The organism is Desulfovibrio biadhensis (assembly GCF_055388615.1).
The window spans coordinates 3,732,748-3,963,433 of the sequence record NZ_AP042477.1 but is presented as its reverse complement, the minus strand read 5'-3'; the positions used below and the strand labels follow the sequence as shown (position 1 = coordinate 3,963,433).

At 53.2% G+C, this 230,686-nt stretch carries 202 protein-coding genes and 1 tRNA gene (2 of these 203 running past the window's edge); 97 read left to right on the top strand and 106 right to left on the bottom strand.

What is annotated here, in order from left to right; translation table 11 throughout:
- Window positions 1-772 carry the 5' portion of a cache domain-containing protein gene (locus ACZ5EH_RS17185; protein ID WP_464275105.1) on the bottom strand. Its footprint begins 1,661 nt before the window's first position, so 772 of the gene's 2,433 nt are visible here — the first part of the coding sequence; it begins with the start codon at window positions 770-772; the stop codon falls past the left edge of the window.
- An 86-nt stretch (window positions 773-858) separates the two neighbouring features.
- Complete coding sequence (locus tag ACZ5EH_RS17180) at window positions 859-1,953, bottom strand: ABC transporter substrate-binding protein (RefSeq protein WP_464275104.1); 1,095 nt, start codon at window positions 1,951-1,953, stop codon at window positions 859-861.
- A 594-nt stretch (window positions 1,954-2,547) separates the two neighbouring features.
- Here ACZ5EH_RS17180 and ACZ5EH_RS17175 point away from each other — a divergent pair.
- Complete coding sequence (locus ACZ5EH_RS17175) at window positions 2,548-3,204, top strand: HAD-IA family hydrolase (RefSeq protein WP_464275103.1); 657 nt, start codon at window positions 2,548-2,550, stop codon at window positions 3,202-3,204.
- A gap of 268 nt (window positions 3,205-3,472) precedes the next feature.
- Here ACZ5EH_RS17175 and ilvC read toward each other — a convergent pair whose 3' ends face one another.
- The 9 genes from ilvC to ACZ5EH_RS17130 form a co-directional block, all read right to left on the bottom strand.
- Window positions 3,473-4,462, bottom strand: coding sequence for a ketol-acid reductoisomerase (ilvC, locus tag ACZ5EH_RS17170; protein ID WP_464275102.1), 990 nt, complete (start codon window positions 4,460-4,462; stop codon window positions 3,473-3,475).
- A 102-nt stretch (window positions 4,463-4,564) separates the two neighbouring features.
- The gene (ilvN, locus tag ACZ5EH_RS17165) at window positions 4,565-5,053 is read right to left on the bottom strand and encodes an acetolactate synthase small subunit (RefSeq protein WP_464275101.1); all 489 of its coding nucleotides are present in this window, start codon (window positions 5,051-5,053) and stop codon (window positions 4,565-4,567) included.
- A gap of 9 nt (window positions 5,054-5,062) precedes the next feature.
- Window positions 5,063-6,763, bottom strand: coding sequence for a biosynthetic-type acetolactate synthase large subunit (ilvB, locus tag ACZ5EH_RS17160; protein WP_464275100.1), 1,701 nt, complete (start codon window positions 6,761-6,763; stop codon window positions 5,063-5,065).
- A 1-nt stretch (window position 6,764) separates the two neighbouring features.
- Complete coding sequence (locus ACZ5EH_RS17155) at window positions 6,765-6,995, bottom strand: DUF465 domain-containing protein (RefSeq protein ID WP_464275099.1); 231 nt, start codon at window positions 6,993-6,995, stop codon at window positions 6,765-6,767.
- A 25-nt stretch (window positions 6,996-7,020) separates the two neighbouring features.
- Complete coding sequence (locus tag ACZ5EH_RS17150) at window positions 7,021-7,332, bottom strand: DUF167 domain-containing protein (RefSeq protein ID WP_464275098.1); 312 nt, start codon at window positions 7,330-7,332, stop codon at window positions 7,021-7,023.
- A 71-nt stretch (window positions 7,333-7,403) separates the two neighbouring features.
- Window positions 7,404-7,715 carry a YggT family protein gene (locus ACZ5EH_RS17145; protein WP_464275097.1) on the bottom strand — a complete coding sequence of 104 codons (312 nt, stop codon included), beginning with the start codon at window positions 7,713-7,715 and terminating at the stop codon, window positions 7,404-7,406.
- 192 nt (window positions 7,716-7,907) lie between these two features.
- On the bottom strand, window positions 7,908-8,600 hold the full coding sequence (locus ACZ5EH_RS17140) for an HAD family hydrolase (protein ID WP_464275096.1): 693 nt from the start codon (window positions 8,598-8,600) through the stop codon (window positions 7,908-7,910).
- A 53-nt stretch (window positions 8,601-8,653) separates the two neighbouring features.
- Window positions 8,654-9,580: a hypothetical protein gene (locus tag ACZ5EH_RS17135; protein ID WP_464275095.1), complete on the bottom strand. Its 927-nt coding sequence runs from the start codon at window positions 9,578-9,580 to the stop codon at window positions 8,654-8,656.
- Between the two features lie 26 nt (window positions 9,581-9,606).
- The gene (locus tag ACZ5EH_RS17130; RefSeq protein WP_464275094.1) at window positions 9,607-10,245 is read right to left on the bottom strand and encodes a hypothetical protein; all 639 of its coding nucleotides are present in this window, start codon (window positions 10,243-10,245) and stop codon (window positions 9,607-9,609) included.
- Window positions 10,246-10,660: 415 nt separating this feature from the next.
- Here ACZ5EH_RS17130 and ACZ5EH_RS17125 point away from each other — a divergent pair, with 415 nt between their 5' ends.
- Window positions 10,661-10,885, top strand: coding sequence for a twin-arginine translocase TatA/TatE family subunit (locus ACZ5EH_RS17125; RefSeq protein ID WP_464275093.1), 225 nt, complete (start codon window positions 10,661-10,663; stop codon window positions 10,883-10,885).
- 144 nt (window positions 10,886-11,029) lie between these two features.
- On the opposite strand, the gene ACZ5EH_RS17120 is transcribed toward ACZ5EH_RS17125, so the two are convergent.
- Both ACZ5EH_RS17120 and ACZ5EH_RS17115 read right to left on the bottom strand, forming a co-directional pair.
- Entirely contained in the window at window positions 11,030-11,875 is an 846-nt protein-coding gene (locus ACZ5EH_RS17120) for a FecR domain-containing protein (protein ID WP_464275092.1), read from the bottom strand.
- Window positions 11,872-13,005, bottom strand: coding sequence for an SRPBCC family protein (locus ACZ5EH_RS17115; protein ID WP_464275091.1), 1,134 nt, complete (start codon window positions 13,003-13,005; stop codon window positions 11,872-11,874). Before ACZ5EH_RS17115 ends, ACZ5EH_RS17120 begins: the two co-directional genes overlap by 4 nt.
- Before the next feature lie 223 nt (window positions 13,006-13,228).
- Between ACZ5EH_RS17115 and ACZ5EH_RS17110 the strand changes: the two genes are divergently transcribed.
- Window positions 13,229-15,436, top strand: coding sequence for a serine/threonine protein kinase (locus ACZ5EH_RS17110; protein WP_464275090.1), 2,208 nt, complete (start codon window positions 13,229-13,231; stop codon window positions 15,434-15,436).
- Between the two features lie 7 nt (window positions 15,437-15,443).
- Here the strand turns inward: ACZ5EH_RS17110 and ACZ5EH_RS17105 are convergent, their stop codons facing one another.
- The 3 genes from ACZ5EH_RS17105 to ACZ5EH_RS17095 all read right to left on the bottom strand — a co-directional run bounded on the left by ACZ5EH_RS17105 (window position 15,444) and on the right by ACZ5EH_RS17095 (window position 18,213).
- Window positions 15,444-16,952 (bottom strand): DEAD/DEAH box helicase, encoded by a 1,509-nt coding sequence (locus ACZ5EH_RS17105; RefSeq protein ID WP_464275089.1) that lies wholly within the window; start codon window positions 16,950-16,952, stop codon window positions 15,444-15,446.
- A gap of 526 nt (window positions 16,953-17,478) precedes the next feature.
- Window positions 17,479-17,682, bottom strand: coding sequence for a cold-shock protein (locus tag ACZ5EH_RS17100; protein ID WP_464275088.1), 204 nt, complete (start codon window positions 17,680-17,682; stop codon window positions 17,479-17,481).
- Between the two features lie 105 nt (window positions 17,683-17,787).
- Entirely contained in the window at window positions 17,788-18,213 is a 426-nt protein-coding gene (locus tag ACZ5EH_RS17095) for an FKBP-type peptidyl-prolyl cis-trans isomerase (RefSeq protein WP_464275087.1), read from the bottom strand.
- Window positions 18,214-19,106: 893 nt separating this feature from the next.
- On the opposite strand from ACZ5EH_RS17095, the gene ACZ5EH_RS17090 reads away from it, so the two are divergent.
- Both ACZ5EH_RS17090 and ACZ5EH_RS17085 read left to right on the top strand, forming a co-directional pair.
- The gene (locus ACZ5EH_RS17090) at window positions 19,107-19,436 is read left to right on the top strand and encodes a TraR/DksA family transcriptional regulator (protein ID WP_464275086.1); all 330 of its coding nucleotides are present in this window, start codon (window positions 19,107-19,109) and stop codon (window positions 19,434-19,436) included.
- A complete protein-coding gene (locus ACZ5EH_RS17085) occupies window positions 19,433-19,744 on the top strand; it encodes a GIY-YIG nuclease family protein (protein ID WP_464275085.1) in 312 nt (103 codons plus the stop codon). The genes ACZ5EH_RS17090 and ACZ5EH_RS17085 overlap by 4 nt, the downstream gene beginning before the upstream one ends.
- Before the next feature lie 12 nt (window positions 19,745-19,756).
- On the opposite strand, the gene ACZ5EH_RS17080 is transcribed toward ACZ5EH_RS17085, so the two are convergent.
- The 3 genes from ACZ5EH_RS17080 to ACZ5EH_RS17070 form a co-directional block, all read right to left on the bottom strand.
- The gene (locus ACZ5EH_RS17080) at window positions 19,757-21,079 is read right to left on the bottom strand and encodes a C40 family peptidase (RefSeq protein ID WP_464275084.1); all 1,323 of its coding nucleotides are present in this window, start codon (window positions 21,077-21,079) and stop codon (window positions 19,757-19,759) included.
- Window positions 21,080-21,328: 249 nt separating this feature from the next.
- Window positions 21,329-22,708 carry a methylenetetrahydrofolate--tRNA-(uracil(54)-C(5))-methyltransferase (FADH(2)-oxidizing) TrmFO gene (trmFO, locus tag ACZ5EH_RS17075; protein ID WP_464275083.1) on the bottom strand — a complete coding sequence of 460 codons (1,380 nt, stop codon included), beginning with the start codon at window positions 22,706-22,708 and terminating at the stop codon, window positions 21,329-21,331.
- A gap of 83 nt (window positions 22,709-22,791) precedes the next feature.
- The gene (locus ACZ5EH_RS17070) at window positions 22,792-23,598 is read right to left on the bottom strand and encodes a response regulator (RefSeq protein ID WP_464275082.1); all 807 of its coding nucleotides are present in this window, start codon (window positions 23,596-23,598) and stop codon (window positions 22,792-22,794) included.
- 369 nt (window positions 23,599-23,967) lie between these two features.
- On the opposite strand from ACZ5EH_RS17070, the gene ACZ5EH_RS17065 reads away from it, so the two are divergent.
- The 7 genes from ACZ5EH_RS17065 (at window position 23,968) to ACZ5EH_RS17035 (ending at window position 32,849) form a co-directional block, all read left to right on the top strand.
- Window positions 23,968-24,771 (top strand): PP2C family protein-serine/threonine phosphatase, encoded by an 804-nt coding sequence (locus ACZ5EH_RS17065; RefSeq protein ID WP_464275081.1) that lies wholly within the window; start codon window positions 23,968-23,970, stop codon window positions 24,769-24,771.
- A gap of 154 nt (window positions 24,772-24,925) precedes the next feature.
- Window positions 24,926-25,597: an FHA domain-containing protein gene (locus tag ACZ5EH_RS17060; protein WP_464275080.1), complete on the top strand. Its 672-nt coding sequence runs from the start codon at window positions 24,926-24,928 to the stop codon at window positions 25,595-25,597.
- Window positions 25,598-25,638: 41 nt separating this feature from the next.
- The gene (locus ACZ5EH_RS17055) at window positions 25,639-28,176 is read left to right on the top strand and encodes a CHASE2 domain-containing serine/threonine-protein kinase (RefSeq protein ID WP_464275079.1); all 2,538 of its coding nucleotides are present in this window, start codon (window positions 25,639-25,641) and stop codon (window positions 28,174-28,176) included.
- Window positions 28,177-28,222: 46 nt separating this feature from the next.
- On the top strand, window positions 28,223-30,421 hold the full coding sequence (locus tag ACZ5EH_RS17050) for an STT3 domain-containing protein (RefSeq protein WP_464275078.1): 2,199 nt from the start codon (window positions 28,223-28,225) through the stop codon (window positions 30,419-30,421).
- Window positions 30,418-32,028, top strand: coding sequence for a SpoIIE family protein phosphatase (locus tag ACZ5EH_RS17045; protein ID WP_464275077.1), 1,611 nt, complete (start codon window positions 30,418-30,420; stop codon window positions 32,026-32,028). Before ACZ5EH_RS17050 ends, ACZ5EH_RS17045 begins: the two co-directional genes overlap by 4 nt.
- Before the next feature lie 75 nt (window positions 32,029-32,103).
- Window positions 32,104-32,532 (top strand): ATP-binding protein, encoded by a 429-nt coding sequence (locus tag ACZ5EH_RS17040; RefSeq protein WP_464275076.1) that lies wholly within the window; start codon window positions 32,104-32,106, stop codon window positions 32,530-32,532.
- Window positions 32,514-32,849, top strand: a complete 336-nt coding sequence (locus ACZ5EH_RS17035) for an STAS domain-containing protein (protein WP_464275075.1) — start codon at window positions 32,514-32,516, stop codon at window positions 32,847-32,849. Before ACZ5EH_RS17040 ends, ACZ5EH_RS17035 begins: the two co-directional genes overlap by 19 nt.
- Window positions 32,850-32,872: 23 nt before the next feature.
- Here ACZ5EH_RS17035 and ACZ5EH_RS17030 read toward each other — a convergent pair whose 3' ends face one another.
- Window positions 32,873-33,352, bottom strand: a complete 480-nt coding sequence (locus ACZ5EH_RS17030) for a 23S rRNA (pseudouridine(1915)-N(3))-methyltransferase RlmH (RefSeq protein ID WP_464275074.1) — start codon at window positions 33,350-33,352, stop codon at window positions 32,873-32,875.
- Window positions 33,353-33,436: 84 nt separating this feature from the next.
- Between ACZ5EH_RS17030 and ACZ5EH_RS17025 the strand changes: the two genes are divergently transcribed.
- Window positions 33,437-34,105 carry an L-threonylcarbamoyladenylate synthase gene (locus tag ACZ5EH_RS17025; RefSeq protein WP_464275073.1) on the top strand — a complete coding sequence of 223 codons (669 nt, stop codon included), beginning with the start codon at window positions 33,437-33,439 and terminating at the stop codon, window positions 34,103-34,105.
- Between the two features lie 516 nt (window positions 34,106-34,621).
- On the opposite strand, the gene ACZ5EH_RS17020 is transcribed toward ACZ5EH_RS17025, so the two are convergent.
- The gene (locus tag ACZ5EH_RS17020; protein WP_464275072.1) at window positions 34,622-35,596 is read right to left on the bottom strand and encodes a glycosyltransferase family 9 protein; all 975 of its coding nucleotides are present in this window, start codon (window positions 35,594-35,596) and stop codon (window positions 34,622-34,624) included.
- Window positions 35,597-35,672: 76 nt separating this feature from the next.
- Between ACZ5EH_RS17020 and ACZ5EH_RS17015 the strand changes: the two genes are divergently transcribed.
- The 6 genes from ACZ5EH_RS17015 to ACZ5EH_RS16990 all read left to right on the top strand — a co-directional run bounded on the left by ACZ5EH_RS17015 (window position 35,673) and on the right by ACZ5EH_RS16990 (window position 41,632).
- Window positions 35,673-36,104, top strand: coding sequence for an NUDIX domain-containing protein (locus ACZ5EH_RS17015; protein ID WP_464275071.1), 432 nt, complete (start codon window positions 35,673-35,675; stop codon window positions 36,102-36,104).
- Window positions 36,105-36,279: 175 nt separating this feature from the next.
- Entirely contained in the window at window positions 36,280-37,740 is a 1,461-nt protein-coding gene (glgA, locus tag ACZ5EH_RS17010) for a glycogen synthase GlgA (RefSeq protein ID WP_464275070.1), read from the top strand.
- A 186-nt stretch (window positions 37,741-37,926) separates the two neighbouring features.
- Window positions 37,927-39,837, top strand: a complete 1,911-nt coding sequence (gene glgB / locus ACZ5EH_RS17005; RefSeq protein ID WP_464275069.1) for a 1,4-alpha-glucan branching protein GlgB — start codon at window positions 37,927-37,929, stop codon at window positions 39,835-39,837.
- A gap of 30 nt (window positions 39,838-39,867) precedes the next feature.
- A complete protein-coding gene (locus ACZ5EH_RS17000; RefSeq protein ID WP_464275068.1) occupies window positions 39,868-40,617 on the top strand; it encodes an EI24 domain-containing protein in 750 nt (249 codons plus the stop codon).
- Window positions 40,618-40,639: 22 nt separating this feature from the next.
- Window positions 40,640-41,191 (top strand): putative glycolipid-binding domain-containing protein, encoded by a 552-nt coding sequence (locus ACZ5EH_RS16995; protein WP_464275067.1) that lies wholly within the window; start codon window positions 40,640-40,642, stop codon window positions 41,189-41,191.
- Window positions 41,192-41,308: 117 nt separating this feature from the next.
- Window positions 41,309-41,632, top strand: coding sequence for a hypothetical protein (locus tag ACZ5EH_RS16990; RefSeq protein ID WP_464275066.1), 324 nt, complete (start codon window positions 41,309-41,311; stop codon window positions 41,630-41,632).
- Window positions 41,633-41,639: 7 nt separating this feature from the next.
- On the opposite strand, the gene ACZ5EH_RS16985 is transcribed toward ACZ5EH_RS16990, so the two are convergent.
- The 8 genes from ACZ5EH_RS16985 to ACZ5EH_RS16950 form a co-directional block, all read right to left on the bottom strand.
- Window positions 41,640-44,078, bottom strand: a complete 2,439-nt coding sequence (locus ACZ5EH_RS16985; protein ID WP_464275065.1) for a hypothetical protein — start codon at window positions 44,076-44,078, stop codon at window positions 41,640-41,642.
- 336 nt (window positions 44,079-44,414) lie between these two features.
- The gene (locus tag ACZ5EH_RS16980; RefSeq protein WP_464275064.1) at window positions 44,415-44,606 is read right to left on the bottom strand and encodes a hypothetical protein; all 192 of its coding nucleotides are present in this window, start codon (window positions 44,604-44,606) and stop codon (window positions 44,415-44,417) included.
- Window positions 44,607-44,725: 119 nt separating this feature from the next.
- A complete protein-coding gene (locus ACZ5EH_RS16975) occupies window positions 44,726-45,373 on the bottom strand; it encodes a potassium channel family protein (RefSeq protein ID WP_464275063.1) in 648 nt (215 codons plus the stop codon).
- A 73-nt stretch (window positions 45,374-45,446) separates the two neighbouring features.
- The gene (locus ACZ5EH_RS16970) at window positions 45,447-46,826 is read right to left on the bottom strand and encodes a TrkH family potassium uptake protein (RefSeq protein WP_464275062.1); all 1,380 of its coding nucleotides are present in this window, start codon (window positions 46,824-46,826) and stop codon (window positions 45,447-45,449) included.
- Window positions 46,827-47,000: 174 nt separating this feature from the next.
- On the bottom strand, window positions 47,001-49,760 hold the full coding sequence (glnD, locus tag ACZ5EH_RS16965) for a [protein-PII] uridylyltransferase (RefSeq protein WP_464275061.1): 2,760 nt from the start codon (window positions 49,758-49,760) through the stop codon (window positions 47,001-47,003).
- A 96-nt stretch (window positions 49,761-49,856) separates the two neighbouring features.
- Entirely contained in the window at window positions 49,857-50,195 is a 339-nt protein-coding gene (locus ACZ5EH_RS16960; protein ID WP_464275060.1) for a P-II family nitrogen regulator, read from the bottom strand.
- A gap of 145 nt (window positions 50,196-50,340) precedes the next feature.
- Window positions 50,341-51,555, bottom strand: a complete 1,215-nt coding sequence (locus ACZ5EH_RS16955) for an ammonium transporter (RefSeq protein WP_464275059.1) — start codon at window positions 51,553-51,555, stop codon at window positions 50,341-50,343.
- Between the two features lie 282 nt (window positions 51,556-51,837).
- The gene (locus ACZ5EH_RS16950) at window positions 51,838-52,809 is read right to left on the bottom strand and encodes an AMIN domain-containing protein (protein WP_464275058.1); all 972 of its coding nucleotides are present in this window, start codon (window positions 52,807-52,809) and stop codon (window positions 51,838-51,840) included.
- A 224-nt stretch (window positions 52,810-53,033) separates the two neighbouring features.
- On the opposite strand from ACZ5EH_RS16950, the gene ACZ5EH_RS16945 reads away from it, so the two are divergent.
- From ACZ5EH_RS16945 to ACZ5EH_RS16925, 5 genes are all read left to right on the top strand, one after another.
- Window positions 53,034-53,729: a PHP domain-containing protein gene (locus tag ACZ5EH_RS16945; RefSeq protein ID WP_464275057.1), complete on the top strand. Its 696-nt coding sequence runs from the start codon at window positions 53,034-53,036 to the stop codon at window positions 53,727-53,729.
- A gap of 16 nt (window positions 53,730-53,745) precedes the next feature.
- Entirely contained in the window at window positions 53,746-54,321 is a 576-nt protein-coding gene (locus ACZ5EH_RS16940) for a class I SAM-dependent methyltransferase (RefSeq protein ID WP_464275056.1), read from the top strand.
- A 299-nt stretch (window positions 54,322-54,620) separates the two neighbouring features.
- Entirely contained in the window at window positions 54,621-55,556 is a 936-nt protein-coding gene (locus ACZ5EH_RS16935) for a permease (protein ID WP_464275055.1), read from the top strand.
- A complete protein-coding gene (locus ACZ5EH_RS16930; protein ID WP_464275054.1) occupies window positions 55,556-56,371 on the top strand; it encodes a TIGR03943 family putative permease subunit in 816 nt (271 codons plus the stop codon). The genes ACZ5EH_RS16935 and ACZ5EH_RS16930 overlap by 1 nt, the downstream gene beginning before the upstream one ends.
- Before the next feature lie 21 nt (window positions 56,372-56,392).
- Complete coding sequence (locus tag ACZ5EH_RS16925; RefSeq protein WP_464275053.1) at window positions 56,393-57,268, top strand: YitT family protein; 876 nt, start codon at window positions 56,393-56,395, stop codon at window positions 57,266-57,268.
- Window positions 57,269-57,370: 102 nt separating this feature from the next.
- Here the strand turns inward: ACZ5EH_RS16925 and ACZ5EH_RS16920 are convergent, their stop codons facing one another.
- On the bottom strand, window positions 57,371-58,225 hold the full coding sequence (locus tag ACZ5EH_RS16920; protein ID WP_464275052.1) for a CheR family methyltransferase: 855 nt from the start codon (window positions 58,223-58,225) through the stop codon (window positions 57,371-57,373).
- A gap of 301 nt (window positions 58,226-58,526) precedes the next feature.
- On the opposite strand from ACZ5EH_RS16920, the gene ACZ5EH_RS16915 reads away from it, so the two are divergent.
- Together ACZ5EH_RS16915 and ACZ5EH_RS16910 are read left to right on the top strand one after the other, a co-directional pair.
- Window positions 58,527-60,743 carry an AsmA family protein gene (locus tag ACZ5EH_RS16915; protein ID WP_464275051.1) on the top strand — a complete coding sequence of 739 codons (2,217 nt, stop codon included), beginning with the start codon at window positions 58,527-58,529 and terminating at the stop codon, window positions 60,741-60,743.
- A 344-nt stretch (window positions 60,744-61,087) separates the two neighbouring features.
- The gene (locus ACZ5EH_RS16910; protein ID WP_464275050.1) at window positions 61,088-62,014 is read left to right on the top strand and encodes a COG1470 family protein; all 927 of its coding nucleotides are present in this window, start codon (window positions 61,088-61,090) and stop codon (window positions 62,012-62,014) included.
- A gap of 116 nt (window positions 62,015-62,130) precedes the next feature.
- Here ACZ5EH_RS16910 and ACZ5EH_RS16905 read toward each other — a convergent pair whose 3' ends face one another.
- The 9 genes from ACZ5EH_RS16905 to ftsH form a co-directional block, all read right to left on the bottom strand.
- Window positions 62,131-63,612 carry an alpha,alpha-trehalose-phosphate synthase (UDP-forming) gene (locus ACZ5EH_RS16905; protein WP_464275049.1) on the bottom strand — a complete coding sequence of 494 codons (1,482 nt, stop codon included), beginning with the start codon at window positions 63,610-63,612 and terminating at the stop codon, window positions 62,131-62,133.
- An 825-nt stretch (window positions 63,613-64,437) separates the two neighbouring features.
- Window positions 64,438-64,677 carry a hypothetical protein gene (locus ACZ5EH_RS16900; protein ID WP_464275048.1) on the bottom strand — a complete coding sequence of 80 codons (240 nt, stop codon included), beginning with the start codon at window positions 64,675-64,677 and terminating at the stop codon, window positions 64,438-64,440.
- A gap of 397 nt (window positions 64,678-65,074) precedes the next feature.
- Window positions 65,075-67,468 (bottom strand): replication restart helicase PriA, encoded by a 2,394-nt coding sequence (gene priA / locus ACZ5EH_RS16895; protein WP_464275047.1) that lies wholly within the window; start codon window positions 67,466-67,468, stop codon window positions 65,075-65,077.
- Between the two features lie 30 nt (window positions 67,469-67,498).
- Window positions 67,499-68,368 carry a UTP--glucose-1-phosphate uridylyltransferase GalU gene (galU, locus tag ACZ5EH_RS16890; protein WP_464275046.1) on the bottom strand — a complete coding sequence of 290 codons (870 nt, stop codon included), beginning with the start codon at window positions 68,366-68,368 and terminating at the stop codon, window positions 67,499-67,501.
- Between the two features lie 204 nt (window positions 68,369-68,572).
- Window positions 68,573-69,925, bottom strand: coding sequence for a phosphoglucosamine mutase (glmM, locus tag ACZ5EH_RS16885; RefSeq protein WP_464275045.1), 1,353 nt, complete (start codon window positions 69,923-69,925; stop codon window positions 68,573-68,575).
- A gap of 60 nt (window positions 69,926-69,985) precedes the next feature.
- Window positions 69,986-70,888: a CdaR family protein gene (locus ACZ5EH_RS16880; protein WP_464275044.1), complete on the bottom strand. Its 903-nt coding sequence runs from the start codon at window positions 70,886-70,888 to the stop codon at window positions 69,986-69,988.
- A 3-nt stretch (window positions 70,889-70,891) separates the two neighbouring features.
- Entirely contained in the window at window positions 70,892-71,656 is a 765-nt protein-coding gene (gene cdaA, locus ACZ5EH_RS16875) for a diadenylate cyclase CdaA (protein WP_464275043.1), read from the bottom strand.
- An 18-nt stretch (window positions 71,657-71,674) separates the two neighbouring features.
- Window positions 71,675-72,538, bottom strand: a complete 864-nt coding sequence (folP, locus tag ACZ5EH_RS16870; protein ID WP_464278317.1) for a dihydropteroate synthase — start codon at window positions 72,536-72,538, stop codon at window positions 71,675-71,677.
- Between the two features lie 44 nt (window positions 72,539-72,582).
- Window positions 72,583-74,664: an ATP-dependent zinc metalloprotease FtsH gene (gene ftsH / locus ACZ5EH_RS16865; protein WP_464275042.1), complete on the bottom strand. Its 2,082-nt coding sequence runs from the start codon at window positions 74,662-74,664 to the stop codon at window positions 72,583-72,585.
- 421 nt (window positions 74,665-75,085) lie between these two features.
- Here ftsH and ACZ5EH_RS16860 point away from each other — a divergent pair.
- Window positions 75,086-75,179 (top strand) — tRNA-Sec (locus ACZ5EH_RS16860).
- Window positions 75,180-75,293: 114 nt separating this feature from the next.
- On the opposite strand, the gene argH is transcribed toward ACZ5EH_RS16860, so the two are convergent.
- From argH to argF, 3 genes are all read right to left on the bottom strand, one after another.
- Window positions 75,294-76,691: an argininosuccinate lyase gene (gene argH, locus ACZ5EH_RS16855; RefSeq protein WP_464275041.1), complete on the bottom strand. Its 1,398-nt coding sequence runs from the start codon at window positions 76,689-76,691 to the stop codon at window positions 75,294-75,296.
- Window positions 76,688-77,908 (bottom strand): argininosuccinate synthase, encoded by a 1,221-nt coding sequence (locus ACZ5EH_RS16850; RefSeq protein WP_464275040.1) that lies wholly within the window; start codon window positions 77,906-77,908, stop codon window positions 76,688-76,690. The genes argH and ACZ5EH_RS16850 overlap by 4 nt, the downstream gene beginning before the upstream one ends.
- A 166-nt stretch (window positions 77,909-78,074) precedes the next feature.
- Window positions 78,075-78,983: an ornithine carbamoyltransferase gene (gene argF, locus ACZ5EH_RS16845; protein ID WP_464275039.1), complete on the bottom strand. Its 909-nt coding sequence runs from the start codon at window positions 78,981-78,983 to the stop codon at window positions 78,075-78,077.
- Between the two features lie 544 nt (window positions 78,984-79,527).
- Here argF and ACZ5EH_RS16840 point away from each other — a divergent pair.
- The 3 genes from ACZ5EH_RS16840 (at window position 79,528) to ACZ5EH_RS16830 (ending at window position 83,010) form a co-directional block, all read left to right on the top strand.
- On the top strand, window positions 79,528-81,606 hold the full coding sequence (locus ACZ5EH_RS16840; RefSeq protein ID WP_464275038.1) for a lysophospholipid acyltransferase family protein: 2,079 nt from the start codon (window positions 79,528-79,530) through the stop codon (window positions 81,604-81,606).
- A 280-nt stretch (window positions 81,607-81,886) separates the two neighbouring features.
- Window positions 81,887-82,495: a 3'-5' exonuclease gene (locus ACZ5EH_RS16835; protein ID WP_464275037.1), complete on the top strand. Its 609-nt coding sequence runs from the start codon at window positions 81,887-81,889 to the stop codon at window positions 82,493-82,495.
- A gap of 56 nt (window positions 82,496-82,551) precedes the next feature.
- Complete coding sequence (locus ACZ5EH_RS16830) at window positions 82,552-83,010, top strand: CAP domain-containing protein (RefSeq protein WP_464275036.1); 459 nt, start codon at window positions 82,552-82,554, stop codon at window positions 83,008-83,010.
- Between the two features lie 140 nt (window positions 83,011-83,150).
- On the opposite strand, the gene ACZ5EH_RS16825 is transcribed toward ACZ5EH_RS16830, so the two are convergent.
- Together ACZ5EH_RS16825 and ACZ5EH_RS16820 are read right to left on the bottom strand one after the other, a co-directional pair.
- A complete protein-coding gene (locus ACZ5EH_RS16825; RefSeq protein WP_464275035.1) occupies window positions 83,151-83,855 on the bottom strand; it encodes a Bax inhibitor-1/YccA family protein in 705 nt (234 codons plus the stop codon).
- Between the two features lie 170 nt (window positions 83,856-84,025).
- The gene (locus tag ACZ5EH_RS16820; RefSeq protein ID WP_464275034.1) at window positions 84,026-84,967 is read right to left on the bottom strand and encodes a calcium/sodium antiporter; all 942 of its coding nucleotides are present in this window, start codon (window positions 84,965-84,967) and stop codon (window positions 84,026-84,028) included.
- Between the two features lie 211 nt (window positions 84,968-85,178).
- On the opposite strand from ACZ5EH_RS16820, the gene ACZ5EH_RS16815 reads away from it, so the two are divergent.
- From ACZ5EH_RS16815 to ACZ5EH_RS16795, 5 genes are all read left to right on the top strand, one after another.
- Window positions 85,179-86,225 carry a 4Fe-4S dicluster domain-containing protein gene (locus tag ACZ5EH_RS16815; protein WP_464275033.1) on the top strand — a complete coding sequence of 349 codons (1,047 nt, stop codon included), beginning with the start codon at window positions 85,179-85,181 and terminating at the stop codon, window positions 86,223-86,225.
- Complete coding sequence (locus ACZ5EH_RS16810) at window positions 86,215-87,048, top strand: FAD/NAD(P)-binding protein (protein WP_464275032.1); 834 nt, start codon at window positions 86,215-86,217, stop codon at window positions 87,046-87,048. The genes ACZ5EH_RS16815 and ACZ5EH_RS16810 overlap by 11 nt, the downstream gene beginning before the upstream one ends.
- Before the next feature lie 9 nt (window positions 87,049-87,057).
- Complete coding sequence (locus ACZ5EH_RS16805; protein WP_464275031.1) at window positions 87,058-87,807, top strand: NADH-quinone oxidoreductase subunit B family protein; 750 nt, start codon at window positions 87,058-87,060, stop codon at window positions 87,805-87,807.
- Between the two features lie 117 nt (window positions 87,808-87,924).
- Window positions 87,925-89,418, top strand: a complete 1,494-nt coding sequence (locus ACZ5EH_RS16800) for a Ni/Fe hydrogenase subunit alpha (RefSeq protein ID WP_464275030.1) — start codon at window positions 87,925-87,927, stop codon at window positions 89,416-89,418.
- 139 nt (window positions 89,419-89,557) lie between these two features.
- Window positions 89,558-90,019: a hypothetical protein gene (locus tag ACZ5EH_RS16795; RefSeq protein WP_464275029.1), complete on the top strand. Its 462-nt coding sequence runs from the start codon at window positions 89,558-89,560 to the stop codon at window positions 90,017-90,019.
- A 90-nt stretch (window positions 90,020-90,109) separates the two neighbouring features.
- On the opposite strand, the gene glpK is transcribed toward ACZ5EH_RS16795, so the two are convergent.
- From glpK to glpA, 5 genes are read right to left on the bottom strand one after another with little or no spacing between them, the layout of a single operon-like run.
- Window positions 90,110-91,621, bottom strand: coding sequence for a glycerol kinase GlpK (gene glpK / locus ACZ5EH_RS16790; RefSeq protein WP_464275028.1), 1,512 nt, complete (start codon window positions 91,619-91,621; stop codon window positions 90,110-90,112).
- Between the two features lie 43 nt (window positions 91,622-91,664).
- A complete protein-coding gene (locus tag ACZ5EH_RS16785; RefSeq protein WP_464275027.1) occupies window positions 91,665-92,528 on the bottom strand; it encodes a CoB--CoM heterodisulfide reductase iron-sulfur subunit B family protein in 864 nt (287 codons plus the stop codon).
- On the bottom strand, window positions 92,525-94,213 hold the full coding sequence (locus ACZ5EH_RS16780) for a 4Fe-4S dicluster domain-containing protein (RefSeq protein WP_464275026.1): 1,689 nt from the start codon (window positions 94,211-94,213) through the stop codon (window positions 92,525-92,527). The genes ACZ5EH_RS16785 and ACZ5EH_RS16780 overlap by 4 nt, the downstream gene beginning before the upstream one ends.
- Window positions 94,210-95,535 carry a glycerol-3-phosphate dehydrogenase subunit GlpB gene (gene glpB / locus ACZ5EH_RS16775; RefSeq protein ID WP_464275025.1) on the bottom strand — a complete coding sequence of 442 codons (1,326 nt, stop codon included), beginning with the start codon at window positions 95,533-95,535 and terminating at the stop codon, window positions 94,210-94,212. Before glpB ends, ACZ5EH_RS16780 begins: the two co-directional genes overlap by 4 nt.
- Window positions 95,532-97,157, bottom strand: a complete 1,626-nt coding sequence (gene glpA, locus ACZ5EH_RS16770) for an anaerobic glycerol-3-phosphate dehydrogenase subunit GlpA (RefSeq protein ID WP_464275024.1) — start codon at window positions 97,155-97,157, stop codon at window positions 95,532-95,534. The genes glpB and glpA overlap by 4 nt, the downstream gene beginning before the upstream one ends.
- A gap of 472 nt (window positions 97,158-97,629) precedes the next feature.
- Between glpA and ACZ5EH_RS16765 the strand changes: the two genes are divergently transcribed.
- The 7 genes from ACZ5EH_RS16765 (at window position 97,630) to ACZ5EH_RS16735 (ending at window position 104,847) form a co-directional block, all read left to right on the top strand.
- Window positions 97,630-98,478 carry a DeoR family transcriptional regulator gene (locus ACZ5EH_RS16765; protein WP_464275023.1) on the top strand — a complete coding sequence of 283 codons (849 nt, stop codon included), beginning with the start codon at window positions 97,630-97,632 and terminating at the stop codon, window positions 98,476-98,478.
- 321 nt (window positions 98,479-98,799) lie between these two features.
- The gene (locus ACZ5EH_RS16760; protein WP_464275022.1) at window positions 98,800-99,891 is read left to right on the top strand and encodes an ABC transporter ATP-binding protein; all 1,092 of its coding nucleotides are present in this window, start codon (window positions 98,800-98,802) and stop codon (window positions 99,889-99,891) included.
- A 13-nt stretch (window positions 99,892-99,904) separates the two neighbouring features.
- Complete coding sequence (locus ACZ5EH_RS16755) at window positions 99,905-100,990, top strand: ABC transporter ATP-binding protein (protein ID WP_464275021.1); 1,086 nt, start codon at window positions 99,905-99,907, stop codon at window positions 100,988-100,990.
- A gap of 37 nt (window positions 100,991-101,027) precedes the next feature.
- Window positions 101,028-101,897 (top strand): carbohydrate ABC transporter permease, encoded by an 870-nt coding sequence (locus ACZ5EH_RS16750; protein WP_464275020.1) that lies wholly within the window; start codon window positions 101,028-101,030, stop codon window positions 101,895-101,897.
- Window positions 101,897-102,700, top strand: a complete 804-nt coding sequence (locus tag ACZ5EH_RS16745) for a carbohydrate ABC transporter permease (RefSeq protein ID WP_464275019.1) — start codon at window positions 101,897-101,899, stop codon at window positions 102,698-102,700. Before ACZ5EH_RS16750 ends, ACZ5EH_RS16745 begins: the two co-directional genes overlap by 1 nt.
- A gap of 21 nt (window positions 102,701-102,721) precedes the next feature.
- Window positions 102,722-103,000, top strand: a complete 279-nt coding sequence (locus ACZ5EH_RS16740) for a DUF2160 domain-containing protein (protein WP_464275018.1) — start codon at window positions 102,722-102,724, stop codon at window positions 102,998-103,000.
- 92 nt (window positions 103,001-103,092) lie between these two features.
- Entirely contained in the window at window positions 103,093-104,847 is a 1,755-nt protein-coding gene (locus ACZ5EH_RS16735; RefSeq protein ID WP_464275017.1) for an ABC transporter substrate-binding protein, read from the top strand.
- Window positions 104,848-104,935: 88 nt separating this feature from the next.
- Here the strand turns inward: ACZ5EH_RS16735 and ACZ5EH_RS16730 are convergent, their stop codons facing one another.
- From ACZ5EH_RS16730 to ACZ5EH_RS16690, 9 genes are all read right to left on the bottom strand, one after another.
- Window positions 104,936-105,421: an RT0821/Lpp0805 family surface protein gene (locus ACZ5EH_RS16730; protein WP_464275016.1), complete on the bottom strand. Its 486-nt coding sequence runs from the start codon at window positions 105,419-105,421 to the stop codon at window positions 104,936-104,938.
- A gap of 199 nt (window positions 105,422-105,620) precedes the next feature.
- A complete protein-coding gene (locus ACZ5EH_RS16725; protein WP_464275015.1) occupies window positions 105,621-106,826 on the bottom strand; it encodes a sigma-54 interaction domain-containing protein in 1,206 nt (401 codons plus the stop codon).
- Window positions 106,827-107,067: 241 nt separating this feature from the next.
- Window positions 107,068-108,285, bottom strand: coding sequence for a type II secretion system F family protein (locus ACZ5EH_RS16720; RefSeq protein WP_464275014.1), 1,218 nt, complete (start codon window positions 108,283-108,285; stop codon window positions 107,068-107,070).
- A 261-nt stretch (window positions 108,286-108,546) separates the two neighbouring features.
- Window positions 108,547-110,265 (bottom strand): GspE/PulE family protein, encoded by a 1,719-nt coding sequence (locus ACZ5EH_RS16715; RefSeq protein WP_464275013.1) that lies wholly within the window; start codon window positions 110,263-110,265, stop codon window positions 108,547-108,549.
- A gap of 102 nt (window positions 110,266-110,367) precedes the next feature.
- Window positions 110,368-112,152, bottom strand: coding sequence for an ExeA family protein (locus tag ACZ5EH_RS16710; protein WP_464275012.1), 1,785 nt, complete (start codon window positions 112,150-112,152; stop codon window positions 110,368-110,370).
- A gap of 1 nt (window position 112,153) precedes the next feature.
- Window positions 112,154-114,043, bottom strand: coding sequence for a hypothetical protein (locus ACZ5EH_RS16705; protein ID WP_464275011.1), 1,890 nt, complete (start codon window positions 114,041-114,043; stop codon window positions 112,154-112,156).
- Between the two features lie 25 nt (window positions 114,044-114,068).
- Window positions 114,069-114,578 carry a hypothetical protein gene (locus tag ACZ5EH_RS16700; protein WP_464275010.1) on the bottom strand — a complete coding sequence of 170 codons (510 nt, stop codon included), beginning with the start codon at window positions 114,576-114,578 and terminating at the stop codon, window positions 114,069-114,071.
- 93 nt (window positions 114,579-114,671) lie between these two features.
- The gene (locus ACZ5EH_RS16695; RefSeq protein ID WP_464275009.1) at window positions 114,672-115,226 is read right to left on the bottom strand and encodes a hypothetical protein; all 555 of its coding nucleotides are present in this window, start codon (window positions 115,224-115,226) and stop codon (window positions 114,672-114,674) included.
- 4 nt (window positions 115,227-115,230) lie between these two features.
- Window positions 115,231-117,330 carry a hypothetical protein gene (locus ACZ5EH_RS16690; RefSeq protein ID WP_464275008.1) on the bottom strand — a complete coding sequence of 700 codons (2,100 nt, stop codon included), beginning with the start codon at window positions 117,328-117,330 and terminating at the stop codon, window positions 115,231-115,233.
- Window positions 117,331-117,762: 432 nt separating this feature from the next.
- On the opposite strand from ACZ5EH_RS16690, the gene ACZ5EH_RS16685 reads away from it, so the two are divergent.
- Genes ACZ5EH_RS16685 through ACZ5EH_RS16655 form a run of 7 tightly spaced genes read left to right on the top strand, consistent with a single transcriptional unit; the run spans window position 117,763 to window position 122,688 of the window.
- The gene (locus ACZ5EH_RS16685; RefSeq protein WP_464275007.1) at window positions 117,763-118,341 is read left to right on the top strand and encodes an RNA polymerase sigma factor; all 579 of its coding nucleotides are present in this window, start codon (window positions 117,763-117,765) and stop codon (window positions 118,339-118,341) included.
- A gap of 31 nt (window positions 118,342-118,372) precedes the next feature.
- Window positions 118,373-119,050 carry a hypothetical protein gene (locus tag ACZ5EH_RS16680; protein WP_464275006.1) on the top strand — a complete coding sequence of 226 codons (678 nt, stop codon included), beginning with the start codon at window positions 118,373-118,375 and terminating at the stop codon, window positions 119,048-119,050.
- Window positions 119,043-119,531, top strand: coding sequence for a pilus assembly FimT family protein (locus tag ACZ5EH_RS16675; protein ID WP_464275005.1), 489 nt, complete (start codon window positions 119,043-119,045; stop codon window positions 119,529-119,531). Before ACZ5EH_RS16680 ends, ACZ5EH_RS16675 begins: the two co-directional genes overlap by 8 nt.
- Window positions 119,528-120,076 carry a pilus assembly FimT family protein gene (locus tag ACZ5EH_RS16670; RefSeq protein ID WP_464275004.1) on the top strand — a complete coding sequence of 183 codons (549 nt, stop codon included), beginning with the start codon at window positions 119,528-119,530 and terminating at the stop codon, window positions 120,074-120,076. The genes ACZ5EH_RS16675 and ACZ5EH_RS16670 overlap by 4 nt, the downstream gene beginning before the upstream one ends.
- 16 nt (window positions 120,077-120,092) lie before the next feature.
- Window positions 120,093-120,641 (top strand): prepilin-type N-terminal cleavage/methylation domain-containing protein, encoded by a 549-nt coding sequence (locus tag ACZ5EH_RS16665; RefSeq protein WP_464275003.1) that lies wholly within the window; start codon window positions 120,093-120,095, stop codon window positions 120,639-120,641.
- Between the two features lie 9 nt (window positions 120,642-120,650).
- Window positions 120,651-122,351 carry a hypothetical protein gene (locus ACZ5EH_RS16660; RefSeq protein WP_464275002.1) on the top strand — a complete coding sequence of 567 codons (1,701 nt, stop codon included), beginning with the start codon at window positions 120,651-120,653 and terminating at the stop codon, window positions 122,349-122,351.
- A gap of 34 nt (window positions 122,352-122,385) precedes the next feature.
- The gene (locus ACZ5EH_RS16655) at window positions 122,386-122,688 is read left to right on the top strand and encodes a hypothetical protein (protein ID WP_464275001.1); all 303 of its coding nucleotides are present in this window, start codon (window positions 122,386-122,388) and stop codon (window positions 122,686-122,688) included.
- Between the two features lie 122 nt (window positions 122,689-122,810).
- On the opposite strand, the gene ACZ5EH_RS16650 is transcribed toward ACZ5EH_RS16655, so the two are convergent.
- Window positions 122,811-126,164, bottom strand: coding sequence for an EAL domain-containing protein (locus tag ACZ5EH_RS16650; protein WP_464275000.1), 3,354 nt, complete (start codon window positions 126,162-126,164; stop codon window positions 122,811-122,813).
- Window positions 126,165-126,473: 309 nt separating this feature from the next.
- Here ACZ5EH_RS16650 and ACZ5EH_RS16645 point away from each other — a divergent pair, with 309 nt between their 5' ends.
- Both ACZ5EH_RS16645 and ACZ5EH_RS16640 read left to right on the top strand, forming a co-directional pair.
- Window positions 126,474-127,097, top strand: a complete 624-nt coding sequence (locus ACZ5EH_RS16645) for a TetR/AcrR family transcriptional regulator (protein WP_464274999.1) — start codon at window positions 126,474-126,476, stop codon at window positions 127,095-127,097.
- Window positions 127,098-127,187: 90 nt separating this feature from the next.
- Entirely contained in the window at window positions 127,188-127,622 is a 435-nt protein-coding gene (locus ACZ5EH_RS16640; protein WP_464274998.1) for a hypothetical protein, read from the top strand.
- Between the two features lie 5 nt (window positions 127,623-127,627).
- Here ACZ5EH_RS16640 and ACZ5EH_RS16635 read toward each other — a convergent pair whose 3' ends face one another.
- The 9 genes from ACZ5EH_RS16635 to ACZ5EH_RS16595 all read right to left on the bottom strand — a co-directional run bounded on the left by ACZ5EH_RS16635 (window position 127,628) and on the right by ACZ5EH_RS16595 (window position 136,288).
- Window positions 127,628-127,900: a hypothetical protein gene (locus ACZ5EH_RS16635; protein WP_464274997.1), complete on the bottom strand. Its 273-nt coding sequence runs from the start codon at window positions 127,898-127,900 to the stop codon at window positions 127,628-127,630.
- Window positions 127,901-128,012: 112 nt separating this feature from the next.
- Window positions 128,013-128,387: a hypothetical protein gene (locus tag ACZ5EH_RS16630; RefSeq protein WP_464274996.1), complete on the bottom strand. Its 375-nt coding sequence runs from the start codon at window positions 128,385-128,387 to the stop codon at window positions 128,013-128,015.
- Window positions 128,388-128,520: 133 nt separating this feature from the next.
- The gene (locus ACZ5EH_RS16625; RefSeq protein ID WP_464274995.1) at window positions 128,521-130,149 is read right to left on the bottom strand and encodes an FmdE family protein; all 1,629 of its coding nucleotides are present in this window, start codon (window positions 130,147-130,149) and stop codon (window positions 128,521-128,523) included.
- Between the two features lie 209 nt (window positions 130,150-130,358).
- A complete protein-coding gene (locus ACZ5EH_RS16620; RefSeq protein WP_464274994.1) occupies window positions 130,359-131,243 on the bottom strand; it encodes a DMT family transporter in 885 nt (294 codons plus the stop codon).
- A gap of 44 nt (window positions 131,244-131,287) precedes the next feature.
- Complete coding sequence (locus tag ACZ5EH_RS16615) at window positions 131,288-132,007, bottom strand: ABC transporter ATP-binding protein (protein ID WP_464274993.1); 720 nt, start codon at window positions 132,005-132,007, stop codon at window positions 131,288-131,290.
- Entirely contained in the window at window positions 132,007-133,224 is a 1,218-nt protein-coding gene (locus ACZ5EH_RS16610) for an ABC transporter permease subunit (protein WP_464274992.1), read from the bottom strand. The genes ACZ5EH_RS16615 and ACZ5EH_RS16610 overlap by 1 nt, the downstream gene beginning before the upstream one ends.
- Window positions 133,208-134,119 carry a branched-chain amino acid ABC transporter permease gene (locus tag ACZ5EH_RS16605; RefSeq protein WP_464274991.1) on the bottom strand — a complete coding sequence of 304 codons (912 nt, stop codon included), beginning with the start codon at window positions 134,117-134,119 and terminating at the stop codon, window positions 133,208-133,210. The genes ACZ5EH_RS16610 and ACZ5EH_RS16605 overlap by 17 nt, the downstream gene beginning before the upstream one ends.
- A gap of 185 nt (window positions 134,120-134,304) precedes the next feature.
- The gene (locus ACZ5EH_RS16600) at window positions 134,305-135,444 is read right to left on the bottom strand and encodes a branched-chain amino acid ABC transporter substrate-binding protein (RefSeq protein WP_464274990.1); all 1,140 of its coding nucleotides are present in this window, start codon (window positions 135,442-135,444) and stop codon (window positions 134,305-134,307) included.
- Between the two features lie 70 nt (window positions 135,445-135,514).
- Window positions 135,515-136,288, bottom strand: a complete 774-nt coding sequence (locus ACZ5EH_RS16595; RefSeq protein WP_464274989.1) for an ABC transporter ATP-binding protein — start codon at window positions 136,286-136,288, stop codon at window positions 135,515-135,517.
- 164 nt (window positions 136,289-136,452) lie between these two features.
- On the opposite strand from ACZ5EH_RS16595, the gene pruA reads away from it, so the two are divergent.
- The 3 genes from pruA (at window position 136,453) to ACZ5EH_RS16580 (ending at window position 140,304) form a co-directional block, all read left to right on the top strand.
- The gene (gene pruA / locus ACZ5EH_RS16590) at window positions 136,453-139,476 is read left to right on the top strand and encodes an L-glutamate gamma-semialdehyde dehydrogenase (RefSeq protein ID WP_464274988.1); all 3,024 of its coding nucleotides are present in this window, start codon (window positions 136,453-136,455) and stop codon (window positions 139,474-139,476) included.
- Between the two features lie 37 nt (window positions 139,477-139,513).
- Complete coding sequence (locus ACZ5EH_RS16585) at window positions 139,514-139,942, top strand: type II toxin-antitoxin system RelE/ParE family toxin (RefSeq protein WP_464274987.1); 429 nt, start codon at window positions 139,514-139,516, stop codon at window positions 139,940-139,942.
- A gap of 62 nt (window positions 139,943-140,004) precedes the next feature.
- Window positions 140,005-140,304, top strand: a complete 300-nt coding sequence (locus tag ACZ5EH_RS16580) for a helix-turn-helix transcriptional regulator (RefSeq protein ID WP_464274986.1) — start codon at window positions 140,005-140,007, stop codon at window positions 140,302-140,304.
- 48 nt (window positions 140,305-140,352) lie between these two features.
- On the opposite strand, the gene ACZ5EH_RS16575 is transcribed toward ACZ5EH_RS16580, so the two are convergent.
- Entirely contained in the window at window positions 140,353-141,459 is a 1,107-nt protein-coding gene (locus ACZ5EH_RS16575; protein WP_464274985.1) for an HD-GYP domain-containing protein, read from the bottom strand.
- A 169-nt stretch (window positions 141,460-141,628) separates the two neighbouring features.
- On the opposite strand from ACZ5EH_RS16575, the gene ACZ5EH_RS16570 reads away from it, so the two are divergent.
- Window positions 141,629-142,702 (top strand): tRNA(5-methylaminomethyl-2-thiouridylate) methyltransferase, encoded by a 1,074-nt coding sequence (locus ACZ5EH_RS16570; RefSeq protein ID WP_464274984.1) that lies wholly within the window; start codon window positions 141,629-141,631, stop codon window positions 142,700-142,702.
- A gap of 89 nt (window positions 142,703-142,791) precedes the next feature.
- Window positions 142,792-143,616, top strand: coding sequence for an HD domain-containing protein (locus ACZ5EH_RS16565; protein ID WP_464274983.1), 825 nt, complete (start codon window positions 142,792-142,794; stop codon window positions 143,614-143,616).
- Between the two features lie 6 nt (window positions 143,617-143,622).
- Here the strand turns inward: ACZ5EH_RS16565 and ACZ5EH_RS16560 are convergent, their stop codons facing one another.
- The 3 genes from ACZ5EH_RS16560 to ACZ5EH_RS16550 all read right to left on the bottom strand — a co-directional run bounded on the left by ACZ5EH_RS16560 (window position 143,623) and on the right by ACZ5EH_RS16550 (window position 146,151).
- The gene (locus tag ACZ5EH_RS16560) at window positions 143,623-144,390 is read right to left on the bottom strand and encodes a tetratricopeptide repeat protein (RefSeq protein ID WP_464274982.1); all 768 of its coding nucleotides are present in this window, start codon (window positions 144,388-144,390) and stop codon (window positions 143,623-143,625) included.
- Window position 144,391: 1 nt separating this feature from the next.
- Window positions 144,392-145,291, bottom strand: coding sequence for a hypothetical protein (locus tag ACZ5EH_RS16555; protein WP_464274981.1), 900 nt, complete (start codon window positions 145,289-145,291; stop codon window positions 144,392-144,394).
- A 74-nt stretch (window positions 145,292-145,365) separates the two neighbouring features.
- Window positions 145,366-146,151: a tetratricopeptide repeat protein gene (locus ACZ5EH_RS16550; protein WP_464274980.1), complete on the bottom strand. Its 786-nt coding sequence runs from the start codon at window positions 146,149-146,151 to the stop codon at window positions 145,366-145,368.
- Window positions 146,152-146,883: 732 nt separating this feature from the next.
- On the opposite strand from ACZ5EH_RS16550, the gene ACZ5EH_RS16545 reads away from it, so the two are divergent.
- From ACZ5EH_RS16545 to ACZ5EH_RS16535, 3 genes are read left to right on the top strand one after another with little or no spacing between them, the layout of a single operon-like run.
- Complete coding sequence (locus ACZ5EH_RS16545) at window positions 146,884-149,787, top strand: hybrid sensor histidine kinase/response regulator (protein ID WP_464274979.1); 2,904 nt, start codon at window positions 146,884-146,886, stop codon at window positions 149,785-149,787.
- Window positions 149,775-150,143: a response regulator gene (locus tag ACZ5EH_RS16540; protein WP_464274978.1), complete on the top strand. Its 369-nt coding sequence runs from the start codon at window positions 149,775-149,777 to the stop codon at window positions 150,141-150,143. Before ACZ5EH_RS16545 ends, ACZ5EH_RS16540 begins: the two co-directional genes overlap by 13 nt.
- A 55-nt stretch (window positions 150,144-150,198) precedes the next feature.
- On the top strand, window positions 150,199-150,567 hold the full coding sequence (locus ACZ5EH_RS16535) for a response regulator (protein ID WP_464274977.1): 369 nt from the start codon (window positions 150,199-150,201) through the stop codon (window positions 150,565-150,567).
- Window positions 150,568-150,666: 99 nt separating this feature from the next.
- Here the strand turns inward: ACZ5EH_RS16535 and ACZ5EH_RS16530 are convergent, their stop codons facing one another.
- Window positions 150,667-152,280: an SPOR domain-containing protein gene (locus tag ACZ5EH_RS16530; protein ID WP_464274976.1), complete on the bottom strand. Its 1,614-nt coding sequence runs from the start codon at window positions 152,278-152,280 to the stop codon at window positions 150,667-150,669.
- 25 nt (window positions 152,281-152,305) lie between these two features.
- The gene (locus ACZ5EH_RS16525; protein ID WP_464274975.1) at window positions 152,306-154,678 is read right to left on the bottom strand and encodes a DUF3536 domain-containing protein; all 2,373 of its coding nucleotides are present in this window, start codon (window positions 154,676-154,678) and stop codon (window positions 152,306-152,308) included.
- A 206-nt stretch (window positions 154,679-154,884) separates the two neighbouring features.
- Here ACZ5EH_RS16525 and ACZ5EH_RS16520 point away from each other — a divergent pair, with 206 nt between their 5' ends.
- From ACZ5EH_RS16520 to ACZ5EH_RS16500, 5 genes are all read left to right on the top strand, one after another.
- Window positions 154,885-155,319, top strand: a complete 435-nt coding sequence (locus ACZ5EH_RS16520) for a hypothetical protein (RefSeq protein ID WP_464274974.1) — start codon at window positions 154,885-154,887, stop codon at window positions 155,317-155,319.
- 258 nt (window positions 155,320-155,577) lie between these two features.
- Window positions 155,578-156,084 (top strand): chemotaxis protein CheW, encoded by a 507-nt coding sequence (locus ACZ5EH_RS16515; RefSeq protein WP_464274973.1) that lies wholly within the window; start codon window positions 155,578-155,580, stop codon window positions 156,082-156,084.
- Window positions 156,085-156,181: 97 nt separating this feature from the next.
- The gene (locus ACZ5EH_RS16510) at window positions 156,182-156,502 is read left to right on the top strand and encodes a hypothetical protein (protein WP_464274972.1); all 321 of its coding nucleotides are present in this window, start codon (window positions 156,182-156,184) and stop codon (window positions 156,500-156,502) included.
- On the top strand, window positions 156,499-157,305 hold the full coding sequence (locus ACZ5EH_RS16505) for an SPOR domain-containing protein (protein ID WP_464274971.1): 807 nt from the start codon (window positions 156,499-156,501) through the stop codon (window positions 157,303-157,305). Before ACZ5EH_RS16510 ends, ACZ5EH_RS16505 begins: the two co-directional genes overlap by 4 nt.
- Before the next feature lie 799 nt (window positions 157,306-158,104).
- Window positions 158,105-159,160, top strand: a complete 1,056-nt coding sequence (locus tag ACZ5EH_RS16500; protein WP_464274970.1) for a DUF459 domain-containing protein — start codon at window positions 158,105-158,107, stop codon at window positions 159,158-159,160.
- A 65-nt stretch (window positions 159,161-159,225) separates the two neighbouring features.
- On the opposite strand, the gene ACZ5EH_RS16495 is transcribed toward ACZ5EH_RS16500, so the two are convergent.
- Complete coding sequence (locus ACZ5EH_RS16495) at window positions 159,226-159,807, bottom strand: hypothetical protein (RefSeq protein ID WP_464274969.1); 582 nt, start codon at window positions 159,805-159,807, stop codon at window positions 159,226-159,228.
- A 417-nt stretch (window positions 159,808-160,224) separates the two neighbouring features.
- Between ACZ5EH_RS16495 and ACZ5EH_RS16490 the strand changes: the two genes are divergently transcribed.
- Window positions 160,225-161,199 (top strand): chemotaxis protein, encoded by a 975-nt coding sequence (locus tag ACZ5EH_RS16490; RefSeq protein ID WP_464274968.1) that lies wholly within the window; start codon window positions 160,225-160,227, stop codon window positions 161,197-161,199.
- 85 nt (window positions 161,200-161,284) lie between these two features.
- Window positions 161,285-161,518 (top strand): hypothetical protein, encoded by a 234-nt coding sequence (locus tag ACZ5EH_RS16485; RefSeq protein ID WP_464274967.1) that lies wholly within the window; start codon window positions 161,285-161,287, stop codon window positions 161,516-161,518.
- 11 nt (window positions 161,519-161,529) lie between these two features.
- Here ACZ5EH_RS16485 and ACZ5EH_RS16480 read toward each other — a convergent pair whose 3' ends face one another.
- Window positions 161,530-166,248 (bottom strand): tetratricopeptide repeat protein, encoded by a 4,719-nt coding sequence (locus ACZ5EH_RS16480; RefSeq protein WP_464274966.1) that lies wholly within the window; start codon window positions 166,246-166,248, stop codon window positions 161,530-161,532.
- Between the two features lie 357 nt (window positions 166,249-166,605).
- Window positions 166,606-167,043: a PaaI family thioesterase gene (locus ACZ5EH_RS16475; RefSeq protein ID WP_464274965.1), complete on the bottom strand. Its 438-nt coding sequence runs from the start codon at window positions 167,041-167,043 to the stop codon at window positions 166,606-166,608.
- Window positions 167,044-167,269: 226 nt separating this feature from the next.
- Here ACZ5EH_RS16475 and ACZ5EH_RS16470 point away from each other — a divergent pair, with 226 nt between their 5' ends.
- The 4 genes from ACZ5EH_RS16470 (at window position 167,270) to ACZ5EH_RS16455 (ending at window position 173,501) form a co-directional block, all read left to right on the top strand.
- Window positions 167,270-169,195: a DUF2207 domain-containing protein gene (locus ACZ5EH_RS16470; RefSeq protein ID WP_464274964.1), complete on the top strand. Its 1,926-nt coding sequence runs from the start codon at window positions 167,270-167,272 to the stop codon at window positions 169,193-169,195.
- Entirely contained in the window at window positions 169,189-171,486 is a 2,298-nt protein-coding gene (locus ACZ5EH_RS16465) for a putative bifunctional diguanylate cyclase/phosphodiesterase (protein WP_464274963.1), read from the top strand. Before ACZ5EH_RS16470 ends, ACZ5EH_RS16465 begins: the two co-directional genes overlap by 7 nt.
- Before the next feature lie 61 nt (window positions 171,487-171,547).
- Window positions 171,548-173,035 carry a hypothetical protein gene (locus ACZ5EH_RS16460; RefSeq protein WP_464274962.1) on the top strand — a complete coding sequence of 496 codons (1,488 nt, stop codon included), beginning with the start codon at window positions 171,548-171,550 and terminating at the stop codon, window positions 173,033-173,035.
- Window positions 173,036-173,297: 262 nt separating this feature from the next.
- The gene (locus ACZ5EH_RS16455) at window positions 173,298-173,501 is read left to right on the top strand and encodes a hypothetical protein (protein WP_464274961.1); all 204 of its coding nucleotides are present in this window, start codon (window positions 173,298-173,300) and stop codon (window positions 173,499-173,501) included.
- A 111-nt stretch (window positions 173,502-173,612) separates the two neighbouring features.
- Here the strand turns inward: ACZ5EH_RS16455 and ACZ5EH_RS16450 are convergent, their stop codons facing one another.
- Together ACZ5EH_RS16450 and ACZ5EH_RS16445 are read right to left on the bottom strand one after the other, a co-directional pair.
- Complete coding sequence (locus tag ACZ5EH_RS16450; RefSeq protein ID WP_464274960.1) at window positions 173,613-173,912, bottom strand: AbrB/MazE/SpoVT family DNA-binding domain-containing protein; 300 nt, start codon at window positions 173,910-173,912, stop codon at window positions 173,613-173,615.
- A gap of 230 nt (window positions 173,913-174,142) precedes the next feature.
- Window positions 174,143-174,697 carry a LemA family protein gene (locus ACZ5EH_RS16445; RefSeq protein WP_464274959.1) on the bottom strand — a complete coding sequence of 185 codons (555 nt, stop codon included), beginning with the start codon at window positions 174,695-174,697 and terminating at the stop codon, window positions 174,143-174,145.
- 330 nt (window positions 174,698-175,027) lie between these two features.
- On the opposite strand from ACZ5EH_RS16445, the gene ACZ5EH_RS16440 reads away from it, so the two are divergent.
- Entirely contained in the window at window positions 175,028-175,510 is a 483-nt protein-coding gene (locus ACZ5EH_RS16440) for a chemotaxis protein CheX (RefSeq protein WP_464274958.1), read from the top strand.
- Between the two features lie 6 nt (window positions 175,511-175,516).
- Here the strand turns inward: ACZ5EH_RS16440 and ACZ5EH_RS16435 are convergent, their stop codons facing one another.
- The 12 genes from ACZ5EH_RS16435 to ACZ5EH_RS16380 form a co-directional block, all read right to left on the bottom strand.
- The gene (locus ACZ5EH_RS16435; RefSeq protein ID WP_464274957.1) at window positions 175,517-176,710 is read right to left on the bottom strand and encodes a GAK system CofD-like protein; all 1,194 of its coding nucleotides are present in this window, start codon (window positions 176,708-176,710) and stop codon (window positions 175,517-175,519) included.
- Window positions 176,711-176,808: 98 nt separating this feature from the next.
- Window positions 176,809-177,930, bottom strand: coding sequence for an HprK-related kinase B (locus ACZ5EH_RS16430; protein ID WP_464274956.1), 1,122 nt, complete (start codon window positions 177,928-177,930; stop codon window positions 176,809-176,811).
- Window positions 177,927-178,796, bottom strand: a complete 870-nt coding sequence (locus tag ACZ5EH_RS16425; protein WP_464274955.1) for a GAK system ATP-grasp enzyme — start codon at window positions 178,794-178,796, stop codon at window positions 177,927-177,929. The genes ACZ5EH_RS16430 and ACZ5EH_RS16425 overlap by 4 nt, the downstream gene beginning before the upstream one ends.
- Window positions 178,797-178,822: 26 nt before the next feature.
- Window positions 178,823-180,499 carry a PhoU domain-containing protein gene (locus ACZ5EH_RS16420; RefSeq protein ID WP_464274954.1) on the bottom strand — a complete coding sequence of 559 codons (1,677 nt, stop codon included), beginning with the start codon at window positions 180,497-180,499 and terminating at the stop codon, window positions 178,823-178,825.
- A gap of 4 nt (window positions 180,500-180,503) precedes the next feature.
- Entirely contained in the window at window positions 180,504-180,776 is a 273-nt protein-coding gene (locus ACZ5EH_RS16415; RefSeq protein ID WP_464274953.1) for an amphi-Trp domain-containing protein, read from the bottom strand.
- Window positions 180,777-180,834: 58 nt separating this feature from the next.
- A complete protein-coding gene (locus ACZ5EH_RS16410; protein WP_464274952.1) occupies window positions 180,835-182,034 on the bottom strand; it encodes a hypothetical protein in 1,200 nt (399 codons plus the stop codon).
- Between the two features lie 55 nt (window positions 182,035-182,089).
- Window positions 182,090-182,755, bottom strand: coding sequence for a GAK system XXXCH domain-containing protein (locus ACZ5EH_RS16405; protein WP_464274951.1), 666 nt, complete (start codon window positions 182,753-182,755; stop codon window positions 182,090-182,092).
- 114 nt (window positions 182,756-182,869) lie between these two features.
- Window positions 182,870-183,538 (bottom strand): phosphate signaling complex protein PhoU, encoded by a 669-nt coding sequence (gene phoU, locus ACZ5EH_RS16400; RefSeq protein WP_464274950.1) that lies wholly within the window; start codon window positions 183,536-183,538, stop codon window positions 182,870-182,872.
- A gap of 18 nt (window positions 183,539-183,556) precedes the next feature.
- Window positions 183,557-184,324 carry a phosphate ABC transporter ATP-binding protein PstB gene (gene pstB / locus ACZ5EH_RS16395; RefSeq protein ID WP_464274949.1) on the bottom strand — a complete coding sequence of 256 codons (768 nt, stop codon included), beginning with the start codon at window positions 184,322-184,324 and terminating at the stop codon, window positions 183,557-183,559.
- Window positions 184,325-184,472: 148 nt separating this feature from the next.
- On the bottom strand, window positions 184,473-186,338 hold the full coding sequence (locus ACZ5EH_RS16390) for an ATP-binding protein (RefSeq protein ID WP_464274948.1): 1,866 nt from the start codon (window positions 186,336-186,338) through the stop codon (window positions 184,473-184,475).
- Between the two features lie 6 nt (window positions 186,339-186,344).
- Entirely contained in the window at window positions 186,345-187,034 is a 690-nt protein-coding gene (locus ACZ5EH_RS16385) for a response regulator (RefSeq protein ID WP_464274947.1), read from the bottom strand.
- Window positions 187,035-187,151: 117 nt separating this feature from the next.
- Complete coding sequence (locus ACZ5EH_RS16380; RefSeq protein WP_464274946.1) at window positions 187,152-188,225, bottom strand: agmatine deiminase family protein; 1,074 nt, start codon at window positions 188,223-188,225, stop codon at window positions 187,152-187,154.
- 192 nt (window positions 188,226-188,417) lie between these two features.
- On the opposite strand from ACZ5EH_RS16380, the gene ACZ5EH_RS16375 reads away from it, so the two are divergent.
- Window positions 188,418-189,530 carry a glycosyltransferase gene (locus tag ACZ5EH_RS16375; RefSeq protein WP_464274945.1) on the top strand — a complete coding sequence of 371 codons (1,113 nt, stop codon included), beginning with the start codon at window positions 188,418-188,420 and terminating at the stop codon, window positions 189,528-189,530.
- A gap of 67 nt (window positions 189,531-189,597) precedes the next feature.
- Here ACZ5EH_RS16375 and ACZ5EH_RS16370 read toward each other — a convergent pair whose 3' ends face one another.
- Both ACZ5EH_RS16370 and ACZ5EH_RS16365 read right to left on the bottom strand, forming a co-directional pair.
- On the bottom strand, window positions 189,598-190,701 hold the full coding sequence (locus ACZ5EH_RS16370) for a glycosyltransferase family 9 protein (protein WP_464274944.1): 1,104 nt from the start codon (window positions 190,699-190,701) through the stop codon (window positions 189,598-189,600).
- Window positions 190,702-191,140: 439 nt separating this feature from the next.
- On the bottom strand, window positions 191,141-193,174 hold the full coding sequence (locus ACZ5EH_RS16365; protein WP_464274943.1) for a DUF342 domain-containing protein: 2,034 nt from the start codon (window positions 193,172-193,174) through the stop codon (window positions 191,141-191,143).
- A gap of 378 nt (window positions 193,175-193,552) precedes the next feature.
- Between ACZ5EH_RS16365 and ACZ5EH_RS16360 the strand changes: the two genes are divergently transcribed.
- Window positions 193,553-194,056: a hypothetical protein gene (locus tag ACZ5EH_RS16360; protein WP_464274942.1), complete on the top strand. Its 504-nt coding sequence runs from the start codon at window positions 193,553-193,555 to the stop codon at window positions 194,054-194,056.
- A gap of 54 nt (window positions 194,057-194,110) precedes the next feature.
- Here ACZ5EH_RS16360 and ACZ5EH_RS16355 read toward each other — a convergent pair whose 3' ends face one another.
- Window positions 194,111-194,947, bottom strand: coding sequence for a purine-nucleoside phosphorylase (locus ACZ5EH_RS16355; RefSeq protein ID WP_464274941.1), 837 nt, complete (start codon window positions 194,945-194,947; stop codon window positions 194,111-194,113).
- A 142-nt stretch (window positions 194,948-195,089) separates the two neighbouring features.
- Between ACZ5EH_RS16355 and ACZ5EH_RS16350 the strand changes: the two genes are divergently transcribed.
- From ACZ5EH_RS16350 to ACZ5EH_RS16315, 8 genes are all read left to right on the top strand, one after another.
- On the top strand, window positions 195,090-195,845 hold the full coding sequence (locus ACZ5EH_RS16350) for a motility protein A (RefSeq protein WP_464274940.1): 756 nt from the start codon (window positions 195,090-195,092) through the stop codon (window positions 195,843-195,845).
- Window positions 195,835-196,581, top strand: coding sequence for an OmpA/MotB family protein (locus ACZ5EH_RS16345; RefSeq protein ID WP_464274939.1), 747 nt, complete (start codon window positions 195,835-195,837; stop codon window positions 196,579-196,581). The genes ACZ5EH_RS16350 and ACZ5EH_RS16345 overlap by 11 nt, the downstream gene beginning before the upstream one ends.
- 17 nt (window positions 196,582-196,598) lie before the next feature.
- Complete coding sequence (locus ACZ5EH_RS16340; RefSeq protein WP_464274938.1) at window positions 196,599-196,991, top strand: PilZ domain-containing protein; 393 nt, start codon at window positions 196,599-196,601, stop codon at window positions 196,989-196,991.
- Between the two features lie 211 nt (window positions 196,992-197,202).
- On the top strand, window positions 197,203-198,621 hold the full coding sequence (locus ACZ5EH_RS16335) for a biotin carboxylase N-terminal domain-containing protein (RefSeq protein ID WP_464274937.1): 1,419 nt from the start codon (window positions 197,203-197,205) through the stop codon (window positions 198,619-198,621).
- Between the two features lie 66 nt (window positions 198,622-198,687).
- Window positions 198,688-200,952, top strand: coding sequence for an acetyl-CoA carboxylase carboxyl transferase subunit alpha/beta (locus ACZ5EH_RS16330; RefSeq protein WP_464274936.1), 2,265 nt, complete (start codon window positions 198,688-198,690; stop codon window positions 200,950-200,952).
- Window positions 200,953-200,969: 17 nt separating this feature from the next.
- Window positions 200,970-201,620 (top strand): biotin/lipoyl attachment domain-containing protein, encoded by a 651-nt coding sequence (locus ACZ5EH_RS16325; protein WP_464274935.1) that lies wholly within the window; start codon window positions 200,970-200,972, stop codon window positions 201,618-201,620.
- Window positions 201,602-202,030: a hypothetical protein gene (locus tag ACZ5EH_RS16320; protein ID WP_464274934.1), complete on the top strand. Its 429-nt coding sequence runs from the start codon at window positions 201,602-201,604 to the stop codon at window positions 202,028-202,030. Before ACZ5EH_RS16325 ends, ACZ5EH_RS16320 begins: the two co-directional genes overlap by 19 nt.
- A 110-nt stretch (window positions 202,031-202,140) precedes the next feature.
- Complete coding sequence (locus tag ACZ5EH_RS16315) at window positions 202,141-202,632, top strand: single-stranded DNA-binding protein (RefSeq protein WP_464274933.1); 492 nt, start codon at window positions 202,141-202,143, stop codon at window positions 202,630-202,632.
- Window positions 202,633-202,700: 68 nt separating this feature from the next.
- On the opposite strand, the gene ACZ5EH_RS16310 is transcribed toward ACZ5EH_RS16315, so the two are convergent.
- From ACZ5EH_RS16310 to ACZ5EH_RS16295, 4 genes are all read right to left on the bottom strand, one after another.
- Complete coding sequence (locus ACZ5EH_RS16310; protein WP_464274932.1) at window positions 202,701-203,900, bottom strand: acetylornithine/succinylornithine family transaminase; 1,200 nt, start codon at window positions 203,898-203,900, stop codon at window positions 202,701-202,703.
- A 98-nt stretch (window positions 203,901-203,998) separates the two neighbouring features.
- Entirely contained in the window at window positions 203,999-204,658 is a 660-nt protein-coding gene (cmk, locus tag ACZ5EH_RS16305) for a (d)CMP kinase (RefSeq protein ID WP_464274931.1), read from the bottom strand.
- Entirely contained in the window at window positions 204,655-205,803 is a 1,149-nt protein-coding gene (gene hisC / locus ACZ5EH_RS16300) for a histidinol-phosphate transaminase (protein WP_464278316.1), read from the bottom strand. Before hisC ends, cmk begins: the two co-directional genes overlap by 4 nt.
- A gap of 300 nt (window positions 205,804-206,103) precedes the next feature.
- Window positions 206,104-206,541 (bottom strand): universal stress protein, encoded by a 438-nt coding sequence (locus ACZ5EH_RS16295; RefSeq protein ID WP_464274930.1) that lies wholly within the window; start codon window positions 206,539-206,541, stop codon window positions 206,104-206,106.
- A 386-nt stretch (window positions 206,542-206,927) separates the two neighbouring features.
- On the opposite strand from ACZ5EH_RS16295, the gene ACZ5EH_RS16290 reads away from it, so the two are divergent.
- Window positions 206,928-207,413 carry a hypothetical protein gene (locus tag ACZ5EH_RS16290; RefSeq protein WP_464274929.1) on the top strand — a complete coding sequence of 162 codons (486 nt, stop codon included), beginning with the start codon at window positions 206,928-206,930 and terminating at the stop codon, window positions 207,411-207,413.
- Between the two features lie 52 nt (window positions 207,414-207,465).
- Here the strand turns inward: ACZ5EH_RS16290 and thpR are convergent, their stop codons facing one another.
- Window positions 207,466-208,065, bottom strand: a complete 600-nt coding sequence (gene thpR / locus ACZ5EH_RS16285) for an RNA 2',3'-cyclic phosphodiesterase (RefSeq protein ID WP_464274928.1) — start codon at window positions 208,063-208,065, stop codon at window positions 207,466-207,468.
- Window positions 208,066-208,074: 9 nt separating this feature from the next.
- Window positions 208,075-208,593, bottom strand: coding sequence for a CinA family protein (locus ACZ5EH_RS16280; RefSeq protein WP_464274927.1), 519 nt, complete (start codon window positions 208,591-208,593; stop codon window positions 208,075-208,077).
- A gap of 297 nt (window positions 208,594-208,890) precedes the next feature.
- Between ACZ5EH_RS16280 and ACZ5EH_RS16275 the strand changes: the two genes are divergently transcribed.
- The 11 genes from ACZ5EH_RS16275 to qrcD all read left to right on the top strand — a co-directional run bounded on the left by ACZ5EH_RS16275 (window position 208,891) and on the right by qrcD (window position 222,031).
- The gene (locus ACZ5EH_RS16275) at window positions 208,891-210,552 is read left to right on the top strand and encodes a glycosyltransferase family 39 protein (RefSeq protein WP_464274926.1); all 1,662 of its coding nucleotides are present in this window, start codon (window positions 208,891-208,893) and stop codon (window positions 210,550-210,552) included.
- A 320-nt stretch (window positions 210,553-210,872) separates the two neighbouring features.
- Window positions 210,873-211,730, top strand: coding sequence for a hypothetical protein (locus tag ACZ5EH_RS16270; RefSeq protein WP_464274925.1), 858 nt, complete (start codon window positions 210,873-210,875; stop codon window positions 211,728-211,730).
- A gap of 106 nt (window positions 211,731-211,836) precedes the next feature.
- Entirely contained in the window at window positions 211,837-213,264 is a 1,428-nt protein-coding gene (locus ACZ5EH_RS16265; protein WP_464274924.1) for an MATE family efflux transporter, read from the top strand.
- Window positions 213,265-213,403: 139 nt separating this feature from the next.
- Window positions 213,404-214,525 carry a radical SAM protein gene (locus ACZ5EH_RS16260; protein WP_464274923.1) on the top strand — a complete coding sequence of 374 codons (1,122 nt, stop codon included), beginning with the start codon at window positions 213,404-213,406 and terminating at the stop codon, window positions 214,523-214,525.
- A 17-nt stretch (window positions 214,526-214,542) separates the two neighbouring features.
- Entirely contained in the window at window positions 214,543-215,790 is a 1,248-nt protein-coding gene (locus ACZ5EH_RS16255) for a cytidine deaminase (RefSeq protein WP_464274922.1), read from the top strand.
- Window positions 215,791-215,864: 74 nt separating this feature from the next.
- Window positions 215,865-216,230 carry a PilZ domain-containing protein gene (locus ACZ5EH_RS16250; protein WP_464274921.1) on the top strand — a complete coding sequence of 122 codons (366 nt, stop codon included), beginning with the start codon at window positions 215,865-215,867 and terminating at the stop codon, window positions 216,228-216,230.
- Window positions 216,231-216,258: 28 nt separating this feature from the next.
- On the top strand, window positions 216,259-216,813 hold the full coding sequence (gene rfbC / locus ACZ5EH_RS16245) for a dTDP-4-dehydrorhamnose 3,5-epimerase (protein ID WP_464274920.1): 555 nt from the start codon (window positions 216,259-216,261) through the stop codon (window positions 216,811-216,813).
- Between the two features lie 347 nt (window positions 216,814-217,160).
- A complete protein-coding gene (gene qrcA / locus ACZ5EH_RS16240; RefSeq protein WP_464274919.1) occupies window positions 217,161-217,790 on the top strand; it encodes a menaquinone reductase multiheme cytochrome c subunit QrcA in 630 nt (209 codons plus the stop codon).
- 14 nt (window positions 217,791-217,804) lie between these two features.
- A complete protein-coding gene (gene qrcB / locus ACZ5EH_RS16235) occupies window positions 217,805-219,880 on the top strand; it encodes a menaquinone reductase molybdopterin-binding-like subunit QrcB (RefSeq protein ID WP_464274918.1) in 2,076 nt (691 codons plus the stop codon).
- An 18-nt stretch (window positions 219,881-219,898) separates the two neighbouring features.
- A complete protein-coding gene (locus tag ACZ5EH_RS16230; protein ID WP_464274917.1) occupies window positions 219,899-220,789 on the top strand; it encodes a 4Fe-4S dicluster domain-containing protein in 891 nt (296 codons plus the stop codon).
- Between the two features lie 12 nt (window positions 220,790-220,801).
- Window positions 220,802-222,031: a menaquinone reductase integral membrane subunit QrcD gene (gene qrcD / locus ACZ5EH_RS16225; protein ID WP_464274916.1), complete on the top strand. Its 1,230-nt coding sequence runs from the start codon at window positions 220,802-220,804 to the stop codon at window positions 222,029-222,031.
- 276 nt (window positions 222,032-222,307) lie between these two features.
- Here the strand turns inward: qrcD and ACZ5EH_RS16220 are convergent, their stop codons facing one another.
- From ACZ5EH_RS16220 to ACZ5EH_RS16205, 4 genes are all read right to left on the bottom strand, one after another.
- On the bottom strand, window positions 222,308-223,213 hold the full coding sequence (locus tag ACZ5EH_RS16220; RefSeq protein WP_464274915.1) for an AEC family transporter: 906 nt from the start codon (window positions 223,211-223,213) through the stop codon (window positions 222,308-222,310).
- Between the two features lie 8 nt (window positions 223,214-223,221).
- Window positions 223,222-224,199, bottom strand: a complete 978-nt coding sequence (locus tag ACZ5EH_RS16215; protein ID WP_464274914.1) for a hypothetical protein — start codon at window positions 224,197-224,199, stop codon at window positions 223,222-223,224.
- Window positions 224,200-224,280: 81 nt separating this feature from the next.
- Entirely contained in the window at window positions 224,281-224,520 is a 240-nt protein-coding gene (locus ACZ5EH_RS16210) for a hypothetical protein (protein WP_464274913.1), read from the bottom strand.
- Between the two features lie 183 nt (window positions 224,521-224,703).
- Window positions 224,704-225,402: a LexA family transcriptional regulator gene (locus tag ACZ5EH_RS16205; RefSeq protein WP_464274912.1), complete on the bottom strand. Its 699-nt coding sequence runs from the start codon at window positions 225,400-225,402 to the stop codon at window positions 224,704-224,706.
- Window positions 225,403-225,549: 147 nt separating this feature from the next.
- Between ACZ5EH_RS16205 and ACZ5EH_RS16200 the strand changes: the two genes are divergently transcribed.
- Complete coding sequence (locus ACZ5EH_RS16200) at window positions 225,550-225,780, top strand: helix-turn-helix domain-containing protein (RefSeq protein ID WP_464274911.1); 231 nt, start codon at window positions 225,550-225,552, stop codon at window positions 225,778-225,780.
- 388 nt (window positions 225,781-226,168) lie between these two features.
- On the opposite strand, the gene hflC is transcribed toward ACZ5EH_RS16200, so the two are convergent.
- Together hflC and hflK are read right to left on the bottom strand one after the other, a co-directional pair.
- Complete coding sequence (hflC, locus tag ACZ5EH_RS16195; protein WP_464274910.1) at window positions 226,169-227,026, bottom strand: protease modulator HflC; 858 nt, start codon at window positions 227,024-227,026, stop codon at window positions 226,169-226,171.
- Entirely contained in the window at window positions 227,026-228,141 is a 1,116-nt protein-coding gene (gene hflK, locus ACZ5EH_RS16190) for an FtsH protease activity modulator HflK (RefSeq protein WP_464274909.1), read from the bottom strand. Before hflK ends, hflC begins: the two co-directional genes overlap by 1 nt.
- Window positions 228,142-228,271: 130 nt before the next feature.
- On the opposite strand from hflK, the gene ACZ5EH_RS16185 reads away from it, so the two are divergent.
- The 3 genes from ACZ5EH_RS16185 to ACZ5EH_RS16175 form a co-directional block, all read left to right on the top strand.
- Window positions 228,272-229,657: a phosphomannomutase/phosphoglucomutase gene (locus ACZ5EH_RS16185; protein ID WP_464274908.1), complete on the top strand. Its 1,386-nt coding sequence runs from the start codon at window positions 228,272-228,274 to the stop codon at window positions 229,655-229,657.
- Window positions 229,658-229,924: 267 nt separating this feature from the next.
- A complete protein-coding gene (locus tag ACZ5EH_RS16180; protein WP_464274907.1) occupies window positions 229,925-230,398 on the top strand; it encodes a 4Fe-4S binding protein in 474 nt (157 codons plus the stop codon).
- Window positions 230,388-230,686, top strand: partial view of an aldehyde ferredoxin oxidoreductase N-terminal domain-containing protein gene (locus ACZ5EH_RS16175; RefSeq protein ID WP_464274906.1) — the beginning only. The gene runs 1,495 nt beyond the window's last position; 299 of the gene's 1,794 nt are visible here — the first part of the coding sequence; its start codon is at window positions 230,388-230,390; its stop codon lies beyond the right edge, outside the window. Before ACZ5EH_RS16180 ends, ACZ5EH_RS16175 begins: the two co-directional genes overlap by 11 nt.

Here is a 230,686-nt window from a genome sequence, read left to right as displayed (position 1 = left end):
CCGTCTTCTTACTATTTCTGAGTTGCCGCACCCAAGATGTGTCTTCTGCGTCGCCCTCTACTTGTTTTCCATTGAATGAAGAGGCGGCGATGATTTCCCCATCTCCCCCCAGAATTGCGAGACTACCATCCAACTCGTGCGCAGCCGTGGTGATGAACTCCTGCAAATGCTCAACAAAACCAGCCTCCATGTTCTGAACATCTTTTTCGATGCTATCTAGACACATGGTGGTACCAACAACCCAGTCCCAAGGTTGAAAATACGCGAAATAAGCTAGATTTTTTGCATCCTTACTATCACACGGGGCAGTCCAGTGCATGACCGTGAATTCTTCACCTTTTTCCTGCACCACCTGAACGGCCTCTTCCAGTGCGTCGCGACCTTTCAGGTTCATGAATCCGCTCCAGGTTCGTCCTTCCCATTTTCTTTCGGGATGTACAAAGCCCATCAGGTTGGTGTTGAAAACAAAAAAACGCCCATTCTCGCCATAACTCTCATAGCGTAATGATTTTTTCGCAGCAGCCATGGCTTCAACTTCAGTAAGGGAACCTTGCCGACTCAAACTATACAGGGTGGCAAGTTCAGAGCTGGCAAGCCTTACCGCTTCCCGCATCAGTTCGCGTTTTCTGACCAGCGTTTCAATCTTATAGGAAACTTTGTTGCGATAATAATGGCTGATGTCTCCCATAACCAGCCGCAGGACATTTGATGCAGCGGTGCTCTCCCTGTCATAAAAAGCGGAATCTGCATTTTTCTCAAAAAAGAAATACATGCTGCCAGCCATTATGAACAAGAGGCCAAGCATAAATACGAACAATCTGAATCTTATGGGCAACATTATTAACTACCGGGATACAACTATTTTGCAGGTGCAGGTTCAATGGTTTCGTAGATGGTTTCAGCAGCGCCAAGCACCTCCAGAGGGAAATCGAACCCTATCATTCTGGCGGCTTGCAAATTGATGGCAATTTTCTGCGGATCTTCTTTGATCTGTGTGAGCTTTCTTGGAGTCGCCCCATTGAGCACTTTTGCTATGGTCTGCGCCCAGAACACATTCAAATGGTCAAAATTGGGCTGTGCCATACTCATGAGGGCCCCTTGCTTGACCTCGTACAGCGTACCCATGGCAAAATTCGGAATATTGTGCTCAAAAAGCGGCTCCAACAACCGGGGCAGGTTATGGGGGTTAACCCCCCTATGTATTGTTATGTAAACGGCGTCCACCTTTTGGGCCAATGTTTCATGGCATGCAGCCACAGCTGCCTCAGCCTGCTCGAGACCGAGTCCGGAAAAAGGCACCTCGCAGGTTTCCAGCTGGAAGCCAAATTCTTTGGCCGCCCGTTCCACCATATCCATCCCGGCGTAACTCCTGCCTTCTTCCGTATGCTCATAAACAACGCCAAGGGTTTCAAACCTTACGATCTCGTGGAAAAGACGCACCTGCCTGTAATAGCGCAAAGGATCTACACGGGCGTGCACATTATCCTTTCCCGAGTCTTCCGCACTTTCGATAATGCCGGACTGGATGGCATTGCTTGTGGACATCACGATGACGGGCACGGAGGCAACGTCCTTGGAAAGATCCTGGCCTGCCCAGGTCCCCATGGCGATAACCAGGTCAATATCCTCCTTTGCCCTGATTCGCTGCAAAAACTCGCTTTTGTTGGATTCTCTCGTTTCCTGATCCCAGGCAGCCGTCCAATAGGCATCTTCCACAAAAGAAATGTAGGGGCTCTCCTGCTTGGCGATACAGGCCCACCCTTCCAGAGTATTCCGCGTAACATCCAGACAGCCTGGCTCCTCAAGCCACCCCCACTGGGCCAGATAGTGGACTACCCCTTTAAGGACAGGTAAATAATCATTATATTCACCCCCTTGAACATAGGCGATACGCCAGGGGGCGCCATCTGGTCTGGTAGTTGGCTTCGTAGGGTAATCGTCATCCTGGGACATGGCGTTTCCAAATCCACAAGACAATGTGAGAATCAAAACCGCGACAAAACAGACGGAAAGCCACTTCATACATTTTCCCATAAAACAGTGCCCCCACTGCTTGGTGGCCTTCTTCAGACCAGTGCAAGAACTCGCTGCCCTTTTTATCCTTATAAGGCCAGTGAATGAAGAGTTATAATACAAACTATAATTCAACAAAAGCAAAACCAAAAAATGTGTAACCAATTGATCTAAATTAAACTATCATAATGTCACGCCTGACGGACACAATCAGCAAAACAGACTAAGAAGGTATGGATTAATCCAGATGTTGTACGAAAACAAGGAAAATTCTGAAGCCGAAAATATACAATAATACTGCATTATATTGTGCTGCCAAAACATCCAGCACTGCTGGCGCACCTTTTACTCAAAGATAAAATCACACTATCACCCTGAGATACAGCAGTTGACTGCGGTTTTCTCGCAGGATCAACAGGCGACACACAATTATACCTTTACAGTATAATTTCCTTATCATTAGACATCATATCATGTTCGGACTAGGGATAAAACATCATATGCAACATAGTAATCAAAAACAAAGGGCATCAAATGACAATGCATGCACGTAACATTCTGTTTGATTTGGATGGAACCATTAGTGATCCAAAGGAAGGTATAACCAAAAGCATTGCCTACGCGCTCGAACAAATGGACAAAAAAGCGCCTCCCCTTGAAGAGCTGGCGGAGTATATTGGTCCTCCCTTGCGTCAGACGTTTGAGATACTTTTAGAGACCACGGATCGTGAGCAGACAGAGCGAGGAATCACCCTGTACCGGCAACGTTACAACACAGCCGGCAAAGGAATGACTGAGAACTATTTGTACCAGAATATTCCGGAAATACTTTCCGCGTTGCAAGGCAAGGGAAAGCGTCTTTATATTGCAACTTCAAAGGCGCAAAGCATAGCCGCAAAAATAATCGACCACTTTGCATTGGGGAACATTTTTCACGCTGTGTATGGTGCTTCGCTGGACGGTACCCGTAGTGATAAAGGCGAATTGCTTGAATACATACTATTGCAGGAAGGCATCACCCCAGATGATGCAGTGATGGTGGGCGACCGGAAGCATGACATCATCGGCGCCACAAAAAACAACCTGAAAAGTATCGGTGTTCTGTGGGGATATGGCTCGCAGGAAGAATTACGTACGGCAAATGCCACTGTACTGTGCAACACGCCTAAAGATATGTTGGATATGTTTTGAGAGTATAGGGAGATAAAAACAAGAGACGTTACTCCCCATTAGTGCCGTACAATATAAAAACCAGGTCCTGCTCCTACACCGCAATAATCTGACAGGGCATAAACATTCGAAGAAACAACCGCTTATTGCCCCTCAGTCTTAAAAAAAGCCCCCCGTGGCCTTTGGGCAACGGGGGGCTTTACTACAAAAATTTTAGGGAGGGGGCGCGGGGGAACCTTTTATGCATAAAAGGCTCCCCCGCAATCTCCAAAAACTATTGCAACTAGAGCTATTTCTTGAGCCAGGGCATCATGTCGCGCAGCTTGGCGCCGACCTGCTCCACCTGGTGCTCGGCCTGCAACCGGCGGGTAGCCAGGAAGTGAGCATTGCCGGACTGGTTCTCCAGAATGAATTCCTTGGCAAAAGAACCGTTCTGGATCTCACCCAGGATTTTCTTCATCTCGGCCTTGGTCTCGTCAGTCACAACACGAGGACCACGGGAGTAGTCGCCATACTCGGCAGTGTCAGAGATGGAGTAGCGCATGTTGGCCATGCCGCCCTCATAAATCAGGTCCACAATGAGTTTCACCTCGTGCAGGCACTCAAAGTAGGCGATCTCAGGCTGATAGCCGGCTTCCACCAGGGTCTCGAAACCCTTCTGGATCAGCGAGCACAGACCGCCGCAGAGCACAACCTGCTCACCGAAAAGATCGGTCTCGGTCTCTTCGCGGAAAGTGGTCTCGATAACGCCGGAGCGGGCGCCGCCAATACCTTTGGCATACGCCAGGGCAGTATCCATGGCCTTGCCGGAAGCGTCCTGATAGACGGCGGCCAGGCAGGGAACACCACCGCCCTCTGTGTACACGCGGCGCACCAGGTGACCAGGCCCCTTAGGAGCGACCATGCACACGTCAACATCTTTGGGCGGGACAATCTGGCTGAAGTGGATGTTGAATCCATGGGCAAAGAAAAGAGTATCGCCAGCTTTCAGATTGGGTGCAACGGACTCACGGTACACGGTAGCAGCATGCTGATCCGGCACAAGAATCATGATGCAGTCGGCCTTTGCGGCGGCGTCGGCTGCGCTCAGGGGCTCAAAACCATGCTCTTTGGCCAGTTCGTAGTTGCGACCGCCCGGACGCTGCCCAATAATCACGTTGCAGCCTGAATCACGCAGGTTCTGGGCATGGGCATGCCCCTGGCTGCCGTAGCCTATGATGGCTATGGTTTTCCCTTCAAGGTTTTTCAGATCAGCATCCTGTTCGTAATAGACTTTCATTCCAACTCCAAAAGACGGTTTAGACCTCGTCAGAGGCAAAGGTGAATAGAGATGTATACAAGGGGGCGCGCCCCCTTCTTGTTTCTGCCAAAGAACCGGGACCTACCCTTCCATCTGCATACTGCGCTTCATGGCAACTGTGCCGGTACGCGCAATCTCCTTGATGCCAAAACGTTGCAGCAGATTGATAAGGGCCGTCACCTTGCCGTGGTCGCCGGTCACTTCGATGGTCAACTCATTGATGCTCACGTCAACCACCTTGCAGCGAAAGATATCAACTATGCGTAAAATTTCCGCGCGCTTGGAATCTTCGGCATTGACCTTGACCAGGATCATTTCACGCTGCACCGCCTGGATTTCCGTCAGGTCAACAACCTTAATGACGGTAACGAGCTTGCGCAGCTGTTTTACGATCTGTTCGATGATCAATTCATCACCACTGGTGGTAATGGTCATGAGCGAGACATTATCTTCGAGGGTGGGCCCCACGTTGAGAGTCTCGATATTGAAACCGCGGCCGGAAAAAAGCCCGGAAATGCGCGAGAGCACACCAGGCTCGTTTTCAACGAGAACGGAAAGTACGTGTCGCATGATGGCCTCCTAGACAAGCAGCATTTCAGTGAGTGAAGCGCCGGCAGGCACCATGGGATACACGTTCTCTTCCTGCGTCACGTGCACGTCAACCACCACCGTTTTTGGCAGGGCGATCGCTTCCTTGAGCACAGATTCGACCTCTTCCGTCTTCGTAATCCGGTATCCCACTGCGCCATAGGCTTCCGCCAGCTTCACGAAGTCAGGCTGCGCGTCCATGCAGGTGGAGCAGTAATTCCGCTGGTAGAAAAGCTCCTGCCACTGCCGCACCATGCCCAAAAAACCATTGTTCAGGATTATGATCTTCACGGGCAGGTCATTGCAAACCGCCGTGATCATTTCCTGAATATTCATCTGGATGGAACCATCTCCCGCAATATCGATGACCAGTTTGTCCGGGAAGGCCATCTGTGCGCCAATGGCGGCGGGAAAACCATACCCCATGGTCCCCAAACCGCCTGACGTCAGCAGCGTGCGCGGGGTATGAAAATTGTAGAATTGCGCCGTCCACATCTGGTTCTGTCCCACTTCCGTGGCAATGATCGCCTCGCCCTTTGTCAGCTCGTAGATCTTTTCCACCACATATTGGGGCTTTACGCGCTCATCATTCAGCTTGTGGTAGGTCAGCGGCTTGCTGTCCATCCACTGCCGGACCTGATCCAGCCACGGCTTGTGCTTGTCTTGCCAGTCCATGTCCTTGTACTTGGCGGCAACAACCTGGCGCAGCCCCTTCAGGGCCTCGCGGCAATCACCCACCAGGGGGACGTCCACACGCACGTTTTTACGAATGGAGGTAGGGTCTACATCCATGTGAATAATTTTGGCGTGGGGGGCAAACGTGGACAGTTTACCTGTAACACGGTCATCAAAACGCGCCCCTGCAGCAATGATCAGATCACTGTTGTTGATAGCCATGTTCGCGGCATAGGTGCCGTGCATACCCAGCATACCAAGCCAATAGGGCTCGCACCCGGGGTAAGCGCCCAACCCCATGAGTGTGGCTGTCACCGGGATGGCCAATTCATTGGCCAGATGCCTGAGCTCATCATGCCCGTTTGAGCTTATGACGCCGCCGCCGACGTACAGAATCGGGCGTTCAGAAGCCTCCAGCAATTCTGAAGCGCGGCGTAATTGCTGCTGGTGCGGCACAATGGTGGGGTTGTAGCTGCGCATGGAAACCTTGTCGTCATCAGGATAATCGAATTCGATAACGGACTGCAAAACATCCTTGGGCAAGTCTACAACAACGGGGCCCGGTCTGCCGGAGCGCGCCAGGTAAAAAGCGCGGCGAACAGTCAGCGCCAGGTCATTGACGTCCTTCACCAGATAGTTGTGCTTGGTGCACGGGCGGGTAATGCCTACGATGTCCACCTCCTGAAAGGCATCGTTGCCGATCAGTGGAGTGGGCACCTGTCCGGTGAAAACGACAATGGGGATGGAGTCGCAGTAGGCATTGGCAATGCCGGTTACAGTGTTGGTGGCGCCGGGACCGGAAGTCACCAGGGCCACGCCCACCTTTCCAGATGCGCGGGCAAAGCCATCCGCCATATGCACTGCGCCCTGCTCGTGACGTACGAGGATGTGCTTCAGTTCGTATTCCGGCAACACGTCATAAATATCAATGACCGCGCCCCCCGGGTAACCGAAGACCACATCCACGCCTTCACGAAGCAGGCACTCCAACAGAATCCGAGCCCCGTTCAACTGCATGTTAATTCTCCTCTTGCGAATAACGGTCCAAGATGGAGAGCATCTTGGTCTTGCCGCTCAGTTTCTTCTTCTTAATCTCCTTGACCACTTTCAAGTCATTCGGAGAAAGAATGGGCTTGTTTTCCAGCTTTTCGAGTTGTTGCTCGTACAACTGGTGTTCCTCCCATAGGGTACTCAGCTCGGCGTCCTGCTGGACATACTTCTCCAGCAAAGCGAGTTCGTGCGCTTCCATGGAAGTGTCTCCTTTGTTAGAGGTTCTATTCGTGGCCCGACGTCATCTTGCGCCAGGCCGGTTCTTCGTCATTTTCAATAAGCAACGTCTTGCTGCGGCTGGCCTGCCCGTTTTCAAGCTGCACGCGCGATGCACGCAGCCCGAGCGAGTCGGCCACGAACTTTTCCACTGCCTTGTTGGCTTTGTTGTCCACTGGAGGGGCCTGGATCTTGAGTTTCAGACGGCCCTGATAGATGCCCGAAATTTCGCAACGCTTGGCGCCGGGCTGGACCCAGACGGCCAGCCGCCAGCGCCCTGCGCCAGCTGGGGTGACGAACTCGGGATAAGACTCGGGCATGCTCTTCAACCCTCGTATTCCAACTCCGGCGGGTTGAGCGCCCCCGCCGGGCCACGGCCATGTTTATACAGCTACATCGTCCGGCTCATGGACATGGCCATCTGCATGAGCGACTGGACTACAAAGATCTTCACGAACTGAATAGCCAGCAAGACCACTATGGGTGATAGGTCTATGCCGCCAATAACAGTAAAGGGTAGCCAGCGCCGCACACGATAAAACACCGGTTCGGTCAAATTGCGAAGAATGCGTACGATCGGGTTGTATGGATCGGGATTCACCCAGGATAACAAGGCCGAGATGATCACAATCCACAAATACAATGTAAGTACAACATCAAGAACAGAAGCGATTGCTTGCAACAGATTGGAAAAAACGAACATCAACCCTCCCGCTATGCCTGAGGCCCCTGCCCAGGGCCAAGGCTTGAAAGAAATATGTGCAGCGCATCTGGCGCTTTTACGTCAAACAAAAACCGGACTATGGTGTCCAAGCCGCAGTTTGGTGCTATTCTTCATTCCTTTGTGCAAAGAATCAAGCAAAAAAACACCTGGAAGGCGTATTACGCCCTTGTTTTATGACCGACAAGACCTTCTGCCATTGGTAAAAGACGCACCAAGTCGCAAACCCTGGGCCATACTCCAAAAATCATTGATATGCAGATCCGCCTGCAGGCTTGGATTTTTATACGCCCAAAAATGCACCCCTGCAGCGCGAGCACTGCCCTGATCCAAATCAGAATCCCCCACGAACGCTATGCGTTCGGGCGATACACGCCACATTTGCATTATTTTGTTCATGCCCTCAGGGTGTGGTTTAGCCTGTACAATGCCGGCATGAATGACGGGTTTGAAGTATTTTTTCAGGCCGAAACGTTCCACAACCCAGCTCATGGTGTTGCTCCGGTTGGTGCTAATGCCCAACAGGTAACCATTGTCCCGCAACCGCTGCAGCAAATCGTACAGCCCCGGTTCAGGGCGCAGATGGGGCAGAATCTCTTCCACATAGTCCACTTCGCGGCGCACTCTGTCTATCTCGCCCCACATTTTCTGAGGCACGATGAAGAACAGCGACTCGCGCACGGTATGCGAATGAACGTAGGCTTCTTCTTCGGCATTCATGGGGCTCAGCCCCAATCGCGCGCGAATGGCATTGTAGTAAGTTCTGTTGGAATCCATGGAGTCGAACAACACTCCGTCGCAATCAAAAACAATACCCTTGATATCTGGAATGTTCTCAAGTGATGTCATGGCGTTCAAATAAGTCATCAGCACTCTCTATCAAAAAATAAATTGTAAATATGTTTACAGTCGCTTAAGCATCAGGAGACGGACAATATCACCGTACGCGCAACATCCAACCATTTCTTTTCAGGCTGCGGACGGCTCATGCCCGCCAACCGCCACCCCGGAGCAGTAACAACCTGCAAACCGGCATAGCCCTTGAACCGGGGGAAACGTGCTGCATATTCGCTGTTTTCAAAAGCAACAGGCGTAAGACCAGCTTCCAACCACTGGGCAACTAGCGCCTTATCTTCCGTAAACAAGGCCGCCTCCTGAGGCAAAAAAGCCAATATGCCGGCCACAACTTCAGGACCAGGCAGCGTACCTGCCTCCTCTGCATCAATGAGGGGCGCCTGCAAACCAGTTTCCGCAACGTCATCGGCATCTTTCATGATGCCTTCCGTATCTTCAGCTTTGCCGTCCAGCGCCGCACCAAAGCGTTCATACTGAGATGCCAACCCCTGGCTCAAATCCTTCAACTCCAGACTGCGCTCCTCGATATACCAGGCCAAAAGCAAGGTAAGCTGGGCCTGTGTCACAAGCGCCTGCGCCTTGGCCGCTTCCTCTTTTACAGCCTTGTCCCGGGCAGCTTTCGCCCCTTCCTCAGGCGTGGCGGCGCCACTGAAACTGGAAAGTTCCTGCATCTCATCAGGCCGCAACCCACTGACGTTCTTACCTTTCATGGCAGCTTCAGCAGCAGCGACAGCGGCCAATTGTCCAGGACCATCGAATTGCATGCCGTAGGAAACAGTTTCGCGCACCCAGGCCCTGGCCTGCTTGGGGGCAAATGGCAAGGATTCGGGCCGGAACATACCGCGCCCTTCCGCGGTCTCACCCTGCGCCAGACCAGGGTCAAAACACACCACGGCCTTAGGCGCTCTGGCAGACAGGTACGCGGCATGCAGACGCGGCACATTTATTACTAAGTTATCTGAAGTGGCGTTCGTGTCATCAGTCAATGACATGTTAGGCGCTCCTTGTTGTATTTGGCTCACTCGTCCTGGGAATCCGTATGGTGGCGCTCATAATGCTCGCAAACGCCCTCACAACATGGCATTTCCAGCAAGCAGAGCCCCACCCAGGAGTGGACACAACAGAGTACGTCGTTATCAGCGTCGTTATCTGCGTCGTTATCTGCGTCATAATCTGCGTCGTTAAAAGCGGCATCCGATGTATCGTTTGCAGCTCCACCAGCTTCGTCATCTTTTTCAGCGTCCAGACCTGCATCTGCAGCGCTCGTGTCATTAGCGCTGTCATCCACGACATGCAGCGCTTCAGAAAAGGGTCTCCATGTCTTGGTATCAAGCTGCCCCTTTGAGCGAGTGGGCGGGCCCTCTTCCGTCACAGGATCATAATTGTCGCAGGGAGAAGGTTGCTGCAGCATATTGCCGAGCCGTTCTGCCCAAATACGTGTGGCCAGCTCAATCTCCAGCTGAAAATTTTCAGCCTGTGCGAGAAAACGGTCGTATTCCTCTTCCCACCCCTGCAAGACTCTGCACTGCCATTCGGTATGCAGGCCGGGGTTTCTATGCGCCTCAAGCAGACAACGGCGCTGCATATAGTGAATGCAGTTCACAGCCGGCAATCTGGAGACAATAGTTTTCGATTTTGGAAACTTACGCTCGCTCATGATCCTATTCTTCAAAAATGGCGGCCGTTTGCGGCCTGGAAGGTCAGACCCCTTGCGACACAGGAGCGGATGATACGGACCTTGCTCCTGTTATGCAAGAATGAGCAGGCTTCACACACACCTTGCCCAGTAGGAAAATGTAAAAAAGCACCATTTACCCCGATCACGCATTGCAGTATATTCCAAAAAGGAAGGATGAATGCGAAGGCTTCGTTCAACGGATAGCCCCTTGGGATTGCACCTTGACCTGAAGCCCGAGCAAGCGTAATAGGCGGCAGCACCTTTCAAAACGGGCGTACTGGATAATTTTTTGCGGCAAAAGCCGCACAGCCCCGCGATGTGCGCGGCATCATTTTCAGTTCGAGCCAGAGACGGCAATTTCGCTTCTCTTTTCGAGTAATATGTGGAGGCAAGTATGATCGGCGGACTCGGCATCTGGGAACTTTTACTTATTCTCGCCATTGTGCTGATTATTTTCGGCGCAAACAAACTTCCCGAAATCGGTGGAGGCATGGGCAAGGCCATTAGAAATTTCAAAAAGGCCACCAATGAACCTGCTGAAATCGACGTAACGCCCAAGAAGGACGACGAGAAGGCGTCAAACGAGGATTCGGAAGACAGCAAGGAAAAAGATGCCTGATCCTTTGGGTCAGGTAAAAGTTTTCCAGTAATTAAAAAGTAAAACCGCGGCGGAATGCTTCCGTCGCGGTTGCTTTTTTTTGCTTGTTGCGTTGAACAACGCGCCAACGTCTTCCCTGCAAGTCAGTACCAGTCTTTTTACTGATTACTCCTGCTGCCCTACGGCACCTGGCAGCATGACACCCACTTCCTTGTCCCGGGCAAGATTCCAAAGCGCCCAGGTGTCATTTCGCAACGAAAGCTCATCCACCACGTCCACCTCACTCAGACTGCCCCCCACACCAATGCGAACAAGTTCACCGGCTCGGTAGATCTTTTCATCCGCCTTTTTAGGGTGAAGCGGCCCATTCGCCTGGGTGGAGCGCATGTTCTGCCCCTGTCCCTTATCGCTTCCCGGAGCACTTCCTGCATCGGCCATCAACGCGTCAGCCTTTTGCAGCATGTCCCTTCCCGCCGCTTCTTCCGTAAAACGTTTGCGGAGGACCACTTCTCCAGCAATCACCGCCAAAACACAGCGTTTATCAGCTCCAACGCGAATACGGCACTGTGCCTTTTTCGCATAGAGCGTCACTGCGGGCAGTTTAATCTCAACTTCGTCATGGGAGCCATGAAAAGGCTGCAAGGCCAGCCACCCTTCTCCTTGACTCATTTCCAAAACATAGACGCGCTCCGGACCGACGGCTACAGACTCTTGAAAACGCACCATCGCCGGCCCTGCCATACGAAAAACACTTCCATCCGGGAAATTCAGTGCAAGACGGGTGCCCTGATTTACTCGCACTGTTTTGGGTACCCCTAACGTATCTCCCAACTCCACGGGAGTTGCTTCGTTGGGCCCTTGTCCATCAAGCTCAAAAGCATGCCCCTGCAGCAGGGTAACCTCCAGGCCTGCACCTTCACCACCTGCATGGCACACATCATACAGGGCAACGAGGCTCACAGCCGCAAAAGGCAAAAGCGCTGCAAACAGCCACCTTCGCAAATGGATCATTGCTGCTGTCCTCCGCCTTGTGTGGAAGGTTGTGTCTCAGGGGATGGAGCCTGATTGTCAGGTTGCGCTTGCGGAGAAGGTTTTGTGGGTGAAGCTTGTTCCGGCTCAGACTTGGTTGCCGCTGGAATAACAAGTTGGTCGCCCTGGGCGGCACTTTCCGGCGCCATATTCTGGGCAGGCTGACCTTGCTGCGGCGTCTGCTCCATATTTTGCTGTTGTGGAGCGGCAGGCGCCCCCACCAGTTGATACCCCAACCCTCGAGAGGGCGCATAAGCGTCCAGCCGCTGTCTTAGCAATCCTTCATCAAGAAGCTCGATTTTCCAGATAGCGCCAACACCCTCTGCCTGCATATTCACGGCTGTAAGCTTGGCCCCCGCAATTGCAGGGCGAAATCCCTGCAGCACCCGCTCAAAGTCATACACAGCATCCGGAGAGGCGAACCCCTGCACCACCAATTGTACGGTGCCCGTGGCGGTTGTTGTTGCGCCAGCTGGTCCTGAATCCGGCCCATGCACCATGAAATACCAGCCCCAAAGCGTTACCCAGAGCGTTTCCAGATCAGAGCCTGCAGCTTCATACGCCCCCTTCCCGCCTTCCATCACGCCTTTCCAGAGGACGCCTTCATGGGTCAAACGCATACTTGGCACTGCGCCCTCTTGACGCGTAACACCTGTCAGCTTTTCCAACCTGGACAATGTTTCACTGCTGCCTTCGGGCGCCTGCGCCACGGAAAGCGAATATGGCAAGACAATGCCGGCAGTGAAATACACACCGCAGCGTTGCAGCAAGGAGCGCAACGCAGCCTCGTCCACAACAACGTCCACCCGCAGGACCATGCCGTCCACCCGCTCGCTAAGCGAAGGAGCGCCTTCCACCCGCGCCAACCTGGCAGCATGCCGTCCAAGAAAATCGTGCAAAAGCTCCTCTCGCTCCTGCTTCAGTTTCGAGGGAAGAAGCTCCAACGCCTTTTTGTAAACAGCTTCCCGCAGCGCATGTTTTGTGGCGCGTTGCACCCCAACATCCAGGGTTTCGTCAGCGCGCAATTGCCATAACGCCTCAATGGGTTCGGCATGCGCACCTGTTGCAATACAAAGCAAAATCAGCACCGTCACAACAATCAGCCGCTGCATGAGCGTCTCCTCTTTCAAATGATGTAGCCACACCAGAAAGGCGAGGCGTGGGCGATGCTGCCATAAACACGCCCCTTTTGCCAGCATCGCATGGGGTGTCTCGTGCATTGCACTGCCATTGCAGCCTCTTTTCCTTGACAAATCCATATTTCGAAACAGACAATGAACTGTAGTAATCTAACCATGCACTCCATAAGACGTTGCACAGCGAGCATCGCAAAGCATGAATAAAGCGGATACGCAAACAGACCTGACGAAAGCTGCACCCCAGAACCAGGAGAATAGGGAGCCGCCGCTCTCTTCAATTCGCAATTCTCCTGCTGGGGGGCATGTGGACGAACCACCCAAAATGTCCAGGCTGCATGACCTGGACGATAGCATTGTTCCCCTGCCGAAAGGGCAAAGGCTGGGACCATATGAAGTTCGTGGTTTGTTGGGTGTGGGCGGTTTTGGCATCACATATCGAGCCTTGGACCTGCATCTCAAACATCATGTCGCCCTCAAGGAATTTTTTCCTGTGGAACTGGCCAAAAGGGGCGAACGTCAGAAACTTGAACCCCGCACGCCTTTGCTGGCCGATCTTTTCGCCTTTGGCAAACGCTTCTTTCTGGAAGAAGCACGCACCCTTGCCCGCTTCAAACATCCCAATATTGTTCGTGTGCTTTCTTTTTTCCAGGCGAACAACACAGCCTACTTCGCCATGGATTTCGAAGTGGGACAAAATCTCAAACGCATACTCACCAGCAAGGGGCGCCTTGAGGAAGACGAACTCATAGAATTGCTGCACCCGCTGCTGAATGGCCTGGAAACCATGCATGGCCAGGGGTTCATCCATCGGGACATCAAACCTGGAAACATATACGTACGTAAATCCGGCGTACCTGTTCTGCTTGATTTTGGCGCCGCACTCAGACCGGAACACGGCGCCGCCAGTGTAGGACGCACCATGCTGACGCCTGGCTACGCTCCCCCGGAACAATACGATCGCTCCACCCTCCTTGGTCCCTGGACAGATATCTATGGCATGGCTGCTGTGCTGCATTGCGCAGTTTCCGGAACCAAGCCCGTAGAGTCCATCATCCGCAAGGCCGCGCAGGAAAGTTCACATTCGGACCCTTTGCTCCCTGCTGCTGAAATTGGCAAAGATGCATTCAGCCCCCAATTTCTCGCCGCCATTGACCGAGGCATGCGCATTGACAGCGACCAGCGCCCCCAGACAGTAGCGCAATGGCGGGCGCTTTTTCCTGCTGCCAAGACAGATAGGAGTGGCGCCAGGCCCTTACAAATAGACCAGGACAACACCCACCTGGAAGTGGCGCAGGAAGTGGAGAGCCCTCCATTGCCATCAGGGCTGGAATCATTCCGCCGCGGCATCCTGGTCAGCTCTGATCCTGAAAACGTCCGCATAGATTCTGTGCTGTTGCAAACCCTTTTACAGATGCGTGTGGAACACGCCACGACAAGTACAGAGGTGCTCGCCCTACTGCATAGCCGACATGCGGATATCATTTTATGCGATGATACGGCAGGAGAAGCGGGATTTGCAGAGCTTCTTGAGCACACCGCGCGTAAACTGTTGTGGACCCGCCCTCCAATTGTGCTGCTGCATCGAGAAACAGCCGATCCAGCGCTTTATCCTTCAAGCATCGCCAGGGGCGTTTCGGCCTGCATCCAACGCCCTTATGAAATGGAAGACCTGGAGCAGGCTTTGGTCGGCATAGCCAAAATGCAGCAAACCTATGCAGTGGAAGAATCTTTGCTTGCAGATGCATTCCGTTTGGCTGCCCAGGGACGACACGGGCGTGCGCTCAAGCTTTTTGCAGATGTTCTCGGCATGGAGGAAGAGGCTAACAGCCTTGGCGAGCCAGGCTACACAGAGCTTTCTTGGCGAGGGATGCGGCACCTGGCCCTGCGAGAATACGTTCAGGCTGTAAATGCCTTTGCCCGGGCCAGGGGAATGTTGCAACTGCTGGCAGAGGCGTATGGCGGGATGGGGGAATCATACCGCCTTACGGGCAGCATGGAGCGGTATTTGGAGTCGGCGAAAAAAGCGGCTTACCAGGGCAAACGCTATGAACGCATGCTTGTTCGCCGCTGTGAACTGGCAGCAATATTGAGTGAATCTGCGGAAACTGAAACCGAGAATGAGATCATCTCCGCGGGCAAGGCGCTAGGAGCCCAGGGACTGCGCCTGCTGCGCATTGGCGATTGTGCAGGCGCATTGGGCGCCTTCAATCAGGCGCTGACTCTTATTCCAGATGACCCGGCATTGTATCTGAATATAGCCAGAACCCACTGCCGTTTGCGCAACCACAAGGCAACCATGGCGCATCTCGATAAGGCGTTGCGCCTCGACCCGGTATTTGCCCCCGCCTTGCGGCTGCGCACCATGCTGGAAAACGGCGACTGGCCACAACCTGAAACAATATGAGTAAGGCTCAGGAATTCTGCTTTTGATCGTTCGCCCCTGTGGCGGGCTTGCGGGAATTCCCTTTTCTAGGCTTACGCTTGCGTTTACGCTGTGTCGCCTTCTGCGTCTGTTTCTGCCCTTCGGGCTCTTCCGGTTTGCTGATCAGGGAGCGTTGATACAGGTTGTCTAGCAGCATTGCCAACAACTGATGCGCGTCTTCGTCCTCGGCCAGTTTTTTGGCAGAAGGCAGAAAGCGCCTGACACGTTCCTGCTGCACATGGGAAAGCTTACGCATTTCAGATTCAAGCATCGTGGTCAGGCGTTCTTCAATAACCCCGACAACATCCCCCTCTTCTGGCAAGGCAAGTTCCTGCATGGGCACACTATAACGTGAAGCGAGCTTCAGCATTTCGCCTTTCTGCACGAAATCCACAAGTGTGATGACGGTACCTGAGGCGCCGGCGCGCCCTGTACGGCCAGCCCTGTGTATGTAGGATTCAGGATCTTCAGGGGGCTCATACAAGAAGACATGGGAAAGTTCCTGAATGTCGATCCCACGCGCCGCGACATCCGTGGCCACCAGAAAACGCAACTTGCCCTCTCGAATGCGGCGAAGCACCACTTCGCGCTTGTTCTGATTCAGGTCCGAGGATATTTCCTCGGCGTCAAAACCGTGCTGTTTCAGGACTTCGCTAACATAATGCACGTTGCTTTTTGTATTGCAAAAGATGATGCCTGAAGAGGGATTTTCCATCTCAATGATGCGAATAAGCATTCGCTCGCGCCCCATCTGGGGTACTTCACAGTACAGGTGCAGGCTCTCGGCAACATGCATCTGCTTGCCTGAAAGGCTGAGCATCTCTGGCTTGCGCAAAAATTCATCGCCAAGCCTGATCACGCTCTGCGGATATGTGGCGGAGAACATGTAGGCGCCCTGCAGCTTGCGGGGCAGATACCGCTGCATCTCTTTCATGTCGGGGTAGAAGCCGACAGAAAGCATGCGGTCTGCCTCATCAAAAACAAGGTAACGCAGGTCGTCCAGATTGAATGCGCGCTTGAGAAGGTGGTCCAGCACACGCCCTGGAGTTCCCACCACGATGTGCGCGCCCTGCTTGAAAGCCTCGATTTGATCACGATATCCCACGCCGCCGTATACGGCGGCTACGCGCATACCGGAATCGCCACACAGCTTTCTGGCTTCCTCAGCCACCTGCACACACAGTTCACGCGTAGGCACCAGCACCAGGGCCTGGCAATTAACAGCAGAGGAATCCAGCTTGTCCAGCAAGGGCAGGACAAAGGCTCCTGTCTTGCCACTTCCGGTCCTGGCCTGGACCATCATATCCTTGCCTTTAAGCAAATACGGAATGGCCTTCTCCTGGACTGGAGTCAGGCGGCTCCATCCAGCCCGTTTACAAGCCTCCTGCAAAGGCAGGGGCAGATCTTCTAGCATTACACCAGGGAACTCCTGGGTACGGGGTTGGTCAGAATCAGCCGATGCAGTGACGTCAGCCGGGGTATCATTGTCTTGATTCATAATCTTCCTGTTATGCGGGGGGCAATCTCAATATGAAACCCCACCCTGAAATAGTTTTGTACCTCGCCACAAGGCGGGGCAAAGCGACACATGTCGCAGGAACAGCTTGAAAACGCGTTTTGCCAGGAAAAATGATATGCACAGCAGTGCAATTGAACGCTAAGCAGCCCAACGACGCCTGGAATCGGGATCAGAGTACTTCCATTGGCTTCAAGAGAAACCACCGACGACGGGCCTTGGCAGTGTCGCGCCTTTCAAGGCTACAAAAAAAGAAATCCAGAATACGCTCGTTTCGGTAGAGCGACAAACCCGAAGCACCTCACGGCAGACAACCTTACAGCAGATTGCAATGCTTTTCCAGTAGTCACAGAAAGCTGCTGCGTTGCCGGAACGGAGAGTAAAAAGAAAGCTGAACAGCTGGAAACGAGGGGGGATGTTACAGCTAAGGGGAATAAATGGTAGAAGAAAGAAAAACCTGCCGACCAGGACATACGCCCTGACCGGCAGGTCGGAAGTGCAATGGAAACTACAGAACTTTCACGTTGGCGGCGCGAGCGCCCTTCTCACCGTGTTCGATCTCGAATTCCACGCTAGCGCCTTCCTGCAGGGTCTTGAAACCGCTGCCCTGGATGGCGGAGAAGTGCACGAAAACGTCTTCGCCGTCTTCCTGCTGAATGAAACCGAAACCCTTGCTGTCGTTAAACCACTTCACTTTACCTTGGTAAACCATGCTACACATCCTTTCCAGTTGAGTTGATGGGGTATGCTGCTGCAAAAAGCACCTCTTAACGCTTTTTGCTTTGCATTCTTTCTTGTTACAAAAATTTGTAAGGCGTTATTCGCCTACAGTCACCAGTTCGAGCTCGAAGTTGAGGCGCTTGCCTGCCATGGGGTGGTTGCCATCGAGGGTCACCACGTCATTTTCGATATTTGAAATAACGAAGTAAACCACCTGGTCTTGCACATTGGCTTGCAAAACCATCCCTACTTCGGGATTTTCCACGGGCAGTTCGGACAGGGGAGAAGAGATGACCATGTCATCCACGTGAGGGCCATAAGCGTCATCGGGTTCGATGCTCACATTTTTCTTTTCACCCACTTCCATGCCTTCCACCGCATTTTCGAAACCAGGAATGACGGTGCCTTCGCCCAGGACGAAAGACAGGGGCTCCCGCTCTGCCGAGGTGTCGAAAACGGTGCCATCGTCAAATGTCCCGGTGTAATGGACAGAGACTTCTGATCCTTTAGTTGCTTTGGTCATGACTAGTGGCTCCTGTTTTTCGCGTTGTGCTGCCAGACATTGCGCAACGACCCGGAGCGATAAGCCAAGCCGAAAGCAAGATCCATAAAACGGCAACAATGATGTGGACCTGTAATTGAAATGTCACGATGCAGAGTTTCTGCATCATATATAATAAAGCGGGATGATTTATGTAAAATGGGCGTAGGGCAAAAAGACACGGATCGCAGAAAAGCGTAGTCGTGATGCAGCGACAATCTTTTTTCGGGGGAAAAAGCCGGACCAGTTGCCCGGTATGAAAAAGCGGAGCGTGTTACCATCAAAAACTGCAAAAACGTAGTTGCTGTAAGCGTCTATCTCGTTACGTTGTGTTCTACGTGAAAGTGCTACGTTGCAGGCAGAAGGCTCTGTGGATGATGAAGCGACAGCACGGCGGTACACTTATTCATCTACGGCAACATCTACTTTTGCATCTGTGCTTTTGAAGACAGGAACCATTCCCTTTTCAAAATCTGCACAACACGTCTTTCAACTGAACCACTGCCGCAATATGCGGCTACAGGGTGATTCACTAGCCTAATCGTTCTGGCAATGCAAGCAAAAATTTTCTGAAATTACAGACATGCCTGATTTTTTTTTGAAATAACACCATCCGGCACAAGGATAAAACCGAACAACGGTCAAGGCTTGGACAGGACAGACAGATTGTTGTTATCCTCTCGAAGAGCAATTGGAAAGGGCCACCCTAACCAATATGCCTCGTCACCTTTATAGCGACTACCCGACAAAAATGATGCAGGCGCCCCCCATATCAATAGGGTTGATTTTATTCCTCCGTGGGACGACCTGCCCCATAAACCGATAGAAGACCAAAAGCGCATGCTCAACGTATTCATACCAACAGGAGAAAGTATATGAATGACAACATTCCCTTGAAGCAACGCATCGAAGAAGAGCTCCAGGCGCTGCGTGAAAGTGTAGCCGAACGCGAAAAAGAAGTTTCACCTGTCGCCCCTGACGTATCCATAGGGCGTCTTTCTCGATTGGATACCATGCTCAACCAGGGGATCAGCGAAAGCACCCTCTCCCAGGCGAGAGTCAGAATCCTCAAGCTCGAAATAGCGCTCAAACGCCTGGAGCAGGACGAGGAATATGGCTATTGCATTGAATGTGGAGCCGCCATCCCGACGCCCAGACTGCTGGCAATTCCTGAAACAGAATATTGTGTGGATTGCGCAGAGTGACTGCCCTCCCCGCCACATCGCCCCCGACGACTGGGGGCGCCTGGTTCGTCTACATCCTGGAATGCAACGACAAAAGCTTATATTGTGGCGTAACAACAGATATTTCGCGAAGATTGCAGGAACACCAGGGGGAGCGACCAGGAGGTGCCCGCTACACACGGTCCAGAAGACCTGTGAAGCTTGTTGCCTGGGCAAATGCCCAGGATAGGGCAACGGCTTGTAGTATTGAATCAAAGGTAAAACGACTGCCACGAGCTAAAAAAATTGCTTATCTGGCCACTATAACTACGGATACTCTTGAACGATAAGGCGCTGGACGCTCAGTTCGCAGCTGCCACGGGAACCCGGAGTTCCTGCCCCAGCTTCAGCACGTCCTTGTCATTCAGACCATTCGCTTCAAGCAAAGCCTTGGTGCTGACACCGTGGGTTCTCGCAAGGGACCAGATGGTGTCTCCCTTCTTCACACGGTAGACCCTTGTCTCCACGCGCTGTCCCGCGGCGGCAGAGGCTGTTCTGGTGGCCTCATTCCCTGCCGTCTTGTTTGCAGCTTGCGCCTTGCCCACGGGAATTTGCAGCTTCTGCCCTATCTGCAACAAAGAGCGAGCAGACAGGTTGTTGGCGGTCAGTACATCCTTTTTGCTCACGCCATAATGCTTGGAAATACTCCAAACGGTATCGCCGGCCGCCACAACGTGAACCCGAGTCCCTTTGGCAACGGGCACGGAACTGGCGGAAGCCTTGGCAGTGGCACGCGCATTGACTTTAGGGGTGGCGTCTGCCTGCACAGCCTGCCCCTTTTTTTCGGCGTTTGCAGCCACAGAAGCAGGAGCACTCTTTGCACCGGGGATATGCAGTTTTTGGCCAATCTGCAGCAACGTTTTCCGAGAAATGTTGTTGGCCTGCAGAATGGAGCGGACGGTCACGCCGTATTTCATGGCAATGCCGGAGAGCGTTTCGCCCCGCTTCACCTTGTGCTCAGCGCCGTTGGCCAGAAATTCTTTGTGTTTGCGCTTCTGCTCTGCGTACACCTTAACTTCATCGGCGCTCATGATCACCCTACGCCCTGCAATGAAGCGCTTGGAGTAATGATTGTCGAAAGCATTGTCGATGCGCACGCTGGAACCGGCGTGGGGACTGTGGATGAATTTGCCGTCGCCAATATACAGGCCGGCATGTGTGGAGCGACGCGAACCGATGCGACGTGAGTAGATCAGGATGTCGCCAGGCTTCAGGTTATCCTTGTCTACAGGGATGCCGGCGTGCAACTGCTCCCGGCTGGAGCGCGGCAACTTAATGCCATGTTTGGAAAAAGACCATACGAGGAATCCCGAACAATCAAATCCCGTGGAGGGGGATGTGCCGCCATAGCGATACGGGGTGCCAAGCTGACTTCTGGCGGTATCGATGACTTCCTGGGCGGCGTCCACGCGCTTGCGCTCTTCGTTGGCCTCGCGAAACTTTTTGGCCTCTTTGGCTTTTTCCAGGCGCGCCTGTTCGGTGGTGGTGGCGGAGGCGCCTTCATTAAGCGAAGAATGCTTACGGGAAGCGCCGTCAATTTCCGCTGTGGATGTATTTTTATGGGCGCAACCGGCCATAAGCATCAAAGTGATGCTGAGCAAAACAACGCCAAAACTGGAAGTCATTGGTATATCTAGAGAATAAGAGAAAGTGCTATCTTTACGACCGTTGTGAAGCTTCTTCAAAAGGGGCTCCTTCCTTCTCGGCCTTTGGGACACCCCGCAAAAAGCCTGGCAGAAGAGGAAAAAGTGTGAAAAACTTGAATTGGAAATCTTTACCAATTTGTTACAATACTTGGCAAGTATGAGAAAAATTACAGTTTAGTAATCAAACAGGACGTCAGGAGGTGTAAAAATCTAAGAAAAATCTAGAAATTACAAGATACTGCGGCACTCTTCGAACCATTTTTCAAAACACTCTCTGGCCCGCTCTGCAAAAAGTTTCTTGCGCATTCTCTTGGGAGCACGACGTTCCAGGGGAGGCGTAAGTCCAAAATTTGCGTTGGATGGCTGAAAATTTTTGACCGGTGTCTGCAAATGCTGCAACAGCCCGCCCAAGGCACTTTCCACCGGAGGCAGCACAGGAGGGGCGCCATGCAACACCCCAGCCAGCAAATGCCCCAACCATAAACCGCAGGCCGCCGACTCCACATACCCTTCAACACCCGTAATCTGCCCTGCCAAATGTATATCCGGCCGCGCCAGCAGTTCAAGATGTGGCCCGAGAACCTTTGGCGCATTCACGAAGGTATTGCGGTGCACGCTGCCCATGCGCTCAAACTCTGCATTCTCAAGGCCGGGTATCATACGAAAGACGCGTCGCTGCTCGGGATAGGCGAGCTTGGTCTGACACCCCACAAGATTAAGCATGCTGCCGGCTGCGTTCTCAGCACGGAGCTGGACAACAGCAAAGGGGCGCTCACCGGTGCGCGGATCAACCAGCCCCACCGGCTTGAAAGAGCCGTAGGCCAATGTCAGCTCACCGCGTTCGGCCAATGTTTCGATGGGCAAACACCCTTCGAAGTGTAGCTCTTTTTCGAAATTTTTAGATGGCACCTTCTCCGCCTCCAAAAGCGCATTGCGAAAGCGGTGGTACTCTTCTTCATTCATGGGGCAGTTGATATAATCCCCTGCGCCCTCTTCCGCCTCTTCCTGCTCGTAACGCGAAGCCCTGAAAGCCTTGGACATGTCCACACTGTCCGCATGCACTATGGGAGCGATGGCATCATAAAAATAGAGATGCTCGCCACCCATGGCGCCAGCAAGGCTGGAGCTCAACGAATCCGAAGCAAGGGGGCCGGCCGCAATCACAACTTTACGGGCGCCCTCCAACTGGGGGGCATCCAGGCCCGTAACTTCCTGGCGTTCGAGGTGTATCAGGGGGTTATGCTCCACCAGTCTGGTCATGCCGGCGGCAAAGCGCTCCCTGTCCACAGCCAGGGCCTTACCGGCAGGGATACGGGTATCCTCGGCCATTTGAATAACCGCACTGCCCAGCATGCGCATTTCCCGCTTCAAACGGCCTATTGCGGCGTCAGCATCATCAGAACGCAAGGAATTGGAGCACACCAGCTCGGCCAGATCGCCCCCCGTATGCGCCGGGGTATTCTTTTCGGGGCGCATTTCAAACATGCGCGAGGCAAAGCCGTGTCTGGCAAGAGCCAACGCACACTCGCACCCTGCCAGACCGCCGCCGACGATGGCGATAAAGCCCTCTGCTTGGGCGTCAGTAGTGGAAAAGTTGTTTTCGTTCATATTCTATTTCGCGGGGCTTGTTATCTCGTCCGCAGGCCGGAGCTCTTACCGTGTTGGGGCGTGCTTGGCAATGGGTAGTACACCTACTCGCCGAGTATTTCTTTGATACGCATGCGAACGTCCCGGATTGCCAGTTTCAGAGAGGCAAGGTGCGCTTCACTGGCGGCCTGGCCCTTTTCCTTTGCCGCCATCTCCAGGGCAAAAGCCCGCTGCCACAAAATATCAGCATTAATGGTGGTTGATGCGCCTTTGAGAGTGTGCGCCCGTTTGCGCAGGTCCTCAAGGTTTCCAGCTCCCAAAGCGGCATCCAGGTTGCGCGTTCTTTCATCCAGATCAGCTAAAAAAACTTCATAGATCTTATCCACAAACTCTTTATCGTTATGCAGTCGCTCCAGGGTCTTGGCATGATCCATTATACCTGAAGCATCGCCCCCTTTGGAGTGTGGAGCTCCATCCAGGGCGGAAATTCCCTTTGCAGGTTTTTCTCCGGCAAGCACTTTGCCCAGTGCTTGCTGCAACACAACGGGATCAACCGGTTTTGCCACCTGTCCGTCTGTATATTGGGCAATATCTTTTGCCTCTTTGCTGGAAAGAACAAAGGCGGTGATAACAATTATCGGCAGATCGGGATTCCATGCCCCCTCTCCTTTCCGAATCATTCTGGAGGCTTCCAGGCCGTCCATCTTTGGCATCTGTATATCCATAAGCACAACATCTACAGTTTCGCGCTGTAGCACTTCGAGCACTTCGTTCCCGTCACACGCAATAAGAGTCTCCATGCCATAGTGCTGCAACAGCCTTTGGAGGAACAATCTGTTGGTCGCGTCGTCTTCGGCAATCAAAACTCTTGGAGCAGGGGCTTGCCCTTCCCAGATGACACTATAAACCACACCAAGACTCCTTATATACCTTTATTTATTTGTCCCCCTGACAATTGCACCACGTTGCATAAAAACACAAGTCCACGATTGTACGAGCTTATTGTTTTACAAAAGACTGAAAACTACGCCTAAAAAGCGTATATCATCTGCGTGCGATAAAGAACGGCTTGATACTGCTGTATAAATCGAGTTATGATTACAGAAGTAGGGGGGAATCAGCTTTTTGCCGCCAGGAGTCCCCCTGCATCATATATTGTCGCGTCACCATCTATAAGCAATGGTTCCGCGGCTACTTACGGTGTTTGCCAAAAAATCAGGAAGCATCGTTGGCCTGGAAACATTGTTTTCAGTTGCCCGAAAATTTTGGGAGCATGCACAATGCAAATAGACGCCGCAGGTTGCAGCGACGTTGGACGCAAGCGAGAAGAAAACGAGGATTCCTTTTTTTTGGACAAGGAGCTTGGTTTTTTTGGCGTAGCGGATGGTATGGGCGGCCATCAGGCTGGTGAAGTCGCCAGCAAAAAGGCAGCAGATGCCGTTCAGGACGCCCTACGCCGTTTCGTCCAAAATGGGGAGCAACATGGCCTGCGCGACGACACTCTCACTGAAGAGGCCCTGATTCTGGCGGCCAGTTTTCGTGAAGCTAACAAGGCCGTCTTTCAGAAGGCCAAAACCAGCGAAACGAAACGCGGCATGGGCACGACCCTCTCCGTTGTCTTCTTCACGGGGATGACCCTGGCCATATGCAACGTGGGGGACAGCCCGATTTATCTGATACGCAAGGGCAAGGTAGAGTTGCTTTCTCAAACCCATACCGTTGAAGCGGAACTGGCGCTTTTGCAGCCCCAGCATCCGAATGCAGGAGCCGGGCGCTACCACCACATGCTGACGCGGGCGGTAGGCATTCAGGAAGAAGTGGAACCCAGCCTGGCTGAGGTGCAGGCCTTTGACGGCGACAAGGTCGTTATTTGTTCCGATGGTTTGTCAAACAAGCTGGACCCCGATGAAATAGCCGAGATAGTGACAAAGCACCCTCCGCAGGAGGCTTGCGCCACCATGGTGGATATGGCCAATGAACGTGGCGGGGAGGACAATATTACGGTTGTGGTTCTGAGCTTTTCCAAGCATCTGAAGCCGGCAGGTAAAGTATTGGGGCTGTTTTCCAAGCTGGTAGGCCGCTAACGCCATTTTTTGCTGGATCTTGGTAACAATTGGCAATGGCGTAAGAAATCACAGCCGACCGCGACAATGAAAAACGTATGATGCTGCCTCGTGCAATTTTGGGACATCGTACGCGAAACTCCAAACGGGGATTCGCAAACAAGGAGGATCGGCAATGGCCACGGTGAAGTTGCTCTACGAAGGGGATGTCCAGGGAGAATATGTGATCAACCCGGGCGAGACCCTGTCCATAGGCAGACGCGACACCAACAACATCGTCATCGAGAACCTCGTTGTTTCCGGATCACACGCCAAGCTGGATGCCCTGGATGAAGGGTACCTGCTCACCGACCTGCGCAGTAAAAACGGCACCTTTGTTAATGAAGTGCCTATTAATTCCCACTGGTTGCAAGACGGCGACGTTGTACGGATAGGCAAGCACAGCATACAACTGGTGGTTGATGAAGATGAGGCGTTTGCCCTGGACGTGGAAGACACCATGGATGAAACCATGGTCTTCGGCTCCAGTGAGTTTTCCCAAAGCATCACTGCGCAACAGGCTCCTGCAATCCTGACGTTTTTAAAAGGAGGGCAAGGTGATCATGCGCTGGCGAAAAAACTCACTAAGCTGGGCAAAGACTATTCCAACGACATTGTGGTTTCCGGATTTGGCGTGGGCCAGACGGCAGCCACCATCAGCAAGCTGCCGGAAGGCTATTTCATCAGCTATGTCACAGGCATGAGCAAGCCTAAGATCAATGGCAAGACCGTGACGGAATCCCGCAAGCTCGAGGAGTTCGATGAGATCGAAATCGGCGCCTCCAGACTGCAATTCTACTACAAGTAAGCAAAACGCAAATTAGGCACACGCACAACAGCTTGGGCGCCATGGGTCTCTTAAAACGCTATCCCGCCCTGTTCATGGGGCTTGCCATCACCCTTGTCTTTCTTTGGCTGGGGATGGTGCGCGTTGAATTGATCGACAGCCTTGAACTCAAATTTTACGATATCCGAATGGGCCTCATCGCCCAGCCAGAAACACAGAGCGATATTGTCCTCGTCACCATAGATGACGACTCCCTGGACAAACTCGGGCGCTGGCCCTGGCCGCGGAGCCTTCTTGCACAAGGGCTGGACAAGATTAATCAGGGCGCCCCTCGTCTGATAGGCATGAACATCCTTTTCAGTGAAGAAGAGGAAAGCAGCGGTCTGAAAGTCCTGGCCACGCTGCAAAATCTGTATAATGAAAAAAAGCTCCAGAGTTCCAGCGTAGACGCCTTCGGGTTTTATCAGGCCATGCTCCGCATGGAGCGGGAGATAGACACCGACGCCATACTGGCCAAGACCTTGGACCAGTTGGAAAATGTTGTTTTACCGGTTGTTTTTTTGCCCTCTGTGGCGGTGGAAGGCAATCTCCAGCCTGAAGCTGCGCTCAAAGAACTCTCCATTAACAATGTAAGAAAACCCAAAAACGCACAGGTTCCCAAAGCCAGCGAAATTCTGCTGCCCATCCCGGTGCTCATGAGCCAGGCAGCAGGCATGGGGCACATATCCCTGTCTACAGACGCTGACGGCAAAGCGCGCAGAGAAGCCCTTCTCTATGGATACCGCGGTCTCTACATCCCCTCTTTTGCATTGGAACTGGCGGCTCTGGCACAAGGCATTCCGCACAAGAACATCTCCGCCGTACTTGGCGACCATTTGCAATTGGGGCAAACACGCATCCCCCTCACATACGACTCGACCTTTCTGGTCACCTACAAAGGGGGGCGCAACTCCTTCAAGCGATACCCCTATTACGATGTAATCACAGATAAAATCCCCAAAGAAGTATTCAAGAACAAAATAGTGCTCGTCTCTGTTGCGGCCGCAGGCATCATCAATCCCCTGGCCACGCCCACAGATGCCCACATGCCTTTGGGGGAATATACCGCACACACCCTTTGGTCTCTCTTACAAGGCACATATATTGAGAAACCCTCTTGGAACGAAACCGCGGAACTCGCTGCCATTCTCCTGCTGGGACTGGTCATAGCCCTGGCGCTCCCTAAAATGCGGGCGCTTTCCGCAGGGCTTACATTCCTTATTTTGGCCGCCGGCCTGCTCGGGGGAGCAACATGGCTGTTCGTTGCAAAAGGATTATGGGTCACCACCAGCTATCCGCTGTTGCAACTGGTCACTGGCTATATTGGCGTTGTCAGCCTGAAATACTTTGTCACGGAATCCGACAAGGAAAAAGTCGAAGGCGAATCGGCCGAGTCCAATCGCATGCTGGGCATATCCTTTCAAGAACAGGGGCGCCTGGACCTGGCTTTTGACAAATTCCGCCGCTGCCCCGTCGACCAGGGCATGAAGGACATCCTTTATTCCCTGGCGCAGGATTACGAACGCAAACGCCAATTTCAACGCGCCGTGGCTGTGTACGAACACATCGAAGCCCACGACCCCGGCTACAAGGACGTCAAGGCACGCAAATCACGCCTTGTCCAGGGCGGGGAGACTGTCGTCCTTGGCTCCGGAGCGTATGATCCGCTGCTTTCCACCACCACCGACACCCGCCCCACACTGGGGCGTTACGAGATCGTCAAGCAGCTCGGCAAAGGCGCCATGGGCATTGTCTATCTGGGCATGGACCCGCGCATAAACCGCACCACCGCCATCAAAACCTTTCAGTTTCCCGAAGAAGCCGATCCCGACCAAACCGCCAGCCTCAAGAAACGCTTCTTTCAGGAGGCGGAAAGCGCCGGTACCCTGACACACCCCAATATCGTTACCATTTACGATGCAGGCGAAGAGCAGGACCTGGCCTACATTGCCATGGAATACCTCGAGGGGCATGACCTGACCCGCTATACAAAAAACGGCGCGTTACTCGGCCTGCAAAAAGTGGTGGATTACATGGGCGATGTTGCCGAGGCTTTGGACTATGCTCACCAAAAGGGCATCGTGCATCGCGATGTCAAACCGGCAAACATCATGCTTCTGGACAGCGGTGTCATCAAGATTACGGATTTTGGCATCGCACGCATCACGGCAAGCTCCCAGACACAGACTGGCGTGGTCAAGGGCACCCCCCATTTTATGTCGCCAGAACAAATTTCCGGAGAAAAGGTCGACGGCCGCTCAGACATTTTTTCCCTTGGCGTGGTGCTTTTTCAATTGCTGACCGGCAAGCCGCCTTTTACGGGAGACAGTCTCGCCTCCCTGATGCACAAGATAATGAATACCCCGCATCCTGACGCCCGTACTCTTAACCCGAAAATTCCAAAGGCTGTCATTCAAATCATTGATAAAGCCATGACCAAAGAGCGGGATAAGCGCTATCAGACAGCGGGAGAAATGGCCCGCCATCTGCGTTTTGTCTCCAGAAAACTCGCAGAGGCCCTGAGCCGGAAAAACGCCCCGAACCCTACAGACAAAGCATGATGACAACGACGCCCCATGGCGCTGCAGACCATTCCAAGACGATATCATGATGCACACGCCCAGCCTTGACGTCCGCGGGCGAACCTTCCTGCAGAACCTGCCCCTGCTTTTACTTTGCCTTCTTCTCGCTTGGAGCGCTGGCTTTGGCTCGCGCATGCTGGACGCGCTGAAATGGGGCGCCCCTCAATACCAATTGCAAGGTGAGCCGCTACAGGCAACCCACGATGCATATTACTGGCTTGCTGGCGCCCGTGGCGTTGGCAACGCCCAAGGGAAACCGCTTTCCCGTCTTGCCAAATGGGGGGGTGATCTTCTGAACACCCCACCCGGTGTCCCGGCCTTCTGGATGCCTGCCCTGTTCGCCGGTGCTGCCGGAGCCATTACCGTGCTTCTTGCCTGGAGCCTGGGATTAGGCGGCGCCGGACTTGTGGCGGGCGTTCTGGTTGTTCTCGCTCCGGGGTATTATTTCCGAACAAGGCTCGGCTTTTTCGATACCGACATGGTCACCCTGTTCTTTCCCCTTGCTCTTGTCTGGGGGGTACTGCTGGCAATGCGAAGCAGCCTTGCTGCCAAATGGCTCGGGAAAGAGAACAGCCAACACTCTCCGGAATCTACAAACACCAGCACCGGCATCTGGCCTCCCCTCTGCTGCATCCTCTTTGGGTTGTTGGCGAAATTTGGAGCAAGCTGGCACGGACAGATTGAGACTTTCACATTGTTGCTTCTGCTCACTGCAGCAGTTTTGACTCCTGTTTTGATTCGACCGGGACGACGCAGCCACGTGTTGTTCCACTTGACGCTCTTCGCTATTGCCGCATTTTACGCTCCCATTGGGGGCGCTGTGTCGCTGCTTCTTTTGGCTGCCGCCCTATGGCTTGCACCAGTAAAGCGCGCCCTTGCTTCTCCTTATGGCGCTTGGGGAGCGGCGGCCATGTTGCTCCTCTTTGTGCTCTTTGGCCCGGGCGCTCACGTTTTGGGCAACGCCTTGGATATAATGGGGCATCTTTCCAAATCCGCTGCCGAAAATACGCCAGGTGGAATCAAATATCCTACGGTGACCGAGAGCATAACAGAAGCGCAAAACATGGACTTTGGCGCTCTGCTGCGCCACATCCACCCGTGGCGCTGGCTGGCTGCGTTGGGCCTGATCGGCTATTTTTGGCTTGCCATCCGCCGCCCCCTTGCGCTGCTGGTGCTACCTCTGCTCATTCTCGGCGGGGCATCTATATATTATGGAGGTCGCCTGGCCATGTTCGCCCCCTCAGTTGCAGGATTGGGCCTGGCCTGGCTGCTCACGCTTCTTGCCGCACCACTGCAGCACAAATTCCCAGGCAAGACCTGGACCAACTGGGCAACAGCAGGGGGCGCGCTCATCATGGCATTGATTCTGGCCGTCCCATCGTTGCGGGTTTTCACGGCGCTGCCCCCCCAACCTGCCTTGTTGCAACAGGAAGCCAAGGCGCTGCAGGTATTGGATGCAGCCGCACCGGCGGACGCTACAGCCTGGATATGGTGGGACTGGGGGTATGCGACGCAGTATTACGCAGGCCTGAAAACACCGGCAGACGGCGGTCGCTTTTACGGGCGCAATATCTTTGCGCTCGCCAGGGCACTGGCGACCCCCTCCGCTATGGCGTCACAGCAAATCATCCTGTTCAGCGCCATGCACGACCTGAAACCCTGGACCATATGGGATGCACAATCCCCAGAACGCGTGCAGCATTTTCTCGACAGCCTGGATCAGGTATCATACGGATTTGCCGCGCCTGAACGACAGTATGTGGTTGTGACACTAGGGTACTTGCAGGTCATGCGCTGGCTGACCTATTATGGAACCTGGGACGTAACAAAAGGCAGGGGCATCCGCGCCGGCATTACGATTTTGGACCGCCCATTTGAACTGGACGAAAACGGAGCGCTGCATATTCTGGGCGTGGACGAAAGACCTCTGCGGTTGAACGCGGCGCACATCGCCCGCCCAGAAGGATTGCAGAGTGTTAGCTACTCCAACGCCGGAGACCTTCATTTGCTGGTAATACCGGAAGCCAACCAGGCTTTTATCATGGATGCACTGGCCTGGAACACAACAGCCATGCGCTTGCTTTTCGGACCTGCTGCTGCGACAAAAACGGCAGCCCAGCATGACTTGGATGGCCACTTCCGCCTAGTGTACGATGGTTTCCCCTATGCACGTGTTTGGGAAGTCGTGCAAAAAACTGCCCCCACAAACAAGAGGCAGCAATGAGCAAACAGTCGTTCGACGTAATCGCCAGCCGCGCCCAAGAACTTCACGGGCAGGTGAGAAACATATTGATGATCGAGGACAGTAAACTCATATCCTCATTCATCAAACGCAATCTGGAAGAAACACAGATTTTTTCCGTGACGGTTTGCCATACCCTGGCGGAAGCCCAGCAAACCATAAAAAAACACGGAGCCGATTTTTTCGCAGCCCTTCTTGACCTCAATCTTCCCGATGCAAGTGATGGCGAAGCAGTTGACCTTGCCATGGAGTACGGTATTCCCTCCATCGTGCTGACTTCGCTCATTGACGACAAACTCCGCGAGCGTGTGGAATCTCAGGGTGTTATCGACTATGTACTCAAGAGCAGGGACGCTACGAGCCAGGTGCTCGAAATACTTATCCGCCTCATAAAAAACAGGGATGTAACCATTCTCGTGGTGGATGACTCCTCGCTCATGCGACGGGTCATGCGCGATTATCTTTCCCGATTCGGCTTCCAGGTCCTGGAAGCGGTTAATGGCAAAAAAGCCCTTGAGACCTTGGAGCAAAATCCTGAGATACCCCTTGTTATCACTGATTATGAGATGCCGGAAATGGGGGGCGCGGAGCTTTGTGAGGCCATCCGCGAAACGAAAAGAAAAACCGAACTGGCCATCATCGGCGTTTCCTCCCATGAAAACAAACTACTCTCAGCAAAACTCATCAAGGCGGGCGCCAACGACTTCCTGACCAAGCCGTTCCAACGCGAAGAACTGTATACCCGCATAGTGCAAAATCTTGAAAACCTTGAATACATTGAGCGCATCAACACTTCGCTGACGACCATCAGCAATATGCACCAACGCATGAAACGTGACCTGGACGCCGCCGCCAAACTACAACGCAGTCTGCTTCCCAACGAGTTGCCTGTTGTAGAGGGATTGCAACTGGCCAGTCTGTTTTCCCCCTGCGATGAGCTGGCGGGAGATACTTATAACTGCCTTGTTTTTGATGAACGCCATGTGGGCATTTTTGTGGTGGATGTGAGCGGCCATGGCGTTCCGTCGGCGCTGCTCTCGGTCACCCTCAGCCGGCTTCTCAAAGCACGGCCTTCTGAATCCACCCTGTTGGTAGAGCATGGCGATGGGGATTCGCCGGTTATTCTGCCACCTGGCGAAGTGTGCCGCAGACTCAATACGCAATTCCCCATGGATCCAGAAAATTTTCAATATTTCACAATTGTTTACGGTATTCTTGATCGTACCGCCATGACATTTACCTATTCCAGCGCCGGCCATCCCGGGCCTATCCATGTTCGTCCTGGCAAAGGGGCAAAGGCACACAAACCACTGAGCATGGCCATCGGCTTTTCCCCTGAAACGGAATTCAAAGAAGAAGTGATCAAGCTTGCACCGGGTGATCGCATATTTTTTTACACTGACGGCCTGGTGGAGGCCATGAACGAAAGCGGAGAAGAGTTTGGTACGGACCGGCTTCGCAAGCTTTTCGGGGCCTTGGTAAAACACGAGCTTGAAGCCACATTGCAAAGGGTTTATAACTGCGTCGACGAATGGAATGCCACGAATTTCAAGGATGATGTTACCATCTGTGCAGTGGCTTGTGTGTAATAACAATGTGGCGGCTGATGGGGGATGCCCGCCTAACGAGCAGAGTTATCAGTGATTCTGGAGGGGTATCCTGCCGTGCTGATCTTTCATTTGCAGACCACCGCACTGCCGCGGGCCAGTCGTTCTTTGGCCAAGGCAGCAGTGCGCATTGTTTCAGAAAACATCGCATCCACAGATTTTTTGCACGATCTGGACCTCGCACTTTTCGAGGCCTGCGCCAACGTTGCCATGCACGCATACCCTCCCGACCAACCGGGAGAGTTGCATATCAAATTAAGAATAACCCCTGCTGAAAAGATTCAGGCCGATATTATTGATTATGGCAAGGGGTTTGACTCCCTACCTGTATCGATAACAAACGCGCCCCCTGATGCGGAACACGGCCGCGGGCTCTTTTTATTGTCTCGCCTTACAGACTCCCTGGAGATTTCCAGAGAGAACGGCGCCACGATAGTCTCTTTTTCCATGAAAATAGGACACGACCAATGGATTGCCTACGAATAGAAGCTCAAGAAGGTGTTCTCATCCTCGAAGCCCAGGATGAAATAAGTGCTGACTGCTCAGCCAGAACCAAGGAAATTGTGGACAAGCATTTCGAAATTTCGGATATGACCACAGTTATTCTGGACCTTTCTGAGCTGACCTCCATCAACAGCTGCGGCATTGGGCTCATGGTGACCCTGCACACAAAATGCGTAGGGCAGAACATCAGGCTGTATGTGCTTTCACCCAACAAGAACGTACTCAAAACCTTGGACTTGGTACAACTTTCCGGTTTTTTCAACATAGTGGAAAGCATGGACTGCGTCCCCAAAGAGTAGCGAGGAGAACTGCGTAGCAGGCATCAATCATTATGGTATGGTGAATTTCTAATGATCGACACGGCGCGGTAAAGCTGCTCGAGCAGGACAACTCTTGCGAGTTCATGGGGCATTGTCATGCGCCCCAGACATACGGTGCGATCCGCCGCTTTCCGCACCTCTGGCGCCAGGCCAAAAGGCCCGCCAATGACAAAACAGGCCCTGCGATTGCCGTCTTCCAGTAACGGGGAAAGCATGGCCGCAAAACCTCGGGAGTCATACTGCTCCCCTTTTTCGTCCAGACATATCAAATAATCGCGAGCGCCCTTGTTTTCCAGAGAGCTGCGTATACGCTCGCCTTCCTGTTTGCTGCGTTGTTCAGGAGGAAGCTTGCCCGCCCCGTCCTTGACCTCGCGAACATCCAGCTTGACATATTGGCCTAGCCTTTTTTCATAAAATGCAGCAGCATTCTGAAAAAAACGCTCTTTGAGCCGCCCCACGAATATACATTTAATTGCTTGCATGCCCTTAGTGTTAGCCGCCTGCAGTGTAGGACGCAAGAACTGCTCTGCTACGTTGCCCAGGCAGGATAAAGGACGATAACCTACATGACCCCTGAATTTGATAACGCCGTAAAAGCGCTTCTCGCCGGCGAGCTTCTCGCCTACCCCACAGAAACCTTCTACGCGCTTGGCTGCATTGCTTGCCAGCAGCACGCCATCGCCAAGCTTCTCGGCATGAAGACGCGCCCCTTGGATCAAGGTGTCCCTTTGATCGTTGGCAGCCTGGACCAACTGCTCCTTGTCTGCGATCTCGGCGATTCCAATTTTTGTACTGCGCCTTCCACTCCCTTAGGCAGGGCGGTTCAAAAACTTGCACAGGCCTTCTGGCCGGGTCCCTTGACCCTTGTTTTGCCAGCGAATCCGCAGCTGCCCCCAGGGATAACGCGGGGAAACAGCGTTGCAGTCCGCGTTACTTCTCACCCGGTCGCCCAGACGCTCTGCCTGCAAACCAAGAGCCCTCTGGTGGCCAGCAGCGCCAATCGCAGGGGTGAGCCGCCTGTAACAAACGCAGCGGCTTTGGACCAAGAACTGCTGCACCAAGGCATACATGTGCTGGACGCCCCCCCTGCTCCAAAAGGAGGCGCTCCCTCCACCCTGGCGCGACCTGTATCATTGGCCAAGGGAGAGACAGGGGTGGAGCTGCTGCGAGAAGGCGCAATAGACGCTAAGGCCTTGCGTGACGCCGGTTTTACGGTGCTTTTCACGTCGATATGAATTCATTGCTGCGAGGCCTGGTTTAAAATTTTGAATCCCAAAGCAGCTTTTCAGGTGGAGGCGGGCATCTGAGTTTAATTTTTTTAACCACCCTTACCGCACTCTGAAATAGCCTCACGCACATCATCAACTCAACAACATATTGATATAAAACAATATTTCTACCTTTCACGGATCAACCACAGATTTGGCACACTCTCTGCTTTATTAAAAGAAACCTTCTTCCTTTTGCCAGAACCGGCTTTCGATGTGCGGGATCGAAAGCCGGTTTTGTATTTGTGGCAGAGGAACACGCCTTCACATCAAGCACTCAAGCCATTGAAATATTATCATATTCATTGATAAAACCCCTTTCTTTCACGAAGCACTCTAAAAAATGTTGCGCATTTTTTTCAACATTTTTTCTCAGCAAAGACATTTTGGCACAGATCCTGCTAATAGCTAAGTAACCTTCTTCCTTTTGCCAGAAACGGCCCCCGGTTGCGGTACCAGGGGCCGTTTTTGATTTTACGGCGATTATCCCACGAAGGGCGCCAACGCCTCCCACACCAGATCCACAGAAAGCTCAGACATACAAGATGGTTGCGCACACCCCAGGGTGGCTGTGGTTGTCGTGCACGGACGGCAGGGAGCCTTTCCAGCCAAAGCCACAAGCCCTTCAGGGGCCCACTGTCTGCGCGATGCTGGGCCAAACAGAACCACCCCTGGCGTGCCATGCATGGATGCCAGGTGCATGGGGCCGCTATCGTTCCCGAGAATCGTACGGGTTTGCAAAAGCAGCGAACTGAGCTCGAAAAGTGAGGAAGGACGCAGGATTGGGGGCATCTCAAGAACATCTGCAGCACTTGAGACAAGGGGATTCACCCCCCGCTCAATCTCTGCAGGACCCAGAACAAAGGCAACACGTTTCCCTGTCTTTTGAAAACGCATCGCCAGTTCAAAAAATTTGCCTTCGCCCCATTGCTTGGCAAGATGTCCCGCTCCTGGAAAAAGCAGCAGATCGTATGCATAAGCAGCTTCGCTATCTTGCCAGCCCCCGTATGTGGCCCTGAAAACATCGCCCCAGTCAGTAGCCCATGGTACGCCTTGCCTTTCCAGGGCCAGTTGTACGACCTTGCGGGGCGATTTGTATGGTTGCCCAATTTTTATACCGTGGATGAACCAGAGACGCGCATCCCTTATTTCCATAGGGCGCTTGTCCAATCCGATCCAGACAATCCGGCTCTCTGCAAGGGAACTGGGCCACGAAGTCGATGCGTACAAAGCCTCCACCCCTTGCCGTACTGTAGGTGGAGCAGGTTGCCATCCAGCGCCTGTCGCCCAGGTAGAATAGGTAGGGCGTCCGGCCCAGTACAAATTTTTTGCCCCATTGAAATGCCTGGACAGAGACAAGAGAGCGGGCCACTGCAACAAAAAATCACCAAGCGCCCCCATGTGCACTGCGGCGAGATTCCTCCCCGACGCCCACATCCCCTTGTGTATGTCGCCCATATTTCGTACCCCTTCAGCAATCCTTTGCCATTATTCTACCCGCCCCTCACATGAGGAGCAAACGTCAGGAGCATGCATGTCCGTTCAGGCAGCAACACAACCTCGGAATCCTTACCCTACAGTGGACATTCTGATCTACGTGCCAGACAGGGGCGTTTTGCTCATAGAGCGCAAGAACCCTCCCCACGGGTGGGCCTTGCCTGGCGGATTCATAGACTACGGAGAAAGCGTTGAAACGGCTGCCATCCGCGAAGCCAGGGAAGAAACAGGGCTGGATGTAGTTCTGACCGGGCTGCTCGGAGTATACTCCGCCCCGGATCGTGATCCGCGCCACCATACCATGAGCGTGGTGTATACAGCGCAGGCAAAGGATTTGTCCGTGCTGCAGGCGGGAGACGACGCGGGCAATGCCATATTCTACCCGCTGGACGCACTGCCGCCTTTGGCCTTTGACCATGCGCGCATCATTGGGGATTTTGCCGCCGGGCTTAAACGTCTCACCCCTTGAGACCTTGGCAGCTATGGAAAAATTCTTTCCTTTGCCTGCATTCTCTGTGACAATCTGTCGAAGAAACAAGCTGTTGCACGCACTACGCCTTGCATCCTGCTGCGGGTCGTGTATGTTTTAAGAAAAAAGGTGACGATTCTCCCATTACTGCCGTGAGACCAACCAGGTGACTGCCATGGCAACCTCCAAGCCGCTTGTTCTGTTCATAACTTCTGAGATTTATCCTTTTTCCAAAACCGGTGGTCTTGGAGATGTCTTGGGAGCCTTACCCCTTACGTTGCACCGCATGGGGGTGAACACAGCAGTGATCTGCCCTTTATACGGGCGCACATTCAAATCCGGCATCCCCTTCCACCTCGTCTACAGCGACATGCCTGTGGGGTATCCCTGGGAACCCGTAACCGCGGATATCTACATGGCGGATTTTCACGGCATGCCCGTGTATTTCGTAAGCCGTGAGGAATATTTCGATCGTAAGTATTTCTACAACACCTACAAAGGCGACTATTTCGACAACTGTGAGCGGTTCATTTTCTTTTGCCGCGCCGCCATGGAATGGGCCAAACGGCTGGAAACGCCCCCTGCCATCCTGCACGCCAATGACTGGCAGGCCGCCCTCGTTCCGGCATTATTGCATTTTCAACGGCAGCATGATCCCAGGCTCATAAATACCCGCTCCGTTCTTTCCATCCACAACCTGGCTTTTCAAGGGCGCTTCTCCTCCCGGCTGTTCTGGGGTTCGGGCTTGCCCCCGGAGGCCTGGAATATGGATGGCGCAGAATACTATGGCGACTTCAATCTGCTCAAAGCTGGCATCGCATACGCAGACATGATCACCACGGTGAGCCCCACCTACGCCAAGGAGATTTTAAGCCCCGAGTTCGGGTGCGGACTGGAGGGGATTCTCACCAAACGTTCCGACAGCCTGGTTGGGATACTCAATGGAGCCGACTACAGCGTCTGGGATCCGGCAAATGACACAGCAATCCCCACCACCTACGGGCCTGGCGCCCTCAAGGGCAAACGGAAATGCAAGCTTGAGCTAATAAATGAATTGCAACTCAATCCGTTTCTGGAAAATCGCCCCTTGTTGGGATTCATTGGTCGCTTGCAACTGCAAAAAGGCATCGACCTCCTGCTTGATATTTTTCAAGACCTCATCGTCAAGGATGTGGGCATCATCATTTTGGGTGAAGGAGCCTTGCACTTTGAAGAGCGCCTGCTCCGGCTCATGGAAGACTATCCGCTTCGGCTTTCCGCAAACGTAAGCTATACGGAGGAGCTGGCCCACCGCATACAGGCCGGGTCGGACATCTTTCTGATGCCGTCGCGCTACGAGCCGTGTGGTCTGACACAGATGTACGCCCTGCGTTATGGAACACCGCCAGTAGCTACGGCTGTCGGCGGCCTGAACGACTCGATCATACCGTACCCACACCCAGAGGCATCGGGCTTCACATTTCCTGAAGCGGACGCAAAATCCTTTTTGCGCGCCATTGAGCAGGCACTGGATGTGTGGCATCGCCCGGACGAGTGGGCGCAGATACGCCAACGCAGCATGCTGCAAGATTTTACGTGGGAAAAAGCTGCAACCAACTACATCGATGTGTACAAATCCCTTGGCATGCAAATTTGATAGCACCAAGAAATCACACCACCAAATGACAAAAGCAGGGCCTTGCCCTTCGTTGCCACAGACGGTACATGTCGTAACCGGTTTTTCCCTTTTGGCCTGACATAGGCAGGCCACACGAAGAACGCCAAGCAGTAAAAAGTCGCTCTTTTTTATGCTTCCGGCAATAACAATCACCAAGGACAGTGCATGAGCACCAGCAATTCCAGCCCGGTTTATCTGCAACCTTTCGACCTGTATTTGTTTGGCCGCGGGGAGCATTGGGACCTATACCGCATCCTGGGAGCACACCCCATCGAACAGGATGGCTTAACAGGCTACCGTTTCGCGGTCTGGGCCCCAAATGCCAAGGAAGTCCACCTTGTCGGGGATTTCAACGACTGGCGCTGGGGCGAATACCCCCTTTACCCCGTTGGGACATCAGGCATCTGGGCATGCTTTGTCCCCGACATGCAAAAGGGCACGCTGTATAAATTCGGGTTGAAGCAGATTGATGATCGCATTGTTTACAAGGCCGACCCCATGGCCCTGCATACCGAAATGCGTCCTGGCATCGCTTCTAAAACCTGGGATGTTGAGAATCATCAGTGGAATGATGCAGACTGGATGCATGAGCGCCGGGAAAAAGGGTTTTGCCTGGATGCCCCCGTCAGTATTTATGAAGTTCATGCCGGCTCCTGGCGCAGAAGAGAGGATGGCACTTTTCTGAACTATGAAGAAATCGCGGACCGGCTCATTCCATACGCCCTGGAAATGGGATTCACCCATGTCCAGTTCCTTCCCCTGGCGGAACACCCCCTGGATGAAAGCTGGGGCTATCAGGTCAGCCATTTTTATGCGCCAACGTCCAGATTCGGCACACCAGAGCAGTTCAAATCCCTGGTAGACCGCTGTCACCAAGCCGGTCTTGGAGTCCTGCTGGACTGGGTGCCGGGGCACTTCCCCAAGGACGAATGGTGTCTGGGGCGCTTTGACGGCACGGCTCTCTATGAACACGCCGACCCCCGGCAGGGCGAACACCCCGATTGGGGCACCTACATTTTCAACTACAGCCGGCATGAAGTGCGCAACTTCCTGCTGGCAAACGCCCTTTACTGGCTCAAAGAATACCACATCGACGGTCTGCGCATCGACGCCGTGGCGTCCATGCTCTATCTGGACTACTCCCGTGAAGAAGGCGAATGGGTGCCAAATGCCTTTGGTGGCAAGGAAAACCTGCCAGCCATCGACTTCCTGAAGGAACTCAACCGCGTGGTGCACGGGCATTATCCCGGCGCCATCATGATCGCAGAAGAATCCACCTCCTGGCCTGGCGTTTCCCGCCCCTTATATACGGGGGGGCTCGGATTCACCTACAAATGGAACATGGGGTGGATGCACGACAGCCTGGAATATTTCTCAAAAGAGCCCATTCACCGCTCGCACCATCACAATAACCTGACCTTTTCCATGCTGTATGCCTTCAGCGAGAATTTCGTTTTGCCCCTTTCCCATGATGAGGTGGTGCACGGCAAAAAGTCATTGCTGGCAAAAATGCCCGGCGATACCTGGCAGCAATTTGCCAACCTGCGCGCCCTTTTTTCCTATCAATGGGCGCACCCCGGCAAAAAACTAATGTTCATGGGGGGCGAAATAGGGCAATGGAATGAGTGGAACTCCCAGGCAGAACTCGACTGGGCGCTCCTTGAATTTCCGCAGCACCAGGGCATTGGCCGCCTGCTGCATGACTTGAATGCAATCTTGCGCAGCTATCCTGCCATGCACCAGCAGGACCACGACTGGAAAGGTTTCAAATGGGTGGACTTCACTGATTACCAGGACTCGGTGATCAGCTTTTTGCGCACCGCCCCCCATGTTGCACCGGTGATGTGGGTCTTCAACTTCACACCTGTGGTGCGGACCGGTTACAATCTGGGGTGCCCTGCTCCTGGCATTTGGCGGGAGATATTCAACTCCGACGCATCCTGTTACGGCGGTTCAGACGTTGGCAACGGTGGACAGGTTATGGCTGACAATACCCGTGAAAAAGGCTTTGATCACCGCATATCCCTTACGCTGCCGCCCCTTGGCGCCCTGGCACTGACCCCTGAGAACTTCTAACAAGACAACACGCTTTCCAAGGACATTCGCATGCGCCTCATAAAAGAACTGGTTCAAGGCCTGGGCGGCCACGCCCGCGGTATTCGTTTCGCCCTCGCCCATAAACGCTACCTGCCACTCCTGTTGGTGCCCTTTGCCCTGACCCTGCTGCTCTACTCTGCAGGGTTCTATATCTTCACGTTGTATGTGGACCAGATTCTCTCCTACTTCTGGACGCCAGGCGCAGCCGAAGCCACGGGATTCATGGCGACCCTGCACTGGCTGTATGTACATCTGCTGAGCGCCATTCTGTACGTTGTGGTCTTTGCCATCATGTATTTCGCCTTCATGATCGTGGCCAACATCCTTGCGTCTCCCCTGTATGACGCCATTGCGGGCCGTATCGGCCGTCGCCCCGAATTTCAGGCCCTGCGTACGGGAAAAGACGAAGAAATGGGGATTATCCGCGTGGTGATAGAGGAGCTCAAAAAAGCGGTTTTTGTGCTCATCGTTCCCATTGTCCTGCTCTTCATTCCTGTAATCGGCGCGCCCCTTTCCTTGGTATTCGCCATGCTGCTGCTCGGGTGGGATTTTGTTGATTTTTCTCTTGCGCGAGACGAACCCGCCTTTGGCCCCCGGCTCGCGTATGTGCGCCGCCACCCTTTCCTGCTGCTTGGATTCGGCGCCCTGTTGCTGGTGCCCTTTCTGCACATTCTGCTCTACCCCTTTGCCATTCTTGGCGCGTCCCTGACCTATCAGGACCACCGCAAAGCCGCAGCCATGAAAGCTGTGGAAAAATAGAGAAAAGCAAAGGAGTATCTTGATGGAACGGGACGTACGTTGGCGGGATTTGCGCGCTCCCGGCCTGGAGCAACTGCATTTGCACATCGGTGATGCTGGCATTATCGCCGAAAGTGTCATTGCGGGCGAAAGCGATGGAGTTCGGTTTGGCCTCAAGTACCGCATAGAATGCGCCCCAGACTGGAGCATTCGTTTCGCATTTGTCGAAGTTTGCGGCAAGCCATGGGCATTGCGGCTCTTTCATGACGGGCAGGGCAACTGGACCGACGAATTCGACGACCCCGTCCCCGAACTGACCGGCTGCCTGGACCTGGACATTCAGGCGACTCCTTTCACCAACACCCTGGCCATACGTCGGCTAGCCCTGGCGCAAGGGGAATCCCACGACCTCAAAGTTTGCTACGTATCAGTGCCGGATCTGGAAACAAGGGCCATCGAACAGCGCTACACATGCATCGCCCTGAATCGAAGCTACTTGTACGAAGGGATATTCAGAGACTACAAGGGAGAGCTAACCGTAGATGCAGACGGCATAGTGGTGGACTATCCCGAGACATTTGTTCTGGAAGAGTAATCCAGGGAATATACAGATAGGTAATCTACTATCCCATCCCAACCTTGTCGGGAAATTCAAAGCAACGTAGTATGGTATAATCCATCCTTGCAGTACCTGCTCAAAAGGAGAAAAACCATGCTTCGGCCCCTTGTCTTCGCTATTGCGCTTGTGGTGCTGTGTTCCATGCTTCTGCCCGGTGGCGCGCATGCCGGAGAAAGCAAATGGTTTGTTATCTGCGCATCGTATCCTGAAAATCGCAATGATTTAGCCATGCAGCAATTGCAGCATGCCCAACAGTACGCGCCGGACGCCATGGTCATCGGGACCACAGGATACCAGAATCTGCGTGACGGGTATCTTTCTGTTGTTATTGGACCTTTTGAAAAGCCCTACGCCATGCAGCGGCTGCAGCAAATCAAACCCATCTATCAGGACGCTTACGTCAAAGCCGGCTGGTAGCAGTTCCTCACTGCGCCCGTATGGTGACGGGGTATGATTTATCAAGAAAGCCTGTGGCAAAAACGCATTCGAGTTTTGCCACGGGTTTCTCAAACTGAATCTTGAGCAGTTTGCGCCCTTCCTGGGAACTCCAGGAAGAAAAGTTGTAGCTGACTTCGTTCCCCTGTCCATCATAGGCGAAGGTGGCCAAATGGTTATCCACATTGCCGGTAACCAGAAGCTCCACATCTTTTCCGTCGAGTTTCTGCAAGGTCACAGCCATATCCTTATCCTGCACTTCCTTGCCCAGTTGACTGCCATCCACGGTAATATTCCAGAGATTCAGCGGCAGTCGGAACTGGACTTCCCCTTCCACGGTAACGACATCGCCCTCTTTGGTTCCGGCCACAAGCCTTATGTCGCGAATGGCCTGGAGATACGGCGTGTCAAATCCTGTTTTGCTGAACGAGAGCTTTTCAAACTGCTCTCCTTCAAAAGTATTGTCCTTATCGTAAAGGTTTTTGCCGGCGCTATTCAGAGCTTTGCTCACGATCATGCGCCCCCCTTGCCCCATGTCGAGGTTGGGAATCATGGGCATGCCTACCATTATCCAAAGATGTGGCGACGAGGCATCAGCCCAAAACTGATCCAGGGTCAGCAGCAGAGGCCCCACCCTGGTTTGCTTGCCTGAAGCATTGGGGTCACCCGGTGCTTTTCGTTCGCGCAGCATCTTTTCATAGTCTTCACGACTCAGGGAAACATAGGGGGCATCCTGCGAGCCTGGTTCAGCCGCAACGCCAGCCGGCGCTTCATCCCCAGATGATTGCGGCATTCTTTCAAGAGGCACACCAGAGGGCTGTTGTGGTGGCTGTTGCAACGGTTGCTGCAGAGGCTGGCGAGGCGCTCCCATCTCCATCTGTGGTTGTGAAAAGGCCTGGTTGAGCATCATATCCATCATCGGCGCCACAAAATACAGTACCAACGCCCAGCACAAGGCCCCGAGCAGCAGAAAGGCCAGAAAAGTCCTGCCAGCCACACCCTTGATATCCACGTTGCTTCTGTAAACATCCGATTTGAAAGCCAGATAAGCCGGATAGATAAACTGCGCCAGAGGCACGATGACCAGCAGGCCCAACCATTTGTTCATGCCCAGCCGTTCTGAAATGGACATCCATATCCAGACCATGAACACAAGAATACCCAATGAAATTGCAATGCCCACAAAAGGAATGAGTGTCAGCACAAAAGCGCCAAAAAGGGCCAGTGTCCACACGCCGGTCAGACCAGCCGAGAGCACCATGGGGTGAACCTGGAGGATTGGTATCCAGCTCATCCAGGCGGCGCCCACACGCAATTTCTTTGCTATGATATACAGGCACAACGAATAAAAAAGTTGGAAGAGAAGCGATACCAGCAAAAAGCCAGTGATAAAGGTGGTTGAGAAGAACTGCATGAAGAGCATGGGGTCCAAAAACCCGGAACCAAGCTCCTGAAAAAAATCCTGGCCGAATCCACCAGGCATGTCATTGAGCATGTCCTGGGGTAAACTTGGTGGCATGCTTTGGGGCATATCCTGCGGCGTCTGGGCCTGCATTTGCGGTTCTGGTTCGGCTATCGGTTTGGGCGCCGCCTGCCCGGTCTGCGTGCGTAATTCCCGCATCGCCGAGCGGACACGCTGCTGGTAGGTGTTTTTGAACTCCATCGCAGCCTGCTTCACGGCTTCTGATGGAGCAACAAATCCTACATTGATATCCTTGAGCCAGAGCGCCGCGCCCGTATCGCATACGCTGAAATTTATTTTGAACTGTCCGGGACTGTTCTCCGGCGTGCCAGTGCCCGTGGCGTGCCGCCACGTACATTGGGCGCTCTCCCATTGCTGCTTATAGGCGCCGTATACCCGCCCCAAAAGGAAAAAATCCCCCGGAACCTGCCCCTCCTGCAGGTCATCGACGGCTCCATACGTTTCGAAAAACAGGTCAAGGAAGGTACGTATCCGGGCTTCCAGTTGCTCACGCTGCTCTGCAGGTGCCGTTTCCTCGAAGAAATGAAATTGACTGAGTAAGGGCTCTGGGTTCTTGGTCGAAAAGGTCTGCCGCACAGCATTCCAGACCTGAGGCACTTCGCCTTGCCCCTTGGTTGCGACTGGTGATTTCTGTGTATCGGGTGCAGCTTGCTGCTCAGGGGGCGTCAGCTCACTATCAGAGGCGGATTGCGTCTCTTGCTTGTCCGCACTCTTTTTTTTAGCTGCCAGCCCGGGTTTTTCCTTGTCTGGCAGCTTTCGTTTGTCATTGGTAAAAAACAGGGAATTATCCGACTGCTTATGCATGAAGATTTCGGCATTGGCAGCCGGCGCAAGCAGCAGGACAACAAGAATGAACAGAGCGCATACAACAGTTGAGATGCCAGATATGCTCCGCCTGCTGCCTGTAAATGCATGCAGGGCGTCCGAAAACACGCGGATCGCCATCATCCCCCCCCTAGTGGCTGGTAGCAAAAGCGTGCGGCAAAAGCCGCGGCAGATTCCCCTACACGTAGACGCATCCCATGCTGCAGAAGAGAGAAGGCTTAAGCAACTTGGTCCCTGTGGCTTGGAATACAGTTGTTATGTGCATCACTACATCTTGTGGATAACGTCTTAGACATTGTGCACAGAATCAGCTTTTTTGTCCACATCAGGAAATTTACAACAGATAATGGAGCAGCGTTCCCTTTTGCCATGAAAGGAGCATGCAAAAGACGCACTATTGCCATGTCGGCAAAATGCGCCAAGAGCATCTATGACAAAAGGGAAGCAGGTGGAAGATCAGGCAGCAGACTGAGCAGGCGATACCTGCACCATGTGCAGGCGATAGTCGGGATGAAGGCGCATGTTCTGCTGCATGTAATCCAGAACCTGCTTTATTGCTTCTGTTTCATCAGAGGCGCTAACTTCCATGTGTCCGTTAGTCTGCCCCTCGGAAATGTAATAGAGAACCGTGACGAGGTATTTATTCATATGAAATTTGCTACCTTTTACAATTTCACTTTCTTGTATCGAAGCCGGACGAGATGTGCAAGGGGTACACCCGAAAGCGTGACAATCGTCACACGCATGCCCCCCGCCTGCAAAGAACGCTACAGCTCGCCCATGCTTTTTTCCTGACCAATCACAACAACAACGTCTCCTTTGCGCAGCACCGTATCAGCCCTGGGCACAAAGCTGAACCCATTCTCCCCGGTACGTTTCACAGCAACAATTTGCACATCGTGCTTCTTTGGCAAATCCAGCTCCATCAGGGGGTGATCCGCCCATTTGTCCACTGTGAGCTCTTGAAGCACTATGCCGCCTCCCAGAGAAAAATAATTCAACAACCCAGGGACGGCAATACGGTGGGCAAGTTGATTTGCCACATAGCGCTCCGGAAAGACCACGTAATCCGCGCCCAGCCGGTAAAGAATTTTTTCGTGATCCTCACTCAGCGCTTTTACCCACACCTGGGGCACGGCCAATTCCTTCAGATTCAGGGTAATCAATACACTGGCCTCAAGAGAATCGCCAATGCTTACCACAACATGGGGCAGGTCTCCAAAACCAAGCTGCTTCAGTGCGCCTTTGTCACGGCCATCGGCCACGTAGACTTGAGAAAGAATCTCTTGAGCACGTTTTACATTGCTGTCTGAGATGTCCACGCCAATGACGCTGTCGCCCAGCTCCACCAGGGTTTTGGCCATGCCGAAGCCAAATTTGCCAAGCCCGATGACGCCGATTTCCTTTTTAGCCATGCTCTACTCCGTAAGCAAAATACAGCCATTCGTGAAGCCCCGGTCCTGTCACCACGCTTCACGACGCTGGTATCTACCCGATCATCAAACTCTCTTCCGGCCAGGAAAACCGCGGGCGCACCTGCCAGCTCTGCAATACGGACAGGAAAAGAATTGGCCCCAGCCGGCCGGTAAACATCAATACCATGAGCACGCATTTGCTCACATCATTCAGGTGCGGCGTTATCCCTGTAGAAAGACCTACGGTGCCGAATGCGGAAACAACCTCAAAAAGCGTATCAAAAAATTCCTTGCGCTGCAGAGCCTGGCGCGTGCCCTCGCTCTCACTGATGATCATTACCAGCGTTGCCACAATCACCAGCCCGATGGCCGAGATGGTCAATGTCAGCGCCTTATTCACAGTATCCTTATCCAGGGCGCGGGAGCCTATGACGGTCTGGTCGCGCCCTTTTACCTGGGAAAGCACAAAAGCCGCCACAGTACGAAAACTGGTCGTTTTGACACCACCGGCGCAAGACCCTGGTGAACCGCCGATAAACATCAACAGCATCATCAAAAACAGCGAAACATTGGACATGGCGCCAATATCCAGAGTGTTGAAGCCGGCGGTGCGACACGTCACGGATTGGAAAAGCGCCGCAAGCCCTCCACCGAACAAGGAATGCGGGGCGCCCGGTTCCAAGCCTTGCAGCCAAAGGGGCAGCTCGATAATCAAAATGACGCCCGCTCCCAAAAGGGTCAGAAAAATACTGGTGCGCAAGACTATGCGGCTGTGATAACTCAACTTGCGTTTGCTCATCCTGCTGAGAAATCCAAAGTGCTGAAGAATGACAATGGAAGTTTCGTTGAGCACTGAAAATCCTAATCCCCCCAGAGTGATGAGCACAATGAATACCAGGTTTACACCAAAAGACTGTTGCCAGGCGCTCAGGCTGTCCCCATAGGTGGAGAATCCCGCATTGCAAAAGGCCGAAATAGAGTGGAATACGGCTGAAAAAAAGCCAAAACCATCAGGATCCTGAACAAACAGGGCCAAGGCGCCAAAGGCCTCTATGCCAAGAGCCACACAGACCATGAACAACAAAAAGCGCCCCAGATCAAATGCCGGGTCGTGCAGCAAGCTCTGCCCAACGAGTAAACGGTCTGTAAGGGAAACGCGCTTGCGCCAGAGATACAAGGCCAGGCTGGAATATGTCATTACCCCGAGCCCGCCCAACTGGATGAGCATGAGAATTACGCTCTGCCCCGTCAAACTGAAATGACTGCCTGTATCCACCACAATGAGACCGGTGACGCAGACCGCAGACGTGGCGGTGAATGCCGCATCGATCCAGCTGAGGCCGTCGCCTGCAAGGCTGAAATCCTGGCGCAACAATACTGTCCCAACCATTATGGCAAGAAGAAAACCGAAAATTGGAAGATTCAGAGGAGAAAAGACTGAACTTTTGACCATGAGCATTTATCGTGTGGCGCGACAAATCCTGTAAAACAGCTACCGTCGCCACCTGCGCAACGCCTCCTACAGGGGATATTGGTTTGCGCCCACTTTGCCGGGTTTCTGCCGCAAAGATGAGCACACCAGCCCAATTACCCCTATTCCAGACACGGGACAAGCACGGAAACAGCGTTATGGCATTCTTGTCAGCTTATGCAGCAGCGCCTGGCGCATTTCGTGGATCTGCCCCTGGTCTTCAAGCTTCTGCCCGTCGGCATCGCGCACGTAAAAGTAGTCTGCCACCTGGTCCTTGTGTGTGGCGACCTTGGCCATCTGCACATCAATTTGCAGGTGTTGCAAGGTATGGGCGATCTCATACAACAATCCAGGGCGATCCCAGGCCAGCACTTCGACAACAGTGTGGAAATCCGTGCTTTCGTTGTCCACATTGACGGTCACGGCGCCTGGCCCATTGTGCCCATCAGCCAGCATGGAGCTACGTTTCCGGTCCAATCTGTAATCCAGAGACAATTTGCCCGTCATGGCGAACTTCAGCGCCCCCTTGATCTTTGCCCAAATTTCTTCGGCATACAACGGGTCAGGCGGGGGCGTTACATTGAACAATGCGATCACAGAACCGTCGCTCCAAACGAACACGTCGGAAGAAAAAATATTCAGCCCGTGCAGGGACAAGACCCCTGCAATGGATGCAAACAAACCAGGCTGATTCCGTGCGGCCAGGGTCAGCGTCCAGACGCTTTCCGCTTCCAGAGGCCGGGCTTCCAAGACCACCAGTCCACGCCCGGCCCGTTTCTCGCCCAGGCGTTTGACTTCGTCAGCCAGCTGTTTTTCCAGCTTGTGCACCAACTGAATGTGGGAAACGACCGCTTCGGCCTGGACACGCATGGTGTAATGCGGTGGCAACTGCTCCAGCCAGTACTCCACTTTTTCGGGGGGCAACGTCGGATCGTCCAATTCTTTTGCCACCCGGCGCACATCGTCGCGGGTCTTGAGGATAACACGTACCGAACGCGGCCCCACAAGCTGCCCTTCCTGCAGCATGTGCAAAACCTTGTCATACAGTTCCGCCAGCAAGCGACTGGTCCAGTCGTTCCAGGCTTTGGGGCCTGTTGCCAGAGCATCCGCGCAGGAAAGCAGATACAGCATTTTGAGCCGCTCCGGGCTGCCAACGTCATTGGCGCAGCGCATGACAATGGCTTCATCACCCAAATCAGAACGTGTGGCGGTAAGAGACAGCAGCAAGTGTTTGCGCACAAGAAAAGCAACGGTGTCCACAACATTACTTTCCATGCCTCTGGCCCTGAGTACATCCTGGACCATGGCAGCGCCTGCGCTCTCGTGATCGCCGCCGCTCTTTCCCAAATCATGGAATAGCGCGGCCAACAACAAGGGGCGCTTGTCTTTCAGGCTCGAATACAATGCAGCCAGGTGGCCGAGCCGCAAGCCGCCTCCCTTTTTGCCCCCCTTTTTTTCCAGCTGTTCAAGGCACTGCACCGTCTTTATGGTGTGCCACCCTACTGGATAGGTGTGGAAGGAGTCGAACTGCACAAAATCGCGTACCTTGCCGAACTGGGGCAAGAACACGTCAAGAAAATCTGTTTCCATCATCTGCTCCAATGCACGTGAGGCATTGCCGGAGCAAAGAATTTCCACAAACAGCTCCCATGCGGGGCCAGAAATATCCTTCTCCAAGGTGCTTGTTGCTGCAGAAATGGTTGCGACACTTGTCTGAACCTTGCGTCTGCTTGTCCAGCTCAAGGACGCGTCATGGATTGCACACTGTTTGAAAAGCTTGAGCAATTCCTGTGGCGTTGCATCGGCGATATCTTCGCGCTCCCATTCCAATCCCTGTTCGCGCAAAAGCACACCCGGTGCAACGCTGACAGGCTCCGGCTCGGCCCCTTTACGTAATAGAGGCAGAGCTTCCCAATGCCATATGCCGCGGTTCGCGGCCTTGATAGCGGACATGGAGCGATGCAACCGCCCCAGAAAGGTTTCCACGCCCAGGGCTTTACCAAGCTGCCCTTCGCCCCCAAACCCCAATGCTTCGGCCACACCGGGCTGTAGATCGATATACAGGGTTTCGTTCTTGCGCCCCGTCAAGCGATGCAATTGATTGCGGGTGGCAAAGAGCAACCCCAAATCCTGCTTAAAGGTGGCAAAAGAATTCGCCTCAGGAAAAAACGGATGCAACTGCTCCACATCCCCCGGCAGATACCCCGTTTGCCGTTCGAGAAATCGCGCAAGCCAGAGCATGCCGTGATAGTCCCGCAGACCGCCCAAACCGTCCTTGAGCTGTGGCTCCAGCATGGCGTCAGCATCACCAAAACGTTGCCGCCTGGCCTCGTGCTGCTCTTCCAGCCAGCGCAAAAAGCCTTTTCGCTTACGGACAAAAAGTTTTTGTTCCAGGCGTTTGCGGAGTTCCTGGCAGACCGTCTCGTCTCCGGCAATGAACCGCAGGTCAAGCAAGGAAGCAAAGACCTGATAATCACTGCCGCCAAGGTCGAGACAATCCTTAATGGTGCGGAAACCATGACCAAGGTCATACCCTTGATCCCACAACGCGAGGAAAAGGGGCTGCGCAAGATCCAGTGCTTCAGGAGGAATGTTGTTGCGGCAAATGACCAGAAGGTCGACGTCGGAATGCAGGCAAAGTTCTTTGCGGGCGTACCCGCCTACCGCCACAATGGCAAAAGGCTCAGAAATACGTTTGCCGGCGTCATTATCAAGCCCCACTTCCTTGAGACGCTGGCGGAAAAACGTATCAAGCAATGCGGCATGCGCCTGTTCAAAACCGGCGCCAACCTCATGGACCCCCACGGACTGTCCTTCTGCGGGGGTGAGGTATTCGTCGATCAGTGTCGCGCGCCCTTGAGCGAGCTGCTGCGCTGCCGAATGGTCGTAAGTTTCGGGGGTGTGCTCCTGGGTCACATCTGCGCTTCCAGGCTTACATGGCACAACGGGCCCATGACAGTGAATAGAAAAAGCCTGCCGCCGCGAAACACGACGGCAGGCGTTGCTAGCTAACTAGATGGCTTCCGGTCCGGTTTCCCCGGTACGGATACGAACGATGTCGTCCACAGGCAGGACAAAAATCTTGCCGTCGCCGATCTGCCCTGTGCGTGCGGCTTTAACAACGGTGTCCACCACCTGCTTGACGAGACCGTCGTCAACAACGACTTCGATCTTGACCTTGGCCACGAAATCAACCTGGTATTCTGCGCCACGGTAGACTTCTTTGTGTCCACGCTGGCGACCGAATCCCTTGACTTCGCTGACGGTCATTCCCTTGATATCCAAGTCGGTAAGCGACTTCTTCACATCATCGATCTTAAAAGGCCGGACAATGATTTCTATCTTCTTCATGGCAAAGATCCTTTTCGCTACGCGTTCGCTGTTTCCCTATTGCGTGTGCCATGCAAAAGGCTGAAAGGCAACGGGTTGTGTAAAAACTTCGCGGACTTTCCGGCATCCGCTGCACCGCGCATGCCGGAAAGCCTTTCCTTGCAGCCTAAAGCTGATACCCGGCCTCGGAATGCTGTGTTACGTCAAGGCCCTGGGCTTCCTGATCCGGCGTTACGCGAATGCCCATTATGATATCCACCACTTTGAAAAGCAAGTAGCTGACTGTAAAGCAATAGCCCCAGGTGGCGATAACAGAGACAAACTGGATCCAAAGCTGCCCGGGATTACCGTAGAACAGACCGTCAGCGCCGGCAGCGTTCACGGCAGTGGTGGCGAACAGGCCCGTAGCAAGAGCGCCCCAGGTACCGCCAATGCCATGGATGCCGACAACGTCCAGGGAGTCGTCATATTTCATCTTGGCCTTGAACAACACGCCGCCATAACACATTGCGCCGGCAATAAGACCGATAACCAGGGAGGACATGGGGGTCACAAATCCAGCAGCCGGGGTGATGGCAACCAGACCGGCAAGCGCGCCGGAAGCAGCGCCCAGGGTGGTGGCATGGCCGGCATGCAATTTTTCCACGATCAACCAGCCAATGCACGCCGCAGCAGTGGCGACGTGGGTGGTCACGAACGCGCTGGCAGCCAGGCCGTCGGCGGCCAGGGCGCTGCCGGCGTTAAAGCCGAACCAACCAAACCAGAGAATGCCCATACCGGTGAGGGTCATAGGCAGGTTATGCGGCATAAAACTCTGATGCCCGTATCCCTTGCGGGGGCCAAGCACCATGGCTGCGGCCAAGGCGGCTGCACCAGAGCTCATGTGCACGACAGCGCCGCCGGCAAAGTCCAGAGCGCCCATGCCGCCCATCCAACCGCCACCCCATACCCAGTGGCACATGGGGCAGTAGACGAAGATCAACCACAGCGTAGAAAAAAGAACAAAACCCGAAAACTTGATGCGTTCTGCAAAGGCGCCGCTGATAAGAGCCGGCGTGATGACTGCGAACATGCACTGAAAAATCATGAAGGCCAGATGCGGCATATTGTCCACAGGACCGTTGGTATCCACACCAACCCCGTTCAGGAACAAATAATCCAGCCCGCCGATCACGCCCCCGAGGTCAGTACCAAAGGAGAGAGAATACCCGACAACAACCCACACTATCGTGGCCAGAGCCAGCATGAAAAAACTGTGCATGACAGTGCCCAGCACGTTTTTGGCCCTGACAAGACCAGCATAAAACAGTGCAAGGCCGGGGGTCATGAACATGACCAGGGCTGCACAAATAAGGATGAAAGCGGTATCCGCGGCGTTCATACGTATCCTCCTTGAAGACGCGCATGCTTGTCGTGGTAGCGCGGTCAACCCCGGCCCCCAATACAAGCTGTTTTACAAAATTGTACAACTAAGACTCACCAATAACTACGATTTTTGGAAATCTCTATCTGAAAGTGGTGCACAAAGAAAGTCTTTTTTTGTCGAAATATTCATTTTTGTATTTGTAACCTTGTGTAGCAAACTACAAAAATGAAATGGCCGCGCGGTCCTAGCGGACGGCGCGGCCATGTTAGCTGCTTTATTATGATGATAAGGCGAAAATCAGGGGGCGCCAGTTATCTTCACTTCCAGCGCCTTTTCGGAAAGTCTTACCACATCAACCTTGACCTTTGTGCCCCCTTCTATATCCGCCACCAGGCGTAATTTGTCCGGATGATTACCAATGCGCACCCCTTTAACCAGGGAATTGGCGGGAACGCCCATGGTGGTGGCGTGCGCCTTGAAAGGACCAAGCAGATCCACAACCACACGCGGGCCCTCCAGTGTGAAGTACTTGTAGTGCTTCAAGGGCAGATCGGTACTAATACGCACGGTCACATTTCCATCACCCGGCGTCATTTTAACGTTGGTCAGCTTGTTTTTCGGCCCTTCAGGAACTTTTGGGGCAGTCTCCTGTTTGGTGGGGGCGGCGGGTGCTTTTGCAACCTCTGGTGCAGGTTCAGGGGCAGGCTTCTCCGCAACAGGGGCAGGCTTCACTACCGGCGCAGGCATATCCGGAACCGGGGCAGATTCTTGCGGCGCCTGCGCAGTGGGAGGAACTTCTGGCTGGGCCTGAGGTAAGGATGGCGCACTATCAGGAGCCTGAGCGCCGCCTGTCATTTGTTGCTGCGTTGTGGTGTCGTGCGCAACACCAGCGTCAACTCCCCCTCCCATGGCCGGAGGAGTTTGCGGCTCCATATCTGGTGCAGTATTTTCGCCAGCAGTGCCCGCTCCGGTCATATCCCCGGATGCAGGCATTTCACCCGTCACCTGATTCGAAGCCGCGCCCCCTGGCACGGTTTCCTCGGCAACCGGAGGTTCTTCGGGGGGTGGTGGCGTTTTCCCGATCTGCGAAAAGATCAAAATCGCCATTGCCGCAAGCAGCACGATCAGAAGCACCATACTGTTGCGCATTTTTTCCTTCGACATCTTCCGACGTGAAGAAGAGCCGGAAGTCCGCCCCATCAAGCTGGACGGATTCGGGGATTCATCGAGATTGAATTTGGGGCGACGTTCTTTTTCGTTGGGTTCCATGCGTACCTGCCTCGCTGTAAGACTGCTTTGTTGTAAACACCGCCTTGCGAGGACGGCTCTCTCGCGGCACTTATTCCGTGCCCCCTCTCATGCGTGAAGGGAAAAGGCAATACCCCAGTCGAAAATCTTTTCTTCTTGGCAAATATGACAACCGGCATGACAACAGGATGCACATGTCTTATACGTATGGTTTGGCAATATCGCAAACACATGCAGGAGAACACATGCGCTTTGACTGTCACACGCATACACGCCTGCATTCAGGCTGCTCCTCTCTGCGGCCGGATGAACTTTGCACCCTTGCACTCGAGCGAGGACTGCATGGCGTGGTCATAACAGAACATCGCTATCAATGGAGCAAAGCTGAGATTGCATCGCTCCGTGATCGCCACCCTGGTCTGGGGATATATTCAGGTGTCGAGCTTTCTTTGCGGGAAGGCTACGACGTGGTCTGCATAGTGGGAGAAATCCCTTTGAACCTGCCGGACTTCCCAGCTTTGATTCAGCTGGAAAACATTTTGGAACGCCACCGCGAAGATATCTTCACCTTTGTGGCGCACCCTTTCCGTTATCGCGATTTCATGACTCCCGAACTCGAAGACATCCTTTCGGTTGTGGAAGGTATAGAAGTCAATTCAGTAAACATTGCCAAGGGCGCTCCTCAAATACATGAGGGGCGCTATGTGGCGGAGAATTGGGAAAATTACGAAACAACCCGCCAAGCCTATGGCATGGTGCCGGTTTTCAATTCGGATACTCACGCCACCTTTTCGGTAGCCACAATCGCCAACGAAATAGATACGGCAACATTACCGGCCAATGAAGCCGAGCTTGCAGCGCTTTTTCGCCAAAAAGACATCCGCGAATGGCAGAATACCGAACAACTCCACGCCTGCCTGGAGCGCTTCATGCCGGTATGACAAGGAGCTTGGAGAAATGGGGCACGAAAATCACCAGACACATATGGTTTGTCCCTGGTGGTTCACATGGACATTCGACAACCGTCTGCGCAAGTTGTTGCACAAGCCTGAAGACCTGCTCGGCCCGTACCTGCAACCGGGTATGACAGCCCTCGATCTGGGGTGCGGTTTCGGCTATTTTTCTCTGGGAATGGCGCGGATGCTACGTCCTGAAGGACGGGTTCTGGCCGTGGACCTGCAACAGCAGATGCTGGCCCAGGTGCGAAAACGCGCAGTGCACGCTGGACTGCTCGCGACCATAGAGCCGCGGCTCTGCGAAGAGCATTCGCTGCGCCTTCAGGATGTGCAGGCCGATTTCGCCCTGGCTTTCTGGATGGCCCACGAAGTCCCTGATCAGCATCGGCTGTTTGCTGAATTGCATGCTGCCCTTAAGCCCGGAGCACGTTTCTTTTTGGCGGAACCAACTCTGGACACCACTGCCAGCTACTTCCAAAAAGAAATACAGCGTATAGAAGCCGCCGGATTCAGGTATCGGCATTGCCCTGAACCGGCCCCTGCTTTCAGCCTTGCCGCGATTTTCACCAGGCTCTAACGGCCGAAAAAAAATGAGGCCGGGTAACGAACCCGGCCCCGGCCCAAAAGAGGAGTATATTGTCCAAAGCGCTGTTGTAGCGCCCTTGATGCAGTAAATAAAAAACCAATATGAACCCGGTATTACCTGCAGATTACCGATCTTTCATTTTTTCCTATCACGCCCCTGTATGTCTGTAATTTCCGTGCAAATTATCCCTTGCGCCCTACGCCAAACACTTGCAGATACGCTGTATACGTGACAATACCCAGCTTGGCTTTAGTGCATGATTAATTCTCAATGACGACAAGGACATCTTCTTGGATTCACTCTGGATTTTTACCACATATACAGTCGCAATCGTTCTCGAGGCTACACCTTTTCTCTTGGCTGGAGCCCTCCTTTCAGCCTTGATGGAGCATTTTCTCAGCCCCGAACGGGTACAGGCCCTTGCGCCCAAAAGTCTGCCGCTGCAGCTCGCACTTGGTGCATGCGCCGGCCTGATCATTCCCACCTGCGAGTGTGGTGTTGTTCCCATTGTCCGCAGGTTGATCGCAAAGGGAGCTCCCCCGTCCGTTGCCATTACCTATATGCTGACCGCGCCAGTCATCAACCCCGTGGTGCTGCTTTCCACTTGGGTGGCGTTCCGCGGTGACGCCAGTGTCGTTCTCTTGCGGGTCATAATGATCCTGGCGCCGGCGTTAGTAATGGGAGCCATGGCATCACGCATTCCAGTTGAAAGGCTGCTGCGCAGCAATTCTTCCACTAAAGGGTGTAGTTGCTGCCACCATGATCATGACCACCACCATGAGCATACGCACGAACACACTCAAAAAACCTCAAAATTTCTGGACATTCTGCGTCATACAGCCTCGGAATACGCAGGCATGGGTGTATATCTCATTGTTGGCGCCATGGCCGCAGCCGCGTTCAAGACCTTTGCGCCGCAGCAACTGCTGACGACACTTTCCGATTCCCCCTTTCTGGCCATTGGCGGCATGATGCTTCTCGCCATAGTACTATCCATCTGTTCCGAAGCGGACGCCTTTGTCGCCACTTCCTTTGCCGGCATGCCAGTCAGTTCGCAACTGGGATTCATGGCCATTGGCCCCATGGTGGATATCAAGCTCATAGCCATGTTCCTGGCGGTTTTTCATCGCCGCTTCACGCTTGCCCTGGTGGTGGTGCCTGTTATCATGGTCTGGATATGCAGTATGGCGGTGGCCCTGAGCGGCCTATACCCGGGAGGTTTCTGATGTCGGGTACTACACGTAAATTGTCTGCTGGTATCGGGGGGCGTCTCGAAGGGCTTGCACTTATGGCAATAGCTGGGTACATCGCCTGGCTCCTGATTACCAACACTTACTGGCAGCTTTTAAATCCTCGCTTCCAGTGGCTGACAGCATCGGCTGGAGCAGGTCTTGCCATCGTAGGCGCAGCACAGCTCTTTTTTTCCCGCTCCGGCACAAGTTTTCCAAGATTGGCCGCCCTGTGCCTGCTTTTGGCCCTTATGGGAGGTACCATTTTTGGAGGAAACTGGTTAGAGGACGCCTCTCCTGCTCCTGCATCAGGCCTGAGCACAGACTTTTCCGCAACCCAGGCGGAAAAATATATTGAAATTGATGGGCATGAGTATACGAGAATCAGCACACCGGAATTGATCCAACTCATCGACCAGAGCCCCGATACGGTGTTGTCCACGGCATGGGGCATGCGCGGCATTGCAGTACGCACTCCGGAGCTGGACGCCATGGGCAGATTCGTACTGCTGCGCCCCTTTATCTGGTGTTGTCTTGCGGATGGAGTGGCTGTGGGTTTCCAGGTTCCCTGGAAGGATGTAACCACGCTTGAAAATGGAGACTGGGTCCAGGTAGCCGGCAAGCTGACGCCTGCTGACAAGCTGCCATCAGTTGGTGACAAGCCCCTGTTGGATGCCCTTTTCACAGCAGTGGACGAGAGTCATGAATTTATACCTGATTCTGCACTTGGTGGTAACGCCGTGGAACATATAGAAACGCCGCGCATGCCGTTTATTTTCAACTTGAACGCAGCCCCTCCCTATAACTGGTGAGGTACTTTTCAGGGCATAGCATTGTTTTCACAGCTTAAAATAAAGAAAAGCGAGTTTACCTACTCGCCACTCTGGAATATTTTTCTGCTCAGCTTCGGTTCAGCCCTTTTTGCCGTCGGCATGAAGGGGATCGCCCTGGAGCATCATTTTATAGCAGGGGGCGTCTTCGGCATGGCGTTGCTCCTGCACTACGCCATGGACTCCATCTCTCCAGGCGTGCTTTATTTCCTGCTGAACATCCCGTTGTTCATCCTTGGTTGGATTTTCGTCAGCAAGCGTTTCTTATACTACAGCCTCTACGCCATGCTGTTCACCTCGATTATATATGAGGTCCTCCCCGTTACCATCCATATTCACGAGCAGGTCTATGCCGCCATTGCCTGTGGCGTCATCATCGGCGCAGGTGGCGGTATCATTCTGCGTTCTCTTGGCTCTGCAGGCGGCCTGGACATCGTAGCCGTGCTGCTGAACCAGCGATACAATCTCGGTGTCGGAAAATTCTACTTCATTTTCAACGCCATGCTGTTCAGCTTCAGCGCTCTGGAACTTTCCAACGACCTGCTTATCGCCTCCCTGCTCATGGTTTTCGTATCATCTGTAGTCGTTGAATACGTTCTGTCCATGTTCAGCCAAAGAAAAATCGTGTTCATCATTTCCGAAACGCCCCAGGCTATTGCAGAAGAAATCATGCACCGCATGCGCCTCGGCGCAACCTTCATCAAGGGGCGCGGCGCTTATTCCGGAAGCGACAAGGACATACTCATGACCGTAATCAACAACATTCAGCTCAAGCGGCTGGAGGAAATGGTCTTTACCAAAGACCCCGCAGCCCTGTTCATTGTTGAAAACACCTTCAATGTCCTTGGCTCGAGCTTTTCGAAGCGTAAGATTTACTAGGGGTGAGTGAGCAAAGCCTGAAACGCCCCCTGCAGCAAAAGATGCATTACTCGCCGCAGAGCGACCTTTCTACGCAAAATGACGGCGCGCAAACGGGTGTGATTAGATACGCTGGTAGACCGTGGGAGCCACCTGCTGCAAGGGCAACTCCATACCCGCCAGGCTCTCGGAATGGCCAATAAACAGGTAACCGCCAATGGCCATATTCTGGCAGAGCTTGTTGAAAAGCTTGTTTTGCGTTGGCTTGTCGAAGTAAATCACGACATTACGACAAAACACTATATGCATTGCTCGCGGCAGGGAAAAGGGCTCCATAAAATTCAGCCGCCTGAATTCTATCATGCCCCTTATTTCTGGGGCCACCCGCACCAGTTTTTTGGCCCTGTCCTTACTCCTCAAAAAATATTTCGATTTCAAAATCTTAGGCACTGGCGCAATCCGTTCCTCTTCATAAATGCCACTCACAGCCTCTTTCAACACTTTGGTAGAAATATCTGTGGCAAGTATCCGGAAATCAAATTCCGGCTCCTTGCTGCGAAACTCGCTGAGCACAATTGCCAGGGTATAGGGCTCCATGCCCGTAGAGCACCCGGCGCTCCAGACACGCAGCGGCTCATGCAGCTTCTTGCTCATATCAGGGAGAATCACCCTGTTCAGTAAATCGAAATGCTGGGGCTCTCTGAAGAACTCTGTGGTATTTGTTGTCACCACGTCGATAAGATTAATGAGTTCTTCCCGCATCCCCTCAGGGCTGAACAGATAGGAAATGTACTTGGTATGGCTTCCCAGACTCAAAATGCGAATCCGCTTTTGCAAGCGCGCCTCGATCATGGTCTTTTTAGAAGGGGGAAGCTTGATGCCAACCTCTTTGTATATGAACTGGCTGAAACGGGCGAAATCCTCTTCGCTCATTTTTTGGTTCACAACAGGTTGGCTGACTTTTTTCTCGACAGGCATTTCATATTCCTGACTCGGTATTGGGTGCTGCATAGTACACACCCCCCAATACTCTGCCAAGGAGCTTATTACCACATCATTATTATTTTTTTATTTTAATGCTGGAATCTTAAAACAAACATATCATGCCTTACCATATTGAAATAAAAAAACCTTGCCCCGCCCCTTGATAATTGGCGAGACAATGCCATCATGGCTGCTCTTTAGAACTTCTCTATTTTTTAACCATCACTCGACAGAAAAGATTGCATGGCGTAAAAAATGAGAAAATCTCTCACTCCTTTCTCCCTATGAGGAAAAAATGAGCAAAAGTAAAAAAATACTGATCATACTTGCAGCCGTCGTAATTCTGGTGATCGGCGGCATTTACATTACCTTACAGACCGTTTTGACCCCCAATGCATTCAAGCCGCAAATCGCAGAAATGATCTACAAAGTAAGCGGTCTGCACGCCACGTTTGAAGGTGACGTCAACATTGGCATGTTCCCTCTTTCATTGCGCTTTGAGAATGTCACCCTCGACAGCGCCCCCATTGAGCCTGCAAATGCAGACGATATGGTCTATTCTGGACCAGACGGCAAACCTTTGCTCCACGTGTCCCTGCTCTCGGTGGAAGCTTCTCTCACTGGTCTGCTCGACAAAGAACTCCAGGCCAAAGCCGTGAAGCTCGACGGCATCAGTTGTGCGCTCATGCGGGATGCGCAAGGGCGATTGAACCTGCCAAAATCTCCGGTTGAAAAAGTGGAAGCCAAGGAAGAACACGTTGAGGTCACGACCGAAAAGGGCGAAAAACTATCATTCTCTTACAGAATCCACTCGCTCTCCATGACCAATGGCTCTCTTGTCTATGAGGACAAGGTGCTTGGCACGCGTTATGAAGTTACGGATGTAGCTTTGGAAGCGGATGACATCACCCCTTCTGGTCCTTTCCCGGTTTCATTTTCCTGCAAGGCCGACGCATCAAAGCCAGAACTGCAAGGGGGGCTTGAACTTTCGGGCAAACTTACCGCAGACCCCATCCGCAGGCTTGTTGCCTTTGACGATTTCACCATGCAGGGGGAGCTTCAAGGCGCTGATCTTCCCTATGACACCACCAGATCCACCCTTTCTGGTTCAGTTTCTCTCGATGGAACAGCCCAGATACTGGCCATGAACAATCTGTCCCTTATCTTATCGGCCGAAGGGGGCGACCTGCCCGCAAAACGGCAAATCGAATTCTCCCTTCCCAAACTGAATGCCAACCTGGCCTCTGGTCAACTTTCGGCCCAGCCTTTGAATATCAAAGGCAATGATTTTGAATCCGTCATCAATATTGACGGCAAGAACATCGCGACCGCACCGGAATTAGACCTCAAGGTGAGTGTTCCCGCATTCTCACCCAAAAAAATCCTGCTCGGCAGCGGGGTGAAAACGCCTGCCCTGGAAGATGAAAACACGTTGAATCAGGCGAGCCTGACTGCGTCCATGCAACTTTCCTCAGAAAAACTAATTCTGGAGAAAAGCGAGCTGCTCCTTGACGCCAGCACCATCTCCATCACGGGGGAGCTCACCCCTGCCACACTGCAGGGAAAGCTGGAAATCGAAGGCGATACCCTGAACATCGACAGGTATCTTCCTGCAAAAGAAAAAAATAAAAAAAACGAGCCCGAAAAGGCAGAAGACAAGCAAGATACGGAAGAGGTCAAAAAAATCGAGCTGCCCGGACAGCTGCAGTCTGCAGATTTGACCACCAAGATCCAGTTTGCGCTACTCCAGGTTGCCGGAGTAAAAATGCGGGAATTGGCCATAGACGCCCGTTTGCACAAGGGACGTTTCTCCGGGACCATGGAAAGCGGCGCGCTTTACGATGGATCGCTCAAAGCCAAATATGGCGCAGAGTTGAAAGAAGGCATACCCTTCTTTGACCTGGACTGCTCAGCCCGTGGCATTCAGCTGCACCCGTTGCTGCAGGACCTCAAAGTAGGAGCGCCCCTGACGGGTACGGCGCGGGTGGATGCCAAAGTAACCACCAAAGGCATGGATGAAAAAGAATACCGCTCGAATTTGAACGGCACGTTCGACGCTCGCGCCGAAAACGGACATATCCTGGGTATATCGCTCTCCCCCGAGGCAATCCAGAATGCCGTTCTTTCCAGTGTTTCTCTTACGTCCACCGGCGGCTCGACCCCTTACCAGCTTCTCAAGGCAGCCGGCACCATCAAGAATGGCGTTGCCAACGTCAGCACCATTGTTGCCCAGGCAAAACCGAACAGCGCCACAGGTTCGGGCACAGTGGACCTTGTAAAAGAAGTAATGAACATCAAACTCAAGGCATCGGTGATGGGGCTGGCGACCTTCCCGGTGACCATCAGCGGCCCCCTGGCCAAACCCGGCTTTGACGTCGATACCGGCAATATTGTGGAGCAAGGCGCAAAGGCCCTCGGCGAAATACTGGAAGCGCCCGGAGAAGCCGGGGAAGCATTAGGGGGCGAAGTTGGCAATACCCTGAATAACCTTCTGGAAGGACTGACAAAATAGGGAACAGATATCACACGCTATACAGCTAAAAATCATTAACTATAGTTAACCTTCTAGCAATATGTGCTCCATGTACCAGGTAGAGAATTCAATCATCCAATTCCTCTTCTACCTTTAACCACCCCACTAGCCTAGCCCCCGTCTTTACTGACGGGGGCTCGCTTTTTTTTGTCGAAAGCACTATCCATATCACCATTTAAAATACTTCTTATGCTGCTTGCAGCGAAGGAAGGCCTTGCGTAAACTGTCCGGCATCTTACAGGGTGGTGCGGCGGAGACCCGCCTTTTTCCAACGTCGCCCCTTTGTCCCAGGCGTCGATGGCAACCTTTCAGGAGTATCCAGCATGAGTTTATTTGCAAATTTTTATATCATATCCGCCCTGCTCATCATCTGCATTGCAGTCTGCTTCTTCCTGCCGGAACTGCTCTACCGCGCAAGCGGCAGAGAACGCTCGTGGCATCCCATCCTTGCATGTCTGCTGCTCATCTGTAGCGTGCTGCTGCTCAGTGGATTGCACGGAAAAGCCATCGACATGGCAATCCCCAACGTCGCAGTCACCGTAAAACCAACGCCTGCTCCTGAGCCAGAACCACAGTCCGAACAAACTACCCAGGATGAGGAACCTCAGGTAGATTTTGCGGTAAGCACCCGCCTTGGCACCATTCCAATAACCGTGGGATTTGAAACCCCCTTGGAACTGTCCGTTGCCAACAATGGCGCCCAGGCGGCTTTTGATTGCGAACTGGTCGTGCTGGATGGCGGGGGGCACAATTTGGCGCCACAAAAAGCCTACGCCTTAGCGCCACAAGTTGTGTCCACCACCCTTGCACCGGGGGACACAGGGATATGTACATGGCGATTCACGCCCAAACAGGCTGGTGAATACGTGCTGCAAGCCGCTGCCGCGGCACACGAGCAAAGCGTTTCGCAGCAAGTCCGGATCAAGGCGGAGAAGAAATTCACTGTGGATGTGGACGATGCTGTGTGGGTCTTTCATTCACGCACGCCTGGCAGCGACCTGAGCCTTGCAAACAAGCTCAAAAACGCCGGATTTCATAATGCGCTTGCAAAAGGCGAATGGAAGACAACATCAGAAGAACAATACATTTTTTATCGCGACAAGGATAAAACAAACCTCGACGAACTCTTTGTGGAAATCGGCATGCCCAGCGTGCAGCCCTACTATTATGATTCGGAGCGGGTCGGTTCCAAGGTAAAGGAATTTTTCGAGCAAAATCCGGACATGGCCTTCCTGGTCATCATCCATTAGACATCTGACACGATCATCACGCAACGAGGGGGAAAGCCCGACCAGACTTTCCCCCTTGTTTTTGCAGCATCGTGCTTCAAGACGCTAATCGTCCTGTCAAAAGTGCATCTGCACGATCACTCCTCAGCGTGCGTTTCGTAGTTCACGCTTTCCATGGTTGGGAAATCCCGCAGGTGGCGCGAAAACGCGGCCATGAGAAATGAATCTACCCACCAGTAAATGTCGTGCTCACGCACAAAGCGCCGTATGCGGCGCAAACGGTTGCGCATTTCTCTTTCGTCCATTTCACAGGCGGCATAAATGGCATCTGCAACGCCTTCAACATCATATGGGTTCACCAGCTCCGCCCCATATCGTTGCAATTGCGCGGCCGCGCCTGCAAACTCACTAAGCAGCAGCACACCGACCTCACGAACCTTGCTCGAGCAGTACTCCTTGGCCACCAGATTCATTCCGTCCTTCAACGGCGTAACCAGGGCAATGTCGGCGGCCCGGTAAAAGGCGACCAGTTCATCGCGGGGGAAACTGGTGTAGTAGTAATGAATGGGAATCCACCCAGGCATGCTGAACTGACCGTTGATCTGCCCTACCAACTGATCGATTTCGTTTTTGAGCTTATCGTATTCCGAGACGTTTTCCCTGCTGGGCACAAGAATTTGCAAAAAGTTGATGCGCCCTATGAGATCCTTGTGCTGCTCCAGTGCGACACGTATGGCTTCAAGCCGCTGTGGGATGCCTTTTGAATAGTCCAACCTATCCACACCGAGAATGATCTTGCGCCCTTTGTAGGTGCGTTTCAGTTCGTGCCGTTTGTCCGCCACTTTTGGCAGGCGAGCGGTTTCCGCAAAAAGGGAATAATCTATGGAGATGGGAATCGCGCCAAGACGAACCTTGTGTTCTCCCACAGAGGCGGTGACTACGCCGCCTCTTCCCGAAACCTTGGCTTCGGGTATCAAGGTTTGCAGGCAACGGACAAAATTCTTGCGATCACGCATGGTCTGAAAGCCCACCAGTTCGTAATCCATCAACGAACGCAAAACCTGATCCCGCCAGGGAAGCTTCAGAAAAATATCCGGGGGTGGAAATGGGATGTGCAAAAAGAAGCCGCATTTCTGCTCTACACCCATTTTCTTGAGATAGTGCGCGACATGGAACAAGTGGTAATCGTGCACCCAGATATAATCACGGGGGCGCAGATTCTCCGCCACCTTTTTTGCAAATATCTGGTTCACTTCTTTGTATGTGCGCCAGTAAACCGGATTGAAATGACACCTGGATTGAAAGTCATGGAAAAGTGGCCAGACCACCTCGTTGGAAAACCCGAAGTAGTAGTTATCCACCTGCTCCTGACTCAAATCCACAGGCACCAGGCTGTAGCCGGCTTTTTTTGAATAAGCAGCGAACTGACCAGAAAGGTCCTCATCCGTATGCGCGCCGGACCACCCAATCCAGATGCCCCCGCGGTTGCGCAGGACCGGAGCAAGGGCGGTTACCAGGCCACCGGCGCCAGGTTTGATGGTCCACCCGTCTTCCTGTTTGGAAAGCCCAACGGGCAAGCGGTTGGAAACCACAATCAAACGCCGGAAATCAGCTTCCATTGTTCATGACTCCTCTATATCTATGTCAGGCTTGCGCCAGACGATTTAAGCCCCCCCATGACATGCAGCCCTGGCAAATGACAAAGGCGCTGCTTCCAAACCTATACGTTATATATAGTCGTAGCAGAATTTTTTCGCAAGGAAGCGGCAGGAATAGAAACAATGAAATACTTTTGGTAACCGGCCCAGGGCAACGAAGGTCACTTTACAGCGAACGTGGGAACACACAAGAACGCCCCTTGAACGCACATGCTCATACACAGGGCAAAGTCACAGCTCATGCCCTGCGGACATGCAGGACCACCATTTACTGCAAAAATGCGAACCAGCAGTCTTTAGGGTTTTAATTCACATGAGGGCATGCCGCCGTGGGACTGGCCCTAGGCGGGGTATAGCGAAGTGGAGACGACGTGATAACAGCTAACAAAATGAAACAAATCAGCGTGGCATGGCGCCGCGGCTCCCCAAACAACAGGAACCGCCGCGGCGTTCAGCTCACGACGTCAGCTTGATGAGCCCCACAAAAACCAGGGCAGCACCAAAGAGGGGCAGTAAGATATCAAAAAACATGGCCTCCTCCTTTGCAGATAGCGAGCCGGATCTTGGGAGGAATTCCCAAAGGCGGCTTCGCAAGGATACCATGATTAAGCAAACCCTGTGCCAAACGCCAACCCAATCTGAAATGGTACTCCCATCACAACACAAAAAATACAGGAAAAGCGATACAACGGAGAAGTCTTCAGCCATAAAAAAACGTCGGCAACCATGCAGACAAATCAAGTCCACGATGGCGCCGACGCAATAATTTAGTCGCCTGCTGCGTAATTAGATTTTTTCGATATGCAGGTAATTGTCCATCATTGCCGTAAGCTTAAATTGTTTACCAGCATGTTCATAAACGTATTCACAATCAGGAAAAAGCTCTACGTCGCGCTCGAAACTCGCACCGAAAAAGACGTCCTTGGCTTCACCGTTGGATTCGAAACGGATGCTCGATCCGTCTTCGAGCATCAAGTATTCGCCATCCCCGAGGTTCATCGGCAGATCACTTTCAGTGTACTCCATAACCATCCTCCTCGCATCGGCGCAAACGCGTCGGAAAAAGTTTAATTCTACAAAATTGACCCTAATTATTATTTTCACAAAAGAAAGCAACTGGCAAGGTCCTTTTTTATCTGAACAGCCAGTTATCTTTTAAACTACTGTGATAAAATAATATAATTTCATTATTTTTTAATCGGGATATTAGTAATAATGAAAAAGAAACATTCAGTTTCCATTTTTGATACGTTTTTCTACAATATTGTATGATAAATCAAAAAAGGTAGGTAGCGTTCAGAACAAGACAGACGTCAATGGGTCAACGCTGCCGATATTTCATGACAATGGGATTTTTTCGGAATTTTGACTGACTGCAAAAGATATAAAACGCCGTATTCCTGAGAGTTGGCTTGCACCAAGCTTACAGCATGTCCACCGGATCCAGATCAAGGGATAGGCGAAGATCACCGCCAGAGGTGTAGGGCTCCAAATTTTTGGCAACCGCGGCAAAAACCTGGCGGATGTTCTGCCAATCTCCCCCCTTCAACAGACAGTGGAAACGCCTGCGCCCCCTGAGCATTTTCAGGGGCGCTGGCGCCGGCCCTAAAACCATTACGCCATGCTCACGCCCAGCCTCTCTCAAGGCCTTTCCCGCCTCTGACAAAGCGCGGGAGCCCGGATCCCAGGTGAAAGGGTAATTCAGTCGAATGAGCGCCAATTTAATGAACGGAGGATATTTGCGCTTTCGCCGCAATTCCAATTCGTTCTTGTAGAACCCCTCGTAATCACACGTGCGCACATATTGCCAGCATGGGTGGGCAACATCACGGGTCTGGATCAGCACCCGGCCGGGGCGTTCGCCTCGCCCTGCACGCCCTGCCACCTGTACCAAAAGCTGAAAAGTACGCTCTGTGGCGCGATAATCGGGCAGATTGAGCCCTAGATCGCCATCCGCAACAATCACCCGGGTGACGCCTGGAAAATGGTGCCCTTTGGATAGCATTTGCGTGCCCACCAGCACCTGGGCCTCCTGGCGCGCAAAAGACTCCAGTATTTCTTCCATGCGTCCAAGCCGGCGGGTGCTGTCCCGATCCAGCCGTAGCACTCCGGTTTCAGGGGGGAGCGTTGCCGCCAGGGTTTCCTCCAGCCTTTCCGTGCCTTCGCCCATGGGCAGATAATTGGCGCCCCCGCAGCCGCTGCAAATAATAGGGAAAGGCCGTGATTCACCGCAATAGTGGCATACAAGCCGTTCCCGCCCTTTGTGATAGGTAAGACCGATTTCACAATTCGGACACTTGGCCACTTGCCCGCAATCCAGGCAATACATCAGAGGCGAGTACCCACGCCGGTTCAGCATGATTATGGCCTGGTCCCCTTGCTCCACGGTTTCGGAGAGCGCTTTGAGGGTCTCAGGCGCCAACAAATGCTCAGTTGGTGACAGCGAACGTATGTCCACCAGGTCGATATCCGGCAAACCGCATTCGCTGATGCGCTGCTTCATGTTCAATGAAGGGGCGTGCCCCTGCTCTGCAGCATAGAAAGTTTTGACGTCCGGCGTGGCAGACCCCAAGAGAAGCAGTCCCTTATGGCGGTGCATCAAAAAATAGGCGACTTCCTTGGCCTGGTAGTTAAGCCGTTCGTCCTGCTTAAAAGAGCTGTCATGCTCCTCGTCAAGAATCACACAGCCAGGCGAACGGGCAGGCAGGAACAATGCAGAGCGGGTGCCCACCACCAGGGAAGCTCCGTTTGACCGGGCCGCCTGTCGGAACAATCGGGCTCGCTCGTTGGGCGGAATGTTGCCATGATAAAAATGCAGGTTGTCGCCCAGTCCAGGAAAACGCAAACGCACAGCGCGCAACAGGTTTTGTGCAAGAGCGATTTCCGGCGCCAGGAGATACACGGAACGCCCCATTTGTAGACAACGACGGGCCAGCTCCAGGTAGACCGCTGTTTTTCCGCTGCCTGTGACGCCAAAAAGCAGACGGGTCTCACCTGCATCGCTTTCCAAAGCCCGCGTAAGCCCTTCAGGTCCATCCAAGGCCTGCAATTGCTCGCTGGTAAAATCAAATTCCCGTCCTGAGGCAGTATCTTCCAGTGCATCCTCTTCCAAAGAGGGTGCTTCTGCTCTGGTCAAACGCACCAGCCCCAGCTCTATGCAACGGTTGAGAGCACCGCGAGCGCTCTCACCTAGATCCGCCAGCAGGGTCTTTCTAGGGGCGCTTCCTCGCTCCCAAAGATATTCAAGCACCGCAATTTGCGCAGTTGCTGCAGGGCGCACAGGCCATGGTGGATCCTTGACCACCACAGCAACTTCCTGGCTCCGGATGGAAGCTTCATCCACCCGCAACAACCCGTCTCTCCAGGATGCGGCCAAATCTGCCAAATCATCTTCCGGGAGCTGCGCGATCTCCTTGGGCTTGAAAGTCCGGGTTCTCCCTTTCAGGGGTGAGGCAAGCCGAACCTGAGCGGAACGCAATGGAAGCGGCAACAGCGCCCCAAGTATCTGGCCAGGTGTTTTCATCTGGCGAAGCGCAAGTTGCTTGATCATGTCCAAATATTCCTGCCCCAACAAGGGAGTGCGCTCCAGGGGCCAAAGAAGAGGCTTCAAGACAACTGGCGCGCCCTTGGCGTCGCAAATCTGTTCGGTGTCGCCATCGCAGGCCTGCAACAACATGACTACCCGCAGAGAATTGGCCACCGGGGCAAGAAAGCGCATACCCGGCTGCAACTCCGTTTCGGAGAAACAGCCGGGCGTAAGATAGCTGAGAGTAGTAAAGGGGGGGCTTAAGAGTGCAGCGCCCCAAATTGTAGACATGAAAGCCTGGTCTGCTCGAGAAGCTGAACCTTACTCCTTGGGGAGAAAAGCCTTGAGCTTCTGCACGAGCTGGTCGCGCAGGGTTTCATCCTTGAGCGCGAAATAAATGTTTGCAGTCAGGTACTCTGCCCAGTCTCCTGCATCGAAACGCTGCCCCTTGATACGTACGGCGAGCAGTCCCTTGCCTCTGGCAAGCGCTTTCAGACTGTCAGTCAGTTGGATTTCACCATCATGTCCCGGAGTTTGCTCTTCAAGATACTTAAATATCTCCGGAGTCAGAACATAACGTCCCACAATGGCGTAGCGGGAAGGAGCGTCTTCTACAGCAGGCTTTTCCACCAGGTCACGCACCCGGAACTTGCCGGGGGCAAATTCCTCGCCCTGTATAATGCCGTAGCGGCTGACCATATTCTTGGGCACTTCCATCACGCCGATGACGGGCAGGCGCTCTGTGGCCGCAACTTCCATCAGTTGCTTGATGCCGGGATCGGGGCTGAAAACCAGGTCATCGCCCACCATCACTGCAAAGGGATCATCCTTCACCACTTCCTTGGCGCAGAGCACGGCGTGCCCCAAACCGAGCTGCTTTTTCTGGCGTACGGAGATGATATTGACCATCTCTGCCACCTTGCGGATATCCTTGAGCAGCTCTGTCTTGCCGGCGCGCTCCAGCACGCCTTCCAGAGAAAGATTGTAATCGAAATGGTCTTCGATGATTTTTTTGTTCTGGTTGTTGACGAAAACAACATCGGTAAGTCCGGAGTGCATGGCCTCTTCAACCACGTACTGAACCACGGGCTTGTTGTAGACAGGCAGCATCTCTTTGGGAACGTTCTTGGTAGCTGGCAGCGACCTTGTTCCCCAACCGGCGACGGGTATGACGACCTTGCTGACTTCCATGTTCCGCGCTCCTTGCAGTAGGCGGTTATGCTTCTGTTCTCCCCGGCAAAGCACCGCCGGGCGGCTGCGCGAAGGCGCTCTTCGCGCAAGCCAATTCTGTAATTACGACGCCTTAGCGCCGGGGCGCGCCATGCCCGCCCTGTGCTGCGGCATTAAACTCGTTCGGTACACGCAGCAACTGTGCCTATAGCACACTCCAACAGGCTATTTCAAATGTGTCTTGAGGGTTTCGGCCAGAAACTCAGTCAGGCTTTCGACTTTGCTTTCGTCTTCAGCCTCCACCATAACCCGCGCCACGGCTTCTGTGCCTGAATAACGCAGAAGTACCCGTCCTTTGCCGGCCAGTTGGTTCTCAGCCTCCTTCACGGCATCACCGATGGCTGAGACTTCTTCAAAGGGAATCTTACGCTCCACATGAACATTGACAAGTTTCTGCGGAAACAACTGCATGAGTTGCGCAAGTTCAGAGAGAGGTTTGCCTCGCTGCTGCATGATGCGCAATAGTTGCAGTGCAGCCAGGATGCCATCTCCCGTGGTGCTGAAATTAAGAAAAATAAGGTGGCCGGATTGTTCACCGCCAAAAGTGCACCCCTGGCTGCGCATGGCTTCCACCACGTGACGGTCGCCCACAGGCGTCCGCACCAGACTCCCCCCCTGCTCTTTCATGAACAGTTCAAGAGCCATGTTGCTCATGACCGTGGCGACCAGCTTCTTTCCAGGGAGTTCATCCCGGCTGATCATATCCTGGGCGCAAAGGGCCATGATCTGGTCCCCATCCAACACACGCCCCTTTTCATCCACAACAATAAGCCTGTCACCATCGCCATCCAGGGCCAGGCCAATATCTGCATTGTTCTCGCGCACGTGGTGGGCAATCACTTCGGGATACAGCGAGCCGCATTGCCTGTTGATGTTCAAACCATCCGGGTTTGTGCCTATTTTGATAACCTGAGCGCCCAGCTCCTCAAAAATAAGCGGCGCAACCTTATAAGTGGCGCCATGGGCGCAATCCAGCACAATGCGCACCCCTTCCAGGGTCAAATGCGTGGGAAAACTGTTTTTAAGGTAAACGATATAGCGGCCTGAACTGTCGGATATGCGGTAAGCGCGTCCAACCATTTCCGAACTGGGATAATCCCATTCAACATCGGGGTTGGTCACCATTTCAGTGATAGCGGTTTCGGTCGCATCGGGCAGCTTGAAACCTGCATGATCGAAAAACTTGATGCCATTGTCCATGAAAGGATTGTGCGATGCGGAAATCACAATGCCCAGGTCGGCGCGCATGCTTTGTGTAAGAAAGGAAATAGCAGGGGTCGGCATGGGGCCGACAAGGAAGACGTCCATGCCGGAAGCACACAATCCCGAAGTCAACGCCGTCTCAAAAATATAGCCCGAGAGCCTGGTATCCTTGCCAATGACGACCTTATGCCGTTTGTCGCCATTGCGAAAAATAGAGCCTGCAGCCAGTCCCAGCCGCAGGGCCACTTCAGGCACCATGGGGTAGATGTTAACCTGGCCACGCAGGCCATCGGTCCCAAAAAGTCGCTTCGCCATTCGTTCACCTCGTGAGCAAGCCGCAGCATATAAAACGCGGCCAATCACCTGCAAGGGGCGTCATTCTTCGGACAACCCCAGTTCCACATATTCAGGGGTCACCTTCAAAAGGCGCCCTCCCTTTGGCGCCATGATAAGCGGCGCCACCGCAAAATATCCAGGCCCCATGTATTCGTCGGCCACCACCTTGGCAGAAACCGCATCCTTGATGTCTCCCTGTCGCGCCACGGGCAGGGGGATTTCCATCTCCACGGTGATGGATTGCGGTTTCACCGAGGCCTTATATTTCGTTTTATTCTCGATTGATAATGGCAATTCCAGCGTAAATGCCTTGGTCTTTACCCCAAAAAGCAACCGCACATCGACAAATCCCGTGCCCGCCTCGATCTCATCGGGCAAGCTCAGGGGGACGACCTCTTCTATCAGCCCGGGGGTGGCGCTGGGCAAGGCGATAACCTGAGTAGGCACCTGCTGAATTTCGTCGATAATCTTTTGCGGCCCCTTGATGACCACGCTGGAGGGCTGCGTCATCACCTCCATGAGCTGGTAATCAGGATCGAGCGTTCCTTCCCAAACAGGCTTTACCGGCACCTGCTTGGAGGACAAGCGATCTACGGTTATTTCAAGCCGTGAGGGATTTATCTCCACCACCTCAAAGGTCTTGGAAAGAGGGAATTTATCAGGCTCAATGGGGAAAACGTTCAACCCTGGCTTGAGTTTGGCAAGGTCAAGAGAATACACCAGGGAGCGGTCTTCAAGATTGTGCACCAGCCCTTTTGGGCCGCGCACGCGCACATTGATTTTGCGCAAAAGGCCGTCGCGGATGACCAGATTGTCCGGCATGGCGGAAAACTGCACGCTGGCCTGCATCCAGACATCCACCTTTTCACGCCCGGAGACAAAATACCACGCCACCAAGGCAAGTAAAAACGCCAGCAGCGCATATTGCCAGTTGCCGCGCATGCCCTACCTCTCGAGAACCTTGGTCAAAACACGCTTGAGCCGAACCTCGTCGAGCCTTGTGGTCATTTTTCCCTTAACGGCGACAGATATGGACCCCCGCTCTTCGGAAACCACAACGGCAACGGCGTCGCTTTCCTCGGTAATGCCCAATGCAGCACGGTGGCGCGTGCCGAATTCATTGCTGCCCTTCACTGCATACACGCTTTGCCCGCTGGCTAGCGGCAGAATGCAGGCCGCCGCAACAACGCTGGAGCCGCGAATGATCACCGCGCCATCATGCAAGGGCGTATTCGGGTAGAAAATCGTTACCAGCAAATCCTTGCTGACTTTTGCGCCAAGCTGCACCCCACGCTCCAGCACATCGCCCAGGGGCACGTTCTTTTCGATGACCAGCAACGCCCCGATACGGCTCTTGGCCAGCGAGGTCATGGCCGCGATGATCTGGTTCAGCGTTTCCTCTTCCACGGTTGGGCGTTTCCACAAACGCCCTGCACCGACTTCGGAAAGCGCCTTGCGTATATCCTGCTGAAACAAAATGATGACAACCAGGAAGATGGAGCTCAGAAAATTGGCCAGCAACCAGTTCAGGGTATAGAGCCCGAACTCCTCTGAAACGAAATAGACGCAAAGCACCAGCAGCAGTCCCGACAAGACCGAAACCGCACGAGTGCCCCGCACAAGCAGAATGAGCCTGTAAAGGATGAAGGCGACGAGGCCGATGTCGAGAACATCGCGCCAGCCTATGCGTATGGAGGCAAATTCCAGCATAGCCGTTTCCGTCCGGCTTCAGCGCAGGGCCTGCAAAACTCGCAGACTTTGGACCGTGGAGGCCGTATCGTGCACCCGGTGGATGCCAACGCCCCGCGATGCCATGTATACCGTTGCGGCCTGGGTGGCGTTTCCACGAGATTCCAAAGGCGCATCCAGCAAAGCCCCCCATAGGGATTTGTTGGAAATGCCGAGCATCACGGGCCTGCCGAAGCTGTATATCTGCTCAATGCTGCGCATGAGCTCGAGATTGTGTTCCAAAATTTTTCCAAAGCCGATGCCGGGGTCCAGCACAATGCGCTCTTCGGGCACACCTGCGCCGGTGAGCAGGCGCAGCTTTTCCTCAAAAAAAGCCATCACTTCAGAAACCACGTCAGTGTATTGCGGCGCCTGCTGCATGTTCTGCGGCACCCCTTGGGCATGCATCAGAACATAGCCGGGACGGTATTGGGCCAGTACGTCCAGGAGTTCAGGGTCATGGCTGCAGGCTGAAACATCGTTGATGATTTCAGCTCCTGCTTCCAAGCAACCTGCGGCAACCAAGGCGTTGCGGGTATCGATGCTACGCGCTATGGGCAACCCTGCCGCCTGCTGCACCACAGGCAAAACCCGGCGCATTTCTTCTTCCACCGCCACAGGGGCAGCGCCCGGCCGGGTTGATTCCCCCCCTATATCCGCAATCAAAGCACCATGGCCGATCATGGCTTCAATGCTCCGGAGGGCAGCATCCGGCTCCAGATCAGGGGCGAAGTTGCGCCCCCCGTCATAAAACGAATCCGGTGTCACATTGACAATACCAGCGACAATGAACGGAGCCGGCCCGACAATCTTACCGCCCGCCACTTCCCAGCTGACGCTTGTAGCGGCCTGTGGCGTTGCGATATCTTTCGATACCGTGGGCGAATCAGAGAAAGAAACTGTCGCCACTACGAGCGTTCCTTGTCCGATCCATCCTTTTTGTCTTCACCTGCCTGCTCAGGCTGTTCCGGGGTCTCCGGCTGGCCTGCGGTGGGTGCGGCAGCCTCAGCATCTTCGGACTCCCCTGCCTGTGACAACTCAGGGGATGAGGATGCTTCATGGTATGCGCCAGGCACTTCAGGAGAGGAAGTTGCACCCTCGTCCTGGTTTGCTCCGCTTTCTTCATGGTTGCCAAAGGTGAATTCGCTGTGGGTATCGATGCCAGGCGAAGGCTTGGAGGCTTTTCCATTGAAAGGAGGCAATTCCTCGCCCGCCATGATCAGATCGATATCAGCGCCGCTCAAAGTCTCGCGCTCAAGCAAGGCTGTGGCCACATTGTCCAGGATATCCCTGTGCTCAGTGAGCAGCTTTTCAGCCATGCGCTGTGCTTCTTCAATGAACTTGCGGACCTCGGCATCGATAAGCTTAGCGGTTTCCTCACTGTAGTCCTTGTAATGCCCAAGGTCGCGACCGATAAAGACTTCGTCGCCCTTGTCGCCCAGGGACAGAGGACCGATGGCCTCGCTCATACCCCATTTGCAAACCATGCTGCGCGCCATCTTGGTGGCGTTCTCAAGGTCGTTGGAAGCGCCCGTGTTGAGCTGCTTGAAAACAACCCATTCCGCAGCACGTCCGCCAAGGCCGTAAGCCAGACGATTTTCCAGATATTCCTTGGAATAGGTATGGCGCTCGTCAATAGGCAGATACGCGGTAACACCCAGCGCACGCCCTCTGGGGATGATGGTGACCTTGTGCACGGGGTCGGTGCCGGGCAGCAGTTTGGCAACTAGAGCGTGGCCAGCTTCATGAAAGGCAGTGGTGCGCTTTTCTTCCTCAGAAAGGATCAGGCTCCGGCGCTCCTTACCCATCAGCACCTTGTCTTTCGCTTCCTCGAAATCAGACATACCGACCTGGTCCTTATTCAACTTGGCGGCGTAAAGCGCAGCCTCGTTGACCAGGTTCTCAAGGTCTGCTCCGGAAAAACCGGGAGTGCCGCGTGCAAGCACCTCCAGGTCCACATCCCCGGAAAGGGGCGTGCGCCTGGAGTGCACCTCGAGAATGCGCTTGCGGCCGCGCACATCCGGAGTGGGCACCACAACCTGACGGTCGAAACGACCAGGCCTGAGCAAAGCCGGGTCCAAAACATCAGGTCTGTTGGTGGCGGCAATGAGGATAACGCCCTCATTCGATTCAAAGCCGTCCATTTCCACGAGCAACTGGTTCAAGGTCTGCTCGCGCTCGTCGTGTCCACCGCCAAGACCAGCGCCACGCTGCCGGCCCACGGCGTCGATTTCGTCGATGAAGATCAGACAAGGTGCGTTCTTTTTTCCCTGCACGAACAGGTCGCGCACGCGGGAAGCGCCCACACCAACAAACATTTCAACAAAGTCAGACCCGGAAATGGAAAAGAACGGGACGCCGGCTTCACCTGCAACTGCGCGTGAAAGCAACGTTTTACCGGTGCCTGGAGGGCCAACCAGCAGCACGCCCTTGGGAATACGTCCGCCAAGACGGGTGAAATGCTTGGGGTCGCTCAGGAAGTCTACGACTTCGCTGAGTTCTTCCTTGGCCTCGTCCACACCAGCCACATCCTCGAACGTCACCTTTGCCGTATCTTGAGAGATGAGTTTGGCTTTGGACCGGCCAAAGGACATGGCCTTGCCGCCCCCCCCTTGCATCTGGCGCATGAAGAAAATCCAGACACCTATCAAAAGCAGCATGGGGAACCAGGAAATGAACAGCGTCATATACCAGGGGGCGTCTTCCTGGGGCTCGGCTTTGACCGCTACTTTCTTCTCGATGAGGGTCTTTACCATGTTGGGGTCGTCAGGCGCGTAGGTGGAAAAACTCGAACCATCAACGAGCTTGCCCATCAGTCGCTCACCCTGGATGGTGACCTCCAACACGTCGCCGTTGTCGACCTTTTGCAGAAAATCGCTGTAAGCCAGCTTTTCCTGCTGCCCCTGAGGCTGATTGAAAAGGTTGAAAAGGACCACCATAACCAGCGAGATGGTAGCCCAAAGCATGAGATTCTTGGTAAAGGTATTCAAAGAGACTCCTCCATGAGGCGCGTGTCGTTTCTGATCTAATCAGTTTTGGGGGCAGTTCCGAATCGTAATGCTACCGTCCGGGCTCCCTGTGCGGCCGCGTCCACTGTGCTCCTGCAAGACGCGCCACAGCACACCTTGTATCAATATCGCGCTAACATGCGCTTCTACTCAACGTATTTACAACATCTTCCAACATCATGACGGGCAGCTCAAACCGCTTGCAGGCCCTGCCTGAAATGCCAGACAACAAACGGCATGCCAACCATACATCAGGTCTGCCCGGGCTATACATAAAACCCCTGAACGCTTTTGGCAATCGCCACAACCGCAATGCATGGCGCAGGGATGCAAAAAAACTTGTTCATTCGGGACTTGAAGCCAAAGGCGGAAGCTGGTACATGCTGCATCACCGAACAATTGCGGAAGCGTCTCTCAGCCGGTGCTGGGCGCGGTCTTCAAAACCGTAGGGACGGTTAACCCCGTCCGGTAGGTTCGACTCCTATACGCTTCCGCCACTTTCAAACTTCCGTCCTCTCTTTTTTCACTCCCATTCAAATCAATACCCACAACATTCACGCAGTCACCAGTCTGCTTGCCACACCTGGAGCTAACAGCAACCATTCATTGGGCTATTTTGCCTCCAGCCAGGCGTGCAAGGCAGCCAACTGCCTGGCCACAGGTTCCGGCCCGGTGCCTCCATGCAAGGAGCGGCGGTTGACCGCGGCATCAAAGGCAAGCACCTGGTAAACATCTTCTTCCACCAGATGCCCCTTATCCCCTGCACACTTTCGCAGTTCATCCAGGCTCAGAACTTCAAGGCTGCGGCCAGTCTCTTCCGCAAGGGCCACGGCCCTGCCTGTGGCGTGGTGCGCGTCTCTAAAGGGCATGCCTTTGGATGCCAGGTAATCGGCAAACTCCGTGGCGTTCAAATAGCCCAGGGCCAAAGCCTTGAACATGGCTTCAGGCACAAAAGCCAACGCACGGACCATTCCCGCCGCAAGGGCAAGGCTGCCGCTCACAGTACGGTCCGTATCGAAAAAAGGCTCCTTGTCTTCCTGCATGTCCCGGTTATAGGCCAGGGGCAACCCTTTCAAGGTGGTCATAAGCGTGGTCAGCGAACCATAGACTCTTCCGGTCTTGCCGCGGATCAACTCAGCCACGTCGGGATTTTTTTTCTGCGGCATGATGCTCGACCCCGTGGCATAGGCGTCGGGCAACTTTACGTAGCCGAAATTCGGGTTGGCCCAAAGTATCAATTCCTCACAAAAGCGGCTCAGGTGCGTCATGATGAGACTGCCCGTAAACAAGGCCTCGGCAGCAAAATCACGATCCGAAACGGCGTCCATGCTGTTGTCAAAGACACCGCCCAGCCCAAGTTCTTCGGCCACGGAGGCAGGATCCAGGGCATAGGTGCTGCCGGCCAGCGCAGCCGCGCCCAAGGGTGATATGCTCGCGCGCTGCTTGCAGTCGCGGATGCGGGATACGTCGCGCTTGAGCATCCAGGCATACGCCAAAAGATGCTGTGCAAGGCTCACTGGTTGGGCTGGCTGCAGATGCGTACATCCGGGTAGCAGCACCTCCCGGTTGGCCTCGGCCTGTGCAACAAACGCAGCGATGAGGTCACGGCACAGGGTTTCCCAAGCCTCCAGTCTGGCGACGACGAAAAGCCGAAAATCCAGGGCGATCTGATCGTTGCGGGAGCGCCCCGTATGGAGTTTGCGACCAGGATCACCGATCAATTCGGTAAGCCGGCGCTCGATGTTCATGTGGACGTCTTCAAGCTCACGACGCCAGACAAACTGCTTGGACTCGATCTCCTCCAGCACCTGATCCAGGCCTTCTACGATGGCCTTGGCCTCGTCCGTGCTTATGACGCCCTGCCTGGCGAGCATGCGCGCATGCGCCTTGGAGCCGGTGATGTCTTCCCGGTAGAGGATCTGGTCAAAAGAGACCGACTCGGTAAAAGCTTCTACATCTTCGCCCTGTTCCTGGCGAAAACGACCGCCCCAGGGTTTTTTCTCGCTCATTTGCCGCCTCCGCGCCGGTTCATGTAACCGCGCAGCCTGAGTCCCTGAAGCCGGATGAAACCAGCAGCGTCGGCCTGATTATAGACTTCATCTTTTTCAAAAGTGGCCATGGCCTCGCTGTAAAGCGAATTGGGAGACGTACGCGACAGCGGATAGGCGCACCCTTTGTACAATTTGACCCGGACCTGGCCGGTTACGCACTGCTGCATTTGGTCGACCATGGCCTGCATGGCCTCGCGCTCAGGCGCGAACCAAAAACCATTGTATACGCACGCAGCGTAGCGAGTGATGAGGCTGTCACGCAGTTGCATGGCCTCACGGTCCAGGCAAAGTCCCTCGAGGTCGCGGCGTGCAACGTACAAAATGCTGCCGCCCGGGGTCTCGTAAACACCGCGGGACTTCATGCCCACGAAACGGTTTTCCACCATGTCCAACCGCCCGATACCATGTTTTCCGCCCAGTTTGTTCAACTCGCGGATGATAGAAGCTGGCGACAGCGGCTTGCCATTGATGGCGACAGGATCACCCTTTTCGAAATCAATGGTAATGATTTCTGGTGTATCGGGCGCTTTTTCAGGAGGCGTCAACATGGTCCAGCACTCAGGACCGGGCTCGTTTCCGGGGTTTTCCAGTTCCCCCCCTTCAAAACTGCAATGCAGGAGATTGCGGTCCATGCTGTAGATTTTCCGCTTTTTCGAGCCCATGGGAATATTCTGTTCTTTTGCAAAGGCCTCCAGGTCGGAGCGAGAGCACAAATCCCATTCACGCCAGGGGGCAATGACCTTCAGTTCCGGAGCCAAGGCAGCTACGCCAAGCTCAAATCGCACCTGGTCGTTGCCTTTACCCGTGGCGCCATGGGCAACGGCCTGCGCACCCTCTTGCCTGGCAATCTCCACCAGGCGTTTGGCGATCAACGGCCGGGCAATGGACGTTCCCAGCAGGTAGCGCCCTTCATATAGAGCGGCGGCGCGGAACATGGGAAAAATGAAATCCTTGGCAAATTCTTCTTGCAGGTCATCAATGTAGGCTTTGGAAGCGCCGGTTGCCTTGGCCTTCTCGTCCAGCCCTTCAAGCTCTTCTTCCTGCCCCAGGTCGGCGGTCAGCGTAATGACTTCGCAGTCGTATTCCTTGATGAGCCACTTGAGAATGATGGAGGTATCGAGTCCTCCGGAATAAGCCAGAACAACCTTGTTAATGCCGTGGGCGTTTTTGGTCATTTCAATATCTCCGTATACATGGAGGCCCCTAAAGAAGGGCAGTGGAATTGTTATCGTTTGCGTCAGCGCACGTTCAGCCTGAACCGGACTTCAAACGAATGGAAGCCTTTTACGCTCAGGCAAGTACAAAAACATCCGAAAAAACATGCAACGAAAAGCTGCGATTTTACCCCAGCAGCCATTCCAGAATGGCCTTCTGCATATGCAGACGATTCTCGGCCTGGTCCCAAACGATGGACATAGGGTTGGTCGTGCTTTCAAAAAGCTCTTCTGTGACTTCTTCGCCCCTGTGAGCCGGAAGGCAATGCATGAAGTAGGCTGTGGAAGCCGCCTTGGCCATCAGCTTTTCGTTCACCTGATAGGGGGCGAAAACCTGTTCGCGGTCTTTCTGTTCGGTTTCCTGCCCCATGGAGGCCCAGACGTCGGTGTTCACGAAGTGAGCGCCGGTCGCGGCTTCTGCAGGGTCGCGGGTCAAGGAGACTTTTGCGCCTTTGGCCTTTGCCTCTTCGATAATACCCTTGTCCGGCTCATAGCCTTTGGGGCAGGCAAGACGCAATTCAAAGGGAAACAGCGCTGCCGCGCTGATCCACGAATGCGCCATATTGTTGCCGTCCCCCACCCAGGCCACCTTGACGGTGGAAAGGTCGGACATCCGCTCAGAAACAGTCAGAATGTCACTCATTACCTGGCAGGGGTGGTAACTGTCAGTTAAGGCGTTTACAACCGGGATGCTGGAATAATCGGCCAGTTCTTCGAGCTTCTCCTGCCCAAAGGTACGAACAACCATGCAGTCCACGTAACGCGAAAGTACACGAGCCGTATCCTTTAAGGGCTCATTACGGCCGAGCTGACTTTCATTGGGCGTCATAAAAAGGCAACGACCGCCCAATTGGGTGATGCCGACCTCAAAGGAAACACGGGTACGGGTGGAAGCTTTTTCAAAAAGCAGGGCCACGGTCTTGCCCGCAAGGGGGTTGCCATCGAGTTCCCCCGCTTTGTGCAGCTTGGCCCTGTCGAGCAGGGTCTCGGCCTGGTCGGGATTCAGGTCCAGGAGCCTCAGAAAATGTCTGGCCATGATCACCTCGAAGAAGCGCCAACGCAATGCGTCTTTTTAAGGAAGGCGGTTGAAAAGATGGGAGGTGTAAGCCTCCCGACAGTATCAATAGTCCGTATACACAGGCTTAAGGCCTGTTCACCGGGGAAATATCGTGCGTATTCCCAGAGTGCGGGCATAGCAGCACCCAGATTGTACGCATGGAAAACGAATTCTATAATGACAAACGGCGCTGATTGTAAAGGACGAAACAGCCTCTAAACTGGTTTTATCCGCGTTACTGAAGAAAAAATTCGGATTGGAAACACAATCGTCATAACTGGGCACGATTTTGTAACAGCTGGTGTGTAGAAGGGTTTTACGGTCATTTTGCAGGCAAAGGGCGTAGCTCTTCCACGACGCTGCCAGTTGGGACAGGACAACCCACTGTATATTCGAGCCAATTAACTCAGAAATTCAAAGGGTTGATACTGGTCTGCCAACTACACAAGACCAAAATCATGCAAAGTGTTGCGTCTTTGAGAAACCACAACTCCAAATCCTTGTTGCCCCCCCTGGAGGGATTGTGTTAACTAAACGCGAGACAATCAACGATTCCAGCCGGTGCACGCCCCGTGATTCCAAGCAGTCAGAACAGCAGTATATTGGGGCCTCAGGTCCTATGCTGACGCCAGCATCGCCTGAAGGTAACGGCCACACGCATTTTTTGCGTAAAGACAGCAGCAGAGAGACCGACAGCATCCCAATGACCCCGAATCAGGACCTTTATCCCAGGCCCTTTTCACCCGATACCGCTGCGTGCTCGCCCTTCAAGATCGAGGCGACAGGCGGTAATCCCCTGCGCTGCAAGGTGATAAACACCCTTGCCAGCCCCATGGGCAAGGTGATGGGCCTGCCGCAACTCAATGCTCTTTACCAGACCATCCAAAACCTTTCACACGAAGAGGATTTTCTTGATCGTGTGATAGAGGCCATGCAGGTCGGTTACCGTGTCAGCGATGAAGACCTTGCCCGCATCCCAAAAAGCGGCCCCTGCGTCGTGGTGGCGAACCACCCTTTTGGCGCCATTGAAGGTGTTCTGCTCATGCTTCTCCTGGCAAGGGTGCGTCCTGACTTTAAGGTCATGGGCACATACTTCCTGAAGCACATACCAGACCTCATCCACCGCATCATTTTCGTGGACAACATGGGCAAGAATACGTCGCTTCGCTCCAACATCCGCCCTTTGAAGGAAAGCATCCGCTGCTTGAAGGAAGGGAATCTGCTGGCCATTTTTCCAGCTGGCGAAGTATCGCACATGACTTTCAGAAAGCGCCGTGTCACTGATCCGGCATGGTCCCCCACAGTTTCGCGCATCATCCACAAAACCCATGCGCCCGTGGTGCCCATATATTTTGACGGCCGCAACAGCATGTTCTTTCAGGCCATGGGGTTGCTGCACCCCATGCTGCGCACCATCCTGCTGCCGCGCGAATTCATGAACAAGGAACGCACCACCTTCGACATTTCCATTGGCAGCGCCATCCCCTACAAAAAACTTTCTGGCATGGAAGACAAAGACCTTGTCAACTATCTCAGACTCCGCACCTACATACTCAAACAGCGTTATGCCGAAAGAAACAAGCGCGGGCAGTTGCCCATTTTGCCGGTAATTCACCCTGGCAAGCCATCGACTGCACAGAATGAGCCCAAGCCCGCCCTGGATGTGGCGCCTCCCGTAGACCCCGCCCTGCTGCAAAAGGACATCGACAACCTGCCGGACGAATGTCTGCTTCATGAAACCGGGGACTATACCGTATACGCCTGCAAGGGCGATTGCATCTCAAGGATTCTCAAGGAAATAGGCAGACTGCGGGAAGTCACCTTCCGCCTTGTCGGTGAGGGCACAGGAAAAGAAATCGACCTTGATACCTACGACAACTACTACGACCACCTGTTCATCTGGAACAGGGAGAAACGGGAAATCGTCGGCGCCTACCGAATTGGAAAAACAGATGAAATAATAGAAGAATTCGGCATCGAAGGACTCTATACGAGCTCCCTTTTCCACTTCAAGCCTGCTCTTTTCGACCGTATGGGCAAGTCATTGGAGATGGGGCGCTCTTTCATCCGTCCGGAATACCAAAAAAGCTTCAGCGCCCTTTTTATGCTCTGGAAGGGGATTGGTTGCTATGTCCTGCGCAACCCCGAGCATGTGGTGCTTTTCGGGCCGGTGAGCATCTCCAACGACTACTCCTCTGTCTCCAGAGAACTCATCGTCCGTTATGTAAAGACCAAGGATTCCATCTCGCATTTGCACAAACTGGTGAAACCCAAGACGCCTCCAAAGCTGAAAAGCCTGAAACGCCACGAATTGCGCGAGTTCCGCAATGCCTTCAAGAGCGTGGAAGATGTCACAGAGGTCATCGGCGACCTGGAACCCGAATTCAAGGGCATTCCCGTCTTATTGCGCCAGTATCTCAAACTCGGAGGCAAGGTGCTCGCCTTCAACGTAGATGCAGATTTCCAGGATTGCCTGGATGGCCTCATCAAGGTGGACCTGCTCAAGACTCCCACTCGGGTCCTGGCCATGTATATGGGCAAGGAAAATGTCGAGTTGCTGCACGATTATCACGAAGCAAAACGCCAGCCCAACGAAAATTAATCCTGAAATGCCAAGGCGCTCTGAAAAATTCAGGGCGCCTTTTTTCTTCTCGCTTCAAACGCTCCCCCGCCAACCTCATACAAATGAAAGCAGTAAGAAGCTCAAGAAGTAAAATCAGTTATTCAAGCATATTGCAGCATCAAAGCAAATCCCCTCCTTCAGAAAGTCACACCCGCCTTAAAAAATTCCCGGAAAAACCATTGCTTGCATAAAAACGTCAAGAAGAGTATGATCTGTATCACTTATTAACGGTCAACGACCAAAACGCAGCGCACAGCGCATGAGCAGCCTGGATCAATACCGCCGCTATCTGAGCAAGGACGACATCAACGCCCTTCCTTTGCGCCGTTACAACGGCACTATTCATATTGTCAGCAACCGCCCAGCCCTGCGCAAGGCAATTGCCGGACTTAAAGGCGAATTGGTCCTTGGATTCGACACGGAAACCCGCCCCACATTTGGTAAAAAGCCACTCAACTCCCCGGCGCTGCTGCAGCTTGCCAGTTCTCAGGCAACGTATCTATTCCAGCTCAAACGCATCTCTTTGCCTGATTCCTTGATAGAAATTCTGTCTGATCCCGATATCATCAAGGCTGGCATCGCCGTACATGATGATATCCGTGTTCTCCAAATGGTGGCGCCTTTCGAGGCCGGCGGTTTTGTGGACCTGAGCGATGTTGCGCGCAAGAATGGTCTCCAAACCATGGGACTCAGGAACATGGCTGCCAACCTGCTTGGGTTTCGCATTTCCAAAACGGCGCAATGCTCCAATTGGGAGGCGCCGCAGCTTTCCCCCAAGCAGATCACCTATGCAGCCACGGACGCATGGGTCAGTCGTGAACTTCACTTCCGTATCCAGGAACTCGGGCTCCTGCCCCGGGTGCAATAGCGTTCCTCTTTGTTTTCATAACAAGGGGTGAAATCCTCAACACTGCAGAGATAACCATGCGCACACGCCATGTGGCTTCCGTCATTCTGATGGTGGTGATTTTGTCGCCCCTCATCCTGCCTGTCTGCAATGGAACAGCCTTTGGGGGCAATGTCCCACAGCAAATTGCCGGGCACATAACCGGCCAGACCCTGGAAGCAATCAACGATTTTCGCAGGGAAAACGGCCTGCCCCCTCTCCAATGGGACAACCTGCTTGCCGACCTGGCCCAGAATCATGCGGCCCACATGGATGCCATGGGGAAACTTTCCCATGATAATTTTCAGCAGCGGTACGAAAATTCAGGGAGTGGTGTTTGCGTGGAAAACGTTGCCTGGAACATGAATACGCCCCAGGCCTTGCTAAAGGGCTGGAAAAATTCTGCGCAGCACAGAAAAAACCTGCTTGCCCCGCAGGTGACCAAAGCAGGCATTGGCCGCCAGGGCTACTTCACCACATTTTTCGCCTGTGATTGACAGTTCATTTACCGAAATAACAAATGACAAACGCCGCGGGACCACATGGTTCCGCGGCGTTTGTCTCTCTCGTGCAACATAATCAAGGAAAACAGCAAGGGCGAAGCCCGGGGGGCATTCGCCGCTCGCATAAAAACGTCCTAGTTTCTGCTACCACCGAAAAGGCGCAGAAGCATGAGAAACAGGTTGATAAAGTCGAGGTACAGGGTCAGTGCGCCCAGAATAACGCCACGGCGAACCACTGTGGCGTCGCCCTCAGGCATGCTTTCGCCCATCATGGTCAGCTTCTGGGTGTCGTAGGCGGTCAGCCCGGTGAACACCAGCACGCCGATGATGCTGATAACAAAATCCATCATGGAGCTTTGCACAAAGATGTTCACGATGGAGGCAATGACGATGCCGATGAGCCCCATAAACAGGAAGCTGCCCCAGGACGTAAGGTCCTTTTTGGTGGTCAGCCCGTAAATGCTCATGGCGCCGAACATGCCGCCCGCGACGACAAAGGCCTGAAAAATCGCAGCCTGCGTGTATACAAGAAAAATGAACGACAGGGTCACGCCGTTAAGGGCGCTGTAGAGCAGAAACAACCCGGAAGCTGCGCCGGCGGAAAGTTTGCGGATGCCCGCAGAAATACCAACGACCAAGCCGAGTTCGGCAATGATCAGACCGAAAAAGAGCATCTGATTGCCATAAATGAGGTTGATGATGGCTTCGTTATTGGAAACGAACCAGGCAATGCCGGCGGTGAGCAGCAGGCCGAAGGTCATCCAGGAATAGACCCCGCGCATGAAGGCGTTCAGGACTTCGCTACGTGCTCTGGTGGTGCTCACACTCTGATAGTTCATTGTATTCCTCCTGTTCTGTGACAATGCGTTCTTGGTGTAATTAACGACGTATATGTACGTTGGCAAGAAAGGAACCAACGCGCTGTGCCTGATTAAAAACACATCCTACCATAATAGTTTGACATTTGCCATCATTACAATTCCGTTAGCTTTATCGACCTGCCATTTTTTCAGGCAAATTCCATGGCCCAACGCCCCAGATTCACGAGAATAAGCAGGATGCCCTCGGTTCTGGATACCCGCCAGCCCGTGCGCATGAAAAAAAGTACAAGCGCCACACCAAAAAACAGTACGTACAGACTGGGCATGGCAGCCGGCGAGACCTGCAGCGGGTTCAACAGACATGTAACCCCCAGCACGCCGGCAAAATTGAAAAAATCGCTGCCAATCAGATTACCGAGCAGCATATCGTTTTTGCCACGCATAGTCGCAGCCAGACAGGTCACCAGTTCAGGCAAGGAAGTTCCTGCCGCCACAATGGTTACGCCAATGGCCCACTGGCTCACCCCAAGCGCTGCTGCGATGGCCGAAGCACTCTCCACAAGCAGTTCGCTTCCCCAGGTGATGGCGGCAATGCCCGCAAGCAGCTTGAGTCCGTCACGCCAGGTGCCCGCATGTGAAGGCACTTCCTCTATCAAAGCTTTTTCCGCTTCAGTCAGGGGCGCTCGTTTCGCCTTATAAACGACCCAGGTTAAATATCCGACAAAAATACTGAGCAACAAAACACCTTCACCGCGCCCCATGTGGTGATTCATGCACATGACGGTTGTCAGACCACAAACCGCAAGCAAGATGATTCCATGTCGGAAAATGAGTTCCGGATGTGTTGCAATGGGGCGAATGACGGCCATAAGACCCAGTATGACACCCAGGTTGAAGATGTTGGAGCCTACGACGTTCGCCAAAGAAATATCGTTCATCCCCTTGAATGCAGCCGTAGCTGTAACAAGAAATTCAGGGGCTGAAGTCCCCATGGCGACCACCGTAAGCCCTATGACCAACTCGGAAACATGCAGCCTGCGCGCAATGGCCGCAGCGCCATCCACAACCCATGCGGCGCCAAACCAGAGCAAAAAAGCTCCCAAAAACAGCTGCACACTGTCCACAAACATTATTTCTCCTTTGGCAAGAGCAAACCGTCTAGCAATTAAAAAGCAAACAAACTTCGACGTTTACCCATGCTGCCTGCTACATCATGCCTGCGCCAGGGTCAATGCAAACAACACAAGACTATGTTCTTTTTATCCCAAGCGTTGCATCTTCTTCATGATAATCGTACTGTCCATATCGAAACTCTAAAAGACGCCCACCCAGGAGGAATGCATGACAGCCTATCTGGTGCCCATGGATATGACCAAACGCCTTTTGGCGGAATGGGCAAAGGAATACAACGTATATGTGCCAGCAGAGAACTTTGACGGCAAATATGATTTTCTCCCCTGGGAGGAGGACATAGAAGTCGCTTGGGACTATGACCTTGCATACAATTCACTAAAGCGATTCTTTTTTCCGCCACAGGAAACCCTGATCCAGTACGACATAGAAAGCTACAAGGCGGAACCTGTTTTTGAAGCGCCAATGCAGTTGCTTTTCGGTGTGCATCCATACGATTTAAAAGGCATCAACCAGCTGGATCAGATCATGGAATCCGGTAGTCCAGATGTTAACTATGTACGCCGTAGAGACAACACAGTCGTCTTTGTCATGGACCCGACGACCATAGCGCCCACGGCGTTCTGGTCCAGCATGGGTGCGGACCGTGTGGACCTGGGATTCGATCTTTATTGGACCAAGATCGCACCATCCGCCTATTATGTTGAAGTCGGGTCAGCAAAGGGCGAAGAATTGCTGCACGCCCTGGGCCCCATGCCCAAGGCGACGCTCACCGAACGCGAAGCGGCAAGGCGGGAACGCTTGCGCATTCGCGCCGAAGCAAACAAGCAAGGGCTCAACTTCCCCTGGAAGGAAACACCCAAGATTCTTGCGCGCAACTGGAATTCCTCCTTGTGGCGGCATAAAGCGCGCCTTTGCCTGTCATGCGGATCCTGCGTTCTGGTCTGCCCCACCTGCTATTGCTTCAATATCCGTGAGGACCTGGACGTAACCCTGAAGACCGGTCGCCGCGTCCGGGAATGGGGCGGGTGCATGTTCCCTTCTTTTGCAACGGTTGCGCCCGACCACAACTTTCGCTCGCAAGCCATGGACAGGTACAGACACAGGTACTTCAGAAAAGGCAAATACATTTATGACAAGCTCGGGGAGCTGGGCTGCGTCGGCTGCGGCCGCTGTGTGCGCGCCTGTACTTCGGGCATCGCCAACCCCAAAGCAGTCTTCAACGAACTCTGGGAGGCCGAGCAGCATGAGTCCTAGACCTTTTTCCCCTTATGTGCCGCGTCCGGCAACACTGACGCGCAAAGAAACACTTTCCGACCTGGTTACGCTGTTCGAATTCGAGCCTGATAACGGACGCCCCTTGGCCCACAAGCCGGGGCAGTTCATCATGATATCCAGATTCGGCATAGGCGAAGCGCCTTTTTCCATCAGTTCCGCGCCAGTGCCGGACAATCACAAATTCGAGGTAGCGGTGCGCAAGATCGGCTCCGTCACCACGGCCATGCATAATATGAAGGTGGGAGAAAAGGTCGGCCTCCGCGGCCCATACGGAACCTTTTTTCCTGTGCAAAACTTCATGGGCAAGGACACATTGTTCGTCGCTGGCGGCCTGGGCCTCATCCCCTTGCGCAGTCTTTTGCACTATCAATTACGCCATCGTGATGAATTTGGCCGCATCATTATCCTGGTCGGCACGCGCTCTCCCAGGGAGCGGCTCTTTGTCGAGCAACTCGCCGAAATGGATCAGCGCAACGACATAGAAATTCACGAAACCGTGGATGTCGCCGAGGATGGCTGGAAAGGCAACGTAGGGGTCATCACCACGCTGCTGCCAAAGGTCGATCTGGTACCCGATAGCACTTATGTGGCTATGGTGGGCCCCCCGATCATGTACAAGTTCGTTTTGGCCGAGTGCATGAAGCTGGGGCTGCAGCGCGACCGCATATACGTATCCCTGGAGCGACGCATGCGTTGCGGGCTGGGTAAATGTGGCCACTGCCAGATAAACGGTGTTAATGCCTGTCTGGATGGACCTGTTTTCCTTTACGACACCATCGAACCCCTCAAAGAGGCCATCTAGGAGGCGCACATGGCTGCTAAACCGAAAATCGCCTTCTTCGATTTTGCCGGTTGCGAAGGCGACCAGCTTCAGATCGCCAACCTTGAAGAGACACTGCTCGATGTGCTCGAACATGTCGAGGTCGTTGCCTTCCGCGAAGTCATGACCGGTGAAACCGCAGATCATTACGACATCGCCTTTGTAGAAGGCTCCATAACCCGCCCTTCTGACGAAGAGCGACTCAAGACCATTCGGGAAAAATCCGATGTCCTGGTGGCCCTGGGCGCATGCGCCTGCATCGGCGGCATCAACTGCATGAAAAACTTTCTGCCTGAAGCGATATACCGCCAGCAGGTATACGGCGACAGCGCCCGGATGTACCCCACCTACCCTGCCCGCGGCATTGGCAGTGTTGTCAAGGTGGATGCAGAAATCAACGGCTGCCCCATCGACCGTGATGAATTTTTGCGGGTGACCAAGGAGCTGTTGCTCGGCAAAAAGCCATGGATTCCCGACTACCCCGTTTGTGTGGAGTGCAAGGAAGCCGGAAACGTTTGCCGCTACGAACTGGGGCGCCCTTGCCTTGGCATCATCACACGCGCCGGCTGCAATGCCTGCTGTGTAACCGAAGGCGCATTATGCTGGGGGTGCCGTGGTCTGGCGCCTTTCGCCAACCTGGACGCAGCCCGCTACGTCATGGAAGACCGCCTGGGCTTGAGCCGCAACGAGACACAGGACCTGCTGCGGATGTTTTTGGGAGAAACCAGCGCCCCGCTGTAATACACATGGCGTTTTGCCCCGAGGCACACGCTGCATGAACCAAAAACACCAAAGTCGTATATTTATAAGTAACAATCCGCGGCTCCGGTCGCTACATAAAGACGTAAGGAACGCACTATGAGTGAAGAAGCACGCATAGAGAAAAAGGCTGACGAAAACGCTGCCATCCCTGCACCGGAAAAGGCCGAATCGCAGGCACAGACCGGCAAGGGTGCCAAGACAAAAAAAGCAAAGGCCAATTCGCCAGCAGAGGGCGATACCAAGGCCCAAAGCTCTTCTGGCAAGTCCGTCAATGTGCACCACCTCACACGAGTCGAGGGACACGGCAACATTGTTGTGGAAATCGAAGCAGACGGTACTGTTTCCACATGCCGCTGGGAGGTTCCGGAAGCCCCTCGTTTTTTTGAAGCCATGTTGATGGGGCGTTCATACCAGGACGTGCACCATATCACGTCGCGCATCTGCGGCATCTGCTCCATCGGACACCAGCTCGCCTCCCTGCAAGCCACTGAGGAAGCTCTGGGAATCCGTATCACGGAGCAAACCCTGCTCCTGCGCAAGCTCGCCCTCCATGGCGAAAATATGCAAAGCCATCTGCTGCACCTGGGCTACCTGGTGCTGCCGGACCTCATGGGGCAGCCATCCATCATCCCTCTTGCCGCTACGCATAAGACCGAACTGGTGGGGCTTGTGGCTCTGCACCGGCTGGCCAATGAATTCAGCCGCGTCATCTGCGGTCGCACCACCCACCCGCAGCGACTGCTCCCTGGTGGTTTTGCCAAGGTGCCCACAAAAGATGACCTGGAAAAATTGCGCAAAGACCTGGAAGACTCCATTCCTGGCCTGCAGAAAGCCGCGGACCTCTTTGCCTCGGTGCGCGACAAGCTGCCCGGTTTCACACGCGACACGGAATATGTCGCCCTGGTGACCCCCGGCGAATACGCTCTCTACTGGGGTGAACTTGGTTCCTCCCTGGATAAACGCCGGCCCGTCAAATTCTATAAGGAACTGACCAAGGAATACTGCATTCCGCAATCCACGGCCAAATGGACCAAGAACCTGCGTGAATCATACATGGTCGGCGCCCTGGCGCGGTTCAACCTGAACCACACGCTGCTGCACCCCTTGGCGAAAAAAATCGCCAAGCAAGTTGGGCTGGTAGCGCCCAGCACCAACCCATACTACAACAACCTGGCCCAGCTCGTAGAGGTGGTGCACTCTGTAGAAGATTCCATCGCCCTCATTGATACGTTGCTGCGGCGCGGCATCAAGCGCGAAAAGCGCCCCCAAGTCACGCCACGTGCGGGCAAGGGCGTAGGCGCCGTGGAAGTGCCTCGGGGTCTGCTCTTCCACGCCTACGAATACGACAGCAAGGGGCGCATCATCCAGGCGGATTGCGTCATTCCCACCAACCAGAACCACGCCAACATCCAACTGGACTTGCAGGGGCTGACCCCCACCCTGGCTGACAAGAGCGAGGACGAAATAGAGTTGCTGACCAGCATGCTGGTGCGCGCCTATGACCCGTGCATCTCCTGCTCTACGCATATGATCACCCAGGGTGACTTTGACGCAAGCCAGGACCGTGGTGTACGTTTTCTGCGGAAATAACGCTGTATTTGGCTGCAAAGCCATGACTAGCAAGCAACATACTGCGCACCTCCCAAAAGGGAGGCGTGATCAAAACAATACGCGAGGGGGAAGCCAGTTACGGCGCCCCCTCGCATATCCTTTTTCACCGTGATTGATAATGCCAGGATTTTTCAAGCGTTTCGCCAACCGCCTCTGGAGGGCCGAGCAGCATACCAAAGCCCTTGGAGACACCCTCAATTCCTTGTTGCAGCACGTTTTTGAGCGTGATGAGCAAGACAAGGAAATGATAAATATCCATATGCCCCTGCTGCAAAACTTGCCCGACGGCCCCTACGTTGAGTTCAGCTTTTTCCGCCGCTCCGTCCTGCAGTCGAATCCCGATCTTTCCAAACTGTTTGCAGGGCCATGGAAGGAATACCTCAAGGACTACAATGTCGCCGCCTCGCTGCCCCAACCAAGTGGGCAGAAACGCGATCTCTACTATCTTGCCGCCTTTGACGCGCCCTGGGACCAATTGGACACCAAGGCCCTGCGCCAGGGGGTCATCCATGGCATTGCCGTGGACTTCAATGAAGACCTGGAAACAGCCATCCGGCGCGTAGCCGGTCGGATGCGCTAGAACGCCACCTGTCGCTTATTTTCTGCATAAAAAAAGCGCCCCGGGTTGTCCCGAAGCGCTTTCCATAAACGTTTCCAACAAGCTGGCCCGCTATTCGATCCAATCCAGGGTGCGCTCCACGGCGCGCTTCCACCCGTGGTATCCTTTGGCGCGGTCATCCTCATCCATTTTGGGCTCCCACGTCTTATCCACGGCCCAGCGCTCTTTAAGCTCGTCCACATCGCTCCAAAAGCCCACTGCCAAACCTGCAGCATAAGCAGCACCCAGGCAGGTGGTTTCCGTCACCATGGGGCGCACAACAGGCACGCCCAAAATATCGGCCTGGAACTGCATAAGCAGATCATTGCCCACCATGCCGCCATCCACTTTCAGCTTGCGCAGATCAACGCCGGAGTCCTTGTTCATGGCTTCCACAATGTCCTTGGCCTGGTAGGCATTGGCTTCCAACACGGCGCGGGCTATGTGGTGCTTGTTGGCGTAACGTGTCAGCCCCACTATGACCCCGCGGGCATCCGGCCGCCAGTATGGTGCAAACAGGCCCTGAAAAGCTGGCACAATGTATACGCCCCCGTTGTTGTCAACACTGGCGGCCAACTCCTCTATTTCAGAAGCTGTGGAGATCAGATTCAGATTGTCGCGCACCCACTGCACCAGCGCGCCGGCAATGGCGATGGAGCCTTCTAAGCAATACACGGGCTTTTCACCGCTCATCTGGTACGCAAGGGTAGTGATCAACCCGTGTTTGGAAGTCACGGCCTCATGCCCGGTGTTCAGCAGCAGGAAGCAGCCCGTGCCATAGGTGTTTTTGGCATCCCCCACCTTGAAGCACGTCTGTCCCACCAGGGCCGCCTGTTGATCGCCAAGGGCACCGCAAACCGGTACACGCGCTCCAAGAGGGCCATCCTCTTCCGTCGGCCCCCAGGATTCACTATCGCTGGAGGGAACGATCCGAGGCAAGGCGTCCTTGGGAATATTCAAAAGTTTCAGTATGTCATCGTCCCATTCCAAAGACCGCAGGTCCATGAGCATGGTACGGCTGGCGTTGGTAACATCTGTAATGTGAGCGCCCCCTTTGGGGCCGCCAGTCAGTTGCCAGATGATCCAGGTTTCCATGGTGCCGACCATGGCGCGCCCTTCTTCCAGCGCCTTGCGCGCTTCGGGTACATTGTCCATGATCCATTTGATTTTAGGGCCGCTGAAGTAGGTGGCTACCGGCAAACCTGTCTTTTCGCGAAAACGGTCCTGCCCTCCGTCCTGCATGAGTTCCTTGCATATCTCATGGGTACGGGTGCACTGCCAGACTATGGCGTTATAATAGGGTTTACCGGTACGTCGATCCCAAACGCCCACGGTCTCACGCTGGTTGGTGATGCCTATGGCCGCCAGGTCAGAGCCCTTGATACCGGCTTTACGCAACGCCCCTTTGATGACTTCCTGGGTATTTGTCCAGATTTCATCCAGGTCGTGCTCCACCCATCCCGGCTGCGGAAAAATCTGACGGTGTTCCTTCTGATCCATGGCCACGATGCGCCCCTGGCGGTCGAAAATGATGAAACGGCTGCTCGTGGTCCCCTGGTCAACGGCTCCTATGTATTGCGCCATGGCGTCCTCCTTTTATCCGTGTTCATGCCGCAGAAGCCACGCTTCAGGCAAGAGCCTGGAGCGCAGAAGGCAAAGTATTTGCTTCCATACCCACTGCATGTGGCGCTAACCCCAGCGCAAGCCCCAGCAATTGGGGAAACAACACCGCTGGTGGCGCACCCGCCACCGCTTCCTGAGGCAACTGGGGGCGCAGCGTATCAAATTGCAACTGACAATAGCTGCAGGCGGTGCACAACACATCTGCCCCCGCTGCACGGGCATCCACCAGTTTTTTCACGGCCAGTTTCGCGGCCAGACGGTCATTCTTCCCCCACAGGGGGTTACCGCAGCATTCTAGTCGCATGGGCCAATCAACAGGTTCGCTGCCAGTTGCCTTTACCAGCCGCTCAAAAATCGTTGGTGAAAGCGGATTGTCAAATTGTGTCACGGCGCCGGGGCGCAACGCATGGCATCCATAGTGCGCCGCCACCCGCACATCCTGCAAAGGCAACGTCACTGCAGAAGCTATCCGCGCAGCTCCTACATCGCTGTCCAGGGCCTGCAGCAGATGTACAACCCGGAGTTCATTTACAGGGGGGAGTTCCAGCCCCTGCTCATGCAGCATGGAGCGTATCCGCTGCCGCAGTTCCTCATTTTCCCGCAGCCAGTAGACAGCATGGCGCAGGTTGCCGAAACAGCACTTGCAAGGGGTGAGGATAACCAGACCATGCTGCCGCGCCAAGGCAAAATTCCAGGCGGCGGAAAACATGGAAGCCACAAAACTTTGGTGCCGAATGGGATAGCCACAACAATTAAAATCCAGATCAACCAGTTCGATCCCCAACGCAGTGCATGCGGACCTGGTGGCTTGCCCGTATTGCGGCAAATGATAGGGGATCTTGCAACCTGGGAAAAATGCGTATTTCACTGCGCCCCCTTTTGTGTATCTTCATCTTCTCGAGAAGGCTCTGGGCGCATCCTTTCGGCGGCAATATTACGCAGCTCATAAAGGACATCCGCCACACGAACACCTTGGGGGCAATTCTCCTGGCACTTGTAACAGGTCACACAGCTCCAGACCATACGCGCGCCAAGAGCGAGATCCTTGAGCCCCATTCGCATCAGGTTCATGATTTGCTGTGGCGTCAGGTCAAGTTCGTGCACGGGGTCATCCGCAGCAGCCACCACAGGACACACGCTGGTGCAGGTGGTGCACTGGATGCAGGGCCAGAAGCTCTCGCGCCTGTCTGTCAAATTGACGGGCCGCCTGGTATCGACAACATTGGCGCCCTGCGGAATCCGCTCCTGAAAATAGGCAGACCACGCAGCCGCAGTGCGTCGCACAATAAGACCATGGGGGTCGGCCTGCTCTCGAGTTATCAACTCCTTGCGCGCATGGAGCCACAGCTGCTGCAAATCTATGCGCGAAGGACAAACCTCGGTGCAGCGATGGCATTCCGTACAGATGAAACTCCCCTCCGCGTAGGCTGCAAGCTCTCTATCGGAAAGTCTTCCGGCAGCATCGCGCCTGAGGCTGATAAGCTTTTCAGAAGGCAAAACATTCCTGTTTCCCATGGCCAGAAAGGCAGGGAGCACGCTGCAGGCTGCACTGCAAGCGCCACAATGAGTGCACGCATCAACACCAAGACCTGCGGCCATTTCCTGAGGGCCGGAAGAAACCGCCACACGACGTACCGTAAGGTTTAATGGCGTGGTCACCACATGCAGCATCTTGCCAAAAGGCAGCCAGGCCAGGCCGAAAAAGGTCAACAGCACATGCAGGTACCAAAGCGTTTCATGCGCATTGGCAGCGTCAAGGGCGGACGCGGCAGGAGCAATGCCCATCGCCAAGGGACGTGAGACAAAGGCCGATGCGGTATTCGCATGGCAGGAACCGCAGTAGTTTTCGTTCACTTCCTCGCCCTGTTCCTGCATAGCGGCGGAGGCTTCTTTCCCTTGCGCTCCGGCATCAAAAACAACGCCCTGCCCGGACCAGTAGGCCTGTAGGGCGGCGAGTTCTTCATCCTCGAGAAACGGCGAAAAGTCCTCCACCATGCGCTCAAATACTTGTTGGGAACTCATTTTCACGGCTTCAAGAGCAAAACCACTCACCACAATGCTGCCCACCAAAGCCAGGGCAAACCAGTCCATGCTCCCGGTAGTGCGCCGCATCCCCTTGTTCCGCCAGCGACGTACCGCAGCGCCTGCCAGACCGGCGAGAACCATAACCCCAAAGAGATTGCGCAAAAACTGGTAAGGATCGAGTGTCGGCTCATAGCCAGGCATGAGCCCTGCAGTCACGCCATCCATGGCGTGCATCAAAACCAGCGCCATGAAACCGGCAAAAATGGTGAAGTGAATCCCCCAGCGCAGAGGGCTTTTTTGCAACAGATGCAATTGCAAGAGGGAATCGCGAAAAAAAGCCAGCAAAACGGCCCCAATTTTGGGGCTGAAAAGTATACGTAGCGTCTCCTTTAGCGAATAGACCACGCGTTTGGCGGGGGAGTGCGCCGAACCAGGCAGTGAACGACGCACCCACACCGCCACCCTGAAGAGCAGGCCGGAGAGACAGAGAGCCAGACTCAGGGTCAGGGTAACATTGAAGAAATTCATTTACCGCCCCCTATAAGGGAGTGTGCGGCTTCTACTGCGCACCAGGCGGTGGAAACGGCCAGTCCAGCGCCGCACTTCTGACGCATCCAGTCCTGCCCTGCCAGAATGGAGCCCGCTGCAAATAGATTGGCAAAGGCAACCTCCCCGGCAGTGCTCAGCGGACGAAACATAGCATCCACCAGCAACCCGGAACGATTCACGGCGTGCCCTTCAGGCGTGAAAAACTGCTTTGCATGCCACGCATCCCGCGACTCGGGCTGCTGCACGTACAGTCCCAAAACGGGTTCGCGAATGCCGGTACGCTCTGCCTGGAGCCCTTTACCGAAAAAACGGCCGCCAGCGTGGATGGCAGTTCGCGCAGTGATCTGAAATTCGGCAACCGGGGATTCGGGGATTCCCTGCAAGGGGGCAGCTCCCAACCCCGTCACATCGAAACGCAGGTTCCCGTCCGGGAGAAGCGCCCCCTGTGATGCAAGCTTCTGCGAATAAACATCCACGCCTTGTTGCGGCAAATAACGCTCAAAGGCTGCACGCAAACGTCCGCCCGCCACAGAAGGAGGCAAGGTCGGAATCTCAAAAACCTTTGCCCCGAGCATTTCTTCCAAATGCGCGTGCGCGTCTCCGCCCCCGTACAGCCCCAGGGAAGAGGGAAAACCGATGAACTGCTCACCGTTGAGTTCAGGAGCCACCACAGCAGCAAGGGCGCGCCGGACTTCCGGATCTGCCAGAGACTGGGCTAGATGCTCCGCATACAGCTCCCCCCTGAATCCAGGGAAAAAGAGCTGCGCACTACGCAACGCAGGCCAATGCGGGTTTTGCACGGATTCTATTTGCCTTGCGCTGAAACCCTTCAACCCCTTGAACCCTACGATCAGGCAAGGCGCCTTTTCCTCCAGAGCCACAGCGCCTTGCCACATGCTGCGGGGCACACGCCAGGTGCGTTTTATGGTCCCCGCTGGCGTCAGCATTGCGGTATTGTGCTCGGCGTGGCCTTCATATGGCAGCCCCATCTGCGCCAGGGATTTGCAAAAAGCATCCATGGCCTCACGAGTACGCGCACTCCCTACCTTGGCATAGGGGTGCTCAGGACAGTCGCGTACCAGAGCGTCCATGGCCTGCCAGGGAGACTTCCACACAGTGCCGGCCGCAACGGGATGCACAGACAGCAGGTCCAACGGCCCTGTACTGAAATCAATGCCCCCAACAGAACCACACATGGCGACTGTCATTCCTCTGGCTGCAGCGAACAAAGCCGCGGCCATACCCGCCATGCCGGCGCCGATCACAAACACATCATAAACGGGGGCGTTTTCGCGGCTCATGCCTCTCCCTTTTCCAGCAAATCTTCCGTATCCTGCTCAACCCACGCAGGACCTTCCAACTGTTCAAGCTCGAGTATGTTGCAGTGTACCGCCTCTTGGAGTTCCGCCTGCATGAGGGGTAGCCCCCATAGCACCGGGCGCTTGCCACGCCAGCGACGCTCGATGAAATGCTTGAGTTCGTGCAGGCCGCGCTCACCCTCCACAGCGCCGCTTTCATACAAATGCGCCGTGACACGCGGCCCGCAGAACCCACCCTGGCAAGGCCCCTTACCCACGCGACTGCGCTGGGCAACGGCCTTAAGCAGGGATCGCCCCCTCATTTCGCCAAGATCGGCTACGATCTCATCCACAACCCGGGCTGAGACCATTTCGCATTCACAAAGCACCATATCGTCCGTGGCGTCACCACCGGCCTGTTGCACCCAATGGCGCGCAGCCTTTCCGGGCTCACACCAGCGTCCGCTCACCGAACTGGGGAGCGGTTCCGTTCTGGTTCTGCACGGAGCATCCACACCCAGTTTTGCGCAAACGAGATCCGCGGTTTTTTCGGCCATGAGCCGGTAGGTGGTCAGCTTGCCCCCGGTGATGGTGATGAAATTCGTAATGTCTTGCTCAGCATGATCCAGCAATGCAAAACCACGGCTGACATTTCGGTCGCTGCCATCCGCTGCAGGCGGTCCCAAACTGACCAGGGGGCGGACTCCGGCATAAGCCCTTATATAACGGGTACGGGCCAACTCAGGCACCATCTTGGCTCCCTCCACCACCATACGGTCCACTTCCGCAATGGTTGGCAAAGCCAGGTCCGGATGGGAAATACGCTCGGAAGTCGTACCAAGAATGGAAACCGTGCCGCCTGGAACCAGGATATCCGCGTCAGCAGCCTTGCGCAGCCTGTTCACAATGCGGCGGGTGATGCGATCCTGGGTGATGACGAGGCTCCCCATGGAATACAGAACCGAAATCTCAACGCCGGCCAAATCGCAGACAATGCCGGCCCATGCGCCCGAGGCATTGACCACCAATTCTGGATTGATGGTGAATGTCTTGCCGCTGGTATCATCCCGGACAGCAACCGATTTTATACGGCCATTTGCAATGGTGAAGCCGCTGACACAAGCATTGCGCATGACAGCGCCACCCAGATTGCACGCCTGGGCCATATTATCCATGCAAAGCATGAAAGGATCGATTGAGCCGTCTTCCACAAGGTAGGCGCCAATGACGTCGGGTGATAACGCGGGTTCAAGCTCTCTGGCTTCTTTTGGGGAAATGGAGGTGACGGGAACGGTGCATTCGGAACACATGCAGGGGTAATCGGCAATATAATTTTCGCTGTCCCCTTTTACGGCAACGAAAATGCCCCCCGTATCTTCTATTAAATGCGGGGCGACCCTTTTAAGAATATCGCCTTCTTCCTTGCATTCACGCGCTGCGTGCTGGTCGGAACAGACATAGCGCCCCCCACTGTGGAGCAGTCCGTGGTTGCCCCCTGAAGCTCCCACAGCCAGGTCTCTTTTTTCGAGCAGAAGCGATTGCACGCCCCTGAGCGCCAAGTCTCTGGCGAGACCTGTACCCGTTGCGCCACCGCCAATGATGAGTACGCGGGTTTCGAGCTTCACACCTGCTCCCTGCACTGAAGTCCGCAAAATACACTCAATGCATTTTGCCATCACAACCCCACAGGACAGCAGCGCCCTGTACAGTTGTTCCATGGGAATGCTACTGGCGCATCGTGCCCGTAGGTGACATATCTCGCCCCCTGCCAGCGGATACATCACAAGCACTTCTACGCTGTATTCTCGTTCGTTTTTTTCAGGTCATGACCAGACAGGCCCGGATACCCGAAAACGAAAATGAGTAAGAACAGGGCGTTTGCCCTTTCATGTTACATTTTTGAAGCTTTTATATCTCATTTCGCTTGTGAAACATTTATAGGAATGTTACAAATCACAGCACTAGAAATGCAACATTCTACCCGAAAGAGATGGCAAAAAGTACCAAATTGTAACTGCCTCGTCACCATTTTTTTCGAACTAGAACAAAAAATTTTTCACTTTTCTTTCAATTTTGAACCAAATCAAGGGATCCTCGATGACAGACGACTTCCCTCCCCTCCCAAATGAACGTCCCGGTCTGGACGATTTGCCCCCGACTGATGGCAAACATGCCCCCGTACGACGCAGACAGCAACAAATGCTTGTACTTATTAATGAAAAAGGTTTTGTCTCCATCCAAGACCTTGCTGACAAATTTGAGGTGACCCCGCAGACGGTGCGGCGCGATATCAACCAGATGAACGCACGGGGCCTTGTGCAGCGACATCACGGGGGCGCCGGCAGCACCACAAGTACTGAAAACGTCGACTACACAAGCCGCAAAGTTTTGAATTTAAAAGAGAAAGAGTGTATTGCCCGACTTGCCGCAAAACACATTCCCGCACGCTCCTCTCTGTTCATCAATATTGGCACCACCACAGAAGAAGTCGCCAGAGCCTTGATTAATCATGAAAGATTACGGGTAATCACAAACAACCTTAATGTTGCCACTATTTTGAGCGGAAACGAAAATCTTCAGATTTTCGTAGCCGGCGGCATGATTCGCCACTACGATTGTGGGATTGTTGGCGAAGCCGCCAGCGATTTTATCAGGCAATTTAAGGTGGATTATGGCATTATCGGTATCAGTGGCATTGATATGGACGGTACGCTGCTCGACTTCGATTACCGTGAAGTGCGTACAGCCCGGGCCATCATGGAGAACTCGCGCAAGGTATACCTGGTGACGGACCATACCAAGTTTGGCCGAAGCGCCATGACCAGGCTGGGCAACATAGAGGAACTGGATGCAGTCTTCACAAACAAACGTCCTCCTGAGCCCTTACTGGACATAATTGAAAAAAATAATATTCAATTATTTGTATCAGATGAGGAAGGCTGTTAAGCCATATAGGCTATTTCGTTTCACTTTTTCTTTTTGTCTTTTTCGTTTTGAATATTGATTTTCACTTGAGAAAATTTTCGTACGCTGCTACAAAAATGCAATCATTTTGTAACGAAGTTGCAGAGCTTTGGCAGGCACCGCAATTTCAAAAAGTGACGCGACATGGAAAGGGAGCAGGGCCCGATCCTGGAACGAAGCGGCACAACCACGTACTGGTAACCCGTTGTTATCAGCGTGGTGTTTGTCATACAAAATGCAGCACATCGCATTTTGGGGGTACTTACTCGACTTCCCAACGTACAATAAGTGGGAGAGGCGCTCATGGAGCTTGCGCTCAAGGCAGTAGACAAAATTGTCGCAAAAGAGGTCTACCTCAAAGACGTTAACCTCGAACTGCAATCCGGCTCCCGATATGTGGTTCTGGGCAGAACGCTGGCAGGCAAAACGACCTTGCTCAGAATCATGGCAGGCCTGGACCGGCCTACCACGGGAAAAGTGCTGGTGGACGGCAAAGATGTTACAGGCGTTACCGTTCGCAAACGCCAGGTTGCCATGGTCTACCAGCAGTTCATCAACTACCCGTCGTTGAACATCTACAAAAACATTGCTTCACCGCTCATCAACCACGGCGTTGAGAAATCAGAGATCGAAAAACGGGTAAAGAAAGTTGCCAAGCTGCTGCACATCGATCAGATGCTCGACCGGCTTCCGGCTGAGCTCAGCGGCGGGCAGCAACAGCGCACCGCCATTGCGCGCGCCCTTGTTTCGGAATCCCCTCTGTTATTACTCGACGAACCGTTGGTGAACTTGGATTACAAGCTGCGTGAAGAGTTGCGCGAAGAATTGCTGGGCATCTTCGATAAGCGCGAATCCATTGTCGTCTACACCACTACAGAGCCCACCGAAGCCCTGATGTTGGGGGGCAACATCATTGTCATGCACGAAGGGCGTGTGCTGCAGGTTGGCCCTACACAGCATGTCTATGAAAACCCGGCCTTCACCACTGTTGCCGAAGTGCTCTCCGACCCCCCCATCAATTTCCTCACGGCCATAGTAGATGACGGGAAAGCCAAACTCCGCATCGGAATTGACTTCCCGCTCACCGGACACCTGGCGAACCTGGATTCTGGGGAATACACCTTTGGCGTTCGCGCCCACCACTTCTTCCTCAACCGCAAAAGCGAGAACGACGTTGAGATCCGCTCTCGTGTCGAATTGACCGAAATCAACGGTTCCCAGACATTTGTCCACTTCTGGTACCGCAACCGTTCACTGGTTGTGCAGGAAGACGGTGTGTACGGCCGCAAGACGGGCGACGAGATTTCCGTATTCGTCAATCCCGACGATTTTTTCATCTATGACAAGAGCGGCAACCTGATGCGTGCGCCCTCTCGTCCAAACATTTGCCTGTGACGGGGACGGTGCCATGGCGAAAATAACCCTGGACAAGCTGGCCCACAGCTATCTGCCCAACCCCAAAGGCCCCGACGATTACGCCCTGAAGGAAATCGACACGGTCTGGGACGACGGCGGCGCATACGCCCTGCTCGGCCCTTCTGGTTGCGGCAAAACGACAATGCTGAACATTATTTCCGGATTGCTTACGCCCAGTAACGGGCGGGTTCTTTACGACGCCAAGGACGTGACCAATCTCAAACCCGAACAGCGCAACATCGCCCAGGTCTTTCAGTTTCCCGTGCTGTACGACACCATGACAGTTTACGGTAACCTCTCGTTTCCTCTTAAGAACCGCGGCGTCCCCAAAGAAGAACGGGACCGACGGGTCAAGGAAATTGCTGAAATACTCGACCTTACGCCCTACCTGGGAAACCGGGCCGCGAATCTCGCAGCAGACGCAAAACAGAAGATATCCCTGGGGCGCGGGCTGGTCCGCAGCGATGTGGCCGCCATCCTCTTTGACGAACCCCTCACAGTCATCGATCCGCATCTCAAATGGCAACTCCGCCGCAAGCTCAAAGACATTCATAAGCAGTTCAATCTCACCATGATTTACGTAACGCACGACCAGGTGGAGGCCATGACCTTCGCCGACAAGATCGTGGTCATGTACGACGGTGAAATCGTCCAGATGGGCACGCCGCAGGAGTTGTTTGAAAATCCCCAGCATACCTTTGTCGGCTACTTCATTGGCAGCCCGGGCATGAACCTGCTCGACTGCAAGCTGGACAATGGCAAAGCCGTCATAGAAGGCGGCGCTGTGCCACTGCCCCAGGAGCTGGCAGACAAGGCAGGAAAGGCGGATGGCAAGCTGGAGCTGGGAATCCGCCCCATGTTTATAAAACTGCATGGCAAGGAAGTCCCTGGTTGTCTTGAATGCGGCATCAAACTCGTGGAGGACCAGGGCAGCAGTAAAATCATCAGCCTTGAAGTTGGGGGCGCATCTCTCAAGGCCTGGTTGAGTGAAGGTGCAGAAATCCCATGCGATCGATGCTGGATAGAATTCCCTGCTGATCGCGTGCGCCTTTTCAATAACGGACGGCTTGTCGCCTGATCCCAGCAACCGGACTCCCAGCCCAGAGGAAGACACAATGGAAAAATGGGAAAGCAACAAAGCCTGGTTCCTGATCATCCCGGTCTTCATCATTGTCGCCTTCAGTGCGATCATTCCATTGATGACGGTCGTTAACTACTCAGTTCAGGATATTTTTGGTCCAGGACAACGTTATTTCGTCGGCACAGAATGGTTCAACGAGGTTCTGCACGACTTCCGGCTTCATGATGCCCTGTGGCGACAATTTCTTTTCTCCGGCCTGGTCCTGCTGATCGAAATGCCCCTTGGCATTTTCATAGCCCTGCTCATGCCCAAAAAGGGGTGGGGCTCTTCCGCCAGCCTGGTAACCCTGGCCCTGCCCTTGTTGATCCCCTGGAACGTCATCGGCACCATCTGGATCATCTTCACGCGGCCAGATATCGGCCTTTTCGGCGCGACCATCAACACATTGGGCCTGGGCTTCGACCACACAGCCCACCCCCTGGACGCATGGGTCACACTGATGCTCATGGAAGTGTGGCACTGGACGCCGCTTGTAGCGCTTTTGGCCTATGCAGGCCTGCGAGCCATACCGGAAGCTTTTTATCAGGCAGCCAAAATTGACGGCGCTTCGCGCTGGGCCACCTTCTGGTATATTGAGTTGCCTAAAATGCGCGGCGTGCTGACCATTGCTCTGCTGCTGCGTTTCATGGACAGCTTTCTGATCTATGCCGAGCCCTTTGTGCTCACAGGAGGCGGACCCGGCAACACCACCACCTTCCTGTCCATCTATCTGGTGAAGATGGCGGTGGGACAATTTGACCTTGGTCCCGCGGCCGCCTTCTCCCTGATCTACTTCCTGATCATTCTGCTGTTCTGCTGGTTGTTCTACCAGGCGCTGCAAAACGTCGGAAGAGGAGACAAGTAATGAACGGAAAGCTTCGCCGCTTTGCCTTGCTGTTTTATTTTGTATTGTTAATGCTTCCGGTCTACTGGATGCTGAACATGTCCTTGCGCACCAACGCCGACATTCTTGGCAGCTTCTCGCTGTACCCAAGGAACCTGACGTTTTCCAACTACGCAAAGATATTTACAGATCCATCCTGGTATTCCGGGTATATCAACTCCATCATCTACGTCACCATCAATACGGTGATTTCACTGGTTACGGCTCTGCCAGCGGCCTACGCGTTCTCGCGCTATCGCTTCATTGGCGACAAGCACGTTTTTTTCTGGCTGCTTTCCAACCGTATGGCGCCTCCGGCAGTTTTTCTGCTGCCCTTCTTCCAGCTGTACTCAACCTTCGGGTTGATCGATACGCATATTGCTGTCGCTCTGGCGCATTGCTTGTTCAATGTGCCCCTTGCAGTCTGGATCCTCGAAGGATTCATGTCCGGCATACCCCGAGAAATCGACGAAACCGCATTTATTGACGGGTATAGTTTCCCTAGATTCTTTTTTGCGGTATTCATTCCCTTAATTCGAGCCGGCATCGGTGTAACGGCATTCTTCTGCTTCATGTTCTCATGGGTGGAGCTGCTGCTGGCCCGGACGTTGACAACCACAGTGGCAAAGCCCATCGCCGCGACCATGACCCGTACGGTCAGTGCCAGCGGTCTTGATTGGGGGCTTCTGGCTGCAGCCGGCATTCTCACAATCGTTCCCGGCGCGCTGGTTATCTGGTTTGTTCGCAACCACATGGCCAAGGGCTTTGCCCTGGGCCGCGTGTAAGCATTCTGGAGGGCGAGGCACATGAACCTCGAATGGATGGCCTGGACTCCGATTACGGCAGGAATTTTCATCACCATCTTTATACTGCTTCTGGGCATGACAATCTGGGAAATCGTATCCCCCACGGTTGGCAGACGCGGCCTCATGCCCATTGAAACCACCCGTGGCGATCGTTTCTTTGTGGGCCTGCTTGGCAGCGCCTATATCACCATCGGCTGGATAGGACTGATAGACTTCCCCCTTTGGTATTCCGTACCGATTTCGGTCAGTTTCATCATTTTGACCATGCGTTACGGCTAATCCACCAAAGGGCGCATACTTCTGCGGACAAGGCTATTTCCATGGCAATACAGGCAGGTATTCCAACCCCAACACACCAGAGGAGGTGGCTCATGCAGTTGCAGTCCCTGAAACGCTCTTGGCGACTAACCCTGATGGCGGCACTGATTGCAGTGTTTGCTTTTTCGGCAGGGATCGCCCAGGCAGACGACGCCCAGTATGTAGATGCGGCCAAGAAATGGATTGATAGTGAATTCCAACCTTCCACCCTTTCCAAAGATCAGCAGCTCGAGGAAATGCAGTGGTTCATTAAAGCTTCCAAGCCCTTCCGCGGCATGGAAATCAAAGTTGTTTCCGAAACCATTCCCACCCACGAGTACGAGTCCAAAACCCTGACCAAGGCCTTTGAAGAAATCACAGGCATCAAGGTTACCCACGACCTGATCCAGGAAGGCGACGTCATCGAAAAGCTGCAGGTGCAGATGCAGTCCGGACAAAACGTCTTTGACGGCTACGTCAACGACTCCGACCTCATCGGTACCCACTTCCGCTACGGCGCCGTTACCAACCTGACCGACTGGATGGCCGGAGAAGCCAAGGACGTTACGTTACCCACGCTGGATATTGAAGACTTCATGGGCATTTCCTTCACCACGGGCCCTGATGGTAAAATCTACCAGCTGCCTGACCAACAGTTCGCAAACCTGTACTGGTTTCGTTACGACTGGTTCCAGCGCGAAGATTTCCAAAAGCAGTTCAAGGAAATCTACGGCTACGAACTGGGTGTTCCTGTAAACTGGAGCGCTTACGAAGACATCGCTGAATTTTTCACCAAGCATGTCAAGGAAATCGACGGAAAGGCCGTTTACGGCCACAACGACTACGGCAAAAAAGCCCCTGACCTGGGCTGGCGCTTCACCGACGCTTGGCTCTCCATGGCCGGCGCTGGCGATAAAGGCCTGCCCAATGGTAAGCCCGTTGACGAATGGGGCATCCGTGTCGAAGATTGTCATCCTGCTGGTGCTACTGTTGCACGCGGTGGCGCGACCAACGGCCCTGCCGCCAAGTACTCCCTGCGCAAATACATGGAATGGCTGCGCCTGTACGCCCCTCCAGGAGCCCTGGGCATGGACTTCTACCAGTACCTGCCTTTCCTGGCCAAGGGTAACGTTGCCCAGCAGATCTTCTGGTACACCGCCTTCACCGCTACCATGGTCGAACCCGGCCCCACTGTTAACGAAGATGGTACTCCCAAATGGCGTATGGCGCCCTCTCCTCATGGTCCTTACTGGGAAGAAGGGCAAAAACTCGGTTATCAGGACTGCGGTTCCTGGACTCTGCTGAAAAGCACCCCTGTTGACCGCCGCAAGGCTGCCTGGCTGTACGCCCAGTTCGTAACCTGTAAGACCACCTCGCTGAAGAAGGCACACGTGGGCCTGACCCCGATCCGCGACAGCGACATCAACGACGAATCCTTCACCGAGCGCGCACCCAAGCTGGGCGGCCTGGTGGAATTCTACCGCAGCCCGGCCCGCGTGGCCTGGACGCCTACCGGCACCAACGTGCCTGACTACCCCAAGCTGGCGCAGCTGTGGTGGCAGAACATCGGTGAAGCCGTTTCCGGCGAAGTCACCGTTGATACCGCCATGGACAACCTGGCCAACGAGCAAGACCGCATCCTTGAACGCCTTGAACGTTCTGGCGTACAAAAAATCTGTGGTCCCAAGCTGAACCCCAAGACCGATCCTGAAGAATGGCTGAAAAAGCCCGGCGCACCCAAGGCCAAGCTCGAAAACGAGAAGCCCAAGGGGCAGACTGTGAAGTACGACTCGCTCATCGAAGCATGGCGCAAGGGCCAAGTGAAATAAATCCCCTTACGCCTTGTTGACGCACACACTAACGGGGGCCGAAAGGCCCCCGTTTTTTTGTATGAAGTTACGGCAGAAGCATCACAGATCAGTTCGTACTTACGATCTCCCATTGGCCTTGGGGATTTTTACACGCTGTGCCACGAACCTGTTGTGGCTGCCCATTATCGTAAATAGTCTGCGTGAATTGACGACAGGAGCGCCCGTTATTGCCTGTGTAGTAGCTGGCAGGAGTAACCCTGTAGTTGTACCCCGTATTCGGGTTGTTCCACGTGCTTGTTTGGCCGGGCTGATTTGTTTCAAGGGCCCGCCCCATGTATTGGCGGTCCTGGCTTGTCATATAGTCACCAATATAACTCCCGACAGCGGCTCCAATGAGCACACCTGCAATTGTGGCAGCTGTTTTACCCGAGCCTGAACCGAATTGCGAACCAGCTATCCCTCCACCAACGCCCCCAACGACGGCGCCGACTTCCCTGCCTCCGACACCTCCTCCTCGTCGGGGCTGACAGGCTGTAAGAGCAGTCACCAAAATCAAGATAACGGCCAAAGAAATACCTATTGTTTTTTTCATGATTGTTCCCCTTTGGTTTGTAGTCTTGTGAGGCCTCGAAAATAAACACCTCACTTCAATTTAATACTGTACGCACAATCACTTTAATGACAAGTGACAAGGGAAAAAATACATGCAGGAATACGTTACATCTCTCTGTCGGATTATCTCCTACAGAAGAAACGCCTTTCGATACAATGTCAATGTAAATAGGAAAGATCTATTTGAAGGAAGAAACGTCGATATCGTATTTCTTGATACGATGCCAGAGACTACGTTCTTTTATGCCAAGCTTTTCGGCAGCTCTGACTTGAACGCCCCCTGCTTGTGAAAGGGCTGCGACAATGTAGGACTTTTCAAACTCTTCAAGCTTTTCGTCCAGACTAATACCTTCGGGCAAGGTGTCATCAATACTTTCCATATTAGTACTAATTTGCTGCGAAGGTAGATGCTTAGGCAGCACCAGACCATCCTCAGCGAGCACAGCCGCACGCTCCATGACGTTCCTGAGTTCCCGGACATTGCCGGGCCAGGGATTGCTCATAAGCACCTGGAGAGCTTCATCGGAAAAGGTCAGATTGGAACCGAACCGCTCAAGAAAAAAACCGGCAAGAAGTGGAATGTCTTCGCGCCGCTCACGTAAAGGAGGAAGATGCATGGGAAAAACATTCAGACGGTGAAACAGGTCTTCCCGAAACGTGCCTTCCTCTATCATTTTTTTGAAGCTTTTGTTTGTAGCAGCGATAAGTCTGATATTGAACTTTACAGGCTTGCTCCCCCCTACACGCTCACATTCTCCAGATTCAAGCGCCCGTAATATCTTGGCTTGTGTTTCCAGTGGCATATCGCCAATTTCGTCAAGAAAAAGTGTGCCGCCATCTGCCTGCTCGAATTTACCTTTTTTCTGGCTGACAGCGCCCGTAAAGGCACCTTTTTCATGGCCGAAAAGTTCACTCTCGAGCAATCCTTCTGGAATTGCAGCGCAGTTAACTGCAACAAAAGGCTTATCCTTACGCGGGCTATGCTTGTGCACGTTGTGAGCAACAACATCCTTACCAGTGCCGGATTCGCCTGTTACAAGCACAGTGGCATCGCTGGGTGCAACCTTGATGATCTGCCCCATGATACCGCGCATTACCTGACTCTGGCCAATGATCTCAGGGAAGAGTTCCCGCGCGTCCACTTTGCTCAGGATGTCGGTAATCTGGTGAAAAATAGAATTAAAATGAGTAAGCTGGTCGCGACCAGTTTGGTTTTTGTCTTCAATGCGCTGCTTGACCATGGGGATACTTTCCGCGCGCTTAATGAACTTCTCAATGGGGCGCAGAATGCTCCAGGCAACGATAAGTGCTGTTATGTACGTTGCGCCGGTTATTATGACGCCCCAAAAAGAGAGCAGCAGCGCAGGATCCAATCCAGTAGCCATACAGTGTAAAACCAACCTGTATGTGATGACCATGGACAAGAGCGCAATACAAGAGAATATGAGCGGTATGATGATATATAAACTTACGTGGAATTTTCTCATAACCTTACTGCTCTATATTCCATACTATACTAAAGGAAAAATCAAAACCCATACTGGAAGCTCCGCTAAATGCCGAGCTTCCAATATGTTTCTTTTAAGCAGACGCAACAGGAACAAGCTTCTGTAAAAGATGCATGCCCTAATGAACTGTCTTCGTAAGGTCGAACATGGGAAAGAGAATCGCAGCAGCAAAAAAGCCTACTACAACCGCCAAGCAGCACATCAATATGGGCCCAATCAACTCCGACATTCTATGAACAGCATATTCAACCTCATAATCGTAGTGATTGGACACCTGCTGCAACATTTCGTCAAGATTACCAGATTCTTCACCAATGGCGATCATGTTGATGACCATGGGTGTAAAATTACGCGAGTTGCGTAAAGGACCGGAGATGCCGCGTCCTTCCTGTAGTTTTTCCTTTAGGTGCTCGAATTCTTGAGAAATAGCTGCATTACCAATGGTACTCGTAAGGATGGTGACGGTATCGAGGATGGACACACCGCTACCTTGAAGCAAAGAAAAGATACTGGCAAAACGCGCCATTGCGCCTTTTCGATAAACGGGGCCAACAAGTGGCATCTTCAGGAGCATGGAGTCTTTAACATAACGCCCCCGTTCGGTCCTGAAATACATGACAATTGCAGTGACGCTCACAATTATCGTGACAAGTCCAACATGCCAATACGCCTGCATCGCCTTGTAAAGGTACATGCAGACCTTGGTGGGCAAAGGTAATTCAACCTGCGCTCTTTCAAAAATCTGAACAAATTTAGGAATAACGAAGTTCAATAAGAAGAGGAAGGCGCCAATAAGCATAACCACAACAATGATGGGATAGACCATGGCGGACTGAATCTGCTTCTTAACCTTGTGCTCGTGTTCTATAAGGTAGATAAGCCGTTCAAGTACATCCGGGAGCGTACCTGAGACTTCACCTGCCTTGAGCATGCTACAATACAGGGGGCTGAAGATGTCGTTATGTTTACTAAAGGCATTAAAAAGTGTGGAGCCCTGTCGGATGTCTTCACTGATGGAAACAACAGCATGCTTGAGTTTGGGATTCTGACTTTGCTGCTCCAGCACTTCCAGCAAGTTGACGATGGAAATACCGGCGTTGAATAGCGTGCGAAATTGTTTCGTAAAAAGAATGATCTCAGGCGTTTTGACACTATTCAACTTGTCATTCAGTTTACTGACAATGGAGATTTCGCCGCCTCCCTGCAGGGTCACCTTTCCTGGAATAAAACCACGGGAAGCAATCATATCACGAGCAGCTTCAATCGAATCCGCCTCGACAACGCCGTCCACTGAAGAACCGCCATCCGTAATTGCTTGATATTTAAAAGTCGGCATGTCTATCCCCCGCTATACAAGTACAGAGAGCGGAAAAATGATTTATCTGGCTCTCGTCAGTTGCTCAGTCACTCCTGGCCGTCGACAAGCACACTGGCTGCTTCAAGACGACATACTACGCATAATAAGCTTATTACTCTCCAGGCAAGAAAAAACCTACTCCAAGGATGTTATTCATAGCAGTTTCATCCGCATGCTGTCGAGCCATGGCAGAGTTGGACGACTTCGCACATGCACAAATTATGATTACTATTTTGCGTTTCAAATCAACACGGCGGACCCTGCTTCCTCCAAAGTGGTAATACCACGCGCTGCCTTAGTGGCAGCATCCTGCTTCAAGGTCCGTAACTTGCCTGAAGTAATTGCACTTTTAAAAATATGGCTGGCAGTATCCCGCCGCAGAATCATGTTCTGGATATCAGTGTCGATTTCAAGAATTTCAAAAATGCCAATTCTGCCGGAAAAACCTGTTTCATGACATCTTTGACACCCTTTGCCCCTGAAAAAAGTTGCCTTGGTAGCTTTATCCAGTCCCATGGCCACTAATGCTTCTTTTGCAGGCGTATAAGGTTCACGACAATGAGGGCAGACCTTCCGAACCAGTCGCTGTGCTATAGCAACAAGCAAAGTTGAAGAGATAAGAAACGGTTCAACTCCCATTTCGAGAAGCCTGGTTATCGCACCAACAGCATCATTCGTATGAAGGGTAGATAACAGTTTATGACCAGTTAACGATGCTTGCACTGCGATATTGGCTGTTTCGCTATCACGAATCTCACCGACCATTACAACATCGGGGTCCTGACGCAGAATTGAGCGCAAACCGCTGGCAAAGGTCATCCCGGCCTTACGGTTCAACTGCACCTGTCGCACTTTTTCGATCCGGTATTCAACTGGGTCTTCAAGCGTAATGATATTGACATCAGGCTGGTTCAAAATTCTGAGCATTGCATATAAACTTGTACTTTTACCACTTCCAGTGGGACCAGTAGAAAGAATCATGCCCCAGGGCTTTTGCAGGGCCCTGTCAATTTTTGCCCTGTCAACGGGAGAAAGGCCAAGATCATCGAGATTTTGCTTGCCACCACTAATTTCCAACAGCCTGAGTACAACGTTCTCACCATGTATAGTCGGCAGACAGGAAACGCGAACATGTATTTCACGTTCATCAATGCGGAAAGTAAAACGTCCGTCCTGGGGGATACGAGTAATCGCGATATCCATACCAGCCAATAATTTGAGACGAGAAACGACGGGAAGAAAGTAGGCTTTTGGCGGCGCAGGTACATGCCGAAGCTTGCCGTCCACACGATAACGCATCTGTACATAGCGCTTTTCGGGGCTGATGTGTACGTCACTTGCCCCCTCTCTCATGGCGCGCGTCAGAATAGAATTGACTAAACGGATTACGGGTGCTTCCTCTGCTAGACCTTGCAGAGAAAAGACAGTGATATCCTGGTCAGGACGTTCAGCGTCGGATTCAACATCTATGGTCAATTCAGCCTGCGACAGGCCATCATCAAGCTCAGAAGAAATATTGTAGATATTGAACATCAAATCACAGAGTTCCTGCTCTGTGCATACAACAGGATCAACGCCCTTATTCGTAAGCTTTTCTACAGCATCAAGAGCCGACACATCCATGGGGTCGGACATGGCGACTTTAATGACGCGGGCATTCTGAGCAAGTGGAACGAGATGATACTTCTTGGCAAAATCTGGAGGCAAAAGCGTTTTTAAACGCTCATCTTCGGGGTATTTGTTGGCGTCGAATTTTTCTACTCGCAAATGCCTGCTGATAAGTTCAACAAGCTGATTCTCACGCAAAACGCCTTTTCTTATAAGAAATTCGCCTAGCTTCAGCCCACTCTCTCGTTGTTCTTCAAGAGTATGCTCCAAAACAGGGCGAGAAAGAATTCCTTCAGAAATAAGAACTTCACAAAACCGTTCATGGGCGCTTTGCCATCGGTTTCGAGCCATGACCGCTCCAAATCTGAAACGCAGATAAACAAATGAATACAGAGATAAGCACTATGCCGACGTCAATGCTACCCTGTCTTAATGAAAAGGGGAAGTTGGCAATCAGCGAAGAGCGATTTCACTTTCCCAAATGGATTCATCATTGAAAAAAATCGTATCGGGTTCCCAAGCACCAAGAACCACCGCCTTCTTACGTAAAGATTCAGGAAGAGAAGAAAGCAATTCGCGGGCTTTGTCCTCACTTGCAAACCTGCGCTGGGTCATCACATAAAAGCGAATAGAAGAGGCATCACCCTTTTTAAGAATTGCCAACCGAAGGGCAACCCCCTCAAGAGGCGGATTACGCAGGGCATGTGCTGCACTAGCAAGGTCATCGTAAACAGCAAGGCGGAGCCAGTACCCATCCTTGACGCTGGAAGCCTTGACGGATGCTACAGCAGGAAATGTAATACTTGTGCCTGCATTGACACGGTCAGGATCTGTAATTTGCGGATTAGCCGCAAGCACCTTTTCAAGGTAGTCCTTGCGATAGATACCATAGACTTTGCTGATCGCCTTGGAAAGAAGCTCGCCCTTAGCTAACTTCATTGTCCCGAGAATTGCGACAGTACCATCTGGAGAAACAGTGGAATGCCCCACTTGCATACTGGCACGATGTGGTTCAGGGACAGCAACGTTTGCTGCTTCAAGACTTGTGATAGATTCTTGAGAAGCCCCGCCACCAACAGCAGCTTCAGTGACTTCCAAAGTTACTCCGGAAATTTCTTCTTCACTGCTTTCTTTAGCAGATGAAACGTCAGTGTGAGAGGATTCGGATTTACCAGATGCAGCGGCTATTTGCTGGTCAGAAGAATCCTTGGTCAAGGAAGCATGTTGCTCTGACACATCTGCAGGAGCAGCAACCAGTGCAGGTGGCGTAAAAGTAGTTTCAGAATCACTTGATACGGCAGTTGAACTTTGCCAAAGGGCAGCCAGGTCTTCTTTGTCTGAATCAGGCAAAAGAAAAAAAGCCACTCCCATAAGGCATGCCGCACAAGCAGCTCCAGTAACAGCCACCCTCGGGATCGGGTTCTTACGCCCGGCAGCCGTGTATACCGTAGAAAATACAGCCTTTTTCTTATTCTCCATTATAACCTGGAGCAAGGTTTTATGGCAAAGCGAAACAACCTTCCGGGGGAACCCCTTACTCAGACGGTAAATGGCCCAATAGGCGGCAGTAGTGAATAATTCAACTGGATTTGCCTCTTTACTCACTAGCTGGATACGATATCGAATCATATCCCGCATTTCAAAGAAGCTGAGAGAATGAAGCTTGTGCAGGGAATCAATGCGATCCACCAGATTTGGAAATTTTTCCATGGACTGTTGGAACTCATTCTGAGCGAAGATGACAATCTGAAGCAGCTTATTCTCATTGGTCTCAAAATTCAGCAGTTCTCGTAACAATTCTAGACAACTGTCCTGAATTTTTTGGCCTTCATCAATTATGAGCACCACTACTTTGTTTTGTTGCGCTCCTCTTTGTAAAAGAGAATTTTTAACCTCTTCCTTAAGCTGCCACTCGGTGGCCTTCTCATCCGCTTTTTCATTAAACAACATGAAATAGAGAATCTTCAGGAACTCCAGTGGTGATTCAAAGTAAGGGTCGAGCAACAGGAGAGGCTCAAAGCTCTCATCCTTCATGATAATGCGGAGAAACTGCCTGCAAAGCGTTGTCTTGCCGGTACCTACCTCTCCCATCACAACATTCAATCCACGGCGCAGCCTTATGGAAACCTCAAGCAGGTTGAGAATTTCGGTACGCCCCGGAACCCGGTAGAAAAAATCCGGGTTGGGAGAGTTGGAAAAAGGTTCATCGGCAAGACCAAGCGCTTTGAAGTAGCTCATGCTATTGCTCCTGAATGAAGTTGGTCTCGGAATCGATGACGATACCATCCTCCTTGAGTTCCCTGTCGATCTGCTCGAAGCTCTTCTGGATGTCATCCGGCGTCCAGAAGTCAAGAATCTTGGGAGTGATGAATATCAACACTTCTTGCTGCTGATCGTCCTTGAGGTCTTCCTTGAAGACGTATCCAAGAACTGGGATATCCTTGAGGTATGGAATACCGCTTTCAGAGTCGTCTATCCGGCGGCGCGTCAGGCCACCAATAACAATCGTTTCGTTGTTCCGGGTAACGAGCTCAGTTTCAGCAAGCTTTTTCCTGATTACAGGAATGCCCTCAATATTTGTCAAAGTGAAATCAAGCTCATCCTTTTTGATCTGGATGCGCATGTGCAAAGCGTTCTCACTGATGATGTGGGGCGTAATGCGCAGGGCAAGTACAGCCTCTCGCCAGGAAATGATTGCATTACCCTGGGCATCAAAGCCTGACCGGTAGGGGATTTCCATACCATCCTTAAGCAAAGCTTCCTTGTTATCCTGCGTCGAAAGCGAAGGACTGGAAAGAATCCTGACCTTATCATCAATGGCCAGGGCCTGCAGTTGTGCTTCCAGAATGTTTTCGCCAATGGTTCCGAAGAGAAACCCCAGAGACATACCAGAGGTTGCTGCTTCAGTGAGGGTCAACGGAAAGTTTGCAGCATAGCCCTGCCCGGAAACGCCAGGCCCGTAATTTGAAGTGTAACGACCCGATTGAGGTCCGGAACCGCCAGTTCCTGAGCCCACAGGGGTATAATAGGTGCTCACATCACCATTACTGCCACCTGGCATCCACACAAATTTCTCATCATTCTGCGCATGCTGATACTGGTAGATACCACCCCATTGAATACCAAGGTCACGAGCAGTCTCAGAATCAGTCTCTACGATGTACGCCTTGATCTTGATTTGTTTACGGGGGCGGTCAATTTTACGGATAAGATAATAAACGATCTTCATCACAGGCCTGGGGGCCTGTACGATAACGGAGTTCGTCTCGATGTCGGGATGCACATATCCAGGGATATTATCTACAAAATCTGTATCTTTATCTTCATCAGTAACATCTAACTGCTGATCGGTCCTTTCGCGAAGTACCGAACCGGATTCCATGCCGCCATCGGAACCAACAACACCGATATCCTCTTCTTCAGTACTCAGATCAGCTTCCCGGTGAAAGACAATCTTCTCAATCATGGCGGCGATATCCACCGCCTTGGTGTATCTGATACGCACTACCCTTGTGACGGGCGGTTCAGCACGTTTGAGAAGAATCTTCTGGATCATCAAACGTGCACGAAGCGCAGTGGACTTGACGTCACGTTCAGCATCAAGAAAAGTCTTGACGCTCAGAATACCGTTTTCCCAGTTGTAGATCAGCCCGTGATTCTTGATAAGCCCTTTAAATACTTCATCCCATGGTTTTTTGAATACATTGATAGTGACTTCAGGATTTCCCAAATCACCCATTTTCCCCTCAGGGGGATTGCCCACCCAGGGAGAAATAGCCATGGAAATGTTCGCAGCCTTGGCAAGTGCGGAAAGTACTGCAGTGATATTGGCATTGCGCATCTCAAGGCTAACAGGAATTTTGGGCAACGGGCGTTCGACTTCCATGTCTTCCAAAAGATCATTGACGTCTTCGTACCCTTCCTCAAGGTTCAGGTTACGCTCGTCAACATCCATGGGAACACCCTCATCCCGCGGGGAATGCCCCTGGGATTGATCTGCAACTGCCCGCCATTTCTGCAAAAAAGCATCCTGCTGTGGACCATTGTCCTTGCGACACGCTTGCACTGCAAAAAGAGCAAGACATGCCACCGCTACCACAGCCACCCGCACTACAAAGCGCTTCTTCATGATTGCAACCACCATGGGGAAGGGGTTAGTAAAGTGATACCTCTTCCAGATAAAACTCTTTTTGGCCTACGATATTGCCTTCTTCGTCCTGTTTACCCACAACAACTTTATCTTTAGTGATGTCGAAGAGATAGAATCCTTCAACCTCTATTTCATCACCAACTTTGTACTCCATGGAATTAATGATGGCGTAAACAATCTCATCACCAATTCTGATGTAGCCTGTATACCGAAGGTCAACATCTGCAGGAAATTGCGTATCTACTTCCGCTTCCTGCGCCATGTCCTGTGTACGGTCATAAAAAGGATCCATATTCCAGGGGCGCTCAGCCTGTTCCAATCGGAATCGTTCAATCTTCGTCAAAGGATTTTCATCAAGCTTTTTATCTACATCTGTCTTGATGCGGTTGAGCTCATCAACATTGACAAGGTCGCTCACCGAGGTGACTTTTTCACCACTGAACAGATACGTGTAGGCCCCAAAACCAATGACGATCACCAAAATAACCAGAAGAATCTTTTCGCGTTTTTCCATGCTCGTCACCCTGTTCGCCCGGAGCTACTATTCATGCTCATGCCTGGCGTGATTCCAGTTTGCATTGGTGGGCCTCTTGCACCTTATGGATCTCTATGCGCCGGTGTCGGTTTTGACGGCAAGCTGCAGCCGCACAATGTAGTTAACGCCGTCGACACCTTCCTGCATCTCGATCTTTTCAACATGTTTCAGATAAGGAACGGCACCCAGCTTCATGAGAAATGTTCTGAAATTCAAAAAAGGGCCGTAGAAGTCACAGTTTACCCCCACATATCCTGCAGTAGCGGATAATGAAGCAGGGTCAGGCGTCACCTCATTGATTCTAAGATCAGACTCAACGGCGATATCTTCAATGGTATGCGTAGCAGCGTCTATCTGGTCTTCAGTGAGAGCAGCCGCTTCAGGAATGGGCAGCTCCTTGACGACCTTGTTATTCAACTGTGCCTGAAGTTTGATGTAGAGCGGAAAAAGTACTTTCTGCCGTTCGATTTCCGCTTTCTTCTTCAGAATTTCGTGCTGCGTTTCCTTATCTTCCATTATATTCGGAAGAATAAGGAGCGCCACAAAGGCAACAACAATGCCCGCACATACCAAAAGTTTGAAAATACTTTCTTTGGGCAGGCTGACAGACGCTTTTTTTGCAACCATGGCGCTAAACCACCTTTATGTGGATGATGAACCTGAGCACGGTTCCCCTGTTTCTGAATTCTTCTTTTTCCTGCTTGTTGATTTCAGGCATCAGAAAAAGCGGTGAATTTTCCAGGCGAATCAGGTAGCTGGTAAAGGCGGATTCGAACTTGTCGATGTCCTCTCCCTCTATAAAACCATCCATGATGACGATCTTATCGGTCTCGTTCTCATGGGTATTTTGTCGTGTATTCTTCTTTTTTGGATCTTCAGGTTCCGGGGGCAGAGGTTCTACATACGGCCCCATATCCATGGTCACACTCATAAGCTTCACGTACTTGGGCGTGATCCGGCTGATTTCACTCAAAACAGCAAGACTTTCGTAGCGCAGACTTGCCTTTTTCAAATTTTGCTGCTGTTGGGCAACCTTCTCCGCCATCTGCTGCAACAGTTCCTCAGTAGCCGGTGGATTGTAAGCCTGCAGTTGATTCTCGACCATTTGCAACTCGCCCAGGCTGTCACTTATAATGGACTGTTGCCACATCCATACACCTGCCAGAATGGCTAAAAGCATGATGGTCACAGCGTAGATGGCTTTATCGACATTCAAAGCCTGGCGCTGCTTTTCTTTACTCTTGTAAGTATAAATCAAGTTTGGAGTGATGCTGTTGTCAGACAGAGACAACGCAACGACCAGGTTATACTCCATGCGGTCAACAACCGAGGAGGGCCCTTGAATGCGGCCCAGATTCGGATTCTCAGGATTCAGCGGATCAAGAATCAGACTTTCGATTCCCAGTTGCGAGTACATATACTGTAGAATCATCTTGTTGGTGCAAATGGCGCCTGAAAAGTAGATTTGCTCTACAGGCTCATTGCCCATTGTCGTACTATGAAATTCAAAAGTACGCTCAATCTGTCTGACTAGGCGTTCTGCAGCAGGAAGCACCATTTCGACTACCTGGGACTCATCCAGCTCGCTTCCAGGACTGCTTGGCGCAAGTTCACCACCAAGCAACTTACCAACAAGCACCTGTTTGGCCTGCTCCAGGTCCATTCCGGAACCGCCACCAGCACCACGGGTGGTGGCTTCATCAATAATGAGAGAATCATCGTCCAGCCCCATGGAAATGACAGGTTCATCCTGCACCATGGTCTGATCGATACTGAAACCGCCGCCGAATTCGGCGTTGTAGTTTTCCATCAAGGACTCGACCATGCTGTTGGTGCCGGCCTTGATGCCTCGGGAAAGAACGAGGTTCCCTTTGCTGAAAATATCGATGCGCGACCAGTTACGCCCCACATACAGATTGGCGTATGTATTGGCTTTGGTAGAAAGCCAATTGGTGCGGAAAAGCGTCTGAATAGCAATGGGGGCAATGGTGATGCCGTGCAGCTTGTATCCTGCACTGGAGAACAACTCGGATATTTCATCGACCTGCTTGCGGGGAGCGAGATACACGGTGACGGCCAGCTTTGGCACGCCCTTCTCAGCCACTTCCCCCAGGACATCGAAATCGAGAATGAATTCGTTTTCGTCAAACTGTTTTTCTTTCTTGACGGACCAGAATACTGCGTCTGTAATCTGCTTGCGAGGCACTTTCGGAATATTAATATTCCAAAGCTCCGCCCTGGCCGAAGAGATGAGCGTCCAGACCTGTACCTGGCGATTGCCTTTTGTAAATTCCTTCAGTTTGTCGCGTAAAAAATTGGCAAACCCCGCAGAGCCGGGAGGCGTGCTGGGATCATAAGGAATGCGTTTGAAACCAAGCAATTTGCGCTTGGATACAGGCCCGGTCGTTTTGGACAGACGCAAGCTGTCCGGACCAAGATCAACGCCGACAACGACAGTTTTGCCACTGCCGCCTTTGACTGAAGCTCCAGAGGATAGTTTAGGCGTTTTACCCGGCTTTCCTTTGCTTTTGGGCGCTTTTGTTTTGGCAGCGCCTTTCTTGCTGGGAAGACCGGACTTTTTGCCAGCAGGGGTTTCCTGAACAGTCGACTCTACAGCCGTATCCTGTTCACCCTTCTGACTCCCTTTACCCCGGATCATCTCCAGCAGTTTGTCGCTGGAAGATGCCTTTCCACGGGCCATGGTCTCGCCCTCCTCCTGGCCTTCAGCCATACTAAGGCCGCCATTGAACGCAACACCCCCCATCGGGGCAGTCACGGCACATGCGGGGTCCCTGAAAACGCTCTGCAAGCATTCTACACAGGCACTCTCCGCGTCATACGTTCAACTCTCTGCTGATTTAACGTCGCTTCCTCACCCAAAAAACAAGAACCATGCTGGGGTTATCTGCACAGTTCTTCACTGTTTTACCCCTAGCTAAAAAAGGGTGTCTAAAAAGTCAACACATTTTTTACATTTTTTTTAGAAAAGTTCTCATGTGCGTAATCACCCTCCTGCTCCACCACTTTCGCTCGCTTACGCTTTATGACATCTTAATAAATTACGGATGCAATTCGCAGCTCTTGTGCTATTTTTTATCAGTCTGCTACAGGCACTTTTTTTCTCCTTCTGCGTATATGTTTATAAAAAGGAGCTGCAGACCCCTTGCTACAACCAGAAATTGAAACTGCTTTTGTTAACCGGGCTCTGCAGGGAGACGGCGAATCCTTTGCCGCTCTTGTAACTGCGTATACTGCACCCCTTTACAACATCGCTTTCAAGATGATTGGGAGTGCATCTGAAGCAGAGGATATTGTGCAAGAAAGTTTTATGCGTGCATATGGCTCCTTGAATAAATTTGAGAAGGGGCGTCGCTTTTACTCTTGGCTCTACGCCATCTGTTTGAATGTCACACGTGACTATCTGCGACGTCGTGACAGTGCGGCTGCTGCTGGATTTTTCGGCACTTCAGCTTCACACGAAGCCTCTGCCTCCATTCCCAGCGACTTGCCTGCCCCTCATGAAGCGCTGATTCAGGAAGAACGAAGAGAAGCGCTGCGCAGTGCGGTTTTGCAACTTCCTACGGAGCAACGAGAAGCCCTTGTGCTTCGCTATTTCCAGGAGCTACCCTTTGCTGAAGTAGCGCAGATTTGTGAAATTACTGAGAACGCTGCAAAAAAACGGGTATACCAGGCACTTTTCAAACTCAGCGAGATACTGACGGCCTCAGAGGACCAAAGGTAGCTTTTAATTATATGCATTTCGAGGATTTGCGATGATTAATAAAAAGGAACAGGAACAACTTTTGCAAATGGCGCTCTTTGGCGAACTGGAGAAGCAGGAGAACGCTCAACAGCGTGTGCGCTTCCAACAGCTTTTGCAAGAATCACCGGAAGCGGCTTCTCTCTACGCACGCCTGCAAAACACTGCAAAACTGGCTGAAAACATCCCCCAAGCCGCCCCTTCTGCAGACCTTGAGCACCGTATTCTCTCTTCCCTGCCTCAGGCTGGGGCAAAGACCAAAGGTCTCCTTGGACACGCAGCTGCCATTGCCAGCCGCTGCCCCTACTATTTTTTCCTGGTTGGCGCCTTCTACCTCATATTTGGGGTGGCCCTGCAAACTGTCCTTTTTACGCCAGAATCTGCAATGGCGGTCCCCGACTGGGTTCGCATGCAACCAAACATAGCATTTGCCACTGGTTTCTTTTTCATCCTTTCAGGTGCTTTTTTGTTACGCCAAACACCATTCGTGGCCAAACTCATTTATGGTGCGGTATTACTATACATTGTCTTTGTAGCCGCCAACGGCCTGGCCCTCGAAGCAAGCTTGCGCGCAGTGACAGGGGGCACGCTTCTCCCCGCGTTGATAGGATTCGTGGGCATGGGCTTGACCATTGGCATGCTTCTCGGCGTCCTGCTGCAACATTATGCAAAGGAAGTACAGCATGGCTAATCGCAAAAGAACAAATTCCCGAGGCTTTACCTTACTGGAAGTTATTGGTGTACTCGTGATTCTAGGGGTAATTTCCGTATACGTCGGCAATCAGATAGCACCGGATCAATACAACGTAGCTGGTGAAGCGGCCAACCTACAAACAGCAATCCGCTACGCGCAGTCTCTGGGCTTTACGCAAGCCTACCTGCCTGATGGTGTCGACACTGTCGTTTGGGGGATCAACCTTTCCGGTACATCTTACCAGCTGTTCAGAAACGGCGCATCGCAGAATGACATCAATTTACCGGGGCAAAACAGCAACAGTTATACACTGCCCTCTGGAATAAATATCACCGGGGGAACAGTCTATTTTGACTTCCGTGGTATCCCCTGCAGCTCCACAGGGGCGCCGGTCAATGGAGATACGAACTTCACCATTTCTGATGGCACAGACAGCAGCCAATTCACACTTTTGGCTAATACGGGGTTCATCCAATGAATACGAACCACTATCCCAATAATGGCTTCACCATGGTTGAAATCATCCTCACCTTGGTTCTTTTGGGGGGGATAGCAGGCATGTTCGCCCCTTACTTTGCTTCTGGGGTCAATACCAGCTCCACACCGATTTTTCGCGTGGAAGATACGGCAGAACTCCAGGAAACCATGGAAAACATCATAAACTGGCAAATCGACAGAGCCTCCTCCAACTTTGAGACGGCTTCCGGAAACCTTTCTACGGAAGAAATCATCGATCAAAATATTCTGGCCATATTCACGCCAACACCGGAATCACCTGGCAGTGACTTGACCGACCTCCAGTCTGAAATCAACAACATAACCCAATTCGCCCCCACTGGCTTCACGCCAACGGTGGTGCAAAACCAAATCGTGAACAAGCTTTCTACATATACCAGTGGCTTGGCAGCAGCCACGGACCAAAACCAGGCGCTTCTTGTCACCCTGCGTGGACCAGAAGGCGGGACACTCTCGTATATCTTCATGTCCGGTTCAAACTTTCCCCGCTTTCTCAGCAATCCCTAAAGGCAACGAGGGTATCATGAATAATCAAAACGGATTCACGCTCGTAGAACTCATTGCGGTGCTCATAATCCTGGGCATAGTGGCTACTGCAGGGACCTTGGGATTTGTCAACGCCATACGCGGTTTTGTTTTTGCTGAGCAAAATATTGATGTTGCACAAAAAGCACAGGCAACTCTTGACCGCATTACTGTTGAATTGACGCACATTGCCTACAATCCGCCAAGCTACCATGTCGACCATGACACTACCATGGATGTTGGATATGAAGTGTCGTCGTCTTCTGCAACCAGTATCACTTTCAATGCCAACTATGGCTTGAACAGAGGCACTGCCACCAACGTACAGATTTTGAGAAATGGCAACAACATCACCATCAATGGTGTTACTTTATGTGATGAAGTCACAGGCTTTACCCTTCAATACATCGATGCTGACGGTAATCCGCAAAGTTCTTTTTCCCGTCTTGGCACACGAAAGGTGGATGTAACCCTTGTTATTGAAGATTCTGTTAACGAAACACCCGTCACTTTTACAACCAGTATAGTCCCAAAGTTTTATCTTTAGGAGAAAACCATGACAAGACATCACTCCTTTGAAAATAAAAGTGACGGACAAAGTGGCGTTGCCCTGCTTTACGTCATCCTGGTCATCGTCGTCATTTCAACGTTGGCAGCGGCAATCTCCTCCTTCACTTCTACGGGCACCCTTTCGCAGTTGAACCAGATTGCATCTGCGCAGGCACGCTATATGGCTTTGGCCGGATACAATTATATCAGGCACTTCCGCGAAGATTATATCGACCTTGAAGGCCACACCTTCACCATTCCAGATGTTGGCCAGTTCACCTACACCAGCGTGCGTAAACTACCCACAATGGACACTCTCTATGAAGTCCGTGTGGTAGGCACTGTGCATGACAATACCCCAAATGAAGCAAACTACGTCATCTTCACGCAATTCAATGGTGAATCCCCTGGCTCCATTACATTTCGCGACGACTTCGATGACTTCGACACAATGACTTCCGACCCAAACAAGGTGCCCATCGTAAAGCACGACGATAAAACATTTTCCATTGGCCACAACATCAACAACGCTTTTGGCGCGATGTACTACACCGGTGACAAGACCCTCAACTGGGGGCGAAACATCTGCAACTATTCCGATGCCGGTGACCCCATTGGATGCGACTTCAAGGATGGTTTTCGCATATTCTTCGTCAGTTCCTATGACAGTAACAATGCGAATACTGCAGATGGAATTGTCTTCACCTTTTTTGGCACGAACAACTCCCTGGGGCTCAACCCCTATTACAGCACACCTGTCACTGTGTGCACTACGGGCGATTGCCCATGCTGGAGCTGCGGCGCAGGCTATGACGGGGTAAAATCCTTCACTTCTGTTGGTGGCGACTCCCAACACGGCGAGATGATCGGCTATGCTGCGGATGGTCGTGTCTACCGCGATTATGGATCCCCTTCTGATGTAAAATACTGGCTCGACCCCGAACAGAACGGCATTCAACCCCCGAAAATCGGCATCGAATTTGATAACTATGTCAACTCCGGAACCGGGTGGATGTGCAACTATATCTACGATCATGTTGTCACTTCACAACGCAGAGACAACAACCGAGACCATATCGCCTACGTATTCTGGGGGAATGACTCGCTTTCTGATATTGATTGCGCCCACTATCACCAGTCGTGGTACAGACCGTACCGGGATCTTTATGGCAACCAGGCAACAGCCCTCGGCGCCACGACGTTTGACGACAACAGGCACGGTGACGGGTTAAACCAGACTTCCGCTGAATTCTGGTCCAGTACGTTCCAATGGGAAGACCAGCCCTTTGCCTTCAGGCTCGAGGTAGAGCGAAATGTTGCGTCCGGAGAATACACGCTCACGTCCTGGATCAGAAGATGCAGCACCGCCAATAGCACTCCGTGTGCAGAGTATTTCGAGTATGACCCCAGCAATCCTTCCAACGATGACATTTACTTCTCTGATACAAGCAGGTTCCTGTGCTCTAATCAGGGAGGGTTTGCCGTTGATACCTGCTCCCATTTCAATGCCCCAATCCTGGTCAAGACGTTTACACTTGCTGCTGACATGCACAGTAAGTTTGAAAAGTTCACTTTTGGATTCACCGAAGCAACAGGTGGACAAACCCAGGAAGCCAGGTATTCTGAATTCATCCTCAGCTTTGTAAAAGATAATGATTACGATGCATCCGGAAACAAACGTCGTGTTATAGATTACACAATTGACTAACGTACTGCGCAAACCCACTTAAGAGGGAATAATTATGAAATATACTCGCTCCATAGTAACTGTGACCATGACGCTTTTTTTCATGCTGGTCGGCGCCTTTTTTCAGAACATGGGGCAACGCTTGGGGTGGTGTCAGGAACAGGTTCTGAATTCCGAGCAACAGGCCTGCGTTGATTCCGGTGTGGATATTGAGACATGTCTTAAGCAAAGTAAAAGCACGCAACCCCCTTCTGACGCGGAGAAGAGCAACCCCGGTAATAAATCAGGCAAAGCTCCCTCTGGCAAATCTTCCACCACCCCCCATAGGGGCAAGCTCGAACTGCACAAGGGTGAGTAGACCTTTTTCATTTTTACACGCAGTTAAAAGCAGTTTCCTGCCGCCACCCGCCTTATAAACAGCAAGCCCCCTTGCCGCGACTGCGGCAAGGGGGCTTTTTCTTGCCTGACAGGTAAAAAGCCTTACGTATTCCCGTTTGTCGGCACTTGCCCGTCCTTTGCCGCAGCAAGATACTCCTCGGCCTGAGCAGCCGACATGGGGCGCGAGAAATGGTACCCCTGAAAGAAATCGCATTCCATGGATGTGAGCTGCGCAACATGGCGTTCATTCTCCACGCCTTCGGCCACAACATCCATTTTCATGTTGTGCGCCAGGGATATAATGGCGCGCACTATCTCCACGTCCTCCTCACGCTCATCCATGCGCATGACAAAGGAGCGGTCGATCTTCAGCGTATCAATGGGAAATTGGCGCAGATAGGAAAGGGATGAATAGCCCGTACCGAAATCATCAATGGAAAGCTTCAAATTAAGCGACTTCAAGCGCTGGAGCATGGTGCGTGCGGACTGCGCGTTTTCCATGACAACGCTCTCGGTGATTTCCAGCTTGACGCTCTCCATTTCCAGCCCAGAAGCTTTCACAGTTGAGCTTATATGATCGATGAGCTGTGCCTGACGGAATTGTTTTGCCGAAAGGTTAACGCTGATGCCGAGCGCTGCATGCTGTGGAAACTGCTCCTGCCATAACCGCACCTGCCGGCACGCCTGCTCCAGAACAAATATTCCCATGGGGATGATCAGGCCAGAGTCTTCGGCCACGGGAATGAACTCATCCGGGAAGATCATCCCTTTCAAGGGGTGCTGCCAACGCAGCAATGCCTCGAAGGAATCCACCTCGCCGGTACGCATATTGATAAGCGGCTGGTAGTGCAAAACAAACTCGCCCTTTTCCACCGCCTTGCGTAAATCGTTTTCAAGTCGCAGGACTTCTGCGGCCTGCTCACGCATATCAGAGATGAAAAGCTTGATACGGTTGCGCCCCATACCTTTGGCCCGATACATGGCGATTTCAGCATCTCTGAGGATAAACTCTGCGCGCTCATGACGAACAGGCCCCACAACCACACCTATGCTGGCGGAAAGGTAAATCTCCTGCTCATTTATCTTAATGGGGCGGTTCAAATCCTCTAAAATGCGTTGCGCCATGGCCATGGCTTCACGCGGGGAGTCCAACTCGCCCAGCAATACGGCAAATTCATCGCCCCCTATGCGCGATACAGTATCCGTACTGCGCACCATTTCCTGCAGCTTCCTGGTTATCTCAAAGAGGAGTTGATCGCCGACCTGATGCCCAAGGCTGTCATTAACAACCTTGAAACGGTCGAGATCCAGGTAGAGAAGCGCGAAAAGGGGCAACCTGCGCTCACGCATACGCTGGATCACCTGGTGCAAACGATCCAGGAGCAAGGCTCTGTTGGGAGAGCCTGTCAGTGGATCGTGAAACGTTTGATGCACCAACCGTTCTTCAGCGTATTTTCTCTCCGTGATATCTTCATAAATGATATAAACGCCCTCTCGCTTGCCCCTGATGACAATGGGGAAGCTGAGCACAGAAACCTGAACAAGCCTTCCATCCTTACGCTTGCGCACTGTTTCGATCTGAACCATCTCGCCGGCAGCCTGACGTTCCGATATGGCGTCGGCTTCGTCCAACTTGTCAACAGGGACAATAAAGCCGCGCGTCACCTTTCCCATCAACTCTTCGCTTTCATACTGGAAGAGTTTTTCAAAGGCTCTATTGACGCCGCGCACAAATCCTTCTGCATCATAGATAGCAATGGCGAGGGGCGAGTTTTCAAACAACTGTTGAAAGTAGACAGAGAGCTGTTGGGCTTCAGCATTCGCCAGATTCTTCTCAGTCATATCTGAGACATGAACAGCAAGGTAAGCTACCTCGCCGTCTCTATCGAAAACAGGACCCAAAACAATATCTAAAAAACGTTTCCCATCCTTAACTTCAAATCGTTTTGGCGTCTTATTACAAATAATTTCTTCACTGGCGGCGAAACAGCGCTCAAAGGTTTCCCAATCAACATACTCATTTATATTTGTACCAATAAGTTTGCTTCGTGCAACGCCTATCCGCTCAGTGGCAACGCGGTTCAACTCCACAATGTGCCCATCAAGATCCACCAGGATGGCGCTTTCAGTATCTGCATCGAGAAAAGCCCGCAGAATAGTCTCTGTCTTCAGCAGTTCCGCTTCCATGGCACTGCGGACGCCCATTTCACGCTGCAATCCCGTATTAGCCTTCTCCAATGCGGTATTGCGTTCACTCAATTCAGCTTCTGCTTTTTCGAGCTCCCGAAACTGGTCCCTGTCCCGCGTGACGAGATAGGCAACGCTCTCTTCCAGAATGCGCAGTTCGTTCTTGCTCTCGATGCTGATATTGTGCTCGGTGTCTCCGGCAGCAATCCTGTCCACATCTGAAATAATACGTTTGAGAGGCGCAGTAATTCGCGAAGCCAGCCAGATGGCGGCAAAGAGCCCTAAACAGAGAAAAACAAGCCCGATCATCGCTTGTTGCCAGACAAGATGGTCAAGCCGGCTATGCGATGGATCGCTGATGTAGGTCATTTCCACGACCTTATAAATGGGCCAGCCATTCTCTCCTGAAAGATCCAAAAAGACATAGCGCCGTATCTTGCCGCTGGTTTCGTCCTTTACCAATATGGTGCGTTTCTGCTTCACTGCCTCGGCAATATGTTTGCGAACTTCCTTTTCAGCCCTCTGTCCATCAGGGTGCATATCAAGGTAGCCATTGCGCTGGAAAACCCGCACCGATTCAAGCGACGGGTCCAATCGAACAAGTTCCGCGGCGACATTTTCGTAGTTGAGAATATCAAACCCCAGCTCAAAAGCCGCAACTTTGATTCCCACTTCAAGTATATGGCGGCCATTGGGCATCAGAAGGTACTCGTAATGCCGCAGTGCCCCATTGCGTATTTTCTGACTGACAGGTCCAGAGATCACTACACCAGGCTTCAGTTTGTCTTTAAGGGTGATCCAGAAATCTGAAGTAGTTGAGAAATTGAGACCTTTGTCGGTGGCGTCAGTGGTCTCGAGCATGGCGCCACAATCAGCATCTATGATGTAAAAATCATAATTCGCACCATAAGCCGCTTTCAACGCATCCAGGTTGACCTCATCCAGGTCCCCCACTGCGGCGTCATAAGCATGGGCGAATGTAGTCAAGGAGGGTGAAAGATCAAACTGCTGGGATTCCTGTAACAGCGTGAAGCCAGCCTGCATCATACGCAAAGCAGCGGTTATTCCAGCCTCGCTTTGTTTGGTCAGAAGCTCTCTGCTATTTTGCGTTTCTATCTGAACAAAATAATATTGTGCAACGGACATCGCCACAAGCAAAGACGCCAGGAGCACGAAAATGGAAAGCATGACGCCAACGCGCAGTGGAATGATGCGTTTCGATCGAGAACGGCTGTCAGCGTCCCGTCGTATATTATTCGCGTCCGTCATTGCCTGGGCCCCATCTTCCTCTCCATTTGTTTTCGCTTCAGTCACCCGTTTGCTGGGTGACAAACACTCGGGCTTTATTCTAATATTACGCGATGCACCAAAAAGACCGACAACTTAGTTACATAAGTACCCGATCCCTGCAAGGTGCAGGGAGTCACCTGAGTTTCCAGCATTTTTGAAATTAAAACTCATTTTATTTACTCTTTCTATTCTCACATGATGTCAATAGTGTTATTGGAAGGTATTTGTGGTATTTAAGATAGAAAAACTAAAACAAAAATCCAGGCGCAGGCCAGGAGTCAATTAAATATGGCGAAAGTCATCCCCATCGGACAACCTCAAGACACGAGAGAACGGTTTATAATTGCCGTAGGAGACGTTTTATCCCGTAATGGCTACTCCGGCCTGACAGCCAACGCAGTAGCCAATAGCGCCGGGGTTAAGAAAGAATTAATACGGCATGTTTTCGGCAGTTTCAACAACCTCGTCAAAGAGTACGGGCATAGCGAACTGTTCTGGCCGACAGCACAGGAACTGCTCGATAACCGCGAAGAAGAACTCAAGGCCCTTCCCCCGGAAGAACAAATGGCCTGGTTTTTCAAACAGTATCTCAAAGCCTTACGCAAGCGCCCACAAACTGTTAACATTCTTGCATGGGAATTGAGACAACGCGACGACCGTCAGGAATTGCTCGAACAAGTGCGCGTTCGCACGGCACTGGAATTTTTCGAACACCTGCATGAGGACACCCCCGATGAGGTGGACCTCACGGCATTGGTGGTGGTCATGGCCGGCTCCATCCATCATTTGCTGGTCCGCTCTCTACTTCACAGACATTTTGGTGGTGTCGACTTTCGCTCAGAAAGAGGGTGGTTGCGGATCATTGACGCCATAGATCGTTTCTTCCATGGCGCTCTCAGTGAGGAAATCTGATTGGCGACGGCCTGACGCACGGATCGCACGCCTTGAACCTGTCGAAGTGGGGGCTAGCTGACCCATTGTGTATTATTCGAGGGAGTAAGAATGGATAACAACACATTGTTGGCTGACATCTTTCGCTGCCTGAACACAGTTATATGGGAACGCCTGGCTCCCTACAGCTTCAAAATCGCAGGGCATATACCCCAATTTGCGGAGCATCTCTTTGTTGCGCCGCAACGTCAGGGCACCCTCCCCTGGCAGCGTTCCGCCATGTTGGACCACTTTCTACAGCAGGCCGAGCCTTTCTGGATGCTGGGCAGCAGAAGTATTTTACGCAGCTCACCATGGCGGGAACAAGACGAAAACGGAAGAGAATACACGCTGGACGCCATGGCGCTCTGCCCAGGAGCGGCTCGGGTCCTCCTGCTGCGAGAATTGCAAGGACGGGAATTTGAGGAACGCAGACTGTTGGCGCTTAAAGCGCGCCATCCAAAAAAGACACGCCTGACACAACAAAGACAAAAAGACGGGGAGTGATACTCCTACTGCAGAGACTCTTCCGAAGGTTTCATGACCAATTCAATCTGCTGGGGCTCCCCAAAATCATTTACATGCAATTGAATACGCCCCAAATCCCGTTCAATGACCGCACCAACATCGGCCAGCTTTGCATAGGCCATTTCCACCACACTCCGCAAAACATCCGCAGTTTGCTGTTGCCCAAAGGATTCAAACATCTCTTCCAGGCTGTAGAGTTCGCGCAGGGCGTGATCGAAAAATTCATAAAGCGTCATGCTGTCTAAATTACGGTGCATCTTGTATCCTTACATTCTTTAATGGATTTTAGGCGAACAAAAAGAGGCAGTGCCGGATTTGGAGGCAGAACGGCAAGCAACCTGAAAAACAAATGAAGCGATTGAAAAAGGACTATCGTTCGTCGAAAGTATCCCACTGCCTGGCAAGACGCACGCGCAATCCGCGTTTTTCCAGTGCCGCTGCAAAGGCTTCCGCAAGATCACGATGTTCGAAGGTACGCAATACCACTTGGGCGCGATTGGTCGCATCCCATATCCAGACGAATTCCGCGAGACGGATGTTGCGTTGCAGCAACTCCCGCCGCAAACAATCCCTGACATGATCGCGCTGCTCAAAGGATTTATCATCCAGTGAGTCGCCCACGGCCAGAACCCACCACCCCTTGCGGCAAGTCGTCTCAACAGGGGCGTCCCCTTTTTTGATGGCCGCCGCCTTGTCCACCAGGTCCTGGATGGTTTGCTCTATGGCATTTACGTAATTATGCATATTCATCCCCACAACCACGGCATAAAATATCGCGCACAAAAAAACCGGCGCGCACCCCGGTTTCAGCATTATATCCGGGGTGCGCGCAAAAGAAAAGCTTTTCCCTGCCCAAAGCAGGGGAGCTCACGCTATATTATTTTCCAAATGGGCACTTGGGGAACGTGCAGGACTTGCAGTTCAGACAGAAACCACCCTCTCCCAAAAGCGCCAACTCATGCCGGGTAAATTCCTGCCCTGCCAAGACACGCGGCAGAACAAGATCAAGGCTCGTGGTTTTGAAGAACAGTGCGCAGGCGGGCACGCCGATTACACGGGCATCCCCCATGCGCCCTACCAAGGTCATGGCGCCGGGCAGCACGGGAATGCCGTAAAAGGCATCCTCAAGTCCTGCGTCCTGCAGACCGAGGCGCGTGACATCATCAGGATCTACAGAAAGTCCCGCCGTGGTTACCAGCAGTTTTGCACCGGCATCGAGCATCTTTTTGGAAGCCGCGGCAATGGCTTCCCTGTCGTCGGGAACAATGTCCTTTGCAACAACCTTGCATCCAAACTTCTCGACCTTCTTTGAAATTATCGGTGCAAACTTGTCCTCGATAAGTCCCTTGAATACCTCACTGCCCGTAACAAGAATACCGACGTCCAAAGGCTCCAGGGGCAACACGCGAAAAAGCGGACCTGCATCCAGGGCCTGCATAGCTGCAGTAAAAGTGGTCCTGTTCAGGTACAGCGGAATGGCTCTTGTGGCGGCAAAGCCCTTGTCTTTTTCAACCACAAGATTGCTCTGGCGCGAGGTGCACATGACCCCTTCTATCATGTTGAAGCGAGTCAATTTCTGCCGGTCTATGCTCAGCAACCCCTCCTGCTCCGCAACAAAGGTGATCTTTCCCTCTTTCGGGGGCGTTGCAAAGGTAACTCCGGGGCCAGCCATACGCTGGGCAAAGGCCAGCGCCGCATCATTTTCGTGCACCCACTCTTCTTTGGAAGGTTCGTCCCCTTCCACATATACATGACCGCGCCCCATTTGTTGCAGACGGCAGACATCACCGATCGTAATGGTCTGCCCTGCCGAAAAGGCGGGATCCTTTTCCTTGCCGGGGATAATCTGGGTCATATCGTGCAAAGCCTTTTTCCCAACGGCCTGCTCCACAGGAACTGGACGCATGTACATTCCTGCATCGCATGTTTGCGGGGTTTCGGGATCGCAGTAAGGCGATTCTCCCTGACAACCACGGCAAATGGCGCCATCACGCCCGGGATAGGCTTCGCCACACGCCGGGCAAGGAATTATCTCACCCATGGAGTGGTGCTCCAGATAACGCTGGGGCATCCTTATGCGCTGCATAGAACAGCAATTCCACCCGGCGTCTTCAATCTCGGCAAAAAGCCGATCAGAATCCTGCTCTCTTTTGGGCTTGGTCTTCAAAAACCAGGAAATCATCTCCGGCCAGGCTTCCATTTTCTTCAGGTCCAGATAAACGCGAACCCCCAAGCCATTGTACTTATCGTAAAGCGCAAGTGCGTAGCGCCCCAGATTGAGAACGCGCATCCACCCGTTACCATAGCTGCACAACGTCAAAAGCTGCACAGCGTCGGGCAAACATTTGGGAGTCTCCACCACTACATCAAAAATCGTTTCCGGCGGAAGCTGACTTTTGCCAAGTTCCACCATGTACCCCCCGATCAGCAGACCGGGTGCTGGATAACCATGAAATGCGGCTGCCTTTTCCTTGAACTCCAAGAATGTGAGCGATCCAACGTTCATATGCTTTTTCCAACTAGTTATGATGGTTGAACTTTTGTACGCAAAGCCGTGGTATGGCTTCTTCCTGCCCGCAGGTCAACCCCTTTTTAGCACAGTGAGCACCCTGCCAGGAGCGTATCGCCATGAAACCAGATATACAATTGCAGCAATAGTTAATTGTTTCAACACAATGCACCGCTGCACGTAAAAAGTTTCAAAGCGCAGTTACGCTAATGTCCGCTGCGTTGAATGGCCAACCCGGTCATGATCAATATCAGTCCTGCATAGGTTGTGGGAAGTATTTCTTCACCAACAAAAAAATAAATGAATACCAAAGAGAGAAAAGGAGATAGAAAAATAAGATTCCCGACTTTGGCGGTATTCTCTGAAAGTCGTAACGCACTCAACCAAAGTACGAACGTAAGCCCCATCTCAAAGACACCTACATAGGCAGCACCCAGCAACCCTGCCGTGTCTGCAACATGCAATGAAGAAAACATCACACAGCCAATTACTACAAACGGCAACGAGAAAAGAAAGTTACAGAACAATCCCGGAACAGGGGCGCGTGTATCTTTAGTGTTGAATATCCAATACAATGCCCAGATGATGGTGCTGACCAGCGCCAAAGTCACACCAAGGGGGTTGGAAAACTGCAATCCAAGGAGATCACCTCTGGTGGCGATAACCACAACACCAGAATAGCTCACAATAACAGCAAACAGTTCACGAAGACGAATGCGTTGCCCCAGCAGCGGGATGGAAAGCAACGCCAGTGTCACAGCCCAGGTATAATTCAAGGGCTGCGCTTCCTGGGCTGGGAGCAAATCGTAGGCTTTGAATAATATCAAATAATAGACAAGCGGGTTCATGATCCCCATGGCCAGGGACCAAACTGCATCCCGCCTGGTCATTCGCAAAGTCGCAAGCAACCGCCCTTGTAGGGCTAAAATCCCCCCCAGCACCAGAGTTGAAGCCAAGCTGGAATAACAGAGCAATTGCCAGACGTCGCAATAACGCAGTGATATTTTGAATGCCGAGGCCACGGTGCTCCAGCAGAGCACCGCGGCCAAGGCGTAAAGATAAGCTTTGTTTTGACGGGAAAGAGAACTCATGGCGCGCTCAAAATAATCGAGAGCGGGCCTAAGAGCAACGGCGTTTACTCGCCCAGGTAGGCTTTGCGGATTTCCTGATTCTGCAGCAGAGCTTTGGAATTGTCTTCCAGCACCACGCACCCGGTTTCAAGCACATAGCCTCTGGTGGCGGTATGCAGCGCCAGATTGGCGTTTTGCTCCACCAGCAAAATAGTGGTGCCCTGTGTCTCGTTGATATCTTTAATGGTCTCGAAGATCAGCTCTACGACAAGAGGCGCCAATCCCATGGAAGGTTCATCCAGCAACAGCAGTTTGGGGCGCCCCATGAGCGCGCGTCCAATCGCCAACATCTGTTGCTCGCCGCCGGAAAGAGTACCGCCCTGCTGCTTGCGCCGCTCGCGTAAAACGGGAAAAAGCTCGAGAACACGCTCCAGGTCATCGGCAATATTTTGCCGGTCTTTGCGGAAGTAAGCGCCCATGTCCAGGTTGTCCTGAACGCTGAGTCTGGGGAAAATGCGCCGCCCTTCAGGCACCTGGCACAGGCCCATACTGGGGAGCAGGTCAGGCTTCAGCTGATGGATGGGCTTCCCTCTGTAGAAAATCTCACCTGCAAAGGGTTTGACAATGCCGCAAATGGTCATGAGCGTGGATGTCTTTCCCGCTCCATTTGCGCCAATAATAGTCACAATCTCTTTTTCATAGACCTTTAGTGAAACATCCTTCACGGCTTTGATCTTGCCATAGCCGGAAGAAACGTTGCGCAGTTCGAGGAGGGGAGTTTCCATTACGCCTCCTCTGAACGGCTGCCAAAACGCGGCGCCGGAATAATACCCTTGGGGCGGAAAATCATCATAACTGTCATTGCCAGACCAAAAGCCAACATACGATAGGATTCAAATTCACGAAAAACCTCGGGCAAGGCAATAAGCGCCAGGGCGCCCACAATTATGCCCGGGATTGAGGCCATGCCGCCGAGCACCACCATGGAAAGCACCATGGCCGACTCGATGAACGTAAAACTGCCCGGGGAAACAAAACGCATGCGCGCAGCAAAAAAAGCGCCCGCAAGACCGCCGAATACGGCGCCCATGGCATAGGCGTATAGCTTGAAAATGAAGGTGTTCACCCCCATAAGCTCGGCCGCTGTCTCATCTTCGCGTATGGCCTCCCAGGCGCGCCCTATACGGGAGTAGTTCAGCCGATAAATCGCGATGATGGTGAAAATGGTCAGCCCCAGGATAATGAAATACAGATAGGGCAATTTTTTCAGGTACAGGTGCATCCACTCCATGCCGTTTTCAAAACTGGGGTAGTAGATACCGGGCGCCTTGATGCCCAACACCCCATTGGGGCCATTGGTCAACGACATCCAGTTGTTGAGGATGATACGCACGATTTCACCGAAGCCCAGAGTGACGATGGCGAGATAGTCGCCACGCATACGCAATGTGGGGTAGCCGATGATGCACCCGGCAATGGATGCGAAGAAAGCGGAAATGGGCAGACATAACCAAAAGGAAAGGCCATAGGTGATGGACATCAACGCGTAGGTATAGGCGCCCACACCATAAAAGGCGATATAGCCCAGGTCCAAAAGGCCGCAAAGGCCAATGACGATGTTCAGCCCAAGCCCGAGGCAAACGTAGATGAGTACGTTGATGCCCACATCCAGCACATAGCGATCCGCAAAGAAAGGAAAAATACAGGCAAGGCAAAACACGCCCAATATCCCTACCCATGCGGGCATGGAGCTGTAGACATTGCGAACCCGAAGCTGAGAGGCGGCCAGGGGGCGGCCGATAAAGTCCAAATTACCACGATGCTTGAGCACCCAGAGTAGGACCAGTACAAAGGACCCTACAACAACGATCCCCCAAACCTGCAGACTGTTCTTGAACTCCAGACCTTCGGGCTTAATGCCCATAAGCGGCCAAAGCAGCACATAGAACCAGACCATGGCTATGGCCCAGGATTTGAATACTTTTTTAAACCCGTGTGTCATCGACATTCTCGCCCATAATGCCCGTTGGCATGAAGTAAAGGACCGCGATCATGATGATGAAGGCGAATACGTCTTTGTATTCGCTGGAGATATACGCCGCGGCAAAAATTTCGACCAGACCGATGACCAGTCCCCCGATCATAGCGCCCGTGATGTTGCCAATGCCTCCAAGTACGGCAGCGGCAAAAGCCTTGATGCCTGGGACAAAGCCCATGTCATAACGAACCGCCCCATAATACATGCCCACCATGATGCCGGCAGCGGCGGCCAGGCCAGCGCCGATGGCAAAGGTGCTGGAAATGATGCGGTTGGCGTTGATGCCCACCAGGGCAGCCATGACCTTGTCCTGCGCTGTTGCGCGCATGGCCTTGCCCAGCTTGGTCTTGAAAACCAGAGCGTTGAGCCCCACCAGCAGTACCGCAGTAAGCACCACGATGATTATCTGCATGTAGCTGATGGTCACATCGCCCACTTCCACAACACCGGACTGGAAAACACTGGGGTAGGTCTTGTCATACACGCCCTGGGTCAGCATCAACCCGTTTTGAAGAAATATCGACATACCCAAAGCGGAAAGCAGCATGGAGAGTCTGGAAGCGTTGCGCAAGGGCATGTAGGCAACCTTCTCCACCGCCATGGCCAGCATGGCCGAATAGCACATGGCCAAAATGAACGCCCCCCCCATGCATAACCAGGGGTGGGTCTCCACAAATCCCTGGGATGCGAAATAGGAAAGCAGAATCACCCCCATATAGCCACCGGCTGCATAAAATTCACCGTGGGCGAAGTTGATGAGCTGGATGATCCCAAAGACCATCGTATAGCCGAGGGCGATAAGGGCGTAAAAACCGCCCAGGGTCACACCATTGATGAGTTGTTGAAAAAAGAAATCCATTGTTCCGCCGTGTGCGACGCAGTTGTGAGCAGTTCAGTCAAAAAAAGAATATGCTCTTATGCAATTCCCGGAAACACATGTTTCAGGGAGAAATCTCGAGAAAAGACGAAAAAGGTCTATCGTAGTCAAAGCTCTGCACACGCCTTGACCATGCCAAGGCGCGTGCAGAGGGAATTCGTCTTCGGCTAGAACTTCTTGCCGGTGGCAGGATCGTAATAGGGGACGAAATCGTCGCCCTTAACTTCGTAAATCACGTAGTTGGAACCGGAGTCACCGTTGTCCATGAACTTGATGTGCTTGGAGGCGCCTGCCATGTCGAGCTTCATCATCTGTTCGCGGATGTCGTCAGGGTCGGTGGAGCCGCCGGCATTCTTGATGGCGGTGAGAATAGAGTAGGCGCTGTCAAAAGCGTAGGCAGAGTATGCGCCCGGATCACCGACCATATCGGAGTACTTGTTGATGAACTTCTTGTAGTTTTCGGAATCTTTGTCCACCCAGCCAAAGGTAAAGTATACGCCCTGGGCTGCATCATGAGCTTCTTTGATGAAGTTGGGGTGGTATACAGCGTCCTGGCTCAGCACTGCGCTTTCAATGCCCAGTTGGCGGTACTGCTTGATCATGCGGATACCGGAAGAAGAGTTCTGCAGGCTCATGTAGAAAACATCAGGCTTGGCTTGCTTGATCTTGGTCAGCACGGCGGAAAAGTCCATGTCGCCTTCGTTGACGTGATCGTGCGCCAGCACTTCAATGCCCTGCTTCTTGGCTTCTTCTGCAACATACTCGGCCAGGTGCTGGGAGTAGGTGGTTTTGTCGTCAAGAATGAAAACAGTCTTGGCCTTCAGAACATCCTTCATGAACTTCACGGCAGCCTGGGATTGATGCTCGTCGATACCGCACATGCGGAACATGTACTTAAGGCCGCGGGTGGTCACCTGAGGGTTGGTGGAAGCCGGAGTAACCATGGGGATGGGGCCTTCATCAAGAACCTCGGAAGCCGGGATGGTGGCCGAGGAGCAGTAGGAGCCGATAACGGCGGCTACTTCAAGGCTCAGCAGCTTGTTGGCTGCGGCAACAGCCTGGCGGGGATCGCAGGCGCTGTCCTGGGAAACAACTTCGATATCGTCGAAGCCTTCGATACCACCGGCTTCCTTGAAAAGTTCCACGGCAGTCTTGGCGCCGTTTACAATGTCGTTACCGTCAGCGGCGTAAGGGCCGGTGATGGGGCTCAGGGTGCCCAGGGTCAGGGTCTTGGCCAGGGCCGTGCCCCCCAGGACCAAGGTGAGAACGGCTGCAGCCATTAGCGTAATTTGCAACAGTTTCTTCATTGAGTCCCTCCATGTTTGGGGCGCTCTCGCCCCGTGGTTCAGGTTCCTTGTGTCATGTCCAGGCTCCGGCCTAGTCCTCGTCGGACTGCCTGCCCAGGTATGCTTCAATGACAGTAGGGTCCCGCTGGATTTGCTCGGGTTCGCCTTCTGCTATCTTCACACCGTGGTCCAGAACCACAATGTGGCGGCAAATACCCATAACAACGCGCATATCATGCTCCACCAAAAGAACGCCCACACCCGTATCTACAATTCGGTGGATGGTATCCATCAGTTCGTTGGTTTCGGCGGGGTTCAGTCCGGCCGCCGGCTCATCCAACAACATGACCTTGGGTGACGAGGCCAGCGCGCGGGCAATTTCCAGTCTTCGCTGGTGCCCGTATGGGAGATTTTTGGCTACGATGTCGGCGTCATTTCCCATATTCACGAACTTAAGAGCTTCCCTGGCCATTTCTACGACCATACGCTCTTCGCGGCGTTGCCCCGGTGTACGCAAAATGGATGTGACGATCGTCCCCTTTGTTCGCGAATGCAACGCTATCATTACGTTTTCCAGCGCAGTCATGTTCTGGAACAGTCGTATATTCTGAAACGTACGAGCTATACCCGTTGCCAGAATGCGATGGGGGCGCAAACCTTTCAAGCTCTGCCCGTCAAAACGCACATCACCATTACTTGTTTTGTAAACGCCAGTGATGACGTTGAAAATAGTAGTCTTGCCTGCGCCGTTAGGACCTATGAGCCCAACGATTTCGCCGGGTTCAATGTCAAAACTGACGTTAGCCAGAGCCTGTACACCACCAAAATGTACGCTTACGTTATCTAATGATAGTTGTTTTTGCATTTTTTGTAGAAAGTGTTGTGCTGATTGCCCAGCCTGGAGATTAGTACTTGCAAACAATATTTTTTGCAAGTAAATAAAAAGCTTTACAACAAAGTGCTGTTCTTTTTGGCAAATCGCCCGGTAGTCAATCTGCCGGAGCACAGCGACGAGCACAGAGGTAAGACATGTCCCAAGCCTCCGGTTTCGAAGCAACAATCATGGCCCGCGGCAAGGAGTTTTTTTCCTCGATCAAGGGCGAATCCCCTTCCATTTTTAACAAAAGCTGGTGGACTGGAAAGGTCATGGACTGGTGCATGGCCAACGAAAATTTCAAGGTCCAAATGTTTCGCTTCGTTGACGTCTTGCCCTACCTCAATACCACCGAATCGCTCCAACGTCACATGGAAGAATACTTCGGCGATCCAGAAGCCGATATGCCTTCTGTGTTGAAATGGGGTGTAGACGGTGTAGGCAAGGGCGGCAAGCTTGCCGCCATGATGGTTTCCAGAACCATGCGCAGTAATATCGAAAAAATGGCCAAGCAGTTCATCATTGGCGAGAACACCAAAGACGCCGTGAAGAACATCCGCAAGCTGCGCAAGGACGGGTTTGCCGTCGTTGTGGACCTCTTGGGCGAGGCTACCGTTAACGAGAGCGAGGCTGCAGCGTATGCCGCCGGCTACCTGGAACTGTTGGACGCTCTTGCCAAAGAACAGAAAAAAATGACCCCCCTCCCCCCCATGACTGCGGGCGCCTCCCCCGACGGAGGCGATTGGGGGCACGCGCCGATGATTAATGTTGCGGTCAAACCTTCAGCCTTTTTCTCCCAGGCCCGCCCTGTCGATCAGGAAGGCTCCATCCAGGCAATCATGGCGCGCATTCTGCCCATCTACCGCAAAGTAAAGGAAATGGGCGGTTTTTTGTGCATCGACATGGAGCAGCGTGCATATAAGGATATAACCATAGAGTTGTACAAACGGCTGCGCACGCATGAGGAGTTCCGCGACTACCCTCACCTTGGACTGGTGTTGCAAGCCTACTTGCGTGAAACTGAAAGCGACCTCGAAGACATCCTTTCCTGGGCCAAAGGCGAGAAGCTTCCCATTTCGATCCGGCTGGTAAAAGGCGCCTACTGGGATTACGAAACAGTTGCCGCCAAGCAGAACGGCCTGCCGGTTCCCGTTTGGACCATCAAAGCCGAGTCCGACGCAGCCTTCGAGCGTATCGCTCGCCGTATTTTAGAAAACCATGATATCTGCCATCTTGCCTGCGGTTCGCACAACGTGCGCACCATCTCAGCCGTCATGGAAACGGCCCTCGCCTTGAATGTTCCTGAAGAAAAATACGAATTTCAGGTGCTTTACGGCATGGCGGAACCCGTACGAAAAGGCCTGCAAAAGGTTGCCCGTCGCGTGCGGCTTTATTGCCCTTACGGGGAGTTGCTCCCGGGTATGGCCTATCTGGTGCGCCGTCTCTTGGAAAACACGGCCAACGAAAGCTTTTTACGCCAGAGCTTTGTCTCCGACCTCGATGTTGAGCATTTGCTCGAAAACCCAGAATTGACGGTAGAGCGTGAGCGCGCAGCCAAGCCTCAAAAAACGCCCCAAGCAAATGGGCTGGCGCCTTTTGACAACGAGGCAGCCGCGGACTTTACCCTTGAACCGGTTCGCAATGCCTTTCCCGAAGCCATTGACCGCCTTAGAAATGAAAATGAAGGTCGCAAGGCTACCCTGCTCATTAATGGCAAAGATGTGGAAACGGATGACCTGATCCAGTCTGTGAACCCCGCTGCCCCTGACGAAGTGCTGGGCACGGTGTGTCAGGCCGGAATCGAAGAAACCGAAGCAGCCATCAAGGCCGCAGCTACCGCTTTCCCTGCCTGGCGGGATACGCCGACGGAAAAACGCGTGGAGCTGATTTTCAAAACAGCCGACATCTTGCGCAAAAACATATATGACCACTGCGCCTTACAAGTGCTGGAGGTGGGCAAACAGTGGGACCAGTCCTATGGTGATGTATGTGAAGCCATTGACTTTCTGGAGTATTACGGTCGCGAGATGCTCCGGCTGGACAAGAAACGTCGCATGGGGCGGGCTCCTGGAGAGTTGAACCACCTTTTTTATCAACCCTGCGGTGTAGCTGCGGTCATCGCCCCCTGGAACTTTCCCTTGGCCATTTCCTGCGGCATGAGCGCTGCGGCCATGGTTACGGGCAACACGGTTGTCTACAAACCTTCCAACGTCTCCCCTTTGATCGGGCACGCAATGGCCAGGGCGTTTCAACAGGCCGGCATCCCCGATGGCGTTTTCAACTACCTGCCCGGGCGCGGCAGCGTCATGGGCGACTACATGGTGGAGCACAAAGACGTGGCGCTCATCGCCTTCACCGGTTCATTGGAAGTGGGCACGCGGATAATGGAAAAAGCCTCCCGTCTCCAAAACGAACAGCAGAACTTCAAGAAAATTATTTGCGAACTTGGCGGCAAAAACGCCCTCATTGTGGACGACGACGCTGACCTGGATGAAGCCGTGGTTCACATTGTTTACTCCGCTCTGGGTTTTCAGGGGCAAAAATGCTCTGCCTGTTCGCGGGTCATTGTGCTTGATTCCATATATGACCGCTGCATGGAGCGCCTGGTTGAAGCGGTGAACTCCATCAAAATCGGACCAGCGGAAGAGCCTGCCAATTACATGGGTCCCGTGGTGGACAAGACTGCACAGGAACGCATCCTCGAATATATCGAGATCGGTAAAAAAGAAGGCAAAGTGCTGCTGCAACGTGAAGTCCCGGAAAAGGGATACTACGTGCCCCCCACCATCTTCGGGGATATCCGCCCTGAACATCGGCTGGCCCAGGAGGAAATCTTCGGTCCGGTCATTTCCGTACTCCGGGCCAGGGACTTTGACGCAGCCCTGGAAATTGCCAATGGCACTCCCTACGCGCTGACAGGGGGCGTTTTCAGCCGCAGCCCCCGCCATCTGGAGCAAGCCCGCAAAGAATTCCGCGTGGGCAACCTCTACCTGAACCGCGGGTGTACAGGTTCCCTGGTGGAGCGCCAGCCCTTTGGCGGCTTCAAGATGAGTGGCGTCGGCTCCAAGGCCGGCGGTCCCGACTACCTGCTGCGGTTCATGGACCCGCGCGTCATCACGGAAAACACCATGCGCAGGGGCTTCGCCCCCATCAGTGAGGGCGACGACTGGGTGGAGTAGCGCGTAAAACAACTGATTTATCCATGAATGGAGCCCTATGTCTAAGGGCTCCATTTTTTTCTTGACCATTATCGCAAAATTGCTATCTTCTTTACAGGCGAAAGCTAGACGGAGTTTTTACATGAGAGAAGAGGTTACAAGTACATGGTCCGTGGAATTTCTCGACAGAACCGTAACCAAGGAGTTCAAGGCATTTCCGGCTGCCATCCGGGCACAAATGATCAGACAAATGGAACTGATCGAAGAGTTCGGTCTGGACAATCTCTCCCCCGGAGTAACAAAACACCTCCAAGGCAAAATTTGGGAGATACGTGTTCGTGACAAGGATACATGGGGCAGGAGCCTGTACTGTGCGTTGTCAGGAAAAAAAATCGTCATCCTGCGGTGTTTCTTGAAAAAAACCAACAAAACACCACGCCATGAAATCAATCTGGCGTTAGAACGCATGAAGAAAAGCAATCTCTGACATTAGCAACACCTAAATACACAACATATTTACAATTAAAGTTCAAATTCATGGAGTTTATGATGGCCAGAACCACCTTACAGGATATAAAGGCTGAAATGCTGCAAGACCCGGAATTCCGGGAGGCGTATGATGGTCTGGAAGAAGAATTTGCGCTGGCCAGGCAAATTATTGCTGCCCGTATACGGGCGAATATGACGCAGGAAGAAGTTGCGCAAAAAATGAATACAACGCAGTCGGTTATCGCGCGTATGGAATCAGGCAAACACCTTCCGAGCACCAAAAGCCTTTTGAAGTATGCGGCTGCAACCGACTCAAAACTTGAGATCCAGTTTTCGCCCCGAGAAAAAACGCATTGGTAGTCCAAGCTAGCCCTGTCAGGCCTAGCACTGGCAGGGCTTTTGCCCCTTTCATTCCGACCCCTTTCCCTTCTCTTGTCCGTTCTCCTTGTTCTCTTCCTTGGCCGTCGCCTTTATGCCTCCACCATCTTCCTTGGCGTTAAGTGGTATGGGGGGCTGATCCAGGATATCTGCATTGGAAAGGATCATGATCAACCTTCTGAAGGATTCAGGGTGAAAACGTTTCTTGTGAACGTCCAACCGCTGCAGAGCTTCAAAAGGAGTGAACGCCGCTCTGTGCGGCGTGGACCTGGTCAGATTGTCATAGGCATTACAGAGGCTAAGCGTCTTGACGTACAAAGGAATGGCTTCATCAGCCATATGGGATGGATACCCTTTGCCATTTTCCTGCTCATGGTGAAACAGGATGCAATTATACGTCACCTGCGACAAATTCAAAGGAAGGCAAAGACCAACCCCCACGCTCGGATGGGACCGGTAAAGTTCACGCTCACCACCTGTTAGCAGGTCATAGCGTTTTTCCAACAATTTTGGGGGTAAATTGGCTTTGCCGATGTCATGCAACAAGGCCCCGAGACTGGAGTGGATGAGCAAATCGTCATCAGCCTCGGCGTAGGTTTTGAGCACAAAATAATGCAACACCATGGTGCCGATGCTGTGGTTGTAGTGCTTGTGCCCTTTGGAGACCAGACTGAGCACATCCTGCAAGGCTTTGGGGTCCTGGAAATAACTGATGCTGTCGCGGACAAGTTTCTTCATGTCCGAAAAGCGCTTGCGAAAAATCTGCCGGGGCAGTTTTTCCTCGAAAACACTTGTCACTACGGATACCGAGGCATCATACCACGCGTCGGTGCGCACCTCGACGGGTATGCCCGTATCGGAAAGAATTTCTCCCAGATTGTCGCGAAGATAGTGCTCGTACTCTTTGCGCTGCGTTCGGGGTATAAAAAGTACTCGTATACCGAGGTCGTCCAGCTTTTGGCGGTGGCGAATTGTGTAGGCGCCCCCTTTGTTGGTGTACAGGACAAACCTGCCCTCCTGTCGTATGTAAAGGGCAAATTTGCCGCTCTGCCAAGGGCGTATCAGCGTCGACGAAACGGGGACAAAATGATCTTTTGTCGGCTCGTTTTCCTGGGGGCCTAGTTTTATTTCAGCCATTACCGTATGAGCTTCACAAAATGTTGAATGTTTAACAACTTCCCCACCCTTGACTTACAGGACCTTACGGTATTCACCCCTCCATGAAAAGAGCAGGTACAGGTGGAAACCAGCCGCCCCTTTGTTGCGAACCATTGCCTAACAAGGATTCCTTCCTTATCATCAGGAGATGAGCAACAATAATGAAACAAACACATACGACGTAGTTTGCCTTTTTTCCGGGGGGTTGGACAGCATCATTGCCGCAAAAGTTCTCGAGGAACAGGGATTACGGGTAAAGTGCCTGCATTTTACCAGCCCTTTTTTCGGCAAACCGCACCTGCTGTCTCACTGGGAAAAAATATATGCCCTGGATATCGTTGCCGTGGATGTGGCGCAGGATTTCACGGATATGATAGCCGCCGGCCCTGCCCATGGGTTTGGCAAATGCATGAACCCGTGCGTGGACTGCAAAATTCTGATGGCCACCAAAGCCAAGGAGTTGATGCATCACTATGGCGCGTTTTGCATTGCATCCGGAGAAGTGCTGGGCCAGCGCCCCATGTCGCAACGCAGGGACACACTCAATATCATCCGTCGCGATGCGGACGTCAAAGATTTGCTGTTGCGCCCCTTGAGCGCAAAACGTCTCGACCCCACGCCCATGGAATTAGATGGACGCATTGATCGTGAGCAACTGCTATCCATCGGGGGGCGCGGTCGCAAGGACCAATTGGCCCTGGCTGAAAAATATGCTCTGCCTGAAATTCCTACCCCCGCCGGCGGTTGTCTACTGGCCGAGATCGAATCCTCCAAACGTTACTGGCCAGTGCTGAAGCACTCCAAACACCCTCTGGCAGAGGATTTCGACCTTGCCAACATCGGCCGCCAATATTGGTCCGGACCGTTCTGGATGGCATTGGGGCGCAATCAGTCAGACAATGGCCGCATGGAGCAGATGGCCCGCCCTGGAGATTACGTTTTCAAGACGCAACACTACCCTGGTCCCCTTGGCCTGGGCAGACCATTGGATGCCGGAGAATGGCCCGCGGATAAAATTGCCGAAGCGGCTGGGCTCCTGGCCTCTTTTTCTCCAAAGGCTCGCAAGTCGGGAGGTCCGGTTACGGTCCGCGTGATGCGTCCAGATTTGGATGGAGGTGAAACCGAATTCCATGTAGAAGTTATGCCTGAACGTCCGCAATCCTGGCAGGAGCCGGACTGGGAAACCGTCCAGGAAGAAAAAAAGGAAGCGGCAACCGTGTAACCGGAGTGTGCCCTTAAATGCGCTCTGAAGACCATACACCTTTCTCTCTTATCGGGCCTTTTGCTCCTTACGATGTCGTGGAGGAGTGCATGCGCATACTCAACGCCATTGCCCCGGATATGGATTTCCCCTTTGTGCGGAACGCATTCCACGACGTCATCGATCTCTTTGAAGGGCGTCAGCCAGGTTTCAAGGCCAGCAATACCTCGTACCACGATCTCGAACACACATTGGCGGTGACCCTCGCCTGTGTCAGGTTCATGCATGGAGCGGTCATCCTGGGCGAAAAGCTTGACGGGCACAACGCCAGACTCTGTCTGCTGGCGGCTCTGTTCCATGATACAGGTTTGATCCAACGGGCCGAAGAAAGCACCGGAACCGGTGCGCGCCATACCATAGGGCACGAAGCCCGCAGCATGGAAGTGGCCCGTCATTTCATGGGGCGCTATGGCATGTCTGAAGCCAATATCCAGGATGTGTGCGCCATCATAGAAAGCACCATTCTGGCGATGCCTGTCTCCGAGGTGCAATTCCGTAACGATGACGTGCAACTCTTCGGCCATATTCTGGCCGCCTCAGACATCCTTGCCCAAATGGCCGACAAGGCCTACCTGGAAAAATTGCCGTTGCTCTTCCAGGAGTTTGAAGAAGCGGGCATCCCCGGATATGACTCGGAAATTATGCTCTTGGAAAAAACACAAGGTTTTTACGACTTTGTTGCAAAAAAGAGGATCGAAAGCCTGGGCGACGTATCACGCTACATGCGCGCCCATTATTTTAAAGACATGGGGCTGGACCGCGACCCTTATCACGAAGCGCTCATCGACAACCTTGACCATCTGCAAGACGTACTCACCGCCTGCCGGGAGAATCACGATAAGCGTTTTGAGGCCCGTGGTCTGGTTCTGGAATAAAACCGGCTAATCAGCCAGTTTTTTCAGGGCTGCCCGTAGAAGACCTGCTGCTTCCTTGAAATCGGACTTCAAGGCCAAGGCCTTTTCCACATAGGCCTTGCAGTTCTTGTAATCTTCTTTGTCGTACAGGGTCCGGGCGATGTTATAGCAGAGGTTTTCGTCGTCTTTCGCCATTTTATAGGCGCTGGCGTAATAGGAAAGCGCCTGATCATACAGGCCATTTTTACGCAGTTTCATGCCGAATTCATTAAACATGTGCTTGTTTTCAGGGTTGAAGGAGTCCTGAATCTGCACGATTTTTTTCAACACCTGGCCGGCTTCTTCATTTTTCCCCTGATCCAGATAGGTGAGTCCAAGACCAAAATTGCCGCGCACGTTATCAGCATCAATGCTGAGGGCGTTTTTGAAGGCCACTTCAGCGCCAAAGGGCTGTCCTTGGCCGCGCAGCCGTTCGCCCTTGGCCAGATTCTTTGTCACCTCCCGCATGGCGGGAAGCGTCTTTTCATTGTAGATTTCAGGTTCCGGCTGGAACGTGGCGAGAAATTTGTCCAGTTCGATTTTGGTTGCATCACCAAAAGGCAAAAGCCTGGGGTTCAACCGCTGACAGGACATGGCGCCGTCTTCTGTTTCCTGGCAATAGTAATAGACTTTTTGCTCAACCTTGCGTCTGGTGGTGCCTGCGCCGATGTAGGATTTTTCCATTCGCGAGAAAACACCAGCCATCCCCTGCTGTTCCGCACCATTGTTCCCAGCGTCTGCAGACGGATTCGGCATGTTACGCGTCCTCCTCGCAGGGGGCGGACTCCTGAGCCTTCTCTATACTGGTGTGCAGCAGCAACGGCAGTGTGGGGGTCGCCATGCTGACGGTAAGACCTTTGCGAGAAGAGTCTACTTTTGTCTCATTATCGATCTCGCCCCCTTCAATGGAGCTGCCTGTAACATTCAGGCCATTTTCTGCAAGGGTAACAAGAAGATAGCGGTCCACTATGGCGAAAAATTCAAACAGTCTGTCCACGCACTCCCGCTTGCAGCTGACGCTTTTCCCGTTGATGAAACCAGTGGAAACCTGCCCTCCCAGAGCCTCGGAAAGGTATACGGTGCAGGCAATTTCCCCGCGTTCCTGGGTCCCCACACGCAGAATAAAACTGAAATCAAAGCCGGAGGCAGGAGCCTGACAAATGGAGTCTATCTTCAGTTCTCTGCCACAAAAACGCAGAAAAGCTCTGTTCATGGAATGCACAACTGCCTGGTAGATATCCCTGTCGCCCAGGTCCTGGAAAACTTCGTAGAGCTTCTTCTCTCGCAGCACCTGCTCTTCCCGGAACTTCTCAAGCTCCTCAGAAAACTGCTCTGGAGTCAGATACCCTTTGATGAGCAGGGCTTCGCCCAAATGCGTGCTGAAAACGGTCTGCGCAAACAGCAGGTCATCAAGCTGGCCACGGGTAAGGTAGTTCCGCCGCAAAGCAATGACGCCGAATGGCTGATCCACTCTTTTCTGTTCCTCGAAAATCGCGTCGGTCTGTTCTTTTTTCAGATAACCACGCTCTCGAGCCAGTTCTCCGATGCGACGGTTGGATTCATCCTGAAATTTAATGGCATCATCCAGGTATTCCTGGCTGATGATCCCCTTTTCTATCAGGTACCGCCCAAAAAAATTCAAGCCTTTGGTGTCCATACGCCTACTCCTTCTTCTACTGTCCAGAAAGGACGCCCCCCCTCCATGTACAGCACATGCCCTACGGCAGGCGATCAGACCTTGATCGGTTTTGACTTTTTCTTCTTCTTTTTCAGCTTTTTCATGAGCAATGCCTCTAGATCCTTGGCAACGTCAAGCGAAGGATTCACCTCTAAAGCCTTGCGCGTAATACTCAGACTTTGCTGCAGGCTTCCTTTTTCATAAAGGGTCCTGGCAATATTGTAGAGGAGATTTTCGTCTTTTTTGCTGAATTGATAAGCACGGGAATAATATTTCAAGGCCTGGGTGAGCATGCCGTTTTTACGCAGCTTGATGCCGAACGAATTGAACAGATGCTTATGGCGGGGCTCAAAAGCGCCCTGGAGTCGCACCAGACGTCGGAAGACGAGATCGCCTTTCTCTTTCTCACCCCTGTCTAGATACGTAAGCCCAAGACCAAAGGTTGCACGTATATTGTCCTCGTCAATCCGCAATGCGTTCTTGAATTCATATTCGGCACTGAACAAATGCCCCTGCTTGTAATGGCGTTCGGCCTTAGCTACACTTTTGGTCACAGCCCTGATACTGGGGTAGACCTTGTTCATGTAAACCTGTGGCTCAGGGTCCCACTTGTTCAGTATGTCCTCTTTGGTGACATACTTCGTCTCCCCAGAGGGCAAAAATTTGGAATTCAGCGGCTGGATGCTGATGCGGCCATCTTCCTGTTCTTCCGCATAAACATAAACCTGCTGTTGTTTCTTTCTTTTCGTATGCCCGAAACCGATAACAGCTTGAACGCTTGTAGAAAAAACGCCCTTGATTTTGTCATCATGGTCCGGAGCTATTAGTGAAGATGACATCTCTGACCCTAGTCCCCCCAGAAGCCTTCGTTGGGTGTACACCGCAAACATGCGTGGGCGTGCTCCCCCTTCGACAAGTGTTGTAGACGACATTGCCGAACAGATCACACAGGCTGCGATTTCCCCTGCGTTCTACTCCAGATTATTCCGGGCGTCCAGCCGCCCCCCGTTGTCCCAGGCCCTTTTCAGAGCCGTGAACCATTATGAGGAGTTACTCTCTTTCTGCTTATTCCCGTTGCCACAAAGGACGTTAGGAGTTACATTACACATAAATTCATTTTTCATTGTTACAAGGCGACGTCCCGGACATTTGACAAGACCGCTTATGGCACAGGTAAACAATGATTCAGGAAAATCCACAGTATTTTCCTCCACAACGGGAATTGCAGCAGACAGCAGCTTGGGACAATTGGGATCAGGCCCTTATTTTCCTTGGCGGGGTCGCTGTTTTCATCTTGATCCTGGTTGTCATCAAACTTGTGTTTAAAAAAAGGTAACGATGTTCGAGAATGAATGCCCGAAACAAGACATTCCCTTGCAATGCATCCGCTAACGTGCGGACAAATAAGAAGCATCCTGAAGATAATGGCCATACCCGGTTAGCATCGAGGCCTTGTTTCGGGTTTGCAACACCCACAGTAACCGTATAGCTTTACCTTTTCATTGCCGTAGGAAAGTTTTGGGAACAATGGACCTGAAGTACCAAAAGACATCCGTTTTATCGGAGACACCGTGGCTGAAAACGAACAAAGCAGAGAAGATCTTCAGGAACGAATTCGCGAGCTTGAAAAGCAGCTAAGCGAACTCGCCCCCCTGCAGGAATCTCATGAGAAGAGCAGGACGGAACTTTCCGAGCTCAAACACCAGTCAAGGGCGCTACTCAACGCTTCTTCAGACACTGTCTTGATCATCGATCAAGTCGGCACCATCATTGTCATCAATGAAGCAGGCGCCATGCGTTTCCGTCGCAGCCCGGAAGAGCTCGTTGGAGTCAGTATTTACGACATTCTGCCTAATGAACTTGTGGGCAAACGCAAACGTTGGGTCAGCCATGCCGTTGAAACCCGCAAGCCCATACAATTCAAGGATGAACACCACGGAGTCACCTACGGGCACCGGCTTCATCCCTACGTTGATGAGCGAAACAACGCCGTCCGTGTCGCCATATACACGAGAGATATTTCAGAAAACGAGAAGGCCATCCGAGCCTTGCGCGATAGTGAAGAACGCTACAAAGCCATCCTGGAAGACCAGACAGAGCTTATCTGCCGCTACCTTCCAGACGGACGTCTGTCTTACGTCAATGAAGCCTACGCCCGGTATTATGGAAAGGACAGACACGAGCTTATCAACCGAAACTTCATCCCCCACATTCCTGATACTGATTTGCGGCTGATTCACCAGCACATTTCCAGCCTGAGCCATGACAAGCCCGTCACCAGCTTCGAGCATCAGATCATTCTGGAAAGCGGTGAACGTCGCTGGCAGAACTGGACGCACAGGGCGATCTACGACGCAGTGGGCCAGCTTACTGAATATCAGGCGGTAGGGCGCGACGTTACCCGCAGACGCATGGCGCAGGAACTGCTCAGGGAAAGCGAACGCCGCTACAAAAGTCTTTTCGAGGACTCCCCCATCTCGCTTTGGGAAGAGGATTTTTCCCACGTCAAATATTACCTGGATTCCCTGCGTGATCAGGGCATTATCAATTTCCGCGCCTTTTTCGACGAAAATCCCGAAATGGTGACACATTGCGCCCAGCTCGTTGAATTGGTGGACGTCAATATCGCCACCCTGCAGTTCTTTTGCGCCGAATCAAAAAAAGACCTTTTGGCAGGGCTCGACAGGGTGTTCACGGAAAAGTCACTGCTCGCCTTCAAGGAGGAACTCGTTGCTCTGGCTGAAGGCAAACGCATCTACGAAGCTGAATCAGAGCACAAGACTCTGGAGGGTGAAACAAAATTCGTCTCCATTCATCTCAGTGTCGCTCCAGGGGCGGAAGACACGCTGAACAAGGTTCTCGTCTCCATTCTGGATATCACAGAGCGATGTAACGCAGAGCAGGAATTGCGCGACCATCGCGCCTTTTTGCACCAGATTATAGACACGGTGCCCTCCCCCATTTTCGTCAAGGACAGGGAAGGACGCTTTGTCTTGGTCAACAAAGCCATGGCTGAACTTTACGGATCAAAGACTCCCAGCGAACTCGTCGGCCACAAAGGGGAAGACTTCAACCCCCATGAAGATGAAATCAATGTTTTCCGCGCTGAAGATCTCGACGTTCTGGATTCGCACAAACCCATATTCATTCCACAGCGTGTCGTCACCAACGCAAGGGGCGAAAAGCGCATCCACGCCACCACCAAACTCCCTCTTGCCGGCAAACAACAAATTCTCGGCGTGGCTGTTGACATAACGGAACGTAAAATGGCCGAAGCCGAACGGGCCAAAATGGAACGCCACTTCCATCAAGCCCAGAAGATGCAGGCCCTGGGCACGTTGGCTGGCGGCATTGCTCACGATTTCAACAACATGATTTTCGCCATCCTCGGCTTTATTCGACTTGCCCTGAAACAGGCGGAAACAGGCTCCAAGCTCGAGGAATATTTGCTGCAAGTCCAATCGGCCGGAATGCGGGCCTCGGAGCTGGTACGTCAGATTCTGACCTTCAGCCGGCAGACCGACAAGGAAATGAAGCCCGTTCATCTCACGTCTCTGTTCAAAGAAGTGGGGAAGATGCTGCGGGCCACCCTGCCTGCTACCATCGACTTTCGTATCGATGTGGATGAGTCGCTTTCCGAAGACGACGATATCATCATAGGCGACCCCACCCAGATTCATCAGGTGCTCATGAATCTCTGCACCAACGCCATGCACTCCATGCGCGAGACAGGCGGCTTGTTACGGATGGCGCTGACCCCCTTGACCATCTGTGAAAACAACCAGGCCCAGTATCCGGAGCGCGCCCATGGCGAATATTTGCAGCTTGAAGTCTATGACACGGGGTGCGGCATGGACCAGGCCATCATCGAGCAAATATTCGACCCCTTCTTCACCACCAAAAATCCTGGTGAAGGCACCGGGATGGGACTCTCCGTAGTCCACGGCATCGTCAACAGCCACGGGGGCAGCATTCAGGTGGAAAGCGAGATCGGGAAAGGCTCTGTCTTCAAGGTCGTTCTTCCCATGCGCAAGGAAGAAGCCGCATCCTGCCCTTGCCCGGATGAAACCGCCCCCATGGGTAAAGAACATATTCTTTTTGTAGACGACGAGGCTCTGGTTGTGGATATGGTGCGCGAAATGCTCTCCCAACTCGGCTACAGGGTCACAGCCCTGACATCACCCCATACGGCGCTTGCGCGATTCAAAGAATCGCCCAATGATTTTGATTTGTTGATAACTGATCATACCATGCCGTATCTTACAGGTGTGGACCTCGCCAAACAAATGCTTACCTTGCGGCCCAAACTTCCCATAATCATGGTCACAGGTTACTCTGAACAGCTAACGCCGGAAGAAGCCAGAAATCTTGGTATTAAGGAATTTCTCATGAAGCCTATCATCGAAGAACACTTGGCGCAGACAATCCGCCAGGTGTTGGAGACCACCTCAAGGGAGGAAGTATGCCCAGACTGATTCTCGTGGAAGACGACCCACAAGTACGTGGCATGCTCAGCGAAACGCTGGCGCAAGAAGGCTACGAAGTGGTGGAAGCAGCAAACGGACGCGAAGCCGTGAAGCTTTACCGCGAAAAGCCTGCGGAGCTTGTAATCACTGATATCATCATGCCCGAGCAAGACGGGGTTGAGACCATACATGCCCTGCGCAAGGAATTTCCAGATGTAAAGGTCATCGCCATTTCAGGCGGCAGCGCCAACATCAGGGGCGACTACCTTCTGGGGACAGCCAATGCCCTGGGAGCCATCAAGACGTTCAACAAACCCGTGGACATGAACGACCTGCTGCAGACGGTCAAAGACATCCTCGGGTGAGATACCGCGTTGCAGCCAGTTGCAGCTCTACGACGCGACTACCACTGGAGAGCCAATGAAGCATATTCTGATTGTTGAAGACGATCCCATGATCCGTACGATGCTGCAGGAATCGTTACAACTGGAGGGCTTTGCAACCTCTGTAGCCCAGGACGGAGAAAAGGCCCTGCACAGTTGTAACAGCAAAGTGCCAGACGCTGTGGTTACGGACATTCTGATGCCCGAAAAGGAAGGGCTGACACTGATCAAGGAATTGAGGAAGATTTACAAGGATATGGTGATCGTAGCCATTTCCGGCGGCGCCAAACAACTGTCTCCCAGCTGCAACCTTGAACTGGCGGAGATGTTCGGCGCCTCAAAAACGTTCTCAAAGCCTTTAGATATCGACATCCTGCTCTCCTACCTGCGTGAAGCGCTGGGCTAAACACCCTGCAAAGCACTACCAATCGCTTCGGGCGCGCCTCATTGGCGCGCCTCACAACGCAGTCGCAAAACTATTCAGTTGATTTCCCGGCTATGTTTTTCAAGGCGCAGCAACAACAAAAGCTTGGCGGCCTTCCTGGCGTTTGAATTGTTGCGCCTGCCCCTGAGCGGCGGCCTCGCTGCCATGCCGCCCCAGCAGTACGGTGTGCCAAACGCGTCCTTTTGCCTGCCGGTCATGCACAGTGGCGGCAGACCATCCGTGTTGTTGCAGCATTGCAAGATCACTATAGGCATTTTCGGCTTCCAAATAGGCGCCGACTTGCACGGCCCATGCCCCCTGTCCCACATCTGCCGGAGCAATGATCATGGGAGCAGCAGGAGGAGCGGCCGAAGCCACTGGTGCAGAAGCAGTTGCCTTATTGCCAGCAGGAGAAACCGTTTGCCGTGGCTGTATAGTCGCTGCAGGCGTTGCAGCAGGAGTCGCTGCAGCCAATGTCTCTTCCCTGCGCACAACGACAAAGGCGTTGTGTCCTGTCCTGCTTTTGAAATCCCGAGCTGCGCTCGCAGCCACCGCTGTTGTGGGAAAGCGCCCTATTCTGACGGTATGCCATACCCTGCCGTCCGCATCCACGTATCGGCCAACGGTTGCAGGATAGCCCTGATCGCGTAGCGACCCGGCATGCCGCTGCGCATTTTCCATGTATACGTTGGAGGACGCCAATACATATATGCCCTTTTGCGGCAGGGCTGCTGGTGTTCGTGTTTCCTGTGTTTGCTCGGTAATGCTGGAGGGTGCCTGGGAAGTTACGGCAACGGTAGCAGGCGTTTTTGCAGGGGTAGCCCCTGGTCTGAGCTGTGCAGCGTACACGGTTCCCGCATCATTTCCGGGCTGCGCAACAGTTTGAAGAGGGGTTTGCTTTGGTTCAAAAACTTTTCCCATTGCATCGGTTTCAGCCAGGATGATCTCCTGCTGCTCTGCTTCACCGATTGCTTGCGCCAGCATATCCATGTCAATCTTCGTGCGCAGTGGGGGGGCCACAGCGTCTTCTTCATGTACCGATTCCGCCACCGCGGCTGTGAGAACATCAGGGGCATGCCCGCCAACAACTTCAAAAGACTTGCTGGCCAGCACCCTGTCCCCTAGCTGCAATGTCAAAATCCACTCCCCCGAAACTTGCGCCCAGTCGGAATCGAACTGGAACAGAGCCTGTCCCGGCTCGCCGACACACCCCATGATGTGCTGCCGTTCGACACGCACCACGTCGCCACTTACAGGATCTACAAGGGGGGGGTGCGCCACAGACAAAGTCAGAGGGACGGCACGGCCGTTTCCCATCTCTGCGCTATGGGGCGCTCCCTGCAACCGGAAGGAAAAGCCGAATGCATGCATGGGTGCGGCCTGCACCTGCCTGCTGTGGGAAATAAATCTGTATCTGAAGGAAGGGCAAAGTTCATCCATGCCCGGCCCTTCACCGGGAACCCGCCCCCCGGGCATGTCCTCATACTGGCCGACGTCAAAGACTTCCACGCCCGCCACTTCTGGAAGCGGTTCATTATCGTTTCTGGCTACCAAAGTAAGAATCTCGCGCCCCGTCAAAGGGCGTCTGAGAGGGTCCTTTTCAGGAGGGCGCGCGCAGGAAAGCAACAAAGCACCCATCGCCACCGTAAAAAGGCACCAACATCCAAGATTCCACTTTTTACAACGAATGCTCACCGTAACCCCTCTTGCCCCACAACCATCACATCACATTGAATCCAAGCAACGCCACAAGCTTTTCCACCACATGTCCTTGTCCGCTGCTGGCGGATTTTTTTTGCGGTGCGCTTACAATTCCCTTGGCCCACAATCTATTTTGCACTGGCCACCAGTCAATTTCAAGTTCGATGGCCTTGGCCCGCTGCACAATTTGCAAAGCGCTTTCCCACAACGGGGGCGCTTCGTCCAGAAGCTCCAATACATACGCAGCCACCCTGTTTCCCACAAGTTCCCTGTCAGGGTGTTCGCGACCGACCTCCTTAAGCAGTTCCTGCAAATTCCTGAGCCCACCTTGTCTGACAGGCGCAACCTCTTCGGGCAATGCCTCCCCTTGGATGAACAACCAGGCGATAACAGGCCATTGTCTCCGCCATAGGGGCAAAAGATTCTGCGTCACCTGAGATTCCTGCCAGGGCATGGCCAGCCTGGCCACCTGGCGCAACCTGCCCTCCTGGTCCTGCCAGGCGGATTCGAAAGCGCTTTCAACTTGCGCCAGGGACAATGCCTGCAGTTTGTTCCATGATAGCTCATCGGCAATAAAGGGCTTTGCCTTTACTACCGCCGCAGAATTCACCGCAACCTTGAAACCTCCGCGCAATAAATCACCCGATGGATGGGGGTGGAACTCCCAGGAGTAGTTGTCTTCTTCGTGCTCCAGATTCCAGGCGATGGCGGCCTTGCCCTTGATCTGTTGGCCGTCCTTCGCGGTCTGCCCTTTTTCGCTAGCAGGCCCGGAAGATTCCCTGGACAGGGAGACGCTGACGCCCTGCCAGACAACCTTTTGCGGCCGCGCACCGAGCTTCTTGCCCTCTGCGTGTAACCGCATAAAGGCTTGCGCCACCAGACTGTCAGGCCCTTCCCGACGGGGGGCGACCAGACTTTTCCAAAGGTCGGCGCCTGTTCCCAAATCCGGCATGTTCGATTGCGCCCTGGCCAACGTCGCCACCATACCGGCTTCCAGCTCACTGACCTCTGGACCTCCAGTGGCTTCGCTCAGCTGCATGGCTCTGAGGGCGTAAGTAAGACCGTTCATGGGTTCGATGCGAGATATTTCATCAAAAAACCATGCGCAGCTGGCAAAAGAAGCCAAGGCCCATTGCTGCATGGACAACAACCGCCAGGCGGCTTGTTGTTCTGTGGCCCCGAGATTCTTCATGAAATGAAGGCGCGCAAACTCGCTCTGCCCTTTGCTGCGCGCAAGGACGGTCCCGTAATCCAGCAGCGCCGCCGTTGCATCCTTGAAAAGCCCGCCCCCACGTTTGTGAAAATGGTTGTCCACACGCGCCTTGAGCACATCCAGCGCTTCGCGCAAAGGTGCCCGCCATTTCTGATTCCACCCGGGATGGCCTCCAGTGGTGCAACCGCAATCAGAACGCCAGCGCTCCACACCGTGTACACAGCTCCAGGAAGATGGCTCATGCAGCCGTACGCGCAACTCGGGGGGGTGTTGTTCCAGCCAGAGCCCAAAATTTCCCAGCTCCACCTGGTCGCGATTGAACTGCGCCTGCGCCAGCACATAGGCAAGGGCCATTTCGCCGAACATGAAATGGTGCCCGTAGGTTTCCCCGTCAGTCGCCATGGGCAGCAAGGTGGGTGTGGCCTCACCCTGCTGTGCAAAATAGCCACTGATGCGTTGCCAGAAATTCTCTCCGTTTTCGAGCAATCGCTCGAAAGCCACGGCCTGGGAAAGCGGGCCATCATAAAAAATAATATGTATGGAGCGTCCGGAAGGGAGCGTGGCGAGATAGGCCCTGGTTACATCAAGGGTACCCTCATCCACCGCAGTCCAGGTATCGGCATCCAAAGGGGCAATTTCCTTGGCCTGTCTGGGGGCAAGCACCACGAACTGCACCCCCTGCTCTGCAAGCACCTCCAAAGAAGGCGTATCCACCGCCGCTTCGGAAAGCCACATGCCCTCTGCCTTGCGGCCGAATCGTGCTTCGAAATCCGCCAACCCCCAGGCGGTTTCCACTCTTTTATCCATCTCGCTGGCCAGGGGCAGTATGATGTGGTGATGCACCTGCGCCATGGCGTTACCGTGCCCCCAACGCTTTTGGCTTTCCTTGTCCCCGGCGAGCACTCGCGCATAGGCGTTCGGATTACCGCGCTCCATCCAGGAAAGAAGCGTGGGCCCGAAATTAAAACTCATCCATTCGTAGCAATTGACGATTTCAGTGATCTTCCCTTTGTCGTTCAGGCGCCTTGCCCACCCCAGGGGCGCATAGCTTTCACGACAAATGCGCTCGTTCCAATTCAGCCCGGGGGCGGCGCTGCCTTCAGGAAGCACCTCACTGAGCCACGGATCTTCGCGCGGGGGTTGATAGAAATGTCCATGTATACAAAGCATTCTTTGCATATAAACTCCTTTCCAAAAGACTAGCCCATTTGCCTTCTCTTGGGAATACAGAGCCCCCATTTGCCACAAACCGTAACAAAAGAAATATTCGGGACAGTCTCAAGTTTTTCAAGATGCCGCCGAATGTAGGATTACTCGCAGCAAAAAAGCGTGGCGGCAAGTACCATGGAAGGTATTGCCATATTCTTAACCAGGAGAGACGCCGTATGGCACAACTCATTGCCCTGCATGAATACAGGGCGCGTAAGCAGTTGCAGATTCAGGAGGAGCAACCTCCACCACAACGCCCTAGGATTCTGGATGCAGAAATATGGTCAAAAAACTACTCCTGCTTTGAGCATGCTGTTTTTGGAATCATAAAGGTCCGTGAAATCCTGGATTACTATCTGCACTACAACGAGGATTGGAAGTTCTACTTACTCAAACTGTTGGAAAACGTATATTCTCTGCACGAATTTTCACAATCCGGAAGTACTGACTGTCAATACGACATTGAGCGACTCTCCGAAAACATAGCATTGCTCAAGACCTACATCGCTGAGGAGAGCAATGTCATAAACCGCAAGGAAATGAGTGTCGCCCTGGTCATCCTTGATCTGATGGACAAGGGAGCCAAAATGAAAAACGGCGCCAGCCTCTGAATGCCACGACAAGCGCCCTGCCCGTGCCCCATCACAAAGCACCCTTCTTGAACAAACAAGAGGGGTGCTTTTTCATTGTTTTTCAAAGTGGCATTTATAATTGTTCATGGTCAGCAACTGGCATAATAACTTGTAAGCATCTGCCGTAAGATATAGCGAAGACGTGAGACATCCCTAACTACTCTGCTGCGCCTGGTTGTGCTGTATCTTGTACCTGCAATAATCAACAAAGACCGTGGCCTTACTACGAGGGCTCCTATGAACGAAGAACAAGATCAAGAATTGCACCAGTATCTCACCTTTTCCCTGGGGCGGGAAATCTTTGGGCTGGACATAACTTCCGTGCGGGAGCTTCTGGACCAGACAACCATTACCCGCATCCCGAAAACTCCGGATTTCATGCGCGGTGTCATCAACTTGCGTGGCCACGCCGTGCCGGTAGTAGACCTGCGAATTAAATTCGGCATGGCCCCTACCGTCTTTACCGTGGACACGTGCATCATCGTCATAGAAGTGGAACTTGAAGGAGAAATGGCGTCCATAGGTGCCCTGGCGGATGCGGTTCAGGAAGTTTTCGAAATTCCTCCTGACAACATTGATGATGCACCCAACATGGGCACGGCCGTCAACCCTAAGTATATCAAAGGTATGGGCAAAAAGGACAATCAATTCATTGTACTTTTGTCTACAGATAACCTGTTCACCATCGAAGAACTGACGCTTGCAACTGCGCACCAGAACGATGGCGATGCGGCTGCGGCCTGACCTGTGCCCCACGAATCACCGAGCGACGGAGCCCGTCTTGCGCTAACCTGCGCAATAGCCTACAATTGCAGGAATCATTGCGTACGGGAAAGCTCTAATGATCCGATCGACTCGAATATACCCTGCAGCGCAGCAATCAATACAGGCTGGCGTGGTCTTTATCGCCCTGGCCTTGTTTGCCTGCTTTTCCCTTGCTGGCTGTGGTATGAGCCGCGTCGATCCCATTTCTCCGGACATCCACGGCGTAGAGGTCAACCGACCGCAAAGCATCGGCGGCGACTACTATTATTTTGAGCGCCGTGACCCTACGACCCGCAAATGGTATGGAGCCAGGGAACTGATTCCAGGCTTTGGCCAGATGATTTACACCGAGAGGGGAAAACAGCAGTTACAGAAAGACAAGGAGACGCCCAAATGATACGGCGCATTTTTGTTTTTCTCCTGGTGTCCGGCCTTGCGACAGTTCTGCTCCTGGGGTGCGCCCGCACCACGCGGCAACAGGCTGCTGTACACATCATGGATGGCAATTACGGCCTTGCGGAACCGCTTTTGCGCAAAGCGCTAGATGCGTATTCTCTGGACCAGAACGCCTATCTGCAGTTGGGGATAGTATACCGCCACACAGGCCGTGAACGTCTGGCCCGGCTCGTTTTTCAACAGATCGCCCGAGAAAAGCCCCCTGTACTGGTCAGTGAAGACACAAACCCTGAATTTGCAGGACGCCCAGTGGCGGAACTGGCCAATCATTATCTGGAGGAAATGGGCGAAGGACCACTCTACGTCTCCGGCCTCCCCGGCATCGAGGAGCCTGATCCCTTGGCCCGCCCTGATTCCGTGGACAACCTTGAACGCGAGATTTTAGGGGAACAGGGAACAGGGGGCGCTCCTCCCGCCAGTACCTATAGCGCCACAGAAATGGTGGAAGAATCCCAAACGCTGGAGCCAGTAATGCATGACGCCGCAAGTCAGGAGCAGGCATTCGGCGTACATGTGCTTTCGTTCAAACGGGCCCTAAATGTGGAAGGCGGCAAACAAAAGCTGCTCAGGCGTTTTCCCTTGCTGCTGGCCGGCAAGCATTTCCGCTCCCAACGTGTAGATATGGGGGCCAAAGGCGTCTACCACCGTCTTTACACCGGGCCGTACGCAACCCGTGCAGAAGCAGCGCAAGTATGCGCTCAATTAAAGCAAGCCTACGGGTATTGCGAGGTTGTTCCTTTCTAAAGCAGGGCAAAAAACAAACACTTGTGTTCTGTTTAGCCACACCCCACCACAATACGCTGTTTTGACCGGATAAAACGTGTAATTCCTGGAAGATTACAAGGTTTTCATGCTTCCACGGCTTGCGCCTGACGACCTTGTACTTACATGTAGGAAAGCCAAAAAAGGTAGGCAATCACCCCTATGTTGGCAACAACCAGCAAAAGGGTGTAGATGAAATGTAGGCCTCTGCGCTTTTCCAGAGAGCCCATAGATTGCCCCAATTCCCGTGAACAATTGCGGCAATACAATTCATGCGGGCCGATTCTTCGTCCACAACGCGGGCATTCAGTGGAATAGCTCATGATAAAACTGATAATTGGATAAAAATATAATGCTTGTGATTGTCACATGCGGTAGTTTTACATCATCTTCCTGCAACGCCGGCCTGCCTTAGACATCCCTGAGGCTGCATCAGCCGCTATTCATGCCAGGAAACAGGGACCTCGCCCCTCCTCAAACCTCATAGTGGCCCGTTTATTGCTTCAACCAAGCCTGAAAAACCATACTACGTCAAAAAACCGTCTGGGATATTGTGTCATAACGTTACTGCCCGAAGAGGCAGCAGCACATCCCGGCAACAACGCAGAGAACGAAAGTCATGACCAACAGAACGATATCATACGGCCTTTCCCATGCCGATGCAACACAACGCCATGCGGGCCATGTCGATATGGCCACCCCCGCGTTCTGTGCACCTCGTTCCTGCACAATAGAAATCGCATTGTCTACAGGCATGCACAGACAAATAGGAGGCACTCTCATGCGTCTCGCCACCACCTTGTTTCTTGCCTGCTGCGTCATATTCCTGGCAGCCGGAACCGCCAGCGCCAACTCACGGATGCTGGTTGTAGGAGACTCACTCTCCATCCCCCTGGGCCAGCAGCTCGAAAAATTCTACTCCTTGCGAAAAGACGTGACGTTTCATAGCCACGGCAAGGTCTCCAGCGGATTGGCCCGCCCTGAATTCTACAACTGGGAGCGCACATTGGACAAATTGGCCGCTACCCAGCGACCTGACACCCTTGTGGTAATGCTGGGCACCAATGATTTCAATTCGCTCTCCAATGGCGCACAGTTTGGGACTGCAGCCTGGGATAGCGAATACTCCCGCCGGGTCCAAAAACTTGTTGATATTGCACGCTCATACAACAGCAACGTGCGTATTTACTGGGTGGGCGCCCCTGTCATGGGCAGGGCCGACCTGGATAAGGGCGTACGCCACATCAATAGCGTCATCAAGCAACAAATGGCCCGCAACAGCGGCTGTACCTACATTGATACACGAAATGCCCTTTCTGATGCCAAGGGCGCGTTCATCACCTTCGCCTCCACAGAAAACGGCCGCGTCCGTTTGCGTGCCGATGACGGTGTCCACGTCACCAGCACCGGCGCTTCCCTGCTTGCCGACAGCTGCTTGCAAGTTCTTGGCGCGCCAGCCAAAGCCGCCCCTGTCCTGGCCGCCGCAGAAAAAGCACCCCGTGCTGTGAGTGCTTCTTCCAGAACCCCGCAGGCTCCGGTGCGTACCGTGGCGTATACCCCTGTCAGCACCTATTCCAAAATGCAGGCTTCCGCCAGCAAGCCCTACGCCATCCAGGAGAGTTCCTGGCAAAATGCAGCCCAGGCAAAGCAGCGTGCGGGGCAACTAGCAACCAGGGGCATAGCAGCCTGGGTTAAATCCGTGAATCTCGGCCACAAGGGAACTTGGCACCGTGTCATGATCGGCTCGTATGCAAGCCTGGCCGCGGCCAAGCGAGACAAGCTCCAGCTTGCCCGCAACTACGCCCTTGCCAATACGCTGATTATTCGCGTCAGTTAAAAAAAAGGCTCCAGGCGCGTATCATATAAGCGTCTGGAGCCTCTTTTTTTACTTTACGTCACGAATCAGAACGTCGGGCTGTCAGTAATCGGTTTTTTCTCGTCTTCGTCATCTATATCGCTTGCTTCCAATTTCTTGCGCACAGAAAAATGCGTATTGCTGGCCCAGGCCGAAATCATGGGTAGCTCCCAATAGGGAAAGGTTTCGCGCTCGCCACTTGGGTCGCCCAGAAGCACCACAAGCTTTTCCAGCATTTTCTCGTAGTGCTCCTTATCGTATCGCAGGGAAACACCTGAGAATTTTTCGCTGGTAAAGACCAGCCGGACGTACTGAAGGGGAATATCACCCACCTCTTGTGTGGCGTTCAGGGCCAGACAGCTTTCCACCTCAGGCTCGACCAGGCTGCACTGAACCAGCTCATACTCTTCCCCAACTTTTTCTTTTTCACGCCCCCAGGGTATTCCACGAAAACCCCAGTTCAAATTTTCATGTGTTTTATCAAGTGCATGCGAATCTTTTCCCAGCCCCCATTGCACATCATCCGAAGCCGAAACAGGAGCATGGAGGAACAGAATCAACAAAAGCGTCCCGACTGCAAAGACGCAGGTACGCCAGCCTGAAAACAGGGGGAATCGTATTTCACACATGATAATCTCCTTGGCTGCTGTGCCTGGTCCGCAGAATTTCGCGTCCGATGTTAGGGTAGAATGAATACAAAAAATTCACATTACTGACAATAACCCGTTGTCCATATTACAGGAGGGGAATGGTATGCAACACCCGCGCTGTCAATTTCGCGCAGCGTACAGTCAGTTGATAAAGTAACGATATTTCTCTAAGCAATAAAATAATGCGGACCTTGTCCCCATGGCAAAGAGAATCTAATGGGCTTCCCTTTGGAAACCAATTAAGTTATTCTTGAAATAGGATCATATTGAGCTAAGCCCTGTGTTCTTCGCGAAGTGAATTCTTTGCGTATTATGCGGGTAAAAAAACTTACCGCCATGCACTGAGACTCCAATCGCGCATGTCTCGCTACACCAGCCCCAGGGGGGAAAAGAAGAATGGCCCAGACTAACATTCTGCTCGAATCGGGAACCAACGAACTGGAAATCGTCGAGTTCTACATCGAAGAGCAAGACGCCGAGGGCAACGTATACAAGGGGTATTACGGTGTTAACGTTGCAAAGGTACTTGAGATAATACGTCTTCCACAAATCACGGAAATGCCAGAGGCGACCCACCCCTGTATTCTGGGGGCCTTCAACCTGAGGGCTCGCATCATTCCACTTATCGATTTGAGTGTCTGGCTTGGCAAAACTATGGCCGAAAACTCTGCTCCAAAGGTCATTGTTACAGAATTCAATTACGTCACCAACAGTTTCCTCGTGTCTGGCGTCAATCGTATTCACCGTCTCAGCTGGGAGCAGGTGGAATCTCCGGGCGTGCATCTGGACCATTTCAGTGAAGGCAGCATTACGGGCGTCGTCAAATTCGACGACCGCATCATCCTCCTTCTCGACATGGAAAAGATCGTTGCCGAACTCAATCCCAACCTGGGAATGAACGTGCCCGAAAAACAACACGAACTGCAAAGCGAAGGGCGCACCATAAAAGTCGTGTTTACCGACGACTCTTCAATGATCCGCAAGACCTTGAGCCGCGGCCTGACTCAGGCGGGGTTCGAAGTAACCATCCTCAACGATGGAAAGCAGGCCTGGGAATATTTGTTGTCACTGAAGGAAAAGGCCGGGGATCAACCCATTACCAACTTCGTCAATGTAGTCATTTCTGACATCGAAATGCCGGTAATGGACGGCCACAATCTTACCAAACGCATCAAGAGCGATCCTGTGCTCAAGGAGCTTCCCGTACTGCTCTTTTCTTCGCTTATCACGGAAGCCTTGCGCCACAAAGGTGAATCCGTTGGCGCCGATGACCAGATCGCCAAGCCCAACATCAAGACACTCACCGAGCGGACAAAATCACTGATCGAGGAGCGCCAGAACATAACCCTCGACGAGATTGTCACCGATTAACCGGCAGTCCTTCCACGCACTGATCCGGCTGGGGGGAAATATTTCACCCTGACCACGTTGCGAAGACCGGGGTAGTGTGTCGTCCATGCGCGATACACTACCTCTCCCCATTGTCTCTGCTGCCAACGCAGACAAACGTCGTCTCAAGGTAATTCTTCCCGTTCAAGGGCACGCAAGCTGCCTGGTGACACCACATGGCGCAGACCTGTATTGCATAGAGCGCGGCAGGCCTGTTGTTTTGCCAGCGAAACTCGTCATACGGCTTCGGGAAACGGGAACGCCACTGGAAATACTGGAAGGTAACGTTGCTCCCCCATGAACAGGGAATGCTTAGTTGCGGTTGTCATCGCCCCCGTTTTCCAATCCCCCTTCTTCTCCGTCGGGGCCAGAAAAGCCATAGAGTTCGCCATGGGGCATTTCGCCGTCTTCCTGCAACTCCGTTGTTTGCTCATGTTGCCCGCTGTTGCGCATGATTCGCGCACGCAGGAGGACTTCTTCTGCCTCGCGGGACCGCCCCAGCTTGCGGAGAATGGCTGCGCAGTTTTCGCAGGCCTGCACATGATGGGGGTGCCCTTCTCCTAAGGTATTTTCGCGAATCGCAATGGCGCGCTTTATATTGCGCAAGGCTTCCGCAAACCGCTCCATGGAAAAATACAACACGGCAAGATTGTTGCAATCGGTCGCCGTATTGGGATGATCCGCCCCAAACAAGGTTTCATCCATTCGTAAAGCCCGCACATACAAGGCCTCGGCCTCGGCGCGGCGTCTCTGGGCCATGCGCAAGGACCCCAGATTGGTGCAGCTCTGGGCCACTTCACGGTGTTCATCTCCCCAGACTTCAACCCTGATTTCCAAAGCCATTTCAAACAAGGGCTCGGCCTGTTCATACTCTTCGAGCATCTTGTAAAGCTCCCCAAAGGCATTGGCCACCTTGGCTACTTCGAGGTGTCGCTCCCCGTGCAGTTTTTGTTGCAGCTGCAATGCACGGGCATAAAAGGGTTCGGCTTCATGCAGCCTGCCCTGTTCGATATACATTTCAGCCCGCTTCACACACTCCGCTGCAGTTGCCGGCAAATCCGGTTCACTATCTGCGGGGCGCACCGAAGGCGCCCGCGGCCTTTCCACCGCTTCAGGAGGCAGTTCTGGTTCTGCTGCCACATCCTCAAATTCCGGCTCGTCAGAAAAGCCCCACCCCGCGCCGAAATAATCCTCCTCTCCCGAGTCGGCCACTTCAGGGGGCGCTGTCACCTCTCGCTCCTCTGCCCCTTCTTCCTGCGACAGCGGCTCCTCGGCTTCAGACACATCCGCAAAAAGGGGAGGAGCATCCGGCGTGTCAGCCATTGGAGATTCTTCAGATGCATTACCCAAGGGGGGTGTTTCGGCCAAACCGCCCCCTGGCTCCAAGGCATCGGAAAACAAGCCGCCCTCCGCATCTGTGGAAGAGCCGGCAGTATTTCGCTCCGTCACTTCTGGCGTGGACGTTTCTTGCGATTCCCAAGGAGAAGTGACGTTGGTGGAAGCCCCATCCTTTTCTGTTAATGCAAGCACAGCTTTTCGCGGACGGCGGCCGCAGTAAAAAAATCTGTCCAGCATGGCCAGCAGCAGTGTAAATCCGCCCTTCTCGTGCGTCTGCGCCTTGTTTTTCGTAGTGCCATTTCCTGGAGCAGACGCGCCAGTTTCAGGCCCTTTCTCCGTTTTATCTGGAAGGCTTTGTTTTTTGGCTTTGGGACTGGCCTTTTTGAATTTTTGCAAAAAGCCTTTCCGCTCAGCCTTTTTGCGTTTTTCTTCAGCTTCCTGCTGTTTCTTTTCCCAGGCTTTTTTCAAGGCCTGGTACCGCGCAGCAGGGCTGTCCTCATCATCTTCCTTTGCAGCTTCTGCCGTGCTGTCTGGTTTGATGCTATCGCCACGCTTTGATGCCAGATAACGCGCTGCGGGATTCACGTCTTCATCCAACGCGCTGTCAGAAAAGGACTCAGATTCCTCCTCTAAAGACTCTGTAGCCACCTTTTTCCTGCCGGGGCGCTCCCACGGCATTCTCGGTCTGTCACTATAAGCCTCGTCAGCCGCTTTCTCTGCGTCTTCCGCAGCAGTTGTGGCGTATTCCTGGGGTGCTGTCTCAAAATCCTGAGTCCCGTCAGCAAGCGGCGCAAAATTGTCTGTATCGGCGACCTCATCTACAGGTGCAGTCTCCGATTCCCACGGAGAATAGGCTGCTTCGCGTTCAAACGCTTCTTGGGGTGGTGTAGCGGGCTCTTCGGCGTCCAGTGCGCCCTCATAATCGCCTTCGTCTCCGAGATCACCTTCGTTTTCGATATCGCCTTCGTCTAGGAGATCAGCTTCATTGGGAATGGCTTCTTCAACCATGGCTTCATCTGCAGCCACGTTTTCGTCTTCGACGGCGTTATCATCTCCGACGGCGGATGCGTCATCAAATGGATTGTGCTCTGCATTACCAATTGCATAGCCGTCTGCATCGTCTTCGGTGGAGTCGGCGGGATAGTCGACCGAATAGTCGGTGGCGTCTGCAGAACCAGCGGCGTCGTTAACAAAGTCATCTGCAGCAGAAACCAATGAATCTTCAGAGGGTAAATCCTCCTCGCCCGCTGCAGCAAAGCCAAAGGAATCCTCTTCAACGGAGGCGACATCATCTTCTCCTCCATCATCGGCTCCAGACAGCGGATCATGCTCCAAGGGAAAAACATCCTCACTTACGGAAGTATCCTCAAAAGGCGTCGCATCATCTAGGGGCGCGTTTTCCTCCACTAAGGGCGCTTCCTCTTGATGCGCCTCAAATGGTTCTTCTGCATCCCCCTCATCTTGAACATCAAAAATATGATCTCCGGTGTCGTGTTCTTCAGGATAGCCTGTATCCATTTCTGACCCGTCATCCGCTGCCACCGTATCTTCGCCATTTTCTTCAGGCGCAAAAAAACCACCGTCTTCAGGAGGCAGCGTTGCCTCCTCGGAATCGGGGGCTAAATCTGCTGTTTCAGCGGCAGCCGCCTCGCTGTCAGACGGAGCATCAACGGAAAGAAAGGGAGTTCCTTCCTCAGATTCCGGAGAGTCGTAAACAACCTCGAAGAATTCCCTTGCCTGCTCCTCTATGCTTCGGCGAAACGCCGCATCACTAAGCAATTCCTCATGTTCTGGCGCAACGTCATCTACTGGCTCCATTTCCCCTGGCGCCGCAGTTTCCTCCTCAGGAATCGTATCGGACTCTGGAACAATAACGGACGCGCCCTCTACCTGGTCCTGCACCGTTGCAGCATCGTTTTCAAACGCGGGCTCTGGCCCAAATTCCGGTTCAGGTTCTGGTTCTGGCAAAGGAAGGGGGGGCAGCACTTCCAGCCCCATGGCCTGGCGCGAAGCCTGCCACAAAAGATGGGGGCAACCGCGGGCGTCCTCTTCTGGAGGCACAGCCTGGGCAATGGCGGTTGTATAAGCCTCCACCAGCTGTTCCCGCTCATCCTCAGGGATCAAGTAGTCAGCCAAAAACTGGAAACTGTGGTGAAAGACGCAGGTCTTTTCACTCTCCAGGTGTTGCACCAGGCCAAGCGCTTCCGCCTCTGCCACCAGAATTTCCGGCGCAACGCGCCCTCCATCTGGTAGGGCGCTGCGCAAGGCCTGATCCAGAAGCCGCAGTGGCATGCGTATGGCGCCGTTTTTTACCAGACACCCTACGAGAAACAAAAATTCTTCCAACCTGTGAGGGCTCTGCCCTGCAGTGCGTTTAAGGAGTACTTCCAGGCCGCGCTCCTTGCTGACATCTTTGAAAGCCTTGACCAATTCGCGAAAAGTGGACTGTGTACGGGCTGCCAGCACGCCAAGCAGATCCATACCCACTGTCGAGCGTTCCCAAAGGTCTCCAAGCTGTAACGCGGCATCGCGCTCCGGTCTGGTGAGCGCCCGCCGGCCCGACCTGTTCCGCAAAAGCGCCAACAGCTCCTTGTCCGGCAACGTACCGATATTCAGGACTGCATCATCTTCAGGCAAAGAGCTTTTTTCACCGGCAAGGGGCAAATGCAGCACCATGCCCGTTGCTTCAGGGAGTTCGTCCGCTGTATCTACGTCAATATTATCGCTCACCTGGCGCTGCACCCCTGGCAGGGCGTCCAGCAGCATCGTAAAAGGAGCGCATTCTCCAGGCCACTGATCCAGAACCAGCACCCACCCCCTGCAACAGGCCAAACGCTCCCCCAGCAGGGCGGCAAGCATTTCAGCAGACATACCCTCAAGGGCGCCATCCGGCGCTATTTCCTCCGGCAACGGCAAGGGAGGCAAGGCTTCCAGAGCGCGCCGCAATTCGTGCAGCAAAAATGTTTCATTGCCCCATTGCAACCAAAGGGCAGCGGTAATGCCCTCGGCCTTGCGCTGTAAAAACTGCAAAACAAGCTGCTTGCGCCCCACTCCTGCATTTGCAGCGGTCAACGTAAAATTACGGCGTTTGCTGAAAGCGCTCTCTATTTTACGCAGGTCTTTACTGCGGCCAATAAAGGTCCCCGCGGTCCGACAGGGAGCGAGCCATGGCTTTACAACGGGCAACGGTGAAGGAAAGTCCTGCAAGACGGGCAAAGCAGGCAGAGGGGAAGCAGGCTCCCCCCCGACAGGAAGCAGTTTTTCTCCCAGGTAGATAGCCAGAAGTTCCATGCCCCGTTCATCAGAAAGATGAAAATGGCTGGACTGCTGCAAGGGTGCAGGCACAAAAGCCAGGTCCGTGCGTTCGAAAAGCACGGGAACGAAACGGGTATCTTTGCGATCAAACGCTGCCGGGGGCAATATGGCGCCATGCCAGAGGGCACCATGCCCCTGCGCCTGTCGTTCCAGGTATTCGCGGCTGCAAACCACAAGAACACACGCAGCTTTTTCCAGCTGCTTGGCGCACCATGCATCCCACCCTTGCGATGGAAAGACTTCGTGCTGGTCCATGCGGCAGTCAAAGCCAAGCCGGCGCAGGTGATCGCAGAGCTCACTGGCGCGCTGCAGATGGCCAGGAGCTTCGTGGCTGTAGCTGAGAAAAATCAAAGGAGTAGCTGGCTCCTGTTCAGGCATTCCTATCCTCGGGACTGTTCCCTTTTTTGGGGATGGCGGCAGTTATCCTCGGGCCGCTTACGGTTTCTTTTACAGAAAACGCTCGCACTGCCAATTCATGTGAATCTCCTGCTCAATAAACCGCGTGCAATCGCCTTTGCAGGCATATCGTAAAAAATAATAGCACCAGTTCCGCCGCAGCATCAAGAGTGGTGCAGTACTTCAGGTAAGCGCCCTACCTGTCTGAAACCGCACACCCCTGTGTGCTGCTGCAAAAAAAGCACTCTTTTCTGGATGGTGTATGTTTCGTCATCACATTCCTGGGGGTCTGGACTTCCTGCAATAAAAACAGCTAGATTCATTGTCTTTTTTGACATTTCAGTCCAAAGCGCGTCGAATGTTATAGACAGCCCTGCCTGTGGCTATGCACTTGCGTTTACGGCGATGGGCCGTCGCAGGATACACGGCCGAGGAAACCACCGCGACACGGTTTCCCAATCGCTCCACCCTGGCTTCGACTGCCAGGTCTTCGGCAGGAGCCGGCAACAGGTAATCCACGCGCATGTCTACTGTGGCTATTTTGTCCTCCTTGGTGCAGTAGGACCAAGCCGCCACGCCACCGCATGTGTCTATGAGTGTTGAGATTATCCCCCCATGCAAGGCGGGGCGACGTACATCCCCCAAAAACTCTTCCCGATAGGGCAGTACCATTCTGACCACCCCTTTTTCGATGCTGTCCACACGCAATCCAAGAAAGACATTGAAGGGCACCCCTTCTTCCATCAGTCGCTTGAGCGCATCGTGTTCGCGCAGCATGCAAAATTCTCCCGTTTGCAGGGTGTTTACTGCAAAGCGCACTCGTCTTCCGCCACTATACTCAAAGGACCGACGCCCTTTGACATGCTTAAGTGACCTATTGTATAAATGGTATACTGAAGCATTTCCCGTGATTATCGCGTCTACGCGTGTGCGTCAAAACATGAAGCGCATGGCAGAACAATACATGCCCACCATCCGCACCAAACGTCTGCGAGGTTGCCCAATGAGTCAGCGCACCGCGTCGCTCCTCACCATGTATCGCCTATGCGTGTTCCTTCTTCTTGTACTGCTTATTTCCACCAACGCATTCGCACAAAAAGAACAAATTACGAATTTTGCCAGTCTGGTTGAAATAAATCCCGACGCCTCCGTCACCGTCACTGAGAATATCACGGTGCAATCCACAGGAAACAAGATCAAACGGGGCATCTATCGCTGGCTGCAAACGCGCTACACTGGCTCCTTTGGTCTTGTGAAAAATGTTCGCTACGATATTTTATCCGTAGAACGCGACGGCGCCCCCGAAAGCTGGCACATCAAGCACGAAGCCGACAAGAGCATCATATACTTGGGGCGCAGCGACGTCATTCTTCCACCTGGCCAGTATACTTACACCCTCAAATATAAAAGCTGGCGACAAATCGGCTACTTCAGCGACTTTGACGAAATATACTGGAACGTAACCGGTAATTATTGGGAATTCCCCATCCTGCAGGCCAGTTGCAACGTACAGCTGCCCAAAGGCACCCCCATTGTTCAAAAAACTGCATATACCGGGGAGCAAGGCGAAAAAGGCACGGCCTTTACCTCGCATATCAATGACCAGGACAATGTCATTTTCAAAACCACAGCGCCCATCCAGCCCGGCCAGGGATTCACCGTGGCTGTTGCCTGGCCAAAAGGCATTGTCTCCACGCCCGACAGTGAAGAACGCTTTTTCAGCTACTTCCAGGACAATATCACCGCTATCATTGGTGGAGCTGGCCTCATCATCGTCTTTTTGTATTATCTGTTTTTCTGGTTCCGTGTAGGGCGCGACCCCGAACGCTGGACCATAGTTCCTCTTTTTGAGCCGCCCAAAGACATTTCCCCCGCCGCATCACGATTTGTGATGGAAATGGGCTTTGACAACAAGACCTTTGCCGCTGCACTCATCGACATGGCCGTCAAAGGACACCTGCAAATAGATGAAAGAAAAGTTGCGTTCCTTACCGTTTACACGTTGACAAAACGTAGCGACGACATGAGCACCCTCTCCAGTGGAGAAAAGGCCATATCCAAAGTGCTTTTCGCCTCGCAGAACAGCATTGAGCTCAAGAAGAGCAACAGAAATGCCTTGAAAAAGGCAATGAATGCGCTGAAAACGCGACTGAAGCTGGAAAACGAAAAAATATACTTCAAGACAAACGGTAGTTATCTGCTCCCAGGGGTGGCAATAACGCTGTTAACCCTGGGCGCCATCATTTTGGTATCTCCCAATGCTGCAAAGGGCGTCATCCTTTTCATGACGTTCTGGCTGAGCATATGGACAGTCGGTTGTTCCTTGCTCATTCTCGCTGCGCTAGGCCAATGGGCAAGTCGCCGCTTCCTGCAGGCAATAGTATTTACACTTTTTGCACTGCCATTTCTCGGGGGCGAAATCATGGGCCTTTACTTATACTCCCAGGCAACCACCATCCCCACCGCTTTGTGTCTGGTGGCGCTGGTCGGCCTTTCCGGACTCTTCTATCAATTGCTCAAGGCCCCTACTTTTGCAGGACGACGTTTGATGGACGAAATAGAAGGTTTCAAACTCTTTCTCTCGATTTCAGAAAAAGAACGGCTCGAATTGCTGCATCCCCCGGATCGCACCCCCGAGCTTTTTGAGAAATATTTGCCCTATGCCCTGGCGTTAGATGTGGAAAACCAGTGGAGCGAACAATTCGACAGCGTTTTGGCCAGAGCCGGCGCCGACCAAGGATACCCTCACGGCTATCACCCCACTTGGTACAGCGGTAATTCTTGGGATTCTCTGGGCGCGGGGGCATTTGCCAGCAGTTTTGGCAACTCCTTTTCCAGCGCTGTTGGGAGTGCGTCTTCTTCCTCCGGCAGTAGTGGCGGGGGCGGTTCCGGCGGCGGAGGAGGCGGCGGAGGAGGCGGCGGATGGTAAAAGGCCCCTCTTCTGACAGCCAAGAAAAAAACATGCCGCAGCAGCCTTCTCCCGGGGAGTTTTCCGAAACAGAAAGCTCCGGACAAAGCACGGGATTACTGCAAACAATTGCCACAGACCTGGCCAGGACTCTGGAACGGCTACGAAACGCCGGAACACAGCCCCTTACTGAGACTTCTGGCGCTGCTGATCCTTTGCTGCAAAAAGCCTTCCTCCATGCTCCGGCAGCAATGTTCCTCGCCACGCTGGAGGGCAAATTCCTCCGCATGAACCATACCCTTTTGCGCAGTCTCGGGTGCGGCGATGCAGTCATCAATGATGTAACACCAACTGCATTTGAAGGAAGCGAGGAAGTCTTCAAAATTTTCGACAAGCCTGAAGATTTCACCTATACGGCCCGCTATCTGCGCTCCAGACCCGAAGTGCGCATGGATGATATCGAACTTGTACGTTGCAATGGGCTGAAGCGCAGAGCTTCCCTGCACGCAGCGCGTATTCCCGATGAAGCGCTCACGGCAAGATACGGCCCTGTCGGCCTGTTTGTGGTGGAATTTCCGGAAAAAGACCCCGTACAGGTGGCAAGGGGTGCAATAGAGCCGCTTTACCGTGAGCTTTTTGACAATGCTGCGGAGGCGTTGTTCCAATGCTTGCCCGATGGCGAACTCTTGCTGGCCAACAAGACGCTGGCGCGACTTTTCAATTGCACCGACACGGAAGAGTTGCGCATGCATTACCCGACAGTGGGCAGCATGCTTCAGGATGCAGCGCAATACCTGGCCCTCACGGAAAGCCTGAACCAATGCCAGCCGAATACCCACAACCAGGGCGAAGCGACCATCGAGGCCAAGGCCCACCGTTTTGAGGGCGGCGAGTTATGGTTGCAGATAAAAGCCATCATCATCCATGATGCAGCGGGGCACCCCTTGATGCTCCATGGTTCCATGCGCGACATAACACTGCAAAAAACCATGGAGGCGCGTCTTCTGCGAGAAGGCTACCGTGATTCGCTCACCGGTCTTGCCAACCGCAGCATGTTTCTCAACCTCCTGGACAAGTCCATTGCCAGGGCAAGAAGGCGCAATGACTTCGGCTTCGCTCTGGTGGTTCTCAGCCTGGATAGTTTCCGGTCCGTAAAAGAAGGCATGGGGCACGGTGTTGCCGAGGAACTGCTGGCCGAAGTAGCCAGGCGGCTGCTGCACCTGCTGCGTACAGAAGACGTTTGCGCCAGGTTAGGCAACGACGAATTCGGCTTGATTCTTTCAGACGTTGATCACCCCGCAGACGCCATAAAAACACTCGAACGCATAACCCAGGGGTTATCGGATTCCGTCCCCATACAGGGGCGAGACATCTTTCCACGCATTAGTTCCGGCATTGTTCTCAGTGATCAGGAGCAACATTCTTCAGAAACCATGTTGGATGACGCAGATACGGCAATGCATCGGGCGAAAGCCGATGCCTTGCAGCGTTTCGCCGTATTCAACGAGGCCATGCAGCTCGAGGCTACGGAGCGCTTGCGTGTGGAATCCGAGCTCTGCGCAGCCTTGGAAAACAAGGAACTGGTGCTGTTTTACCAGCCTATCATTTCCATCCCCGACGGCACCATAGCCGGTTTCGAAGCCTTGATGCGCTGGCACCGCCCCGGCTTTGGCCTGGTTGGGCCGGATACCTTCGTGCCCTTGCTGGAAGAAACCGGCCTGATCATTCCGGCTGGTCAATGGGCCTTGCAGCATGCCTGCCGCCAGATAAAGGAGTGGCAAGAAACCCTGCCGCGCCACAAAAAACTTTTTGTCAGCGTTAATATCTCAGCACACCAATTGCGGGGAGACAGCCTTGTGGAGATAGTGCGCCACAGCCTGCACAGTACCGGCATCAACGCCTCAACACTGAAGCTCGAGCTTACCGAAAGCCTGTTCATGGAGGAGCCCCAACGCTGCCTGCAGGCGCTTACGGACTTGCAATCCTTGGGGGTGGGGTTGGCCATCGACGATTTTGGCACCGGTTATTCTTCCCTTTCATATCTCAACCGCCTGCCTGCCAACACCTTGAAAATCGACAAATGTTTTGTTCAGGCCATGCGCGCCGGGCAGGATGGCGAAGCTATAGTGCGCACCATTGTGCTGTTGGCCCGCGCCCTGGGCAAGACAGTCATTGCCGAAGGAGTGGAAACTTCTGAGCAATTAGCAACTGTAATGCAATTGCAATGTGAGTACGTCCAGGGTTATTACTTTTCGAAACCACTTCCCCCAAATGACGCAAGGCAGCTTCTGTTGCGGGGTTTTGAGCACTGACATACAGCAATAGTCCGGAATGTCCTGGACAGGCCGGACCTGAACAAACAATAGCGAGTCCATGATGAAAGAAGGTGATGAAGCCGCACTGCAAGCCTATTTGGAGGCATTCAACAAACTGAAGGAACGCAAAACGCTCAAGGAAGTGCTTGAGCGTGAAATGCTTCTTGCCTTCATCCAGGCCAATGTGGATCGGATTGCAGAATTCCCCCTGCTCGAGACTGAGCAAAATGGTATCATCAAGCTGGTCAACCAGCGGGCGATGGACCATCCGTGTCAGGATTATATTAAAGGCTGGCTGGGCGATTTTTTGCTTTCGCTCAATCATTACGCAAAGGCAGTGGCCTCCGGTGATGAAGAAACCATCGACCGGGAAAAAGCCACGCTCATAAATGCCGAAACCATTCTTATCCAGTGTGTGCAGGGCATAGTCTACGCAGTGGGGCTGGCAAAGGATAATGCGTCGCACGGCATTATTTCACTCCTGGGCGCAGGCTATCTCGATCAACTGCAACAGATCACCCAGACCATTGAGCCCGATGAAACCTTTTGGCGCGCGATCATCGACCAATGTATCATCGATCGTATCGACAAGGCATATGAAGCTATTGTCGCAGAGAAAAAATATTCGCTTAGCAAAGATGAAAAGCTGTTGATCATGCGCTTCAAGCTGGAGGATGTGCTACGACATGACGGAGCCGCCCCCGTAGATGTGGACCTCACCCGCATTCAGCAATCCTTTGAAAAAATCCAAACAGACGATACGGGGCGAAAGCGCTTTGCCTGCGTACGCAAATATCTTGTAGGGTCTTTGCAAGCTGAACTGGGAAAAGGCATTGACGAATCACAACTTGCCCATGCCGCACAGATCGTATGTATGGACGACCTTTCCGGCACCTTGTGCGAGATGCTGTCCGCCCCACCTGCTAACGGGGGAGAAGAACTCGAAAAATCCAAAATACCTAAAGAATTTGTGGAAGAACAAATAAAAGCCATGGCCACGGGCGCTTTTGTCGCCATCAGCATCATAAAGCAGGATATGTTGCGCGCCATGAAGGAACTTGGCGCCAGAGAACTGAAGGTGATTGCCGAGGTGATTAAAACATTGCATCGTCAGGCAGTGAAACCGACCCTGCTGCAATTATATGAATATTATTTCTATAATCATTTGCGGGAACAGGCGGGTGAGGACGGTGGACGCCTGCAATTTCATTCCCTGCGCCACCGGCGGGTACCCGCTACAGCCATGGAAGAAATGTCCGCGGTCGGCATGAACCGCATACGCCAGAAAAAATTCTTTGCCGAAGATCCGGATTCACAGGATATGCTGCTTTTGAAGCCGAAGTCAGCCTCAGAACTGCAACAGCTTCTCAAGCTCTTTCAGGCTGAAGAAGCCCTGGTGCGCAAGGTACTTCTGCTTTGGCGGGAGGCAGATCAGAAAATCGACATTCTTGCTGCCATCAACCTGCCGCAACTGGCCAAGGTGACCACAAACCTGACGCAGCGGCTCTCTGAAATACTGTCCCGCATGGGGTTGGCGGCGCGCTGAAATGAAAACGCATCATTTATTGAAATACTCCAGTGTTGACATCATTTTGTACAATCGCTTATAGTATGCAGCTATAAGCGCATGTAACGAACAGAGTTCTTGCGTGGGGAAAAATTGCAACAATGTCAATTAGATAAACATTGTTGTCGATTTTCGGGGTTGACGCTTTTCAGCCAGCCCCTTATCGAGGAAGACGAAATCGGCTGTAATGGGGTGGTCTTGGGCCATTGAGCCCGCCTAAAGTTTGAACGGAGGAAGTATCATGAAAAAGATCTTGGTTATTCTTGGGGCTCTGGCCCTGGTGGCTGCTGTGAGCACTTCTGCTCTGGCTAAAGACGAAATTTGCCAGGAGCGCAAGGCTGAAATTACTGACATTTCTCCCAAAAAAGACATCATCTACACCTTCAAGGATTGCGACGCTAAAAAGCAGGAATCTGCTCAGTCCACCGCCAAGAAGGGCATCTAGTTCACTGCCAGTACTTCTCGACACGTACCTGTCGGGATGTGCCATAGAATGCAAAAAAGCCGGGAAATTTCCCGGCTTTTTTCTTTTTTATATTTGTCTGCAATCTGTCTGCTAGGCTGCCGTGCTCGCCAGGCTGGCGAGAATCCTTCGCCGTTCAGCTGGACGGTGCGTCTCGCCACTGACCACGGTCTCGACATCCAGCCCCTGCTCCTGCCAATCCTGAACCATGGGCTGTACAGGGTCATTGCTCCAGTTCTGGTTCGCCATGGAGGCCATGGGTTGTGGCCGTAAAACCAAACCTGCAGGCCCCAACTCCAGAAGCATACCGGTTTTTTCTCCCAGTCCCAATTGTCTTCTCACACTGGTGGGGATTGTCACCCGCCCTTGTCTGTCCATCTGAATGCGTAGCATTATCACTCCCCTGTTGGCTCAAGGCATACTGCAAAAAGTGGTCTCGGGCCCACGGACGGCCTCCACGCCATCCATGGACCCGAGAAAATGCATTGGGCTTGATTCACTATGGCAAACGAGAGAAAAAAAGTCTAGAAAAAGTTTAGTTTTTCTTCCTATGCAACGAGAATTGTCACAACTCCAGTCTTAGACACCACCACACTCCCAACAGCCGCCCAATCCGGGCTGCATCAGAAAGAAACCTGTGGCGTTTCGCGCTCTGCCGGATTTTCAATCTCAAAGTATTCGGCTTTTGCAAAATGAAACATGGAGGCCACGATATTACTGGGGAAGGATTCCACTTTGATGTTCAGATTGCGCACTGCACCATTATAATAACGGCGTGACATTTCAATGGAATTTTCCACATCTGCAAGCGCATTCTGCAACTCGATGAAGTTTTGGTTGGCTTTCAAGTCCGGGTAGGCCTCAGCGAGGGCGAACAAGCGCCCCAAAGCCTGAGTCAGCAACCCTTCCGTCTGGGCTTTTTCGGCGATATTGTCAGCCTGCTGTGAGCGAGAGCGCAATTCCGTAACCCTTTGGAGGACTTCGCGTTCATGCTCCATGTAGCCTTTCACCGTCTCTACAAGGTTGGGGATAAGGTCGGCGCGCTTTTTGAGCTGCACATCTATACCACTCCAGCCTTCTTCAACAAGATTGCGAGAGCGAACGAGACCGTTATAAAGTCCTATGCTCCAGAGAAGCACAAGGGCTACAGCGGCGACAACAGCTATCATAAGAAGCATACGCCCTACCTCCTGAAGATGTTGTACGGGAGGCGCCCCTTCCGGTAAGGGACAACCTGCGTAAGGCAATTGATCAGGCTCGGTCCATGATACGGCATTTTATCTATTACCCGCCAAGACAGCACCGCGCAAGAAAAGACACAATCTACACAAAAGCATCCATCACATTGAAATCTTGTATTTTTTACATTCGTCAGGTGTAAATCTTGATTAAAACCTTCCATACACGTATTATATATTGGAAACCGTTATATTTGTGCAGGCGAAAGAACGCGATAAAACCATAACAATATTTTCTTCAGCCGTGATTACTGGCGCCCTGGAAATCTCATGTCCAAGACTATAGATGTCAATGTTATCAATCCTTTTCTCGACGCAGTAATCGACGTTCTTTCTACCATGGCGCAAATCACGCCTGAACCGGGCAAGCCCTATATCAAGGGGAATCGCCTGGCCAAAGGCGACATCACTGGCATCATAGGCATCACCGGGAAGGACAAGGGCACCATTTCTGTGACGTTTAATGAAGCGACGGCAACAAAAGTAGTGGCCAACATGTTGGGCGAGGAAGTTACCGATGTGGAAGTGCTGCGCGACGGCATTGGTGAAGTCACCAACATGATTTCAGGCCAGGCAAGGCAAGGGCTTGCAGGTATTGGCTTGAAATATCACGCAGCAATCCCTGTGGTCGTCATCGGAAAAAACCACAAGGTCCAGCACGTTTCCGACGGCCCCATTCTTGCCATCCCCTTCACCACAGAAGATGGCGAAATCACAGTAGAAGTATGTTTCGGCAGGCTCGGCCCCCGCTAAGAATACCTACACCAACGACAGCAGATGTCTGATCACAAGCTCCTCGTCTACATACGGAGCGCTTTGTTCTGTGACCAGTTCCACATCCAGCACTTCCACGCCGAATCTTTTGATTTTGTTCAATTCCAATGGCTTGGGATAGCTTCCGTTCTTTGAATCGATAAGAACGAAGTTCAGCAACCTGTCACGCGCCGCTTCGTGCTTGCACCCCTGCTCCAGGTATTCAAGCAGTTTACGCACACAGTCGAACAGGCTCATGCCGTATTGTTCCGGATCCGGCGAGGTATTTGGAATATACACTTTGGGGCAATCCGACTCGCTGATGGTCTGCCCCACTCCTTCCGGCAACAAATTGGCGACCACGCTCGAATAAAAACTCCCCAAAGGGTAACAGATCAATTCTGCAGAACTGATGAGGTCTTTGACCTTGTCGCGGATGGGCGCCTTGATGGGAACGACTTTTTCGTTGGAAGCACTCAGGGAAAGCCGTTTGATTTTTGATGTCAGCGGCGCCGCTTCTTTCCCCGTTATCAGGTGCTGGCCGATTATGGTTTCCCCATTTTCAAGTTCAGCCACCAGGTGCAAGTCTGCACTAATGACAGGGCGCACCAGGCCTTTGGCCTCGACCAGCTTGGAGAAAAGAAAGATAACCGGGTCTATATGCCGCTTATAATTGAAAAAGCCGCCTGCAATAATGAGGTTGCCAATGCTTGCGCCACGCAAATCAAAATTGTCGGGCATCTTTTCAAAAAAGAACTGCAGGTGGCTGCGCACCAATTTGCGCATCGGGTCCGGAATCACCCGAATCATGGGATGATTGCCACGCAGCATGGCGAAGAGCTCTTCACGCAGGTCGGCCTGTTCTGCATCTTTGGGGAAACGGTGGGCGAACAACTCAAAAATTTCAGGGTGCCCTGTCACGGAGCGATCCGCCAAAGCCATAAGCCGGTTGCGCAGATCGCCGACGGCCAACATGTGGAAGGCGCTACGCAATTTGGCCGAGCTGCCGCCGGAATCAAATGGGGTGATCAGATGCACGGAATTGTGGGTGTAGTGCACCAGCTTGCGGCTCAACTCGCGCAGAGCAGTTCCGCCAGTGAAAAACAGAACGCGCGGCCCCAGTTCTGGAGCTCTCTGGTAGCGCGCCAGGCGCAGGGGATCAGGTAATTTGACTGAGCGGGTAATGGTGATGGTCGGCATGGTGTCCGCACCCTCTTTACTTTGCGGGGCGCTCTGCCCCCGATTGGTGATCCTGGCAATCAGGATATCAAGGCTCGATGCAGGTGGCTGTCTTTCACTCAAAAAAGGTCGATACAAGCCTTGGCGGCAGCATCAAAATCTGCGGTTCCGGTCAGTTCGTACACAGGGCAATTCCCGAGCATATCGAGATACGCCGCTGCGGAAAAGGCCATTTTCTCATCCTGCACAGCGGTTTCCGAAGTACCGTAGAATAAACCGACTGATTTCATGAATGCCGGCATCAAGTCGCTACGCTGTGTCAAGTCAACCTGGGTCACTGTCACTGGCTGCCGCGGCTCTTCATGCGGCTTGCGCCAATTGAGCAGCACCAGCCCCCGTAAAGGGGCGGACAACACAAAACGCCCTGGTCCGTAACAAGCATCTATAAACGCATCGTATTTATACTCGAGTTTCCACAGCTCATCCGGCGGAAGCGCTTCGAATCGCTTGCGTTCGTCAGGAGGAATGACCGCGTTCAAGTCCTTGTTGTGCAGCACGGTGCCGGGATTGATGCGAGGCATTTTGGCCACCCCATACATGACCAACCCGTCATCATGTTTATTGACCATGAGCCTGTCGTTACTCACAAACGTAGCCCCAAGGCTCATAATGCGCAACGCGAGCGTGGACTTGCCCATTCCTGCAAAACCGGCCAGGGCCAGACCGGATAAGGACTGCCCCTTTTTCAGGGCAACCCCGGCGGCATGAAACAGCAGGCTCCCCGCATCCAGAGTCCATTCAATAAAACGATTGTTTATGAAATTGACAACCTGATTGTCGTTGGCAACGCATGGCCCCACAGCAAGATGCAAATCTCCGCCAAACAAAAAGAGCATGCCAGTGAGCCGTTTGTGCACGGCACGTCCGTCGGCAAAATTCTGATACTCCTCCTTGACCCTGGTCTTGCCCGGATCAGGAGTCTTGGGCGTCAGCTCCAACCCCAATGCCGTGGGATCAAAGGCAGCATCTTCAATTGCCGTAATGGTTACATTGGCCGGGCCGGTTTGCGCATCAGCCAGGAAATCACGAAAATAGGAACGAAGTTTTGTTAAAAGCTCCGACGAATTGGAGACGACTTCCGTGACATAGCCGCTGAAATCAAGATAAAGGCGCTCTTCGTCGCCCTCTTGCAGCCGTTGCGCGACGATAGCATCATACAAGGAGGCGACGGAAAGTGTCATATATGCTCCAACACGTAATCCACGTATAGTCCTGCAGCATCAAGGCCTACAGCATCCCGCAGCCCCCTGAAACCGCCAAATGCGGACACCTCGAAAACCATGGGGCCCTCAGGAGTTTCCACAACGTCTACGCAGGTGAAATCCAGACCAAACAGGCTCTGCGCCTTTTTCGCCATGGCAATGATTTCCTGCGGAGGGTCGTAAGGCGCGTACTTGCCGCCATCCCTTGTGGTCGTGTTCCAGGAATCCTCACTGCCGCGGCGTGCATACGTTCCTATGTACTTCCCCCCAAGAAAAGCGACCCCCATATCGCGCCCGGGGTGGGAAACCATCTGCTGCAGATACATCACATCGTTATCTTGCTTGAATGTCCGGACAAGCGATTCCGCGCTGGCGCCATATTCCACAACCACCATTCCCCTGGCCTTGGTGGAGTAAAGGGGCTTGAAAATAGCCTTTCCGTAATGTTTTACAAACCTGAGGGCCATGCTCACACTTTCCGTGATAGCTGTGGCAGGCATGGGAATGTCCCCGGCCCTGAGGGTAACGGTGCAACTGGTGCGGTCCAACGTACGCATAATCCGTAGCGGATCGGAAAAGACAGGCACCCCTCTTCCATGCAGCAAACGCAGCATTTCCAGCCGATCCAATAAATGGGGCGAGTAATACGGACCAGCCTTCTTCACAATCAATGCGTCCATTTCACTCAGATCGACGTCATCGTTGTAGAGCCGCCCTTTTTCAAGATCCAGGGCAACGGTTTCAAGGTCCACCAGCCACCCCTGGCCGGTGCGTTCCTGGACGCGTTGCAGCAACGTCTCTGAGGACCACCCCCCAGGCACACCAATGACAGCTATTTTTTTCATCAAGCGTTCACAGTAGTTTACAGTTATCAATAGACGATGACGGCCTCTGGCAGGTGGTAGTCTTCCCAGGGCTGACCTTCATGGTCCAAAAGGCGTTCGAGCAGATACACGCCGCGCATATACATGTGGCGCGCAAAACGCGGATTCAATTCGAACCTGGTGGAGGTAATGAAGCTCCGCGCCAGTCCCAAAGCAAGACGGGCGTCAAAGGCTTTGTCGCCATGCCCGTGACCGTATTCACGGGCAAAGTGCAACATACGGCGGGCACTCCAGTTCAGGCGCGCCCTCAAAGCGGGCTCGAAAATGGGTAATCTGAAATTGGAAATCATGAACACGGAGATGTCCTGCAGCGGGTCGGCCTGGCAGGAGCGGTGCAGGTCAATGAAATGTATCTTTTGTGTTTCGTGATCGTACACGATGTTGTTGATGTTGAAGTCCCCATGAATAAACACGGAGTAAGGAGCGGTAAGTTCTTCTTCCACTTTCCTGCAACGCTCGAGAAGCGTGGCAAGAGGTGGAATTTCAGTAGCTTCCAGGGCCCGGCGGGGGCCATCCAGACAGGGGTGCAAACGATACACGTCGTCCAGCCTGGAGTTCACCTGTTTCAGAAAATTGCAGCTTGCCGGCCCCATGGCAATGGAGTTGTCCCATACCGTCTGGAGGGTCTGCTCAACGAGAAAAACGGCGTTGCGAACGATTTCCGGATCGGCGCTGAGCACCACATCCTGATAGGTGCATCCACCAAGAAATTCGATGAGCAATGATGCCTGGGTGTCTTCTTCCTGATGCGCCAACACACTGGGGGGCAACCCGGGCATCAAGGTTTCCCACCGTTCGATATTCCGTTTTTCCTGCAGGAGTTTTTTGCGGTTGCCTTCCTTGAAAAGAACCCCATTTGCCTGGCGTGGCTGATCACTTTCAGCATCGCCCCCTGTGGGCGTCTTACCGGCGACCTTGCTGATGCGACACCCTGAGCGGGTGCCCCAGATGGAATGAAATTCCACATCGGATATCGGCGCTGCAAATCCCGAGACAGCAAGGGTTTCCTTAAGTGCTTCATACTGCCTGATCTTGAACTTTTCCCCAACGGCAGCAAAAATGACAGCCTCGCCAATGTTCAGCAACGCATCGCCCATGCGCTCCAGATATCGCAGAATCAAGTGGCTTGTGATGAGATTCTCTGTCTCCCTACCGGAGCGCAACTCCACCAGAATGCGATCGAACTGCACTTTGTAGAGCAAATCAAGCGTCAATTCAGCCCGGCAGATCTTGAACGCCAGAGACATGTCGAGCTGCACCATGGCCTTGTAGACCAGCTCGAGGGCCAGGAGCACTTCCTTGAAAAATTTCTCGAAATCGTACCGCTTGATGAACTCGGGGTCCTGCAAGTGCTCGACCTGACCCACAATATTGACGGCATAGTCGGCTATGCGTTCCAGGTTGCTGGAAATGGTATTGGTGGCGCGTAAAAGATCAACCCGTCGTTTGTCCGTGGCTGCCTGGCGGTGGATAAGGGAATAGCATTTGTTCTCGACAACGCTTTTGAGGTTATCGATATAGTCATCACGCCCCTCAATGGCTTCAATAAGCTTGGGGTTGTTGGCTTGCAGCACCCGCTGCGTGTTCTCAACCTGCTTGATGACTTCCAGGACCATGAACCGCAAATTGTCGGCCAGCCCCTCTTGCAAGAGAATCCGCTCCACGTGGCTACTCCGTTTCCATAATCAGGGTGGCGTCTTCGGGGGCAGCAGTTTCCTCGTCCTTCCAATTGAACTTGAGCGTCAACTTGCGTCGATCTCCCTTTTTTTTGGCTTCCAGGGAGAATTCGATAAGTCCATGGGGCTCAAGCACAAGTTCGCTGTCGCGAACACTCAGACGAAGCTTTCCCGAAGCAAATCCTTCATTCAGAAGGGCAAGATACTTTTGGATACTTTCGCAGTCCTGCAGTGATTCATATTTGAACACGCCGTCACTGGACATGAAGATACCTCTCTGAGATTCTATGTGGTGCAGAAATAAAGAAGATTTGTAACGGCTATCAGGCCAGGCGCGCGGTGTACTCGTCGATGACCTTGGATCTGGAAAATCCTGCAACAATGAGTTCCTTGCGCACGGCCATATCTTCCCAGGCAGGCTGGTAGCCAATTTCCCTGGCGCTCTTCTCCGCGTCCCTGAGATCCGGCGATAAGGCCTTTTCCCCCATATGACAATCATCGCCCATGAACACCAGCAAGGGGCGGGAGCCCCGTTCACGCGTAGCATTCTGCCGATGCACAACACTGATAAGAAATTCAGTGTACTCGCGGGATTGCGGATTCCATATCTCGTAGCCATCCACATCGTAGTTGGCCAGAAGAATGGGCCAGAATTGTTCAGGGTGGGGAATGACTATCCCGGCGCCAAGACTGCGCGCTTCCTCAATGATTTCTGAAGCACGATAAAAATACTTGAGGGAAAAGTCCTTTTTGACGAGCTTTTTGACCGCCTTCAAATAGACTTGGGCGCGAGCAATGAAGCGCTTGCCGTAGATGTCGGAAAGGTTGTTCAGGTAATTGCGAATCAGCTTGTTCTTGACCATGCTCGCAGGAGTGGTGGTCCAGTTCTGTTCGAGCATTTCCCGCAGTTTCTGCGCATAGATACGGCAAAATTCGACCATTTCTTCATCTGCACCGGTGTCGGAAGAAGCCTGCTGCCTGCTTTCCTCATGACTGTCCTCGATGAGGGCGTCCATGAAATCAAAAAGCTGGGAAGACCGGTAGTTGAACGTATGGGCAAGCATGGATTTGAGCACATCAGCCCGTTCGCCAAATTCGGCCAGCTTGTCTTTGCGGAAATGCAGCAGCAACTGGACCTTGCGATTAAACCCACTGGAATAGCAATCAACCTCCACGCCGACGTGATCGCCCCACTCCAGCAATTCGTTATGCTGTGTGGGGATGATGAGCGACTGGCTGGCGTTGGGGTACATCGCAGTAATACGCTTTGCGATGAGGTCCATGGGGACAAACTCAGGGTGCCAGTGTACGGCGAGAATCTCGCTCTGCATGGGGTGCGATTTATCAGGCGTACTGACCCACTCCCGCTGTTCTTCATTCAGTGTGATAGAGGTAATCTGCTTGAATCGCGACAGATCATCCTCTGTCACTTCCCGCGGGATCGTAGCAAGATCAATGCTTGCACATTGCGCGCTCATGTCGCTTCGAACCAACTCCACACCAACACGTCCTGATTTCACCATAATAGTAAACGCCTCTAGCTTGAACCGCATCTGATCTGCGGCATAAAGTCAGCACTTAATCGTACTTGTCGTGGCAAACCTTTTTACAATGATCCAGGGCAGCCACACTTTTACTGACGGCCTCTAAATCGGCCTCGGAAACAGCCACAAGAAACTGCTGCAAGGCGGATTCATAATCCTTGTAATACTCATCGCCTTTGCCGGGGTAGGTTATCATCAACTCGCTGTCTCTGGCAAAGGCGTGCACCAGGGCCCTTTCGGGCAGAGTTCCTTGCTGTAGAGCCATTTTGATGGCCTTGAATTCCGTCTTCATGCGTTTTTTCAGGCTCTTATACTTCGGGCGCGGACGTGTTGAAAGACTAGCGAACTCCTCTTCAGGCTCTACCACCAGAATTTCATCGTCATCCTCGTCCAGATCATCGTCATCTGCCGTCAAATCCGCATCATCGTCTGCGCTTGCTGCATCCGCCAGCGCTCCCTCTGTATCAGAGACAGCATACGGCAATTCCTGCTTGGGGTACTTGACCTTCAGCTTTACACGCAGGTCTTCACCTTCTTCCTTGATGGAAAGACCAATGCTTTTGAAGCCTTCGAGTTCGATCTGGCTATTACCGACGCGCAACACGCCAGTTTCCATATCTTCCCCCAGCTTTTTCAGGAATGCGGCGGCTTCATCCATGGGCAGTATCATTTCGACTTTTCGTTTGCTCGCCTTATTCATGTTTCCTCCTGCACGGGGGTTTAATTCTATACTATACTTCACAACCGGGTTTTCCCAAAAAATTAAGATAATGCATGCAGCAGCTCAGGACAATACCGGGAGTAAAATACTTATTTAGATACGGCCGCAGCGGTGTTTGATGTTCACACCCTTGGTGATAAAGATGACGCTTTCAGCCACATTGGTGGAAAGATCCCCGATACGCCCCATGCTCCGCGAAGTCAGAATGGTGTGCACCGAACGTTCGATGGCGGGCGCTTCCTTGAGCATATAGTCGATGAGTTTCTTCAGAATCGACAGATCGAGCTCATTGGCGCGGTAGTCCATGTCGCAGACACGTTCGGCAAGTTCCATATCGTCATCTTTCAAGGCCTTGATGGCAGAGCGCAGCATCTCCAGGCTCAAGCCGGACAATTCCTCCAACAGATGGTTGAAGGGAAGCGCAGGCCGCAAGGACAACAGCAGCGCACGCTCAGCAATGTTGACCGCCTCATCGCCCACGCGTTCAAGATTCACTATAATGCGCATGATCCCGACCACGAAGCGCAAGTCCTTGGCAACAGGCTGTTCCAGCGCCAGGATCTTGAGGCTGTTTTCGTCTATATCGCATTCCAGGCGGTTGATATTCTTGTCCATGTCGATAACTTCCTGGGCAAGATCCGTATTGCGCTCGAGCAGCGCTTCCAGGGCCTTTTCCAGGGACTTCTCGGCATAAGCAGCCATTTCCAAAACCTGCAACCGCAGGTTAACGAGTTCCTCTTCCAGATGGAGTTTCGATTCCATAATTGTCCCCTTTAAGGCTTAACCAAAACGACCTGTAATATAGTCTTCAGTCTGCTTATTACTTGGCCTTGTAAACATCATTTCAGTATCCCCCACTTCTATGAGCTTGCCCATATAAAAGAAAGCCGTGGTGTCAGAAACACGCGCGGCCTGTTGCATACTGTGCGTCACGATTATGATCGTATATTCTTCTTTCAGAACATGAATGAGGTCTTCGATCTTGCGTGTGGCAATGGGGTCCAGGGCGGAAGCAGGCTCGTCCATGAGCAGCACCTCCGGCTCCACGGCCAGAGCACGGGCAATACAAAGCCGCTGCTGCTGCCCGCCGGAAAGTCCCAAAGCGGAGGTGTGCAACCTGTCCTCAACCTCTTTCCAGAGGGCGGCATGCTTCAGGCTTTGCTCCACCATATCGCTGATGTAACTTTTGTCGGTGATGCCGTTCACACGCATCCCGTAAGCAACATTCTCGAAAATAGTTTTCGGGAAAGGGTTCGGCTTTTGAAAAACCATACCTACCCGCCGACGCAACTCAACAACGTCCACCTTGGTATTGAGAATGTCTTCATTCCCAAGCTTGATCTCGCCTTCTGCACGCGATGCAGGAATAAGATCATTCATTCGATTCAAACAACGAAGAAACGTACTTTTTCCGCACCCTGAAGGACCAATGAGCGCCGTGACCTGATTTTCCATAAATTCCAGGCTCACGTCATGCAGCGCCTTGAAGTCCCCGTAATAAAAATCCAAATGGGACGAATACATTTTGATACTGTTCGCAGATTCCATGTTCCTATCCTGATGAGCGGTGCAAGCCTTCAACTTATCTTAATCTTAACACGCAAAAAAATATTCCGCAGCGTGGCCTTATGTGTGACCACACCTGACGGGTATCGCATACCCAATGCCGCGTTCACTCCCTGCCAGGCACGCGACATTATGAGGATACGGCCTGGGTTTGATCAGAAATTCCTTGCGGCAATGGTTCCGTTATCACCATCGCACGCAGAGCAACGAAGAAGGTAACGCCCCTTCCATTGGCGGCCGGGCTTTCCACCCAGACTTCTCCACCCATCTTGTCCACCATGTGCTTGGTGATTGCCAGTCCAAGACCGGAAGAGCCGGCGCTGTCTTTTGCACGGTGCTTTTCAACTCGGTAAAAACGTTCGAAGATTCGCTTGCGCTCCTCTTTGGGAATACCAGGGCCATTATCTTGAATGGCAATGAGCATCTTGTCGTCACGAAGCTCGTTCCAAATGGTGACCAGAGGCTCTTCTTCCCCATCCCCGGTATCTTGAGGGCGGCCGTATTTCACCGCATTCTCCAGCAAATTACGAAAGACCTGAACCAGCCTGTCCTTGTCCGCCATGACCAGCACGCCACTATCTTCCACATGGTTCACAATGGTGGTGTTCTGAGCAACCGCCAGATGGTTGCATTCCTTCAAAGCGTGGTTCAGAGCTTCTGCCGCGTCCACCTCGTCCACTTCAAAGGGATTCTTTCCTCCCTCCAACCGGGCAAGGTTCAAAAGATCATTGACCATCTTGGACATGTGGTTGGCATTGCGCAAGACGACGCCCATGAATCCAATCAGCGACTTCTGGTCTGCAAATCCTTCTTCCAACCCCGTGAGCACTGTCTCCGCATACCCCTTGATGGACGTAAGGGGTGTTCGCAATTCATGAGAAACATTAGCCACGAAATCACTGCGTACACGCTCGAGCCGGCTCAGGGTGCTGATATCGTGAAAAACAGCCACAGCACCGAGTTCATCAGGTTCGCTGTCTTCTCTGGCCAAGCTCACTATGGCGACGTCGTAGACACTGTCCTTGCGGGGTTCGATCTGGAACGTACGCAGCGCCCGTTCGTCCTTGTCCCGCATCACTTCCTGACAGGCCTGTTGCAATTCAGGGCTCGAGATCAGCTCCAAGGGACGCCGCCCTTCCTGATCGCGACACTCGGGAAAAATCGTTATAAAGGCTCGGTTCATGGAAATAATGCGGCAAGAGGTATCCAGAACCATAACCCCTTCGTTCATGCTGTTCAGTACTGCTTCAAACTGCCCTTTCTGCTCTGTAATTATCCGAATATGCTCTTCAATGCGCTCCGCCATCTTATTGATGGAGCGGCTCAGGGAATCCAGTTCGCGACTATGAAAACCAACGGCGCGCTCCCTGTAGTGTCCCTGTCCTATATGCTCCGCCACGGTTATCAGCGAATCCATGGAGCGCCCAAGCCAACGTACGAGAAAAATGCTGAATATGCCTGAGAGTAAAATCGCAGCGCCTAGCGCCAGCAACAGTCCATTGTTGATACGGTTGACCTGCTCAGGGACGTTTCTGTTGGGCATGGCCATGCCGACCCAGTAATCCCTACCGCTCCCCGCTGCAGGAACATGCCGCCAAACGCGCAGGATACCTTCCGAGAGGAAAGCGCGTTCATCCAGGATGTCGCCCGTTTTGTCTGGCATGTTATGGGGCGAGAAGGAGTCTAACCCCCACGCGGCTGCACTCTCGGTGGTCAGCAGTTCAGAGCCGCTGGAATCCACCACGGCCACCGCAATCCCCAATTTTTCTGCAACGACATCAAGGGATGCAGCCGCCTGCGCCGAAGGAGCATCCGTGTCCAGCTCTGCAACATGGTCCGCCAGTGCAAACACCCTTTCAGCATCTGACATGGCTTCCCGGACAAGCTCATCAAGCAACACCGACCGCAGATACCAGGATGGCGCCAGCACTCCCAGAAGAATTACCAGGAAAAACGAGAGGAGCACCCGGGTGCGGAAGGAGAATCCTCTCCGCATCGCCCGTCACTCCCTGAATCTGTAGCCAACACCGCGCACAGTCTCCACATAAGCGGCGTATGGCCCCAGCTTCTGGCGCAGGCGCCGGATATGAGTATCCACTGTGCGTGCATACCCTTCAAATTCATAGCCCCAAACGCGATTCAGCAACTGGTCGCGTGTCAATACACGGCCTTGACGGTTTACAAGTTCACTCAGCAGCTTGAATTCGGTAGCGGTGAGCTCCACCTCTTCCTCATCCACGGCCACCTTGTGCGCTTCCATATCAACCATCAAACCATCCCGCTGCCATTGAGCGCGGGGGGCTGCTTCGTCACCTGGCTGTGCACGCTTCAGGATGCTTTTAACGCGGAGCAGCAATTCGCGGGGGCTGAAGGGCTTCACGACGTAATCGTCCGCCCCGAGCTCCAACCCCACTATGCGGTCCACTTCCTCGCCACGGGCAGTCAGCATGACCACCGGAATGGACGAGGTTTCCTTCTTGCGTTTCAGTTCCTTGCAGATTTCAAAACCATCGAGCCCCGGCAGCATGATATCCAGGATAATCAGCTTGGGGCTTCTGGTTCTGGCCAAATTCAGCCCTTCATATCCGTCAGCGCTGGTGATGACCGTAAAACCCGCGGCTTCCAGGTTGAACCGCAGCAGATTCAGAATGTCCTCGTCATCTTCTATGACCAGGATGGCGTCTTTGCGCATGTCTTCCTCCGAGCTCAAGGGCTTAGCCAATTCCAGGTGGCAGATTAATGAACGGTTTGTGACAACTTTATGACATTTTCAACAAATACGCCCAGGCTAACAGATTGCTATCTAAAACTATTCCACAAAGCGTCCCAACAAGGGCTGTTCATGTGTCAAACAATGCAACGTGCCAAGCCCCAGCACCAGGTCCACGGCATGGATACCGACGACCCTGCGCCCCGGAAACAGTTCCGCGATGATTCCAAGGGCATCACGATCCTGCAACGCATTGAAGGTAGGCACTATCACAACTTTGTTACCAATAAAAAAGTTGGCGTAGCTTGCAGGCAGGCGCATGTCACCAAACCACAACGCAGGGGGCATGGGCAATCTCACAATGTCGAGCCCCTCCCCTTCCAGACGTTCGCGATTTTCCTCCATGGCTGTGTGATTCGGGTCGGCAGGGTCTGGCTCACGGCTCAGCACCACACTTTCAGGCGTCACAAACCGACAGAAATCGTCCACATGGCCATGGGTATCATCTCCGGCAATGCCGCGCCCCAGCCAGATGGTGCGCTCCACCCCAAAGTGGCTGCGAAAAAAACTTTCGTACTCTTTTTTGTTCCACCCAGGATTACGCACTTGACGCTCTGGGTCCTGCAAGCATTCTTCCGTCACCAGCAAGGCACCCTGGCCGTTGCCATCCACAGCCCCCCCTTCCAGTACGACGGCGTCACCATTCCACACGGCTTCCACTTGGAGGGCGTTTTCTTCACCTGCAACCTTTGCGGCCATCGCCTTGCCGGCGGCATCATCCAGTTTATGGTCCGGATAGCGGGCCCAGCCGGTAAATCGGCAGCGGACAACCGCGCCTCCTTCCTGCGTGTGCACGAAAAAAGGCATGAAATCGCGGGTCCATCCACGATTTGTCTGCTGTTGCACCAACTCCACCGGCCATGTGCGCCACCCGGGGCAGGCATGATCCAGGATTTTTCTTGCCTTCTTTTCATGCTGCGCATCGTTGACCAGTATCCTGACTGATTCAGAAGAAGCCAGATGCCGCACCATTTCTGCAAAAACCCAGGGAATGGCAGCAAATTTCGGACTCCAGTCGCTAGCATTGTGTGGCCAGCCTATCCACACGGCTTTGTGCGATTCCCATTCGGCTGGCAGCCTTGCTCCAGCAAGATTTTTGTTCGTCACATCCATTCTTTGGAGTACTCCTTACTTGTAATGACAGTCGCTTCTCTGCATACCTTACAAGCTCTTGCAGGAAAAGCGTTTGCCTACAGTGTTTCCGTACCGATCCGCATGTCTTGCAGATCAACTTCCGTTCAATATACCAAACAGGTTTGACGCGCCCCTGACCCACGCATATTGTCGCCCCACGAGCATACATCCATGAAAATATTCCAAGTCATCAACGTGCGTTGGTACAACGCCACCGCCTGGTACTGCGTGTATCTAAGCCGGCTGTTACATGAGGCAGGGCACGACGTGTTGGTCATCGGGCAAGAGGGCACCCCTCCTTTGCAGGAGGCGGAACGTTTAGGCCTGCGTACCCACGCCCTGGACCTGAACAGCGCCAATCCGCTGATTCTTGCCAGGACCTTGGCGCGAATGCGCACTCTTATCCGTACGCTGCAGCCCGAAGTGGTCAATTGCCACCGTGGCGAAGGCTTTATTTTCTGGGGCCTACTCAAGCAACTCATGCGGGGTGACGCCAGTTATCGCCTTGTGCGCACCAGAGGCGATCAACGCCCCCCAAAAAAATCTCTGCTTAACAGGTGGCTGCACAGTGCGCTGGCTGACGCTGTGGTCGTGACCAATTCCGCGGCTGCGTTCCAGTGTCGTGAAGCCCTTAACGTACCGGCCAACAAACTTTGGCTCATATACGGGGGCGTAGACACCACTCGTTTCTGTTTTTCCCAACCAGGACGCGAACGTGTTCGCTCGGAATTCGGCTTCACCCCCGACGATATTGTCATTGGTCTTGTGGGCCGCTTCGATACGGTCAAGGGACAGCGGGAACTGCTGGAAGCGTTGGCAAGGTTGCGCAAAACTGCGCCCCATCTGCGTGCAAAGCTTCTTTTGGTAGGGCATGACAGCGCCCTGCCCACCACTGCCGTCACGGCCTGGGTGCGTGAATTTGATCTGCAGGACCATGTGTGCATCACTGGCCGCCGACAGGACGTCCCTGATTGCATTTCGGCAATGGATATAGGCGTTGTCGCCTCCTTATGGAGTGAAGCCATTGCCCGTGCAGCACTGGAAATAATGGCCTGCGGACGCCCGTTGTTTTCCACGGCAGTGGGCGTGATGCCCGACCTGCTTGGCCCGGAAGCAATATGCCCCCCTGGTGATGTGGCAGCCCTGGCCACCCTGTTGGAAAAAGGCGCCGCAGACCCCGCTTTTCTCGCCGCCATCACCAAAGAACAGCACCAACGCATTGCCCAGCTCTCGGGCCATGCCTTCCTGCACCAGACCCTCAGCGTCTACACGTCGGTGTTGTAAATTTTATAGTGATAGATTTTTCGAGGGAAGAGCCCTTTGTAAAGGGACTCCCCTCACATAATCAGAATCAGTACGCATCTGTCGCCTGCAGGTGTGCAAGCAGGCGGGGCGCCACCATCTCTGGCGTCAGCTCCCACAAGCAACGGGGGCGCTCATAAAGCGTGCAACTGTTGCGATTGCACGGCTGACACTCCAGAGGGGTGATGTCCATGAGCGCCAGTTGGTCGTGCTCGGGCGCTGGAAATGTCCACGAGCGGCTGGTAGCGCCCAGCACCGTAAAGGTGGGTACCCCCAATGCAACGGCAATATGTCTGGGAGCGGAGCAATTGCCGATATGCAGCCGCGCCTCACCCACAGCCGCAGCCATACCTCGCAGCGACAAGACATCAGGAGGCAGCAACAGACGTCCTGCAGCAGTTCCGGCGGCAAGAGCGGCATCGCGCACGCCAGCGACAGCCTCACGTTCGCCAGGGCCATACAACAACAGAAAATCAGCCTGAGGCACATCTGCAGCCAAAAGATGTAGCAAGCGCCCCCAATATTCTGGAGGCCAGGCGCGAGAACTGCGACGATGTGTAGGATCAACACTGATAAGCATGCGCCCCTCTTGAAATCCCAGCGCCTGCAGCAGCCGACGTGCTTCTTCACGCTCCTCTTGCAGCAAATACAATTCCGGCCGCTCCCCGCTCCATTCAAGCCCCAAATGGGCCAATACGCTGGCCTTGGCCATGGCGGCGTACCCTTCCTTGGGCATTTGCCAGTGGGTGTACAGCATGCGGTTGTACCACGGCGGGGGGTAACTCAGTCGGATCCGAGCGCCTGAAAAGGCAACCACCCAGCGACAGCGCGGCAGTTGCTGAAAATCAACCACCAGGTCGTGCCCTTTGCCATTGTCCCCGGCACGCGCCACCCGCCAATAAAAAGCAAGCTCCCTGGGTAATGAGGTCAGCTCTTTCTTGTCTATGCTCCAAATTTTGGTGAGCCGTGGATTGTGTCGCACCACGGGTTCACACTTGGCCTCCGTAAACAAATGAAGCTCTGCCTGGGGAAAGGCCTCGGCCAGCAGCCGCACAGAAGGCGTACACAGCAAGACGTCGCCGATCTGCCGCAACTGGCAAATCAGAATGGAGCGCACATCGCGCAATGCGGCTGTAGATATGGACTTTTGCATGCTCGCCTGGGCTTGGAATTATCGCGTCGTATTGGCATCAGTTCCCTACACGCAGGGGCGCATCAGAGCAAGGGGCGCTAAGGGAGACGAAAAGGAAGTGACCTTCTTCTGTGTTCTGGATTCCCGCCTGCGCGGGAATGACAGGGGCGCGCGGTCACGAGGCAATGTAAAAGGCAGAGCGTCAGCCGCTGCTGCCTATACAGCCGGCAGCGCCCTTTGTTTCAAATGCGCTCGTGTTCACAGTCCACCACCCCTTCCGTGTGCAAAACGCGCTGTGGCGCCCTTCCGCCAGCACCTACCCAGCATATTGTCATCCCAAAGAAATCGGGGATCCAGGCTACATGGAATAGCAACAGGGCGAGACAAATTAAGGAACATACAAGCCAGAAGGACCTGGAGACAAAACAAGTGGAGGGGAGAACAACTGTTACTTCAAAAACTACAGACTTGCGACGACCACCTTCTGCTCTTGCGGGTCGTAATAAACCTGACTGTAATTCACGGGCTCTGTAATCCGAAGAGTGACTCCGAAACAATTGACAATGGTTCCGGGGTGGATTGTTTTATGCACCTTTACGCGTGCTTTCGCCGCCTTGCGGATGCGCGCCCGTTCTTGTTCGATTTCACTTTCGATATCTTTGATCTTCTGTTCCGCACGAAGACGCGCTTTCAGCAGACTTGCAATGGCCTGGCGTTTATCAGCAGGGGCGTTAAGCAGGATTTCCTTGGGGTCACCAGTACCCAGGGAAGCGTAAATACGTTGCAAAACCTGCTGGTACTGCTTTTTCGTGGCCATTTCCTCACTGAAACTGCGACGTTCGATACCCAGAAAAATCGTGGTCTCCACCCCCAGTTCACTGCCAATTTCATTGGCTTCGACGCCTTTACCTGCACGTACTGTTGAGCCAATTATCTTGCCGCGCCCCTTTTTGGCATAGACCATATTGCCGGCAAAAACGATGCAATTGACGAGCTCGTGGGCAACATTGACATCACCCCCTGCGGTTATGGTGGCGTTTTTGGCAAACAGAGCGGAAACACCGCCCTTTGCGGACACCTTGCCTCCACCTTTATCCATAATGATACCGCCGCGGACTTCAATGTCTCCCGCGGCCTTTACGGTGGCGCTTTCTATGACATCGTTCACAAGAATATTGCCGGGGGAAGTGACAGAAAAACCGGAAAGCACAGCCCCCTTGACGTGGACAGAACCTTTTTCAAGGTCAATGTTGCCACAGCTCATGTTCACGTCGCCGCGGGTTGTAAAGACGTCGGTCACGGAAAGCGTGTTGCCGACAAAAAAGACCATGCCATCTTCCGAGGCATGAAACATGTTTCCGGATTCGTCAGCATCTACATTACCACTCAGTTGCAAATTGAAGGGCCGCCCTTCCCGTGCATGAATGATCTTTCCATAAACATCCCGCCCTGGCTGCCCTTGCTGCGGGGGGTGGAGCTGACCGATGACTTCCCCCTTTTTCACTGAGCGCACAATGCCGCGGGCACGGAAATCAATACGACCGGTTTCCTCGTCCATGACGCCCAAATCCGAGCGGCTCTCCTTGTAAAGCATTTCAAACCAACCGTCCTCGCCATCCTTTGGTGGAACACCCCGGCAGACCACTACATCCTTGATGCGTTTTCCCTGCGCTTCAGAATGCCCTATACCTTCCAGTATGGACTTGTGATTCACGTCTCCTGAAATACCTTCAGCTTCCAGGGCGGTGACCATACGCTCCACGGAAATGCGGTTGCCGCGAAAATCTTTGGGGTAAATAGTGGCCTGAACCTCCATCCGGTCATCCGAGATGGTGAGCATGCCGGCGCTGCTGATATACATGTCCTGCCCGTTCTGGACCACAAGTCCATAACGGTCTGAACGGACAATAAGGCTGGACTGGTCGAAGAAGCAGCCGCCTTTTTCAAGAAAGTTCATGCTCTTGCCACGCTCAGGCCCACCTGCAGGAATGGCATTGCCTTCCAGATTCGTTCCAGGTTTGGCAAAGGTGGCGGCCTCCAGACGACCAAAGCCATCGTTTGGAAAAACCGGATAATTCCAATCGCCCAAAGGAACAACCTTGGCGTCTTTTGCGCGTTCTGGCGGCTGCCCCTGGGCTATGATGACATTGGAGACCTCGTACCCCCTGGCCATTGTCTTGAGCATTTTTTTGGCCACTTCTGTTGCAGGGGGAATGTGCACCCCTGCATTGCGCAATATTTCCATGAGGCGCGGCCCATCAATGGGGCGCCCTTTCCCTACAGCGGGCAACCCGCGCAGGATAGTGGCCGTCATTTTGTCTGGGGAGATTTCGAGTTCGATTTCCGCGTTGCAATGCGCCAGGCTGACTTCAAAACGCCCCTCGCTTATGGATGCGACGGACACTTCGTTTTGCGAAGCCTCGAGCTTTTTTGCCCCTTTGAGGGCGGCTTCTTCAGCGTTCTTGGCCTGAACGGGAACCATTCTCAGACGCATTGCCCTTTACCTTCCAATATAAAAAAAGCCCCGCACTTCAGGGTCCAAGAGAAAATTATCGATAATTGCATGGGCATATCTTCACTTTACCCTACTTATGCAACACCTGCAATCGTTTCGCAATGATAAGCTCACCTCATATTTGCTGCCAAACCTGAGCAAGCCAGTATGCTTTATAGGAGCATACAGAAGCTGGCTTTTCGCGACGAGCCTTGCTATTAGTCCTGAGCGGCTGTTTTGTTCCCCGCATTGTGGCTGGGCTGCCGCATTTACACTTTTGGATAGGCCACCGCATAAAAAAGAGTCACAAAGCGCTGCTGTCCTTTTGTGCTCGACGGGATAAATGAACAAAAGCATATCGAACGAGGAGGAGCCCTGATGGGAAATACAAAAGAAAAAGTGATTCACCTCAGCAAGGAAACCGCAGACAAGGCAAATGATGCCGCGGCTGAAGAGGAGCAAACTGCATCAGAGGAAGAAGCTGCTGCAAAAAAGCCGGAAAAACTGCCAAAGAGTGACAAAGGGCGCGATATGGGAAAGGCAGCGGTCTTCATTTCAGTACTGACCGTGCTTTTGCTGCTTGTTTTCTTTTACGCACTGAACCGGAATGTCACCGGCCTTGCTACGCAGGTGGAGCAACTGGGCTCCCTGGAACAGCGTGTGGATCAGATGGATGGCACCATTGCCGACATGCGCAACGAGATGGCAGTGCTGCAGGAAGTCCCGGCCATTGCCAAACGCACCATGCTTCGCTCCATGCTGCAGGACCTTTCCCAGCGCACCGACTTCATTGCCGGCGAGGCTGAATCTGAAGAACAGAGCGCCAAACTGCAGCAAGCCAAGGAACTGCTCGAAGAAGTACAGCAGGAACTCCAGCAGTAGCGCCCTTACAGTTTTTCAGTTTGAGAACAGACTGGAGGGGCACGCCCCCGATGTTCAGGCCATGTGCTCCAGTCTGGCCACGATTTCACTCACAAGACGCGACAGTCGGCCGCTTGCTTCGCCGGCTGTCGCGATCACGTCTTCAAGGCTTGCCGGCTGCATGCAGTCCGGCAAGTTTTTATTTGTCAGACAAGAAATCGCCAGAAGCTCCATGCCAATGTGCCGTGCTGCTATGGCTTCGAGCACGGTGGACATGCCTATGGCGTCTGCGCCCAGAGCTTTGTAGGCCCTGGTTTCCGCAGGCGTCTCCATCTGGGGGCCGGGCACGCAGATGTAAACGCCCCGCTCCAGCCTAACGCCCAGGTCAAGGGCTGCGGACAGTGCGATATCGCGCAACCGTTGCGAATAAACTTCACACATGTCAGGGAAGCGTGGTCCCCAGGCTGCATCATTGGCGCCTGTCAATGGCGAATGGCCTGTAAAATTGATGTGATCGGTAATGAGCATGAGCCCCCCCGCATCGAACTGGGGATTGAGCGCTCCGGCTGCATTGGTCACGATAAGCGTCTTCACACCGAGTTCCGCCAGGGTCCTTACCCCCATGCAGACGTCTCCAGGGGAGTACCCTTCATAGAGGTGGAACCGGCCGTGGAGTGTCCAGACGGGGACACCTTGCAATTCTCCATGTCCCAAAGCGCCAGCATGGGACGCGACAGTGCTTTTGGGAAACCCTGGTATTTGACCGTAAGGAATGGTGAAATCTTCTTTCAGGGCGCCAGCCAGACCACCAAGTCCCGTTCCCAAAACAAGCCCCACAGAAGCGGGAATGGCATTTGGCTGAAGATCACTGACAAAACTGGCGGCCTGCTGGACTTTTTCTCTGTTTTGCATAATAATTTGAGATATCTTGGTAAGAGGATTATTGCGATCGCGTTACGGTTGCCCCCTAGTGGTGGCGACGCGAAACACGATGCCGCATGCATACAGCAGGTAGCAACAACTTGATGGGGCGGATTTACTATAGGCAGAACCTATGGATATAGCAACTTTTTTTGGCATCATTGTTGGATTCCTGCTGGTCATCGGGGCCATCATCTGGGGTGGCGCATTCTCGGTTTTTATCAATGTTCCGGGGTTCATGATCGTTTTTGGCGGCACCTTCGCTGCGATATGCGTGACGTTTCCTCTTGAGGAAGTCATGCAGGCTTTTGCAGGGGGCATGCAGGTGTTCTCCACCAAACGGGTCAAGCCCCAGGAAGTCGTCAACACCATGGTTCGCATCGCTGAAATCAGCCGACGCGAAGGCCTCATCGCGCTGGAAAACATCCAGACCGAAAACCCCATCCTCAAAAAAGCCTGCCAGCTCATAGCTGACAACGCCGACCCCATGCTCATCCGCGATACGGTAATGATCGAGATGGCCACCATGCGCAGGCGACACAATATTTCCATTGCCGTCTTCAAGCGTCTGGGCGGCTTTGCCCCGGCATTTGGCATGATCGGCACACTCATCGGTCTGGTGCAGATGCTGACCAGGCTCGATGACCCTAAAAGCATTGGCCCTGCCATGGCGGTTGCCATCCTTACGACATTCTACGGCGCACTGGTGGCCAACCTGCTCTTCCTGCCCATTTCCGGTAAGCTCAAAGCCCGTACGTTGCAGGAAGAGGTACATTTGAATATCATTTTCGAAGGTGCCAAATCCATCCTGGAGAATAACAACCCCAGGCTCGTCTACGAGAAACTCTCGTCTTTCATTCCGCCCAAGGAGCGCAAGAGTGCTGGATGATTCATATTATTTAAACAGCGTCGAAGAGGACGAGGACGATGGTCCGGACGAATGGATCGTGACGTTTGCCGACATTTCCATGCTGTTGCTGGTCTTCTTCATCCTCCTGTTCTCAATGTCCACGCTGGACATCAAGCGCTTTACCGACTCGTTCACATCCGTGCGGCTGGCCCTTGGCGATGAAGATTCCAGGGCGCTCACCAGCCGTGTGGGTATAGAAAGCGACGAGGGCTCAATCATAGAGTCCGTTTTGCTGCAGCGTCAGCTCATTGAGCAGCAGCGCAAAGTTTTCGCTGAAATCCGAACCTTTATGAATCGTAAAGGGCTTGAAGGCATCATAGGCTCAGTTTTTGACGAGGGCATCATCACTCTGAACGTACCCGGCAAGGTGCTTTTCGCTCCGGGTCAGGTAGAGCTCAGCCCCGAAGGACAAAAAGCCATGGACACCCTTCTTGAAATTTTCATCCAGCGCAAAGACCAAGTTATTAATATCCGTGGCTATACCGATGACGTGCCACCTGCCAAAGACAGCCGCTTCAAGGACAATTGGGAAATTTCGGCCTTGCGTTCAGTCAACGTGCTCAGGTACCTTATGCGGAAGGGAATCGAGCCAAGTCGGCTGACCGCTACGGGGTTGGCTGATCTGAACCCGCTCTATCCCAATACCAGTCCCGAAAATCGAGCAAAAAACCGCAGGGTCGAATTCGTACTTGAAAAACGCATCGGCAGCCAGTAAACAACCCGGTTTGCATCATGGACGATTTTTCTTTTTCACTACCAGGCGCAGATGAACGCCCCCGCCGCGCGTTCAGAGCAGCGATTCCCGGTGTGGAAGCTTATGTGGCCAAACTGAAGCGTTCATTTCCCATCAAGGATTTGAGCGCAGTAGGCATGGGTATCCAGGTCGGCAATGAGTCCGCTTTGAAAACCGGCGAGACGTTCACTTTTGACTTAATGCTGAACAAACGTGTTTATTTATCCGAAATTTCGGCCAAGGTCATGCGCAGCGGCGAGGGGGGAATACTGGGTTGCGCATTCGACACCATGGAAAAACACAAGGAAGTCAAGCTGGACAAGCTCGTGCTCGAAGTGCAAAAACGGTTTATTACCCTGCGCAAGGCGCAACAGGACAAGGAAGAAAGCTGACCGTCCTGCTTTTTTGCAACATCATGCGCTGTACCAGACGCAAAAAATGCAGCGCAGTTACCTAACATCGGATCTGGCAATGGACTGGCGGCCGCACCCCGTCGGCAAAAGCTGATAGCCGAAAAAGCGACTTAACGACGAACGACCTCTGGCAACCGCATGTGTCATCCCGCGGCTGTCCCAAGAATCCATAAGGCAAAGGTGACGATTCGTGGCACAAGTACGACATAAGGTCCTGGTTGCAAACCGGGGCGAAATAGCCATTCGCATCGTCCAGGCCTGCCAAAAGCTCGGCCTGGACTTTGTCTGCATTCATACAAAGGAAGACTGGCAATCCGGCCATGTAAAACTTGCCCGCAAGGAAGGCGGTGAAAAAAGCCTCTACCGTGTCGCTTCTTACCATGACGCAAACGAGGTTCTGGCCGTGGCCGACGACTCCGGCGCCACAGCCATTCACCCTGGCTATGGTTTTTTTGCAGAGGATTACCGCTTTGCACGCCGTGTTGTAGACCGCAGCCGCAAACTGATCTTTCTGGGGCCTTCCTGGCGGGTCATCCGCGAACTTGGTGACAAGATCAACACCAAACGCCTGGCCAGAAGCCTTGGCGTCCCCACTGTCCCAGGCTCGGACAAACCCATTTATGACGAAATGGAAGCCGAGGAGATTGCGGAAAGCCTATTCTCCTTCCAGGCTGAGCAGGGCATCGAAAAACCGCTCGTCCTGGTAAAGGCCTCGGCTGGCGGTGGCGGTATGGGCATCGAGGAAGTACACGATCCCGCCTCGTTCCGCTCCGTGTATCGCCGCATCCGCAACTACTCCATGCGCCAGTTCAACGATGAAGGCGTTCTCATCGAGCAGCGCGTGAACTCCTTCAACCACCTGGAAGTCCAGGTTGTAGGGGAGCGCTCAGGCAAAAACCCCGTACACTTCGGCACCCGTAACTGTTCTGTACAAAGTTCGGGCCGTCAGAAACGCATTGAAGTCGCCCCCGGATTTGCGCCTGAAGTAATCCGCTACTCTTTTGATGCAAACGTGGTGCTGGATGACATCGTGCGCCATTCCCTGGCCATGGCCGAAAAGGTGCACTACGACAGCGTTGGTACCTGGGAGTGGATTGTAACACCTGCGGGACAGCCTTTCCTCATGGAAGTCAACACCCGCATCCAGGTCGAAAACGGTGTTTCTGCTTTTATCTCACGCATCAAGGGCAAAGGCGATGTCGACCTCATTGCCGAACAGATCCGCATGGGTCTGGGCGAGCCAATGGGCTATACCCAGGACGACATCACCTTTGATGGCGTGGGCATCGAGTACCGCATCATTGCAGAAGATCCCTACGACCGCTTTACCCCCTGGGTGGGGCGCATCGACGCCTTCTCCTGGCCCACTGACCCCTGGATCAAGATGCACACACAAATTCCTACCGACGAGCCCTATCAGATTCCTACGGAATACGACCCTAACCTGGCTCTAGCCTTGATCTGGGGCAAGGATTTGCAGGAAGTGAAAAACAGGGGCCTCTTGTTCCTGGACAAACTCGTGTTGCAAGGCCAGGACCGCGAAGGCAACCCCATGAAGTCGAACCTGCGCTTCCTGCAGGAAAAAACGCACACGTTGCTGGAATTCTAACCCTGTTGCCGCTTTTACGCGTCAGGCAACACGCACGACTGCGCATTTTGGAGGCAGTGCCCGCTTATGGATATTGAAAAACGCACTCTGCTGCTCACTGAGCGGCTCAAATACATACAAGACGTTTTTGGTGACAAGGAAAACGCCAACGTCAAGCTGCTGAAGTCAAAGCTCGACGAATTCCTGCTCAAAGAGCGGGAAATGGATATTCCTACAAAAGTCCGGCAACTTACATCCCTGGATGATCTTTTCAGCTTTCTTGAAGCAAAGCTGGAAAAAGAACTCACGCCCATGGATAAGGTGCGCATAGTACGCCACCCGCAGCGTATCTGCCTCAAGGACATCCTGGAAAACGTGTATGACAACTACACCGAAATAGGTGGTCAGGACGAATACAGCATCGACCCGAGCATGCTGATTGCCCGCGCCTACATCACCCGACGCTCCGGCAAAAAGGTGCACCACCAGCCGGTCATGGTCATCGGCCAGGAAAAGGGGCACGGGCAGGAATTCCGTAACGGCGGTTCGGTCAAGCCCTGGGGCAACGCCAAAGCGCTGAAGTACATGCAGGTTGCGGCCACGGAAAATATCCCCATCCACACCTATGTCTTCACGCCCGGCTCCTACCCCATTGAGGACTACCCCGGCGCTGCACAGCAGATCGCCCGAAACCTCTATGAAATGTCCGGATTTGCTGTGCCCATTATCTCCGTCTTTTCCGAAGGCGGTTCGGGCGGCGCAGAAGCCATCGGCCTGGGCGACCGCAGACTCATGCTTTCCCATGGGTACTACTCGGTAATCTCTCCCGAGGGCGCCGCCGCCATTGAAGGCAGGCTGCGCCAAGGCATGCGCGCTTCGGGCGAACTGGTTGAACGCTGCGCCCACCAGCTCAAAATCACGGCCCAAGACAACCTGAACAACGGGTACATTGACCGTGTGATTCAGGAACCGCCGCTGGGCGCACGTCCTGAGCACTATGACTTTTTCAAGCAGCTCCGGCAGGAAGTCATCCGCGCCACAGACGAAGTCGTGCTCGACGTAAAGGGTATCCAGCTCTTTCGCGCCATGGCTCTGAGACGCTACCGCGGTGGCAAAAGCAAGAACATGCCTGACCTCGACAGCATATACGTGCGCTGGCACCTGGGCACCGGCGCCCGCGAAAGCCTGCTGGCCCGGCGCTATTCGCGCTTCATGCGCATGAGCCGCCACGCCCGCATGGATAAACGCAGCTCCAGCAAACGTTTCTACTCTTTTGCCTACGATCTGGGGTGGTCCATATATTCCTTCTTCAGGTACGATTTCCTGCGCAAGCACCAAAAAAAGGTCTCCAACACCGTGGAGGAAATCGGCGCAGAAGCTCACCTCGTCTGCAACAAGGTCTTTGGCCCCTGTCGCGAGATGCTCAAGCGCATCACTCCTTCCAAGGACCAGCAGGACAAGGCGCAGCAACTCACCCAGCTCTCCGCCTGGGATGAAGAAAGTGAGCCCAGGTCATCCTGGGGGTGGGTCAGCCCCCGAGCCAAGGACGACAAGGCAGTCACCTGCCCCAATGCCGCGACACACGGCTGCCTGGATCTTTGGGCGCCCGACCTTTTTGGTGAATTCGCAGGTGTCTGCAACTATTGTGGGCATCATTTTCCCATGGAATACCAATGGTACCTGGCCAATGTCTTTGATCCAGGCTCCATCTATGAATTCAGTTCTGAAATCGAAAGCAAGAACCCCCTGGGCTATCAAGGGTTCGACGCAAAATTGGAACAGGCCAAAGACAAGAGCGGCCAGAAAAGCGCATGCATGACCTTTGAAGCGCGCATACAAAATCTGCGTGTGGTCGTCGCCATGCTCATGGGTAACTTCCGTGGCGGTACTGTAGGAGCTGCTGAGGGCGAAAAATTCGTCCGCGCCGCCGACCGCGCCCGCCGCAAGCACTTCCCGTTCCTGGCCTACGTGCACGGTACCGCCGGCATCCGCATCCAGGAAGGCGTCAACGGAGTCATTCAAATGCCCCGCTGCACCCTGGCCGTGCGCCGCTATATCGACGCCGGGGGCCTGTATCTGGTTCTCTACGACACCAACTCTTACGCCGGCCCCGTAGCCAGTTTCCTGGGCTGCTCTCCGTATCAGTTCTCCATCCGCTCCGCCAATATCGGCTTTGCCGGTCCCGGCGTCATCAAGGAGACTACGGGCATAGATATACCCCCTGACTACCACAAGGCGTACAGCGCCCTGTCCAGGGGGCACATCCAAGGCATCTGGGACCGCCGTACCGTGAGACGCAACCTGTATCAGTCGCTCTTGACCATGGGCGGCAGAAACCTCTACTACCGCTAGGCGAGGAGGAAAGCACAGTGCTGGACGTCGCCAGTTTGCTGGAAGAAATTAAAGCCTCGCCCTATGAGGAGCACGAAATCTACGCTCCCCACACGGGCACTGTGACCTTTGCCGAGATCGAACCCGGCAGCAAGGTGCATGGCCCACAGGGAACCTGGCGTGAAAAGCCCGGAACCCTGCTGTTGCAAATAGAGCGCGAGCGCAACAAAAAATCGATCAATGCCCCGCTGAAAGGGGAAGTAGCCGCCATATACGATGAACATGCCGATAAATTCGTAGAGGCGGGAACCCCTCTTGTCAGGCTGCGGCACTACCTCTCCAAGGAAGAGGTCGTGTCCAGAATTCTCAAGGAAGCCCTGTATCTTTTCAAGGCGCCAGAGCGCGCCGCCTATTATTTTGTCCCGGATCTGGACAAGAAGGTAAAGGCGTCAGGCCCCAAGTCCATCACGGCCCACGACGGCATGGAAATGTTCATCATGTCGCGAATGAAGCGTGAAACCTCTATCAATTATCAAGGGCCTGAAGGCGTCATCTACGCGGTGTACTTTCAGTATAACGAAGTCAAGGATGCAGGCGATCCACTCATTGGTGTCTGCCCCCCTGACCAGTTCCAGCTCATTAACGACGTGGTCATGCGCGTCCAGACCGAATGGGAAGAGCCGGCGTAAGCCTGTTCTTCACCGCAAAGGGCGATACCATGGGCAAACATCTGCAAATCCGCGTAATGGCGCAAACCTGGAATCCAGAGGCCGTCTGCAAGGCTTGGCCCATGCTTTGCGCCACGGCAGAGCCTGCCAGCAAGACGGAAGCAGGCAGCAAGGCGCTCAGCGATGTACTGGCCCTTGTACAGGCGTTGCAAGACAGCCTTGAGTTTGGCCCCTGGAGCAAGGCGTATGTAAAAGCCCTCGAACCTGGCGTGCAACGCGCTGTTTCGCTCAAAAAGCAGCTTGAAGACGCCCTGGCTGACTGGAACCCGACCCAGGCCAACACGCTGAGTGACCGCCTGGAAGATGAATTGAACAGCCTTGAACGTGAGGCTGCAAAGGCCCCGGATTCACCATTGCCCTATCGCCCCTGACGGGCATACAAGCAAATGCGTGAAGGGGACTTACCCGAAATTCACACGGTCTGTGCACCGTGTCTGCAAGAACGACAAACGGCGCTCCACCGCCGTGTAAGGAGGAATCTATGGCTGCAACCCTGAACAAGGTCATGCTCATCGGCCGCCTGGGCCGTGACCCCGAACTGCGCTACGCGCAAAACGGCACTCCCGTAGCCAATATGCGCATCGCCACGGACGAATCCTATACCGACCGCTCCGGCAACCGGGTGGACAAAGCCGAATGGCACAGCGTTGTTGTTTGGGACCGCCAGGCTGAAAACTGCAACAACTATCTCTCCAAGGGGAGCCTTGTTTTTGTGGAAGGCAGCCTGCAGACCAGACAGTGGCAGGACCAGCAAGGACAGAACCGCTACACCACTGAAATCAGAGCCCAGCGCATCCAGTTTCTGGATACACGCTCCAAACAAGGGGGCGGTCAGCAAGGCGGTGGCGGAGGTGGTGGTTACCAGGGCGGCGGCGGTGGCGGCGGCTACTCCAACGATCCAGGTCCCGGCCCGGACGATATGGGGCCCGCGTTCCCAAGCGAAGCCAGTGGCATGGACGACGTGCCGTTCTAGTCTTCTCTCGAAAGAGTCACGAGGGGGGAGTCGATTGTAATCGGCTCCCCCTTCTTTTTTTCAGATTGCTACTTCTTTTCCAGGATTGCTTCCAACGCCTGGGCGAATTTTTCCAGGTCCTCCTGCTCCACAACCAAAGGAGGCAGCAGCCGCAGTACCCGCTCCTGCGTACAGTTCAATACGAATCCCTGCTCAAAGAGCTCCTTCCACACTTCCTGGGCCGGAAACGCCAGCTCAATGCCGAGCATCAGGCCGACACCGCGCACGGAAGCCACCTTTTCCGGGAATTTCTTCTTGATGGAGGCAAAACGCAGCAAGGCCCACGCGCCCAGCTCTGCAGCGCGTTCCGCGAGTTTTTCATCCTTCAGGATACGCAACACCTCCAAGCCGACAGCGGCAAGTACAGGGCCACCTCCAAAGGTGGTTGCGTGGCTGCCTGGGGCAAAGCCCTTAGCGATTTCTTCCTTGGCCAGCATGGCTCCCATGGGCAACCCGTTGGCAAGGCCTTTTGCCGTGGTGAATATGTCGGGCTCAAGCCCGTAGCGCTGGAAAGACCAAAAGGCGCCCGTCCTGCAAAAACCGGTCTGTACTTCATCCACAATGAAAAGGATGTCGCGTTCTTTACACAAGCGCTGTACGGCCTGGGCAAAATCAGGATCCATGACGCGGATGCCGCCCTCCCCCTGCACCAGCTCTATGATGACAGCCGCGGTTTTATCACTGAGCAGCGTTTCCAGGCCGGCGGCATCATTCCAAGGGGCATATTTGAAACCGGGCAACAGAGGGGCAAACCCATCGTGCAGACGCTGCTGCCCTGTGGCAGCAAGAGACCCCATGGTGCGCCCGTGGAAAGAACCCTGCAAGGAGATCACCTCATAGGCATTGCGTTCCTTGACCTTGCTCATATAACGGCGCGCCAGTTTGATGGCGGCTTCATTGGCTTCCGCACCCGAGTTGCAGAAAAAGACCCTGTCCATATTGCAGGTGGCGCATAGCCCTTCGGCCAGCAGCACCTGTTTTTCAGTATAAAAAAGGTTGGAGACATGTACGAGCTCGGCGGCCTGTTCCGCCATGACCTTTGCCAGCTCGGGGCGCGCATGCCCCAGGTTGCAAACGGCAAGCCCTGCAAGCAGGTCTATATATTCGCGGCCATCGAGGTCATACAGTCGGCACCCCTGGGCTCGGGACACGGCCAGGGGATAACGGCCGTAAGTAGTGCACATGACTTTTGCGTCCCTTTGTTTGAGCTCATCGAAGCTCATGCCCATGATCAAGTACCTCCTGATGTATGGTTACACCGGGCCTTACCCCGGAAAATACGAATACGGCCAAACGTGTGGCCAGTTGAACAGCACAAAAAACGCGCTTACGCCCCTTGCTTCACAGTGTCCAGTACGGCTTGCAACACACCGGGGATATCAAGGGCGGAAGTGTCAATGACCACCGCGTCTGCAGCGGGTTTAAGAGGCGCAATGGCCCGGGTGCGGTCTTGTTCATCCCGAGCGCGAATCTGCTCAGCCAGTTTATCCAGATCAGCAGCCTGCCCCATTTCCTGTAGCTGTTTATAGCGTCTCTGCGCACGCACTTCGGGCGTCGCATCGAGAAAAAATTTGTGCCTTGCCTCAGGAAAGACAACGGTCCCCATGTCTCTTCCTTCCACGACAAGTGCGGTAGCGCGCCCCAATGCCTGCTGTTGCTCCTTGAGACGCGCCCTGACAGGTGCGCGCTTGGCCAATGTGGAGGCCAGCATCCCCACTTCTTCGGTTCTGATTGCTGCGCCTAAAACCTGCCCATTGCACAGCAGCCCTCGTGCATCCAGGCCAAATTCAAGACTTTCAAGACGCGAGGCCAGCTCTGCCTCCTCCCACGCATTGGCGTCTTCGCCCAAATAAAAAGCCACTGCGCGAAACATGGCGCCGGTGTCCAGATATGCCAGGCCCAATTCCTTTGCAGCCATGCGGGCGATGGTGGTCTTGCCAACCCCGGCCGGGCCGTCCAAAGTCACTATTTCGAGTCCCATGGTCATACGCCCCCGTCTGCCTGCAGGACGTTGCGCATCACCTCCAGGCAGGTCTGGTTCTCTTTCTCGCTTCCAATACTCACACGCAGCAGTTCCGGCATGCCGTAACTCTTCAAGGGGCGGATAATCACCCCTTTGGCCAACATGCCCTCAAAAAGCGCAATGGCGTCAACTCCTGAAGGAGGCGCCAGCAGCAGAAAGTTGGCCTGAGAAGGCCATACCTTGCACCCCAGTTCCGTAAATCCTTTGGTCAGCACCTCGCGGCCATTGGTGACGGCTTCGAGTGAGGCCTGGTAAAACAACTTGTCTTCTAGTGCGGCCAGCCCGGCTTCCTCTGCCAGAATGTTTACACTGAAAGGCATCCTGACCCGCCACATGTAGTCTGCCAGCCAGGCAGGAAATATACCGTACCCCAGACGCAGGCCAGCCAGGCCGAACATCTTGGAAAATGTCCGCAACAGCACGACATTTTGATATTTTTCGGGCTCTGCTGCCAGTCTGGGCAACAGGCAGTATTTTTCCATGGGCAGGGCAAAATCAATATAGGCTTCATCCACCACCAGCAGGCAATTTTGTGGCAGACGACCTGCAAAATCAGCCAGTTCGTCGGCCGTTATCGCCAGGCCGGAAGGATTATCCGGACTGGTAATGAAAACAATGCCCGTGTGCTCGTTCACTGCCGCCAGCAATCCTTTCAGATCAGGCCTGAAGTCATTGAGCAGCGGCACTTGACGGAACCCAACGCCACACAACCGGGCCTGGAGCTCATACATGCTGAAGCATGGAATAGATGCCAGGACTTCTTCCCCAGCCGGATGCACTGGACAATCAGAGGTGCGCACACGAACACGAATGAGCAAATCAATAAGCTCATCCGAACCATTCCCCACTACGATACGGTCTGGCGTGACACCAAGATGCTCTGCCAAAGCACGAACAAGCCGGGGATTACCCGCCTGCGGGTAGCGGAAAACCATGTTCGCCTTGTCCTGGATGCGCTTTTGCACCACAGGAGAAACACCAAGAGGGTTTTCGTTGCTCGCCAATTTGATCACCTGGGTCAGGCCATGGCGCTCCTGAATTTCTTCTATGGAAAGACCGGGCGTGTACGGCGTGAATTGCAGGACTTCAGACCTGAGCGTCAAAGACATGGCCGCGCCCTGCTGTTTCTTGTTTTCCTTTTTGGTGTCTTTTTGGCTGGAAGGCATTTCTTCTCCCTGGAAAGGTGCTGGTTACTGGTCAGTTTGTGCGGAAAATGGTGATAGAGCCTTTGGACGTGCTTGGCAAGAATGTGAGGCCGGGGGCGATTGAACACAAACGCGCAAAACGCCCCCGAAAATGAACCGCAGAAGTTGCACAAACCAACTGCAATGGTTCAATCCAGGGGCGTCCGTCGTCAGAAAGACTAAAACCGGCTTCTGGTGACATAGAAGCCGGACATGGTTACAGCCTTACGGTCGTACTGTCAGCACGGGCTTTGCCGAGCTTTTGACCACCTTTTCAGCCACGGAGCCAAAAAGGATGCGGTCTATGCCGGTGCGGCCATGGGTGCCCATGACAATAAGGTCGATCTGGTCGTCTTCCGCGGCCTTGAGGATTTCTTCCGCCGCGTAGCCAGTTACAACCCTGCCCTCTACATCCAGATTGGGGAAGTTCTCTTCCAGATAGGTTTCCATCGTCTTCTCTGCACCGGCCACAATCTCGCCCACAAAATTCTCAATGGAATTGGGCGGCACATGAAAGCCGACATACTGGGACAACGAAGGCGCCGCATAGAGCACCAACAGCTTTGCATCATGCTTGGTTGCGAGCGTCTTGGCGTATTCGGCCACCTTGTTTCCGGAATCTGAGAAATCCACCGCACAAAGTATCTTCTTAATTTCGATCACGATATGTTCCTCCCGGGCTGTACGGCCCTGTTCGCGTGTTCATGCCGCCTGCCGGATGCCCCTGCAGTATTTTCGCGGGCCTCGCCATCACGTTATCACAGGTTCTCTTCCAGCATTTGCGACCCTAAAGCGGCAGTCAGAAACTACCGATAGATTCTGTATATTTAATGCCAGAACAGGGAACGTTAGACAAGGCATATTTCATGGTTTACTATTATTAACGATACAACCCGGCAGAAAAGGCATTCCTGCCGCTTTTCTGCCCGCTTGCCGTCAGGGCACAAGGCAAAAGATGCCGCCCCAGACTCATGATTTCAACAGGTTACAGGCTTTTCGGAATTGGCAAGCTTATTGCTTGTACAGGACAAACACGAACGAGGTGAGCAATGAAGATCCGGACTGATTACTCTACCCAAATGCAGGAACAGCAGCGGGTGAGATCGACGGAAGAAACACGGAAGTTCGGCGAAATGCTCGCACAGGAAGTGCAGAAGTCCTCATCCGAACAGTCGGAAAACGTGGCGTCGCTTACAAAGGGCGCCGGGGTCCTGGGCGCCGGTTCACTGGCCGCAGTTGAAGGCGCCTCGCCATTGGAATCATTGAGCGAGACAGAGCAGAAGGTCATGGAAAACATTGATGGCGTCTTGAGCAAATGGGAAAATTATGCCCAATCCTTGAGCACCCCCCTGGCCGAAGAGAGCCTCAAGCAGGCGTACGACATGCTCGAAAGTATCCAAACCGACGTAGAGCGCATCAAGGCGGCAACTCCCGACCTCGGGAACCAGAACCCCTCGCTCAAGTCCATGGTCGACGAACTTGAGATCATGACTGTCACAGAACAATTCAAGTTCAACCGCGGAGACTACCTCTAGGAGTGGAGGTGGTCTCCCGTTCCACCTTGGCGAAAGTTGGCGGCTAAGTACTTTATGCCGTCGCTGCATACTCGCCAAGCGCCGTGTACTCCGGCCCTGACGGGCGCAGTGTGCTCTGCCAGAGCACAAAACGATCCACCGTGATTTCAGGCCACGCCCTGGCCTGCAGGTCACGCAGCAAAGCAGTCCAACGCCCGCCCTTCGCATCGGCTGGCAAGGCGTTTTTGACCCTTGCCAGTGTCAAATGCGGTCGAAACGCCCTCTCCTCTCGCGGAAAGCCCAGCGCAGCCAGGCTCCTGTCCACTGCTCCGGCCAGGCGCACACACTCGCTGGCGCCCTTTACAAGACCGCACCACACCACTCTGGGGCGCACCCTGCCATCAGAACGCGGGGGTGGGAAAAAACCGCCACCAGCCGCCTGTAACAAAAACGCCCGCCACTCTATTGCAGCCAGAACCTGCTTGAGAGGCTCCACATCCTCACGCGCCACCTTGCCTAAAAACTTCAGGGTCAAATGCCAGTTGCCTTCACGGGTCCAGCTCAGACGCGACGCAAGCCGCCTCCCCCAATCCGCATGAAGAACCGCAAGCCCCTGCTGATAGGCATCAGGGAGGGGCACGCCTATAAACAATCGCAATGCGCCCTGCTCCATCAAAACACCTTACTCTGTCGTTTGGTCCGAATGTATGTGTGGAACAAGCCCCAGCAGCATTGTAACCGCCATGGCCACGCTTTGCTCACGCACAGCAGCGCGATCACCCCTGAAAAGATACGATTCCGCCACCGTAACACCAGCAACACACGCTCCGATCCAGACCGTGCCCACGGGTTTTTCCACACTGCCGCCTCCAGGACCGGCAACACCAGAAATTCCGACGCCAACATCAACGCCAAGGAGTTTGCACACTCCAGCCGCCATGCCGCGCACGGTCTCGCCGCTTACGGCGCCATGCTCTGCAATGATGGCTTCCGGCACCTGCAACAAACCGGTCTTCATCGCATTGGAGTAGGAAACCACCCCCCCTTCATACCAGGTGGAGCTCCCGGGAAGGGCGGTGAGCACCCCTCCTAAAAGCCCGCCCGTGCACGATTCTGCCGTGGCCATGCGCCAGTTGTTATGCATCAGGGCCGCAGCAAGGGCCTGAACCTTTTCCATAAGTGACGGGTCTATTTCGTTCATGCTCGTAGATCGTGTTGATGTTTCAATGGAGAATCAAACCTATCAGGAGCACTCCATGTGCTCAAGAACATGGGATGAAGAACCGTTCGGAAATGCCCATGAACACAATCTGCGCGTATTGTCTTATACGGCTGTCGTCACCTGTCTTCTACATTTCTTCATGCCTTGAACAGTAATGTGACTTGACAATAATCACCCTGTAACCCAACTTAATAATTTGTTATTTGCAGACATTTGTATTGAAAGATATTCAACAACCCAATTGTTGTATTTGGTTTACAAAAAAGCGCGGTGTCCATGGAAAAGGCGTTCCCCTCTCAGACCCCACCGATGACGTTTCATGATGCCCGGGTATGGTGCGTAATACTCATTTTTGCCTGTATTGCCCTGTATAGCTGGACGATCAACTTCCCTCTTGTATACGACGACATCCTCAACATCGCGCAGAACAGCAGCATTCGCTCCTTGTCCCCTCCCTGGAAGCCTCTGATTCCACAGAAACTCTCTTCATACAGTGGCCGTCCTTTCACCAACTTCACTTTCGCCATAACCTACGCCATCAGCGGCACTGCTCCCTGGGCACACAGGGCGTTCAACATCCTTATCCACCTGGCAACGGCTCTCATCCTTTTCATGCTTGTGCGCCGTGTGCTTTCCGATGGTCTCTTTGGCAAGAGACTGAAAAAAAACGCTGTGCCAGTGGCAGGTTTTGGGGCGTTGCTCTGGATGATTCACCCGGTCAATACTCTGGCGGTGACGTACATAACACAGCGGGCCGAATCACTGATGGCCCTCTTTCTCGTCGCAACGCTGTATTGCGCGTATAAGAGTCTGCAGCCGGACAGCTCGAAAAAATGGGCCTTCTTTGCAGGCGTGTTCTGTTTTCTTGGCGCTGGCACCAAAGAAGTCATCGCCGTAGCTCCACTTTTAGTGCTGGCGTTTGATTGGCTTTTTATCTCTAAAGGCCCCATTAAGGCCCTGCGAAATTCTCCAATTTTATATTTGTTTTTGTCCAGTTGCTGGTTATTGCTGGCGCCTCTCACACTGACTGGCAGGCAGGCGGCAACGGGTTCGATGATGCAAGACCCGGATGTCCTGGGCTACCTGACTACCCAAATGGGAGTAATTGTCCATTACCTGAAACAGATAATATGGCCTTTCAACCTTGCATTTGATTACGATTGGCCACTGGTTGGGCTGCAGGATGTCTGGCTGGAAACGCTTTGCATTGCAGTTTTGTTAGGCGTCACGTTTGTAGGAATTTTCAAGCGAAAGGGATGGGCGTTTCTTCTCTTTGCTTTTTTTCTGGTGCTTGCCCCCACATCAAGCATTCTCCCTATTTCTCTCGTAGCCTGCGATTATCGCGTGTACCTGCCACTGGCCTTTCTCTCCATCCTTTTCACTACAGCCCTGGTGCTACTTGCGGGACGAATCCATGCATCCCGGCAAGTTATCTTTCTTGCTGGTTTATTTCTCGTCCTGGTGCTCGGTGCAACCACCGTCTCACGTAATAGAGACTTTTCAAGTTCGCTCAGGCTCTGGGAAGATACTGTTCAAAAGCAGCCAGAAAATTCAAGGGCGCTGGCCTGGTATGGTGAGGCTCTCGTCCAAGCCTACCAGCCAGAAAGGGGGCTGCCATTCCTGCAAAAAGCTTTGCAACTCGCACCTGGTAACCACAAGACCATGTGCAAAATTGCTCTTGCGCTTCACTTTTTGGGTAAGAATCAAGAAGCACTCGACTACGTACAACAGGCAGAAGGTATACTGCCAGGATATATTCCTGCCATTCGTTTAAAGCCGGTTCTGCTCTTGGAGTTGGATAGAAAAGAAGAGGCCCTTAAGGCCCTTGAAAAGCTTGAGAGTCATCGTCCTAAGGACCCGCTTGTGATCGAACTCCGCAAATCGCTGGACACACCTGCAGCGCCTCAGCAACAGAAATCAACAATAGAAGGCGAATAGGAGTATTTCATCCAAAAATGCCTCGCTCGCATCCATCTTTACGGATGGTCACAATGGTCAGAAGGATACTCACAGCATTGGAGTACTACCGTTTTTTTATTTTCTCATCCCTTGAGGGGATTGAATACTCGAATTGAGTGGAGCAAAATGGAGATTGGTCAGCCTTCACACCAGGTATTCACTGCCCTAAAACAACTTACCCTGCAGCACCTTTGTCCCTTCTCCCCGGTTTGACACTGCTCACCACCAGTCTTACAAATCATATCCATGTGCGCCTTTTTCCCATGCCGCCCTTTGTGGCGTAGACCAAGAGCAGACCAATGAGCCATTTCGATGATTTTTGTGATTCTCTGTCCCAGGAAACCCTTCTTGAGATGGCTGAGAATTTTTTTGGTGAGCGCGTTTCCATAGAGGATGAAAAGGAACGTTTCTGCGCCCAGGCAGTACAACTCAATGAGCAGCGCAAGCAGGCGTTGCGCAAGGCTGCCCTTGTCCATGCCCTGCTGTTTACCGAGGAAAACGCCCATGATTATTACGTCATTCTGGGCGTACCTCCTTCTAAGGTTTTTGCCGAAATAGACCCCGCCAAAGCCAGGATTGACTTCCGCCCCCCGTTTGCCTTCACCAGTAAGGGGCGCTTTATGGAAATATTTCTCAAGGCCTGTGCAGAGCAGCAAAAAGCCTTTGATAATTATATGAATGGGGAATACTACAAGATCCCTGCCGCCATGCAACCCGACACTGCAGGTGCTGGTGACGAAAACAAACGCGAGGGCTATGCCCTGGGTGGTGCAAATGCGCCACAACGTAAACGGCTTTCCATGCATTACAAGCTGCTCACGGATTGGGCCGCGCACATTAACCGCCGTATCCGCAAGGTAAATGAAGGGCTGGCGCCGTCCTGCGTATTGGGATTCGCCCACAATATGAACCCCGAGACCACCGACAAAGAGCGGATTACCGGCGCTACGCTCGACAACTATTGCTGCTCTCTGGACCAATCCCTGGAAATTTCCCTGGTGAGCTGTCATGAACAAGGGGTGCAGCCTTTGCCCGAACTGCCGGACATCGAAAAATTCAAAAAGCCCCTCACTTCATTCGCCAAACAGGTATACAAGGCGCACAAGGCCGAAGCACGGGCGCTTGTAAAACGGCTTACAAGCAAACCGCGGCATTGATGGAGCTTGACAGTAACGCCCCCCCTTTGTAGAGCGCGCAGTGTCCTGGTCGCGTTCCGCCCGGGACTTCACCCATTGTGCACCATAAGTGCCGACACACTCCCACATGCCAGAAAATACAAAGCCCCAACACCGCATATTGCGCAAGTTCGCGTATTTGTTCAGCGCCCACTGGGCACGCGAACTTTTTCAGACCCTGTTCCTGATTTACCTGGCCCGTAACTTCACCACCACTTACGGGCAGTTCATGCTCGCCCTCTCCATAGGGCAGATCGTCCGCTTCGTATCCGAATGCGGGCTGAACCAACACCTGGCCACCATGCTCGCGCGCAAGGCGGATTACCCTACCGCCCTGGCGGCGCAATTCACCCTGCTGAAGCTGGTGCTTCTGGCCATGGCCTGGCTGGGGATGCTGGGATTCATTTTCTGGCAGGATTACGACCCACAGCTTAGATGGCTGGTGGTGATCATTGCCACCGCCGTTGGCATGGAAGCCCTGAACAGCACCTTTTTCGTGGTGCTTCAGATCCTCGGCCGGCAGGATGTAGAGGGCAGGCTCAAGACAATCTCCGCAGGCATCGGCTTCGGTTATGGCCTTGGGGCCCTGTTTCTAGGCATGCCTCCCGTGGGTGTTGCGTTTTTCAAGCTGGTGGAAACGGCCAGCAACATGACCGGCGCCTTCACCAGTGTCATGCGGCGCGCAAAATTTCATATCGATTGGAAAAAACTGGGGACGGTCTGGGAGACCTGGAAAAGCAGCATTGTCTTTACCGGCATGGCCGTAGTCTCCATTTTTTACAATAAAATTAACATCTTCTTTCTGCAAAACGCCAGCGGTGCAGACGGCGTTGCCCAGTACAGCGTGACCTGGCAGACCATTGAAGGCATTTGCTCCATGGTTTCGGGCATGCTCTTGGGGCGCGTCATGTTTCCCATTTTCGCCAAACTGTGGATGAACGACAAGGATGCGTTCCGCTCCCTTGCCAGAACGTCCTCGCGCTGGCTCATGGCAGCCGCCATCTGCGTCATGTTCGTGCTGTTCATTGAAAGCGATCGCATCATCCTTTTGATTTACGGCCCGGAATACCAGGCCGCGGTCTGGATGCAGAAGTATCTTGTATTCTCCATCATCTTCGCTTTTATCCACAACCTGGCCGTATACCTCATGATCAGCTCTCATAAGCAAACCCTGCTGTTGGGCTTTTTTGTGGCCGGGCTGGTGGTGAACCTCATATTGTGCATGACCCTCATCCCTCACGACCCCTTGCTGGGCACAGCCCTTGCCATTGTCATCACAAAAGGATTTGTCGCGTTACTCTCCGTTGGGTACTGCCAGTACCGTTTCAACATGATTGACTTCAAATCAGTCTTCCAGTTGCTCTTGGCCATGAGCATAGGCGCAGCCCTTTATTACGGGGGGCACGAATATCTTTTTCGCGAAGCGGGAGAAGTACTGGCGCTCGTGCCCGTGCTCTGGCTGACACTGCGCTGGAAAAAGGATTTTGAGCGCAAAAGCGGCAGAGCCAACAATTGATTCCAGCCGTAACCTCATTGAAACTGGATTCGCACTGCTCTTCAGTGTAGCATGCTGCACACGGCAGCTGAGATCGTAGTGAAGAAGCAAGGCGGGTTGCATACCGCCTGCTATCCGCAAACACATATCGGACACAGACATGAGCAAAGATTTCTCAAAAGTGATGCAGGAATTCCGCGAAAAAAAAGTGGTCGTGGAATCCCCACCTCCAGTCGTCTACCTGGAATCGGTTAGAGGTTGCGTATACACCTGCGCTATGTGCCATATTCGCGGCACCAAGCCCGTACGCGCCGACGAACAGCTCCTGAACGCCATGGAGCCCTATTATAAGGATATGGAAGTCTTAGCGATTCACGGACTGGGCGAGCCATTGCTGGCGGATTTGGACTACTTCGTGGACCGCGCCGTGGAAAACGACCTGGTGTTACACATGAACACCACCGCCTTCTTCCTGAACAAAAAAGTGGCCGAAAAACTTGCCCGCACACGTCTTTCCATCCGTTTTTCCATCCACTCCGGCCGACCTGAAACCTACCGCCGCGTCATGGGGCAGGACTTCGACAAAATAAAACGCAACATCGCCTATCTCGTGGAGCGGTGTGAAGCCACGGGCAAGCACCCCTACCTGGGTTTCTCCTTCATCGTCATGAAGGAAAATATCGATGAAATCGAAGATTTCCTGCGCCTTGCAGCGGAGCTGAAGATACCGGAAGTCCGCTTCCAAAAGCTCAACCCCAACTGGTACTCCCTCAAGGGGCAAAAGATGCCCGACAGGGATTTTACCTTCAGCTATTACCAACAATTCAATCGTGATGTTATCCGCACCTTCCTGGAGCGCAAGGCCGACTACGAGGCGCTGGGCAAGGAGTTGGGGCTGAATATCGGGTGGGGCACCATGCCCAAATCCTTGTTCGGCGGTTATAATTGGAAAAACACGGTGAACAGCGCCAGTAAAGCCATTACCGGGCGCAACGTTTTCCCCATCAACCTGCGCAAAGGTTCCTGCATGGCGCCCTGGTTCGGCCAGCTGCTTGTGCGGCAAAGCGGTAAAGTCTCGCTATGCTGCGCAGCACCGCAATACGTTCTGGGCAATCTGCAGGAAAACAGCCTTCAGGAAATCTGGAACGGACAGCGTATGCGCGAAGTTCGCGAGGACTTCAACAAGGGGCGTATCCCACGCGTATGTGGCTTCTGCCATGGTTTCCACTTTGAAAATTACCCCTCCAATGCCTTCACCGCCCTGCGTGGCGCTGGAGCCTGACCCCGAAGGAGCCCGATATGGAGAACAGGTTTTGTCAGTTCTATTCGATGCGCCGCCCAGCTTTCGCTGCCCTGCTATTCGGTTTGCTGACGTTCCTGACGCTCTGTACCGGCTTTTTCTTTACAGCCGTCGCCGCTGAGCAGCCCGGAAACACCGACTCGGTGGAAATGGACCCGAACCGCCCCCGCCGGTATGTGTACGGGTATGATCGCGCCTTCCCGCCTTTTTCCTATGAACGGGAAGGAAAGGTGGAAGGGTTTGACATTGAGTTGCTGCGCGCAGTGCTTGAGGGGCATAACATTAAATTGATGCCCCGCCCCCTTGAATGGGGGGAAGTCTTGCTCCAGCTCTCCTCCGGCAACGTGCAGGTCAGCTCCGGCATGATCAAGACCGAACAGCGTAAATTGCTGTATACGTTTACCGAGCGCCCTGTCATCCCTTTGCGAGCCCGCTTCTTTATGAAAGATTTCAAGCGCGTAGCCAACCTTTCCGAAATGGCTGCAAAGCGGGTGGGGGTAAAAAAGGATTCCCTGTACGAAACAATGCTCAAGATGCGCGGGGGGGTGATAGTTGTCACCTTTCCCTCTGATCTGGAAGCCTTGCAGGCGGTACAGGCTGAACAGGTGGATGCCTATTTCGGGGCGGATCGAACCGCCTACTTTCTGATGCAGAAGGTGGGCATCCAGGGCATAAGCCCGTGTTGCACGCCCCTTGCTGTGGTGAACGTGTATTACGCCGTCTACCGGGAAGACAAGGAACTGGCCAAGATGATCGATAGTGGCCTGCGCCAAGTCCGTGAATCAGGCGAATACGACCGGATTTTCCGCAAATGGTTTGTCACAGAAATCACACAGGAGCAGATCAAAGACCTGATCTCAAAAGCCACCGAAGCAGCGGCGTATGCCTACGCTCCTTATTCTGAGCAGGCGTTTGGTGCAGCAGTGATGGGGCGTACCGGCACCATCTACACAGGGTGCAACGTGGAAAACGGGCTTTCCCAGCTCAATGCCAGTGCCCTGCAAGTGGCAGTGCACAATGCCGTGGCGGCAGGTGAATCAGACTTTGTTGCTGCTGTTAATGTGCGCAGCGATGGCGCCCCTGTTGCGCCCTCTGCTGAAGAACGCAGACTGCTTTTTGAATTCGGGCCTGAAATTCTTGTTGTTACAGAACCCCGTAAAGGCACTTATCAGACATTAATGGTAACGCAGTTGCTGCCCTACCCTCAGGATCAGGAAAGTGAAACCATCCTTGAATCCGTTAATTGACAAGCCCTTGCGACTGCGCCAAGAATAGCTGACTATCAATTTTAGGGCGATGCCCACCCTGCAGGAGCACGCAGATGGAAGACCACAGAAAGCGAACACGGGTGGAAGGTAAATTCAAGGGTAAACTCGAATTTGCTTCCCGCTCCCTGGCCATGACTACGGAAAACGTGAGTTTGAAGGGAGTGCTGTGCGATATCGATACCCCAGACGCCCCACCACCAAAAAGCGGCGATAACTGCCTTGTCGTGCTGCCGTTGACTCAGGAAACGGAGCTTTCCATCCATGGCAAGGTCGTACGTAGCAGCGAGAAGCGCGTGGCTGTAGATTTTACCTCCATGGATGAGGAAAGCTATTCCCACCTCCGCAACATCATCCGTTTTTCATCGACAGATCCGGACGCAATCGACAGAGAACAGGCGCAGGAACCGTTCTTAGATTAGCAGCACAGCTTTTATACAAGAACCGAGAATGAATATTACACCCACCGCTATTCCAGGACTGTGGACAATAGAACCGCGTGTTTTCAAAGACCAGCGTGGGTTTTTCTATGAAAGCTTCAATGCCCGCAAACTTGAAGAACAGGGCATAGAAGCGCCCATTTTCATGCAAGACAACCACGCGCGTTCCGAACAGGCAGGTGTGCTCAGGGGCATGCACTTCCAGACACCACCCATGGCCCAGACAAAGCTTGTGCGAGTTACCAGCGGAAGGGTGCTGGATGTAGTGGTGGACTTGCGCAAAGGCTCCCCTGCCTACGGTCAGTGGCTCTCCTTTGAACTTTCTGCAGACAATTTTCTGCAGTTGTTGATCCCCAAAGGCCTGGCTCATGGTTATCTGACGTTGGAACCGGGGTGCGAATTTCTGTACAAGGTCGATGCTCCCTATTCTCCTGAAAACGATGCAGGCATAGCGTGGGATGACCCGGACCTGGCCATTGTCTGGCCTGAGAAATCTCCTTTGCTTTCCGAAAAGGACACGCATCTTTCTTCCTTTGCAGATTTCGACTCTCCTTTTACGTTTTGATCCACTACAAAACTGGTTTGCGAACCAAAGAAGCAAAAAGTTTTCTTTTTGCTCCAAATAAAAAGCAAAGCCGATAACTTGGCTTACTTTTTGGCCTGGAGAAAAAATTTACGGCCAGAATTTCCCCCTTGTCTTGTGGGAAGATGCATACGCCGAAGCCTTGAAGATTCTGGAAAAATAGCAGCAACCGAGGCCTGACAAGGAATTGTGAGGTGGCGAAAATTTTCACGATATGACTGCTCGTGAATTGTTTCACCTTGACATAAATCAAGTCTCGCAGGTAGAAGACTTGTCGTTACGCAGAGGTATTTCCTTTATTTTCAATTCTAAATGAGGCGGATAGGGATATGGAGGACAGGAAAGGCATGGTCTCTGGCGAACAGGAAAAGGGGCAGTGCTCGTGCTCTGTCTTGCCCTTTTTCTTCGGTATCGTCGTGGCCCTCGTGGCAGGGTGGTGGCTCTTTCCCAAAGCGCTGTTCAGCGAAGAGCATCAGCCTGTTCACTTCAGCCACGTGGTGCATATCGAAGAAGCTGGCATGGAGTGCGATACGTGTCACTACTTCAACGAGGACGGCACCTACCACGGTATGCCTACGACCGAGGACTGCGCTCAGTGCCACTCCGGCATGATGGGTGAAAGTCATGCAGAAGCACAATTTATCACTGAGTACGTGGAAAAAGAAAAGGAAGTGGACTGGCTGGTATATCAAAAGCAGCCGGACAACGTCTTCTTCAGCCATGCTGTTCACAACATGGAAAACTGTGGCATGTGCCATGATTATGAGCAGCCCGAGTTGTGCTCCGAGTGCCACCCCAATGTGGCCGAGATGGATACCCCTCCGCAATTCAAGAAGAACAGGCTGACCGGGTACAGCAAAGACACGATGAAGATGTACACCTGTGAAGAGTGCCACGCTATCGAGGCCCACAGGGATAACACCAATGCAAGCAACGCCTGTTTCGTGTGCCATAAATAAGCGAGGGTGGAACGATGGGACTTGACAGAAGAGGATTCATCCAATTCCTGGTCGGTGGAGCAGTGGGCACGCTGTTCACGCCCATCCCCTGGAAACTGACTGACGACATATCTATATGGACGCAGAACTGGCCGTGGATTCCGCGCAACCTGAAAGGCGCATCCACGTATGAAAAAACGGTCAGCAAACTCTGCCCCACTAACTGCGGTATCAGCGTACGCAAGGTAGCCGGATTTCCGATCCGCGCCATAGGCGACGCTGACAGCCCGCTTTCCGGCGGCAAGCTGTCCTCCATGGCGGCCGCGGAAGTTCAACTGCTTTACAGCCCTGCTCGCCTCAAGCGCCCCATGGTCAAGGGACCTGACGGTGGATTCAGTGCTGTAACCTGGGATGTCGCCCTGAACCTGATCGAAGAGAAGCTCAGCTCGATCAAGGGCGTTAAAGACAAGCTGGCCGTCGTTTCCGGCGACCAGAACGGCAGCGTGAACGAAGTTCTTTCCGGCTTCTGCAAATTGGCCGGCTCCTCCAACTTCTTCATCATGCCGAGCGAATCCCAGAACGCCATGCGCACCTGGAAGACCGTCATGGGCAACCAGGGGCAGCCTGGTTACGACCTTGAAAACAGCGACTACGTGCTGGCCATCGGCGCTGATATTCTGGAGTCCTGGGGACCGGCTATCCACAACCGCAGGGCTTATTCCGCAAAGCGTCCTCATGGCCAAACGCCTGAGGCTAAGTATGTTTACGCCGGACCGGTGCAGAACAACACCGCCACGGGCGCAGACGAATGGAAGCCCATCAAGCCCGGCACTGAAGGTGTTCTCGCAGCCGCGCTGGTCAATCTTCTCATTGCTGCAGGCAAGAGCATCGAAAGCCCTGAATTCGGCGATCTGCAAGCCGCAGTTAAAGGTTTTGACGCTGACACGGCAGCCAAGATCACCGGTCTTGCTGCAGGGCAGATCAAGGCCTTGGCAGATGAGCTTTCCAAAGCATCCAGCCCTTGTGTGATCGTGGACTCCTCGTTCAACCAGGGCGCAGGCGCTGCTCCCATGATTCTCACCACCGCGCTGAACCTTCTCGCTTCTGGCGGCATTGATCAGCCCGGCGGCATGACCGTGATTCCCGAAATGACCAATGTGGTCGACGCGGCCATGAATATCGAGGAGCGCTACGCCAAGGATCTGGTCAGCTTCCTGGCAGACGGCGGCAGCAAGCCTGAGATGATCGTATTCTACGAAGCCAACCCGGCTTACGCGCTGCCACAGGCCAAGACCATGACCCAGGCCATGGCTGAAATTCCCTTCAAGGTCAGCTTCACCAGCTTCCTTGATGAGACCGCCATGGCTTGCGACGTCGTGCTGCCCACCCCCATGGGGCTGGAGCGTTACGACGATGTCGTGACACCTTACGGTCTGAGCAAGGCCATGTACTTTGGCGTCTATCCCGTGGCGCCCCAATTGGTGCCCGGTCCCGCGGCCCCGGATGTTATTCTGGCGCTGGGCAAGAACCTGGGCATGGACATGGGGTATGACAACTTCAAGAGTGTACTGGACGCCAAGGCCGCTTCCATCGACGCCAGCTTTGACGATCTGCAGGGCGGTTACGAAGAGGCCCCCGGCCTGCTCGGCATCGGCATGCCGAAGCTGAACGCCGCTGTCCTGAGCAAGGCGTTGGCTGCTGCGCCGCAGGGTGCTGCCGAAATATCCCTTGCTCCGGTGGACAAGCTCAACTTCGGTACCTCCACCACGTCCACCCCACCGTTCAACCTCAAGACCGTGCGCGACACCGTGCTTTTGGGCGATCTCTCCTTCATTCACCTGAACGGCGCAACGGCCTCCAAGGTCGGTGTGACGGAAGGCGATCTGGTGAACGTTTCCAGCGATGCCGGTGAGGTCAAGGCACTGGTACACATAGACGAAGGAATTATGCAGGACGTTGTGGCAGCTCCCTTGGGCTTTGGCCACACCGCCTTTGACGACTTCACCCGCGGCAAGGGCAGCAATACGGCCCAGCTGATGAAGGTAGCTGTCGAGCCTGGCAGCAACTTCTCCACCTGGGATGCCACCGCGGTCAAGATCGCAAAAATCTAAGCGCAAGGGACTCTCGTCATGCAAAGCTACGAACACATAGACTTTACCATCAGATGGGGGATGGCCATCGACCTGGATAAGTGCACGGGCTGTGGCGCGTGCATGGTCGCCTGCCAGGCGGAAAACAACGTGCCCATCATGCAACGCAGCGGTTTCGGCAAAATGAACCGGGACCACACCAACAAGCTGCGCTCCATGAACTGGATGCTGGTCTACAAGCTCTCCAACGGCATGAGCTTTCCTGACCACGATACGGCCTTTCTGCCGCGCCCCTGTATGCACTGTGGCATCCCGTCCTGCGTATCCGTCTGTCCTGCCACGGTTACCAAAAAGGACGAAAACGGCGGCATCGTGAGCCAAGTGTACCCCCGCTGCTTCGGCTGCCGGTACTGCATGGCTTCATGCCCGTACCATGCACGTTACTTCAACTGGTACGATCCCGTCTGGCCCGAAGGCATGGAAAAATCCCTTTGTCCGGATGTTTCTGTACGCCCTCGCGGTGTGGTCGAAAAATGCACCTTCTGCCACCATCGCTGGATGAAAGCCAAAGATAAGGCGCGTGTTGAAGGCCGCGATCCTTGGGATCTGGAAGAGAGCGAATACCAGACTTCTTGCACGGAAGCTTGCCCCAACGGCGCCATCATGTTCGGCGACCTGCGCAACCCCGACCACTCCGTGCACAAGGCCGTTTTCAAAGATGAGCCCACTGAAGAACAGTACAAGGCCATGTTTGGTGAATACGGACACGGTCATGGTCATCACGAAGGCGCAGACTACCTGGAGACCTTTCACCCATACGCACGGCGTATGCTTGAGCGTCTCGGCACGTTCCCGCAGGTCTTCTACGTCAGCCGCCGTGAATGGGTTCTGCGTGAACTTGATAACTATCTGCCCGACGAAAAGGTCTAGGGGGAGGATGCAATGAACGATCAAGCACTCTGGCCCGAAGGCACAACACGCTGCTCTTTGTGGCAGTTCCTCGCCTGGCTGGCTTTCATCGGTCTTGGCCTGGCTTGGGGAACATACGCCATATTCTTCATCCTCGGGTTCGGCCTCGGCGTTACCGGCCTGGATGACTATTTTGGATTCGGTCTCTGGATTACTTTTGACCTGGCTGTTATCGCGCTGGGCGCTGGCGCCTTCTTCACCGGGCTGCTGCGCTACATCCTGAATATCGACCAGCTCAAGAACATCATCAACCTGACGGTCATCAAGGGTTTTGTCTGTTACTCAGGCGCCATGATCATTCTTGGCCTTGACGTTGGACAGCCTGCGCGCTCCTGGTTCGGTTTCTGGCACCCCAACGTCCACTCCATGCTGGTAGAAGTTATGTTTTGCATCACCTGCTACCTGGGCGTGCTGACAATCGAATACGTGCCGATGATTCTTGAAAACCGCGTTCTGAACAGAAACAAGCTGATTCACAACATCGCGCACAACTTCCACGTTTACATGCCTCTTTTTGCAGGTATGGGTGCCTTTTTGTCCTTCTTTCACCAAGGCTCCCTGGGTGGCATGTACGGCGTGCTCTTTGCCCGTCCCTTTGCCTTCCGCGAAGGTTTCTTCATCTGGCCCTGGACCTTCTTCCTGTTCGTGCTCAGCGCCATTGCATCCGGCCCGGTTTTCACCGTGATCATCGCACGGTTCATGGAGTTTCTCACCGGTCGCAAGCTGGTAGACTGGAAAACCAAGCAACTCATGGGCAAAATTGCCGGCACCATGCTGTGCATCTACATCGTGTTCAAGATTCTGGACACCTGGGCATGGGCCGCTGGCTACCTGCCCAGTGTTGGACTGACCTTTGACCAGATGTTCAACGAGGTTTACGGCTCCTGGCTGCTCTGGACTGAAATCGGTCTCTGCGGTGTTGTTCCTGCGGTACTGCTCATCGTACCTTCTCTGCGCAACAATCCCGCCCTCTTCTATACTGCAGCCGCCCTCGACTGTATCGGTGTCATAATCAACCGCTTCGTCTTCACCGTTCAGGCCTTGGCCATTCCGGTGATGCCTTTTGACAAGTGGCAGAGCTACGTACCGAACTGGGCTGAATGGGCGCCTTCCGTACTTGTCATTGCCTACGGCTTCCTCATCTTCTCCCTGAGCTACCGTTACCTGCCTATCTTCCCGCAGGAGCGTAAACTCAACGCCTAGGCATCTGCGCCCGTAATTACCGCACCCTTGAACGGGGCTGGCAAAACGCCAGCCCCGTTTTTTTATCTCCATCGCACGCCAACTCCCCCGCTCTATTTATTCAAGAGATACGCGGCAACTGCCCCCCCTTTGCCATACCGCACAGAAAGCTCCACTCCATTACATGGAGCAACCTACGTTCTTGGTTCTGGAAGGAATGAGCGTCTACAAAGGGAATCTGTTGGTAAACACGAGGAGTCAGTGAGCGCCCTTGCGCTCCTTGCGGATGGTGTTTCTTTAGCCGAGGAGGTCCAGGGCCAGAGGTATGGTGACCATGGCTATAAGCGTCTGCACAGTTATGATGGACGCCATGAGTCTGTCATCTCCCCCCATCTGTCTGGCCAGAATAAAGGAGGATGTGGCTGTCGGCAGCGCGGTGAAAAGCACGGCGATGATTTTGGCAGTTGTGGGCACATTGTAGAGCGTACAAGCCAGCGCTGTGACGGCTGGCAGCAGCACGAGCTTGAACAATGAGGCAAGGGTCAATGCGGGCAGACTAGGTTTGAGATGGCTGAAGCTGAGACCTGCGCCGACAGCCAGGAGGCCGATGGGCAGGGCTGCACGCCCCAAGACGTAGACAACCTCAAAAATCGACGGTGGCAGGGAGGCGTTTGCAACATTCAGGGCGATGCCGATGGCGCAACCAATAATCAAAGGATTTTTGATTACGGAACGTACGACCCCCCAGAATCCGGCATTGCCGTTCCCCTCCCCCATATGGGAAAGCACGGACACGCAAAGCACATTGACGAGAGGAACAGTCGCTATGATGGCAATGGCGGAGAGTGTCACTCCATCAGTGCCAGCCAGGGCAGCTGCGCCGGCAATGCCCACATACGTGTTCATGCGTATGCTGCCCTGAAACAACGACGAAAAGGCAGGTCCATCCAGGGGCAACCAGTGACGTATAAAAAGAGCTCCTGTACTGATGACGAGCAATCCAGTGACTATTGCCCCCCCCATGGGCAACACGGCAAAATCTCCGAATTGCGCTGTGGAGAGGTTCCCTATGAGCAAACAGGGGAAAAACACATAGTACGTCGCTTTTTCAGCCTGTGGCCAAAAACTTTCCGTAAGGAAGCCCGTACGCTTCAAGACCACACCAAGCAGGATCACTACGAATATGGGAAGCAATACGGACATTTCCTACCTCATGAAAACCAGGGAACCAGATTCGCCCCAAAAAAATAGAACAGCACGGCAACCACAAGTACGCTGGCATTCCGCAATATCTGATTGTAAACAATGAGCTTTAATGCCAACCGAGGCGCAAAAATCCCGGCATAATACGGGAACTGGTGGCGGAAAGCTCGCATAGGCGTTGAAAGGATATTTCCCACCAGAAGCGCCATGACGACTTCTTGCACACCTAGCCCCCCTCCGTCCAGCAACACCCCGGCTGCTGCCAGACCGGCTGTGAACTCGGCCGCCACGTGAAAGACCACGATGCTAATGGCTTCTGGAGGAAGAAAGGAAAGGAAGCCCACATGCTCTGCAATGGCAGCCTCCAACCATTCAAAAAGCCCTGCCTGACGCAAAATATACAGCACGATGTAAATGGGAACAGTATAGAGCACCACCCTTCTGATCCGCTTTTTGAAACGCACCCAGCTTTTCTTGGCAGCTTCGCGCAGACCAGTACTCCGCTCCTCATCCAGGACACAAGTGATGCATCCTTCGGGCAACGGGGGCAGCAAAAATCGCCCCAAGAGTACGATGCACAAAGTACGCAGGATGGCGGAAAAAAAAGTAAGGCCGACATAGAGCACCGCCGCACCGCCAATAAATGGCAATGTGATGAAGAACATGGTGGGCAAATGGGTGAAATATGTAGGCAAGCTGTTGAACATATTAGAAAGGACAAGTTCCTTTTCGTTCAGTTTGCCCTTTGCATGCGCTTCGGAAAGCATGGAGTTGGCTGCAATTCCGGAGAAAAAAGCCATGGAAAAACTGGCGCCGGTGATGTCCTTGAGACGTCCGACACGGGTAAGCGGGGCAGCCAGCTTCGCCATTGCCCGTGTCCAGTTCAACGCCTCGATAAAGTTGGCGATGAGCAACCCTATGGAAATAAATATGATGAGTCGGATAAGAGGCCAGCCGAGGCCATTCCAGAGCGTGAGGATATCCATATTCTACCTGTTGAGCTACCGGGCACAGTTGTTTTTCCCGGCTTTACGCGTCAATCACGGCGCGATGAGAAAAGAGCAGTCTTATACGTTGCAACTCCAGCTAGTAGGGGGAGCAAGAATCACAACATCATCTTGTTTTGTAAGGATGCTTAATTGCTGCAGTTCGTCCATTCCGGCTTGCATAGCAGCAGAAGAACTTTTCCAGTTACTCTCAATTGCTTCCAGCGTGACACAGCCGGAGCGCCCCCCTAGATACGTCAGTATGAGAAAAAGAGTCAGGGCTTCATGGGAAAGGCCCATTTTGAAAATATCAGTATTCACAGCCCCTCCAAAGGTGGCAAACAAGCAGGGGTGCAATGTGGCGATTTTACAAGCGAGCGTCAAGAGGCAGGCTTCATCTCGCTGCACATCCAGGCATGGGTCTATCAGCTGCAAATGCAGCTTCAGACCCGGTATGAGGAGGAGGAAGCCGGGGTGGCAGGCGAACCACCCCGGCTGAGAGACTTACAGATCTTGCAGAATCCAGACAGCCCGGCCGTAAACTCGCTCGGCCTTTTTGCCGGAGGGGAGATACTGTTCGGGGTGATCGGGATTTTCAGATCTGAGAACCAGGCGCTGGTTCTCAGGGTCATTGAAGACGCGCTTGAGCGCAAGCCCTTCAAAGGGAATGTAGATGGCGTATATTTCGCCAGATTCGATGTTCTTGAGGCCAGTATCAATACCAACAAAAGAACTCCGCCTGATGGTGGGCTCCATGCTGGAAGCACTTACCTTCAAAACCTGAATGCTGGGCTTTGCAAAAGACTGGGGCACATTGAGCTTGCCCAGTGGCACAGGAGACCATTCACCAGGCTCGTCGCCATCCACCTGCATGGAGTGCACCGTAACAAGGGTGCCCTTGTTATCAGGACCAGAGTAGTCGGCGTAAGCGACTTTGACACCTTCTTGCTGTGGACCATCGGAAGGCACATATTCCCCGTGCTTGTTTTTCAGATACCAGGGGCCGATGCCCTCTTCCAGCCAGTCAGGGTTCAAACCGAATTTTTTGAACAACTTAAGGTACCATTCGGCCGGAACTGAGTCTCTGCGCTTGGCATCTGAGATGCTTGATTGGCGAATATCCAGAACTTCTGCGAGTTGTACTTGCGTCCTGGTATTTATGGCCATTTTAATGCGCTCAAAAACTTCATCAAAAGTTGACAAGGTCAGCTCCTTTTCAAATCTCCCCCTCTACATATAGAGGGATTAATCGATCATTGACATTCTTTACAAAGACCACATAAAATCATAGCCGCTATACAAGTTGGCAGATTTACATGTCCTCACATACAAAAATATCGAGGAAATAAAGTGAACGAACGACAAGCCCGTCTTAAGGCCTGGCTTGCTTACCATGGTGTATCCAATAAAGCATTAGCCGAGGAACTCAATGTCCACCCTTCCATGGTTTCGAGGATAATTCGGGGAGATCGCGCTCCGTCGCGGCTTTTGGACCAACTGAAACAGTTTGGTATTCCTGCTGAACTTCTCCCTGAACCATCTCGTCCTCCAGGACGCCCGAGGCGTTCATCCACTGATTAAAGCTGTAACAGACAAGCATATCTCGTTGTCATGTTTTTTTCGTTCAGCATTTCGTTTTATTGATTGCTGTAAAACCCCCCTCTTGGCAACCTATTGGAATTAAGCACTTCAACGTGAGGCAACCGAAACAACCAACGTAGCGAAAGTATACCTCTGCTTATGAGAATAGATTCTCCATATCAGAGAGACCTCGCATAATCCATATTTTCAAAAACAGTGCCAACTACAGCACATTTGAAAGAAAAATCATAATCCAATATTTCGGTGCCTTATCAGCCAAGAGGGGGAGTGAGCGGTAAGCAGATATGAGAGGTGAAATAAAACATGTGACAGATGTGTAACATCACATCTGTCACATGTTACATGTTCAATTGAACACACGCAGGCTTTATTCGACGCGCTGCAGGTACTTCAGGAAGGGATTGTCCGGAGTCATCAGTATCTTGGTACCACTTGTCAAACTCCGTTGATAGGCATCCAGACTGCGCTGGAACTCATAAAAGTCCGGTGCCTGGGACAACGCACTGGCATATACACTAGTGGATTTGGCATCGCCCTGGCCGCGTATTTCTTGGGCTTGCCGTTTTGCCTGCGCCAGAATAACAGCGCGGTCCCTGTCTGCCTTGGAACGTATCTTGGCGGATTCCTCCTGCCCTTCGGAACGGTACTGCTTGGCCTGGCGTTCACGTTCCGCGCGCATACGACCATAAATAGCGCGTTCGTTTTCTGCAGGGAGGTCGGTGCGCTTGATCCGCACATCAATAACCTCAATGCCGAATTCCGTAATCAACCGCGAAGAGTTCTTCGTCACCATATTCATAATCGCCTCACGCTTGCCGGAAACGATCTCGGTCAGGGTATGGCGCCCCAGTGCTTCGCGAAGCTGAGAACGTGTAACATCATCGATACGCTCCTGAGCTCTGGGGATGGTTCTGACGGTGCGGTAGAACTTCAGGGGGTTGACAATGCGCCATTTTGAATAGTTGTCTACCACCAAGTTCTTCTTGTCGCTGGTCAGAATCTCAGCGGGCTCCGCGTCATACTCCAGAATGCGCGAATCGAAATAAATCACGTTTTGCATGAAAGGAAGCTTGAAGTGCAGCCCGGGTCCTACCGGCTCATCGCTGACAGGCTTACCAAGTTGCAAAACCAGTGCTTTTTCCGTTTGGAACACGGTGTAAAAGGACTGCATCACACCAACCACGATCAAAAGCCCTACTATAATGAGGGGAGCGACTTTTTTCATTAGTTCCCCTCCTTCATGTTTTGGGGATTTGACGCCTGTCCGGAAGACGACGGAAAGATTTTGCCGTTCTGGGAAGAAGTATCCAAGGGAAGCAGCGGCAACACACGCTGTGAAATATCCTTCCCTATGATGATTTTTTCCACTCCAGGAGCAGAGTAAACTTGTTCCATGGTCTCCAAAAGCAGGCGCATACGCGTCACTACCGGCGCCTTGTTGTACTCTTTCAACACTGCCAGAAAACGGTTCGCATCACCTTCAGACTGCAGGATTTTGGTCTGCTTGTAGGCTTCTGCCTGGTTTACCTGCTGTGCGGCCTGACCGCGTGCTTTCGGTATAAGATCATTACGATACGCGTCAGCTTCGTTGATGATGCGGCTCTTGTCCTCGCGCGCGCTGGCAACGTCCTTAAACGCGTCCACGACTTCCTGCGGAGGGTGCACATCCTGAAGCTGTACAGCAACAACCCTGACACCCAATCCGTAATTATCCAAAATAGTTTGCAGTTGTTCGCGCGTCTGGTTTTGAATTTCCTGCTTTCCATCCGTCAATGCGGAGTCAATGCGGTTGTCGCCAATAACACCGCGCATGGCTGCTTCAGCAGCGCTCTTCACCGTCTCAGCCTGGTCGCTTACATTAAATAAGTACTCTTCAGGATTGCTGATCTGGTATTGCACGATAAACTTGACGTCCACGATGTTCTCGTCACCAGTGAGCATTAATGACTCTTCCGGCACCAGCCGGAACTGCCCTTGCCTGTACTGCCGCTCATGTCCCAGAGACCGGAAGCCAATCTCCACACGCCGAATTTCCGTGACCTTGGGGGTCAGAACGGATTCGATCGGATAGGGGAAATGGTAGTGCGGCCCAGACTCCGTAATGTGGTTGAAAGCGCCAAAGCGCAAGACAACGCCAACTTCGTCCGGCTCAACAATGTAGATGCCCGAAAGCAGCCAGAGCAAGGCCACTATTGCGAGAATCAGTTTGCCTGTTGGAAATCGAAACCCCTTGAATTTTTTGAGTTTTGACGTCAACTCATCCAAGTCGGGCTTCTGGGGGCCGGTGGGGCCGCCTTGCCTCTTTTTTCGTTCTTGCAGTTTTTCCCAATCCCAGTTCATAATGATTCACCTTATGTTGCTCTTGCGGCAGGGGTCAAGGTTTTACACAACAATAGGCATCTAAATCCATGACGCAAGGGGTGAATATCTGTAGAGATACACCCCATACAACCTGCAGCGCGGAGAGATCATGAATAAAAGTGCGAACAAACCTGTTTTGCCGGGTGTTTTCAGGGCCTACGATATTCGGGGGGTTGTAGGCAAGGACTTCGACGAAAATTGGGCGGAACTTTTAGGCAAGGCTTGTGGCACATTCATGCGTTCGCGCAAATTACAAACAGCCGTCATAGGGCACGACTGCCGCCACAGCTCCCCTGCATACGCCGCTGCGGTTGCCAAGGGCATGCTTTCCACCGGCATAGATGTCACCACCATCGGCATGGTGCCTACGCCAGTCTTTTATTACGCAGTCAAAAAGCTGGGCCGTGATGGCGGCGTCATTGTCACGGCCAGCCATAATCCCCCGGAATACAACGGGTTCAAAGTCTGGGCAGGAGAAACCACCCTGCATGGTGAAGAAATAAGCGAACTTTGCACGCTTATGCAGCAACAGAATTTTGCCACCGGAAGCGGTGTTCATACTGAGTATGACATCTCGCCCACCTACCTGGAAGACCTGGCAGAGCGCATGCCCTTAGACCGCAAGATAAAAGTTGTAGTGGATGGCGGCAATGGCGCTGCCGGCGATCTTTGCGCCACACTTCTCGAAAAAGCCGGAGCGGAAGTTGTACGCCTTTTTTGCGAACCGGATGGCGATTTTCCAAACCACCACCCGGATCCTGTGGTCGAAAAGAACCTCACTGCCCTGAAGGAAACCGTGGTGCGCGAAAAGGCCGCGCTTGGCATCGGTCTGGACGGAGATGGCGATCGAATCGGCGTTGTGGATGAAAAGGGGCAGATAGTTCACGGAGATCGTCTCCTGGCAGTTTTCGCCAGGGACCTGCTTTCCAGGAACCCCGGCGCCACCATCATCGGCGAAGTGAAATGCTCACACCTTCTCTACCGCGACATAGAACAGCACGGGGGGCGCGCAGTCATGGGCGTCACCGGCCATTCCGTGATGAAGGCCCGCATGATCGAAACAGGCGCCCTGCTTGCGGGAGAAATGAGCGGACACATGTTCTTTGCCGAAAACTACTATGGATTTGACGACGCCTTATGGGCTGCACTCCTGCTGCTCAGTATCCTCTCTCACGCTGACAAGCCCATTTCCGCCATGCCAGGCGATTGGCCAGAAACAAGCAGCACCCCTGAACTGCGTATTGACTGCCCTGAAGAAATCAAATTCGAACTCGTGGAACGCGCCAAAGAACGATTTGGTAAAGATTATGAAATAATAACAGTCGACGGTGTTCGCGTTTTGTTTCCTGACGGGTGGGCGCTTGTTCGTGCGTCCAATACCCAGCCAGCGCTGAGCATGCGGTTTGAAGCCGAATCAGAAGATGGGCTGGCTGCCATTCGTGATGCAGTGGAGCGCCCCGTGCTGGAGTGGATACGACAAGCGCAAAACAATTGATCGAGGCTGGCCTGGTCAGCCTTTCAAAAGTGCTGCAGTATTGTCGCCTTAACGCAAACGTCATTTTACGATCTCAATTGTAACAAAGCGAACAGACACAACACACGTGCCTGTTTCCAATGCGACAAATAATATCATATACTTTTTGACAGGTTTCTATGGCTCCCTGCTGGGGTGTTTTCTTCTTTACAGCATAGCGCAACCACATTAGATGCTATTTTGTCTTATGCTAAAAATAACAAGTCAAAACTAAAAGGCGTACACACCATGAAGATGCTACGACCGAGCAAGATGGAGCGTTGTATCGGCTGTTATTCCTGCTCGTTAGCCTGCGCCAGACTGGTGCACAAGAAGTTATCCTGGAATACCGCCGGCATTCGCATTTCCACATCCGGCGGGGTAAGCACCGGCTTCGAAGCCAAGGTTTGCGTGGCCTGCGATCCAGCGCCCTGCGCCATTGCCTGTCCTACCGAAGCGCTCACGCAACGTGAGGGCGGCGGTGTCCGCGTCAAAAAAAGTCTTTGTATCCGCTGCGGCAAATGCGCCAGGGCTTGTCCTGTGGATGCCATTTACATCCACCCCCAAGAAGGTGCGCCCTACCTTTGCATCCACTGTGGCCGCTGCGTCCCCTTCTGTCCGCAAGGGTGTCTTGAACTGACAGACACGGACAAGCCGCCAATGCCAGGACCGACGCCACCTCCTGAAAGTTTTGATGTCGAGGAGGACAACCATGTGGAATAAAGAAACATTTCGCGTCATGCACATGGATTTGGAGACAGGACGCGGCAAAGTCATAGAATTTGGCGACCGCGCGATGCTTATGGGAGGCTGCGGCCTTGCAGCCGGCTTGTTCCATGCATACGGGCACCCCGACAAGCCCTGGGACGCCCCGGAACAACCCTTGATTTTCGCAATCGGCTCGCTCACAGGGTTCTTTCCGCTCATGAGCAAGGTGGTCTGCGGCTTTGTAAGCCCCCACACGGGGCAATACGCAGAAAGTCACGCAGGAGGACGCCTGGCCATGACCAT

Coding starts and splice junctions, on each gene's coding strand:
- ACZ5EH_RS17180 (WP_464275104.1), bottom strand. CDS start 1,953: ATGTCCCAGGATGACGATTACCCTACGAAGCCAACTACCAGACCAGAT.
- ACZ5EH_RS17175 (WP_464275103.1), top strand. CDS start 2,548: ATGACAATGCATGCACGTAACATTCTGTTTGATTTGGATGGAACCATT.
- ilvC (WP_464275102.1), bottom strand. CDS start 4,462: ATGAAAGTCTATTACGAACAGGATGCTGATCTGAAAAACCTTGAAGGG.
- ilvN (WP_464275101.1), bottom strand. CDS start 5,053: ATGCGACACGTACTTTCCGTTCTCGTTGAAAACGAGCCTGGTGTGCTC.
- ilvB (WP_464275100.1), bottom strand. CDS start 6,763: ATGCAGTTGAACGGGGCTCGGATTCTGTTGGAGTGCCTGCTTCGTGAA.
- ACZ5EH_RS17155 (WP_464275099.1), bottom strand. CDS start 6,995: ATGGAAGCGCACGAACTCGCTTTGCTGGAGAAGTATGTCCAGCAGGAC.
- ACZ5EH_RS17150 (WP_464275098.1), bottom strand. CDS start 7,332: ATGCCCGAGTCTTATCCCGAGTTCGTCACCCCAGCTGGCGCAGGGCGC.
- ACZ5EH_RS17145 (WP_464275097.1), bottom strand. CDS start 7,715: ATGTTCGTTTTTTCCAATCTGTTGCAAGCAATCGCTTCTGTTCTTGAT.
- ACZ5EH_RS17140 (WP_464275096.1), bottom strand. CDS start 8,600: ATGACTTATTTGAACGCCATGACATCACTTGAGAACATTCCAGATATC.
- ACZ5EH_RS17135 (WP_464275095.1), bottom strand. CDS start 9,580: ATGTCATTGACTGATGACACGAACGCCACTTCAGATAACTTAGTAATA.
- ACZ5EH_RS17130 (WP_464275094.1), bottom strand. CDS start 10,245: ATGAGCGAGCGTAAGTTTCCAAAATCGAAAACTATTGTCTCCAGATTG.
- ACZ5EH_RS17125 (WP_464275093.1), top strand. CDS start 10,661: ATGATCGGCGGACTCGGCATCTGGGAACTTTTACTTATTCTCGCCATT.
- ACZ5EH_RS17120 (WP_464275092.1), bottom strand. CDS start 11,875: ATGATCCATTTGCGAAGGTGGCTGTTTGCAGCGCTTTTGCCTTTTGCG.
- ACZ5EH_RS17115 (WP_464275091.1), bottom strand. CDS start 13,005: ATGCAGCGGCTGATTGTTGTGACGGTGCTGATTTTGCTTTGTATTGCA.
- ACZ5EH_RS17110 (WP_464275090.1), top strand. CDS start 13,229: ATGAATAAAGCGGATACGCAAACAGACCTGACGAAAGCTGCACCCCAG.
- ACZ5EH_RS17105 (WP_464275089.1), bottom strand. CDS start 16,952: ATGAATCAAGACAATGATACCCCGGCTGACGTCACTGCATCGGCTGAT.
- ACZ5EH_RS17100 (WP_464275088.1), bottom strand. CDS start 17,682: ATGGTTTACCAAGGTAAAGTGAAGTGGTTTAACGACAGCAAGGGTTTC.
- ACZ5EH_RS17095 (WP_464275087.1), bottom strand. CDS start 18,213: ATGACCAAAGCAACTAAAGGATCAGAAGTCTCTGTCCATTACACCGGG.
- ACZ5EH_RS17090 (WP_464275086.1), top strand. CDS start 19,107: ATGAATGACAACATTCCCTTGAAGCAACGCATCGAAGAAGAGCTCCAG.
- ACZ5EH_RS17080 (WP_464275084.1), bottom strand. CDS start 21,079: ATGACTTCCAGTTTTGGCGTTGTTTTGCTCAGCATCACTTTGATGCTT.
- trmFO (WP_464275083.1), bottom strand. CDS start 22,708: ATGAACGAAAACAACTTTTCCACTACTGACGCCCAAGCAGAGGGCTTT.
- ACZ5EH_RS17065 (WP_464275081.1), top strand. CDS start 23,968: ATGCAAATAGACGCCGCAGGTTGCAGCGACGTTGGACGCAAGCGAGAA.
- ACZ5EH_RS17060 (WP_464275080.1), top strand. CDS start 24,926: ATGGCCACGGTGAAGTTGCTCTACGAAGGGGATGTCCAGGGAGAATAT.
- ACZ5EH_RS17055 (WP_464275079.1), top strand. CDS start 25,639: ATGGGTCTCTTAAAACGCTATCCCGCCCTGTTCATGGGGCTTGCCATC.
- ACZ5EH_RS17050 (WP_464275078.1), top strand. CDS start 28,223: ATGATGCACACGCCCAGCCTTGACGTCCGCGGGCGAACCTTCCTGCAG.
- ACZ5EH_RS17045 (WP_464275077.1), top strand. CDS start 30,418: ATGAGCAAACAGTCGTTCGACGTAATCGCCAGCCGCGCCCAAGAACTT.
- ACZ5EH_RS17035 (WP_464275075.1), top strand. CDS start 32,514: ATGGATTGCCTACGAATAGAAGCTCAAGAAGGTGTTCTCATCCTCGAA.
- ACZ5EH_RS17030 (WP_464275074.1), bottom strand. CDS start 33,352: ATGCAAGCAATTAAATGTATATTCGTGGGGCGGCTCAAAGAGCGTTTT.
- ACZ5EH_RS17025 (WP_464275073.1), top strand. CDS start 33,437: ATGACCCCTGAATTTGATAACGCCGTAAAAGCGCTTCTCGCCGGCGAG.
- ACZ5EH_RS17020 (WP_464275072.1), bottom strand. CDS start 35,596: ATGGGCGACATACACAAGGGGATGTGGGCGTCGGGGAGGAATCTCGCC.
- ACZ5EH_RS17015 (WP_464275071.1), top strand. CDS start 35,673: ATGTCCGTTCAGGCAGCAACACAACCTCGGAATCCTTACCCTACAGTG.
- glgA (WP_464275070.1), top strand. CDS start 36,280: ATGGCAACCTCCAAGCCGCTTGTTCTGTTCATAACTTCTGAGATTTAT.
- glgB (WP_464275069.1), top strand. CDS start 37,927: ATGAGCACCAGCAATTCCAGCCCGGTTTATCTGCAACCTTTCGACCTG.
- ACZ5EH_RS17000 (WP_464275068.1), top strand. CDS start 39,868: ATGCGCCTCATAAAAGAACTGGTTCAAGGCCTGGGCGGCCACGCCCGC.
- ACZ5EH_RS16995 (WP_464275067.1), top strand. CDS start 40,640: ATGGAACGGGACGTACGTTGGCGGGATTTGCGCGCTCCCGGCCTGGAG.
- ACZ5EH_RS16990 (WP_464275066.1), top strand. CDS start 41,309: ATGCTTCGGCCCCTTGTCTTCGCTATTGCGCTTGTGGTGCTGTGTTCC.
- ACZ5EH_RS16985 (WP_464275065.1), bottom strand. CDS start 44,078: ATGGCGATCCGCGTGTTTTCGGACGCCCTGCATGCATTTACAGGCAGC.
- ACZ5EH_RS16980 (WP_464275064.1), bottom strand. CDS start 44,606: ATGAATAAATACCTCGTCACGGTTCTCTATTACATTTCCGAGGGGCAG.
- ACZ5EH_RS16975 (WP_464275063.1), bottom strand. CDS start 45,373: ATGGCTAAAAAGGAAATCGGCGTCATCGGGCTTGGCAAATTTGGCTTC.
- ACZ5EH_RS16970 (WP_464275062.1), bottom strand. CDS start 46,826: ATGGTCAAAAGTTCAGTCTTTTCTCCTCTGAATCTTCCAATTTTCGGT.
- ACZ5EH_RS16960 (WP_464275060.1), bottom strand. CDS start 50,195: ATGAAGAAGATAGAAATCATTGTCCGGCCTTTTAAGATCGATGATGTG.
- ACZ5EH_RS16955 (WP_464275059.1), bottom strand. CDS start 51,555: ATGAACGCCGCGGATACCGCTTTCATCCTTATTTGTGCAGCCCTGGTC.
- ACZ5EH_RS16950 (WP_464275058.1), bottom strand. CDS start 52,809: ATGGAACCCAACGAAAAAGAACGTCGCCCCAAATTCAATCTCGATGAA.
- ACZ5EH_RS16945 (WP_464275057.1), top strand. CDS start 53,034: ATGCGCTTTGACTGTCACACGCATACACGCCTGCATTCAGGCTGCTCC.
- ACZ5EH_RS16940 (WP_464275056.1), top strand. CDS start 53,746: ATGGGGCACGAAAATCACCAGACACATATGGTTTGTCCCTGGTGGTTC.
- ACZ5EH_RS16930 (WP_464275054.1), top strand. CDS start 55,556: ATGTCGGGTACTACACGTAAATTGTCTGCTGGTATCGGGGGGCGTCTC.
- ACZ5EH_RS16920 (WP_464275052.1), bottom strand. CDS start 58,225: ATGCCTGTCGAGAAAAAAGTCAGCCAACCTGTTGTGAACCAAAAAATG.
- ACZ5EH_RS16915 (WP_464275051.1), top strand. CDS start 58,527: ATGAGCAAAAGTAAAAAAATACTGATCATACTTGCAGCCGTCGTAATT.
- ACZ5EH_RS16910 (WP_464275050.1), top strand. CDS start 61,088: ATGAGTTTATTTGCAAATTTTTATATCATATCCGCCCTGCTCATCATC.
- ACZ5EH_RS16905 (WP_464275049.1), bottom strand. CDS start 63,612: ATGGAAGCTGATTTCCGGCGTTTGATTGTGGTTTCCAACCGCTTGCCC.
- ACZ5EH_RS16900 (WP_464275048.1), bottom strand. CDS start 64,677: ATGGAGTACACTGAAAGTGATCTGCCGATGAACCTCGGGGATGGCGAA.
- priA (WP_464275047.1), bottom strand. CDS start 67,468: ATGTCTACAATTTGGGGCGCTGCACTCTTAAGCCCCCCCTTTACTACT.
- galU (WP_464275046.1), bottom strand. CDS start 68,368: ATGGAAGTCAGCAAGGTCGTCATACCCGTCGCCGGTTGGGGAACAAGG.
- glmM (WP_464275045.1), bottom strand. CDS start 69,925: ATGGCGAAGCGACTTTTTGGGACCGATGGCCTGCGTGGCCAGGTTAAC.
- ACZ5EH_RS16880 (WP_464275044.1), bottom strand. CDS start 70,888: ATGCGCGGCAACTGGCAATATGCGCTGCTGGCGTTTTTACTTGCCTTG.
- cdaA (WP_464275043.1), bottom strand. CDS start 71,656: ATGCTGGAATTTGCCTCCATACGCATAGGCTGGCGCGATGTTCTCGAC.
- argH (WP_464275041.1), bottom strand. CDS start 76,691: ATGAGCGAGAAAAAACCCTGGGGCGGTCGTTTTCGCCAGGAACAGGGC.
- ACZ5EH_RS16850 (WP_464275040.1), bottom strand. CDS start 77,908: ATGACCAAAAACGCCCACGGCATTAACAAGGTTGTTCTGGCTTATTCC.
- argF (WP_464275039.1), bottom strand. CDS start 78,983: ATGGCCAGACATTTTCTGAGGCTCCTGGACCTGAATCCCGACCAGGCC.
- ACZ5EH_RS16835 (WP_464275037.1), top strand. CDS start 81,887: ATGAGCAGCCTGGATCAATACCGCCGCTATCTGAGCAAGGACGACATC.
- ACZ5EH_RS16830 (WP_464275036.1), top strand. CDS start 82,552: ATGCGCACACGCCATGTGGCTTCCGTCATTCTGATGGTGGTGATTTTG.
- ACZ5EH_RS16825 (WP_464275035.1), bottom strand. CDS start 83,855: ATGAACTATCAGAGTGTGAGCACCACCAGAGCACGTAGCGAAGTCCTG.
- ACZ5EH_RS16820 (WP_464275034.1), bottom strand. CDS start 84,967: ATGTTTGTGGACAGTGTGCAGCTGTTTTTGGGAGCTTTTTTGCTCTGG.
- ACZ5EH_RS16815 (WP_464275033.1), top strand. CDS start 85,179: ATGACAGCCTATCTGGTGCCCATGGATATGACCAAACGCCTTTTGGCG.
- ACZ5EH_RS16810 (WP_464275032.1), top strand. CDS start 86,215: ATGAGTCCTAGACCTTTTTCCCCTTATGTGCCGCGTCCGGCAACACTG.
- ACZ5EH_RS16805 (WP_464275031.1), top strand. CDS start 87,058: ATGGCTGCTAAACCGAAAATCGCCTTCTTCGATTTTGCCGGTTGCGAA.
- ACZ5EH_RS16800 (WP_464275030.1), top strand. CDS start 87,925: ATGAGTGAAGAAGCACGCATAGAGAAAAAGGCTGACGAAAACGCTGCC.
- ACZ5EH_RS16795 (WP_464275029.1), top strand. CDS start 89,558: ATGCCAGGATTTTTCAAGCGTTTCGCCAACCGCCTCTGGAGGGCCGAG.
- glpK (WP_464275028.1), bottom strand. CDS start 91,621: ATGGCGCAATACATAGGAGCCGTTGACCAGGGGACCACGAGCAGCCGT.
- ACZ5EH_RS16780 (WP_464275026.1), bottom strand. CDS start 94,213: ATGAATTTCTTCAATGTTACCCTGACCCTGAGTCTGGCTCTCTGTCTC.
- glpB (WP_464275025.1), bottom strand. CDS start 95,535: ATGAGCCGCGAAAACGCCCCCGTTTATGATGTGTTTGTGATCGGCGCC.
- ACZ5EH_RS16765 (WP_464275023.1), top strand. CDS start 97,630: ATGACAGACGACTTCCCTCCCCTCCCAAATGAACGTCCCGGTCTGGAC.
- ACZ5EH_RS16760 (WP_464275022.1), top strand. CDS start 98,800: ATGGAGCTTGCGCTCAAGGCAGTAGACAAAATTGTCGCAAAAGAGGTC.
- ACZ5EH_RS16755 (WP_464275021.1), top strand. CDS start 99,905: ATGGCGAAAATAACCCTGGACAAGCTGGCCCACAGCTATCTGCCCAAC.
- ACZ5EH_RS16750 (WP_464275020.1), top strand. CDS start 101,028: ATGGAAAAATGGGAAAGCAACAAAGCCTGGTTCCTGATCATCCCGGTC.
- ACZ5EH_RS16745 (WP_464275019.1), top strand. CDS start 101,897: ATGAACGGAAAGCTTCGCCGCTTTGCCTTGCTGTTTTATTTTGTATTG.
- ACZ5EH_RS16740 (WP_464275018.1), top strand. CDS start 102,722: ATGAACCTCGAATGGATGGCCTGGACTCCGATTACGGCAGGAATTTTC.
- ACZ5EH_RS16735 (WP_464275017.1), top strand. CDS start 103,093: ATGCAGTTGCAGTCCCTGAAACGCTCTTGGCGACTAACCCTGATGGCG.
- ACZ5EH_RS16730 (WP_464275016.1), bottom strand. CDS start 105,421: ATGAAAAAAACAATAGGTATTTCTTTGGCCGTTATCTTGATTTTGGTG.
- ACZ5EH_RS16725 (WP_464275015.1), bottom strand. CDS start 106,826: ATGGCTACTGGATTGGATCCTGCGCTGCTGCTCTCTTTTTGGGGCGTC.
- ACZ5EH_RS16720 (WP_464275014.1), bottom strand. CDS start 108,285: ATGCCGACTTTTAAATATCAAGCAATTACGGATGGCGGTTCTTCAGTG.
- ACZ5EH_RS16715 (WP_464275013.1), bottom strand. CDS start 110,265: ATGGCTCGAAACCGATGGCAAAGCGCCCATGAACGGTTTTGTGAAGTT.
- ACZ5EH_RS16710 (WP_464275012.1), bottom strand. CDS start 112,152: ATGAGCTACTTCAAAGCGCTTGGTCTTGCCGATGAACCTTTTTCCAAC.
- ACZ5EH_RS16705 (WP_464275011.1), bottom strand. CDS start 114,043: ATGAAGAAGCGCTTTGTAGTGCGGGTGGCTGTGGTAGCGGTGGCATGT.
- ACZ5EH_RS16700 (WP_464275010.1), bottom strand. CDS start 114,578: ATGGAAAAACGCGAAAAGATTCTTCTGGTTATTTTGGTGATCGTCATT.
- ACZ5EH_RS16695 (WP_464275009.1), bottom strand. CDS start 115,226: ATGGTTGCAAAAAAAGCGTCTGTCAGCCTGCCCAAAGAAAGTATTTTC.
- ACZ5EH_RS16690 (WP_464275008.1), bottom strand. CDS start 117,330: ATGGCTGAAGGCCAGGAGGAGGGCGAGACCATGGCCCGTGGAAAGGCA.
- ACZ5EH_RS16680 (WP_464275006.1), top strand. CDS start 118,373: ATGATTAATAAAAAGGAACAGGAACAACTTTTGCAAATGGCGCTCTTT.
- ACZ5EH_RS16675 (WP_464275005.1), top strand. CDS start 119,043: ATGGCTAATCGCAAAAGAACAAATTCCCGAGGCTTTACCTTACTGGAA.
- ACZ5EH_RS16670 (WP_464275004.1), top strand. CDS start 119,528: ATGAATACGAACCACTATCCCAATAATGGCTTCACCATGGTTGAAATC.
- ACZ5EH_RS16665 (WP_464275003.1), top strand. CDS start 120,093: ATGAATAATCAAAACGGATTCACGCTCGTAGAACTCATTGCGGTGCTC.
- ACZ5EH_RS16660 (WP_464275002.1), top strand. CDS start 120,651: ATGACAAGACATCACTCCTTTGAAAATAAAAGTGACGGACAAAGTGGC.
- ACZ5EH_RS16655 (WP_464275001.1), top strand. CDS start 122,386: ATGAAATATACTCGCTCCATAGTAACTGTGACCATGACGCTTTTTTTC.
- ACZ5EH_RS16650 (WP_464275000.1), bottom strand. CDS start 126,164: ATGACGGACGCGAATAATATACGACGGGACGCTGACAGCCGTTCTCGA.
- ACZ5EH_RS16645 (WP_464274999.1), top strand. CDS start 126,474: ATGGCGAAAGTCATCCCCATCGGACAACCTCAAGACACGAGAGAACGG.
- ACZ5EH_RS16640 (WP_464274998.1), top strand. CDS start 127,188: ATGGATAACAACACATTGTTGGCTGACATCTTTCGCTGCCTGAACACA.
- ACZ5EH_RS16635 (WP_464274997.1), bottom strand. CDS start 127,900: ATGCACCGTAATTTAGACAGCATGACGCTTTATGAATTTTTCGATCAC.
- ACZ5EH_RS16630 (WP_464274996.1), bottom strand. CDS start 128,387: ATGCATAATTACGTAAATGCCATAGAGCAAACCATCCAGGACCTGGTG.
- ACZ5EH_RS16625 (WP_464274995.1), bottom strand. CDS start 130,149: ATGAACGTTGGATCGCTCACATTCTTGGAGTTCAAGGAAAAGGCAGCC.
- ACZ5EH_RS16620 (WP_464274994.1), bottom strand. CDS start 131,243: ATGAGTTCTCTTTCCCGTCAAAACAAAGCTTATCTTTACGCCTTGGCC.
- ACZ5EH_RS16615 (WP_464274993.1), bottom strand. CDS start 132,007: ATGGAAACTCCCCTCCTCGAACTGCGCAACGTTTCTTCCGGCTATGGC.
- ACZ5EH_RS16610 (WP_464274992.1), bottom strand. CDS start 133,224: ATGACACACGGGTTTAAAAAAGTATTCAAATCCTGGGCCATAGCCATG.
- ACZ5EH_RS16605 (WP_464274991.1), bottom strand. CDS start 134,119: ATGGATTTCTTTTTTCAACAACTCATCAATGGTGTGACCCTGGGCGGT.
- ACZ5EH_RS16600 (WP_464274990.1), bottom strand. CDS start 135,444: ATGAAGAAACTGTTGCAAATTACGCTAATGGCTGCAGCCGTTCTCACC.
- ACZ5EH_RS16595 (WP_464274989.1), bottom strand. CDS start 136,288: ATGCAAAAACAACTATCATTAGATAACGTAAGCGTACATTTTGGTGGT.
- pruA (WP_464274988.1), top strand. CDS start 136,453: ATGTCCCAAGCCTCCGGTTTCGAAGCAACAATCATGGCCCGCGGCAAG.
- ACZ5EH_RS16585 (WP_464274987.1), top strand. CDS start 139,514: ATGTCTAAGGGCTCCATTTTTTTCTTGACCATTATCGCAAAATTGCTA.
- ACZ5EH_RS16580 (WP_464274986.1), top strand. CDS start 140,005: ATGGCCAGAACCACCTTACAGGATATAAAGGCTGAAATGCTGCAAGAC.
- ACZ5EH_RS16575 (WP_464274985.1), bottom strand. CDS start 141,459: ATGGCTGAAATAAAACTAGGCCCCCAGGAAAACGAGCCGACAAAAGAT.
- ACZ5EH_RS16570 (WP_464274984.1), top strand. CDS start 141,629: ATGAGCAACAATAATGAAACAAACACATACGACGTAGTTTGCCTTTTT.
- ACZ5EH_RS16565 (WP_464274983.1), top strand. CDS start 142,792: ATGCGCATACTCAACGCCATTGCCCCGGATATGGATTTCCCCTTTGTG.
- ACZ5EH_RS16560 (WP_464274982.1), bottom strand. CDS start 144,390: ATGCCGAATCCGTCTGCAGACGCTGGGAACAATGGTGCGGAACAGCAG.
- ACZ5EH_RS16555 (WP_464274981.1), bottom strand. CDS start 145,291: ATGGACACCAAAGGCTTGAATTTTTTTGGGCGGTACCTGATAGAAAAG.
- ACZ5EH_RS16550 (WP_464274980.1), bottom strand. CDS start 146,151: ATGTCATCTTCACTAATAGCTCCGGACCATGATGACAAAATCAAGGGC.
- ACZ5EH_RS16540 (WP_464274978.1), top strand. CDS start 149,775: ATGCCCAGACTGATTCTCGTGGAAGACGACCCACAAGTACGTGGCATG.
- ACZ5EH_RS16535 (WP_464274977.1), top strand. CDS start 150,199: ATGAAGCATATTCTGATTGTTGAAGACGATCCCATGATCCGTACGATG.
- ACZ5EH_RS16525 (WP_464274975.1), bottom strand. CDS start 154,678: ATGCAAAGAATGCTTTGTATACATGGACATTTCTATCAACCCCCGCGC.
- ACZ5EH_RS16520 (WP_464274974.1), top strand. CDS start 154,885: ATGGCACAACTCATTGCCCTGCATGAATACAGGGCGCGTAAGCAGTTG.
- ACZ5EH_RS16515 (WP_464274973.1), top strand. CDS start 155,578: ATGAACGAAGAACAAGATCAAGAATTGCACCAGTATCTCACCTTTTCC.
- ACZ5EH_RS16510 (WP_464274972.1), top strand. CDS start 156,182: ATGATCCGATCGACTCGAATATACCCTGCAGCGCAGCAATCAATACAG.
- ACZ5EH_RS16505 (WP_464274971.1), top strand. CDS start 156,499: ATGATACGGCGCATTTTTGTTTTTCTCCTGGTGTCCGGCCTTGCGACA.
- ACZ5EH_RS16500 (WP_464274970.1), top strand. CDS start 158,105: ATGCGTCTCGCCACCACCTTGTTTCTTGCCTGCTGCGTCATATTCCTG.
- ACZ5EH_RS16495 (WP_464274969.1), bottom strand. CDS start 159,807: ATGTGTGAAATACGATTCCCCCTGTTTTCAGGCTGGCGTACCTGCGTC.
- ACZ5EH_RS16490 (WP_464274968.1), top strand. CDS start 160,225: ATGGCCCAGACTAACATTCTGCTCGAATCGGGAACCAACGAACTGGAA.
- ACZ5EH_RS16485 (WP_464274967.1), top strand. CDS start 161,285: ATGCGCGATACACTACCTCTCCCCATTGTCTCTGCTGCCAACGCAGAC.
- ACZ5EH_RS16480 (WP_464274966.1), bottom strand. CDS start 166,248: ATGCCTGAACAGGAGCCAGCTACTCCTTTGATTTTTCTCAGCTACAGC.
- ACZ5EH_RS16475 (WP_464274965.1), bottom strand. CDS start 167,043: ATGCTGCGCGAACACGATGCGCTCAAGCGACTGATGGAAGAAGGGGTG.
- ACZ5EH_RS16470 (WP_464274964.1), top strand. CDS start 167,270: ATGAGTCAGCGCACCGCGTCGCTCCTCACCATGTATCGCCTATGCGTG.
- ACZ5EH_RS16465 (WP_464274963.1), top strand. CDS start 169,189: ATGGTAAAAGGCCCCTCTTCTGACAGCCAAGAAAAAAACATGCCGCAG.
- ACZ5EH_RS16460 (WP_464274962.1), top strand. CDS start 171,548: ATGATGAAAGAAGGTGATGAAGCCGCACTGCAAGCCTATTTGGAGGCA.
- ACZ5EH_RS16455 (WP_464274961.1), top strand. CDS start 173,298: ATGAAAAAGATCTTGGTTATTCTTGGGGCTCTGGCCCTGGTGGCTGCT.
- ACZ5EH_RS16450 (WP_464274960.1), bottom strand. CDS start 173,912: ATGCTACGCATTCAGATGGACAGACAAGGGCGGGTGACAATCCCCACC.
- ACZ5EH_RS16445 (WP_464274959.1), bottom strand. CDS start 174,697: ATGCTTCTTATGATAGCTGTTGTCGCCGCTGTAGCCCTTGTGCTTCTC.
- ACZ5EH_RS16440 (WP_464274958.1), top strand. CDS start 175,028: ATGTCCAAGACTATAGATGTCAATGTTATCAATCCTTTTCTCGACGCA.
- ACZ5EH_RS16435 (WP_464274957.1), bottom strand. CDS start 176,710: ATGCCGACCATCACCATTACCCGCTCAGTCAAATTACCTGATCCCCTG.
- ACZ5EH_RS16430 (WP_464274956.1), bottom strand. CDS start 177,930: ATGACACTTTCCGTCGCCTCCTTGTATGATGCTATCGTCGCGCAACGG.
- ACZ5EH_RS16425 (WP_464274955.1), bottom strand. CDS start 178,796: ATGAAAAAAATAGCTGTCATTGGTGTGCCTGGGGGGTGGTCCTCAGAG.
- ACZ5EH_RS16415 (WP_464274953.1), bottom strand. CDS start 180,776: ATGTCCAGTGACGGCGTGTTCAAATATGAATCACTGCAGGACTGCGAA.
- ACZ5EH_RS16410 (WP_464274952.1), bottom strand. CDS start 182,034: ATGGTGAAATCAGGACGTGTTGGTGTGGAGTTGGTTCGAAGCGACATG.
- ACZ5EH_RS16405 (WP_464274951.1), bottom strand. CDS start 182,755: ATGAATAAGGCGAGCAAACGAAAAGTCGAAATGATACTGCCCATGGAT.
- phoU (WP_464274950.1), bottom strand. CDS start 183,538: ATGGAATCGAAACTCCATCTGGAAGAGGAACTCGTTAACCTGCGGTTG.
- pstB (WP_464274949.1), bottom strand. CDS start 184,324: ATGGAATCTGCGAACAGTATCAAAATGTATTCGTCCCATTTGGATTTT.
- ACZ5EH_RS16390 (WP_464274948.1), bottom strand. CDS start 186,338: ATGCGGAGAGGATTCTCCTTCCGCACCCGGGTGCTCCTCTCGTTTTTC.
- ACZ5EH_RS16385 (WP_464274947.1), bottom strand. CDS start 187,034: ATGCGCAAAGACGCCATCCTGGTCATAGAAGATGACGAGGACATTCTG.
- ACZ5EH_RS16380 (WP_464274946.1), bottom strand. CDS start 188,225: ATGGATGTGACGAACAAAAATCTTGCTGGAGCAAGGCTGCCAGCCGAA.
- ACZ5EH_RS16375 (WP_464274945.1), top strand. CDS start 188,418: ATGAAAATATTCCAAGTCATCAACGTGCGTTGGTACAACGCCACCGCC.
- ACZ5EH_RS16370 (WP_464274944.1), bottom strand. CDS start 190,701: ATGCAAAAGTCCATATCTACAGCCGCATTGCGCGATGTGCGCTCCATT.
- ACZ5EH_RS16365 (WP_464274943.1), bottom strand. CDS start 193,174: ATGCGTCTGAGAATGGTTCCCGTTCAGGCCAAGAACGCTGAAGAAGCC.
- ACZ5EH_RS16360 (WP_464274942.1), top strand. CDS start 193,553: ATGGGAAATACAAAAGAAAAAGTGATTCACCTCAGCAAGGAAACCGCA.
- ACZ5EH_RS16355 (WP_464274941.1), bottom strand. CDS start 194,947: ATGCAAAACAGAGAAAAAGTCCAGCAGGCCGCCAGTTTTGTCAGTGAT.
- ACZ5EH_RS16350 (WP_464274940.1), top strand. CDS start 195,090: ATGGATATAGCAACTTTTTTTGGCATCATTGTTGGATTCCTGCTGGTC.
- ACZ5EH_RS16340 (WP_464274938.1), top strand. CDS start 196,599: ATGGACGATTTTTCTTTTTCACTACCAGGCGCAGATGAACGCCCCCGC.
- ACZ5EH_RS16330 (WP_464274936.1), top strand. CDS start 198,688: ATGGATATTGAAAAACGCACTCTGCTGCTCACTGAGCGGCTCAAATAC.
- ACZ5EH_RS16320 (WP_464274934.1), top strand. CDS start 201,602: ATGGGAAGAGCCGGCGTAAGCCTGTTCTTCACCGCAAAGGGCGATACC.
- ACZ5EH_RS16315 (WP_464274933.1), top strand. CDS start 202,141: ATGGCTGCAACCCTGAACAAGGTCATGCTCATCGGCCGCCTGGGCCGT.
- ACZ5EH_RS16310 (WP_464274932.1), bottom strand. CDS start 203,900: ATGGGCATGAGCTTCGATGAGCTCAAACAAAGGGACGCAAAAGTCATG.
- cmk (WP_464274931.1), bottom strand. CDS start 204,658: ATGACCATGGGACTCGAAATAGTGACTTTGGACGGCCCGGCCGGGGTT.
- hisC (WP_464278316.1), bottom strand. CDS start 205,803: ATGTCTTTGACGCTCAGGTCTGAAGTCCTGCAATTCACGCCGTACACG.
- ACZ5EH_RS16290 (WP_464274929.1), top strand. CDS start 206,928: ATGAAGATCCGGACTGATTACTCTACCCAAATGCAGGAACAGCAGCGG.
- thpR (WP_464274928.1), bottom strand. CDS start 208,065: ATGGAGCAGGGCGCATTGCGATTGTTTATAGGCGTGCCCCTCCCTGAT.
- ACZ5EH_RS16280 (WP_464274927.1), bottom strand. CDS start 208,593: ATGAACGAAATAGACCCGTCACTTATGGAAAAGGTTCAGGCCCTTGCT.
- ACZ5EH_RS16275 (WP_464274926.1), top strand. CDS start 208,891: ATGGAAAAGGCGTTCCCCTCTCAGACCCCACCGATGACGTTTCATGAT.
- ACZ5EH_RS16270 (WP_464274925.1), top strand. CDS start 210,873: ATGAGCCATTTCGATGATTTTTGTGATTCTCTGTCCCAGGAAACCCTT.
- ACZ5EH_RS16265 (WP_464274924.1), top strand. CDS start 211,837: ATGCCAGAAAATACAAAGCCCCAACACCGCATATTGCGCAAGTTCGCG.
- ACZ5EH_RS16260 (WP_464274923.1), top strand. CDS start 213,404: ATGAGCAAAGATTTCTCAAAAGTGATGCAGGAATTCCGCGAAAAAAAA.
- ACZ5EH_RS16255 (WP_464274922.1), top strand. CDS start 214,543: ATGGAGAACAGGTTTTGTCAGTTCTATTCGATGCGCCGCCCAGCTTTC.
- ACZ5EH_RS16250 (WP_464274921.1), top strand. CDS start 215,865: ATGGAAGACCACAGAAAGCGAACACGGGTGGAAGGTAAATTCAAGGGT.
- rfbC (WP_464274920.1), top strand. CDS start 216,259: ATGAATATTACACCCACCGCTATTCCAGGACTGTGGACAATAGAACCG.
- qrcA (WP_464274919.1), top strand. CDS start 217,161: ATGGAGGACAGGAAAGGCATGGTCTCTGGCGAACAGGAAAAGGGGCAG.
- qrcB (WP_464274918.1), top strand. CDS start 217,805: ATGGGACTTGACAGAAGAGGATTCATCCAATTCCTGGTCGGTGGAGCA.
- ACZ5EH_RS16230 (WP_464274917.1), top strand. CDS start 219,899: ATGCAAAGCTACGAACACATAGACTTTACCATCAGATGGGGGATGGCC.
- qrcD (WP_464274916.1), top strand. CDS start 220,802: ATGAACGATCAAGCACTCTGGCCCGAAGGCACAACACGCTGCTCTTTG.
- ACZ5EH_RS16220 (WP_464274915.1), bottom strand. CDS start 223,213: ATGTCCGTATTGCTTCCCATATTCGTAGTGATCCTGCTTGGTGTGGTC.
- ACZ5EH_RS16215 (WP_464274914.1), bottom strand. CDS start 224,199: ATGGATATCCTCACGCTCTGGAATGGCCTCGGCTGGCCTCTTATCCGA.
- hflC (WP_464274910.1), bottom strand. CDS start 227,026: ATGAAAAAAGTCGCTCCCCTCATTATAGTAGGGCTTTTGATCGTGGTT.
- hflK (WP_464274909.1), bottom strand. CDS start 228,141: ATGAACTGGGATTGGGAAAAACTGCAAGAACGAAAAAAGAGGCAAGGC.
- ACZ5EH_RS16185 (WP_464274908.1), top strand. CDS start 228,272: ATGAATAAAAGTGCGAACAAACCTGTTTTGCCGGGTGTTTTCAGGGCC.
- ACZ5EH_RS16180 (WP_464274907.1), top strand. CDS start 229,925: ATGAAGATGCTACGACCGAGCAAGATGGAGCGTTGTATCGGCTGTTAT.